General features: G+C 71.3%; 235 protein-coding genes, 3 tRNA genes and 1 pseudogene (1 of these 239 only partly in view). 72 read left to right on the forward strand and 167 right to left on the reverse strand.

All coding sequences use genetic code 11. The features are described 5' to 3' along the window. Positions 1-70: 70 nt before the first annotated feature. Entirely contained in the window at positions 71-1243 is a 1173-nt protein-coding gene (locus tag IFT73_RS09540; RefSeq protein ID WP_192167458.1) for an amidohydrolase, read from the reverse strand. A gap of 4 nt (positions 1244-1247) precedes the next feature. Continuing rightward, entirely contained in the window at positions 1248-1556 is a 309-nt protein-coding gene (locus IFT73_RS09545; RefSeq protein ID WP_192167459.1) for a helix-turn-helix transcriptional regulator, read from the reverse strand. Positions 1557-1621: 65 nt separating this feature from the next. On the opposite strand from IFT73_RS09545, the gene map (IFT73_RS09550) reads away from it, so the two are divergent. Further along, the gene (map, locus tag IFT73_RS09550) at positions 1622-2404 is read left to right on the forward strand and encodes a type I methionyl aminopeptidase (protein ID WP_192167460.1); all 783 of its coding nucleotides are present in this window, start codon (positions 1622-1624) and stop codon (positions 2402-2404) included. Between the two features lies 1 nt (position 2405). On the opposite strand, the gene IFT73_RS09555 is transcribed toward map (IFT73_RS09550), so the two are convergent. The 7 genes from IFT73_RS09555 to IFT73_RS09585 all read right to left on the reverse strand — a co-directional run bounded on the left by IFT73_RS09555 (position 2406) and on the right by IFT73_RS09585 (position 8970). Beyond that, positions 2406-2849 (reverse strand): SRPBCC family protein, encoded by a 444-nt coding sequence (locus IFT73_RS09555; RefSeq protein ID WP_192167461.1) that lies wholly within the window; start codon positions 2847-2849, stop codon positions 2406-2408. Further along, positions 2809-4107, reverse strand: coding sequence for an MFS transporter (locus IFT73_RS09560; protein ID WP_192167462.1), 1299 nt, complete (start codon positions 4105-4107; stop codon positions 2809-2811). Before IFT73_RS09560 ends, IFT73_RS09555 begins: the two co-directional genes overlap by 41 nt. Then, positions 4104-4514 carry a MarR family transcriptional regulator gene (locus tag IFT73_RS09565; protein WP_250183063.1) on the reverse strand — a complete coding sequence of 137 codons (411 nt, stop codon included), beginning with the start codon at positions 4512-4514 and terminating at the stop codon, positions 4104-4106. Before IFT73_RS09565 ends, IFT73_RS09560 begins: the two co-directional genes overlap by 4 nt. A gap of 147 nt (positions 4515-4661) precedes the next feature. Then, positions 4662-5465: a dienelactone hydrolase family protein gene (locus tag IFT73_RS09570; RefSeq protein ID WP_192167463.1), complete on the reverse strand. Its 804-nt coding sequence runs from the start codon at positions 5463-5465 to the stop codon at positions 4662-4664. 78 nt (positions 5466-5543) lie between these two features. After that, on the reverse strand, positions 5544-6290 hold the full coding sequence (locus IFT73_RS09575; protein ID WP_056606575.1) for a succinate dehydrogenase/fumarate reductase iron-sulfur subunit: 747 nt from the start codon (positions 6288-6290) through the stop codon (positions 5544-5546). Continuing rightward, the gene (locus tag IFT73_RS09580) at positions 6287-8251 is read right to left on the reverse strand and encodes a fumarate reductase/succinate dehydrogenase flavoprotein subunit (RefSeq protein WP_192167464.1); all 1965 of its coding nucleotides are present in this window, start codon (positions 8249-8251) and stop codon (positions 6287-6289) included. The genes IFT73_RS09575 and IFT73_RS09580 overlap by 4 nt, the downstream gene beginning before the upstream one ends. After that, on the reverse strand, positions 8248-8970 hold the full coding sequence (locus IFT73_RS09585; protein ID WP_235501776.1) for a succinate dehydrogenase cytochrome b subunit: 723 nt from the start codon (positions 8968-8970) through the stop codon (positions 8248-8250). The genes IFT73_RS09580 and IFT73_RS09585 overlap by 4 nt, the downstream gene beginning before the upstream one ends. A gap of 86 nt (positions 8971-9056) precedes the next feature. Between IFT73_RS09585 and IFT73_RS09590 the strand changes: the two genes are divergently transcribed. Further along, positions 9057-9968, forward strand: a complete 912-nt coding sequence (locus IFT73_RS09590; protein WP_192167465.1) for a LysR substrate-binding domain-containing protein — start codon at positions 9057-9059, stop codon at positions 9966-9968. On the opposite strand, the gene IFT73_RS09595 is transcribed toward IFT73_RS09590, so the two are convergent. Beyond that, a complete protein-coding gene (locus IFT73_RS09595) occupies positions 9965-10480 on the reverse strand; it encodes a 2'-5' RNA ligase family protein (protein WP_192167466.1) in 516 nt (171 codons plus the stop codon). The two genes, IFT73_RS09590 and IFT73_RS09595, sit on opposite strands and share 4 nt — an antisense overlap. Then, positions 10477-11496 carry a tryptophan--tRNA ligase gene (gene trpS, locus IFT73_RS09600; protein ID WP_192167467.1) on the reverse strand — a complete coding sequence of 340 codons (1020 nt, stop codon included), beginning with the start codon at positions 11494-11496 and terminating at the stop codon, positions 10477-10479. Before trpS ends, IFT73_RS09595 begins: the two co-directional genes overlap by 4 nt. A gap of 42 nt (positions 11497-11538) precedes the next feature. Here trpS and IFT73_RS09605 point away from each other — a divergent pair, with 42 nt between their 5' ends. From IFT73_RS09605 to purU, 8 genes are all read left to right on the forward strand, one after another. After that, positions 11539-12381: a DUF3592 domain-containing protein gene (locus tag IFT73_RS09605; protein ID WP_192167468.1), complete on the forward strand. Its 843-nt coding sequence runs from the start codon at positions 11539-11541 to the stop codon at positions 12379-12381. A 10-nt stretch (positions 12382-12391) separates the two neighbouring features. Beyond that, positions 12392-13513 (forward strand): galactokinase, encoded by a 1122-nt coding sequence (gene galK / locus IFT73_RS09610; protein ID WP_192167469.1) that lies wholly within the window; start codon positions 12392-12394, stop codon positions 13511-13513. Then, on the forward strand, positions 13510-14358 hold the full coding sequence (locus IFT73_RS09615) for a prephenate dehydratase (RefSeq protein WP_192167470.1): 849 nt from the start codon (positions 13510-13512) through the stop codon (positions 14356-14358). Before galK ends, IFT73_RS09615 begins: the two co-directional genes overlap by 4 nt. Continuing rightward, complete coding sequence (locus IFT73_RS09620; RefSeq protein WP_192167471.1) at positions 14355-15464, forward strand: GNAT family N-acetyltransferase; 1110 nt, start codon at positions 14355-14357, stop codon at positions 15462-15464. Before IFT73_RS09615 ends, IFT73_RS09620 begins: the two co-directional genes overlap by 4 nt. 66 nt (positions 15465-15530) lie before the next feature. Beyond that, complete coding sequence (locus IFT73_RS09625; protein ID WP_192167472.1) at positions 15531-16316, forward strand: endonuclease I family protein; 786 nt, start codon at positions 15531-15533, stop codon at positions 16314-16316. Positions 16317-16371: 55 nt separating this feature from the next. Then, on the forward strand, positions 16372-16956 hold the full coding sequence (locus IFT73_RS09630) for a PadR family transcriptional regulator (protein ID WP_056606540.1): 585 nt from the start codon (positions 16372-16374) through the stop codon (positions 16954-16956). Further along, entirely contained in the window at positions 16935-18488 is a 1554-nt protein-coding gene (locus tag IFT73_RS09635; RefSeq protein WP_192167473.1) for a DHA2 family efflux MFS transporter permease subunit, read from the forward strand. The genes IFT73_RS09630 and IFT73_RS09635 overlap by 22 nt, the downstream gene beginning before the upstream one ends. 37 nt (positions 18489-18525) lie before the next feature. Then, positions 18526-19386 (forward strand): formyltetrahydrofolate deformylase, encoded by an 861-nt coding sequence (purU, locus tag IFT73_RS09640; protein ID WP_192167474.1) that lies wholly within the window; start codon positions 18526-18528, stop codon positions 19384-19386. A gap of 35 nt (positions 19387-19421) precedes the next feature. Here the strand turns inward: purU and ppk2 are convergent, their stop codons facing one another. After that, the gene (gene ppk2, locus IFT73_RS09645) at positions 19422-20327 is read right to left on the reverse strand and encodes a polyphosphate kinase 2 (protein ID WP_371811223.1); all 906 of its coding nucleotides are present in this window, start codon (positions 20325-20327) and stop codon (positions 19422-19424) included. 121 nt (positions 20328-20448) lie between these two features. Between ppk2 and IFT73_RS09650 the strand changes: the two genes are divergently transcribed. The 5 genes from IFT73_RS09650 (at position 20449) to IFT73_RS09670 (ending at position 24819) form a co-directional block, all read left to right on the forward strand. After that, complete coding sequence (locus IFT73_RS09650) at positions 20449-21075, forward strand: DedA family protein (protein ID WP_192167476.1); 627 nt, start codon at positions 20449-20451, stop codon at positions 21073-21075. Positions 21076-21158: 83 nt separating this feature from the next. After that, positions 21159-22190: a sulfate ABC transporter substrate-binding protein gene (locus IFT73_RS09655; protein WP_192167477.1), complete on the forward strand. Its 1032-nt coding sequence runs from the start codon at positions 21159-21161 to the stop codon at positions 22188-22190. Beyond that, the gene (gene cysT / locus IFT73_RS09660) at positions 22187-23038 is read left to right on the forward strand and encodes a sulfate ABC transporter permease subunit CysT (protein ID WP_192167478.1); all 852 of its coding nucleotides are present in this window, start codon (positions 22187-22189) and stop codon (positions 23036-23038) included. The genes IFT73_RS09655 and cysT overlap by 4 nt, the downstream gene beginning before the upstream one ends. Next, positions 23031-23861: a sulfate ABC transporter permease gene (locus IFT73_RS09665; RefSeq protein WP_056606522.1), complete on the forward strand. Its 831-nt coding sequence runs from the start codon at positions 23031-23033 to the stop codon at positions 23859-23861. Before cysT ends, IFT73_RS09665 begins: the two co-directional genes overlap by 8 nt. Then, the gene (locus IFT73_RS09670; protein WP_192167479.1) at positions 23851-24819 is read left to right on the forward strand and encodes a sulfate/molybdate ABC transporter ATP-binding protein; all 969 of its coding nucleotides are present in this window, start codon (positions 23851-23853) and stop codon (positions 24817-24819) included. The genes IFT73_RS09665 and IFT73_RS09670 overlap by 11 nt, the downstream gene beginning before the upstream one ends. 179 nt (positions 24820-24998) lie before the next feature. Here IFT73_RS09670 and IFT73_RS09675 read toward each other — a convergent pair whose 3' ends face one another. The 3 genes from IFT73_RS09675 to IFT73_RS09685 all read right to left on the reverse strand — a co-directional run bounded on the left by IFT73_RS09675 (position 24999) and on the right by IFT73_RS09685 (position 29335). After that, complete coding sequence (locus IFT73_RS09675; RefSeq protein WP_371811225.1) at positions 24999-26198, reverse strand: MFS transporter; 1200 nt, start codon at positions 26196-26198, stop codon at positions 24999-25001. Positions 26199-26275: 77 nt separating this feature from the next. Beyond that, the gene (locus IFT73_RS09680; protein ID WP_192167480.1) at positions 26276-26950 is read right to left on the reverse strand and encodes a hypothetical protein; all 675 of its coding nucleotides are present in this window, start codon (positions 26948-26950) and stop codon (positions 26276-26278) included. A 159-nt stretch (positions 26951-27109) separates the two neighbouring features. Further along, positions 27110-29335 carry an NADP-dependent isocitrate dehydrogenase gene (locus IFT73_RS09685; protein WP_192167481.1) on the reverse strand — a complete coding sequence of 742 codons (2226 nt, stop codon included), beginning with the start codon at positions 29333-29335 and terminating at the stop codon, positions 27110-27112. A gap of 216 nt (positions 29336-29551) precedes the next feature. Between IFT73_RS09685 and IFT73_RS09690 the strand changes: the two genes are divergently transcribed. The 4 genes from IFT73_RS09690 to IFT73_RS09705 all read left to right on the forward strand — a co-directional run bounded on the left by IFT73_RS09690 (position 29552) and on the right by IFT73_RS09705 (position 32210). Then, on the forward strand, positions 29552-29821 hold the full coding sequence (locus IFT73_RS09690; protein WP_192167482.1) for a hypothetical protein: 270 nt from the start codon (positions 29552-29554) through the stop codon (positions 29819-29821). Beyond that, positions 29821-30693: a DUF692 domain-containing protein gene (locus IFT73_RS09695; RefSeq protein WP_192167483.1), complete on the forward strand. Its 873-nt coding sequence runs from the start codon at positions 29821-29823 to the stop codon at positions 30691-30693. Before IFT73_RS09690 ends, IFT73_RS09695 begins: the two co-directional genes overlap by 1 nt. Beyond that, positions 30690-31133 carry a hypothetical protein gene (locus IFT73_RS09700; RefSeq protein ID WP_192167484.1) on the forward strand — a complete coding sequence of 148 codons (444 nt, stop codon included), beginning with the start codon at positions 30690-30692 and terminating at the stop codon, positions 31131-31133. The genes IFT73_RS09695 and IFT73_RS09700 overlap by 4 nt, the downstream gene beginning before the upstream one ends. An 87-nt stretch (positions 31134-31220) precedes the next feature. Beyond that, positions 31221-32210 carry a malate dehydrogenase gene (locus IFT73_RS09705; protein ID WP_192167485.1) on the forward strand — a complete coding sequence of 330 codons (990 nt, stop codon included), beginning with the start codon at positions 31221-31223 and terminating at the stop codon, positions 32208-32210. A gap of 161 nt (positions 32211-32371) precedes the next feature. Here IFT73_RS09705 and IFT73_RS09710 read toward each other — a convergent pair whose 3' ends face one another. Then, entirely contained in the window at positions 32372-32647 is a 276-nt protein-coding gene (locus IFT73_RS09710) for a DUF3017 domain-containing protein (RefSeq protein WP_192167486.1), read from the reverse strand. Continuing rightward, entirely contained in the window at positions 32644-33495 is an 852-nt protein-coding gene (locus IFT73_RS09715; protein WP_192167487.1) for a bifunctional methylenetetrahydrofolate dehydrogenase/methenyltetrahydrofolate cyclohydrolase, read from the reverse strand. Before IFT73_RS09715 ends, IFT73_RS09710 begins: the two co-directional genes overlap by 4 nt. A gap of 151 nt (positions 33496-33646) precedes the next feature. On the opposite strand from IFT73_RS09715, the gene IFT73_RS09720 reads away from it, so the two are divergent. Together IFT73_RS09720 and IFT73_RS09725 are read left to right on the forward strand one after the other, a co-directional pair. Then, the gene (locus IFT73_RS09720) at positions 33647-34300 is read left to right on the forward strand and encodes a TetR/AcrR family transcriptional regulator (RefSeq protein WP_192167488.1); all 654 of its coding nucleotides are present in this window, start codon (positions 33647-33649) and stop codon (positions 34298-34300) included. After that, on the forward strand, positions 34297-34833 hold the full coding sequence (locus tag IFT73_RS09725; protein WP_192167489.1) for a YbaK/EbsC family protein: 537 nt from the start codon (positions 34297-34299) through the stop codon (positions 34831-34833). Before IFT73_RS09720 ends, IFT73_RS09725 begins: the two co-directional genes overlap by 4 nt. A 7-nt stretch (positions 34834-34840) precedes the next feature. Here the strand turns inward: IFT73_RS09725 and IFT73_RS09730 are convergent, their stop codons facing one another. Genes IFT73_RS09730 through IFT73_RS09745 form a run of 4 tightly spaced genes read right to left on the reverse strand, consistent with a single transcriptional unit; the run spans position 34841 to position 39112 of the window. Then, positions 34841-35767: a DMT family transporter gene (locus IFT73_RS09730; RefSeq protein WP_192167490.1), complete on the reverse strand. Its 927-nt coding sequence runs from the start codon at positions 35765-35767 to the stop codon at positions 34841-34843. 7 nt (positions 35768-35774) lie between these two features. Further along, positions 35775-37334 (reverse strand): bifunctional phosphoribosylaminoimidazolecarboxamide formyltransferase/IMP cyclohydrolase, encoded by a 1560-nt coding sequence (purH, locus tag IFT73_RS09735; protein WP_192167491.1) that lies wholly within the window; start codon positions 37332-37334, stop codon positions 35775-35777. A 10-nt stretch (positions 37335-37344) separates the two neighbouring features. After that, the gene (gene purN, locus IFT73_RS09740) at positions 37345-37965 is read right to left on the reverse strand and encodes a phosphoribosylglycinamide formyltransferase (protein WP_235501775.1); all 621 of its coding nucleotides are present in this window, start codon (positions 37963-37965) and stop codon (positions 37345-37347) included. Further along, positions 37898-39112 carry a DUF6350 family protein gene (locus IFT73_RS09745; RefSeq protein WP_192167492.1) on the reverse strand — a complete coding sequence of 405 codons (1215 nt, stop codon included), beginning with the start codon at positions 39110-39112 and terminating at the stop codon, positions 37898-37900. Before IFT73_RS09745 ends, purN begins: the two co-directional genes overlap by 68 nt. 67 nt (positions 39113-39179) lie before the next feature. Between IFT73_RS09745 and IFT73_RS09750 the strand changes: the two genes are divergently transcribed. Continuing rightward, complete coding sequence (locus IFT73_RS09750) at positions 39180-40994, forward strand: hypothetical protein (protein ID WP_192167493.1); 1815 nt, start codon at positions 39180-39182, stop codon at positions 40992-40994. 182 nt (positions 40995-41176) lie between these two features. On the opposite strand, the gene sucD is transcribed toward IFT73_RS09750, so the two are convergent. The 3 genes from sucD to IFT73_RS09765 form a co-directional block, all read right to left on the reverse strand. Continuing rightward, on the reverse strand, positions 41177-42070 hold the full coding sequence (gene sucD, locus IFT73_RS09755; RefSeq protein WP_056606476.1) for a succinate--CoA ligase subunit alpha: 894 nt from the start codon (positions 42068-42070) through the stop codon (positions 41177-41179). A 10-nt stretch (positions 42071-42080) separates the two neighbouring features. Continuing rightward, entirely contained in the window at positions 42081-43247 is a 1167-nt protein-coding gene (sucC, locus tag IFT73_RS09760) for an ADP-forming succinate--CoA ligase subunit beta (RefSeq protein WP_056606473.1), read from the reverse strand. A 113-nt stretch (positions 43248-43360) separates the two neighbouring features. Beyond that, positions 43361-43618, reverse strand: coding sequence for a hypothetical protein (locus IFT73_RS09765; protein ID WP_192167494.1), 258 nt, complete (start codon positions 43616-43618; stop codon positions 43361-43363). Between the two features lie 215 nt (positions 43619-43833). Here IFT73_RS09765 and IFT73_RS09770 point away from each other — a divergent pair, with 215 nt between their 5' ends. Together IFT73_RS09770 and IFT73_RS09775 are read left to right on the forward strand one after the other, a co-directional pair. Continuing rightward, on the forward strand, positions 43834-44568 hold the full coding sequence (locus tag IFT73_RS09770; protein ID WP_157432480.1) for a M23 family metallopeptidase: 735 nt from the start codon (positions 43834-43836) through the stop codon (positions 44566-44568). Positions 44569-44713: 145 nt separating this feature from the next. Then, entirely contained in the window at positions 44714-45643 is a 930-nt protein-coding gene (locus IFT73_RS09775) for a hypothetical protein (RefSeq protein WP_192167495.1), read from the forward strand. Positions 45644-45708: 65 nt separating this feature from the next. On the opposite strand, the gene pcrA is transcribed toward IFT73_RS09775, so the two are convergent. Next, entirely contained in the window at positions 45709-48057 is a 2349-nt protein-coding gene (gene pcrA, locus IFT73_RS09780; RefSeq protein WP_244633328.1) for a DNA helicase PcrA, read from the reverse strand. Positions 48058-48155: 98 nt separating this feature from the next. Here pcrA and IFT73_RS09785 point away from each other — a divergent pair, with 98 nt between their 5' ends. From IFT73_RS09785 to IFT73_RS09795, 3 genes are all read left to right on the forward strand, one after another. Next, positions 48156-48593 (forward strand): GNAT family N-acetyltransferase, encoded by a 438-nt coding sequence (locus IFT73_RS09785; protein ID WP_192167497.1) that lies wholly within the window; start codon positions 48156-48158, stop codon positions 48591-48593. After that, positions 48590-48940 carry a GntR family transcriptional regulator gene (locus tag IFT73_RS09790; RefSeq protein WP_192167498.1) on the forward strand — a complete coding sequence of 117 codons (351 nt, stop codon included), beginning with the start codon at positions 48590-48592 and terminating at the stop codon, positions 48938-48940. Before IFT73_RS09785 ends, IFT73_RS09790 begins: the two co-directional genes overlap by 4 nt. 61 nt (positions 48941-49001) lie before the next feature. Next, positions 49002-49172, forward strand: coding sequence for a hypothetical protein (locus tag IFT73_RS09795; RefSeq protein ID WP_157432479.1), 171 nt, complete (start codon positions 49002-49004; stop codon positions 49170-49172). A 3-nt stretch (positions 49173-49175) separates the two neighbouring features. Here the strand turns inward: IFT73_RS09795 and zwf (IFT73_RS09800) are convergent, their stop codons facing one another. From zwf (IFT73_RS09800) to IFT73_RS19605, 5 genes are all read right to left on the reverse strand, one after another. Beyond that, the gene (zwf, locus tag IFT73_RS09800; RefSeq protein ID WP_192167499.1) at positions 49176-50612 is read right to left on the reverse strand and encodes a glucose-6-phosphate dehydrogenase; all 1437 of its coding nucleotides are present in this window, start codon (positions 50610-50612) and stop codon (positions 49176-49178) included. 61 nt (positions 50613-50673) lie between these two features. Further along, complete coding sequence (locus IFT73_RS09805; protein ID WP_192167500.1) at positions 50674-52377, reverse strand: sodium:proton antiporter; 1704 nt, start codon at positions 52375-52377, stop codon at positions 50674-50676. 87 nt (positions 52378-52464) lie between these two features. Continuing rightward, positions 52465-53220: a DUF2817 domain-containing protein gene (locus IFT73_RS09810; RefSeq protein WP_192167501.1), complete on the reverse strand. Its 756-nt coding sequence runs from the start codon at positions 53218-53220 to the stop codon at positions 52465-52467. Positions 53221-53386: 166 nt separating this feature from the next. Next, on the reverse strand, positions 53387-54028 hold the full coding sequence (locus IFT73_RS09815) for a response regulator transcription factor (RefSeq protein WP_192167502.1): 642 nt from the start codon (positions 54026-54028) through the stop codon (positions 53387-53389). Next, a complete protein-coding gene (locus tag IFT73_RS19605) occupies positions 54025-55272 on the reverse strand; it encodes a PspC domain-containing protein (RefSeq protein WP_192167503.1) in 1248 nt (415 codons plus the stop codon). The genes IFT73_RS09815 and IFT73_RS19605 overlap by 4 nt, the downstream gene beginning before the upstream one ends. A 141-nt stretch (positions 55273-55413) precedes the next feature. Between IFT73_RS19605 and IFT73_RS09825 the strand changes: the two genes are divergently transcribed. The 3 genes from IFT73_RS09825 to IFT73_RS09835 are packed head-to-tail and all read left to right on the forward strand — an operon-like array spanning position 55414 to position 57084. Next, positions 55414-56607 (forward strand): PspC domain-containing protein, encoded by a 1194-nt coding sequence (locus tag IFT73_RS09825; RefSeq protein ID WP_192167504.1) that lies wholly within the window; start codon positions 55414-55416, stop codon positions 56605-56607. Continuing rightward, positions 56604-56858 (forward strand): hypothetical protein, encoded by a 255-nt coding sequence (locus IFT73_RS09830; RefSeq protein WP_192167505.1) that lies wholly within the window; start codon positions 56604-56606, stop codon positions 56856-56858. Before IFT73_RS09825 ends, IFT73_RS09830 begins: the two co-directional genes overlap by 4 nt. Continuing rightward, the gene (locus tag IFT73_RS09835; RefSeq protein WP_192167506.1) at positions 56830-57084 is read left to right on the forward strand and encodes a PspC domain-containing protein; all 255 of its coding nucleotides are present in this window, start codon (positions 56830-56832) and stop codon (positions 57082-57084) included. The genes IFT73_RS09830 and IFT73_RS09835 overlap by 29 nt, the downstream gene beginning before the upstream one ends. On the opposite strand, the gene IFT73_RS09840 is transcribed toward IFT73_RS09835, so the two are convergent. From IFT73_RS09840 to zwf (IFT73_RS09855), 4 genes are all read right to left on the reverse strand, one after another. Next, positions 57041-58063 carry a glycerophosphodiester phosphodiesterase family protein gene (locus IFT73_RS09840; protein WP_371811229.1) on the reverse strand — a complete coding sequence of 341 codons (1023 nt, stop codon included), beginning with the start codon at positions 58061-58063 and terminating at the stop codon, positions 57041-57043. The two genes, IFT73_RS09835 and IFT73_RS09840, sit on opposite strands and share 44 nt — an antisense overlap. Positions 58064-58070: 7 nt before the next feature. Next, a complete protein-coding gene (locus IFT73_RS09845) occupies positions 58071-59588 on the reverse strand; it encodes a gamma-glutamyltransferase (RefSeq protein WP_371811230.1) in 1518 nt (505 codons plus the stop codon). A gap of 160 nt (positions 59589-59748) precedes the next feature. Continuing rightward, positions 59749-61569 (reverse strand): glycoside hydrolase family 15 protein, encoded by a 1821-nt coding sequence (locus tag IFT73_RS09850; RefSeq protein WP_192167508.1) that lies wholly within the window; start codon positions 61567-61569, stop codon positions 59749-59751. Next, positions 61562-63022: a glucose-6-phosphate dehydrogenase gene (gene zwf / locus IFT73_RS09855; RefSeq protein ID WP_192167509.1), complete on the reverse strand. Its 1461-nt coding sequence runs from the start codon at positions 63020-63022 to the stop codon at positions 61562-61564. Before zwf (IFT73_RS09855) ends, IFT73_RS09850 begins: the two co-directional genes overlap by 8 nt. A 74-nt stretch (positions 63023-63096) precedes the next feature. Here zwf (IFT73_RS09855) and IFT73_RS09860 point away from each other — a divergent pair, with 74 nt between their 5' ends. Further along, entirely contained in the window at positions 63097-64281 is a 1185-nt protein-coding gene (locus tag IFT73_RS09860) for an NAD(P)/FAD-dependent oxidoreductase (RefSeq protein WP_192167510.1), read from the forward strand. A 26-nt stretch (positions 64282-64307) separates the two neighbouring features. On the opposite strand, the gene IFT73_RS09865 is transcribed toward IFT73_RS09860, so the two are convergent. The 3 genes from IFT73_RS09865 to IFT73_RS09875 all read right to left on the reverse strand — a co-directional run bounded on the left by IFT73_RS09865 (position 64308) and on the right by IFT73_RS09875 (position 66647). Continuing rightward, on the reverse strand, positions 64308-65102 hold the full coding sequence (locus IFT73_RS09865) for an alpha/beta fold hydrolase (RefSeq protein WP_192167511.1): 795 nt from the start codon (positions 65100-65102) through the stop codon (positions 64308-64310). A gap of 7 nt (positions 65103-65109) precedes the next feature. Then, positions 65110-65910 (reverse strand): SDR family oxidoreductase, encoded by an 801-nt coding sequence (locus IFT73_RS09870; RefSeq protein ID WP_192167512.1) that lies wholly within the window; start codon positions 65908-65910, stop codon positions 65110-65112. Positions 65911-65984: 74 nt separating this feature from the next. Continuing rightward, positions 65985-66647: a hypothetical protein gene (locus tag IFT73_RS09875; RefSeq protein ID WP_192167513.1), complete on the reverse strand. Its 663-nt coding sequence runs from the start codon at positions 66645-66647 to the stop codon at positions 65985-65987. Between the two features lie 90 nt (positions 66648-66737). Here IFT73_RS09875 and IFT73_RS09880 point away from each other — a divergent pair, with 90 nt between their 5' ends. Further along, positions 66738-67121 carry a VOC family protein gene (locus IFT73_RS09880; RefSeq protein WP_192167514.1) on the forward strand — a complete coding sequence of 128 codons (384 nt, stop codon included), beginning with the start codon at positions 66738-66740 and terminating at the stop codon, positions 67119-67121. Positions 67122-67149: 28 nt separating this feature from the next. Here the strand turns inward: IFT73_RS09880 and guaA are convergent, their stop codons facing one another. The 4 genes from guaA to efeO all read right to left on the reverse strand — a co-directional run bounded on the left by guaA (position 67150) and on the right by efeO (position 73294). Further along, positions 67150-68709, reverse strand: coding sequence for a glutamine-hydrolyzing GMP synthase (gene guaA, locus IFT73_RS09885; protein ID WP_192167515.1), 1560 nt, complete (start codon positions 68707-68709; stop codon positions 67150-67152). 339 nt (positions 68710-69048) lie between these two features. Next, positions 69049-70755, reverse strand: coding sequence for a GMC oxidoreductase (locus IFT73_RS09890; protein ID WP_192167516.1), 1707 nt, complete (start codon positions 70753-70755; stop codon positions 69049-69051). Positions 70756-70827: 72 nt separating this feature from the next. Next, positions 70828-72132, reverse strand: coding sequence for an iron uptake transporter deferrochelatase/peroxidase subunit (gene efeB / locus IFT73_RS09895; protein WP_192167517.1), 1305 nt, complete (start codon positions 72130-72132; stop codon positions 70828-70830). Positions 72133-72151: 19 nt separating this feature from the next. After that, a complete protein-coding gene (gene efeO / locus IFT73_RS09900; RefSeq protein ID WP_192167518.1) occupies positions 72152-73294 on the reverse strand; it encodes an iron uptake system protein EfeO in 1143 nt (380 codons plus the stop codon). A gap of 155 nt (positions 73295-73449) precedes the next feature. Here efeO and IFT73_RS09905 point away from each other — a divergent pair, with 155 nt between their 5' ends. After that, positions 73450-73785, forward strand: a complete 336-nt coding sequence (locus tag IFT73_RS09905) for a PadR family transcriptional regulator (protein ID WP_192167519.1) — start codon at positions 73450-73452, stop codon at positions 73783-73785. Next, positions 73782-74381 carry a hypothetical protein gene (locus tag IFT73_RS09910; protein ID WP_192167520.1) on the forward strand — a complete coding sequence of 200 codons (600 nt, stop codon included), beginning with the start codon at positions 73782-73784 and terminating at the stop codon, positions 74379-74381. The genes IFT73_RS09905 and IFT73_RS09910 overlap by 4 nt, the downstream gene beginning before the upstream one ends. A 2-nt stretch (positions 74382-74383) precedes the next feature. Here the strand turns inward: IFT73_RS09910 and IFT73_RS18965 are convergent, their stop codons facing one another. The 4 genes from IFT73_RS18965 to guaB all read right to left on the reverse strand — a co-directional run bounded on the left by IFT73_RS18965 (position 74384) and on the right by guaB (position 78710). Further along, on the reverse strand, positions 74384-74872 hold the full coding sequence (locus IFT73_RS18965; protein WP_192167521.1) for a GNAT family N-acetyltransferase: 489 nt from the start codon (positions 74870-74872) through the stop codon (positions 74384-74386). Next, positions 74869-75975: a GuaB3 family IMP dehydrogenase-related protein gene (locus IFT73_RS09920; protein WP_056606372.1), complete on the reverse strand. Its 1107-nt coding sequence runs from the start codon at positions 75973-75975 to the stop codon at positions 74869-74871. The genes IFT73_RS18965 and IFT73_RS09920 overlap by 4 nt, the downstream gene beginning before the upstream one ends. A gap of 38 nt (positions 75976-76013) precedes the next feature. Continuing rightward, complete coding sequence (locus tag IFT73_RS09925; protein WP_082556059.1) at positions 76014-77087, reverse strand: NYN domain-containing protein; 1074 nt, start codon at positions 77085-77087, stop codon at positions 76014-76016. 111 nt (positions 77088-77198) lie between these two features. Continuing rightward, on the reverse strand, positions 77199-78710 hold the full coding sequence (gene guaB, locus IFT73_RS09930; RefSeq protein ID WP_192167522.1) for an IMP dehydrogenase: 1512 nt from the start codon (positions 78708-78710) through the stop codon (positions 77199-77201). A 108-nt stretch (positions 78711-78818) separates the two neighbouring features. Here guaB and IFT73_RS09935 point away from each other — a divergent pair, with 108 nt between their 5' ends. Next, positions 78819-79427 carry a TetR/AcrR family transcriptional regulator gene (locus IFT73_RS09935; protein WP_192167523.1) on the forward strand — a complete coding sequence of 203 codons (609 nt, stop codon included), beginning with the start codon at positions 78819-78821 and terminating at the stop codon, positions 79425-79427. A 60-nt stretch (positions 79428-79487) separates the two neighbouring features. Here the strand turns inward: IFT73_RS09935 and IFT73_RS09940 are convergent, their stop codons facing one another. The 4 genes from IFT73_RS09940 to groES all read right to left on the reverse strand — a co-directional run bounded on the left by IFT73_RS09940 (position 79488) and on the right by groES (position 84037). Beyond that, complete coding sequence (locus IFT73_RS09940; RefSeq protein WP_192167524.1) at positions 79488-80477, reverse strand: ABC transporter substrate-binding protein; 990 nt, start codon at positions 80475-80477, stop codon at positions 79488-79490. Positions 80478-80532: 55 nt separating this feature from the next. Continuing rightward, positions 80533-81948, reverse strand: a complete 1416-nt coding sequence (locus IFT73_RS09945) for an RNB domain-containing ribonuclease (protein WP_192167525.1) — start codon at positions 81946-81948, stop codon at positions 80533-80535. 104 nt (positions 81949-82052) lie between these two features. Next, positions 82053-83657: a chaperonin GroEL gene (gene groL, locus IFT73_RS09950; protein WP_192167526.1), complete on the reverse strand. Its 1605-nt coding sequence runs from the start codon at positions 83655-83657 to the stop codon at positions 82053-82055. 86 nt (positions 83658-83743) lie between these two features. Further along, a complete protein-coding gene (gene groES, locus IFT73_RS09955) occupies positions 83744-84037 on the reverse strand; it encodes a co-chaperone GroES (protein ID WP_056606353.1) in 294 nt (97 codons plus the stop codon). 203 nt (positions 84038-84240) lie between these two features. Between groES and IFT73_RS09960 the strand changes: the two genes are divergently transcribed. The 4 genes from IFT73_RS09960 (at position 84241) to IFT73_RS09975 (ending at position 87675) form a co-directional block, all read left to right on the forward strand. Then, positions 84241-85395 carry a class I SAM-dependent methyltransferase gene (locus tag IFT73_RS09960; RefSeq protein ID WP_192167527.1) on the forward strand — a complete coding sequence of 385 codons (1155 nt, stop codon included), beginning with the start codon at positions 84241-84243 and terminating at the stop codon, positions 85393-85395. 149 nt (positions 85396-85544) lie between these two features. Beyond that, the gene (locus IFT73_RS09965) at positions 85545-86255 is read left to right on the forward strand and encodes a LamB/YcsF family protein (protein WP_192167528.1); all 711 of its coding nucleotides are present in this window, start codon (positions 85545-85547) and stop codon (positions 86253-86255) included. Beyond that, entirely contained in the window at positions 86252-86830 is a 579-nt protein-coding gene (locus tag IFT73_RS09970) for an allophanate hydrolase subunit 1 (RefSeq protein ID WP_371811231.1), read from the forward strand. Before IFT73_RS09965 ends, IFT73_RS09970 begins: the two co-directional genes overlap by 4 nt. Continuing rightward, entirely contained in the window at positions 86827-87675 is an 849-nt protein-coding gene (locus IFT73_RS09975; protein ID WP_192167529.1) for a biotin-dependent carboxyltransferase family protein, read from the forward strand. Before IFT73_RS09970 ends, IFT73_RS09975 begins: the two co-directional genes overlap by 4 nt. A 109-nt stretch (positions 87676-87784) precedes the next feature. On the opposite strand, the gene IFT73_RS09980 is transcribed toward IFT73_RS09975, so the two are convergent. Next, positions 87785-89446, reverse strand: a complete 1662-nt coding sequence (locus IFT73_RS09980) for a glycoside hydrolase family 3 N-terminal domain-containing protein (protein ID WP_192167530.1) — start codon at positions 89444-89446, stop codon at positions 87785-87787. 1 nt (position 89447) lies between these two features. Next, positions 89448-90494, reverse strand: coding sequence for a tRNA (adenosine(37)-N6)-threonylcarbamoyltransferase complex transferase subunit TsaD (gene tsaD / locus IFT73_RS09985; RefSeq protein ID WP_371811232.1), 1047 nt, complete (start codon positions 90492-90494; stop codon positions 89448-89450). Between the two features lie 151 nt (positions 90495-90645). On the opposite strand from tsaD, the gene IFT73_RS09990 reads away from it, so the two are divergent. Beyond that, entirely contained in the window at positions 90646-91989 is a 1344-nt protein-coding gene (locus IFT73_RS09990; protein WP_192167531.1) for an LLM class flavin-dependent oxidoreductase, read from the forward strand. A gap of 22 nt (positions 91990-92011) precedes the next feature. Further along, positions 92012-92515: a DinB family protein gene (locus tag IFT73_RS09995; RefSeq protein ID WP_192167532.1), complete on the forward strand. Its 504-nt coding sequence runs from the start codon at positions 92012-92014 to the stop codon at positions 92513-92515. A 12-nt stretch (positions 92516-92527) separates the two neighbouring features. Here IFT73_RS09995 and IFT73_RS10000 read toward each other — a convergent pair whose 3' ends face one another. The 12 genes from IFT73_RS10000 to glmS all read right to left on the reverse strand — a co-directional run bounded on the left by IFT73_RS10000 (position 92528) and on the right by glmS (position 102346). Then, positions 92528-92833, reverse strand: a complete 306-nt coding sequence (locus tag IFT73_RS10000; RefSeq protein WP_056606330.1) for a DUF427 domain-containing protein — start codon at positions 92831-92833, stop codon at positions 92528-92530. A 9-nt stretch (positions 92834-92842) separates the two neighbouring features. Then, entirely contained in the window at positions 92843-93607 is a 765-nt protein-coding gene (locus IFT73_RS10005; RefSeq protein WP_192167533.1) for a 1-acyl-sn-glycerol-3-phosphate acyltransferase, read from the reverse strand. An 87-nt stretch (positions 93608-93694) separates the two neighbouring features. Further along, positions 93695-94087 carry a DUF5709 domain-containing protein gene (locus tag IFT73_RS10010; protein ID WP_192167534.1) on the reverse strand — a complete coding sequence of 131 codons (393 nt, stop codon included), beginning with the start codon at positions 94085-94087 and terminating at the stop codon, positions 93695-93697. Next, the gene (locus tag IFT73_RS10015; RefSeq protein ID WP_192167535.1) at positions 94084-94494 is read right to left on the reverse strand and encodes a RidA family protein; all 411 of its coding nucleotides are present in this window, start codon (positions 94492-94494) and stop codon (positions 94084-94086) included. The genes IFT73_RS10010 and IFT73_RS10015 overlap by 4 nt, the downstream gene beginning before the upstream one ends. A gap of 10 nt (positions 94495-94504) precedes the next feature. After that, positions 94505-94945: a GNAT family N-acetyltransferase gene (locus tag IFT73_RS10020; protein WP_192167536.1), complete on the reverse strand. Its 441-nt coding sequence runs from the start codon at positions 94943-94945 to the stop codon at positions 94505-94507. Continuing rightward, a complete protein-coding gene (gene tsaB, locus IFT73_RS10025) occupies positions 94942-95577 on the reverse strand; it encodes a tRNA (adenosine(37)-N6)-threonylcarbamoyltransferase complex dimerization subunit type 1 TsaB (RefSeq protein ID WP_192167537.1) in 636 nt (211 codons plus the stop codon). Before tsaB ends, IFT73_RS10020 begins: the two co-directional genes overlap by 4 nt. A 9-nt stretch (positions 95578-95586) precedes the next feature. After that, positions 95587-96591: a tRNA (adenosine(37)-N6)-threonylcarbamoyltransferase complex ATPase subunit type 1 TsaE gene (gene tsaE, locus IFT73_RS10030; protein ID WP_192167538.1), complete on the reverse strand. Its 1005-nt coding sequence runs from the start codon at positions 96589-96591 to the stop codon at positions 95587-95589. Further along, positions 96588-97577 (reverse strand): alpha/beta fold hydrolase, encoded by a 990-nt coding sequence (locus tag IFT73_RS10035; protein ID WP_192167539.1) that lies wholly within the window; start codon positions 97575-97577, stop codon positions 96588-96590. The genes tsaE and IFT73_RS10035 overlap by 4 nt, the downstream gene beginning before the upstream one ends. Continuing rightward, positions 97574-98698 carry an alanine racemase gene (gene alr, locus IFT73_RS10040; RefSeq protein WP_192167540.1) on the reverse strand — a complete coding sequence of 375 codons (1125 nt, stop codon included), beginning with the start codon at positions 98696-98698 and terminating at the stop codon, positions 97574-97576. Before alr ends, IFT73_RS10035 begins: the two co-directional genes overlap by 4 nt. A 1-nt stretch (position 98699) precedes the next feature. Continuing rightward, on the reverse strand, positions 98700-100148 hold the full coding sequence (locus tag IFT73_RS10045) for a bifunctional ADP-dependent NAD(P)H-hydrate dehydratase/NAD(P)H-hydrate epimerase (protein WP_192167541.1): 1449 nt from the start codon (positions 100146-100148) through the stop codon (positions 98700-98702). After that, positions 100142-100495 (reverse strand): holo-ACP synthase, encoded by a 354-nt coding sequence (locus tag IFT73_RS10050; RefSeq protein ID WP_056606299.1) that lies wholly within the window; start codon positions 100493-100495, stop codon positions 100142-100144. The genes IFT73_RS10045 and IFT73_RS10050 overlap by 7 nt, the downstream gene beginning before the upstream one ends. 6 nt (positions 100496-100501) lie before the next feature. Beyond that, entirely contained in the window at positions 100502-102346 is a 1845-nt protein-coding gene (gene glmS, locus IFT73_RS10055) for a glutamine--fructose-6-phosphate transaminase (isomerizing) (RefSeq protein WP_192167542.1), read from the reverse strand. Positions 102347-102473: 127 nt separating this feature from the next. Between glmS and coaA the strand changes: the two genes are divergently transcribed. Next, entirely contained in the window at positions 102474-103415 is a 942-nt protein-coding gene (gene coaA, locus IFT73_RS10060; protein WP_192167543.1) for a type I pantothenate kinase, read from the forward strand. 19 nt (positions 103416-103434) lie between these two features. Here the strand turns inward: coaA and IFT73_RS10065 are convergent, their stop codons facing one another. The 4 genes from IFT73_RS10065 to rplM all read right to left on the reverse strand — a co-directional run bounded on the left by IFT73_RS10065 (position 103435) and on the right by rplM (position 106845). After that, positions 103435-104400 (reverse strand): GNAT family N-acetyltransferase, encoded by a 966-nt coding sequence (locus IFT73_RS10065; protein WP_192167544.1) that lies wholly within the window; start codon positions 104398-104400, stop codon positions 103435-103437. Between the two features lie 125 nt (positions 104401-104525). Continuing rightward, entirely contained in the window at positions 104526-105872 is a 1347-nt protein-coding gene (gene glmM, locus IFT73_RS10070; protein WP_192167545.1) for a phosphoglucosamine mutase, read from the reverse strand. A 6-nt stretch (positions 105873-105878) separates the two neighbouring features. Then, positions 105879-106382 (reverse strand): 30S ribosomal protein S9, encoded by a 504-nt coding sequence (gene rpsI / locus IFT73_RS10075; protein ID WP_056606284.1) that lies wholly within the window; start codon positions 106380-106382, stop codon positions 105879-105881. Positions 106383-106401: 19 nt separating this feature from the next. Continuing rightward, entirely contained in the window at positions 106402-106845 is a 444-nt protein-coding gene (rplM, locus tag IFT73_RS10080; protein WP_056606281.1) for a 50S ribosomal protein L13, read from the reverse strand. Between the two features lie 267 nt (positions 106846-107112). Between rplM and IFT73_RS10085 the strand changes: the two genes are divergently transcribed. Further along, the gene (locus IFT73_RS10085) at positions 107113-108411 is read left to right on the forward strand and encodes a citrate synthase (protein ID WP_056606278.1); all 1299 of its coding nucleotides are present in this window, start codon (positions 107113-107115) and stop codon (positions 108409-108411) included. A 55-nt stretch (positions 108412-108466) separates the two neighbouring features. Here the strand turns inward: IFT73_RS10085 and IFT73_RS10090 are convergent, their stop codons facing one another. Beyond that, a complete protein-coding gene (locus IFT73_RS10090) occupies positions 108467-110077 on the reverse strand; it encodes a S8 family serine peptidase (protein WP_192167546.1) in 1611 nt (536 codons plus the stop codon). 96 nt (positions 110078-110173) lie between these two features. Between IFT73_RS10090 and truA the strand changes: the two genes are divergently transcribed. Both truA and IFT73_RS10100 read left to right on the forward strand, forming a co-directional pair. Next, a complete protein-coding gene (truA, locus tag IFT73_RS10095; RefSeq protein WP_192167547.1) occupies positions 110174-110992 on the forward strand; it encodes a tRNA pseudouridine(38-40) synthase TruA in 819 nt (272 codons plus the stop codon). A 79-nt stretch (positions 110993-111071) separates the two neighbouring features. Beyond that, entirely contained in the window at positions 111072-111863 is a 792-nt protein-coding gene (locus tag IFT73_RS10100) for an endo alpha-1,4 polygalactosaminidase (RefSeq protein WP_192167548.1), read from the forward strand. A gap of 12 nt (positions 111864-111875) precedes the next feature. Here the strand turns inward: IFT73_RS10100 and IFT73_RS10105 are convergent, their stop codons facing one another. From IFT73_RS10105 to IFT73_RS10115, 3 genes are read right to left on the reverse strand one after another with little or no spacing between them, the layout of a single operon-like run. Further along, positions 111876-112562, reverse strand: coding sequence for a zf-HC2 domain-containing protein (locus tag IFT73_RS10105; RefSeq protein ID WP_192167549.1), 687 nt, complete (start codon positions 112560-112562; stop codon positions 111876-111878). Beyond that, positions 112559-113113: an RNA polymerase sigma factor gene (locus tag IFT73_RS10110; protein WP_371811233.1), complete on the reverse strand. Its 555-nt coding sequence runs from the start codon at positions 113111-113113 to the stop codon at positions 112559-112561. The genes IFT73_RS10105 and IFT73_RS10110 overlap by 4 nt, the downstream gene beginning before the upstream one ends. Positions 113114-113172: 59 nt before the next feature. After that, positions 113173-114027 (reverse strand): DUF4394 domain-containing protein, encoded by an 855-nt coding sequence (locus IFT73_RS10115; RefSeq protein ID WP_056606260.1) that lies wholly within the window; start codon positions 114025-114027, stop codon positions 113173-113175. A 120-nt stretch (positions 114028-114147) separates the two neighbouring features. On the opposite strand from IFT73_RS10115, the gene IFT73_RS10120 reads away from it, so the two are divergent. Beyond that, on the forward strand, positions 114148-114750 hold the full coding sequence (locus IFT73_RS10120; protein WP_192167550.1) for a methyltransferase: 603 nt from the start codon (positions 114148-114150) through the stop codon (positions 114748-114750). A 243-nt stretch (positions 114751-114993) separates the two neighbouring features. Here the strand turns inward: IFT73_RS10120 and IFT73_RS10125 are convergent, their stop codons facing one another. Beyond that, positions 114994-115776 carry an SDR family NAD(P)-dependent oxidoreductase gene (locus tag IFT73_RS10125; RefSeq protein WP_192167551.1) on the reverse strand — a complete coding sequence of 261 codons (783 nt, stop codon included), beginning with the start codon at positions 115774-115776 and terminating at the stop codon, positions 114994-114996. An 86-nt stretch (positions 115777-115862) separates the two neighbouring features. Between IFT73_RS10125 and IFT73_RS10130 the strand changes: the two genes are divergently transcribed. Beyond that, positions 115863-116720 carry a helix-turn-helix transcriptional regulator gene (locus IFT73_RS10130; RefSeq protein ID WP_192167552.1) on the forward strand — a complete coding sequence of 286 codons (858 nt, stop codon included), beginning with the start codon at positions 115863-115865 and terminating at the stop codon, positions 116718-116720. Positions 116721-116951: 231 nt separating this feature from the next. Here IFT73_RS10130 and IFT73_RS10135 read toward each other — a convergent pair whose 3' ends face one another. The 10 genes from IFT73_RS10135 to IFT73_RS10180 all read right to left on the reverse strand — a co-directional run bounded on the left by IFT73_RS10135 (position 116952) and on the right by IFT73_RS10180 (position 124518). Further along, complete coding sequence (locus IFT73_RS10135; protein WP_192167553.1) at positions 116952-118010, reverse strand: cohesin domain-containing protein; 1059 nt, start codon at positions 118008-118010, stop codon at positions 116952-116954. Positions 118011-118063: 53 nt separating this feature from the next. Next, on the reverse strand, positions 118064-119884 hold the full coding sequence (locus IFT73_RS10140; RefSeq protein ID WP_192167554.1) for an amidase family protein: 1821 nt from the start codon (positions 119882-119884) through the stop codon (positions 118064-118066). A gap of 215 nt (positions 119885-120099) precedes the next feature. Continuing rightward, positions 120100-120672 (reverse strand): 50S ribosomal protein L17, encoded by a 573-nt coding sequence (gene rplQ, locus IFT73_RS10145; protein ID WP_192167555.1) that lies wholly within the window; start codon positions 120670-120672, stop codon positions 120100-120102. Positions 120673-120722: 50 nt separating this feature from the next. Beyond that, positions 120723-121733 (reverse strand): DNA-directed RNA polymerase subunit alpha, encoded by a 1011-nt coding sequence (locus IFT73_RS10150; protein WP_192167556.1) that lies wholly within the window; start codon positions 121731-121733, stop codon positions 120723-120725. 87 nt (positions 121734-121820) lie between these two features. Beyond that, a complete protein-coding gene (rpsD, locus tag IFT73_RS10155) occupies positions 121821-122429 on the reverse strand; it encodes a 30S ribosomal protein S4 (protein WP_056606243.1) in 609 nt (202 codons plus the stop codon). 42 nt (positions 122430-122471) lie between these two features. After that, on the reverse strand, positions 122472-122867 hold the full coding sequence (gene rpsK / locus IFT73_RS10160; RefSeq protein WP_056606241.1) for a 30S ribosomal protein S11: 396 nt from the start codon (positions 122865-122867) through the stop codon (positions 122472-122474). Between the two features lie 6 nt (positions 122868-122873). Continuing rightward, positions 122874-123242 carry a 30S ribosomal protein S13 gene (rpsM, locus tag IFT73_RS10165; protein WP_056606237.1) on the reverse strand — a complete coding sequence of 123 codons (369 nt, stop codon included), beginning with the start codon at positions 123240-123242 and terminating at the stop codon, positions 122874-122876. A gap of 196 nt (positions 123243-123438) precedes the next feature. Continuing rightward, positions 123439-123552 (reverse strand): 50S ribosomal protein L36, encoded by a 114-nt coding sequence (rpmJ, locus tag IFT73_RS10170; protein ID WP_056606235.1) that lies wholly within the window; start codon positions 123550-123552, stop codon positions 123439-123441. A 51-nt stretch (positions 123553-123603) separates the two neighbouring features. Further along, complete coding sequence (infA, locus tag IFT73_RS10175; RefSeq protein WP_007078610.1) at positions 123604-123825, reverse strand: translation initiation factor IF-1; 222 nt, start codon at positions 123823-123825, stop codon at positions 123604-123606. A gap of 210 nt (positions 123826-124035) precedes the next feature. Continuing rightward, the gene (locus IFT73_RS10180) at positions 124036-124518 is read right to left on the reverse strand and encodes an Lrp/AsnC family transcriptional regulator (RefSeq protein ID WP_192167557.1); all 483 of its coding nucleotides are present in this window, start codon (positions 124516-124518) and stop codon (positions 124036-124038) included. A 156-nt stretch (positions 124519-124674) separates the two neighbouring features. Between IFT73_RS10180 and ddaH the strand changes: the two genes are divergently transcribed. Together ddaH and IFT73_RS10190 are read left to right on the forward strand one after the other, a co-directional pair. Next, complete coding sequence (ddaH, locus tag IFT73_RS10185; protein ID WP_244633302.1) at positions 124675-125547, forward strand: dimethylargininase; 873 nt, start codon at positions 124675-124677, stop codon at positions 125545-125547. A 79-nt stretch (positions 125548-125626) separates the two neighbouring features. Continuing rightward, complete coding sequence (locus IFT73_RS10190) at positions 125627-127474, forward strand: CHAP domain-containing protein (RefSeq protein WP_192167558.1); 1848 nt, start codon at positions 125627-125629, stop codon at positions 127472-127474. A 10-nt stretch (positions 127475-127484) separates the two neighbouring features. Here the strand turns inward: IFT73_RS10190 and IFT73_RS10195 are convergent, their stop codons facing one another. From IFT73_RS10195 to rpsJ, 25 genes are all read right to left on the reverse strand, one after another. Further along, positions 127485-127862: a hypothetical protein gene (locus IFT73_RS10195; RefSeq protein ID WP_056606222.1), complete on the reverse strand. Its 378-nt coding sequence runs from the start codon at positions 127860-127862 to the stop codon at positions 127485-127487. Between the two features lie 4 nt (positions 127863-127866). Next, positions 127867-128703, reverse strand: a complete 837-nt coding sequence (gene map / locus IFT73_RS10200; protein ID WP_192167559.1) for a type I methionyl aminopeptidase — start codon at positions 128701-128703, stop codon at positions 127867-127869. Positions 128704-128716: 13 nt separating this feature from the next. Continuing rightward, positions 128717-129280, reverse strand: coding sequence for an adenylate kinase (locus tag IFT73_RS10205; RefSeq protein WP_056606216.1), 564 nt, complete (start codon positions 129278-129280; stop codon positions 128717-128719). 1 nt (position 129281) lies between these two features. Then, positions 129282-130589, reverse strand: coding sequence for a preprotein translocase subunit SecY (gene secY / locus IFT73_RS10210; RefSeq protein WP_192167560.1), 1308 nt, complete (start codon positions 130587-130589; stop codon positions 129282-129284). A 127-nt stretch (positions 130590-130716) separates the two neighbouring features. Next, a complete protein-coding gene (gene rplO, locus IFT73_RS10215; protein WP_056606211.1) occupies positions 130717-131157 on the reverse strand; it encodes a 50S ribosomal protein L15 in 441 nt (146 codons plus the stop codon). A gap of 2 nt (positions 131158-131159) precedes the next feature. After that, complete coding sequence (gene rpmD, locus IFT73_RS10220) at positions 131160-131342, reverse strand: 50S ribosomal protein L30 (RefSeq protein WP_056606208.1); 183 nt, start codon at positions 131340-131342, stop codon at positions 131160-131162. Further along, entirely contained in the window at positions 131342-131959 is a 618-nt protein-coding gene (gene rpsE, locus IFT73_RS10225; RefSeq protein WP_056606204.1) for a 30S ribosomal protein S5, read from the reverse strand. Before rpsE ends, rpmD begins: the two co-directional genes overlap by 1 nt. Before the next feature lie 49 nt (positions 131960-132008). After that, complete coding sequence (gene rplR, locus IFT73_RS10230) at positions 132009-132392, reverse strand: 50S ribosomal protein L18 (protein ID WP_056606200.1); 384 nt, start codon at positions 132390-132392, stop codon at positions 132009-132011. A 3-nt stretch (positions 132393-132395) separates the two neighbouring features. Further along, positions 132396-132938 (reverse strand): 50S ribosomal protein L6, encoded by a 543-nt coding sequence (gene rplF, locus IFT73_RS10235; RefSeq protein WP_056606197.1) that lies wholly within the window; start codon positions 132936-132938, stop codon positions 132396-132398. 14 nt (positions 132939-132952) lie between these two features. Continuing rightward, positions 132953-133360 (reverse strand): 30S ribosomal protein S8, encoded by a 408-nt coding sequence (gene rpsH / locus IFT73_RS10240; RefSeq protein WP_056606194.1) that lies wholly within the window; start codon positions 133358-133360, stop codon positions 132953-132955. Between the two features lie 120 nt (positions 133361-133480). Continuing rightward, positions 133481-133666 carry a type Z 30S ribosomal protein S14 gene (locus IFT73_RS10245; RefSeq protein ID WP_056209415.1) on the reverse strand — a complete coding sequence of 62 codons (186 nt, stop codon included), beginning with the start codon at positions 133664-133666 and terminating at the stop codon, positions 133481-133483. Between the two features lies 1 nt (position 133667). Next, positions 133668-134246: a 50S ribosomal protein L5 gene (gene rplE / locus IFT73_RS10250; protein ID WP_056606190.1), complete on the reverse strand. Its 579-nt coding sequence runs from the start codon at positions 134244-134246 to the stop codon at positions 133668-133670. Position 134247: 1 nt separating this feature from the next. Continuing rightward, positions 134248-134610 (reverse strand): 50S ribosomal protein L24, encoded by a 363-nt coding sequence (gene rplX, locus IFT73_RS10255; RefSeq protein ID WP_056606188.1) that lies wholly within the window; start codon positions 134608-134610, stop codon positions 134248-134250. 1 nt (position 134611) lies between these two features. Then, a complete protein-coding gene (gene rplN / locus IFT73_RS10260) occupies positions 134612-134980 on the reverse strand; it encodes a 50S ribosomal protein L14 (RefSeq protein WP_056209423.1) in 369 nt (122 codons plus the stop codon). A 10-nt stretch (positions 134981-134990) separates the two neighbouring features. Next, complete coding sequence (gene rpsQ / locus IFT73_RS10265; protein WP_056606185.1) at positions 134991-135278, reverse strand: 30S ribosomal protein S17; 288 nt, start codon at positions 135276-135278, stop codon at positions 134991-134993. Beyond that, positions 135275-135499, reverse strand: coding sequence for a 50S ribosomal protein L29 (gene rpmC, locus IFT73_RS10270; protein ID WP_056606182.1), 225 nt, complete (start codon positions 135497-135499; stop codon positions 135275-135277). The genes rpsQ and rpmC overlap by 4 nt, the downstream gene beginning before the upstream one ends. Beyond that, positions 135499-135918 carry a 50S ribosomal protein L16 gene (rplP, locus tag IFT73_RS10275; protein WP_056606181.1) on the reverse strand — a complete coding sequence of 140 codons (420 nt, stop codon included), beginning with the start codon at positions 135916-135918 and terminating at the stop codon, positions 135499-135501. The genes rpmC and rplP overlap by 1 nt, the downstream gene beginning before the upstream one ends. Next, positions 135918-136757 (reverse strand): 30S ribosomal protein S3, encoded by an 840-nt coding sequence (gene rpsC, locus IFT73_RS10280; protein WP_056606178.1) that lies wholly within the window; start codon positions 136755-136757, stop codon positions 135918-135920. Before rpsC ends, rplP begins: the two co-directional genes overlap by 1 nt. Beyond that, complete coding sequence (rplV, locus tag IFT73_RS10285; RefSeq protein WP_082556053.1) at positions 136757-137215, reverse strand: 50S ribosomal protein L22; 459 nt, start codon at positions 137213-137215, stop codon at positions 136757-136759. Before rplV ends, rpsC begins: the two co-directional genes overlap by 1 nt. Then, complete coding sequence (gene rpsS, locus IFT73_RS10290) at positions 137212-137493, reverse strand: 30S ribosomal protein S19 (protein ID WP_056606173.1); 282 nt, start codon at positions 137491-137493, stop codon at positions 137212-137214. Before rpsS ends, rplV begins: the two co-directional genes overlap by 4 nt. Before the next feature lie 23 nt (positions 137494-137516). Beyond that, positions 137517-138344 (reverse strand): 50S ribosomal protein L2, encoded by an 828-nt coding sequence (gene rplB / locus IFT73_RS10295; protein ID WP_056606170.1) that lies wholly within the window; start codon positions 138342-138344, stop codon positions 137517-137519. A gap of 13 nt (positions 138345-138357) precedes the next feature. Further along, complete coding sequence (rplW, locus tag IFT73_RS10300; RefSeq protein ID WP_056606167.1) at positions 138358-138663, reverse strand: 50S ribosomal protein L23; 306 nt, start codon at positions 138661-138663, stop codon at positions 138358-138360. Further along, positions 138663-139664: a 50S ribosomal protein L4 gene (gene rplD / locus IFT73_RS10305; RefSeq protein ID WP_056606164.1), complete on the reverse strand. Its 1002-nt coding sequence runs from the start codon at positions 139662-139664 to the stop codon at positions 138663-138665. Before rplD ends, rplW begins: the two co-directional genes overlap by 1 nt. 5 nt (positions 139665-139669) lie before the next feature. Then, positions 139670-140326 carry a 50S ribosomal protein L3 gene (gene rplC, locus IFT73_RS10310; protein ID WP_056606159.1) on the reverse strand — a complete coding sequence of 219 codons (657 nt, stop codon included), beginning with the start codon at positions 140324-140326 and terminating at the stop codon, positions 139670-139672. Between the two features lie 16 nt (positions 140327-140342). After that, entirely contained in the window at positions 140343-140651 is a 309-nt protein-coding gene (gene rpsJ / locus IFT73_RS10315) for a 30S ribosomal protein S10 (RefSeq protein WP_012923688.1), read from the reverse strand. 352 nt (positions 140652-141003) lie between these two features. Here rpsJ and IFT73_RS18970 point away from each other — a divergent pair. From IFT73_RS18970 to IFT73_RS10325, 3 genes and pseudogenes are all read left to right on the forward strand, one after another. Beyond that, positions 141004-141652, forward strand: a 649-nt coding sequence (locus IFT73_RS18970; RefSeq protein WP_244633304.1) for a YeeE/YedE thiosulfate transporter family protein, incomplete at its 3' end; no start/stop codon positions are given. 1 nt (position 141653) lies between these two features. Then, positions 141654-142188: pseudogene (locus tag IFT73_RS18975) on the forward strand (YeeE/YedE thiosulfate transporter family protein); the annotation flags it as partial. 98 nt (positions 142189-142286) lie between these two features. After that, positions 142287-142898 carry a hypothetical protein gene (locus IFT73_RS10325; protein ID WP_056606151.1) on the forward strand — a complete coding sequence of 204 codons (612 nt, stop codon included), beginning with the start codon at positions 142287-142289 and terminating at the stop codon, positions 142896-142898. A 67-nt stretch (positions 142899-142965) separates the two neighbouring features. Here the strand turns inward: IFT73_RS10325 and IFT73_RS10330 are convergent, their stop codons facing one another. The 9 genes from IFT73_RS10330 to IFT73_RS10370 form a co-directional block, all read right to left on the reverse strand. Then, on the reverse strand, positions 142966-143880 hold the full coding sequence (locus tag IFT73_RS10330; RefSeq protein ID WP_192167562.1) for a cation diffusion facilitator family transporter: 915 nt from the start codon (positions 143878-143880) through the stop codon (positions 142966-142968). A gap of 175 nt (positions 143881-144055) precedes the next feature. Continuing rightward, positions 144056-145249, reverse strand: a complete 1194-nt coding sequence (gene tuf, locus IFT73_RS10335) for an elongation factor Tu (RefSeq protein ID WP_056606147.1) — start codon at positions 145247-145249, stop codon at positions 144056-144058. A 91-nt stretch (positions 145250-145340) separates the two neighbouring features. Continuing rightward, positions 145341-147452 (reverse strand): elongation factor G, encoded by a 2112-nt coding sequence (gene fusA, locus IFT73_RS10340; RefSeq protein ID WP_056606144.1) that lies wholly within the window; start codon positions 147450-147452, stop codon positions 145341-145343. A gap of 80 nt (positions 147453-147532) precedes the next feature. Next, positions 147533-148003 carry a 30S ribosomal protein S7 gene (gene rpsG, locus IFT73_RS10345; protein WP_056606140.1) on the reverse strand — a complete coding sequence of 157 codons (471 nt, stop codon included), beginning with the start codon at positions 148001-148003 and terminating at the stop codon, positions 147533-147535. Further along, positions 148003-148377, reverse strand: coding sequence for a 30S ribosomal protein S12 (gene rpsL / locus IFT73_RS10350; protein WP_056606137.1), 375 nt, complete (start codon positions 148375-148377; stop codon positions 148003-148005). The genes rpsG and rpsL overlap by 1 nt, the downstream gene beginning before the upstream one ends. Positions 148378-148554: 177 nt before the next feature. After that, the gene (locus IFT73_RS10355; protein WP_192167563.1) at positions 148555-149292 is read right to left on the reverse strand and encodes a maleylpyruvate isomerase N-terminal domain-containing protein; all 738 of its coding nucleotides are present in this window, start codon (positions 149290-149292) and stop codon (positions 148555-148557) included. 4 nt (positions 149293-149296) lie between these two features. Continuing rightward, positions 149297-152125 carry an FAD-binding and (Fe-S)-binding domain-containing protein gene (locus IFT73_RS10360; protein WP_192167564.1) on the reverse strand — a complete coding sequence of 943 codons (2829 nt, stop codon included), beginning with the start codon at positions 152123-152125 and terminating at the stop codon, positions 149297-149299. A 100-nt stretch (positions 152126-152225) separates the two neighbouring features. Further along, entirely contained in the window at positions 152226-153512 is a 1287-nt protein-coding gene (locus IFT73_RS10365) for a hydroxyacid-oxoacid transhydrogenase (RefSeq protein ID WP_192167565.1), read from the reverse strand. 39 nt (positions 153513-153551) lie between these two features. Further along, complete coding sequence (locus IFT73_RS10370; RefSeq protein WP_192167566.1) at positions 153552-154283, reverse strand: GntR family transcriptional regulator; 732 nt, start codon at positions 154281-154283, stop codon at positions 153552-153554. Positions 154284-154474: 191 nt separating this feature from the next. On the opposite strand from IFT73_RS10370, the gene IFT73_RS10375 reads away from it, so the two are divergent. Next, positions 154475-155614 carry a hypothetical protein gene (locus tag IFT73_RS10375; protein ID WP_192167567.1) on the forward strand — a complete coding sequence of 380 codons (1140 nt, stop codon included), beginning with the start codon at positions 154475-154477 and terminating at the stop codon, positions 155612-155614. Here IFT73_RS10375 and IFT73_RS10380 read toward each other — a convergent pair. Then, entirely contained in the window at positions 155593-156054 is a 462-nt protein-coding gene (locus tag IFT73_RS10380) for an NUDIX domain-containing protein (protein WP_192167568.1), read from the reverse strand. The two genes, IFT73_RS10375 and IFT73_RS10380, sit on opposite strands and share 22 nt — an antisense overlap. 77 nt (positions 156055-156131) lie before the next feature. Here IFT73_RS10380 and IFT73_RS10385 point away from each other — a divergent pair, with 77 nt between their 5' ends. Continuing rightward, entirely contained in the window at positions 156132-157256 is a 1125-nt protein-coding gene (locus tag IFT73_RS10385) for an acyltransferase family protein (protein WP_192167569.1), read from the forward strand. Then, positions 157253-158053, forward strand: a complete 801-nt coding sequence (locus IFT73_RS10390) for a cutinase family protein (protein ID WP_192167570.1) — start codon at positions 157253-157255, stop codon at positions 158051-158053. Before IFT73_RS10385 ends, IFT73_RS10390 begins: the two co-directional genes overlap by 4 nt. Before the next feature lie 100 nt (positions 158054-158153). On the opposite strand, the gene IFT73_RS10395 is transcribed toward IFT73_RS10390, so the two are convergent. The 20 genes from IFT73_RS10395 to IFT73_RS10490 form a co-directional block, all read right to left on the reverse strand. Beyond that, a complete protein-coding gene (locus tag IFT73_RS10395; protein ID WP_056606107.1) occupies positions 158154-161975 on the reverse strand; it encodes a DNA-directed RNA polymerase subunit beta' in 3822 nt (1273 codons plus the stop codon). Positions 161976-162064: 89 nt separating this feature from the next. Next, positions 162065-165526, reverse strand: a complete 3462-nt coding sequence (gene rpoB / locus IFT73_RS10400; protein WP_192167571.1) for a DNA-directed RNA polymerase subunit beta — start codon at positions 165524-165526, stop codon at positions 162065-162067. A 279-nt stretch (positions 165527-165805) separates the two neighbouring features. Then, positions 165806-166672 (reverse strand): hypothetical protein, encoded by an 867-nt coding sequence (locus IFT73_RS10405; RefSeq protein ID WP_192167572.1) that lies wholly within the window; start codon positions 166670-166672, stop codon positions 165806-165808. Continuing rightward, positions 166672-167325 carry a hypothetical protein gene (locus tag IFT73_RS10410; protein ID WP_192167573.1) on the reverse strand — a complete coding sequence of 218 codons (654 nt, stop codon included), beginning with the start codon at positions 167323-167325 and terminating at the stop codon, positions 166672-166674. Before IFT73_RS10410 ends, IFT73_RS10405 begins: the two co-directional genes overlap by 1 nt. After that, positions 167295-168527: an MlaD family protein gene (locus IFT73_RS10415; RefSeq protein WP_192167574.1), complete on the reverse strand. Its 1233-nt coding sequence runs from the start codon at positions 168525-168527 to the stop codon at positions 167295-167297. The genes IFT73_RS10410 and IFT73_RS10415 overlap by 31 nt, the downstream gene beginning before the upstream one ends. Further along, entirely contained in the window at positions 168524-169963 is a 1440-nt protein-coding gene (locus IFT73_RS10420; RefSeq protein ID WP_192167575.1) for an MCE family protein, read from the reverse strand. Before IFT73_RS10420 ends, IFT73_RS10415 begins: the two co-directional genes overlap by 4 nt. Beyond that, on the reverse strand, positions 169963-171180 hold the full coding sequence (locus tag IFT73_RS10425; protein ID WP_192167576.1) for an MCE family protein: 1218 nt from the start codon (positions 171178-171180) through the stop codon (positions 169963-169965). The genes IFT73_RS10420 and IFT73_RS10425 overlap by 1 nt, the downstream gene beginning before the upstream one ends. After that, positions 171177-172154 (reverse strand): MCE family protein, encoded by a 978-nt coding sequence (locus IFT73_RS10430; protein ID WP_371811235.1) that lies wholly within the window; start codon positions 172152-172154, stop codon positions 171177-171179. Before IFT73_RS10430 ends, IFT73_RS10425 begins: the two co-directional genes overlap by 4 nt. Before the next feature lie 23 nt (positions 172155-172177). Continuing rightward, complete coding sequence (locus IFT73_RS10435) at positions 172178-173272, reverse strand: MCE family protein (RefSeq protein WP_056606079.1); 1095 nt, start codon at positions 173270-173272, stop codon at positions 172178-172180. Next, on the reverse strand, positions 173269-174720 hold the full coding sequence (locus IFT73_RS10440; RefSeq protein ID WP_192167578.1) for an MCE family protein: 1452 nt from the start codon (positions 174718-174720) through the stop codon (positions 173269-173271). The genes IFT73_RS10435 and IFT73_RS10440 overlap by 4 nt, the downstream gene beginning before the upstream one ends. 3 nt (positions 174721-174723) lie before the next feature. Then, positions 174724-175488 (reverse strand): ABC transporter permease, encoded by a 765-nt coding sequence (locus IFT73_RS10445; protein ID WP_197984051.1) that lies wholly within the window; start codon positions 175486-175488, stop codon positions 174724-174726. Between the two features lie 65 nt (positions 175489-175553). Further along, positions 175554-176261, reverse strand: a complete 708-nt coding sequence (locus tag IFT73_RS10450; protein ID WP_197984055.1) for an ABC transporter permease — start codon at positions 176259-176261, stop codon at positions 175554-175556. Positions 176262-176326: 65 nt separating this feature from the next. Then, entirely contained in the window at positions 176327-177277 is a 951-nt protein-coding gene (locus IFT73_RS10455; protein WP_056606069.1) for an ABC transporter ATP-binding protein, read from the reverse strand. Between the two features lie 342 nt (positions 177278-177619). After that, the gene (rplL, locus tag IFT73_RS10460; RefSeq protein WP_056606066.1) at positions 177620-178009 is read right to left on the reverse strand and encodes a 50S ribosomal protein L7/L12; all 390 of its coding nucleotides are present in this window, start codon (positions 178007-178009) and stop codon (positions 177620-177622) included. Positions 178010-178063: 54 nt separating this feature from the next. Then, positions 178064-178729, reverse strand: coding sequence for a 50S ribosomal protein L10 (gene rplJ / locus IFT73_RS10465; RefSeq protein WP_056606063.1), 666 nt, complete (start codon positions 178727-178729; stop codon positions 178064-178066). Between the two features lie 312 nt (positions 178730-179041). Continuing rightward, on the reverse strand, positions 179042-179755 hold the full coding sequence (rplA, locus tag IFT73_RS10470; protein ID WP_056606060.1) for a 50S ribosomal protein L1: 714 nt from the start codon (positions 179753-179755) through the stop codon (positions 179042-179044). A 94-nt stretch (positions 179756-179849) separates the two neighbouring features. Then, positions 179850-180278 (reverse strand): 50S ribosomal protein L11, encoded by a 429-nt coding sequence (rplK, locus tag IFT73_RS10475; RefSeq protein WP_056606059.1) that lies wholly within the window; start codon positions 180276-180278, stop codon positions 179850-179852. A 73-nt stretch (positions 180279-180351) separates the two neighbouring features. After that, entirely contained in the window at positions 180352-181116 is a 765-nt protein-coding gene (nusG, locus tag IFT73_RS10480; protein ID WP_371811237.1) for a transcription termination/antitermination protein NusG, read from the reverse strand. 85 nt (positions 181117-181201) lie between these two features. Further along, positions 181202-181423 carry a preprotein translocase subunit SecE gene (secE, locus tag IFT73_RS10485; protein WP_056606053.1) on the reverse strand — a complete coding sequence of 74 codons (222 nt, stop codon included), beginning with the start codon at positions 181421-181423 and terminating at the stop codon, positions 181202-181204. 61 nt (positions 181424-181484) lie between these two features. Next, positions 181485-181557: transfer RNA gene (locus tag IFT73_RS10490), tRNA-Trp, on the reverse strand. 177 nt (positions 181558-181734) lie between these two features. Between IFT73_RS10490 and IFT73_RS10495 the strand changes: the two genes are divergently transcribed. Both IFT73_RS10495 and IFT73_RS10500 read left to right on the forward strand, forming a co-directional pair. After that, complete coding sequence (locus IFT73_RS10495) at positions 181735-182805, forward strand: adenosine deaminase (protein WP_192167579.1); 1071 nt, start codon at positions 181735-181737, stop codon at positions 182803-182805. A 52-nt stretch (positions 182806-182857) separates the two neighbouring features. Next, complete coding sequence (locus tag IFT73_RS10500; protein ID WP_192167580.1) at positions 182858-183346, forward strand: DUF4190 domain-containing protein; 489 nt, start codon at positions 182858-182860, stop codon at positions 183344-183346. Here IFT73_RS10500 and IFT73_RS10505 read toward each other — a convergent pair. The 5 genes from IFT73_RS10505 to IFT73_RS10525 all read right to left on the reverse strand — a co-directional run bounded on the left by IFT73_RS10505 (position 183343) and on the right by IFT73_RS10525 (position 186053). Continuing rightward, positions 183343-184362, reverse strand: coding sequence for a UDP-N-acetylmuramate dehydrogenase (locus tag IFT73_RS10505; RefSeq protein ID WP_192167581.1), 1020 nt, complete (start codon positions 184360-184362; stop codon positions 183343-183345). The two genes, IFT73_RS10500 and IFT73_RS10505, sit on opposite strands and share 4 nt — an antisense overlap. Positions 184363-184439: 77 nt before the next feature. After that, positions 184440-184610, reverse strand: coding sequence for a 50S ribosomal protein L33 (rpmG, locus tag IFT73_RS10510; protein ID WP_056606042.1), 171 nt, complete (start codon positions 184608-184610; stop codon positions 184440-184442). A 100-nt stretch (positions 184611-184710) separates the two neighbouring features. Further along, positions 184711-184784: transfer RNA gene (locus tag IFT73_RS10515), tRNA-Met, on the reverse strand. Positions 184785-184849: 65 nt separating this feature from the next. Beyond that, a tRNA-Thr gene (locus IFT73_RS10520) sits at positions 184850-184922 on the reverse strand. Between the two features lie 105 nt (positions 184923-185027). Continuing rightward, entirely contained in the window at positions 185028-186053 is a 1026-nt protein-coding gene (locus tag IFT73_RS10525; RefSeq protein WP_192167582.1) for a quinone-dependent dihydroorotate dehydrogenase, read from the reverse strand. 121 nt (positions 186054-186174) lie between these two features. Between IFT73_RS10525 and IFT73_RS10530 the strand changes: the two genes are divergently transcribed. Then, positions 186175-188550, forward strand: a complete 2376-nt coding sequence (locus IFT73_RS10530; protein ID WP_371811238.1) for an ATP-binding cassette domain-containing protein — start codon at positions 186175-186177, stop codon at positions 188548-188550. Positions 188551-188592: 42 nt separating this feature from the next. Beyond that, on the forward strand, positions 188593-188781 hold the full coding sequence (locus IFT73_RS10535) for a hypothetical protein (RefSeq protein ID WP_192167584.1): 189 nt from the start codon (positions 188593-188595) through the stop codon (positions 188779-188781). Between the two features lie 70 nt (positions 188782-188851). Here IFT73_RS10535 and IFT73_RS10540 read toward each other — a convergent pair whose 3' ends face one another. Then, positions 188852-189097: a hypothetical protein gene (locus IFT73_RS10540; RefSeq protein WP_192167585.1), complete on the reverse strand. Its 246-nt coding sequence runs from the start codon at positions 189095-189097 to the stop codon at positions 188852-188854. Positions 189098-189153: 56 nt separating this feature from the next. Further along, positions 189154-189834, reverse strand: coding sequence for a GAF and ANTAR domain-containing protein (locus IFT73_RS10545; protein WP_192167586.1), 681 nt, complete (start codon positions 189832-189834; stop codon positions 189154-189156). Positions 189835-190173: 339 nt separating this feature from the next. Between IFT73_RS10545 and IFT73_RS10550 the strand changes: the two genes are divergently transcribed. Further along, positions 190174-191118 carry an iron-containing redox enzyme family protein gene (locus IFT73_RS10550; RefSeq protein WP_371811239.1) on the forward strand — a complete coding sequence of 315 codons (945 nt, stop codon included), beginning with the start codon at positions 190174-190176 and terminating at the stop codon, positions 191116-191118. Beyond that, positions 191115-191330 (forward strand): CDGSH iron-sulfur domain-containing protein, encoded by a 216-nt coding sequence (locus IFT73_RS10555; protein ID WP_371811240.1) that lies wholly within the window; start codon positions 191115-191117, stop codon positions 191328-191330. The genes IFT73_RS10550 and IFT73_RS10555 overlap by 4 nt, the downstream gene beginning before the upstream one ends. Before the next feature lie 128 nt (positions 191331-191458). On the opposite strand, the gene IFT73_RS10560 is transcribed toward IFT73_RS10555, so the two are convergent. Together IFT73_RS10560 and IFT73_RS10565 are read right to left on the reverse strand one after the other, a co-directional pair. Continuing rightward, positions 191459-192031 (reverse strand): RsmD family RNA methyltransferase, encoded by a 573-nt coding sequence (locus IFT73_RS10560; protein WP_197984000.1) that lies wholly within the window; start codon positions 192029-192031, stop codon positions 191459-191461. A 65-nt stretch (positions 192032-192096) separates the two neighbouring features. Beyond that, positions 192097-192369 (reverse strand): Rho termination factor N-terminal domain-containing protein, encoded by a 273-nt coding sequence (locus IFT73_RS10565; protein ID WP_192167807.1) that lies wholly within the window; start codon positions 192367-192369, stop codon positions 192097-192099. A 108-nt stretch (positions 192370-192477) separates the two neighbouring features. On the opposite strand from IFT73_RS10565, the gene IFT73_RS10570 reads away from it, so the two are divergent. Then, positions 192478-192618: a hypothetical protein gene (locus IFT73_RS10570; protein WP_192167587.1), complete on the forward strand. Its 141-nt coding sequence runs from the start codon at positions 192478-192480 to the stop codon at positions 192616-192618. Between the two features lie 13 nt (positions 192619-192631). On the opposite strand, the gene IFT73_RS10575 is transcribed toward IFT73_RS10570, so the two are convergent. Together IFT73_RS10575 and IFT73_RS10580 are read right to left on the reverse strand one after the other, a co-directional pair. Further along, complete coding sequence (locus IFT73_RS10575; RefSeq protein WP_192167588.1) at positions 192632-193822, reverse strand: GGDEF domain-containing protein; 1191 nt, start codon at positions 193820-193822, stop codon at positions 192632-192634. A gap of 89 nt (positions 193823-193911) precedes the next feature. Further along, positions 193912-195435 carry a catalase gene (locus IFT73_RS10580; RefSeq protein ID WP_192167589.1) on the reverse strand — a complete coding sequence of 508 codons (1524 nt, stop codon included), beginning with the start codon at positions 195433-195435 and terminating at the stop codon, positions 193912-193914. 101 nt (positions 195436-195536) lie between these two features. On the opposite strand from IFT73_RS10580, the gene IFT73_RS10585 reads away from it, so the two are divergent. Then, positions 195537-195797, forward strand: coding sequence for a hypothetical protein (locus tag IFT73_RS10585; protein WP_192167590.1), 261 nt, complete (start codon positions 195537-195539; stop codon positions 195795-195797). 62 nt (positions 195798-195859) lie between these two features. Beyond that, positions 195860-196741 (forward strand): hypothetical protein, encoded by an 882-nt coding sequence (locus IFT73_RS10590; protein ID WP_192167591.1) that lies wholly within the window; start codon positions 195860-195862, stop codon positions 196739-196741. A 178-nt stretch (positions 196742-196919) separates the two neighbouring features. On the opposite strand, the gene IFT73_RS10595 is transcribed toward IFT73_RS10590, so the two are convergent. From IFT73_RS10595 to IFT73_RS10635, 9 genes are read right to left on the reverse strand one after another with little or no spacing between them, the layout of a single operon-like run. Then, a complete protein-coding gene (locus IFT73_RS10595; RefSeq protein WP_192167592.1) occupies positions 196920-197084 on the reverse strand; it encodes a hypothetical protein in 165 nt (54 codons plus the stop codon). A gap of 50 nt (positions 197085-197134) precedes the next feature. After that, positions 197135-198313, reverse strand: coding sequence for an alcohol dehydrogenase catalytic domain-containing protein (locus IFT73_RS10600; RefSeq protein ID WP_192167593.1), 1179 nt, complete (start codon positions 198311-198313; stop codon positions 197135-197137). Between the two features lie 51 nt (positions 198314-198364). Further along, the gene (locus IFT73_RS10605) at positions 198365-199111 is read right to left on the reverse strand and encodes a glycosyltransferase family 2 protein (protein WP_192167594.1); all 747 of its coding nucleotides are present in this window, start codon (positions 199109-199111) and stop codon (positions 198365-198367) included. Then, positions 199104-199664: a class I SAM-dependent methyltransferase gene (locus tag IFT73_RS10610; RefSeq protein ID WP_056605994.1), complete on the reverse strand. Its 561-nt coding sequence runs from the start codon at positions 199662-199664 to the stop codon at positions 199104-199106. The genes IFT73_RS10605 and IFT73_RS10610 overlap by 8 nt, the downstream gene beginning before the upstream one ends. Further along, positions 199661-200356 (reverse strand): PIG-L deacetylase family protein, encoded by a 696-nt coding sequence (locus tag IFT73_RS10615; RefSeq protein ID WP_082556045.1) that lies wholly within the window; start codon positions 200354-200356, stop codon positions 199661-199663. The genes IFT73_RS10610 and IFT73_RS10615 overlap by 4 nt, the downstream gene beginning before the upstream one ends. Continuing rightward, positions 200349-201329: an acyl-CoA dehydrogenase gene (locus IFT73_RS10620; protein ID WP_192167595.1), complete on the reverse strand. Its 981-nt coding sequence runs from the start codon at positions 201327-201329 to the stop codon at positions 200349-200351. Before IFT73_RS10620 ends, IFT73_RS10615 begins: the two co-directional genes overlap by 8 nt. After that, on the reverse strand, positions 201326-202189 hold the full coding sequence (locus IFT73_RS10625; RefSeq protein ID WP_192167596.1) for a galactosyltransferase-related protein: 864 nt from the start codon (positions 202187-202189) through the stop codon (positions 201326-201328). Before IFT73_RS10625 ends, IFT73_RS10620 begins: the two co-directional genes overlap by 4 nt. Further along, a complete protein-coding gene (locus tag IFT73_RS10630; protein WP_192167597.1) occupies positions 202186-203205 on the reverse strand; it encodes a glycosyltransferase in 1020 nt (339 codons plus the stop codon). Before IFT73_RS10630 ends, IFT73_RS10625 begins: the two co-directional genes overlap by 4 nt. Beyond that, on the reverse strand, positions 203202-204266 hold the full coding sequence (locus IFT73_RS10635; protein ID WP_192167598.1) for a glycosyltransferase: 1065 nt from the start codon (positions 204264-204266) through the stop codon (positions 203202-203204). Before IFT73_RS10635 ends, IFT73_RS10630 begins: the two co-directional genes overlap by 4 nt. Positions 204267-204545: 279 nt before the next feature. On the opposite strand from IFT73_RS10635, the gene IFT73_RS10640 reads away from it, so the two are divergent. The 4 genes from IFT73_RS10640 (at position 204546) to IFT73_RS10655 (ending at position 209693) form a co-directional block, all read left to right on the forward strand. Continuing rightward, entirely contained in the window at positions 204546-205310 is a 765-nt protein-coding gene (locus IFT73_RS10640) for a sigma-70 family RNA polymerase sigma factor (protein ID WP_056605981.1), read from the forward strand. 67 nt (positions 205311-205377) lie between these two features. Next, on the forward strand, positions 205378-206259 hold the full coding sequence (locus tag IFT73_RS10645; RefSeq protein WP_192167599.1) for an SDR family oxidoreductase: 882 nt from the start codon (positions 205378-205380) through the stop codon (positions 206257-206259). 88 nt (positions 206260-206347) lie between these two features. After that, entirely contained in the window at positions 206348-207307 is a 960-nt protein-coding gene (locus IFT73_RS10650) for an ATP-dependent DNA ligase (RefSeq protein WP_192167600.1), read from the forward strand. A gap of 94 nt (positions 207308-207401) precedes the next feature. Then, positions 207402-209693: a catalase gene (locus IFT73_RS10655; protein ID WP_192167601.1), complete on the forward strand. Its 2292-nt coding sequence runs from the start codon at positions 207402-207404 to the stop codon at positions 209691-209693. Between the two features lie 81 nt (positions 209694-209774). Here the strand turns inward: IFT73_RS10655 and IFT73_RS10660 are convergent, their stop codons facing one another. The 3 genes from IFT73_RS10660 to IFT73_RS10670 form a co-directional block, all read right to left on the reverse strand. Further along, on the reverse strand, positions 209775-210611 hold the full coding sequence (locus IFT73_RS10660) for an SDR family oxidoreductase (protein ID WP_192167602.1): 837 nt from the start codon (positions 210609-210611) through the stop codon (positions 209775-209777). Between the two features lie 81 nt (positions 210612-210692). Beyond that, complete coding sequence (locus tag IFT73_RS10665) at positions 210693-211007, reverse strand: STAS domain-containing protein (protein WP_056605969.1); 315 nt, start codon at positions 211005-211007, stop codon at positions 210693-210695. Further along, positions 211004-214768 carry a SpoIIE family protein phosphatase gene (locus IFT73_RS10670; RefSeq protein WP_192167603.1) on the reverse strand — a complete coding sequence of 1255 codons (3765 nt, stop codon included), beginning with the start codon at positions 214766-214768 and terminating at the stop codon, positions 211004-211006. Before IFT73_RS10670 ends, IFT73_RS10665 begins: the two co-directional genes overlap by 4 nt. 340 nt (positions 214769-215108) lie before the next feature. On the opposite strand from IFT73_RS10670, the gene IFT73_RS10675 reads away from it, so the two are divergent. Both IFT73_RS10675 and IFT73_RS10680 read left to right on the forward strand, forming a co-directional pair. Further along, entirely contained in the window at positions 215109-216179 is a 1071-nt protein-coding gene (locus IFT73_RS10675; RefSeq protein ID WP_056605963.1) for a YihY/virulence factor BrkB family protein, read from the forward strand. An 85-nt stretch (positions 216180-216264) separates the two neighbouring features. Continuing rightward, entirely contained in the window at positions 216265-216402 is a 138-nt protein-coding gene (locus tag IFT73_RS10680) for a hypothetical protein (RefSeq protein WP_157432471.1), read from the forward strand. A gap of 65 nt (positions 216403-216467) precedes the next feature. Here IFT73_RS10680 and IFT73_RS10685 read toward each other — a convergent pair whose 3' ends face one another. Genes IFT73_RS10685 through IFT73_RS10695 form a run of 3 tightly spaced genes read right to left on the reverse strand, consistent with a single transcriptional unit; the run spans position 216468 to position 219450 of the window. After that, positions 216468-218069, reverse strand: coding sequence for an NAD(P)/FAD-dependent oxidoreductase (locus IFT73_RS10685; RefSeq protein WP_192167604.1), 1602 nt, complete (start codon positions 218067-218069; stop codon positions 216468-216470). Next, entirely contained in the window at positions 218066-219019 is a 954-nt protein-coding gene (locus tag IFT73_RS10690; protein WP_192167605.1) for an SDR family oxidoreductase, read from the reverse strand. The genes IFT73_RS10685 and IFT73_RS10690 overlap by 4 nt, the downstream gene beginning before the upstream one ends. Next, positions 219016-219450, reverse strand: a complete 435-nt coding sequence (locus IFT73_RS10695; protein WP_056605957.1) for an SRPBCC family protein — start codon at positions 219448-219450, stop codon at positions 219016-219018. The genes IFT73_RS10690 and IFT73_RS10695 overlap by 4 nt, the downstream gene beginning before the upstream one ends. A 162-nt stretch (positions 219451-219612) precedes the next feature. Here IFT73_RS10695 and IFT73_RS10700 point away from each other — a divergent pair, with 162 nt between their 5' ends. Together IFT73_RS10700 and IFT73_RS10705 are read left to right on the forward strand one after the other, a co-directional pair. Beyond that, on the forward strand, positions 219613-220038 hold the full coding sequence (locus IFT73_RS10700; RefSeq protein ID WP_197984001.1) for an Hsp20/alpha crystallin family protein: 426 nt from the start codon (positions 219613-219615) through the stop codon (positions 220036-220038). An 84-nt stretch (positions 220039-220122) separates the two neighbouring features. Continuing rightward, the gene (locus IFT73_RS10705; protein WP_157432470.1) at positions 220123-220287 is read left to right on the forward strand and encodes a hypothetical protein; all 165 of its coding nucleotides are present in this window, start codon (positions 220123-220125) and stop codon (positions 220285-220287) included. A gap of 19 nt (positions 220288-220306) precedes the next feature. On the opposite strand, the gene IFT73_RS10710 is transcribed toward IFT73_RS10705, so the two are convergent. From IFT73_RS10710 to araB, 4 genes are all read right to left on the reverse strand, one after another. Then, positions 220307-221419: a glycosyltransferase family 1 protein gene (locus IFT73_RS10710; protein ID WP_192167606.1), complete on the reverse strand. Its 1113-nt coding sequence runs from the start codon at positions 221417-221419 to the stop codon at positions 220307-220309. A 306-nt stretch (positions 221420-221725) separates the two neighbouring features. Beyond that, on the reverse strand, positions 221726-223246 hold the full coding sequence (araA, locus tag IFT73_RS10715; protein ID WP_192167607.1) for an L-arabinose isomerase: 1521 nt from the start codon (positions 223244-223246) through the stop codon (positions 221726-221728). Between the two features lie 22 nt (positions 223247-223268). After that, the gene (locus IFT73_RS10720) at positions 223269-223943 is read right to left on the reverse strand and encodes an L-ribulose-5-phosphate 4-epimerase (protein ID WP_056605946.1); all 675 of its coding nucleotides are present in this window, start codon (positions 223941-223943) and stop codon (positions 223269-223271) included. Continuing rightward, positions 223940-224148, reverse strand: partial view of a ribulokinase gene (gene araB / locus IFT73_RS10725; RefSeq protein WP_192167608.1) — the final stretch only. It continues 1537 nt past the right edge of the window; only the last 209 of its 1746 coding nucleotides appear in the window; its start codon lies off the right edge, out of view; its stop codon occupies positions 223940-223942. The genes IFT73_RS10720 and araB overlap by 4 nt, the downstream gene beginning before the upstream one ends.

Below are 224148 nucleotides of genomic sequence, written 5' to 3' on the forward strand. Positions count from 1 at the left end.
CGGTCGCTGGCGCTCCCTCACGGTCGGCCGCAAGCGCCCTCCCTGGCGAACGGGTGGTGTGCGAGGTGCGTCAGCTGACGGCGGCGATCGCGAGCACCTTGGCGCCGACCGCGATGGCGCGCTCGTCGACCCGCAGGTTGCCCTGGTGCAGGTCGTACGTCGGGCCGTCGGGGGTGCGGGTGCCGAGGCGTCCCATCGAGCCGGGGACGGCCTCGACGTACCACGCGAAGTCCTCGCCGCCGAGGCTCTGCGCGGTCGACGCGACGCCACCGGGGCCGACGGCCTGCGAGACCGCGCGGCGCAGGATCTCGGTGGCCCCGAAGTCGTTGACGACGGGCGGGACGCCGCGGACGTACGTGACGTCGGCGCTGACGCCGAACGGCTCGATGATGTCGCTGATGAGGCCGCGCACGAGGTGCTCGGCCTGGTGCCACGCGGCGGCGTCGAGCATCCGCAGGGTGCCGCTGGGCTCACCGGTCGACGGGATGACGTTGGCGGCGTTGCCGGAACGGATCTGCCCCCACACCATGCTCGCGCCCGCGCGCGGGTCGAACCGCCGCGACAGCACGGCCGGCAGCTGCGTCAGCAGGCTGCCGAGCGCGTACGTGAGGTCCTCGGTCAGGTGCGGGCGGGACGTGTGGCCGCCGCGGCCGCTGAGGTGCACCGTGATGTGGTCGGACGCCCCCGTGATGGGCCCCTCGCGCAGGCCGACCTGGCCGACGTCGAGCGACGGGTCGCAGTGCAGCGCGAAGATGCGCGAGACGCCCTTGAGCGCCCCGGCCGCCAGCAGGCGCAGCGCGCCGCCGGGCATGACCTCCTCGGCGGGCTGGAACAGCAGCCGCACGCGCACGGGCAGCCCGTGCTCGGCGTGGGCGTGGGCCAGGGCCACCGCGGCGCCCAACAGGGCCGACACGTGGACGTCGTGCCCGCACGAGTGCGAGACACCGGGGACCGTCGACTTCCACGGGTCCTGCGACGTCTCGACGACCGGCAGGGCGTCCAGATCGGCGCGCAGCGCGACGATCGGGCCCTCGTCGGGGCCGATCTCGGCCATCAGGCCCGTGCCCTCGAAGCGCTCGTACGAGATGCCGAGCTTGTCCATCCACATCGCGACGACGTCGGTCGTCCGCTCCTCGTGCCACGACAGCTCGGGCGAGGAGTGCAGGTCGCGCCGGACCTCGATCAGGTCGGGCGTGACCACGTCGATGGAACGGGCGAGCGACTCGACGAGGGACGTGGACATTCCCTCAGGTTAGCCCTGATCGCGCGGGGGCGTCCCGAACCGTCGGCCCGTGGGACGCGCTCCCCCGCTCGGGACGGGTGATCTCGGCCCACACGTCGTCGAGCGACAGGCCCAGGACGTCGGCGATCGCCGCGATCGTGGGGAACGCCGGTGTCGCGATGCGGCCGGTCTCGATCTTGCGCAGCGTCTCGGGCGACACGCGGGCGTCGAGGGCCACGTCGAGCATCGACCGGTCGCCGCGCGCCAGCCTCAGCATCGCGCCGAGGCGTCGGCCGCGGTCGATCTCGGCGGGGGTGAGCGGGAGCCTGACCATGGTGCCGATGATAGTGCCGGGATGACATGGCCGGTATAGTTATTGGTCAACGAGAGGTGGCACCGATGATCGAGATCATGAGCCCGGCCCAGATGCCGCGCGCCCGGGCCGCCGGTGCCCTGGTGGGGCGCATCCTGCAGACCCTGCGCGAGCGCATCGGCGTGGGCACCAACCTGCTCGAGATCGACGACTGGACGCGGGCCATGATCGACGGGGCCGGCGCGGTCTCGTGCTACGTCGACTACGCCCCGTCGTTCGGTCGCGGCCCCTTCGGCCACCACGTCTGCACCGCCGTCAACGACGCCGTGCTGCACGGGCTCCCCCACGACCGCACGCTCGCGGACGGCGACCTGCTGACGCTCGACCTCGCCGTGACGCTCGACGGCATCGCCGCCGACTCGGCCATCAGCTTCGTCGTCGGGACGGCGCGACCGCCGGGCAGCGTCCACCTGATCGCGGCCACCGAGCGGGCGCTCGCCGCGGGCATCGCCGCCGCCCGTCCAGGAGTCCGTGTCGGCGACCTGTCGCACGCGATCGGCACGGTGCTGCAGGACGAGGGTTACCCCGTCAACCTCGAGTTCGGCGGCCACGGCATCGGGACGACGATGCACCAGGACCCGCACGTCGCCAACGCCGGACGCCCGGGGCGCGGCTACCGCCTGCGGCCGGGACTCCTGCTGGCCCTCGAGCCATGGGCCATGGTCGACACCGACGAGCTCGTGACGGACGCCGACGGGTGGACCCTGCGCAGCGCGACGGGATGCCGCACGGCCCACAGCGAGCACACGATCGCCATCACGAGCGACGGGGCCGAGGTGCTGACGCTGCCGCCGGGTGCGCGCGCCTGAGTCAGGCGGCGGTGTCGCCGCGCTCGAGCGACGTGCGGATGTGCTCGATCGTCTCGTCGGCCAGCGCGTCGAGCTTGCGCCGCAGCACGAGCGGGGCGAGGTACTTGACGATGCCGCGGAACTGGAAGTCGGCGCGGTAGTGGATCTGCGTGCGGTCGCCGTCGCGCGTGAACGTCATCGAGTCGGTCGCGGTCGACTGCGGGTTGGTGCCGCGCGCGGAGAAGAACGTCGGACGGTCGTACCCGATCGTCGTGTACGTCAGCTCGACCTCGCGACCCGCGAACGACGACCGGTTGGAGTACGTCGTCCCGATGCCGCCGTCGCCGCTGGTGCGACGCGTCTCGACCGTCCCGGGATCCCACTCGTTCGTGTTCTCGAAGTCGCTGAGGTAGTCGAAGACGTCCTCAGTGGATCTCGACACCGTGAAGGTCCGCTCGACGTGCATGCCTCCACCGTAGGTCGCGCAGGTTCTGGCGCAACTCCTCGCGCTGCGCGTCCTGCGTGTGGAAGTACCACGCCGTCGCCAGCCCGATCCCCACCAGCGTCACGCCGCCACCACCGAGCAGCATCCACCGGGCTCCGAACGTCTCGCCGACCCAGCCGATCAACGGCGCGCCGACGGGTGTCCCGCCCATGAAGACCATCAGGTACAGCGCAGCGACCCGCCCGCGCATCATGGGGCTCGACGTCAGCTGGATCGTGGCGTTGGCCGACGTCACCATCGTGAGGGCGCAGAGGCCGAGGACGGGCAGCACCGCGGCGAACGTCGCGTAGGTCGGCATCAGGCCAGCGACGATCTCGGTGACGCTGAAGGCCGCTCCCGCGAGCACGACGAAGCGCAGGCGCGGACGTCCGCGGCGCGCGGCCAGCAGGGCCCCCGCGAGCGATCCGACGGCCATGATCGACGCGAGCAGGCCGTACTCCCCCGCCCCCTTGCCGAAGACCTGGGTCGCCATCAGCGCGCTGGTCATCTGGAAGTTCATGCCGAACGTGCCGACGAAGAACACGCACGTCAGGATCAGGACGAGGTCGGGCCGCGACCGCACGTAGGCGATGCCGTCGCGGACGGCGTGCTTGCGGGTGCCGGTGACGGTCGAGGGCGTCAGGCGCGTCGGGTCGAGCAGCTGCAGCGACGTCAGCACCGCGAGGTAGCTGACCGCGTTGACCAGGATGACCCAGCCGGCCGCCCGCACCCCCGACCCGAGTGCCGCGATCAGCAGGCCCGCGACGGCGGGGCCGATCATGCGGGCGAGGTTGAAGGACGCCGAGTTGAGGCCGACGGCGTTCGACAGGTCCTTCGGGCCGACGATCTCGACGACGAACGACTGGCGGGCCGGGGCGTCGAAGGCCGTGCCGATCCCGAAGACGAAGGCCAGGACGTACACGTGCCACACCTCGACGACGCCGGTCACCGCGAGGATGCCCAGCAGCAGCGCCGGCAGCGCCATCGCGACCTGCGTGCAGCGCAGCACCGTCCGCTTGGGCACGCGGTCGGCCACGACGCCCGCGATCGGCGAGAACAGCAGGGCCGGCAGCAGCTGCAGGCCCGTCGTGATGCCGAGCGCCGTGCCGCTGTCGGTCAGCTGCAGGACGAGCCAGTCCTGGCCGATCCGCTGCATCCAGGTGCCGGTGTTCGAGACGATCGCGCCGAGGATGTAGATGCGGTAGTTGCGCACCGCGAGGGCGCTGAACGTGGGGCTCACCGGGCGGACAGGCGCTCGAGCAGGATCGCCGCCTCCTCCAGGGTTCGACGCTCCGCGGGCGTGAGCTCGTCCAGGGCGTGCGACAGCCACAGGTCGCGCCGGTCGCGCTCCTCGGCGAGCACCGCGTCGCCCCGCTCGGACACCGACATCAGCACCTGCCGGCCGTCGTCGGGGTGCGGGGTGCGGATCGCCATGCCGGCCTCGACGAGCGAGGCCAACGTGCGGGTGATCGACGGGGGCTGCACCCGCTCGAGCGCCGCGATCGCGCCGGGCGTCGCCTCGCCGAGCTGGCAGATCGCCCCGAGCACGGAGAGCTGGGTGGGCGTGAGGTCGGTGTCGCGCTCCTGGCGGAGGCGGCGGTTCAGGCGCGCGACCGCCCGCGCGAGCTGATGGGCGTCGGTGGGCACATCGTTAGCATAACAAATTACCCACGCTAACCAATAACCACGCCGAGGAGGGGGTTACCGCCCTTCGAGGAGAGGGTCACCGCCCTCGCGAAGGGCCACAACCCGCTCGTCGAGGGGCAGCAACCCCCTCGTCACCGAGGGGCGGGGTCAGCGGGTGGGGGTGAGGCGTTCGTGGAGGAAGGCGACGACGCGGTCGCGGGCGGCCATGGCGGGGTTGCCGTCGCGCACCTCGTGGGTGAGGACGGAGTGGGCGCCCTTGGCGAAGCCGCCGGCGTTGCCGTCGGACGAGTCGAGCTCGATGACCTCGAAGGCGTCGCCGAGGTGCTGCGACAGCGCCGCGAAGCGCTTCGGCGAGACCGCCTTGTCCTCGCTGAACCGCAGCCCCATGACGCACAGGCCGTCGTCCGCGACCCGACGCTTGACCGTCGCGAGCTCATCGTCCGACAGGCCGACGTCGGCCTGTCGCGAGCCGCCGATCGGGAACGGCACCGAGGGCTGGCTCATGACGGGCGCCGTCACCGCGTCGTCGACCGCGGCCGCGAGCGCGAAGCCACCCGTGAAGCACATGCCGATCACGCCGACACCTCGGCCGGGCGTGCGCCCGTCGAGGTCGCGGGCGACGGCGCGCAGGAAGCCGCTGACGGGGCGGGCCGACCGGGTCGCGAACGCGCGGAACTCCGACGACACGCACAGGCGCGCCACGACGCTCGCGACGTAGCCCGCCGACATCTCGCGACCGGGGGTCCCGAACGGCGACGGCACGACGACCGTGAACCCCTCGTCGACGAGGTGGTCGGCGAGCCCGAGCACCTCGGGCGTCATGCCGGGGATCTCGGGGATCAGCACGACCCCGGGCCCGCTGCCCTTCTCGTAGCAGTCGTGGGTCAGGCCGCCGCCAGTGAACGACGACACCACCCAACCGTCGAGCGTGGACGTCGGCGCAGAAGTCATGCAGCGAGCCTAGGCCTCAGGACGTCATGACGCCCGCGCCGAGAACGGCGCGGGCGTGATGACGGACGAGCTCAGAGATCAGGCTTTACCCTTGGCGAGCGCTCCGAGGAGGTCGCGGTTGAGGCGGCTGATCGTGTCGAGCGGGATGCCCTTGGGGCACGACGAGGTGCACTCGCCGATGTTGGTGCAGCCGCCGAACCCCTCGTGGTCGTGCTGCTCGATCATGCCGATGACGCGCGAGTCACGCTCGGGCTGGCCCTGCGGGAGCAGGCCCAGGTGCGTGATCTTGGCGGCCGTGAACAGCATGCCCGAGCCGTTGGGGCACGCCGCGACGCACGCGCCGCAGCCGATGCAGGTGGCCGACTCGAACGCGTGGTCGGCGTCCTCCTTCGGCACCGGCAGGTTGTTGGCCTCGGGCGCCGAACCGGTGGGCGCCGAGATGAAGCCGCCCGCCTGGATGATGCGGTCGAACGCACCGCGGTCGACGACGAGGTCCTTGACGACCGGGAACGCGCCCGCGCGCCACGGCTCGATGTCGATGACGGCACCGTCCTCGAAGCTGCGCATGTGCAGCTGGCACGTGGTCGTCGTCTGGGGGCCGTGGGCCTGTCCGTTGATGACGACGCCGCACGCACCGCAGATGCCCTCGCGGCAGTCGTGGTCGAAGGCGATCGGGTCGTCACCGCTCAGCGTCAGCTGCTCGTTGAGGACGTCGAGCATCTCGAGGAACGACATGTGCTCGCTGACGTTCTCGACGCCGTACGTGACCATCTTGCCCTTGTCGTCGGCGTTCTTCTGACGCCAGACCCGTACGGTGATGTTCACTTGTAGCTCCTCGACTTCATCTCGACGTACTCGTATTCGAGCGGTTCCTTGTGCAGCGTGGGCTGCTTGTCGCCGTACTCCCAGGCCGAGACGTAGGCGAACTCGTCGTCGTGACGCAGCGCCTCGCCGTCCTCGGTCTGGCTCTCCGCGCGGAAGTGGCCTCCGCACGACTCGCGCCGGTTGAGCGCGTCGATGCACATGAGCTCGCCGAGCTCGAAGAAGTCGGCGACGCGGCCGGCGCGCTCGAGGGTCTGGTTGAGCTCCTCGTTGACGCCCGTGACCTTGACGTTGGCCCAGAAGTCGACCTTGAGGTCACGGATCATGCCGATGGCCTTGGTCAGGCCCTCCTCGGTGCGCTCCATGCCGCAGTAGTCCCACATGATCTGGCCGAGCTCCTTGTGGTAGGAGTCGACCGTGCGGGTGCCGTTGATCGCCAGCAGCGTCGTGATGCGCTCCTCGACGGCCTGCCGGGCCTCGACGACCGCGGCGTGGCTGTCGTCGACCTTCTCGAACGGGCCGTCGGCCAGGTAGTTGGCCAGCGTGTAGGGCAGGACGAAGTAGCCGTCGGCCAGACCCTGCATCAGCGCCGAGGCACCCAGGCGGTTGGCGCCGTGCTCGGAGAAGTTCGCCTCGCCGGCCACGAACAGGCCCGTCAGGTTGCTCTGCAGGTCGTAGTCGACCCACAGGCCGCCCATCGTGTAGTGCACCGCGGGGTAGATGCGCATCGGCTCGGTGTACGGGTCCTCGCCGGTGATCTGCGCGTACATGTCGAACAGGTTGCCGTACTTGGCCTCGACGGCCGGGCGTCCGAGACGCTCGATCGCGTCGGCGAAGTCGAGGTAGACGCCCAGGCCACCGGGGCCCACGCCCTTGCCCGCGTCGCATTGGTACTTGGCGGCGCGCGACGCGATGTCGCGCGGCACCAGGTTGCCGAACGCCGGGTAGATGCGCTCGAGGTAGTAGTCGCGCTCGTCCTCGGGGATCTCGCTGGCGAGGCGCTCGTCGTTCATCTTCTCCGGCACCCAGATGCGGCCGTCGTTGCGCAGCGACTCGCTCATCAGCGTGAGCTTGCTCTGGTAGTCGCCCGACACGGGGATGCAGGTGGGGTGGATCTGCGTGTAGCAGGGGTTCGCGAAGTAGGCGCCCTTGCGGTGCGCGCGCCACGTCGCGGTGGTGTTGCAGCCCATCGCGTTGGTCGACAGGAAGAACACGTTGCCGTAGCCGCCCGAGGCCAGCACGACCGCGTCGGCGGTGTGGGTCTCGATTTCGCCGGTGACCATGTCGCGCACGACGATGCCGCGCGCCCGGTCGTCGACCATGATGAGCTCGAGCATCTCGTGACGCGTGTTCATCTCGACCGTGCCGGCCGCGATCTGGCGCTCGAGCGCCTGGTACGCGCCGATCAGCAGCTGCTGACCGGTCTGCCCGCGGGCGTAGAACGTGCGGGAGACCTGCACGCCGCCGAACGAACGGTTGTCGAGCAGTCCGCCGTACTCGCGGGCGAACGGGACGCCCTGCGCGACGCACTGGTCGATGATGTTCACCGACACCTGCGCGAGGCGGTAGACGTTGGACTCGCGGGCGCGGAAGTCGCCGCCCTTGACCGTGTCGTAGAACAGGCGGTAGATGCTGTCGCCGTCGTTGCGGTAGTTCTTGGCGGCGTTGATGCCGCCCTGCGCGGCGATCGAGTGCGCACGTCGCGGGCTGTCCTGGTAGCAGAAGCTCTTGACGTGGTAGCCCGCCTCGCCGAGCGTCGCGGCGGCCGAGGCGCCCGCGAGACCCGTGCCGACGACCAGCACGCTGATCTTGCGGCGGTTGGCCGGGTTGACGAGCTTGGCGTTGAACTTGTGGTCGTCCCAGCGCTTCTCGATCGGACCCTTGGGCGCCTTGGCGTCGTGGATGTCCTCGCCGATGGCGTGGAACTGCTCGGACGGGTTCTTGTACGGCTCAGTGATGGTCATGATCCAGCTCCGAAGAAGAAGATGGCGAACGGGACGGTCAGGAAGCCGCCCGCGATGATCACGGCCAGCCCGATCGAGACCGCGGTGAGGCGCGACGACCTGCGCGTCGAGCTGTGGTTCTGGCCCAACGTGGTCAGCGCGCTCCAGAAGCCGTGGGCGAGGTGGAAGCCCACCGCGACGAGGCCGATCGTGTAGAGCAGGACGACCCACCACAGCTCGAAGCCGTTGACGACGCGGTCGTACTTGCTGTCGGAGGCACCGCCGGGCGACAGCCAGTTGGGCAGCATCTGCGCGACGTGGCCGATGATGAACAGGAGCAGGATGATGCCGCCCCAGCGCATCGTGAACGAGGCGTAGCTGCGCTGGACGCCCGTCTTGTTCTGCTTGGTGTGGTACCGCGTGTTGCCCACGAAGCCCGCCGCCGCCTTGTTGCGACGCCACAGCGTGACCGCCGCGTAGACGTGCACGACCAGCGCCGCGGTGAGGACGATCCGGATGATCCAGAGCGCTCCCTCGTGCGGGAGGTACGGGTAGAGGATGTCGTCGAGCCCCTCGAGGTAGCTGTCGAACTTCTCACGGCCCTGGAAGAACTTCAGGTTGCCGTACATGTGGACGAGCAGGTAGCCCAGCATGATGAGCCCCGACACCGCCATCGAGTACTTCAGGGCGACGGTCGAGCGCTTGGCCGACGGTCGCTTCGCAGTTTGAATAGTTGCCACGCTCACACAGTAAGCCGGTTCGACGATTCGCGCTAAGTCTTGTTGAGGGCAACCTTCATAGCCAACGGCTATGCGAGACTGGCCGGGTGCAGATCCACCAGCTCGCCTACTTCGTCGCCGTGGCCCGCACGCGGCACTTCACGCGCGCCGCCGACATGACCGGCGTGTCGCAGCCGACGCTCTCCAAGCAGATCCGGGTGCTCGAGAACTCCCTCGGCACTCCCCTGTTCGTGCGACACCGCGGCGGCATCGAGCTGACGAGCGCCGGCGAGGCACTGCTGCCCCATGCGCAGCGCATCCTGATCGACGTCGAGAGCGCCGAGCGGACGGTCCACGAGGTCGCGAGCCTGCGACGCGGACGCGTCCGGCTCGGCGCCACGCCCTCGCTGTGCGACGGCCTGCTGCCCCAGGCGCTCACCCGGTTCCACGAGCGCCACCCCGGCATCGACCTGGAGGTGCAGGAGGCCGGCTCCCGCGTGCTGACCCGGGAGCTCGCCCAGGGACGGCTCGACGTCGCGCTGCTGATCGTGCCGCTGCACAGCGACGAGCCCGACATCGAGACGACGCCCGTGCTGCGGGAACGGCTGGTGCTCGCGAGCCCCTCGACGTCCGACGTGCCGGAGCGGATGGACGTCGCCGACCTGCGCGACCTGCCGCTCGTGATGTTCCGCGAGGGCTACGACCTGCGCGACGTGACGCTGCGCGCCTGCGCCCAGGCCGGCTTCGAGCCGCGGCTCGCGGTCGAGGGCGGCGAGATGAGCGCGGTCCTGCGGTTCGTCGAGGCGGGGCTCGGGCACGCCGTCGTCCCGGGCATGGTGCTGTCGTCGCGGCCGCAGCTGCGGGCGTCGCAGCTCGGCCACCCGCCGCTCGACCGCGTCATCGCCCTGGCCCACCGCAGCTCGGAGGCCCTGCCGCTCGCGGCGCAGGCCTTCAAGACCGAGCTGCTCGACCACCTCACGACCGTCGGCGACGGCGACGGGGACCTCGAGCTGGTCTAGTCGGCGCCGAGGGCGAACGACTGCTGCGGGACCCACCCCGCGGCGTCCTGGTGGTGGTACAGCGCGAACTCGGTGACCGTGAACTGGCACTCGAAGTCGGCCAGCTCCTCGTACGCGCGGTCGAGGCTGCGGTCGTCGAGGTTGTGCGCGACCGTCACGTGGGGGTGGAACGGGAACTGCGGCTCGGGGCTGTCGAGCGCGTCGCGCACGCACTGCGCGAGCATCTCGGTGTACGAGATCCCCTGGCTGACCGCCACGAACACGACCGGCGAGACGGGGCGGAACGTTCCCGTGCCCCGCAGGCGCATCGGGAAGGCCGGCAGCGTCGACGAGGCCCGCTCGAGCGAGCCCCGGACGGCGTCGAGCTCGCCGTCGGCCACCTCGGTGGGCGGCATCAGCGTGACGTGGCTCGGGATCGTCTCGGCCATGGGATCGCCGAACTCGGCGCGCTTCTCCCGCAGCAGCGACCCGTACGGGTCGGGGACGGGGATCGCGACGCCGATGATCGTCACGGCCGGATGCCCCGCACGAAGCCCGACCGCTCGTACACGAGGTCGAGCGTCGTCGCCGCGACCTCGCGGGCCTGCGTCGCACCCTGCGCGAGGATGCGGTCGAGCTCGCCGCGGTCGTCGAGCAGCTCGCGCGTCCGGTCGCCGAACGCGCCGACGAACTCGGCCAGCAGATCGCCCAGGGCGACCTTGAGGTGCCCGTACTGGCGTCCCTCGAACTCGGCGACGACCGTCTCGACGGGGTCGCCCGTCAGCGCGGAGTAGATCGACAGCAGGTTCGAGATGCCGGGCTTCTCGACGGGGTCGAAGGCGATCTCGGTGCCGGAGTCGGTGACGGCGGAGCGCAGCTTCTTGGCGACCTGCTTGGGGGTGTCGGTCAGGTCGACGACGCCCGCGTGCGACTGGTTCGAGCCGCTCATCTTGGACGTCGGGTCCTGCAGGTCGTAGATCTTGGCGGTCGCCTTGACGATGTGGGGCTCGGGCACCGTGAACGTCTCGCCGAAGCGGTGGTTGAAGCGCTGCGCGAGGTTGCGGGTCAGCTCGACGTGCTGGCGCTGGTCCTCGCCGACCGGGACCTTGTCGGCCTGGTACAGCAGGATGTCGGCGGCCATCAGGATCGGGTAGGTGAACAGGCCGACGCTCGACAGGTCCTGGCCACCCTTGACGCTCTTGTCCTTGAACTGCGTCATGCGGCTGGCCTCGCCGAAGCCCGTGATGCCGCCCAGCACCCACGCGAGCTGGGCGTGCTCGGGCACGTGGCTCTGCACGAACAGCGCACTGCGGTCGGGGTCGACGCCGGCGGCGAGGAACTGGGCGGCGGCGACGTACGTGCGCTCGCGCAGCAGGGCCGGGTCGTACTCGACCGTGACGGCGTGCATGTCGGGCACGAAGTAGAACGCCTCGAACTCGTCCTGCAGCGCGACCCACTGCTTGAACGCGCCGAAGTAGTTGCCCAGGTGGTACGAGTCGGCCGTGGGCTGGGCCCCGGACAGCACGCGTGGTCGACGGTCGGCAGGCATGGGGACGATTCTGCCAGCCGGTCCGAGCCGTACCGTGTGCGCATGCCCGACGGCCCCGAGGACGTCCCCGGCCACGGGGTCGCGTGGAACGAACCGGCCGTGCGGACGGCCCACGCGGCCCACGTGACGCTCGCCCGCCAGCAGGTGGTGGGCGGCCTCGTCGCCGTGGCGGTCGCGGCGGGGATCTGGACGCTCGTCGTCCGCCAGGACGCGGACTCGCTGCGCGGCGGCGTCGAGACATCGGCAACGGTCACGGGCGGCGAGACCGGTGGACGACGCAGCCACGACCGGCTCTTCGTCAGCTACCGGGTCGACGGGCGGTCGTACGACGGCACGCTGATGAACGAGACGACCCACGACCACCCCGCGGGCTCGACGATCGCCGTGGTGGTCGATCCCGACGCCCCGGCACAGTTCCGCACCCGGTCGAACCCCAACCACGACGGCGTGCTCGACACGGTGCTGTTCATCGGCACCCTGGTGCCGTTGCTCGTCGTGCTGATCGGCACGCTGCACGCGGACGCCGCGCGGCGCTGGCGCCGGTGGCTGCGGACGAACGGCACGCGCGACGTCCACCTCACCCCTGGCACGGTGCCCCGCCTGCTCGACGACGACAGGTACGCCCTGCGCTTCACGACCCGCGGACCGGAGCCGCTCGACCTCGTCGCACGGCTGACGGGAACCCGTCGGTGGCTCGACGACTGGCCGCTCCTGGGCGGACCACCGGGCGACCTGGAGGGCCCCGCCCGGATCTGCCACGGCACGCGGCGTCGCCTCGTGGTGTTCGACCCCGACGTGCAGGTGCCCGTCGAGGTGTCCCTGCCCCGCACCTCCCGAACCGCCCGGCGGTGGATGCAGCGCTTCACGCCCGACGAGGGTGGGTAGTGTCACGCAGGTGACTGACGTGCGCCGGTGGGACGTTCCCGGCCGGGTGAACCTGATCGGCGAGCACCTCGACTACAACGGTGGTCCGGTCCTGCCGATGGCGATCGACCGCACCGTGACGGTCAAGGCCCGCGCCCGCGACGACGGGACGGTCAACGTCTGGAGCGACCTCCCCGGGGCCGCCAAGGTCTCGTTCGCGGTGACGGTGCAGCCGGGCGAGGTCGACGGCTGGGCCGCCTACGTCGCCGGGACGGTCTGGAGCCTCGCCGACCGCGGCCACGCGATCCCGGGCGCCGACCTCGTCATCGAGTCGCGGCTCCCGTCGGGGGCCGGCCTCTCGTCGTCGGCCGCCACGACGTGCGGCGTCGCGTCCGCGCTCGACGACCTGTTCTCGCTGGGCCTCGGCACCGACGACGTCGCGCTCGTCGCGCAGCACGCCGAGGCGGGGTACGTCGGCGCACCGGTCGGGCTCATGGACCAGCTGGCGGTGCTGCACGGCGTCGCCGAGCAGGCCGTCCTGATCGACACCGCGGTCACGCCGCACACCACGACGCCCGTCGCGCTGGGCTGGGAGGCCGACGGCCTGGTGCTCGCGGTCATCGCGACGGGCGCGCACCACGCCCTGGCCGACGGCGAGTACGCGGCGCGCCGCGACGAGTGCGAGCGGGCCGCTGCCGAGCTGGGCCTGGAGCGGCTCGCGCAGGCCGGTCTCGACGCGACGGTCATGCTGGCCGACGAGACGCTCAAGGCGCGCACCCGTCACGTCCTGACCGAGACCGCCCGCGTCCGGGGGGCCGTCACCGCGATCGGCCGCCGCGCGTGGCCCCAGCTCGGCACGATCCTGACGGCGTCGCACGCCTCGCTGCGCGACGACTTCGAGGTCAGCTGCCCCGAGCTCGACGTCGCGGTCGAGGCCGCGCTCGAGGCCGGCGCCCTCGGCGCCCGCATGACGGGCGGCGGCTTCGGCGGCAGCGCGATCGCCCTGGTGCCGCCCGAGAAGGTCCAGGCCCTGCGCGAGCGCGTCGAGGTGCGGTACGAGCAGCACCAGTGGAAGCGCCCCGAGGTCTTCGTCGTGCACGCGTCGGACGGTGCCCACCGGGTCCCCGACACGGGTGCCAGACTGGGCGGGTGACCTCTCGACGTATCGCCTACCAGGGCGAGCCCGGCGCCAACTCCGACATGGTGTGCCAGCGGCACTACCCCGACTGGGAGACCCTGCCGTGCGCGTCGTTCGAGGACGTCTTCGCGGCGGTCAGCGGCGGTGACGCCGACCTGGCGATGATCCCGATCGACAACTCGATCGCCGGCCGCGTCGCCGACATCCACCACTTCCTGCCCACGTCGGGCCTGCACATCGTGGCCGAGCACTTCCTGCGCATCCAGTTCAGCCTGCTGGGGGTGCCGGGCGCCTCGCTCGACACGATCCGGACGGTGCACAGCCACGTCCACGCGCTGGGCCAGTGCCGCAAGATCATCAAGCAGCACGGCCTGCGGACCGTCATCTCGGGCGACACCGCGGGCGCGGCCCGCGAGATCGCCGAGGCCGGCGACGTCACGCAGGCCGCGATCTCGCCGCCGCTCGCGGCGACGATCTACGGGCTCGACGTGCTGGCCTCCGACATCGAGGACGAGGACCACAACACGACCCGCTTCGTCGTGCTGTCGCGCGATCCGGTGCGCGCGGCCTCGGGCAACGGTCCGGTCGTGACGAGCTTCGTCTTCAACGTCCGCAACCTGCCTGCGGCGCTCTACAAGGCCCTCGGCGGCTTCGCGACCAACGGCGTCAACATGACCAAGCTCGAGAGCTACATGGTCGACGGCACGTTCACGGGGGCGACCCAGTTCCTCGCCGAGGTCGACGGCCACCCCGACGACGTGCCGCTGGTCCGCGCGCTCGAGGAGCTGGCGTTCTTCACGACCGACGTCACGATGCTCGGGGTGTACCCGGCCGATCCGTTCCGGGCCTCGACGTCATGAGGTGGCCGCTCGTCGTCCCGGTGCTGAGCGACGGCGAGGTCACGATCCGGGCGCACGTGCCGTCGGACGTCGACGGGCTGCACGAGATGGCCGTCGACCCCGACATGGTCCGCTGGACCGCGATCCCCGATCCGCACACCCGCGCCATGAGCGAGCAGCTCGCGTTCACCGTCATCCCCCGCGGCTGGGAGGACGGCACGCACCGCGGCTGGGCGATCGAGGCCACCGACGACGACGGACGCTCGCGGTTCGCCGGCAACGTCGACATCCGGCAGCGGCCCATCGCCGACATCGGCTTCGCCCTCCACCCGTGGGCGCGCGGGCGAGGCGTCATGGCGCGCGCGGTGCGCCTGGCCGTCGACTGGGCCCTGACCGAGGGCGGCGTCGAGATCGTGCACTGGCGCTCGCACGTCGGCAACGAGGCGTCGCTGCGGGTCGCGCACGCCACGGGCTTCACGCTGCACGGCACGACGCCGGGCATGCTGCTCGAGCGCGGGCGCGTCATCGACGCGTGGACGGGGTCGCTGCGCTTCGGCGACGCCCCGTACGCGCGGACGCCGTGGGCCGGGGCGGCGGTGCTCGAGTCCGGGCGGCTCAGGCTGCGGCCGTTCACGGACGCCGACCTGCCCCGCATCGCCGAGGCGTGCTCCGACCCGCTCACCCGGCACTTCCTGTCGAACCTCCCCCGGCCCTACTCGACGGCGACGGCCCGCGCGTACGTCGACGACTGCGTGTGGCAGGCCGCCACGGGCGCCAAGGCGACGTGGGCCGTCGCCGACCGCGACACCGACGAGCTGCTGGGCAACGTCGCCGTCATGGACCTGCAGGGCCTGGCCGCCGACCACGGCGAGATCGGCTACTGGCTGCACCCCGACGCCCGCGGACGCGGGGTCATGACCGAGGCCACGACGCTGGTCGTCGACCACGCGCTCGACCCCGACGGCCTCGACCGCCGGCGCCTGACCCTGCACGCCGCGGTCGACAACCCCGCCAGCAACGCGGTCGCGCGATCGGCGGGCTTCACGCTGTTCGGCACGCAGCGTGCCGCCGAACGACTCGGCGACGGTTCGTTCGACGACCTGAACGGCTACGAGCTGCTCCGCTGACCCGACACCGGGTCGTCATCTCGCGTTCGTCCGCGGCACCGTCGCGCTGTGGAACCATCCCGGAGCATGACCTTCACTCTCGGGAGGGGCCGCGCCCTCGCGCTCGCCCTCGTCAGCCTGTTCCTCGTCGTCCTCGGCACCGCCGGGTCCGGGCCCGCCACGGCGGCGTCCGACGACTACTACGCGCCGGCCGCCGGCAAGACAGGATCCGCGCTCAAGTCGGCCCTGCACGACATCATCGACGACCAGACGAGGCTGTCGTACAGCCAGGTCTGGACGGCCCTGCAGGACACCGACGAGGACCCGTCGAACCCGTCCAACGTCATCGAGACGTACTCGGGCACGTCGATCGCCAAGAATCGCAACGGCGGATCGGTCGGCGACTGGAACCGTGAGCACGTGTGGGCGCAGTCGCACGGCGACTTCGGGACGGGCGCCGGCCCGGGCACCGACCTGCACCATCTGCGACCCGCCGACGTGCAGGTCAACAGCACCCGCGGCAACAAGGACTTCGACGGTGGTGGGTCGGCGGTGTCGGGGTGCAGCGGCTGCCTGACGGACGGCGACTCGTTCGAGCCGCGCGCCGCCTACCGGGGCGACGTCGCGCGGATGATGTTCTACATGGCGGTGCGCTACTCCGGCGACGACGGCTTCGCCGATCTCGAGCTCAACGACACGGTCAACGGCTCGACGCGCTTCCACGGACGCGTCTCGACGCTGCTGCAGTGGAGCGCGGCCGATCCGGTCAGCGCGGCCGAGGTCCGTCGCAACGACCGCATCGACGCCGCCTGGCAGCACAACCGCAACCCGTTCATCGACCACCCGGAGTACGCGGCGCAGATCTGGGGCTGACCACTCGGTTGCATCCTGCGACCATCTGCCATATGTTCCACATGGAATATTTCGGATGGAGCACGGAGGCACGATGGGCATCACCCCGTTGGCGCTGTCGGCGCTCGCGCTGCTGGCCGAGCGCCCCATGCACCCGTACGAGATGTACCAGCTGCTGCTGGAGCGTCACGAGGACGAGCTGGTCAAGGTGCGGCCCGGATCGCTGTACCACGCGGTCGAGCGGCTCGAGGACCACGAGCTCGTCGAGGTCGTCGGCACCGAGCGCGAGGGCAACCGTCCCGAGCGCACGACCTACGCCATCACGACCGCCGGACGCTCGGCGCTGGTCGAGCGCATCCGCGACATGCTCAGCACGCCCGTCAACGAGTTCCCGCAGTTCCCCGTCGCGCTCGGCGAGGCCCACAACGGGCCCGCCGACCTGGTCGCCGACGACCTGAGGTCGTACGTCGCGGCGCTCGACGAGCAGATCCACCACGCCTCCACGTACCTCGACGCCGCCCATCAGCGGGGCGTGCCGGAGGTCTACCTGCTTGCCGGCGAGTACGTCCGGCACCTCCGACGGGCCGAGCGCGACTGGATCACGACCCTCATCACCCGCATCGAGACCAAGGACCTCCCATGGCATCCCGACCACCCCTGAGCACCGACCTGCCCCCCGACCCCGGCTCTCCCGTCGAACGGTCCCCCTGGCCCGCCCTCTGGGCCATGGTCATCGGCTTCTTCATGATCCTCGTCGACAACACGATCGTCTCGGTCGCGACGCCCGCGATCCGCGACGACCTCGGCACCGACTACAACTCGGTCATCTGGGTCACGAGCGCCTACCTGCTCGCGTACGCCGTGCCGCTGCTCGTCACCGGACGGCTCGGCGACCGCTTCGGCCCCAAGAACATGTACCTGCTGGGGCTCACGATCTTCACGCTCGCCTCGCTGTGGTGCGGCCTGACCGGCTCGATCGAGATGCTGATCGTGGCGCGCGTCGTGCAGGGTCTCGGTGCCGCCCTCATCACGCCGCAGACCATGGCCGTCATCACCCGCACGTTCCCGGCCGCCAAGCGCGGTGGGGCCATGGCGCTGTGGGGCGCGACAGCGGGCGTCGCGACGCTCGTCGGCCCGATCCTCGGCGGCGTGCTGGTCGACAGCCTCGGCTGGGAATGGATCTTCATCGTCAACGTCCCCGTCGGCATCATCGGCTTCGTGCTGGCCGTGCGCCTCGTGCCGGTGCTGCCGACCCACAGCCACTCCTTCGACTGGCTCGGCGTCGCGCTCAGCGGCATCGGCGTCTTCCTCGTCGTGTTCGGCATCCAGGAGGGCGAGAAGTACGACTGGGGCACCATCACGGGCGTCATCAGCGTGCCGCTGCTGATCGCCGTCGGGCTCGTCGTGTTCGCGACGTTCGTGTGGTGGCAGGGCCGCATCCGCAAGGAGCCGCTCGTCCCGCTCGGGCTGTTCCGCGACCGCAACTTCTCGCTCGGCAACTCCGGCATCGCGCTGGTCTCGCTCGCGATCACGTCGATGTCGCTGCCGTTCTTCTTCTACGCGCAGGGCGTCCGCGGCTGGAGCCCGACCGAGTCGGCACTGCTGATGGCGCCGATGGCGGTCGTCCTGATGGTGCTGTCGCCGTTCGTGGGCAGGCTCGTCGACCGCACGCACCCGCGCAACATCACGGTCGTCGGCTTCGGCACCGCCGCGATCGCGATGTTCTGGCTGTCACAGCTGATCGCACCCGACACGCCGGTGTGGCTGCTGTGCCTGCCGATGGCGCTGTTCGGCGTCTCGAACGCCTGCCTGTGGGCGCCGCTCAGCGCGACCGCGACCCGCAACCTGCCGATGGCCTCGGCCGGCTCGGGCGCCGGCGTCTACAACACGACGCGGCAGATCGGCGCCGTCCTCGGCAGTGCCGCGATCGCCGCGCTGATCCAGGCCCGGCTGACCGCCAACGGGCTCGAGGGGGCCACCGAGGCCGGCCAGGGCACCTCCGGCCCCATGCCCGCGCCCGTCCAGACCGCGTTCTCCGACGCGATGTCGCAGACGCTGTACCTGCCCGTCGTCGCCTTCGTGATCGGCGTCGTGCTGGTGATGTTCCTGGCCAGGCCGTCACACGTCGGGCACGGCGGCGCGGCGGCACAGACGCCGGACGAGAAGGCGGCGCCGGCGGACGCGTCCGCCTAGCCGCGAGCCGGGCACCCGCCCTCTCTAGAGTGGGCGGGTGCCCTCGTCGTTCGTCCTGACCCTGTCGTGCCCCGACCGCCCCGGTCTCGTCTACGCGGTGACCCGCTGGATCGTCGAGTCGGGCGGCAACCTGCTCGACAGCCAGCAGTTCACCGACACCACGACGCAGCCCGCCGACGAGCGCGAGTTCTTCCTGCGCGTGCACGTCGACTTCGCGGCGCCGCGCGACCTCGACGATCTGCACGCGGACTTCGCGTCGATCGCCGCCGAGCACGCCATGACGTACCGGCTCGTCGTGGCCGAGCAGCCCCTGCGCGCCCTGGTGATGGTCTCGAAGGAGGGCCACTGCCTCAACGACCTGCTGTACCGCCAGAGCGCCGGCGGCCTCAACATCGAGATCCCCGCGATCGTGTCGAACCACCGCGACCTCGAACGGCTCGCGGCCTCGTACGACGTCCCGTTCCACCACGTGCCCGCGACCGACAAGCCCGCCGCCGAGGCGCGTCTTCTCGAGCTGGTCGAGCAGCTCGACGTCGACCTCGTGGTGCTGGCCCGCTACATGCAGATCCTGTCGGACGACCTGTGCCGCAGCCTCGACGGGCGCGCGATCAACATCCACCACAGCTTCCTGCCGAGCTTCAAGGGGGCGCGCCCGTACCAGCAGGCGCACGACCGCGGCGTCAAGCTGATCGGCGCGACCGCCCACTACGTCACGGCCGACCTCGACGAGGGTCCGATCATCGAGCAGGGCGTCCTGCGCGTCGACCACCGCCGCTCCCCCGCCGACCTCGCCCGCGCCGGCCGCGACGTCGAGGCGCAGACGCTGTCACGGGCCGTGCAGCTGCACGCGGAGTCGCGGGTGCTGCTGCACGGCCAGCGCACCGTCGTCTTCGACTAGCGCGCCTCGCCCCGCCCCGCCCCGCTTGACCCGCGTCAGTCGGCGGCGTCGCGGAAGATCTCCGCGGCCGGGCCGACGACCTGCGGGTCCGCGGCCGTGACGAGCTCGCGGTCCTTGTTGTCGTAGTCGAACTGCGCCAGCACGTGGCGCATCGCCTCGACGCGGGCGCGCTTCTTGTCGTTGCTCTTGACGACGGTCCACGGCGCGTCCGGGGTGTCGGTCATCGTGAACATCGCCTCCTTGGCCGCGGTGTACGACTCCCACTTGTCGAGCGACTCCAGGTCCATCGGCGACAGCTTCCACTGCCGCACCGGGTCGACCTGGCGGATCGCGAACCGGGTGCGCTGCTCGGCCGACGACACCGAGAACCAGAACTTCACGAGGTGGATGCCGTCGCCCACCAGCATCCGCTCGAACTGCGGCACCTGACGCATGAACTCGCCGTACTGCGCCTCGGAGCAGAAGCCCATGACCCGCTCGACCCCCGCCCGGTTGTACCAGGACCGGTCGAACATCACGATCTCGCCGGCCGCCGGCAGGTGCTGCACGTAGCGCTGGAAGTACCACTGCGACGACTCGCGCTCGCTGGGCTTCTCGAGCGCGACGACCCGTGCGCCACGGGGGTTGAGGTGCTCGGTGAACCGCTTGATCGTCCCACCCTTGCCGGCGGCGTCGCGCCCCTCGAACACCACCACGAGCCGCTCGCCGCGGGTCTTGATCCAGTTCTGCAGCTTCAGCAGCTCGATCTGCAGGAGCCGCTTCTGCAGCTCGTACTCGCGCACGTCGAGACGGTGGTCGTACGGGTAGCCCTCGCGCCACGTGTCGACCTGCCGGCCGCGGTCGTCGAGCAGGACGGGGTCGTCGTCCTCGACGTCGATCACGGTGTAGCCGTGCAGCTTGGCCAGGTCGATGCCGGTCGGGGCGAGGAAGTCGGTGCTCACGCACCGGAGCCTAGGCAGGCCGCGTGAACCCGGGGTGAACGGCGACGAGTGGCGCAGTTGGCCGGTTCTCGTAGGCTCGACGTCTACGTCGGACCATCCGGCACCTGCCGGAGGAGAACCCATGCTCGACGGGGTCAACGACGTCATCCTGGACCTCGCGGGGTCCCCGTGGGTCTACCTGGTCGTGTTCGCCTTCGTGGCCGTCGACGCCTTCGTGCCGCCCGTCCCGAGCGAGTCGGCGCTGGTCGCGCTCGCCGCGGTGTCGGTGTCGTCCGGCGACCCCGACCTCCTGCTGCTGGGGCTCGTGGCGGTGGCCGGCGCGCTCGTCGGCGACAACACCGCGTACGGCATCGGACGCAAGATGGGCACCGACCGGTTCGCGATCCTGCGCAGGCCCAAGGCCGTCGAGGTCATCGAGCGCGCCGAGCACGAGCTCGACAAGCGGGCCGCGACGCTGATCCTGACGGCCCGCTACATCCCGGTCGGACGCGTCGCGGTCAACGTGACCGCCGGCGCGACCCGGTTCCCGTACCGGCGCTTCCTGCCGCTCGCGGTGCTCGCGGCCGTCTCGTGGGCCGCGTACAACATCGGCATCGGCGTCGTGGCGGGCTCGTGGGTCAGGGACAACCCCCTGCTGGGAGCCGCCGCGGCCATCGTCTTCGCCCTGATCGTCGGCGTGGCGATCGACAAGATCCTGGCCCACCGCCGGTCGACGTCTCAGGATGTGTCGAAGCGTCCCGCATCGTGAGATCGGATCGGGCGGCGCTCGCACTCGCCTAGTTTGAAGGTCGGAGCACGCACGGTGGCGCGCCCTGGACCCGAGGAACGCCCATGAGGATCTTCTCCCGCACGAGCATCGCCACGGCCGTCGCCGTGTCCCTGAGCGCAGCGGTGCTGTCCGCCTGCGGCGGGGGCAGCGGCGGCGCCGGCGACACCCAGCTCTCGTTGGTCGGCTTCGCCGTCCCCAAGGCCGGCAACAACGCCGCCGAGGCGGCCTTCGCCAAGACCTCCGAGGGCAAGGGCGTGACCTGGAAGGAGTCGTACGGCGCATCGGGCGACCAGAGCCGCGCCGTGGCCAACGGGCTGAAGGCCGACTACGTCCACTTCTCGATCACCCCGGACGTCACCCGGCTCGTCGAGGCCGGCAAGGTCGCCGACGACTGGGACTCCGGCGCCAACAAGGGCATCGTGACCGACTCCGTCGTCGTGCTGGTGACCCGCAAGGGCAACCCCAAGAAGATCACGGGCTGGGACGACCTCGCCAAGCCCGGCGTCGGCATCGTGACCCCCAACCCGGGCTCGTCGGGCGCCGCGCGCTGGAACATCCTCGCGGCGTACCAGCACATCATCGGCCAGGGCGGCAGCGAGCAGGACGCCTCCGACTACCTCGCCAAGGTGTTCGCCAACGTCGACGCCCTGCCGGGCAGCGGACGCGACGCCACGACGGCCTTCCAGGGCGGCACGGGCGACGTGCTGATCTCGTACGAGAACGAGGCCATCCTGGCCCGCCAGAACGGCGAGGACATCGACTACGTCGTGCCGTCCGACACGCTCAAGATCGAGAACCCCGCCGCCGTCACGACCGACGCCGCTCCCCAGGCCAAGGCCTTCCTCGACTTCGTGCTGACCAAGGAGGGCCAGGAGCAGTACGTCGCCAAGGGCTTCCGCCCGCTCGAGTCGGTCGACGGCGTCGACGTCGGCACCGTCAAGGGCGCCAACGACGAGTCCGACCCGTTCCCGGCACCCGAGAAGCTCTTCACGATCGACAACGACCTCGGTGGTTGGGAGGCCGTCAACAAGAAGTTCTTCGACGAGAACGACGGCATCATCACGAAGCTCCTGGCCGACTCCGGCAACTCGTGACGGTCGACACCTCCTCGCTCGCCCCGGGCACCGCGCGCAGGCGCCGTGCCCGGGGCACGGGCGCTCCGCTGACGCGGTCCTCGGGCATCGGCCTCGGGATCGCGCTGACGTGGTTCAGCCTGCTGGTGCTGATCCCGCTGTGCCTCGTCGTGATCCAGTCGGTCGACGGCGGGTGGGCGACGTTCCGCGAGACCCTCACGAACCCCCAGACCGCCGCCGCCCTGCGGCTGACCGTCACGCAGGCGCTCATCGTCACGATGATCAACGTCGTGATGGGCACGCTGATCGCGTGGGTCCTGGTGCGCGACGAGTTCTGGGGCAAGCGGCTGCTCGAGGTCGTCATCGACATCCCGTTCGCCCTGCCGACGATCGTCGCCGGCCTGGTGTTGCTGAGCCTGTACGGGCCCGACAGCCCGCTGGGTGTCAACGTCGCGAACACCGAGCGGTCGGTGTTCCTCGCCCTGCTCTTCGTCACGCTGCCGTTCGTGGTGCGCACCGTGCAGCCCGTGCTGATGGAGCTCGACCGCGACGTCGAGGAGGCCGCGGCGTCCCTCGGCGCGAGCCGCTTCACGACGCTGCGCCGCATCATCCTGCCGAGCCTCGCGCCCGCCATCACCGCCGGAGCCGCCCTCTCGTTCGCGCGCGGCATCAGCGAGTACGGCTCGCTCGTGCTGCTGTCGGGCAACCTGCCGCTCAAGACCGAGGTCGCGTCGGTGCGCATCCTGACGTACATCGAGAACGGCAACGAGGCCGCGGCCGCCTCGGTGGCGACGATCCTGCTGCTCGTCGCGCTGGCCGCGATCGTCCTGCTGCAGATCGTCTCGAAGTGGGTGGCACGCCGTGGCTAGCCGTCTGCGTCAGCCGAGAACGGCCGGCACCTACGGGCGCCGCCTGCTCGTCGTCGCCTACCTGTTCCTGCTGGTCATCTGGCCCGTCGCGCTCGTCGTGCAGAAGACGTTCGAGGGCGGTCTCGACAACCTGCAGACCGCGCTGTCCGACCCCGTCGTCACCGACGCGCTGCAGCTGACGGTCGTCGTGGCGCTGTGGGCCGTCGCGATCAACACGGTCTTCGGCGTCGGCATCTCGCTGCTGCTGGTGCGCTACGACTTCCCGGGCCGCGGGGTGCTGTCGGCGCTGATCGACCTGCCGCTGTCGGTCTCCCCCGTCGTCGTCGGCCTCGCGCTGCTGCTGGCCTACGGCGGCACCAACGGCACGTTCGGCCCGGCCCTGCAGGACGTCGGCCTGCAGGTCGCGTTCGCGACCCCCGGCATCGTCATGGCGACGGCCTTCGTCAGCCTGCCCCTCGTGATCCGCGAGATCGTCCCGGTGCTGCACGAGATCGGCACCGAGCAGGAGCAGGCCGCCACGAGCCTCGGCGCGGGCCCCTGGCAGACGTTCTGGCGCATCACGCTGCCCTCGATCAAGTGGGCGCTCGTGTACGGCGTCGTGCTGAGCCTGGCCCGCGCCCTCGGCGAGTTCGGCGCCGTCAAGATCGTGTCGGGCAACGTCGCCCAGCAGACCCAGACCGCGACGCTCGTCGTCGAGCAGAAGTACCAGGACTTCGAGCAGGGGTCGGCCTACGCGACCTCGTTCCTGCTCGCACTGATCGCGGTCGCGGCGCTCGTCGTCGTGACCATCCTTCGACCCAAGGACGACACTGATGGGGATTGAGATCCGCGGCGTCAGCAAGAACTTCGGCGACTTCGTCGCCCTGCAGGGCATCGACCTGAGCATCCCCAGCGGCCAGCTCACGGCCCTGCTGGGCCCGAGCGGTGGCGGCAAGTCGACGCTGCTGCGCATCATCGCGGGCCTCGAGTCGTCCGACAGCGGGACGATCGAGATCGAGGGCCTCGACGCGACCGGCCTGCCGGCGCAGAAGCGCAACGTGGGCTTCGTGTTCCAGCACTACGCGGCGTTCAAGCACATGACGGTCGAGAAGAACGTCGCCTTCGGGCTCGAGATCCGCAAGAAGCCCAAGGACGAGGTCAGGCGGCGCGTCGCCGAGCTGCTCGAGCTCGTGCACCTCGAGCAGTTCTCGCACCGGCTGCCGTCGCAGCTGTCGGGCGGCCAGCGCCAGCGCATGGCCCTGGCCCGCGCGCTCGCGATCGAGCCGAGCGTCCTGCTGCTCGACGAGCCGTTCGGCGCCCTCGACGCCAAGGTGCGCAAGGAGCTGCGCGAGTGGCTGCGTCGCCTGCACGACGAGGTGCACGTCACGACGGTGTTCGTGACGCACGACCAGGAGGAGGCGCTCGAGGTGTCCGACAACCTCGTCGTCATCAACGAGGGACGCATCGAGCAGATCGGCACGCCCGACGACCTGTACGACCGGCCCGCCAGCGAGTTCGTGCTGTCGTTCCTCGGGCCCGTCACCCGCCTCGGCAACGCCCTGATCCGCCCCCACGACATCGACATCACCCGCTACGAGCACGCCGCGACCGCGACGGGGCGCATCACGCGGTGGACGCGGGTCGGCTTCGAGATCCGGCTCGAGGTCACGCCCGACGACGTCCTGCACCCCGATCCGGTGCAGGTCATCGTGACGCGCACCGAGGCGACGGCCCTGCAGCTCCACGAGGGCGCCCAGGTGTGGCTGCGTCCCCGCGCGGGCGCCGAGACCGTCGTCAGCTGATCCCGGCCGCTGATTCCCAGGTTCACCTCGGAATCAGCGCGCCTCACCCCGGAATCAGCGCGCCTCACCCCGGAACCCGGCACCTCACCCACGGTGCGACCGGGGTGCAGTGCTCGATTGCCGGGTTCACCCGGGAATCGGCGGCCGAGCGCCGGACGGTTCCGGGGTTCTCCTGGGAATCAGCGAGTCGTGGCGTGGCGGCGCTGGTACGCGAGGCCGAGCAGGAAGATCGCGAGCCCGAACGTCGCGAGCACGACGCCGACCCAGCTCGTCGCGCGGTAGCCGTACCCGGCCGAGATGATGACCGAGCCGAAGAACGCGCCGAGGCCGTTGGCGATGTTGAGCGCCGAGTGGTTGAGCGCCGCGCCCAGCATCTGCGCGTCGCCCGCGGCGTCCATGAGCCGGATCTGCAGGTTGATCGCGACGATCGAGCCCAGCGCGCCCACCGCGAGCACCAGCACGAGCGCCGGCACGACGTACGACGCGGCGAAGTAGAACGCGACCAGCACGAGCGACGTCGCGACGAAGCCGCCGATGACCGTCCGCTCGACGTCCCAGTCGGCCAGCAGCCCGGCCCCCCACGACCCCAGCACCGAGCCGATGCCGAAGGCCAGCGTGAACGCCGCGATCCACGCGTCGGACAGGTCGATGACCTGCGTGACGATCGGCGCGATGTAGCTGTACATCGCGAACAGGCCGCCGAAGCCGACCATGCCGGCCGAGACCGCGAACAGCACCTGCGGACGCTTGAGCGCCGACAGCTCGCCGCGCAGCGACGCATCGGTGTTGGCCGGCGAGTGCGGCACGAACAGCGCGATCATGGCGGCCGCGGCGATCGCGATGACCAGCACCGCCCAGTAGGCGCTGCGCCACCCCAGCGTCTGCCCCAGCAGGGTGCTGGCCGGCACGCCCGCGACCGTCGCGACCGACAGGCCCAGCATGACCGAGCTGATCGCGCGGCCGCGCATCTCGGGACGCACGAGCGACGCCGCGAGCAGCGACGCGACGCCGAAGTAGGCGCCGTGCGGCAGTCCGGCGACGAAGCGCGCCACCATGACCGGCACGTACCCGCTGGCGACCGCCGTGATGGCGTTGCCGATGCCGAGCGCCAGGATCAGCCCGATCGCCAGCTCCTTCTTGGGCAGGCGCGCCCCGAGCGAGACGATGACGGGTGCGCCGACCACGACGCCGAAGGCGTAGGCCGTGATGATGTGGCCGGTCTCGGCGTTGGTGCGGTCGATGCCGTCCGCGATCTCCTCGAGCAGGCCCATCGTCATGAACTCGGTCGTGCCGATCGCGAACCCGCCCAGGGCGAGGGCGATCAGCGCGAGCGACACGTGGCGCGTGCGGGGACGGGAGGGCGTGGCGAGAGCAGTCACGCGTCCATTCAAGTGCCTCGGCCCGCGAATGCTTCCATCGAGAGCCTGCGGGCTCTGTCACACCGGCGTCGGCGCGGCTACCTGACCTTCTTGGACGCCGCGCTCCTCGCGGCGACGGTCGGGTAGCCCGCCCGCTGCGCCGAGACCCGCACCGTGATCTTCGTGCGGCGGTCCTTCTTCGTCAGCCGGTACGACGTCTTCGAGGCCTTCGTGATCGGCTTGCCGTTGCGCAGCCACTGGTAGGTGAACCGGTGGCCGGGCGCGACCCACCGGCCCCTCGACCGCACCGAGAGCTTCTTGCCGACCTTGGCGGTGCCCTTGATCGTGGGCCGCCGCTGGTTGACGGCCGGGACGATCGCGGGGGCCGGGGCCGGGGCGGGCGCGGGGGCCGCAGTGGGGGCGGCAGCGCCCGCGATCGCGACCGGCGCCGACGACGACTCGTCCTGCGTCGCGCCGAAGCGCACGCGCTCGACGACGACCAGGGTGTGGCCCAGGTCGGCCTCGGACGGAACGTAGTCCTGGGCACGGCTCAGCACGTCGCCCTCGCCATCGCGCAGCCACTCGTAGGTGCGCGCGTCGGGCGTCGTGCCCCACGTGGCCGGCACGGCCTCGAGGTCGGAGCCGACGGCCGGTGTGCCCGACACGGCGACCTTCGGCACGCCGGCGCTGACGGCCTGCTGGGTCGCCGACGGGCCGACGAGAAGGGTCAGGACGACTCCGGCCGTCCCGAGCGCACCCACGAGCTTCTTCACCGGCCACCTTCGTCCACGAGTCGTGAGCCGGCGGTCACGTCGATCCGTCCGGCCCTGATGAAGAGAGCCCGGGCGGCCCATCATGACGCCGGACGAGTCCTGACTTCAGGACGGACGAAGGCCCCGCCCCCGGACGGGAGCGGGGCCTTCGCGACGGTCTCAGACGACGCGCGACTGCAGGTCGGCCAGCACCGACGTGAACGTGCCCGAAGGGCGCATCACGGCGTTGACCTTCTCGCTGTCGGGGTGGAAGTAGCCCCCGATGTCGGCCGGGTTGCCCTGGACGGCGAGCAGCTCGTCGACGATCGTCTGCTCGTTCGAGGCCAGCTCGCCCGCGACGTCGGCGAAGGCGGCCGCCAGGTCGGCGTCCTCGGTCTGACGCGCGAGCTCCTGCGCCCAGTACAGCGACAGGTAGAAGTGGCTGCCGCGGTTGTCGATCGTGCCGAGCTTGCGGCCCGGCGACTTGTTCTCGTCGAGGAACGTGCCGGTGGCCCGGTCGAGCGTGTCGGCGAGGATCTGTGCGCGGGCGTTGCCCGTCGTCGTCGCCATGTGCTCGAAGCTCGACGCGAGGGCCAGGAACTCGCCCAGGCTGTCCCAGCGCAGGTAGTCCTCCTTGACGAGCTGCTGCACGTGCTTGGGCGCCGAGCCGCCGGCACCCGTCTCGAACAGCCCGCCGCCGTTGATCAGCGGGACGATCGACAGCATCTTCGCGCTCGTGCCGAGCTCGAGGATCGGGAACAGGTCGGTGTTGTAGTCGCGCAGCACGTTGCCGGTGACCGAGATCGTGTCCTCGCCCTTGCGGATGCGGTCGATCGAGTACTGCGTCGCGTCGGCCGGCGACATGATCTCGATCGTGAGGCCGTCCGTGTCGTGCTCGGGCAGGTAGGCGTTGACCTTGGCGATCAGGTTGGCGTCGTGGGCGCGGGTCTCGTCGAGCCAGAAGATCGCCGGGGTGTCGGAGGCGCGGGCGCGGGTGACCGCGAGCTTGACCCAGTCGCGCACCGGGACGTCCTTGGTCTGGCACGCGCGCCAGATGTCGCCGGCCTCGACCGCGTGCTCGATCAGCACCGTGCCGGCCGCGTCGACGACCTGCACCGTGCCGGCCGAGGCGATCTCGAACGTCTTGTCGTGGCTGCCGTACTCCTCGGCCGCCTGGGCCATGAGGCCCACGTTGGGCACCGAGCCCATCGTGGTGGGGTCGTAGGCGCCGTGGGCGCGGCAGTCGTCGATGACGGTCTGGTAGACGCCGGCGTACGAGCTGTCGGGGATGACGGCCAGCGTGTCGGCCTCGGCGCCGTCGGGTCCCCACATGTGCCCCGACGTGCGGATCATGGCGGGCATCGAGGCGTCGACGATGACGTCGCTGGGCACGTGCAGGTTCGTGATGCCCTTGTCGGAGTCGACCATCGCGAGCGCCGGGCCGTCGGCCAGGCCCCGGTCGAAGGCGGCCTTGATCTCGGCGCCGTTCGGGAGCTTGTCGAGCCCCGCGAGGATGCCGCCGAGCCCGTTGCTGGCGCTGAGGCCCGCGGCGTCGAGGTCGGCGCCGAACCGGGCGAAGACGTCCGGGAAGAACGCCTTGACGACGTGGCCGAAGATGATCGGGTCGGAGACCTTCATCATGGTGGCCTTCAGGTGCACCGAGAACAGGACGCCGTCGGCCTTGGCGCGGGCGACCTGCTCGGCCAGGAAGGCGTCGAGCGCGGCGGCGCTCATGACGGTGCCGTCGACGATCTCGCCGGCGAGCACGGGGAAGGCCGCCTTGAGCTCGGTCGTGGCGCCGTCGGCGTCGACGTGCTGGATCGAGATCGTGGTGTCGGCGTCGATCACGACCGACTTCTCGTTCGACCGGAAGTCGTCGGCGCCCATCGTGGCGACGTCGGTCTTCGAGTCGCTGCTCCACGCGCCCATCGAGTGGGGGTGCTTGCGGGCGTAGTTCTTGACCGACAGCGGCGCGCGACGGTCGGAGTTGCCCTCGCGCAGGACGGGGTTGACCGCGCTGCCCTTGACCTTGTCGTAGCGGGCCCGGACGTCCTTGTTGTCGTCGGAGCGCACCTCGTCGGGGTAGTCGGGCAGCGCGTAGCCCTGGGCCTGCAGCTCGGCGATCGCGGCCTTGAGCTGCGGCACCGACGCGCTGATGTTGGGGAGCTTGATGATGTTGGCCTCGGGCTGCTTGGCCAGCTCGCCGAGCTCGGCGAGGGCGTCGCCGATCTGCTGCTCGGGGGTCAGCCGGTCGCCGAACAGGGCGATGATGCGGCCCGCCAGCGAGATGTCGCGGGTCTCGACCTCGACGCCGGCCGTCGAGGCATAGGCCTCGATGACGGGGAGGAAGGAGTAGGTCGCCAGTGCCGGCGCCTCGTCGGTGTGGGTGTAGATGATCTTGGCCATGGGTGCGGCAGCTCCTACGTGTGGATGCCCGACTGATCCCATCGGGACGGGCGAAGAATCTTTTGACATCAAGATAACTCACCCGGGGACGTGTGCTCCCGTCCCCTCGTCGACCCGTTCCCCTTCCACGGACGCCCGCGAGGTGGCACGATCCCCCTCACACGTCACGTCGAGGGCGACGGACCCGGGCCACATCGTTCTGGAGGTTCCATGGGCATGACCGTGATCATCGTCGTCGCCCTGCTCGCCCTCGGCGGCCTGGTGTGGTTCGCGTTCTTCACGCGCGACACGTCGGCCCGCTCGTCGAGGCGCCGCAGCTCGGCGGGCGGGTACGGCGCCACCGGCGGAGGCGCTGCCTACTTCGGCGGCGAGTCCTCCTCCTCCGGCGGCGGCCACCACGACGGGGGGCCCACCTGCGGCGGCGGGTCGTCGTCGTGCGGGGGCGGGTCGTCGTGCGGGGGCGGCGGGTGCGGCGGCGGAAGCTGATGCCCCGCTCCCCCGTCGCGGGCCTCGGGGTGGGCGCCGGCTGGCGGCCGGCGATCGCGCACGAGCTGCTCGCCCGCACCCGGTCGGGCATGCGGTTCTCCGAGGTGGTCGCCGAGAACGTGACCCCCGGCGCCCTGCCGGGGCCGCTGGCCGAGGCCGTGCGGGCCGGGCTCACGGTCGTCCCGCACGGCGTGACCCTCGGGCTCGCGGGGGCCGACGCGCCCGACCCCGGGCGCCTCGACCACCTGGCCTCGCTGGCGCGGGCCCTCGGGGCACCGCTCGTCAGCGAGCACATCGCCTTCGTCAGGGCCGGGGCGCCCGCGCCGGACGACGTCCACGCCGACGTGCTCGAGGCGGGCCACCTCGTGCCGGCGGCCCGCACGTCCGACGCCCTGGCGGTGCTGGTCGACAACGTCCGCGCCGCGCAGGCCCGGCTGCCCGTGCCGCTCGCGCTCGAGAACATCGCCGCGACCCTCGCCTGGCCCGAGAGCACGATGGACGAGGCCGAGCTCCTCACGGCCCTGACCGACGCGACGGGCTGCCTGTTCCTGCTCGACGTCGCCAACCTCCATGCGACCTGCTCGGCGCTGGGCGGAGATCCCCGCGACCTGCTCGACAGGATGCCCCTCGACCACGTCGCGTACGTGCACGTCGCGGGCGGCTTCACCGACCCGGAGGGGGTCTACTGGGACACCCACGCCCACGACATGACCGACGACGTCCTCGACCTCGTGACGCACGTCGTCGACACCCTCGGCCCGGACGGTCCCCCGGTGCTGCTCGAGCGCGACACCGACGTCTCGGCCGAGGTGGTGCGCCACGAGCTCGACCGGCTGCAGCGCGCCGTCGACCGGGCCGGGCTGCCGGCATGACCCGCGACGACCTGAGGGTGCGGCAGCAGCAGGTGCTGGCCGCGCTGCTGCGGGGCGACGTGCCCGAGGGCTTCGACGCCCGCTCGGCCGATCTGACGGTCCGGGTGCTGCGCACCAAGCGCCGCAGCGAGACCGTCGCCGCCGTGCCGTCGCTGCGCGACGTCGACGACCTCGCCGGCCGCTTCGACGCGTGGGCGGCCACGACACCGCGTCGCGGGTGCGTGCACGACGACGTCGTCGACTTCCTCGCGTCCGACGACGGGCCGCTGCCCGAGCCCCTCGCCTCGATCCGCTCGGTCGAGCTGGTCTACCGCCGACGTCGGCACGTCGGCCGCGACCGTCGCCCGGGAGGTCGCCGGTGGGTGCTGGGGTGGGGCCGCCGCGCGTGGCACGTGGGGCCCCGTTCGGCCCCCGTGGCCGATCCGACGCGGGACGGCTGATCGCCCGGATGGGTCGAACCGTCCCGTCTGCGCTACTTTCGACGTGAAGCCCGTCACTACGCCCCGTCTTGCAAGGAGCACCTCACGATGAGCACAACCCCCGTCAAGGTCGCCGTCACCGGCGCAGCCGGTCAGATCGGCTACAGCCTCCTCTTCCGCCTCGCGAGCGGTGCCCTGCTGGGCCCCGACACCCCCATCCAGCTGCGGCTGCTCGAGATCACCCCGGCGCTCAAGTCGCTCGAGGGCGTCGTCATGGAGCTCGACGACTGCGCGTTCCCGACGCTCGACTCCGTCGAGATCGGCGACGACGCCAACCACATCTTCGACGGCGTCAACCTCGCGCTGCTCGTGGGCGCGCGTCCCCGCACCAAGGGCATGGAGCGCGGCGACCTGCTGTCGGCCAACGGAGCGATCTTCACGGGTCAGGGCAAGGCGCTCAACGACCACGCGGCCGATGACGTCCGCATCGGCGTGACCGGCAACCCGGCCAACACCAACGCGCTGATCGCGATGCACAACGCCCCCGACATCCCGCAGGAGCGGTTCTCGGCGCTGACGCGCCTCGACCACAACCGCGCGATCTCGCAGCTCGCGACCAAGACGGGCTCGAAGGTCGCCGACATCAAGAAGCTGACGATCTGGGGCAACCACTCGGCCACGCAGTACCCCGACATCTTCCACGCCGAGGTCGGTGGCCGGAACGCCGCCGAGGTCGTGGGCGACCAGGCGTGGATCGCCGACACGTTCATCCCGACCGTCGCCCAGCGCGGCGCGGCGATCATCGAGGCGCGCGGTGCGTCGTCCGCGGCCTCCGCGGCGTCCGCGACGATCGACGCGGCCCGCACGTGGCTGACCGGCACGCCCGAGGGCGACTGGGCGTCGATGGCCGTGCGGTCCGACGGCTCGTACGGAATCCCCGAGGGGCTCATCTACTCGTTCCCCGTCACGACCTCGAACGGCGACTGGGAGATCGTCCAGGGCCTCGAGATCGACGACTTCTCGCGGGCCAAGATGGACGCCACGGCGCAGGAGCTCATCGAGGAGCGCGACGCCGTCACCCAGCTCGGCCTCATCTGACCCGAATCGCCGACGAGTCGCTCACGCCCGCCGACGAGTCACCCACGCCGACCGACGAGTCACTGTCGGATCGCCGCCGGTGACTCGTCGGCGGGCGTCGGTGACTCGCGAGCAGGCGTGCGTGACTCGCGAGCGGGCGTGCGTGACTCGCGAGCGGTGGGTCAGCCGGGCTGGTTGGGGATCAGGAAGGGCAGCACCAGCAGGGCCACGCCCAACGTCGTCATCCACACGATGTCGAAGGCCTTGCCCCGCACCCGCAGCATGCCGGTGTGGTCGATCGGGACGACCGAACGGGCCAGGGCTCCCGCGACGAAGGCCAGCCCGATGCCGCCGACGCCGAGGCGCCACTGCCCCAGCGCGATGAGCGTGAGACCCGCGACGACCGCGACGAGCTGCAGCAGGTAGAACTGCGACCCACGGCTGCGCGGCGCCCTCACGGGTTCAGGCGCTCCGCGGTGTCGACGACGTTGGCCAGCAGCAGGGCGCGGGTCATGGGGCCCACGCCGCCGGGGTTGGGCGAGATCCAGTCCGCGACCTCGTGGGCGGCGGGGTCGACGTCGCCGACGATGCCGTTCTCGTCGCGGCTGACTCCGACGTCGAGGAGCGCGGCACCCGGCTTGACCATGTCGGCCGAGATGATGCCGGGCACGCCGGCGGCGGCGACGACGATGTCGGCGCGGCGCACCTCGGCGGCGAGATCGGTCGTGCCGGTGTGGCACAGGGTGACGGTGGCGTTCTCGCTGCGCCGCGTCAGCAGGAGGCCCATCGGACGTCCGACCGTGATGCCGCGACCCACGACGACGACGTGCTGTCCCGCGATCGGCACGTCGTGGCGCCGCAGCAGCTCGATGATGCCGCGCGGCGTGCAGGGCAGCGGTGCCTCGCGACCCAGCACGAGCCACCCCAGGTTGGTCGGGTGCAGGCCGTCGGCGTCCTTGAGCGGGTCGATCCGGCCGATCGCGGCGTTCTCGTCGAGGCCCTTGGGCAGGGGCAGCTGCAGGATGTATCCCGTGCACGCCGGATCGGCGTTGAGCCGGTCGATCGCGTCCTCGACCTCGGCCTGCGTCGCCGTCTCGGGCAGGTCGACGCGGATGGACTCGATGCCGACCTCGGCGCAGTCGCGGTGCTTGCCCGCGACGTACCACTGGCTGCCGGGATCGTTGCCGACCAGGATCGTGCCGAGCCCGGGGACGATGCCCCGCTCGCGCAACGCGGTCACCCGCTCGCGGAGCTCGCCCTTGATCGCGGCAGCGGCCGCCTTGCCGTCGAGGATCTGCGCAGTCACGGGACGAGTGTTTCACGCCCCGGGGCCCGCACGTCGTCGGGCGACGCCCGGCGGCACGTGACGTCCGGGGGCGGCCTCATAGACTTCGTCCCGGCGGGAGCGTTCGGGAGCACGACCCGGCACGCCGATCCCTGCCCCGGAAGGATCCCCGATGACCTCACGCGCCCAGCTGACGCAGGAGCGCAGCCGCCAGCGCCGCGGCGAGCTGCTCGCCGCCGCGATCGAGCTGTTCGCCGAGGGGGGCGCCCGGGCCATCACGCACCGGGCCGTCGCCGCGCGCGCCGGCCTGCCGTCGGCCACCACGACGTACTACTTCGAGTCGATCGACGAGCTGATCCGCGAGGCGCTCGGCGCCCACGTCACGCAGTGGTCCAAGGACCTCGACGCCCTCGCCGCGATCGACATCGGCGCGGGGATCAGCCTCGACGACGCGACGGCCTACATCGCGGGCATCTTCACGCAGCGCGATCCCGAGGTCGCGGCCCTGCACCTGTCGATCTTCCTGGCCGCCTCGCGCGAGCCGGTGCTGCAGGACGTCGCGGGCGAGGCCCTGCGGTCGCTCGAGCGGCTCGCCACCGTCGTGCTGTCCCGGATGGGCGTGGCCGAGTCCGACGAGGTCGCGGCGGGCATCACGTCGCTGATCGCCGGCACGGCGCTGCGCCGCCAGTCGCGGGTCTACTCCGAGGAGTCCGAGGCACGCTTCCTCGGCGCGTCGATCCGCAACCTCGTCGCCGGTCACGCGATCGGTCCCGACGCCGTCACCTCGGCGCTCGCCGGTCTGCAGCCGTCGGTCCCCGCGTCATGACACCGACGGTCTGCACCCTGCCGCTCGAGCCCTACCGGGCCGACCTGGTGGCACCTCCCGTGGCTGCCCTGCTGGCGACGCTGCCCGACCTGGCCGCATCGGCGTTCGTCGTCGCGATCGACCCCGCCCTCGCCGACACCCAGGCCCTCAACGCGGCGTACGACCTCGACGCCGACCTGGGCGCCAACTGCGTCGTGGTCGTGGGCCGTCGCGGCGCCGACGAGCGCCCCGCGGCCTGCGTCGTGCTGTCGAGCACGCGCGCGGACGTCAACGGGCTCGTGCGGCGCACCCTCGACGTCCGCAAGTGCTCGTTCGCCGCGCAGGAGTGGGCCGTCGGCGAGAGCGGCATGGAGCACGGCGGCATCACGCCGGTGGGCCTGCCCGCGGCGTGGCCGATCCTGGTCGACCGAGCCGTCACCGAGCAGCCGTGGGTCGTGATCGGCAGCGGGCTGCGCCGGTCCAAGCTCGTCGTGCCGGGCGCGGCGCTGGCCGACCTGCCCGGCGCCTACGTGCTCGACGGCCTCGGCGTCTAGCGTCCGGTCACACCGGCGGCGCGGACTCGACCGGCGCACGGTGCGTCACCGCGAGCCACACCACGGCCACCAGGACCAGCGCTCCCCCGACGGCCTGCAGGCCCGTCAGCGACTCCGACAGCAGCCACGTGGCCAGCCCGACCGTGACGACCGGCTCGAGCGTCGACAGGACGGACGTCGACGTCGGCCCGAGCAGCGCCAGGCCGCCGAAGAACGCCAGGATCGCGACGACCGTGCACACCAGCGCGATCGCCACCAGCGTGCCCCACCCCCGCCCCGACGACGGGAAGGCCGCGGGACGTCCGGCGGCCGCCAGGACCGCGACGACGCCACCGCACACGACGGAGGCAGCGACGCACACGATCGTCGAGACCGCGATGACGTCCATGCCGTCCGTCACGACCGAGCCGACCGTGATGTAGACCGAGTAGATCACCGCGGCGCCGATGCCGAGCGCGATGCCGAGCGGGCGACCCGATCCCCCGCCGACGACGAGCGCCGAGCCGGCGAGTGCGAGCACCAGCGCGGCCGCCGTCACCGGACCGATGTGCTCGCGCAGGAACACCGCCGCCAGCACTGCCACGAACGCCGGGAACAGGTAGAGCAGCAGCGCCACGAGACTGGCCTGCGCGTGCTCGAGGGCCAAGAAGTAGCAGTACGACTGCCCGACGTAGCCAATGCCGCCCATCGCCGCGACCGGCAGGCACCGGCGCAACGGCGGCAGCGCGACCCCGCGGACCCGCATGACGCCGACCAGCACGACGGACGCCAGCGCGAAGCGGACGAAGATCAGCGCCGGGGTGTCGACGCCGTCCTCCTGCGCCCACACGCCGAAGATCGCCATCGACCCGAAGGCCGCGGCCGACAGCGCGACGAGCAGCGCCCCCGCCAGCACGCCGGGTCTCGCCCCGGCGGGCCGTGCGGGAGCGCTCATCGGTGCGTCAGTGGAAGAAGTGCCGGGTGCCGGTGAAGTACATCGTGACGCCGGCGGCGCGCGCGGCCTCGATCGACTCGTCGTCGCGCACCGACCCGCCGGGCTGGACGACGGCCGTGACACCGGCGTCGAGCAGCACCTGCAGGCCGTCGGCGAACGGGAAGAACGCGTCGGACGCCGCGACCGAGCCCGTGGCCCGCTCCGCACCGGCGCGCTCGACCGCGAGGCGGCACGAGTCGACGCGGTTGACCTGGCCCATGCCGACGCCGACCGAGGCGCCGTCCTTGGCCAGGAGGATCGCATTGGACTTGACGGCGCGCGTGGCCGTCCACGCGAACGCGAGGTCGGCCAGCGTCGCGTCGTCGGCGGGCTCGCCCGCGGCGAGCGTCCACGACGACGGGTCGTCGCCGGGGGCGTCGACCAGGTCGCGCTGCTGCACCAGTCGTCCGCCGCTGACGGCGCGCGTCTCGGTGGCCGCGCCCGCCTGGGCGGTGCTGCGCAGGATGCGGATGTTCTTCTTGCCCTGCAGCACCTCGACGGCGCCGGGCTCGTAGTCGGGCGCGACGATGACCTCGGTGAAGACCTCGGCGACCTGCTGGGCCATCGCGACGCTGACGGGCCGGTTAGCGGCGATGACGCCGCCGAAGGCCGAGACGGGGTCGCAGGCGTGCGCCCGGGCATGGGCCTGCGCGACGTCGGTGCCGATCGCGATGCCGCACGGGTTCGCGTGCTTGATGATCGCGACCGCCGGGTCGGCGTGGTCGAAGGCCGCACGCCACGCGGCATCGGTGTCGACGTAGTTGTTGTAGCTCATCTCCTTGCCGTGCAGCTGCTCGGCGGCGGCCAGACCGCCCGTTCCGTCGGTGTAGAGCGCCGCCTGCTGGTGCGGGTTCTCGCCGTAGCGCAGCGTCGAGGCGAGCGTCCACGTCTCGCTGACGGTGGCGGGCCACGGCGACTCGGGATCGGGCGCGTACGACGTGGCGAACCAGGCCGACACGGCGGCGTCGTAGTCGGCGGTGTGCGCGAACGCCTCGGCGGCCAGGCGCTTGCGCTGCTCGAGCGTGAAGCCGCCGGCGGCCAGGGCCTCGCCCACGGCGGCGTATCGGTCGGGCGACACGACGACCGCGACGCTCGGGTGGTTCTTGGCGGCCGCCCGCACCATCGACGGGCCGCCGATGTCGATCTGCTCGACGCACTCGTCGGGCGTCGCCCCCGAGGCGACCGTGGCGCTGAAGGGGTACAGGTTCACGACGACCAGGTCGAAGGGCTCGATCTCGAGGTCGGCGAGCTGGGCGACGTGGTCGTCGAGCCGCCGGTCGGCCAGGATGCCCGCGTGCACGCGGGGGTGCAGCGTCTTGACGCGTCCGTCGAGGCACTCGGGGAACCCCGTCAGCTCCTCGACCGGCGTCACGGGGACGCCCGCGGCCTCGATCGTCTTCGCCGTCGAGCCCGTGGAGACGATCGACACGCCCGCGGCGTGCAGGTCGGCGGCGAGCTGCTCGAGACCGGTCTTGTCGTAGACCGAGACGAGGGCACGGCGGAGAGGACGGGGCGAGGAGGTGGTCATGCAGGTTCCTTCACGGGGAGGTCGTGCGGTGGGCGTCGGGGCCGAGCCGGACGGCGCGGTCGTCGAGGTGGAAGTCGTGGCGGGCCAGGGTGCCGACCCACTCGACCAGCATGGCGCGCTCGCTGGTCTTGATGCGCTCGTGGAGCGACGACTCGTCGTCGTCGTCGAGCACCGGGACGGCGACCTGGGCGACAATCGGGCCGGTGTCGACGCCCTCGTCGACGACGAACAGGGTCGCGCCGGTGACCTTGACGCCGTACGCGAGGGCGTCGCGGGGACCGTGCATGCCGGGGAAGGCCGGCGACAGTGCCGGGTGGGTGTTGAGCGTGCGTCCGCCGAACAGCGCGAGGAACGCCGGTCCGGTGAGCTTCATGAACCCGGCCAGCACCACGAGATCGGGCGAGCACGCCGCGACCCGGTCGGCGAGCGCGACGTCCCAGGCGGCCCGGTCGTCGAAGTCGGCGGTGCGCAGCACGAACGTCTCGATGTCGTGCCGACGGGCGCGCGCCAGCCCCTCGATGCCGTCGCGATCGGCGCCGACCGCGACGATCTCGACGCCGTAGTCAGCTGCCGCCGACGCGTCGATCAGCGCCTGCAGGTTCGTGCCGCTTCCAGAGACGAGGACGACCACGCGAGCTGGTGTCCGGGGGGCGGTTGGCACGGGCACCACGATAGTGGGAGAGCACCGTGCCCAGTGCGCCGCCCAGCGCCATGACGGGCACGGCCACCAGCAGCGGGGTCAGCGGCGGCGGCCCGGCGTCGGTCAGACGTCCCGGACCGATCGCGCCGCCCGACAGGCCGACCAGCACGCCGAGCACCAGGCCCGCGAGCGCACCGGCCGCCGCGCCGAGCGCGAGGCGCGGCACGAGGCCCTCGCGCTCGCCGGGCTCGATTCGCCACCCGCTGACGATCCCCGCGAGCAGCGGCACGAGGCCCAGCACGAAGACCCACCCGGGGAACTCGCCCGGCGTCGGCAGCGCGGCCAGCAGCGGGAAGCCCGGCACCTGGCCCAGCTGGGAGCCCGTCAGGTCGACCGACGTCCCCGAGCCGATCGCGAAGCCGGGGCCGACCAGCGCTGACGCCGTCCAGAGCACCAGCGTCGGGACCGCCAGCAGCGAGCCGATGGCCAGCGCGATGCCGCCCCCGAAGCCCGGGTCGAGCAGGGCCCACAGGTCGCCCGCCTGCCGGACGTTGGTCACGAGCAGGACCACCACGAGCACCGCCGCGGCGGCCAGCACCGTCAGCAGACCCGGGACGGCCGCGCGCACGACGGTGCGGGCCTCGGCCGGGGCCGTGAACCACCACCGCTCGCCGTCGTGGTGCCGCTGGACCGAGCCCCACGCGGCGCCCAGGCCGCCGACGACGAAGCCCGTCGCGGCCGACCGGACGACCGAGGTGTGCACGTCGCCGACGTTGGTCGCGGCCGAGGCGATCGCGGCGATGGCCCCGAACGCGCCGGCCGACGCGGCGGCGAAGGCCGCGAGCTCGTCGAGCGGATCGGCCACGACCCACGCGGCGGCGCGCGCGACCAGCGCGGTGCACAGGACCGTCCCGCCGAGCGGCAGCAGCCCGATCGAGACCGGCCCGGCGTCGATGCCCGAGCCGAGCGCCACGAGCCACGTCCGGATCGCGGTGCGGGCCAGCGGACCGACCGACAGGCCCGACGTCCCGCTCGCCACCACCACGACGACGGCCGCGGCGGCCCACGACACGATCGCGGCCACGATCGCCGTCAGGAAGGCCGGCCGCAGGTAGGAGGTCTCGACGGGCGCAGGCACCGCTTCATCCTCCCAGTAGAGTTGCTGCGTTGCACCCAGGCACGCCGGACGTCGAAGGAGGCTGGACATGACTCGCGTCGATGAGTTCAACAGCTTCTACGCCTCGACCTTCTCCGATGCGGTGCAGGTCACGTACGCGCTGTGCGGAGATCGCCAGGTCGCCTTCGAGGCGACCGTCGACGCCTACCGCCGCGCCTGGCGCGACTGGTCCAAGATCCGCGACCGCCGGCCGCTGTCGTACGTCCGCGACGAGGCCTGGAAGCTCACGTCGCTGAGCCGGGGCACCCACCCGCTGCGCCGACGGCACGAGGAGGACGGTGACACCGCCCTGCTGACCGCGCTGCACGACCTGCCGGTCGACGACCGTCGCCTGATCGTGCTCATGACGCTCGGCAACACCGACCTCGAGGAGGCGTCCCGCGAGGTGGGTCTGCCCGCCGAGGAGGGCATCGAGAACGTCACGACGGCGCTGGCGTCGCTCGAGACCACGCTGGGCGAGGGCATCGACGCGATCGAGCGCCGCATGCACGCGCTCGCCTCAGCCACCGACGCGCTCGACATGCCCCCCGCGGCCGACGTCCGGACCGCCGCGCGACGCGGGCGCCAGCGCAACACCGTGCTGCTCGTCGCGGCCGCCATCGCCCTGATCTTCGGCGGCGGGCTCGTCGCGACCGACGGCGACGCCCTGGCCACCGGCGCCGACCTGCCGCGACGCGAGAAGATCGGTGCCGAGCGGCCCGACGTCGTGCTCGACGCGCAGAAGATCGACGCCGGCAACCTGCTGGCCCCCCGGCAGCTGTCGACGCTCGACGCCTCGCGCACGTGGACGACCGAGAGCACCGACGACAGCGTCACCAACACGACCCCCTACGCGACGTGCCCCACCAAGCGGTTCGCCGACACCGACCCGCTCAAGGTCTTCGTGCGCACGTTCACGGGCGACGGCTTCGGCAACGCCCGCGTCGCGCAGGCGATCGAGGTCTCGCGCAGCGACGCGGTCGCCACCCAGGCGTACCAGCGTCTCGTCCAGTGGTACTCCGACTGCGAGCACCCGCGCACCCAGCTCGTCGCGTCGTACACCGTCAAGCGTCCGTTCGGTGACTTCCAGATCCTGTCGCTGCGCTCGAACCGCTCCCCCGAGCGGACGTTCACGGTCGGCTTCAGCCACTCCGGCACCATCACGAGCACCCTGGTGCACGAGGTCGACGGTGCCGCGGGCCCCAGCATCGAGTCGTTCGCCAAGACCCTCGACGCCTCGGTCGCCAAGGTCTGCAAGGACAGTGGCGGCGAGTGCTCCGACGCGATCGAGGTGCTGCCGTCCGATCCCCCGCCGACCACCGAGGCGCCGTCGTTCCTCGGCATCGTCGACCTCCCGCCGATCGCGGCGATCGACAAGGTGTGGGCCGGCACCGACTTCCCGGCGCAGACCAATCCCGCCGCGACGCAGTGCGACAAGGCCACCTACACCAGCAAGTCCGTCACGAAGGCCGGCTCGCGCGTGTACGTCCTCTACCAGGCCACCGAGCTGCCGCCGGAGTTCGGCGTCGCCGAGACCGCCGCGCGGTTCTCGTCGGTCGACAAGGCCAAGGCCTTCGTCAAGAAGGTCTCAGGTCGCATCGACGGCTGCAGCGACGACATCCTGTCGGCGACGGTCGACCAGAAGCGCAAGGTCTCGGTGCAGGACGCGAGCGGCACGGTGTGGCGGGTCGGCTTCGAGGTCGAGGGCGGCAAGAAGGTCTACTACCGCACCGCGATCGTCCGGCGCGGCGCCGACGTGGCGCAGGTGACGTTCACGCCGGCCGGTGACTTCGACATCTCGCAGGGTGCGTTCAGGGACATCGCCGAGCGCGCCGCGACCCGCCTCAAGTACGCCACCGACTGACCAGCTGAGGAGTCGCCGCTGCGGCCCTCCGAGGAGCCACGCGCTGACGCGAGCAGGTCCCGGCGGACGTGCTCGTCGGAGGGCCACAGCTGACTCGTCAGCGTTCGTCAGCACGAGCTGGATCCCGCACATGACGAGGCCCCCACCGCGGTGCGGTGGGGGCCTCGTCGATCAGGCGGGTGTCAGCCGTTGAGGATGGCCCGCATGAGCTCGGCGGTCTCGGACGGCGTCTTGCCGACCTTGACGCCGGCGGCCTCGAGGGCCTCCTTCTTGCCCTGCGCCGTGCCGGCGCCGTCGGACACGATGGCGCCGGCGTGGCCCATCGTCTTGCCCTCGGGAGCCGTGAAGCCCGCGACGTAGCCGACGACCGGCTTCGTGACGTGCTCCTTGATATAGGCGGCGGCCTTCTCCTCGGCGTCTCCACCGATCTCGCCGATCATGACGATGGCCTTCGTCTCGGGGTCGGCCTCGAACGCCTCGAGGGCGTCGATGTGCGTCGTGCCGATGATCGGGTCGCCGCCGATGCCGATGGCGGTCGAGAAGCCGAAGTCGCGCAGCTCGAACATCATCTGGTAGGTCAGCGTGCCCGACTTCGACACCAGGCCGATGGGGCCCTTGCCGGCGATGTTGGCCGGCGTGATGCCCGCCAGCGCCTCGCCCGGCGTGATGATGCCGGGGCAGTTCGGGCCGATGATGCGCGTCTTCTTGCCCTGGGCGTAGGCCCAGAACTCGGCGCTGTCCTGCACCGGCACGCCCTCGGTGATGATGACGAGCAGCGGGATCTCGGCGTCGATGGCCTCGACGACGGCGTCCTGCGTGAACGCCGGCGGGACGAAAGCGACCGACACGTCGGCGCCCGTCTGCGCGATGGCCTCGGCGACCGTGCCGAAGACCGGCAGCTCCACCTCGGCGCCGGAGGCGTCGGTGTGGGTGACGGTCGTGCCGGCCTTGCGGGCGTTGACGCCGCCCACGACCTGCGTGCCGGCGGCCAGCATGCGGGCCGTGTGCTTGGAGCCCTCACCGCCGGTGATGCCCTGGACGATGACCTTGGAGTCCTTGTTCAGAAAGATCGACATTGCGCGCCCCTCAGCCGTTCGCCAGCTCGGCGGCCTTGTCGGCCGCGCCGTCCATGGTGTCCACCTGCGTGACCAGCGGGTGGTTCATCTCGTCGAGGATCGCGCGACCCTCGTCGACGTTGTTGCCGTCGAGACGGACGACCAGCGGCTTCGTGGCCTCGTCACCGAGCAGCTCGAGGGCGCCCTTGATGCCGTTGGCGACCGCGTCGCACGACGTGATGCCGCCGAAGACGTTGACGAACACGCTCTTGACCTGCGGGTCGTTCAGGATGACGTCGAGACCGTTGGCCATGACCTCGGCCGAGGCTCCTCCGCCGATGTCGAGGAAGTTGGCCGGCTTGACGTTGCCGTGCTTCTCACCGGCGTACGCGACGACGTCGAGCGTGCTCATGACGAGCCCCGCGCCGTTGCCGATGATGCCGACCTCGCCGTCGAGCTTGACGTAGTTGAGGCCCTTGGCCTTGGCCTTGGCCTCGAGCGGGTCGGCCTCCTCGTGGATGACGAAGTCCTCGTGCTCGGGGTGGCGGAACTCCGACGCGTTGTCGTCGAGCGACACCTTGCCGTCGAGGGCCTCGAGCCGGTCGCCGTCGAGCCGCGCGAGCGGGTTGACCTCGACGAGCGTGGCGTCCTCCTCGACGAAGACCTTCCAGAGCGCCTGCACGAGGGTGACCGCCTGGTCGGCGAGCTCGGCCGGGAACTTGGCCTCCTCGACGATCGCGCGGGCCTTGGCCTCGTCGACACCGGTGCCGGCGTCGACGGGGATCTGACGGACGGCCTCGGGGTTGGTCTTGGCGACCTCCTCGATCTCCACACCACCCTCGACGCTCGCGATGCACAGGTAGCTGCGGTTGGACCGGTCGAGCAGGAAGGAGAAGTAGTACTCCTCCACCGGCGGCGTCGCCGGCGTGACCAGGACACGGTTGACCGTCAGTCCCTTGATCTCCATGCCGAGGATGTTCGACGCGTGCTCGAACGCCTCGTCGGGGGTCTTGGCGAGCTTGACGCCTCCGGCCTTGCCGCGGCCTCCGGCCTTGACCTGGGCCTTGACGACGGTCACGCCGCCGATCTGCTCGGCAGCGGCCTTGGCCTCGTCGGCGGTCTGAACGACGACGCCGAGCGTCGTCGCGACGCCATGCTTGGCGAAGAGCTCCTTCGCCTGGTATTCCATCAAATCCACGGTGGTGTCCGTCCTTGGTTGGAGTGCAGCTCTGCCGCGATCGGCGTGATGTCGCCACGAACAGGCCGTTGCGACTGTATCCGCTAACACAGGGAGACGTCGCGTCGGTTACGTCACACGGCCGGCTCGATGACGATGTCGGTGGCGTCGAGACGTGAGCACGCCTCGCGGACGAGCTCCAGGCCGTCGGCGTCGGCGTCGACGACGAGCCGCCGGGCGTCCTCCGCCACGGCGGTGCGGGCGAGCTGCTCGGGCGACTGCCCTCCCCCGACGAACACGATCTCGTGGCCCTCGTCGCGCAGCCTGCGGGCCGCGACCGTCGCCCCGGAGTCGTCGCCGATCGCGCCGACGACGATGCGGTGCTGGGTCATGCGCCGATCGTGCCACAGGTGAAAGGCGTCACACGGGGCCCCGATCTCCCGCGGGACCGACGTCCCGACCTCGGACGGAATTGGAATTCGGTTTCGTTCGGACCCGATCCTCGGCTAGTCTCGTGAGGTCCTGTCGTCGCCTCCTGGAGGTCATCTGCGTGTCTTCGTCTGCGCCCAAACGCCGACTCGACCATCGCCAGCAGACCCCTCAGCGGGTGGCCGGCAAGCGAGCCGCACAGCGCCGCACGAGCCGCGCACGATCGTTCGCCCCGACACCTGCGATGGCCGGAGCCTTCGCCCTGGTGCTCGCCGCCTTCGGCACCGCCGTCGTCAGCAGTGGCGACGACGCCAACTCGCTCAAGGCCGATCAGTACCAGACCGTCAATCAGACGTACACGAGCCAGGGCCAGACGGCCCCCGAGGTCGACGTCAGCCGCAGCTTCGACCGCGCGACGCTCGACCGCCAGGCCAAGGAGCAGGCCGAGCAGACGCAGGCCGCCCAGGCCGAGCTCGCCCAGCGCGTCGGCAAGACCGCTGACGAGTTCAAGGCCAACCGGTGGGTCGTCCCGGTCACGGGGTACCGCCTGACCGCCCGCTTCGGGCAGCGCAGCGGACTGTGGTCGACCGTCCACACGGGCCTGGACTTCGCCGGTCCGTCCGGCTCGACGATCGTCTCGGTCGCGGCGGGCACCGTCGTGTCGGCCGACTACGAGGGCGCCTACGGCAACCGCACCGTCATCCGTCTCGAGGACGGCACCGACATCTGGTACTGCCACCAGAGCCGCTTCGGCGTCAAGGCCGGCGACAAGGTCGGCCCCGGCGACGTCATCGGCTTCACCGGCTCGACCGGCAACGTGACCGGCCCCCACCTGCACCTCGAGGTGCACCCGGGCGGCGGCGGACCCGTCGACCCGTACACCGCGCTCGTCGAGCACGACGTCACCCCGTAGCGCTCCTCGCTCCTCCCCGCGGTCCGTGACGCCCACGGCGTCACGCTTCGCGGATGACGCTCTGGTCGCCACACATCGTGGCGACGTCCACACGCTGTCGTGACCGGGCTGGATGCTGGCGATTCGATTCGCGACGATGCTCGACATGGCCAGACCCGCCCGCGTCCCCGACGTCCTGCGCGGACACGTCTTCACGACGGCCGAAGCGGCCGCCGCGGGAGTCACCTCCTCCATGCTGCGTGCCCAACACTTCGTCCAGGTCCATCGCGGCGTCTGGCGCCTGGCCGACACCGAGCTGACGTTCGCGCTCGCGGTGGAGGCCGGACGACTGGCGCTGCCGGACGACGCCGCCCTCAGCCACGTGTCAGCACTTCATTGGATGGGCGTCCCGGCCGGCCGGGCATTCCCCGTGCACTTCTCGGTGCACGGCTCGGCGCAGACGCGGTCGGGCATCGTGCTGCACCGCCGCGAGGGACGCATCTCGCCGCGTGACGTCCGCGGCGTCCCGACGCTCGGACCCGATCGTTCGTTCGTCGACAGCGCGACGCTGCTGGGCCTGCGCCACCTCGTGCGCGCGGGCGACGCGCTGGTCCGAGCTGGTCTGACGTCGATCGAGACCCTGATCGCGTTCACGTCGGCGTCGCACCTCGACGGCGTGGTCCGCGCGCGAGAGGCGGCCCTGCTCGTCCGTGATCGCGTCGACTCGCCTCGCGAGACCGACGTCCGCCTGCTGCTGGTGTGCGCGGGCCTGCCCGAGCCCGAGGTCAACGTCGACGTCCACGCCGACGACGGCGCCTGGCTGGCCAGGGGCGATCTGGTGCTGCGCCGCTGGCGCATCGTCGTCGAGCACGACGGCTGGCACCACGAGCGCGATGCCGACCAGCGGCAGAAGGACCACTTCCGAAGAGAACGTCTCGAGGCCGCCGACTGGACGCTGATCGTCGTGACCCAGGCCGATTTCGCGCACCCCACATCCATCGTGTCGCGCACCTTCGAGGCCATGGTCAGACGCGGGTACCGCGGCCCGCCCCCCGATCTGGGCCGGACGTGGCACCGCATCGCGCGCAATCTGTGACGCCTACGGCGTCACGACCACGGGATGACGCCGTGGCCGTCACGAATCGCGGAAGGGAGCGCGGGTCAGAGCTTCTCGACCGGCGCGTAGCGCAGCAGCAGGCGTTTGACGCCCTGCGATCCGAAGTCGACCGACGCGACCGACTTCTCGGCCTGGCCCTCGACCGCGACGACCGTGCCCATGCCGAAGCTGTCGTGCACGACCCGGTCACCCGGTGCCAGCGAGACGACGGCGCGGTCGGCCTTCTTGGAGCGGGCGGCGACGTTGGACGTCCGGAACGACGCCTGCGCCGTGGCCGACGGCTGGCTCGGGGTCCACTGCGTCGGCGGCGAGGCCAGCCGGCGCCAGTCGACCAGCGGCTCGGGCAGCTCGTCGAGGAAGCGGGACGCCGGGTTGTACGCGGGGGCTCCCCACGCGGCGCGGGTCGTGGCGCGGGTGACGTAGAGCCGCTTCTCGGCGCGGGTGATGCCGACGTACGCGAGCCGGCGCTCCTCCTCGAGCTCCTTGACGTCGGCCAGCGACCGCATGTGCGGGAAGATGCCGTCCTCGAGGCCCGTCAGGAAGACGACCGGGAACTCCAGCCCCTTGGCGGTGTGCAGCGTCATGAGGGTGACGACGCCGTCGCCGTCGTCGGGGATCTGGTCGGCATCGGCCACCAGCGCGACCTGCTCGAGGAACGCGCCGAGCGATCCGGCGCCCAGGGCGGGCTCGTCGGGGATCGCCGCGACGGCCTCGGTGGGCTCGTCGGTCTCGGCGTCGTCGCCCTCGGCGGACTCGTCGTCGACCGTGCTGGCGCCCACGACGAACTCGCGGGCCACCGCGACGAGCTCGGCGAGGTTCTCGACCCGCGTCTCGTCCTGCGGGTCGGTGCTCTGCTCGAGCGCGGCGAGGTAGCCGCTACGGGTCAGCGCCGCCTCGAGCACGGCGTCGGCGGGCGCGCCCGAGTCGGCCATCGCCATCAGGTCGGACATCACGGTCGTGAACGCCTGGATCGCGTTGAGCGACCGGGTCGCGAGGTCGTTGGCCTCGTTGGCGCGCATCAGCGCGTCCCAGTAGCTGAGGTCGTGCAGCGTCGCGAGCCGCTGGATCGAGGCCTCGGCGCGGTCGCCGATGCCGCGCTTGGGCTCGTTGATGATGCGGCGCAGCGAGACGGTGTCGCGCGGGTTGACCAGCACGCGGACGTACGCCAGCGCGTCCTTGATCTCCTTGCGCTCGTAGAACCGCACCCCGCCGACGACCTTGTAGGGCAGGCCGACGCGGATGAAGACCTCCTCGAACACGCGGCTCTGGGCGTTGGTGCGGTAGAAGATCGCCGCATCCTTCGGCGCGATGTCGCCGCGGTCGACGAGCGTGTCGATCTCGTCGGCGATGAACTGCGCCTCGTCGCGCTCGTCGTCGCCGACGTAGCCGACGATCTTCTCGCCGTCGCCCTCGGCCGACCACAGCTGCTTGTCCTTGCGGCCCTCGTTGCGGCTGATGACGGCGTTGGCCGCCGACAGGATCGTCTGGGTCGAGCGGTAGTTCTGCTCGAGCAGGATCGTCGCGGCGTTCGGGAAGTCGTCCTCGAACTCGAGGATGTTGCGGATGTTGGCGCCGCGGAACGCGTAGATCGACTGGTCGGAGTCGCCGACGACCAGCAGGTCGGAGTCGGCGTCGGTGAGCTCCTTGATGAGCTGGTACTGCGCGTGGTTGGTGTCCTGGTACTCGTCGACCAGGATGTGCCGGAAGCGGCGGCGGTACGTCTCGCGCACGTCGGGCCACGCCTGGAACAGGTGGACCGTGTTCATGATCAGGTCGTCGAAGTCCATCGCGTTGGCGGCCTGCAGGCGCGCCTGGTAGGCCGTGTAGACCTCGGCGTAGATCTCTTCCGTCGGGTTCTGCGCCTTGCCGCCGGCCGCCTCGTGGTCGACGAGCTCGTTCTTGAGGTTGGAGATCCAGTTGAGGACGGCCCGCGGGTTGATCTTCTTGGGGTCGAGGTCCATGTCGCGGCAGATCAGCGTCATGAGGCGGCGCTGGTCGGCGGAGTCGTAGATCGTGAACGACGACGTGAAGCCGAAGCGGGTGGCCTCGCGGCGCAGGATGCGCACGCAGGCGGAGTGGAACGTCGAGACCCACATCATGCGGGCTCGCGGGCCCACGAGGTCGGCGACGCGCTCGCGCATCTCGGCGGCGGCCTTGTTGGTGAACGTGATGGCCAGGATCGAGCCCGGGTGGGCGCCGCGGGCCGCGATGAGCCACGCGATGCGGCGGGTCAGCACGCGGGTCTTGCCCGAGCCCGCGCCCGCCACGACCAGCAGGGGCCCGCCGGGGTGGGACACGGCCGCCTGCTGCGCCTCGTTGAGACCGTCGAGCAGGGAGTCGGACCGGGGGCGTCGCCGGTCGGCGGCGCCCGGGGCGGCGGAGGATCCGCCCATCGGGGGCGTGGGGAACGGCAGCGTCATCGTGCCCTCCAGCCTAGTTGCCGTGGCCGACAGCGGCGGCACGGGCCGGTCCGGACGTAGACTCGCCTGCCATGGATCCCGTCGCCGGCATCAGGACGGCCCACGAGGCCGATCTGGACGCGCTGACGGACGTCTGGGAGCGGGCGGCCCGGTCGTCGCATGACTTCATGGACCCGGGCGACTTCGACGCGCTGCGGCCCTTCATCCGCGACTCCTACCTGCCGTCGATGCACGTCCGGCTCGTCGAGGTCGACGGGGCGGCGGTGGCCTTCGTCGGCTCGGCCGACGGCCACGTCGAGCTGCTGTACGTCGACCCTCCGTTCCACGGGCGGGGCCTCGGCACCCGCCTGCTGGCCGAGGTCGGACCGGGCGGCGCGCGCAGCGTCGAGGTGTACGCCGACAACACGACCGGCGTCGGGTTCTATCGCTCGCGGGGCTTCACCGAGACCCGACGCCGCGAGACCGACGCCGCCGGGCGTCCCTATCCGATGGTGGTGCTGACCCGATGACGATCGAGATCGACGTGCTGAGCGGTGAGGCGCCGTTCGAGCAGGTGCGGCGGCAGGTCGCCGAGCGCGCGACGTCCGGGGCCTTCCCGGCCGGGCACAAGCTGCCCACCGTCCGGGCCCTGGCCGAGGCGCTCGACCTGGCCCCCAACACGGTCGCCAAGGCCTACCGGGCGCTCGAGGTCGACGGCGTGATCGAGACGCGCGGGCGGGCCGGCACCTTCGTCGCGAGCCGCACCGCCCCCGACGGGGCGACCGAAGCGGCCGCGCGGGCGTTCGCCCTCGAGGCCCGCCGCCAGGGCCTGTCGCGCGACGAGGCCGCGCGGCTGCTCGACTCCCACTGGGGCTGACCCGCCCCTCCCCCACGCCCGCGGCACACACGCGGTTGCGCGCGACCGCTAGCGTGGGCACGTGCCGTTCGAAATCGTCCTCCTGCTGCTGCTGATCGCCGGCGTCGCCCTCATCGGCCTCGCCCTGAGCGGCTACGGCAGCCCCGACCGCTCCCACGAGAAGCCCCCGCGCATGCCGGGGCACGAGGTCGACGAGCGGCTGCGCAAGCGCAACGACCCCGGCGCGCGCTAGCGCCTACTCGGCGTTCGGGTTGGGCTTGCGCCAGCTGCGCTCGAACGGCAGTCGCCACGCCCTCGGCGCGATGAGCTGGTGGATCGCGTTGGGCCCCCACGTGCCGGGCTGGTACGGCCGGACCGGGGGGTTGTCGGCGAGCAGCGGCTCGGAGATCTCCCACAGCCGCTCGATGCCCTCGGACGTCGTGAACAACGTCCGCTCGCCACGCATCGCGTCGTAGATCAGCCGCTCGTACGCCTCGAGCACCTCGCCGGCCCGCTCGTTCTCCTGCATCGCGAACTGCATGCTGAGCTTGTCGAGGCGCATGCCGGGGCCCGGCCGCTTGCCGTAGAACGACAGCGACATCCGCGAGGCGTCCGCGAGGTCGAACGTCAGGTGGTCGGGGCCCTGCAGGCCGACCCCGGACCCGGCCGGGAACATGCTCTTGGGCGGCTCGCGGAACGCGATCGAGATGATGCGCGCACCCTCGGCCATCTTCTTGCCGGTGCGCAGGTAGAACGGCACGCCGGCCCACCGCCAGTTGTCGATCTCGGCCCTCAGCGCCACGAACGTGTCGGTCTCGGAGTCGGCCGCGACGCCCTTCTCGTCGCGGTAGCCCTGGTACTGGCCGCGCACGACGTAGTGCGGGTCGAGCGGGAGCATCGAGCGGAAGACCTTGTTCTTCTCCTCCGAGATCGAGTCGGAGTCGAGCGACGTCGGTGGTTCCATCGCCATGAACGCCAGCACCTGGAACAGGTGGGTCACGACCATGTCCTTGAACGCGCCCGTGCCCTCGTAGAAGCCCGAGCGACCGTCGAGCGACAGCGTCTCGGGCACGTCGATCTGCACGTGGTCGATGAAGTTGCGGTTCCAGATCGGCTCGAACAGGCCGTTGGCGAACCGGAAGGCCAGGATGTTGAGGGCCGCCTCCTTGCCGAGGAAGTGGTCGATCCGGAAGATCTGCTGCTCGTCGAAGACCTCGTGGATCTCGGCGTTGAGGGCCTTCGCACTCGCCAGGTCGGTGCCGAACGGCTTCTCCATGATGATGCGCGACCGCTCGACCAGCTGCGCCGCGTCGAGCGTGTGGATCACGTCGAGGGCGGCCTTCGGCGGCACGCTGAGGTAGTGCAGGCGCCGCGGCGTGCCGCCCAGCTCGGCCTCGAGGACCGCGGCGGCCGCCGCCAGCGCCTCGGGCCCCGCCGTGACGTTGACGTACGACAGCTTGGGGGCGAACGCGGCCCACTTCTCGTCGTCGACGTCGCGGGTGCTGAACTCGCGGTACGCCTTCTCGGCGAACTCGCGGAACGAGTCGTCGTCGAAGTCGTCGAGCGAGACGCCGATGATGCGCGAGTCGGGGACGAGGCCCGACTGCAGCAGGTGCATGATGCCCGGCAGCAGCTTGCGGCGGGCCAGGTCGCCGGTGGCGCCGAAGAGCACGATCAGGTGGGGCTCGTCCATGGCCTCAGGCTAGACCCGTGAGGTTGCGCGGGGGTGAACTCGCGACACGCGGGCCCGGGCGTCAGTCCAGCCGGTCCATCGCCATGTCGCCGGCGTCGACGCGCCGCAGCATGCGGTTGAGGTTCTCGGAGTCGAAGCGGCCCGACGACCGGGCGTCGATCAGGGCGTCGCGCTGGTCGGCCAGCACGGCGCGACGCAGCTCGACGTAGTCGCGCAGTCGCTGGGCGACTCCGTCGTCCCCCTCGCCGGCCCACCGGGTCGTCCGCTCGGGGTGGCTGTCGTCCTGCACCTGGTCGAGGACGACGGGCTCGAGCACTCGCCCGTCGAGGCCGTCGTCGGCGACCTCGGCGCAGCGGGACGCCGCGACGTCGGCCAGCATCTGCGACAGCGCCGCGAGCTGCTGGCGGTCGATCTCGCGGCGGTCGGACTCGACCTCGAGACGTCGCACGACCCACGCCAGCGTGCCGCCCTGCACGAGCAGCGACGTCACCGCCACCGTGAACGCCACGAGGATCAGCAGCTCGCGCTGCTCGAAGCCCGTCGGCAGCGTCTGCGCCGCGGCGAGCGTCACGCTGCCCCGCATGCCGGCCCACACGAGGATCACGCCGGCGCGACGGTCGAGCCGCTCCTCCTCGTAGAACCGCATGTCGGCCTCGCGCCGCGCGACCATCAGGTGGATGCGCTGCAGTCGCCGGTCGGACAGGTCGTTGGACTCGTCGGACGCCAGGTAGTCGCGCACGCGGTTCATGCGAGGCTCCCAGCGGTGCATGTCCTTGCGGTCCTGCAGCAGGCTCCACAGCAGCGCCACGACGTACAGGCCGCGCACCGCCAGCAGGATCCCGAGGCACAGGGCGCTCAGCACCGCGAGCCGTCCGAAGTCGCCGTCCTCGGACCGGAAGTCGTCGAGCAGCGGGCCCAGCTCGAGCCCCATGAGCAGGAAGACGCCGCCCTCGAGCAGGAAGGCGACCGTCCGCCAGTTGACGGCCTCGGCGAGCCGGTCCTGCGCCCGCAGCACCGACGGCCCCCAGTAGCCCGTGACGAGGCCCGTCGTGACGACCGCGACGAGGCCCGACGCGCCCAGGTGCTCGGCGGGGGCGTAGGCGATGAACGGGACGGCGAACGAGATCGCGGTGTTGACCGTGGCGTCGTGCAGGCGGGCGCGCACCGCGACGCTGGCGGCGCCGACCACCAGCCCGACCACCGCCGCGACCGCGATCGCCACGACGAAGTCGACCGACACGTCGAGCACCGACACCGAGACGCCCGTGGCGGCCACGGCGGACCGCAGCAGCACGAGCGCCGAGGCGTCGTTGATCATGCTCTCGCCCTCGAGCACCGTGACGAGTCGCGGCGCGACCCCCGTGCGCTTCACGATCGAGGTCGCCACGGCGTCCGTCGGGCTGACGATCGCACCGAGGGCGACCCCCTCGGCGAACCCCAGCCCGGGCACGAACGTCTCGACGACCCAGCCGATCGCGAGGGCCGACGAGACCACGACGACGATCGACAACCAGCCGATCGACTTGAGGTCGCGGCGGAAGTCCATCGCCGGCATGTTGACCGACGCCGCGTACAGCAGCGGCGGCAGCACCCCGGCCAGGATCAGCTCGGGCTCGGGCTCGATGCGCGGGACACCGGGCACCAGCGCGAGCAGGACCCCCGCGCCGACGAGGACGAGCGGGGCCGCGACGCCGACCTTCGGGGCCAGCACCGATGCGGCGACGATGACGGTCAGGGCGAGCACGCCGAGGATCGTGAGGTCCATGACGTCGATCGTGCCACCGGACGCTGAGAGGTCGCTGTCACGGCGGCCACCGCAGGTGGCTCCGGGCGGCGGCGGTCCCGGGCGTCGTCAGCGCTTGGCGCCGAGGCTGCCCAGGATCGCGCGGGGCGCGACCTCGCGGAGGTACTTCCTCGACGGGCTCCTCGGCAGCTCGACCGTGATGACGGCGCCCGAGCGGTGCTTCGCGCGGAACCACATCGAGTACGTGCCGAAGCAGCGCGAGAAGCAGTCGAAGGCCTTCTGCGGGAGCCGGACGCGCGACGCGAGGCGCTTGGCCCACGCCCGGTTGCCGGTGTCGCGGATGTCGATCCCGTTCAGGGGCTGGTGGTAGCTCACGGTGTACGTCGGGTCGATCTCGTTCGCGAGGTCGCGGATCGCCCGTGTCTCGGGCTCGGAGAAGGCGCGACGGCCCGAGTTGGTGGCACCGCCGATCTTGCGCCACTTGGCCCCGAAGTTGCGGTTGAGGTCGACGCCGTGCGCGTTCTGACGCCTGTTGCTGGCGTAGCCGTCGGGGTTCACGACGGGGACGACCCAGATGTCGGCGCCGGTGATCGGTCGGCCGTCGCGCAGGTTGCGCAGCGTCTGGATCGATCCCTGCTCGTCACCGTGCATCGCGGCGAGCAGCAGCACCTTCTTCTTCGACGACGGGTCGCCGAGCCGCCAGGCGACGATGTCGCGGCCCTTGACGCTGTGCCCGATGACGCGGGTCTCGACGACGGCCGGACGTCTCGCGTCGGCGGCCGAGGCGGGCGACTCGACGACGGCTGTCGCCGCCAGCGGTGCGACGAGCGCGACGGACAGCGACCAGACCCCGAGTGACTTCATCGCCACATCATCGCAAAGTCGACCGGAGACCGCCGCCCCCGAACCGCGAGCGGTGCGGAGTGGACCTTCTGGGACGGCGTGTCCGACCACACCGCACCACTCGAGGACGTCTGTGCACGGCTCGGTCGGGCGCGCGAGCGGCAACGACCGCGTTGACCGGGCCGGATCAGATCAGCCGTCGGTCGTTGGCCCAGCGGGTCAGCTCGTGACGGCTCGACAGCTGCAGCTTGCGCAGGACGCTGGAGACGTGCGTCTCGACGGTCTTGACCGAGATGAACAGCTCGGTGGCGACCTCCTTGTAGGCGTACCCGCGGGCGATCAGCCGCATGACCTCGCGCTCGCGGGCCGTCAGCCGGTCGAGGTCCTCGTCGACCTGGGCGACCTCGATCGTCCCGGCGAAGGCGTCGAGCACGAAGCCGGCGAGCCGGGGCGAGAACACCGCGTCACCGGCGGCCACCCGCGCGATCGCGTCGAGCAGCTCGGACCCCGAGATGTTCTTGGTGACGTAGCCGCGCGCGCCGGCGCGGATGACGCCGATGACGTCCTCCGCGGCGTCGCTGACCGACAGCGCCAGGAAGCGGACGTCGGGGTGGCGCACGTGCAGGCGCCTGATGACCTCGATCCCGCCGCCGCCCGGCATGTGGACGTCGAGCAGCACGACGTCGGGCGTCGTCGCGGCGATCAGCGCGACCGCCGACTCGACGTCCTCCGCCTCGCCGACGACGTCGAGGACGCCGTCGACCTCGGACCGCACCCCGGTGCGGAACATCGCGTGGTCGTCGACGATCGCGACGCGCAGAGTGGTCATGAGGGGGGTCCTTCGGTCGGGACGGGCTCGGGTGCGCGGACCGGCACCCGCAGGGCGACCTCGGTGCCCTCTCCGGGACGGCTGCGGATCGACGCGGTGCCGCCGTGGCGCTCGACCCGCCCGACGATCGAGGCCCGGACGCCCATGCGGTCGTCGGCGATCGTGCCGGGGTCGAAGCCCCGTCCGCGGTCGCGCACGAACACCTCGGCGGCCCGGCCGTCGGCCTCGGCGTAGACGTCGATCCGGTCGACGCCCGCGTGCTTGGCGGCGTTGACCATCGCCTCGCGGGCGGCCCGTGCGAGGGCCGCCATGTCGTCGTCGAGGGGCACGTCGCCGACCGAGATGAGCTCGACCGGCACGTGGTGCGCGTCCTCGACGTCGGCGGCCGCCGAGCGGAGCGCCGCGAGCAGCGAGTCGCCTGGGCGTTCGTCATTGCCGTAGAGCCAGTCGCGCAGCTCGCGCTCCTGGCGCCGGGCCAGCGTCGCGACCGCCGCGGAGTCGTGGGCGTTCTTCTGCAGCAGCGCCAGCGTCTGCAGCACCGAGTCGTGCAGGTGCGCGGCGACGTCGGCGCGCTCCTGCGAGCGCACCCGCTCGCGGCGCTCGTCGGACAGGTCGCCCATGAGGCGGACGATCCACGGCCCGAGGATCAGGCCGAGCCCCAGCACCGCGATGACCAGGGCGGAGGCGAGGCTGACGGCAGCGCTCCAGCCGCCCTCCTTCGTCACGAGGTAGATCGCGGCGAGCGCCACGAGACCCGTGCCGGCCGCGACCCGCGAGGCGAACGCCCACCCGTGGGTCTCGCGCATCCAGCGTCCCCACGCGACGTCGTCGAGCTGCCGCCACACCACCGCGACACCGACGACCGCGACCAGCAACGGGCCGAACAGGCCGTCGTCGAGGCCGCGCCCGGTGGCCTGGATCAGCAGCAGCACCCCGACGCCGATCGCGCCGAGCGCCACGGTCTGGGCGATCTCGGTCGGCCCCGTGCGGGTGCCGTCGCCCCGCAGCCCCCGCCGCGTCGCCGACTCGAGACCGGGCGAGAGGTCGGGGCGCTGCAGGGGCAGCAGGCGCCACAGCAGCAGGTAGGCGACGACGCCGACGCCCTGGAACCACGTGGCGACGACGAACGCGAGGCGGACGGAGAGGACCGGTACCCCGAGGTGGTCGGCCAGCCCCGTCGCGACGCCGCCCACGAGCCGGCGATCGGCCGGTCGGCGCGCGCGGCGGTACGGGTAGGACGTCACCGGACGATCGTCACACGCTCGCGCACCCCCGCGCCACCAGGATCGTCCCGGGCACGCCCCCCGGTCACCCCGAGGGGCTCGGGGACGGATTCAGGGTCGTACCCGATGCGCGACACGGGCCCGCCCGAGCACGATGGGCCCATGAACGACACCCAGCACCTGCCTCCGCCGCAGCAGCCCCCGGGCACCCCGCCCCCTCCGCCGGACGACGAGTTCGACCCGCGACGCCTGCGCACCGTCACCGACGTGCAGCGCTCGTCCGACGACCGCGTCGTCGCCGGGGTGTGCGCCGGAGCGGCGCGGTATCTGAACGTCGACCCCGTCGTGGTGCGGGTCGTCGTCGCGGTGCTGACGATCGCCGGGTTCGCGGGTGCGATCCTCTACGTCGCGGCCTGGATCCTGCTGCCCTCCGACGACGCCGAGAAGAGCCTCGCGGCCGAGTGGTTCAGGCTCGACCGCAACGAGCCCCAGGTGAGGGTCGCCGGTCTCGTCGGTGCGGCGGTCCTCGCTGTCCTGTCGATCGTCGGCGACAGCAGCTGGGCCTGGTGGGGCGACACCGCGTGGTGGCTCGTCCCGTTCGCCCTGGTGCTCTACGTCGTGTGGCTGCGCCCGCGGCGGCGACGGCACGCCCGCGCGGCGACGGTCGCGGCCTCCCCGGCCGGTCCGTCCACCGCAGGCGCAGGCGCAGACGCCGACGCCACGGTGCCGCAGCCGACCCCCGCGCCGACCGGGCCGGCCCGCGCACCCCGCTCCCCCGCCCTGGTCGTCCTGACGACGTCCGTCGCGGCGATCGCGCTCGCCGCGACCTGGATCTACGACGAGACGCAGCGGGACGTCCACTGGACGACGTACGTCGCGGTGGCCCTGGCCGTCGTCGCCGTGGGGCTGCTGGTCGGGACGGTCGTCGGCGACGGCGGACCGCTCATCGCGATCGGCCTCGTGCTGGCGGTCACGCTCGCGATCGGGTCGCTGTTCCCGAGCGGTCGCATCGGCTCGCAGACCCCGACCCCGACCGTGGCGGCCGACGTCAGACCCACGTACCGGCACGGCGTCGGCGAGCTCGAGCTCGACCTGACCCGGGTGTCCGACGTCGAGCGGCTCGCCGGCCGCACCATCTCGATCGACGCCGGCATCGGCCAGACGACGGTCGTCGTGCCCGACGGGCTGCTGGTCGACGTCGGCGCGCACGTCCGTGCCGGCCAGATCGACCTGTTCGGACGCCTGGAGGACGGCACGGACGTCTCGCTCGCCGACGTCGCGGACCGGCCGGACGGCTCGGCCCTGAGGATCGACATCGACCAGGACCTCGGTCAGATCGAGGTGATCAGCCGATGAACCGCCACCCGTTCCGGTGGGGAAGCCTCGCCTTCTCGATGATGTTCCTCGCCGCGGTCGGCCAGTGGGCCGTGTGGCGCGGCGACCTGCTGACGTCGCGCCAGCTCAGCCTCACGGCCGCGGGGGTGCTGATCGTCCTCGGCCTGGTCGGCGTCGCCGCCACGCTGAGGCAGACCCGCCCCGCACCTGCCGCCACCCCCTCGACCCTCCAAGGAGACGATCATGACGAAGCAGCTCACCAGGTCCCGTGACGACCGGTGGATCGCCGGGGTGTGCGGCGGCATCGCCGACTACACCGGCATCGACACCTCGATCGTCCGCGTCGTCCTGGTCGTGTGCACGGTCCTCGGCGCCGGGTCGCTCGTGCTCGGCTACCTCGCGGCCTGGGTGCTGGTGCCGCGGCAGCCCCGCCACGACACCGTGTGGGCGCAGGCTACTGACGCTCCATCCACAGGGCCCGGGCCCGCACCGCAGTAGCGGTGTAGTCGGAGAACACCCCGTCGACCCCCGCGTCGAGGAAGGCGAGGTACTCGCCCACGGCGTCGCCGTGGGCGGCCTTGTCCCTGCTGGTGCGCAGGTCGGAGGACAGGAAGTTGTTCTCGTTGCGCATCGTCCAGATGTGCACGACGAGGCCCAGGTCGTGGGCGCGGCGCACGAGCTTGGTGGTCTTGGCCAGCCGCGCCCGCAGGTCGCGCTTGATGACCTGGCTCTTGTTGGGGCCGATCCCGTCGGCGTAGGCCGCGATTTTCTCGAGCTCGGGCGGCTTGCGCATCGCCCAGTACGTGCGTGGGTCGCCGGCGGCCCGCAGGTCGAACGGCGCCCCCACGCGGTCCATCAGCTGGATCAGCGTCACGGGTGTGCGGTCGCGCAGGGCCCGCAGGTTGCCGGTCTCCATCGACTGGATCACGATCCTGGCGCCGGCGTGGTTGAGGCCGCGGCGCTCGAGGGTCTCGACGAGCAGGTCGTCCAGGTCGAGCCCGAGGCCCGCGAAGTACGTCGGGTGCTTGGTCTCGACGTAGACGCCCACGGGCTCGTCGCGCCCCTCCGTGCTCGCCTGCTCGGCGATGTCGAGCACCTCGTCGAACGTCAGGATCTGCTCGGTGCGGGCGAGGGGGATGTTCTGCGGCCGCAGCTGGGGCAGGCGCTCGCGGACGCGCAACGTCTTGAGCTCGGCCAGCGTGAAGTCCTCCGTGAACCAGCCGACGTACGGCACGCCGTCGACGACCTTGGCGACCTTGCGGTCCGCGAACTCCGGACGGCTCGCGACGTCGGTCGTGCCGCTGATCTCGTTCTCGTGCCGCACGACCAGCACGCCGTCACGGGTCGCGACGACGTCGGGCTCGATGTAGTCGCAGCCCTGCTCGATCGCCAGCAGGTACGACGGCCGCGTGTGCTCGAGCCGCTCGCCGGGCACGCCGCGGTGGCCGATCACGATGGGTGGCGCCGGGGAGGACACCCGTCCATCAAAGCGCAGTCGGGGGCTCCTGTGGGGTCTCGCGGACGAGACGTACGGCACCGTCGCGCCGCGGATCGGCGGCCGCGACCATCGCGTCGTCGCCCGCGACGCCCTTCGACGGACGGCGGAGCGTCGCCGAGACCCCGCCGTAGTACATCGTGAGGTCGGACTCGACCTTGACGACCTCGTCGGGACGGCCGGCCCGGTGCACGTGGACCCGCGGGTGGTCGATGGCCTCCTGCAGGCCCAGCCCCCCGTTGACGAAGCCGGCGATCGCCTGGACGACGGCGGTCGTGATGCGGTCGGCGCCGGGCGAGCCGATCGCGAGCGCCGAGCCGTCGACGTGGTGCCCGACCGTCGGAGCCATGTTGGAGAGCAGCCGCGAGCCGGGCGCGAGGCCGTGCAGACCTCGCGCGTTGAGCTCCTGCTCGCCGAGGCAGTTGTTGAGCCAGATGCCGGTTCCCCGGGCGATCATCCCCGAGCTGTAGCCCGACGACACCGTGACCGAGCACGCGCCGCCGTCGCTGTCGGTGGCCGAGACGTGCGCCGTCGAGCCCGACTCGAGCACCGCGAGGTGGTCGCGGTCGACGAGCGCGAGGAAGGCTCCCGCGTCGCGCGCCAGGTCGTCGCTGACGTCGAGGACGTCGAGCCGGTGGCCGAGGACGGCCCGCTGCACGCGCACGAGGTGCTCGACGTCGCTGTCGTCCCACGGACCGTGCGGCCGTCCGTCGAGCAGGCGGAGCATCGCGGTGACGCAGACGCCCCCGACCGACGGGGGCGGGTTGGTGCCGAACGTCCAGTCGCCCACGCGGCTCAGCAGCGACGGGCGGACGACGGGGCGGTACTCGGCGAGGTCGGCGGCGCCGAGGATGCCGCCGCGACGGATCACGTCGTCGCTGACCAGCCGCGCCAGCTCGCCGGTGTGCAGGGCGGCCGAGCCGTCGGCCGCGATCAGCTCGAGGGAGGCGGCCAGGTCGGGCACGACCACCAGACCGGTGCGGATCGCGCCGTCCTCGTCGTGCACCGCCGCCCGGCTCTCGTCGTCCCAGCCGAAGATGTCGTCGTGGACGTACTCGAGGTAGTACCGCGACGCCGAGCTCAGCCGGAAGCCGCGCCTCGCGACCTCGATGGCGGGTGTCACGAGGTCGCGCCACGGCAGGCTGCCCCAGCGGCGGTGGGCCTCCTCGAGCGCCGCGACCGAGCCGTGCGCCGCGACCGAGCCCGCACCGATCGTGATCGTGACGCCCCCGCCGTACTCGGTGTCGACGTCCCACGTGCCGCCGCCGAGGGCGCGTCCGCGACCCGGCATGTCCATCCACCCGTCGACGGTCTGCGGCGCGCTGCCGTCGGGCGGCTGCACCGTGACGAAGCCGCCCGAGCTCAGCGAGACCAGCCCCACCTCGTTGACCATCGTCACGAGGACCGCGGCCACCGCGGCGTCGACCGCGTTGCCGCCGGCGCGCGCGACCTGCTCGCCGGCGTCGGCGGAGGCTTCGTTGGGGGCGGCGATGGACACGTCTGGCACCAGCGAAGGCTATCTGTCGCGCGCGTCGGCGCACGCCGGACGTTGCGCACCCCTGAGGCCGACGAGGGGGTTACCGCCCCGCGAGGAGAGGGTCACCGCCCCTCCGCGGGGCGACGACCCTCTCGCGGAGGGGCCGCAACCCCCTCGTCGGCGAAAGGGGTCAGCCGCCGTCGAGGGCCTTGTCGAGGTTGGTCGCCGCGCTGATCAGGGCCAGGTGGGTGAACGCCTGCGGGAAGTTGCCGAGCTGGTCGCCCGTCGTGCCGACCTCCTCGGCGTACAGGCCCAGGTGGTTGGCGTAGGTGAACATCTTCTCGAGCGCGAGCCGCGCGTCCTCCAGCCGTCCCGCCCGCGTGAGCGCCTCGACGTACCAGAACGAGCACAGCGAGAACGTGCCCTCCTCGCCCTCCAGCCCGTCGGGGCTGATCGACGGGTCGTAGCGGAACACCAGGCTGTCGACGACGAGCCGGTCCTCGATCGCGTCGAGCGTCGACAGGAACTTGGGATCGGCCGACGACAGGAACTTGACCATCGGCATGAGCAGCACGCCGGCGTCGAGGGCGTCGCCGTCCTCGGTCTGCGTGAACGCCCGCAGCTCGCTGTTCCACGACCTGTCCATGATCCGCTCGTAGATCTCGTCGCGCACCTTCGCCCACGCCGAGATGTCGCCCGGCAGACCGCGCTGGCGCGCCATGCGGATCGTCCGCTCGATCGCGACCCAGCACATCAGGCGCGACGTCGTGTGGGCCTGCGAGCCCGCACGGGTCTCCCACATGCCGGCGTCCTCGCGGTCCCAGTTCTCGCACACCCAGTCGACGACGCGGGTGACGTCGGACCACGCGTCGCTGCTGATGCCGTCGCCGTACTTGTTGAACAGGTAGACCGAGTCGATCAGCTCGCCGTAGATGTCGAGCTGCAGCTGGTCGACCGCGGCGTTGCCCACGCGCACGGGCCCGGAGTCGCGGTAGCCCGTCAGGTGGTCGAGCATGAACTCGTCCTGCGGCTGGTTGCCGTCGATGTCGTACAGCACCCGCAGCGGCCCGAGACCGTGGTCCTTGTCCTCGCCCAGGCGCTCCGACAGCCACACCATGAAGGACTTGGCCTCCTGCGTGAAGCCGAGACGCAGGAGCGCGTAGAGGCTGAAGGCAGCGTCGCGCATCCAGACGTAGCGGTAGTCCCAGTTGCGGTCGCCACCGATGAGCTCGGGCAGGCTCGTGGTCGGTGCCGCGACGATCGCGCCGGACGGCTCGTGCGTCAGCAGCTTGAGCGTGATCGCCGACCGGTTGACGGTCTCGCGCCACCGACCGCGGTAGGTCGACTGCGACAGCCACGTGCGCCAGAACGACAGGGTCGCGTCGAACAGCGAGGCGGTGTCGTCGAGGTCGGCGTCGTCCAGCTCGTCGTCGTCGTCCAGCACCTCGAGCACGAACAGCGCGACCTCGCCCTCGGCCAGGTCGACGTCGGCCGTCACGCACCCGCTGTCGACCGTCAGGTCGGACGTCGCGCTGAGACCCAGGCGGACCCCGTCGCCCGTCAGGACGACGCCGTGCTCGAGCGTCTCGGCCTCGCACGTCGCGCGGGCGTAGTCGGGACGGGCGTCGAGCCGCATGTGCACCGTCGTCGAGCCGCGGACGGCCATGACGCGCCGCACCAGACGCTGACGGTGGTCGGGGTCGCCGGGCTGCAGCACCGGCATGAAGTCGTGCACCTCGACGACGCCGCTCTCGGTCAGGAACCGTGTCGCCAGCACCGCCGACTCCGGGAAGTAGAACTGCTGCGTGCGCACCGCCCCGTCGGCCGGGGCGATCTTCCACGAGCCGCCGTTCTCGCGGTCGAGGATCGAGGCGAAGATGCTCGGCGAGTCGAAGCGCGGCGCGCAGAACCAGTCGATCGTGCCGTCGGTGCCGACGAGTGCTGCGGTGCGCAGGTCACCGATCAGCCCGTGGTCGGCGATCCCCGGCCAGTCGGAGCCGGTCTCAGGCATCCGGCAGCCGCCAGCCGCGCTCGCCCGGCAGCTCGAGGGCGTCGTCGGGCCCCCACGAGCCCTTGGCGTACTGCTGCGTCTTCGGCGGGTTGTCGAGCACGGGCTGGCAGATCTGCCACAGACGGTCGACCTCGTCGGAGCGGGTGAACAGCGTCTGGTCGCCCCGCATGACGTCGAGCAGCAGGCGCTCGTACGCCTCGAGGGGCGTATCGCCCGGGTCGTCCTGCGACAGGTCGAGGTGCAGCGACGAGTCCATCAGGTCCATCGTCGGGCCGGGACGCTTGGCGTGCAGGTCGACCGTGATCTTGGGCGAGTCGGTCAGCTCCAGCACCAGCTCGTTGGGTCCGTAGGCATTGTCGCCGAAGCGGCCCATCGGCGGCGTGCGGAACGTCAGGGTGATGGTGCGCCGGGTCGCGCCGAGCGACTTGCCGGTGCGCAGGTAGAACGGGACGCCCTGCCAGCGCTCGGTGTCGACGTAGGCCTCGAGCGCGACGAACGTCTCGACCTCGGAGTCGGCGTCGACGTCCTCCTCGTCGCGGTAGCCCTCGTACTGGCCGAACACGACGCGCTCGGGGTCGAGGGGACGCATCGCGGCGAAGACCTTCGACTTCTCGTTGCGCAGCGCCAGCGCGTCGAGGTGGACGGGCGGCTCCATCGCGACGAAGCCCAGCACCTGGCTGAGGTGGGTCGAGATCATGTCGCGGAAGCAGCCGGTCGACTCGTAGAAGCTGCCGCGGCCCTCGACCGTCAGCTCCTCGGGCACGTCGATCTGCACCGAGCAGATGTGGTCGCGGTTCCAGGCCGGCTCGATCAGGCCGTTCGCGAAGCGCAGCGCCAGGATGTTCTGGACCGCCTCCTTGCCGAGGAAGTGGTCGATGCGGAAGACCTGGTCCTCCGTCACGACGTCCTTGAGCGTCGCGTCGAGCTCGCGGGCCGTCTCGAGGTCGGTGCCGAACGGCTTCTCGATCACCAGGCGCGCGTCGTCGGCCAGGCCCTCGCGACCCAGCATGCCGATCATGGGCTCCATCGCCGACGGCGGCACCGACAGGTAGATCAGCTTCTTGGCGTCGTCGCCGAGACCCGACAGGGCCTCGTCGACCGCCGCCGCGAGGTCCTTGCCGTCGTCGGCGTCGGACGTCTGGAACGTCAGCCGGCCCAGGACGTCGTCGGCGACGCCGGCGTCGAGGTCGTCGACGAACTCCTCGAGCGACGACCTGATCTTCTCGCGGAACTCGTCGTCCGACCCGGGCGAGTGGCGGCCCGATCCGATGATCGCGTAGTCGTCGGGCAGGCGGGAGGCGGCGGCGAGGCGGTAGATGCCGGGGAAGAGCTTGCGCTTGGCGAGGTCGCCGGTCGCGCCGAAGAGGACGAAGACGTGTGGGGCGGGGGTCTCTCGCGCCGGCGTCTCGGGGTCGGAGGTCGTGTCGTCGGGGGTCTGGGTGTCAGTGGCCACGATGCCAGCGTAGGCACCTGCGCCTGAGCCGCAACGGGAGATTGTCGGCGGCCGGCAGGGGTACTGCCCACCGCATGAGCCACGACTACGACTACCTGATCATCGGCGGCGGCATGACGGCCGACACCGCCGCCAAGGGCATCCGCGAGATCGACGCCGACGGCACGATCGGCATCGTCGGCGAGGAGTCGACCGCACCGTTCCCGCGGCCCGCGCTGTCGAAGAAGCTCTGGACCGACGACGACTTCTCCGAGGACGACGCCGCACTCGACACCGCCGACGAGACCGGCGCGACGCTGCACCTCGGCGCCCGGGCCGACACGATCGACCGGGACGCCAAGACCGTCACGACCAGCACGGGCGACACCTTCGGCTACCGCCGCCTCCTGCTCGCGACGGGCGGACACCCGCGCCAGATCCCGGGTCTCACGCCGAGCGACCGGGTCATCTACTACCGCACGCTCGAGCACTACCACCGCCTGCGCGCGGCGGTCACCGACCACCCGCACGTCGCGGTCGTCGGCGGCGGCTACATCGGCACCGAGATCGCCGCCGCGCTCGTGCAGGACGGCAGCACCGTCACCCTGATCCACCCCGACGACGTGCTGGGCTCGCCGACGTTCCCGTCGGTCGTCGCCGACGAGGTCCAGGGCATGTTCACCGACGCCGGCGTGACGGTGCACGGCGGCGCGAAGGTCGACGGCGGGTCGACGTCACCCGACGGCGTGCGCCTCGACCTCAGCGACGGCACGACGGTCACGGCCGACCTGGCCGTGATCGGCCTCGGCATCGAGCCGGCCGGCGTGCTGGCCCGCCGCTCGGGCCTCGAGACGTCGTCGGACGGCGGCATCGTCGTCGACGAGCGCCTCACGACCGCCGACCCCGACGTCCTGGCGGCCGGCGACGTGGCCGAGTACCCCGACCACATCCTCGGCCGCCGCCGCGTCGAGCACGTCGACAACGCCAACGAGATGGGCGCGGCCGCGGGACGCATCCTCGCGGGCTCGGACGAGGTCTACGACCACACCCCGATGTTCTACTCCGACCTGTTCGACGCCTGGTACGAGGCGGTCGGGACGCTCGACGCGAGCCTGCGCACCGAGGTCGTCGACAAGGAGGACGGCGGCAAGGTCGTCTACTACGTCGACGGCGACGAGGTCGTGGGCGTCCTGCTGTGGAAGGTCGGCGACGGCGTCGAGCCGGCCAAGAAGGTGCTCGCGGCGCACACCGTGCCGGACTCCTTCACCGACCTGATCTGAGGGCCGGCCTGATCTGAGGCCCGGCCTCAGCCGAGGTCGCGCAGCAGGTCGCCCACCACGTCGGCGACCTGCTGCGGCGACTCGAGGGCCGTGAGGTGGCCGGTCGACCCGAGCACGACCAGGCGGGTCGGGCGGTCGCCGCGCGCTGCGAGCATCTCCTCGCCGCGCTCAGGAGGCGTCGCCTCGTCCTCGGCGCCGAACAGCAGCACGACCGGACGGTCGAGGTCGCGCAGCGTCGTCGTCGTGTCGGCCCTGGCCGCGATGGCGCGGGCCATCCAGGCGACGCCGTCGGGATCGGCCGCGGAGATCGTCCTGCGCAGCCCCTCGACGAGCTCGGGCTGGTCGCGGTGCGCCGTGTCGCCGACCCCCTCGTCGGCGCTGTCGGCGACGGCCTCGGTCGAGCGCGACGACTCGACCTCGTCCGCGACCTCGCGCCGCTCGTTCGGCACGTCGGGCTCGATGCGGCGGGTCGTCGTGCTGCCGAGCACCAGCGCGGAGACCCGGCCGGGCGCCTGCGCGGCGAGCTGCAGCGCGGCGTAGCCCCCGGTCGAGATGCCCAGCACGACCGCCCTCTCGACGTCCAGCTCGTCGAGCACACCCGTCACGGCGTGCGCGACGGCGTCCATCGTCGGCGCCTGCGACGGCACCGGACTGCGTCCGAGCCCCGGCAGGTCGATCGTCACGACCCGTGCCGCCCCGGTCAGCAGGGGGACGATCCGGTCGAACATGCCGGAGTCGAGCGGGAACGCGTGCAGCAGGACGACGACGTGACCGTCCCCGCCGTGGTCGACGTGGTGGACGGCGGGGGCGGGGACGGTCACGGACGCGTCAGATCGTGGCGACGGAGCCGGAGTCGACGCGGTAGTTCGACCCGTTGACGAAGCTGGCCAGGTCGGAGCACAGGAACGCGACCACGGCGGCGACCTCCTCGGGCTCGCCGCGGCGGCCGAGCTCCATGTACGGGCGCTCCTCGTCGAGGAAGCTCTCGATGGCCTGGTCGGTGTCCGTCCCGAGCTCCTTGGCCCGCTTCTCCATCATGGCGTCGGTCATCGGGGTGCTGATGAACGCCGGCGACACGCAGTTCACGAGCAGGCCCTCCTTGGCGTACGTCCTCGACAGGCCCTTGGCGAACGCCAGGATGCCGGCCTTCGCGGCGCAGTACGGCAGCTCGTCGTCGTACGGCTGCACGGCGTCCTCCGACGCGAGGTAGACCGCGCGGCCCCAGCCACCCGAGCGGAGCGCGGGCAGGAAGGCGCGGGTCAGGCGGATCGGGGCGAGCAGGTCGGTCGTCAGGGTGTCGACCCATCCGGCGTCGTCGATCTCGTGGAACAGGCCCTGGGCACCCGTCACACCGGCCGACTGCACGAGGATGTCGATGTCGCCGACGGCCTCGGTGACGGCGTCGCGCAGCGCGAAGATCGACTCGACCGAGTCGAGGTCGGCGGCGATCGCGTGCAGGCGCTTCTTGGGGGCGTCGAGCTTCGCGGCGGCCTCGTCGAGGGAGTCCTGGTCGCGGTCGGACAGGACGACCGTCGCGCCCTCCTCGAGCAGGAGGCGGGCGGTGTGCCAGCCGATGCCGGAGTCGCCGCCGGTGACGAGTGCGATGCGTCCTGAGATGCCGAGATCCACGGTGTGCCTTTCGATGGGGTTCGCCGGCGGTGTACCCCTCAACCCGCCGGCGACACCCGGCGAGCGGCAGACGATCAGTCGGTGTCGGGCTCGTTGTCGAGCGAGATCCAGTCGGACGACTTCTGCCGGGTCTTCTGGCCGTCCTGGTTCACCACGAGGGTGCCGTCGTACGCCAGGACCGTGTAGCGCGTCGATCCGTCCTTGGCCGCGAACGCGTCGAGCTGCGACTCGTAGGTGCCGGGCAGGTCGACGACGTCGCCGCCCTTCGGCTGCGTCACGAACCGGAAGTCGGCCCCGGAGCTGTCGCGACCGCAGATCGACGTCTTCGCGCCGGACGTCGTCGTCTTGTAGAGGATCACGGGGTAGGAGCCGCCGCAGGCCAGGCTCAGGCCGGACTTCTCCTGCTCGGGCTGGGTCACCGGGGCGACGCCGCAGTCGGGCAGCAGGGAGTCCTTCTCGGTGCCCTCCTCGTTGAAGACCGTGTCGGGCCCCTCGCACGTCGGACCGCTGCCCGGCGTGGGGGTCGGGGTGGGCGTCGGGGTCGGGGACGTCGTGGTCTGCTCGGGCGTCGGGGTCGACGTCGTCGCGGTGGCCGTCGGCTCGGTGGCGGTCGCCAGCGGCTCGGCCTCGTCGTCGCCGTCGAGGCGCAGCACGGCCACGACGACCACGGCCGCCACGACCAGCAGGACCATGACGATGGCGACGTATTTGTTCCGCGGGAATGCGGACTGACTCACGGTGGTGCCTTCCGATCGACTGCGTTCGAGCCTAACAACCGCCGGCCTCCCGCCCTACGATGGAGGTCCGTCGACCAGAGGAGAACGATCGTGCCGGTGCTCGGAGTGGGCGGAGTCTTCCTGCGGTCGCAGCACCCGGATGCGTTGAGCACCTGGTACCGCACCCACCTCGGCGTGGGCCCCGGCCTCGCCGCGCCGTCGGCGGGCGAGGCCGACGAGTGGTCGTGGCGGACGGAGGGCGGTCCGCTGGTGTTCGCGCCGTTCCCCGCCGACACCGACTACTGGCCGGGCGCCCAGCAGGTCATGCTCAACCTGCGCGTCAGCGACCTCGACAGCCTCATCGTGTCGCTGCGCGCCGCGGGGGTCGAGGTCGAGACCAGGGACGAGTGGGACTCCCCCGAGACGGGCCGGTTCGCGCGCGTCCACGACCCCGACGGCAACGCCGTCGAGCTGTGGGAGCCCCCGGCGGCCTGAGCGCGGTCGGCTCGTCAGGCCGGCCGGGTCACTCCCACTCGATGGTTCCCGGCGGCTTGCTCGTGATGTCGAGGACGACGCGGTTGACCTCGTCGACCTCGTTGGTGATGCGGGTCGAGATCCGCTCGAGCACCTCGTACGGCAGGCGGCTCCAGTCGGCCGTCATGGCGTCCTCGCTCGAGACCGGCCGCAGCACGATCGGGTGGCCGTAGGTGCGGCCGTCGCCCTGCACGCCGACCGAGCGGACGTCGGCCAGCAGCACGACCGGGAACTGCCAGATCTCGCCGTCGAGGCCCGCCGCGGTGGTCTCCTCGCGGACGATCGCATCGGCCTCGCGCAGGATCGTCAGACGCTCCTCGTCGACCGCGCCGACGATGCGGATCGCCAGGCCGGGGCCGGGGAACGGGTGCCGTCCGACGATCGCCTCGGGGATGCCGAGCTGACGTCCGACGTCGCGCACCTCGTCCTTGAACAGCGTGCGCAGCGGCTCGATCAGGCTGAACTCGAGGTCCTCCGGCAGGCCGCCGACGTTGTGGTGGCTCTTGATGTTCGAGGCGCCCGCTCCCCCGCCCGACTCGACGACGTCGGGGTAGAGCGTGCCCTGCACGAGGAACTTGACCGGGGCACCCGGCGTCGCGAGCACCTCGCGCTCGGCGGCCTCGAACACGCGGATGAACTCGCGGCCGATGATCTTGCGCTTCTGCTCGGGGTCGGAGACGCCGGCGAGGAAGCCGAGGAACTGCTCCTTGGCGTCGACGACCTTGAGGTCGACACCCGTGGCCTCGACGTAGTCCTTCTCGACCTGCTCGGCCTCGCCCTGGCGCAGCAGCCCGTGGTCGACGAAGACCGCGGTGAGCTGGTCGCCGATCGCGCGCTGCACGAGGGCCGTGGAGACCGCGGAGTCGACACCGCCCGACAGCGCGGAGATGACGCGGGCGTCACCGACCTGCTGGCGGATCAGCTCGACCTGCTCCTCGACGATGTTGCTGCTGGTCCACGTCTGACGGCAGCCCGCGATGTCGACCAGGAACGTCTCGAGGACGCGCTGGCCGTGCTCGCTGTGCAGCACCTCGGGGTGCCACTGCACGCCCGCGAGGCGACGGTCGGTGTCCTCGAACGCGGCGACGGTCGCGCGCGGCGAGCGGGCGTTGACGCGGAAGCCCTCGGGCGCCGCGACGACCTCGTCGCCGTGCGACATCCACGACGTCAGCGACTCGGGCAGGTCGGCCAGCAGGGTGCCGGGCTCGAGCACGCTGACGCTGGTGCGTCCGTACTCGCGCTGGCCCGTGTGGGCGACGGTGCCGCCGAGGGCCTGGGCCATCGCCATGAAGCCGTAGCAGATGCCGAAGACGGGGGTCTCGGCCTCGAACATCGCCGCGTCGAGCTGCGGTGCGCCGGCCTCGTAGACCGAGGACGGACCACCCGACAGGATGATCGCGGCGGGCTTCTTGGCGAGCATCTCCTCGACCGGCATCGTGTGCGGGACGATCTCGGAGTACACCCGCGCCTCCCTCACCCGACGGGCGATGAGCTGGGCGTACTGCGCCCCGAAGTCGACGACGAGGACAAGGTCATGATCGGGGGTCACGGGTGCCACCCTATCGGGCGCCGACTCCGCGAAAAAATTACCGTGACCACCTCGTAACCCCGGTGTCGGAGCGTCGTTTTACACGGTGGATCTAACAACACTCCCTCCCGTTAGATCATGTGCTGCTCCTCGTGGCACAACAGGACCCGGCCCGTGGACTCCCTCCAGGCCGGGTCCTGTGCGTGGCGCAGGGCTTCGCCCTGCCAGCGACTTCGTCCCCCACTCGCTGGCGCTCGCGGGAGGTGCCCCCAGCTGCCGCGCTCCGCGCGGGGCCACTGTCTCGCTCGCTGCGCTCGCTCGACCTGTGGTGGCGTTCTGTGGTCGAGCGAGCCGTGCGTCCTACGAGACGCCGACGATGGGCAGGCGCAGGGCCGCCGGGGCGTCGTCGGGGACGACGGGGCTCTTGGGCGCGACCGGCTCCATGCGGCGGTACGGCTCGTCGATCGACGGACGCAGGTCGGTCTCGCCCTTGTTGGGCCAGTACGACATCGCGCGCTCGGTCTGTGCCGTGATCGTCAGCGACGGGTTGACGCCGAGGTTCGCCGTGATGGTCGAGCCGTCGGCGACGTGCAGGCCCGGGTGGCCGTAGAGACGCTGGTACGGGTCGACGACCCCCGTCTCGGGCGAGTCGCCGATCGCGCAGCCGCCCATGAAGTGCGCCGTCAGCGGCACGTTGAAGGGCTCGCCGATCGTGCCGCCGGGCGTGCCCTTCATCTCGTCGGCCATGTGCTGGACGGCGCGGTGGCCGGGCTCGATGAACGACGGGTTCGGCGCACCGTGACCCTGCCGGGACGTGAGCCGGCGGCGGCCGGTCAGCCCCCGCTTGGTGTACGTCGTGATCGAGTTGTCGTGCGTCTGCATGACCAGCGCGATGACGGTGCGCTCCGACCAGTGCCGCAGGTCGTACAGCTTGAAGAGCTTGGTCTTCTGCTTCCACATCTCGCGCAGCCACACGCGCCAGCGGGGCGTCGAGCCACCGCCGTCGGTCAGGACGGTCTGCATCAGCGACATCGCGTTCGAGCCCCTGCCGTAGCGGCACGGCTCGATGTGGGTGTGCTCGTCGGGGTGGAACGAGGACGTGATCGCGACCCCCTCGCTGTAGTCGACGTCGTTGCCGTCGGCGATCGAGCCGAGCAGCGCCTCGGAGTTGGTGCGGGTCAGCAGGCCGAGGCGCTGCGACACCCGCGGCAGCGAGCCCGAGTCGCGCATGCGGTGCAGCAGCTTCTGCGTGCCCATCGTGCTGGCCGAGAAGATGACCTGCTCGGCCGTGATGGTGCGGTGCGGCCGGAACCGCCTGTTCGTGCGACGCGTCTCGACCTCGTACCCGCCGCCCTCCCGCGGCCGGACGGCCGTCACGGTCGTCATCGGGTGCACCTCGGCGCCGGCGGACTCGGCCAGGTAGAGGTAGTTCTTGACCAGCGTGTTCTTGGCGTTGTGGCGGCAGCCCGTCATGCACTCGCCGCAGTTGGTGCAGCCCGAGCGGGCCGGCCCGGCACCGCCGAAGTAGGGATCGTCCTTCGTCTCGCCCGGGTCGGCGCCGAAGAACACGCCGACGGGCGTGTGGTGGAAGGTGCCACCGACGCCCATCTTCTCGGCGACCTCGCGCATCACGGTGTCGGCGGGGGTCACGTGCGGGTAGACCGTGACGCCGAGCATGCGCTTGGCCTGGTCGTAGTAGGGCTCGAGCTCGGCGCGCCAGTCGGTGATGTGACCCCACGCAGGGTCCTGGTAGAACGGGTCGAGCGGCTCGTAGAGCGTGTTGGCGTAGACCAGCGAACCGCCGCCGACGCCGGCGCCCGACAGGATCAGCACGTCCTTGAGCTTGTCGATGCGCTGGATGCCGTAGCAGCCCAGCTGGGGCATCCACAGGAACTTGCGCAGGCGCCAGGAGCTCTTGGCGAAGTCGGCGTCCTCGAAGCGCTTGCCGGCCTCGAGCACCGCGACGCGGTAGCCCTTCTCGGTCAGCCGCAGCGCCGAGACGCTGCCGCCGAAGCCCGAGCCGATGATCAGGACGTCGTAGTCGAATGCCGTGTCACGGGAGCTCATACCCCGAGTATGACACCGGGGATGTCACATCGCTACTGGTCGGTAACGACCGTGTCGACCCCCACACCGGGCTCAGGCGAACAGGCCCTCGCCCCAGTAGCCCTGCGGACCGACGCCGGGCGGGCACGCGAACAGGCCCGAGCCGACGTGCACGATGTACTCGCTCAGCAGATCGTTCTGCAGGCCCGCCAGCGAGCGCTGGATGCGGACGAACTGAGCCTCCGGATCGCGCTGGTAGGCGATGAAGAACAGCCCGGCCGACAGCTGGCCGAGGCCGTTGGACCCGTCGACGAAGTTGTACCCGCGACGCAGCAGCTTGGCGCCGCCGTTGGTGTCGGGGTGGGCCAGGCGCAGGTGGGACTTCATGTCGATCAGCGGCTGGCCGGCGTCGTCCTTGGCGTCGAAGTCGATCGCGGCGAACTCGTCGCCGCCCGACAGCGGCCCGCCCGAGCCCTTGGCCCGGCCGACGATCGTCTCCTGGCCGTTGAGGGGCTCGCGGTCCCAGGTCTCGATGCGCATGTCGATCTTGCGCGACACGAGGTACGAGCCGCCGGTCATCCAGGCCGGACCGTCGCCGTCCTGCACCCACACGAAGTCCTCGACGTCCTTCTTCTCCTCGACCTTGATGTTGGCCGTGCCGTCCTTGAACCCGAACAGGTTGCGCGCCGTGACCTGCGCCGTCGACGTCGACGACGTGCGGCCGAAGCCCATCTGCGAGTAGCGCACCGAGGCGCGCCCGAAGGCGATGCGGGCGAGGTTGCGGATCGCGTGCACCGCGATCTGCGGGTCGTTGGCGCAGGCCTGGATCGCGATGTCGCCGTCGCTGATCGCGGGGTCGAGCCGGTCGCCGGAGAAGCCCGGCATGACGACGAGGCGGTCGGGCAGCTGCCCGTCGAGGTCGAAGCGCGGCGCCCCGGAGGCGTCGACGAACAGGCTGCGGCCGAACCCGATCGTGATGGTCAGCCCCGACGGCGGCAGGCCGAGGGCCTCGCCGGTGTCCTCGGGCGGCGAGTAGGGCGCACCGGCGACGGCGCCGAAGTCGCCGATGTCGTTGCCCTGGGCCATCTGCCGGGCGGCCTTCGTCCAGTCCTTCAGCAGCGAGACGAGGTCGTCGCGCTCCTCGGTCGTCATGTCGAAGACCGCGAAGTGCAGACGGTCCTGCGCCGGCGTGACGATGCCGGCCTGGTGACGTCCGTCGAAGTCGATCGGCAGGGCGTCCCGGTCGGGGACGACCGCGACGGGCTTGTCGCCCACCGCGTACCCGGCGCCCGCGCCGAGGGCCCCGACCGTCAGGGCACCGACGCCGGCCGCTCCCAGCAGCTTCCTGCGGGAGAGTCCGGCGGCGGGCGTCGTGTCGCGGTCGTTCACGTCGGCCATCGTCCCAGGAGACCGGGTGTCAGGCCGACTTGGCGACGACGGCGGCGACCTTGCTGATCGGCTCGCTGAGCGCCGCGACGGAGTCGGACAGCTGCTTGATCTGCTGCTCGGTCAGCTGGTCATAGAACGTCCACTCGCCCGTGCTCTTGTCCTGGTACTGGTTGAGCTCGGTGTCGAGCGCCGCGAACTTGGCGTCGATGTCCTTGACGAGGTCGGGGTCCTGGTCGATCAGGACCGGGCGCAGCGACGAGATGGCGGCCTGCGAGCCCTCGATGTTGGCCTTGAAGTCCCACAGGTCGGTGTGGCTGAACTCGTCCTCCTCGCCCGTGATCTTGCCCGTCGCGACCTCGTCGAGCAGGCCCTTCGATCCCTGGGCGAGCTCGAGCGCCGTCAGCGGGGCGTCCTGTCCCTTCGCGACGATCTGCTTGACGTTCGACAGCAGCTGGTCGGCGTACGGGTCCATGCCCTCGGTGTTGCCCTCGACCCACAGCTGCTTCTCGATGCGGTGCCAGCCCGTGAAGTCGACGCCCTCGGCCTTCGCATCGGGCTCGCGCCCGTCGGTGATGGGGTCGAGGTCGCCGAACTGCTCGGCGACGGGCTCGATGCGCTCCCAGTAGGTGCGGGCGATCGGGAACAGCTTCTTGGCCCCCTCGACGTCGCCGGCCTTGACCGCGTCGACGAACTCGGTCGTCTTGACGATCAGGGTGTCGGACTGCGACTTGACGTAGCGGGCGTAGCTGTCGGCGGCGGCCGTGAGCTCCTCGGAGTCCGACAGCGGCGCGGTGGCCTCACCCGTCACGGTGAGCGTCTGGCGGATGCCGTCGCCGATCATGCCGGGCTTGCAGGCCCCCTCGTACGTGCCCTTGGGCAGGTCGACGATCAGGTTGCGGGTCAGGCCGGGCCCGACGTTCTCGACCTCGCCCATGATGCGGTCGCCGTCGGCGTACACGTAGAACTCGGTGACCTTGGAGCCCGCGTTGGTGACCTTGAACGTCGACGGGCCGGCGTCGAGCTTGCTGGCCGAGACGGTGCAGTCGGAGTCGGTGGCCTTGACCGTGAGGGCGCCGGAGGCCGACGAGGTCTCGGACGGGTCGGACGCGCAGGCGGCGAGGCTGACGGTGGCCAGCGCGGCGATGCCGACCGAGGCGAGGAGCTTGTTCATGGGTCGTCCTTCGTGTCGAGGCTGGCCGACGTGAGGCTAGCCTCACCATGCTAAGGCACACCTGACCGCGGCGAACAGCACGCGGACGTGTGACGTGCGCCGTGCGCGTGCCGACCTGGTTCCATGTGTCGCAAGGTACTGCTACCTTGTGACGCATGGAACCGGGAGCGCTGTCGCAGCTGCGCCGTGGCGCGCTCGAGTACTGCGTGCTGGCGCTGCTGCAGGACGAGCCCCGCTACGCCGTCGACCTCGTGACCGAGCTCGGGCGGCACCCGTCCCTCGTCACGAGCGAGGGCACGATCTACCCGCTGCTGTCGAGACTGCGCAAGGAGGGCCTGGTGCTCACCGAGCAGCGGGAGTCCGAGCAGGGACCGCCCCGCCGCTACTACCAGCTGACCCGCGACGGGCGCCGGGCGCTCGACCGGTTCGAGACCGACTGGCGAGCATTCCGCGACGCCGTCGACCAGACCCTCCGGAAGGACACGCCATGACGACCCCACCCATCGCCCGCGGATATCTCGACGACCTGCGCTCGGTCGCGGCCGAACGGCTCGGCCCCCGGCGGGCCGACGAGCTCGTCGCCGACATCGGCGAGCACCTGGAGGCAGCCGTCGCGGACGGCCGGTCCGTCGAGGACGTGATCCAGCGCCTCGGCAGCCCCGCCGACATCGTCGCCGCCGAGCAGCCCGCGCCTCCCGCTCCCCCGGCCACCGCACCCGCCGCGCGGCTCCGCGCCCAGGAGGTCATCGCCCTGGTGCTGCTGCTGGGCGGCATCATCGTGTTCGTGATCGGCTGGGTCGTCGGCGTCGTCCTGCTGTGGACGTCGGACCGGTGGTCGACCCGCGACAAGCTGATCGGGACGTTCCTGTGGCCCGGCGGCCTCGGACCCCTGCTGGTCGTCGGCGGGTTAGCCACGTCCGGCTCGTCGGAGATCCAGTCCTGTGCGGGATCGACGTGCACGACGGTCACCGAGACCACCGGACCGCCCGGCTGGGTCGGCCTCGTGGTCGTCGCCGTGCTCGTGATCGTGCCGATCCTGACGACGATCCACCTGGCCCGGTCGGCGCGGGTGCCCCGCGCCGCCTGAGGTCAGCCCGCCGCGAAGACCTTCTCGAAGCACAGGGAGTACGTGACGGCCTCGTACGGCGCGAACACCGGGATCGGCGTGTACCCGCGCCGCCCGTAGAACGTCAGCGCCGCGTGCTGGCGGTCGCCGGTGTGGATGACGATGCGGGGCGCCCCCTCGTCGTCGCGCACGACGCCCTCGACCGCGGCGAGCAGGTCGTCCGCGACCCCGCTGCCGCGCGCGTCCTCACGGACGTACAGCCGCTTCATCTCGAGCTCGCCGGCCATGTCGCCGTCGAGGCGGCGCAGGCACGCGTGGCCGACCGGGCGCTCGCCGTCGTAGGCGACGAACGTCGCGACGATCGACGACGGATCGATGCCCTCGGACCCTCCGCGGTGGGCCGCGGCGGGGTCGTCGGCGTACAGCTGGTTGCCCAGCGTGACGTGCTCGTCGCGCAGCTCGACGGCGTCAGGGTGCTCGAACCCCACCCGGACGAGTCGGTACGGGCTCACCCGACGACGACCTCGACCCGCTGGAACTCCTTGAGGTCGGTGTAGCCCGTCGTCGCCATCGCGCGGCGCAGGGCGCCGATCAGGTTCATCGTGCCGTCGGGCACCGACGACGGGCCGAACAGCACCGACTCGAGGTCGCCGACCGTGCCGATGTCGACCCGGCCGCCGCGCGGCAGGTCGGGGTGCCACGCCTCGGCGCCCCAGTGGAAGCCGCGTCCCGGGGCCTCGACGGCCCGCGCGAAGGGTGAGCCGATCATGACGGCGTCGGCGCCGCACGCGATGGCCTTGGCGATGTCGCCGCTGCGCCCGATCGAGCCGTCGGCGATGACGTGCACGTACCGTCCGCCCGACTCGTCGAGGTAGTCGCGCCGCGCCGCGGCCACGTCGGCCACCGCGGACGCCATCGGCACCGCGATGCCGAGCACCGAGCGGGTCGTGTGGGCGGCCCCGCCGCCGAAGCCGACCAGCACGCCGGCCGCGCCGGTGCGCATGAGGTGCAGCGCGGCCTGGTAGGTCGCGCACCCGCCGACGATGACCGGGACGTCGAGCTCGTAGATGAACTCCTTGAGGTTCAGCGGCTCGGTCTGCCCCGAGACGTGCTCGGCCGAGACCGTCGTGCCGCGGATCACGAACAGGTCGACGCCCGCGTCGACCACGGCGTCGGCGAACTGCTTGGTGCGCTGCGGCGACAGCGCACCCGCGACCGTGACCCCGGCCTCGCGCACCTGCTGCAGACGGGCCGTGATGAGCTCGGCCTTGATCGGCTCGGCGTAGATCTCCTGCAGCCGCTTGGTCGCCAGCGGCCCCTCGATGCCGGCGACCTCGTCGAGCAGGCTCTCGGGGTTCTCGTAACGCGTCCACAGACCCTCGAGGTCGAGCACGCCGAGACCGCCGTGCCGTCCGAGCGCGATCGCGGTGTCGGGGCTCATGACGGAGTCCATCGGCGCGGCCAGCACCGGGAGGTCGAACCGGTAGGCGTCGATCTGCCAGGCGGTCGACACCTCCTCGGGGTCGCGCGTCCGGCGGCTCGGGACGATCGCGATGTCGTCGAAGGAGTACGCCCGACGGCCGCGCTTGGCCGTCCCGATCTCGATGTCTGCCATGCCGTACAGCCTAGTGCGAGGCTCCGTCGGCCCGTGACCTACTGGACCCCGCGCTGGATGTCGTCGAGCGACAGGTCGGTCAGCATGCCCGCCGGATCGGTCGAACGGCGCACCAGGACGGGCTGCACGTCGTCGCTCTCGCGGGCCAGCGCGTACGGCGTGTCGGCCAGGGCGAAGCGCAGCGCGCGCGACAGCGAGCTGACCCGCGCGTCGGACGGGCTCAGGCGCGGCGCGGCGGCCTTCAGGGCCATCGCGAGCATCGGCAGCGGACCACCCTGGTTGGCGAGCTGGTCGCTGAAGCTGCGCACCGTGTCGTCGGCGAGCACCTTCTCGACGATCTGCTTGTACTCGGCCGGAGAGGCGGCCGGACCGTCGTGGACGACCTCGATCTCCTTGGCCAGGTCGTGCCACGAGATCTTGGCCTTCTTGGCCGGCTCCTGCCGCTTCTGGGCCTTCTTGGGCTCGGCCTTCTTCTCGGACCGGCGCGGCTCCGGCTGCTTCTCGACCTTCTTGTCGGCGCGCGGCTCGACCGGCGCGACCCGGGCCGGCTGGCGGGGCAGCACGGCGGCCGCGGACGAGGGATCGCCCGAGAAGATCGGCTGCAGCGCCGCGGCCGGCGGGACGGGCTTGACCTTGAGGGGCACGTACTGGTCGACCTCGCGCTCGAGCACGTTGTTGACGGGGTGGTCGGCCAGCGTCGCGCCGATGACGTACTTGTCGAGCTCGTGCAGGCGCCGCACCAGGGGGACGAAGTCGCCGTCGGCCGACACCAGGATGAAGACCTCGAGCTGGTCGAGGTCGCCGGCGGCCCGCAGGCAGTCGACGACCAGGACGATGTCGGCGGCGTTCTTCTCGGCCTTGCTGACCGAGAACACCTGGACGGTCTCGACACCGGCGCGCTCGACGTCGCGGCGGTAGTCCTCCAGGCCCAGCGCGCCCCAGTCGGCGTACGCGCGGGCGAGGGCGATGCTGCCGGCGCCGGCCTCGCGCGCCGCGGCCGTCTCGAGCTGCTCGAGGATCTGCTCCATCGAGATGTCGGGGATCTCGAGCTTGCCGTACCCCTTGAAGAGGTTCTCGGCGTCGATGAACACGGCCACGTTGCGATTGGTCACCTGAGTGAGGTTATCGCTCGCGGGCCACGGCGGCCCAATCCCTCGCCGTCACGCGGCGCGGCGTGGGCCGCAGTACTCCTGATCGCTCGCCACGCCTCGCCGGACGGCGGCTCAGCGGCTCGAGTAGTTCGGGGCCTCGGCGGTCATCTGGATGTCGTGGGGGTGGCTCTCCTTGAGCGAGGCCGACGTGATGCGCACGAACCGGCCCTTGTCCTGCAGCTCGGGGATCGTGCGGGCGCCGACGTAGAACATCGACTGGTTGAGCCCGCCGATCAGCTGGTGCGCGACGGCCGACAGCGGCCCCCGGTAGGCGACCTGCCCCTCGACGCCCTCGGGCACGATCTTGTCGTCGCTCGTGACCTCGGCCTGGAAGTAGCGGTCCTTGGAGTACGACTTCTTGCCCCGGCTGCTCATCGCGCTGAGCGATCCCATGCCGCGGTAGGCCTTGAACTGCTTGCCGTTGACGAAGATGACCTCGCCCGGCGACTCCTCGACGCCGGCCAGCATCGAGCCGATCATGACGGTCTCGGCACCGGCGACCAGCGCCTTGGCGATGTCGCCCGACTGCTGCAGGCCGCCGTCGGCGATGACCGGCACACCCGCCGGCGCGCACGCCAGCGAGGCCTCGTAGACCGCCGTCACCTGCGGGACGCCGCAGCCCGTGACGACGCGGGTCGTGCAGATCGAGCCCGGCCCGAAGCCGACCTTGACGGCGTCGGCCCCGGCGTCGACGAAGGCCTGCGCCCCGTCGCGCGTCGCCACGTTGCCGCCGATGACCTGCACGTGACGGGTCGCCGGATCGGTCTTGAGCTTCTGGACGATCTCGAGCAGCATCCGCACGTGCCCGTGGGCCGTGTCGGCGACCAGCACGTCGACCCCCGCCTCGATCAGCGTCGTGGCCCGCTCCCACGCGTCGCCGAAGTAGCCGATCGCGGCACCGACCATGAGGCGGCCGTCGCGGTCGTACGACGCGTCGGGGAACTGCTCGCCCTTGACGAAGTCCTTGACCGTGATGAGCCCGGCGAGGCGACCGTCGCGGTCGACCAGCGGGAGCCGCTCGCGCTTGTGCTTGCGCAGCAGCAGCGTGGCGTCCTCGCGGCTGATGCCGACGTCGCCGGTGATCAGCGGCATCGGCGTCATCATCTCGTCGACCTTCGTCGTGGCCCACTCGGCCAGCGGCGTGAACCGCAGGTCGCGGTTCGTGATGATGCCGAGCAGGTGGTTGTCGGTGTCGACGACCGGAAGGCCCGAGACGCGGTACTCGCCGCAGATGCGGTCGAGGTCCTCGAGGGTCGCCTCGGGACCGATCGTGACGGGGTTGGAGATGATGCCGGTCTGGGTGCGCTTGACGAGGTCGACCTGGTAGGCCTGGTCCTCCAGCGACAGGTTGCGGTGCAGCACCCCGAGGCCGCCCTGGCGCGCCATGGCGATCGCCATGCGCGACTCGGTGACGGTGTCCATCGCGGCGCTGACCAGCGGGACCTTGAGCGAGATCTCGCGCGTCAGGCGCGAGGTCGTGTCGATCTCGCTGGGGTTGAGATCGGAGAATCCCGGCAGCAGCAGCACGTCGTCGTACGTCAGTCCGAGCGGTGCGAACTTGTCTGGAATACCCGTCTGATCCATGCGACCATCGTATCGTTCGTCCCCACCGTGACCGACGCCCTACCGCTCCGGACCCGTCCGGAGCGCTTTCGCGCTGACGGGTTCCCGCCGCAGTTGTACGCTGCGTCCATGGAACGCAAGCCAGGGCGCCCCCGAGCCCTCACCGTCGACGTCATCGCCGCTGCGGCGCTCGAGGACGGAATCGCCACCTTCAGCATGCCCTCGGTCGCTCGCCGCCTCGGCGTCGCCCACTCGGGCCTCTACCGCTACGTCACCGACCGCGACGACCTGCTCGTCCAGGCCCTCGACCGCGCCTTCCTCGCCACCACGTGGCCCGCTGACGACCTGCCCTGGGACGAGCTGCTGCGCGAGGTCGGCCACTCCGTGTGGCGCGCGTGCGACGCGCACCCCGGTCTGGACCGCGCGTCCCAGATGGCCCCCAAGCCATCGCCGGCCGTCCTGACGATGATGGACGCCTGGGTCACGGCGCTGCGCGACCAGCACTTCGTGCCCGAGGACGCCGCCGTCGCGGTCGAGTTCGTCATCGCGCTCGCCCTCGACAGCTCGGCCCAGATGGCCCGCCTGGCGCGCATGGAGCGCGCCCACCTGCGGCGCGACGACATCCCCGTGCTCAAGGCCTACGACAACGACGAGGTCTGGAGCGGGCGCGGCATGTACGACCGCAAGCTCGAGATCTTCATCGCGGGGCTCGCCGCCCGGCGCCTCGACGCCGAATAGGCGCACTCCCGCGCACGCGTGGCCGGTGACGTCCCTAGGGGGACGTCACCGGCCGCGCGTTCAGGCGAAGGCGCCGAGGTCGTCGGCCAGACGGTCCATCAGGTCGGCGTAGGCCTGGTAGCTGGGCGGGGCGACCGACGTCCACGGCACGTAGGCGTCGTCCTGGGCGGCCTTGAGCGTGCCGAAGACCTTCTCGGCCTTGAGCGACGTCAGACCCGCCGCACCGATGCGGTCGTCGTACAGGAAGACGTCAGCCGGGTACGTGTCGGCCTTCTCCCAGCTGAGGCTCTCGAAGTAGCCGCCCTCGTCGGGGTTGTTCGGCACCGTGATGGGCAGGCCGAGCTCGTCGACCCAGTACGACAGGTCGGGGCTGACCTTCGGGTTCGAGACGTAGAACAGGTCGGTCGAGTACGAGCCGGCGAGGATCGTGCGGTCGCCGAGCTGCTCGCCGACGGCCCTGACCCGGTCGGCCGCCGCCTCGAACTGCTCGTGCGAGGCCGTGACCTTCGCCGAGTCGAGGTCGGCGCCGAGCGCCTCGGCCGCACGCTCCGTGCCGTCCAGCAGCTCGGGCAGCGTCTTGCCGTCGAAGTCGACGACGAGGATCGGGGCGAGCTTCTTCAGCTCGGTGGCGGACGCCTCGTTGACGTACCAGAGGTCGGGGGCGAGGTACTGGCTCGTGATGACGAGGTCCGGCTTCAGCGCGACGACCTTCTCGACGTCGACGTCGCCGTACTCGCCGCCGCCCGTGACGTCCTCGACCGCGTCGACGTCGAGGCCGGCGACCTGCGCCGCGTCGCCGTCGGCGCGCAGCGGTCCGAACACGCCGACGATCTTGTCGCCGAGGCCGAGGTCGGTCAGGGCGGCCGCCATCGACGACTGGACGACGAGGCGGTCGGGCATCTCGTCGAGCTCGATCGTCGTGCCGATGTCGTCGGTGAACGAGAACGCGGCGGTGTCGGCCGATCCCCCGTCCGAGTCGGACGAGCCGCAGGCGGCCAGGGTCACCAGGGCGGCTGCGGCCGCGAGGGCGGCGGTGATACGTCGGTTCACAGGTTCTTCTCCAGGGTCGGGCACCAGTACGAAGGGCAGCCTAACCTAGGTTTGCCTAAGCTGACGTGTGGGCCTCGTCATAGGCGAACGACACGCGCCCTCCGGCCACGTCGACCTCCGTCAGCTCGACCGCGACGAGCCGGCCCTCGGGCAGACCGCGACCCGCACACCGCGCGACGACGGGCGGCTCGACCAGCATGACCTCGCCGCCACCGCCGTCGTCGTCGGCGCGCACGACGACCGCGTCGAACGACTCCCCCACCCGTCCCGCGAGCTCCCAGGCCTCGGCCAGGTCGATCGCCCCGCGATCGGCCCGCGACGCCCGCTGGTCGGACGTCCGCATGGTCTCGCCGAGCGACGGGAGGGCCTCGCGCACCCACGCGGGCACCTCGACACCGGCGCAGATCGCCAGGCAGACCTCGGTGCCGAAGCGGTCGGCCAGGCGCCTCAGCGGGGCCGTGACGTGCGCGTACGGCGCTCCGATGCCGGCGTGCAGCGGCTGCTCGGGCGGAGCCCCGTCGAACGCCTCGTAGCCGGCTCCCCGCAGCAGCCCCGTCGCCTCGCGCATCAGCACGATCGACGCGGGGAGGGCGGGGTCGAGCGCGGCCAGCACCTCCGAGGCGGTGGCCCCCTCGGGCACCGGGACGCCGAGCGTCCGGGCCGTGCGCAGGAAGCCGCGGAGCGCGTCGTCGCCGGCCGCGGGCAGCGTCCGCAGCAGGCCCGTGCCGGCCTCCAGCATGAGCTGGGCCGCGGCCATCCCCGTCAGCAGCGAGACCTCGGCGTTCCACGCGTCGACCTCGGTGCGCCGCGCCATGCGCACGGCCCACGAGTCGCCCCGGGCGACGACCTCCTGCTCGGGCAGCGCGAGCTCGATCGCCCCGAGCGACACCCGCAGGGCACGACGGGCACGGCCGAGATCGGCCAGCGCCTCGACCGACGGGTGCGGCGAGCCGGCGTCGAACGAGGCCTGCACGCCCTCGTAGTCGAGCCGCGCGACCGACCGGACGCGGGCGCGGCGCACCGTCGCCCGTCCGGCGACACCCTTCTCGTCGACGTCGATCGACCAGAGCGCCGCGCGACGCACCTGGTCGGGCAGGAGGCTCAGCGCGTCCTCCGACAGCACCGGCGGGTGCAGCGGCACGCGACCGTCGGGCAGGTAGATCGTCTGCCCGCGTCGCCGGGCCTCGGCGTCGATCGCCCCGCCCGCGGGGATCACCGAGCCGAGGTCGGCGATCGCGTAGTGCACCCGGAATCCCGTGCCGACCCGCTCGAGGAAGACCGCCTGGTCGAGGTCGCGCGAGCCGGGCGGGTCGATCGTCACGAACGGGACGTCGGTCTCGTCCGGGACGTCGGGCAGCCCCAGCTCGGCGACGACCGTGGCCTCGGCCAGCACGTCGGCGGGGAAACGGTCCGTGGCCGAGGCCGGCGGCAGGTCGAGCTCGGCCCTCAGGGCGGCGAAGTCGTGGGTCACGACGCGACGGTACCCGCCGGTGCACCCGACCGCCCCACGACGCGGACGGGCCGCCCCCGAGGGGACGGCCCGCCTGTGGTGCGGTCGATGCAGCGCGCGCTACCTCAGTGGTTGTGACCCGCGTGCGCGTCGTCGGCCTCCTCGGCCGGCTTCTCGACGATCAGCGTCTCGGTCGTCAGCAGCATCGCGGTGATCGACGCGGCGTTGGCGAGCGCCGAGCGCGTCACCTTGACCGGGTCGAGGACGCCCTGGGCGACCAGGTCGCCGTAGGTGTCGGAGGCCGCGTTGTAGCCCTCGCCGCTCTCGCGGACCTTGTTGACGACGACCTCGCCGGAGACGCCGCCGTTGCGGGCGATCCACTCGAGCGGGGCGTCGGCACCGATGCGGACGATGCGGACACCGACGGCCTCGTCGCCCGTGAGGCCGAGGTTGTCGTCGAGGACCGAGACGGCGTGGACGAGTGCCGAGCCGCCACCGGCGACGATGCCCTCCTCGATCGCCGCGCGGGTCGCCGAGACGGCGTCCTCGATGCGGTGCTTCTTCTCCTTGAGCTCGACCTCGGTGGCCGCGCCGACCTGGATGACGCAGACGCCGCCGGCCAGCTTGGCCAGGCGCTCCTGGAGCTTCTCGCGGTCCCAGTCGGAGTCGGTGTTCTCGATCTCGGCCTTGATCTGGGCCACGCGACCGTCGACGCCGGCCTTGTCGCCGCCGCCCTCGATGATCGTCGTGTCGTCCTTGGTGATGACGACGCGGCGCGCGGTGCCGAGGGCCTCGAGGCCGATCGTGTCGAGCTTGAGACCGACGTCGGGCGTCACGACCTCGGCGCCCGTGAGGGTCGCGATGTCCTGCAGCATGGCCTTGCGGCGGTCGCCGAACGCGGGCGCCTTGACGGCGGCCGACGTGAACGTGCCCTTGATCTTGTTGACGACCAGCGTCGACAGGGCCTCGCCCTCGATGTCCTCGGCGATGATGAACAGCGGCTTGCCGGCCTGAACGACCTTCTCGAGGATCGGCAGCAGGTCGCTGACCGACGAGATCTTGCCCTGGTTGACCAGGATGTAGGGATCGTCGAGGACGACCTCCATGCGCTCGGTGTCGGTGACCATGTAGGGCGACAGGTAGCCCTTGTCGAACTGCATGCCCTCGGTGAACTCGAGCTCGGTGCCCATCGTGTTGGACTCCTCGACCGTGATCACGCCGTCCTTGCCGACCTTGTCGAAGGCCTCGGCGATGAGCTCGCCGATGTGCGCGTCACGCGACGACACCGTGGCGACGTCGGTCATGTCCTTGATGTCGTCGACCTCGCGGGCGACCGAGTGGAGCTGCTCGACGACGGCCTTGACGGCGGCCTCGATGCCCTTCTTCAGGCCGACCGGGTTGGCGCCGGCCGCGACGGCGCGCAGGCCCTCGTGGACCATGGCCTGGGCCAGGACGGTCGCGGTCGTCGTGCCGTCACCGGCGACGTCGTTGGTCTTGGTCGCGACCTCCTTGGCGAGCTGGGCGCCGAGGTTCTCGAACGGGTCGTCGAGCTCGACCTCGCGAGCCACCGTGACGCCGTCGTTCGTGATCGTGGGGGCGCCCCACTTCTTGTCGAGGACGACGTAGCGACCCTTGGGGCCGAGCGTGACCTTGACGGTGTTGGCGAGCTTGTCGACGCCGCGCTCGAGTGAACGGCGGGCGTTCTCGTCGAATTCGAGGATCTTGGGCATGTCAGCCTCTTTCAGGAAATCAATGGGTGCTGCTGGTGGGGGCGTGAGAGCCCCGGCGCCCCACGAGGGGGCGCCGGGGCGTCAGATCACGAAACGACGGCGAGGACGTCGCGCGCGGAGAGGATGAGGTACTCCTCGCCCGCGTACTTGACCTCGGTTCCGCCGTACTTGCTGAAGATGACCTTGTCGCCCTCGGCGACGTCCAGCGGGACACGGTTGCCGTTGTCGTCGACCCGACCGGGGCCCACGGAAACGACGATGCCCTCCTGGGGCTTCTCCTTGGCGGTGTCCGGGATGACGAGTCCGGACGCAGTGGTCTGCTCTGCTTCGACGACCTGGATGACCAGGCGGTCTTCGAGCGGCTTGATGGTGACCGACACGTGTCGACCTCCCCTTTCAACGGGTGAACGTTGGACGGTGGTGAGGACGCCGTCGCGGGGGTCGTTCTCACCGGATCTTTAGCACTCTCGAAGGGAGAGTGCCAATACGAAACCTAGCACGACGCTGGCACTCGCCCCAAGGGACTGCCAGCTCGTTTCGCGCTGGGCGAACGTCCTTCGGCCGACACGGCACACTTCTCCCCATGGACCTGGAGACGTTCGAGCAGCTGCTGGCCCCGGACGGTCAGCGGCTGCTCGCCGAGGTGGCCGCACGCGCCGGCGTCGAGAGCGACCTCGGACTCGGCACGCGCCTGCGCCGGACCCACGAGCCCGGCCTGGTCGCGGCCGCCGTGACGCAGAACCACCTGCGGGGCAGGGCCGCGGCCAAGTTCGGCGCCGATGCACCCCACCTGTTCTTCACGCACGACGCCCTCGAGCAGTCGACCCGCACGACGGTCGCGACGCACCGGGCGTCCCGGCTCGCCGCGACGGGTGCCACGTCCGTCGTCGACCTCGGCTGCGGCATCGGCGGCGACCTGATCGCGCTGGCGCGGGCGGGCCTCGCGGTCCGCGGCGTCGAGCAGGACCCCGTCCGCGCCGCGATCGCGACCGCCAACCTGCGGGCGCTCGGCCTCGACGGCGAGGTCGTGTGCGCCGACGCGCGGGAGGTGTCGATCGGGTCCGACGAGGTCGCGTTCGTCGACCCGGCCCGTCGCGACGGCCGTGGCCGCACGTTCTCGACCGCCGACCTGCAGCCCCCGTGGGACTGGGTGCGCGAGCTGCTCGCCGGGCGTGCCGTCGCCAAGGTCATGCCCGGCCTCGCCCACGACGCCGTCCCGTCCGGCGTCGAGGCCGAGTGGGTCAGCGACGGTGGCGACCTCGTCGAGGCGTGCCTGTGGGGCGTCCCGTTCGCGACGACGCAGCGACGTGCGACGGTGCTGCCGTCGGGCGCGACGCTCGTGGCCGAGGGAGGGGCCCCGGAGGTCGCCGACGTCGGCGCCTACCTGCACGAGCCCGACGACGCCGTCATCCGGGCCGGCGCGGTCGGCGAGCTCGCGGCGTCGCTCAGCGGGTGGCTGCCCGATCCCCACATCGCGTACGTCAGCTCCGACGCCGCGGCCGACACCCCGCTGGCCCGCAGCTTCCGGGTCGTCGACGAGCTGCCGTTCCGCGAGAAGCCTCTGAGGGCCGCCCTCCAGGCGCGCCGGGTCGGCACGCTGACGATCAAGAAGCGCGGCGTCGACGTCGTCCCCGAGGAGCTCGTCCGCCGGATGAAGCTCAAGGGTCCGACGAAGGCGCTCGTCGTCATGACCCGTGTCCAGGGACAGGGTCGCGCGTTCCTCGTCGAGCGCACCTGACCCCACCCCAGCCCAGATCCGCGAGTGGTGTGGTCTGGACGTTCTGGGACGGCGTGTCCGACCACACCGCACCACTCGCGCCACGGAATGCACCACTCGCGCGCGACCACGCGGTGTCCCCGGCGTCCTGACGTCCCTAGGGTGGGGGCATGCGGGTCGACCTCAACGCCGATCTCGGCGAGTCGTGGCAGCGCTGGCGCACCGGCGAGGACGTCCTGCTGCTCGACGTCGTGACGTCGGCCAACGTCTGCTGCGGCGCGTACGCCGGCGACGCCGAGCTCATGGCGCAGACGTGCGCGACCGCCGTCGAGCGCGGCGTCACGATCGGCGCGCAGGTCGGCTACCCCGATCGCGCGGGATTCGGCCGCGTCTTCGTCGACATGGCACCCGCCGACCTGACGGACGAGGTCGTCCGCCAGGTGCACGCGCTGGACGAGGCGGCGCGCGCGGTCGGCGGCGAGGTCACGTACGTCAAGCCGCACGGCGCCCTCTACAACGCGATCGTCCACCACGAGGCGCAGGCCGAGGCGGTCGTCGAGGCCCTGCGCGTGCTCGACCGCCCGCTGCCGCTGCTGGGGCTCCCGACCTCGCGGGCGCTCGCGCTCGCGGCCGCCGCGGGGCTGCCGGTCGTCCGCGAGGGATTCGCCGACCGGGCCTACACGACCGACGGACGACTCGTGCCGCGCAGCGAGCCCGGAGCCGTGCTGCACGACCCCGCGGAGGCCGGCGCCCAGGCGCTGCGGCTGCTCGGCACGGTCGACTCCCTCTGCGTCCACAGCGACTCCCCCGGCGCGCTGCACCTCGCCCGCGCCGTCCGCAGGGCCCTCGACGAGGCCGGCGCCGTCGTCGCCGCCCCGTGAGGGTGCTGCCGTGCGGCGACCGGGCCGTGCTGCTCGACTGCGGGTCGCTCGACGAGGCCCGCGGGTGGTTCGCGGCGCTCGACGGACGGGCCGAGGTCGTGCTGGGCGCCCGCACGGTGCTGGTGCGGGGCGAGCCCGCGTGGTGCCGCGACCTCGTCGGTGCCACGACGCCCCGGACGGTCGACGACGTCGCACCGGCGACCGTCGAGATCCCCGTGACGTACGACGGGGCCGACCTCGCCGACGTCGCGGAGCTCACGGGCCTGACCGTCGACGAGGTCGTCGCGGCGCACACGGGCTCGCCGTGGACCGTCGCGTTCGGCGGCTTCGCCCCCGGGTTCTCGTACCTCGTCGGCGGCGACGACCGCCTGCACGTGCCGCGCCGTCCGTCGCCGCGCACGTCGGTGCCGGCCGGTTCGGTGGGTCTGGCCGGCGAGTTCAGCGGCGTCTATCCCCGCGAGTCGCCCGGTGGCTGGCAGCTGATCGGCCGCACCGACGTCGTCCTGTGGGACGTCGACCGACGTCCGCCGGCGCTGCTGCAGCCCGGCGCGCGCGTCCGGTTCGTGGTCGCATGACGCTCGTGGTGGAGGCCGCCGGCACCCTGAGCCTCGTCGAGGACCTCGGCCGACCCGGGATGGGCCACGTCGGCGTCGGCCCGTCGGGCGCCTTCGACCGTGCCGCGGCGCGCCGGGCCAACCGCCTGCTGGGCAACGACCCCGGGGACGCGGTCGTCGAGACGTTCGGCGGTCTCGTGCTGCTCGCGGAGTCGGCCCACACCGTCGTCGTGACCGGGGCGAGCGGTCCGATCACGGTGGACGGCCGACCGGTCGCCTACGGGCGCGCCATGCGGGTGCCGGCCGGTCGGCGCCTCGCGGTCGGCGCTCCCACCGTCGGGCTGCGCTCGTACGTCGGGCTGGCCGGCGGGCTCGCGACGCCCCGCGTGCTCGGCTCCCGCTCGACCGACACGCTGGCCGGGCTCGGCCCCCGTCCGCTCGCCGTCGGCCACCGGCTCGAGGCCGGCGCGCACCGCACCGTCCCGGCCCTCGACGACCTGCTCCCGCTGGACCGCGGCGGGGACGTGACCCTCGACGTCGTCCTCGGCCCCCGCGACGACTGGTTCACCCCGGAGGCCGTCTCGACGTTCCTGACGGCGGCGTGGCGGGTCTCCGCCGCGTCGAGCCGGATCGGCGTGCGGCTCGACGGCGACCCGCTCCCGCGTGCCGTGACGCGTGAGCTGCCGAGCGAGCCGTGCGTGCGGGGCAGCGTGCAGGTCGCGGCGGACGGACGTCCGATCGTCCTCGGCCCCGACCACCCCGTGACAGGCGGCTACCCCGTCGTCGCGGTCGTCGTCGACGCCCACACCGACCGCCTGGCGCAGGTGCGCGCCGGCCAGGTCGTCCGGTTCGCCCGCGTCACCTGACCCTGGTGCGGCGAGTGCTGCCTTCGCGTCTTCGAGTGGTGCGGTGTGGTCGGACACGCCGTCCCAGAATGCCCGGACCGCACCACTCGCGAGCTCGTGGGGGGAGGGGTCAGCAGCGCTCCGGGGCGGGCAGGCCCACGTCGACGGGGAGCCGTCCCTGCGCGCGGGCGTCGCCCGTGAGGACGGCGACGAGGGCCCGCATGGCCGGGACGTCGCGGCCGTAGAGCGCGACCTTGGTGGGTGCCGAGCTGCGCGCCAGGCCGTACGGGGTGTCGGTCGACACCACGACGTCCGCGCTGGCGGCCGACACGCCCGGCCCCAGCAGCGCCACCGACGTGCCGGGGCCGATCGGCAGGCCCGCCTCCTGCGCCGCGACCCGGAAGGCCGCGACCGCCTCGGACGAGCCCGACGGGCTGACCGACGTGATCGACGGGACGGGGCACGGGTGCGCCACGACCGTCGCAGCCATCGCGCTCAGGGCCTGCGACTCGTCGCCGTGGCTGCCCGGCTCGCCCGGCAGCTCGGGCGACGCCTCGGCGTGCAGCAGGTACGCGATCGTGCGCGCGGCCGAGGCGCGGGCCTGCTGCTCGGGGATCTCGCCCGACCTCAGCGCCGCCAGCACGGCGTCGTACGCCTGCTCGTTGTCGGCGGGCATCAGGGCCAGGTCGCTGCCGGCCTTGATGGCCTCGACGGTCGAGTCGCCGCCCGGGTAGCGCTGCATCACGGCGCCCATGCCCAGCGAGTCGCTGATCACGAGCCCGTCGAAGTTGAGGTTCTCGCGCAGCCCCGTCGTGATGACCTTGCGCGACATCGAGGCGGGCACGCCCTTGTCGATCGCCGCGACGTCGAGGTGCCCCGTCATGATGCCCGGCGCGGCGTCGGCGATCGCGGCCTCGAACGGCTTGAGGTCGTGCGACCTGAGCCGCGCCCGGTCGCTGTCGAGCACCGGCAGCCCCTTGTGGCTGTCGGTCGACACGTTGTGCCCCGGGAAGTGCTTGACCGCAGAGATCACGCCGGCCTCGGAGTACCCGTCGACCGCGGCGACGACGGCCTGCGCGACGACGTCGGGGTCCGAGCCCGCCGACCGGCTGCCGATGATGGGGTCGGCCGGACCGATCGTGATGTCTCCGTCGGGGGCGAACACCGTGTTGTAGCCCGCGGCCCGCAGCTCGGCACCCGATGCACGGGTCGCCGCCGTCACGGCCGCCGCACCGTCGGCGCCGTGGCCCGCGATCGCGGCGCCCGCCGACATGAAGGTCGGGAACGTCGTCAGCGGATCGGTCAGGCGGGCGACCAGGCCGCCCTCCTGGTCGATCGGCACCATGACCGGGAAGCCGCGGCCGGCCCCGGCCTCCTGCAGCTGCTGGTTGAACGCCTTGACGTCCTCGAGCGGGTCGTCGGTCGTGACGTCGAGGATCTGCTGGCCCGTGACCATGACGCCGGCGAAGTGCCGGTCGCGCACCAGCGCCAGCGACTGCTCGTTCGAGAAGCTGCGGGCGATGATGAGCTGGCCCGCGAGGTCCTCCAGGGGCAGCGCGTCGGCCTTCTCGACGGCCTCCGCCCGCTCGGCGTCCGTCGGCACCCAGCCGGTCTCGGCGTCGGTCTTCTCGTCACGCTGGGCGGCGGCGGACGAGGCGGACGTCGACGGGCGCGGGTCGTCGTCGCGGCCGGTCCACCACACCGCGCCCGCGGCGACGACGGCCGCAGCGGTCAGCGCCGCGACGGCCGGCAGGGCGCGGCGACGACGGGGGGACGTGCGGGGGCTCGTCACGTCAGGCCGCCACGACCTGCGTGACGGGCATGCCGGAGTCGGCCGGCAGGTCGAGCGACGACGGCGCGATGCCGCGGCGGACGACCTCGGCGCCGAGCGCCGCGACCATCGCGCCGTTGTCGGTGCACAGCCCGAGTCGCGGGATGCGGACCTCGATGCCGGCCTTCGCGGCACGCTCCTGCGCGTAGTGGCGCAGGCGGGCGTTGGCCGCGACGCCGCCGCCGATGATCAGGGTGTCGACGTCGTGCTCGCGGCACGCGGCGATCGCCTTCTTCGTCAGCACGTCGCACACCGCGTCCTGGAACGACGCGGCGACGTCGGCGACGTCGAACGTCCGACCCATGCGCTGCTCGTGCTGCACGTGGCGGCTGACGGCGCTCTTGAGGCCCGAGAACGAGAAGTCGTAGCGGTGCTTCTCGACGTCGCGGCCCGTCGTCAGGCCGCGCGGGAACGCGATCGCCGACGGGTCGCCGTCGCGCGCGACCCGGTCGATGTGCGGGCCGCCCGGGTAGGGCAGGTCGAGCAGGCGGGCGACCTTGTCGAAGGCCTCGCCCGCGGCGTCGTCGATCGTCTGGCCCAGCAGCGTGATGTCGGTGACGATGTCGTCGACGAGCAGCAGCTCGGTGTGGCCGCCGCTGACCAGCAGCGCCGCGACCCGCTCGCCGAACCGGCCGTGCTCGAGCTGGTCGACCGCGACGTGCGCGGCCAGGTGGTTGACGCCGTACAGCGGCTTGTCGTGCGCCAGCGCCAGGGCCTTGGCCGCGGCGACGCCGACCAGCAGCGCGCCGGTCAGACCCGGCCCGCTCGTGACGGCGATCGCGTCGACGTCCTGCACCCGGACGCCCGACTCGGCGTAGGCCTGCTCGAGCGTCGGGACCATCGCCTCGAGGTGCGCGCGGCTGGCGACCTCGGGCACGACGCCGCCGAAGCGCACGTGCTGCTCCATGCTCGAGCTGAGCGCGTGCGCCAGCAGCTCGGTGCCGCGGACGATGCCGACACCCGTCTCGTCGCACGACGACTCGATCCCCATCACCAGCGGTTCGCTCACCGGGTCATTGTGCCAGCCGGGCCCGACGGGTCCGGCGCATACACGACCCGCGGCCGCGCGTGCGGCCGTCCCACCGGCCGAGAACCCGTCGATCGAAGGGTTGGGCCTGCCTACCGTCAGGACACCCCCTCCCGACACGAAGGACCGACCCATGACGCGCCAGCTCCACCTCGGCGGCTTCCAGATCGCCTCGAACGTCACGCACTCCCACGCCGCCTGGCGCCACCCCGGCTCCGACCCCGACTTCCTCAACGCCGAGTACTACCACCGCATCGGGCGCACGCTCGAGCGCGGCACGTTCGACTTCGTGTTCTTCGCCGACCTGCTGGCCGTGCCGACCAACTACGGCGGTGGGCCCGACGAGGCCCTGCGGCGCGGCACCCAGGCCGCCGCGACGCTCGACCCGACGCTGGTCGCGACCAGCATCGCCGCGGTGACCCGTCACCTCGGCATCGCCGTCACCAAGAGCACGACCTACTTCCACCCGTTCGAGGTGGCGCGCATCTTCGCGTCGCTCGACCACCTCAGCCGGGGTCGCGTGGCCTGGAACATCGTGACGTCCCTGAGCAGCGCGGAGGCCCGCAACTTCGGGCTCGCCGAGGCGCTCGACCACGACCTCCGCTACGACCGCGCCGAGGAGTTCGTCGAGGCCGCCGTCGCCCTGTGGGGCAGCTGGGAACCCGACGCCCTCGTGCTCGACAAGGAGTCGGGCGTGTTCGCCGACCCCGACAAGGTGCACGCCGTGAACCACGACGGCATCTTCTACAAGACGCAGGGCCCGCTGCCGACGCCCGCGTCGCCGCAGGGACGTCCCGTGCTGATCCAGGCCGGCTCGTCGGGCAAGGGCAAGGACTTCGCGGCGCGCTGGGCCGATGCGATCTTCGAGATCGACCCGACGCCCGAGGGTCGCCGCGCGTACTACGACGACGTCAAGAGCCGGGCGTCCGACGCGGGGCGCAACCCCGACCACGTCAAGATCTTCCCGTCGTTCATCCCGTTCGTCGGCGAGACCGAGTCGATCGCCCGCGAGAAGCAGGCCTTCCACAACGAGCTGGCCGACCCCATCTCGGGCCTGCACACCCTGTCGGTGCACACCGACCACGACTTCTCGCAGTACGACCTCGACGCGCCCGTCGAGGACGTCCAGGTGGCCGGCACGCAGGGACTGTTCGACGTCGCGCGGCGGCTGTCGGAGCGCGACAGCCTCACGCTGCGCGACATCGGAGGCCTCTACGCGCAGGGGGTGCTGCTCCCCCAGTTCGTCGGGACGGCCTCCGACGTCGCCGACCGCATCGAGGAGTCGTTCACCGGCGGAGAGGCCGACGGCTTCATCCTCTCGGTCGGTCAGTCGCCCGGCGGGTTCGACGACTTCGTCGACCACGTCGTGCCCGAGCTGCGGCGCCGCGGGCTGTTCCGCTCGGAGTACACCGGGACGACGCTGCGCGACCACCTCGGCCTGGCCGACGCCCCGCAGCCGCAAGGGGCGCCCGCCTGACGCGCCCCGCTACCGTCGAGCCATGACCCGCGCCTCCGACATCCCCGCGACGTTCGACGAGCGCAGCGTGCTGCTGCAGATGCTGCACTACGCGCAGGACACCGCGGTCGTGAAGGTGAGGGGCCTGGACCAGGACCTCGCCCGTGCCGCTCCCCTGCCGTCGTCGCCGCTGATGAGCGCCGCGAACGTCCTGAACCACCTGCGGTGGGTCGAGCGCTCGTGGGTCCAGACCGACCTGCTCGGCGACGTGGACGACAGGCCGTGGACGGCAGAGCGCCCGAACGCCGAGATGGAGGAGGGCTCGCTCCTGCCGATCGACGACGTCATCGAGCTGTACGAGCAGGAGGCGGCCCGCACCCGTGCAGTGTTCGCGGAGGTCGACCTCGACCTGGTGCGTCGGGGCGACCTGCCCCCGAGGCCCGTGACGGCGCGGTGGGTCCTGCTGCACCTGATCGAGGAGACCGCGCGGCACAACGGCCACCTCGACGTCCTGCGCGAGCTGGCCGACGGCACGACCGGCGACTGAGCCCGCCGACGGCTACTCCGAGATCGTGACCTGCTTCTTGTCGAAGGCGACGTAGTTGCTGTAGTCCTGGCCCACGCGGTCGAAGGACGACGGGATGGGCTCGGGGTACGACCAGCCGCCGTCGGGAGCGACGTCGTCACCCAGACCGACGTTGAAGTACTGCGTGTCGCCCTTCCAGGGGCAGTGGTACGCCGTGGGGCTCTTCTCGTACGCGCCCTCGGTGAGGCTCGCGGGCGGGAAGTACCAGTTGCCCTCGATCTTGACGAGGTCGTCGGTGGGTGCCTCCGCGACGACGGTGGATCCGATGACTGCCTTCATGCGCTGCTCCTACTGCTCGGTGTTCCTGGCGGCGCGTCGGGCGGCGCGGGCCGCGTACTCTTCCTCGTCCATCCTCGCAGCCTCGGCCAAGGTCGGCGCGGTGCCGCCGTGACGCGCCGGGGCCCACCACTGGCCCTCGGGGCGCAGGGGGTACTCGGCGATCGCGTGGTCGAGCAGCGACGACATCGCGTCGCGCAGCACGGCGGTCTCGGCGACGGGGTCGTCGCCCGTCACGGCGATCGGGGCGCCGACGTGCAGGCCGATCGTCTTGCCGCGTCCCCGCAGGTCGGACTCGTGGTCCTTGGTCTTGAGCAGCTGCGTGCCCCACGTGACCATCGGGATGAGCGGGACGCCGGCCTCCGCGGCCATGCGCACCGCGCCGGTCTTGAGCTCCTTGATCTCGAACGACCGGCTGATCGTGGCCTCGGGGAAGATGCCGACGATCTCGCCGTCGCGGGCGTAGCGGACCGCGTCGTCGTACGACTGCTGGCCGTTGTCGCGATCGACCGAGATGTGGTGGAACGAGCGCATGATCGGCCCGGACACCCGGTGGTCGAAGGCGTCCTTCTTGGCCATGAACCGCACGAGCCGCCCGCTGGGCTGGGCCGCGAGCCCGTCGAAGACGAAGTCGACGTAGCCGATGTGGTTGGCCGCCAGGATCGCGCCGCCCTCGCGCGGGACGTGCTCGGTGCCGGACATCTGGAACTTCATGCCGAGCACCTTGAACAGCGTCTTGGCGGTGACGATCGTGGCCGGGTAGGTGAAGTCGCGCATCCGGTCAGGGTAGTGCACACGCGTGCACCCGGCCGGGCTCGGCGCCCGCGCGGGGACGGCCACGACGGGCCGCCCCCCGCGTCGCCGTCAGTCCTCGGGGACGACGTGGACCGCGGCCTCCTCGGCGCTCGCCGCGGCGCCGTCGATGCCGACGTCCTCGCCGACGAGCTCCTTGTCGACGTCCTCGCCGATGCCGCCGTCGGGGTCGACCAGACGCCCGGCGCGCTCGCCGCCGACCTCGCCGTCGTCGAGGTTCTCGGCGGGTGCGGCGTACGGATCGGGCTCGGGCTCCTCCTGGCGCAGCCGCTCGTCGAGCGACTCGCCCTGCAGGGCCTCCTCGGCCGTCGTGCCGAAGCCCTCACCGCGGTAGCTCTCGGGCGGCGAGTAGCCCGAGTCGAGCGTCGCGTCCGGGTCGTCGAAGATCGCGTCCTGATCGGGGCCTTGATCGTCTTCGGGGAAGGTGTCAGGTGTCTCGGTCATGCTCCCAGCCTTCCACGCCAGCCCTGAGGCGCACGGTGAGCGTCGACCTCGACCTCGACGAGGTGGTCGGGGTGCGCGAACGCCGTGACCTGCACCATCGTGGACACCGGGCGGACGACGTCGAAGAGCTCGCGGTGCGCCCGCCCGACCTCCTCGAAGTGCGCGATGTCGGTCACGAACATGCGCGTGCGCACGACGTCGGGGGTGTCGAGCCCCGCGGTGCGGACGGCGTTCAGCGCGATGCCGAACGCGACCCTCGCCTGCTCGTAGGGGTCACCGACCCCGACCACCTCGCCGTCGACCGTGGCGGTCGTGCCCGCGACCCAGACCGAACCGCCGACCCGCACCGCCCGCGAGTAGCCCACGACGTCCTCGTAGGGGCTGCGAGAGCTGATGTTCTTCCTCACGGGTGCCTCCTCATCGCCACTCCTGGATGTCGAGCTCCATCACGAGCGCGTCGACGCCGCCGGCGTAGTAGCCGCGGCGGGTGCTGATGGTGTCGAAGCCGTGGGCCTCGTAGAGGCCGATCGCGGCACGGTTGTCGGCGGCCACCTCGAGCAGCATGCGTCCGGCCCCGAGGTCGCGGGCGCGGTCGACCAGGTCGGACAGCAGGTCGCGGGCCAGCCCTCGCCCGCGCGACGCCGGCAGCACCGCGATGCGGTCGAGGTCGGCGACGTCGCCCGCGACCGAGATCGCACCGTACGCGTCGACGTCGTCGCCCGGACCGACCAGCACGACGTGCCGCTCGCTGCCCACCTCGTCGGAGACGAGCGTCGCGCTCCAGGCCGAGGCGCCGAAGCAGGCCTGCTCGAGAGCGGCGATCGCGGCGACGTCGTCGCCGGTCGCCGGGCGACTCATGCGCGCTTCGAGACGGTCTGCGGGACGGCGTCGGGACGACGCAGGTAGAGCGGCTCGAGCGGCAGCTCGGCGGCGCGCCCCGCGACCACCAGCCCCGCGAGCGCCGCCGCCCGCGGGGCGCCGGCCCCACCCGCGGACCTGAGCACGTCGGCGTAGAGGTGCGCGCCCTGGCCGAACACGGGCAGGTCGGGGTGCTGCGCCGCGAGGTCGGCCGGCTTGAGGACGTGGGGGCCGTCGAGGCGCACCTGGTCGCCTCCGTAGCGCGCCCAGTAGACCTCCTTGCGACGCGCGTCGGTCGCGACGAGGAACTCGCCGCCGACCTGCACGTCGGCCGCCACGACGTCGAGCGAGCACACGCCGTGCGTCACGAGTCCCAGCGTCGAGCCGAGCGTCAGGGCCGTCACGACGCCGACCCGCAGGCCCGTGAACGGCCCCGGCCCGACGCCGACGGCGACATCGGTCAGGTCGCCCATCGCCGCGCCCGCCTGCGCCATCGCGTCGCGGATCGCCGGCGCCAGCAGCTCGCCGTGCGCCATGGCTCCCTCCCCCGACGCCTCGCCGACCACGCGCGAGCCGTCGTGGACGGCGACGGTGATGACGGGGGTGGCGGTGTCGAACGCGAGGAGGAGCACAGGGAGAGCCTACGAGTCGGCCGGCGTCGACCCCAACAGCGTCGAGCGCAACGGCACGCCGACCCACCGCGGCCCGTGCGGCTTGATCGTCACGACCCGCGGATCGACCTCGTCGGGCACGTCGCCGACCTCTCCGTCGTGCGGAGTGCCGAGCGGGTCGATCGGCCGGGGGCCCCGCACCTCGATCCGCAGGTGCAGCCAGCTGTCGTTGAGCTGCTCGGCCATGCCGTCACCCCACTCGACGACCGTCACGGCGGTGTCGGTGGACGAGTCGAGGTCGAGGTCGTCGATCTCGCTGAGGTCGCCGAGCCGGTACGCGTCGACGTGGACCAGCGGGGGCCCCCCGACGAGCGACGGGTGGGTCCGCGCCAGGACGAACGTCGGCGACGTGACGGGGCCGCGGACGCCGAGGGCCTCGCCGAGGCCCTGCGTGAACGTGGTCTTGCCGGCCCCCAGGTCGCCCGACAGCACCAGCAGGTCGCCGGCCCGCAGCAGCGGGGCGAGACGTGCCGCGAGCCCCTGCATCTCCTCGGGCGTCGGCACCTCGCGCGCGAGCCACAGGGTCTTGCCGAACTCGATGAACGGCTCGTCGCGCCCGACGGGCTCGTAGCGTCGGCGCGACCAGAACTGGACCGTGTCGGGCAGCTCCTCGCGCACGTCGAGCCAGATGCCGTCCTTGCCGCGCTCCTCGGCGGTGTCCTCCGCGACGCCGAGCATCGCCGACGCGACGCCGCGGGCCTGGATGTCGGGGTCGACGCACACGCGGCGCAGGCCCAGCTGGCCCGGGCGCGACTCGTCGAACAGCATCGCGCCCATCGGCAGGCCGCGCCGCTCGACCAGCAGCCCGCCGGCGGTGCGCAGGGTCTCGGCCACCGACTCGACGGTCTCGTCGAGGGCCGTGGTGGGCGGGTCGAGCGCCGGTCGGGCCCCGAACGAGCGGTGGATGATGTCGACGATCACGGCCGCGTGCTCGGGGCCGGCCTCGACGACGTTGAGTGCGGTGCCGCCGGTCATGCCATGCCCTCCCGCACCTCGGCCAGGACGCCCTCGATCGCCCGGGTGACGGCCTCGTGCTGCTCGAACATCAGCATGTGCCCGACGCCGTCGAGCTCGATCAGCTCGGCCCCCGGGATCGCCTCGGCGAGCCGGCGGCTGTGCTTGACGGGGGTCAGCAGATCGGCCGTGCCGCCCATCACGACGGTGTGGGCGCGCCCGATCGCGGCGAGGCCGGCCGTCAGGTCGAGGCCCACGAAGTTCGGGTAGAAGTCGGTCAGGACGTGGGTCGGCGCCTCGAGGATCATCTCGTTGGCCATGTCGACGTGGCGCTCGTGGGCGTCCGGCCCGAGCCCCCAGCGGCGGATGACCGAGTAGCTGTTGAACCGGCGCCCCCAGTCGAGTGCCGGTGCGCCCGCCCGCAGCAGCGGGATCAGGTAGCGCAGTCCCGGGCTGCTGCGCATCAGCCGTCCGGCGCTGGTGCCGAGCAGCACGACCCCCCTGACCCGTCCGCCGAACAGCTCGGGGCGGGTGCCGGCGAGCTGCATGATCGTCATGCCGCCCATCGAGTGACCCACCAGGACGATCGGCCCGCGCGGGACGAGCTGGTCGATCACGGCCGTGACGTCGTCGGCGAGCTCGGCGAACGTCGACTTCTTGCTCGTCGCCCGGCCGGAGCGTCCGTGCGAGCGCAGGTCGACGAACACCATGCGCACCGCACCGCGCATCGCGAGCCGCTGGTAGTGCCACACGTCGATGTTCTCGACCCAGCCGTGCAGGAACACGACCGTCGGGGTCTTGCGCTCGGCCTCGTCGACCTCGACGTGCAGCGGCACCCCGTCGGCGCTGACGATCGTGGTGCCGTCGCTGCGCACCGAGCCGAACTCGACGTCCTCGCCGCGCCGGCGCCGGCGACGTCCGCGGACCCGGCCGTTGAGCAGCGTCGCGACGGTCCCGGCGGCCACGAACGCGCTGGCCGTCCCCGCCAGCCTCAGCGTCCTGCTCATGCCATGTCTCCCCTGTAGGTGCGGACCGTGCGGCCACCCAGCCGGGTGACCACCTCGTAGGCGATCGTGCCCGATGCCGCGGCCCAGTCTTCCGCAGTCGGCTCGCCGTCGTGACCCGGGCCGAACAGCGTCGCGACGTCGCCGCGTCGGGCGGTCCGGTCACCGAGGTCGACGACGACCTGGTCCATGCAGACCCGCCCGACCAGCGGCACCCGTTCACCGGCGACCTGCAGCTCGGCCCGGTTCGACGCCGCGACCGCGATGCCGTCGCCGTAGCCCATCGGCACGAGGCCGAGGGTCGTGTCACGCTCGGCGACCCACTGGTGGCCGTACGAGACGCCCGCGCCGGCCGGCACCCGCTTGACCTGGGCGAGCCGTGCGCGCAGCGTCATGACGGGGGTCAGACGGGTCGGGTACGCCAGGTCGGGAGCGGGCCGGATGCCGTACGCCGCGATGCCGACCCGCACGAGGTCGAAGTGCGCCGACGGCCGCGTCAGCGTCGCGGCCGAGTTGGCGAGGTGGCGCAGGGCCGGCTCGACGCCGGCCGCCGCGAGCTCGTCGACGGCCTCGCGGAACACGCGCTCCTGCTCGTCGTTGGCCGGGTGCCCCGGCTCGTCGGCGCACGCGAAGTGCGACCAGACCCCCGTGACCTCGACCCGACCCGCGGCCTGCGCCGTTGCAGCGGACTCGGCCAGCCGGCTCCACTGCTCGCCCCTCGCCCCGTTGCGCGACAGCCCCGTGTCGACCTTGAGCTGCACCCGCGGACGCGTCGGGGCGGCCGCGAGGATCTCGTCGAGCTGGTCGACCGACGACGCCGTGACCTCGACCCCCGCCTCGGCCGCGGCGGCGAAGTCGGCGCCCGGGGCCGCGAGCCAGCACAGCAGCGGCCCGGCGTCGCCCGACGCGCGCAGGGCCAGGGCCTCGTCGACCGTCGCGACACCCAGCCAGGTCGAGCCGGCACGGCGTGCGGCACGGGCCATCGGGACGGCGCCGTGACCGTACGCATCGGCCTTCACGACCGTCATGAGGGTAGAGCCGGGGGCGCACCGTGCCAGGGCGGCGATGTTGCCGGCGAAGGCGTCGAGGTCGACGGCGGCCTCGATCTGGGGTGGGGAGGACACGTCACGACCTCCAGTCGCGCACGTCGTCGAGCCGGCCGTCGTGGAACGCCGCCAGCGTGCCGGGCAGCGCCGCGGCGACCGACGTCGCGGTCACGGGACCGCCGTGGTTGGCGCGGACGCTCGCGGCGCCGTGCAGGAACGCCGCGAGGGAGCCCGCGTCGTGCGGATCGGCGCCCGAGGCCAGCAGCGAGCCGGCCAGACCGGCCAGGACGTCGCCCGAGCCCGCGGTGCCGAGCCACGGCGAGCCCGTCAGGTTGACGCGCGTCGTGCGCCCGGGCGACGCGACGAGCGTCCTCGACCCCTTCAGGAGCACCGTCGTGCGCCACCGCTCGGCGGCCTCGGTGACGTGCGCCAGCGGCTCGGCCTCGACGGCGTCGCGCCGGGTGCCGAGCATGTCGGCGAGCTCGCCGGCGTGCGGCGTCAGCAATGCGGGGACGTCGAACGTGTCGGGCAGGTGCTGCAGGGCGCTGGCGTCGACGACCACCGCGACCCCGTCGTCGAGGGCGTCGGCGAGCTGCTGCTCGGCCTCGTCGCCACCGCCGGGCCCGACGACCCAGGCCTGCACGCGACCGGCGCCCGCCACGACCTCGGGGGCGCGGTCGACGACGCGCCGGCTCAGCTCGGCGTCGCCGACGAAGCGCACCATGCCGGCCATGCCCGTCAGGGCGCCCGCGACGCACAGGTGCGCCGCGCCGGCGTACTGCGACGAGCCGGCGCGGATGCCGACGACGCCGCGCGAGTACTTGTGGCTGGTCGGGGCGCGCAGCCAGTCGAACGTCTCGACCAGCAGGTGGCCGTCGGTGGCCTCGATCGCCTCGATGCTGGGCGCCGGCAGGTGCGGGCCGACGCCGATGTCGACGAGCCGGGCGATCGCGGTGTCGTCCCACCCCGACGCGCCCGCAGCCGGGCTGACGAGCAGGGCGTTCTTGTAGGTGCCGAACGTGACGGTCGCATCGGCCATGACGTGGTGGGAGGACGCGGGCAGCGTCGCGCCGTCGACGTCGACGCCCGACGGCACGTCGACCGCGACGGTGTGCGGACGTGCGCCGGCGACCCACTCGGCCCACTCGGCCGCGCGGCCCGTCAGCCCGGGGCGCGCCCCGATGCCGAACAGCGCGTCGAGGCAGTACCGCTGGTCGCCCGGACCGTCGACGACCTGGGCCCCCGCGGCCGTCGCCGCGGCGAGACCGTCACGGTGCACGCGCCCGGGGTCGAGCAGGCACAGGTCGACCCGCACACCCCGGTCGAGCAGGTGCACCGCGGCGTACAGGGCGTCGCCGCCGTTGTCGCCCGGCCCGACCAGCACCAGCAGCACCTCGCCGGCCGGCACGGCGTCGAGCGCGTCGGCCAGGCCCCGCGCGGCGCGGCGCATCAGCTCGCCGTCGGGCAGGCCGGCGGCCAACGACGCCTCGGCGGCCCGGACGTCGGCGACCGTGTGCGCCGTCAGCACTCGGCCACCACGAAGGCCGTCGCGACCGAGACGTCGTGCGAGATCGACACGTGGATCGTCTCGATGCCCAGGGCCCTCACGCGATCGGGGGCCGCGCCGTGCAGCGCGAACGAGGGCGCTCCCCGGTCGTCGTGGACGATCTCGAAGTCCTGCCACGACAGGCCCGCGGGCGCGCCCATGGCCTTGGCGAGCGCCTCCTTGGCCGCGAAGCGTCCCGCGAGCGACTCGAGCGGCAGGGCCGCCTCGTCGGGCGTGAACAGACGGCTGCGGAGCGTCGGCGTGCGCTCGAGCGACGCGGCGAACCGGGGAAGGTCCACCACGTCCACGCCGACTCCGACGATCGTCATGACGTCCTACTCGACCGTGACCGACTTGGCCAGGTTGCGGGGCTGGTCGACGTCGTGGCCGAGCTGGTGCGCGAACTCGGTCGCGAAGATCTGCAGCGGCACGGTGGCCACGAGCGGCTGCAGCAGCGTCGGGACCTTCGGCAGGCGGATCAGGTGGTCGGCGTACGGGATGACGTCGTCGTCGCCGTCCTCGGCCAGCACGATCGTGCGGGCGCCGCGGGCACGGATCTCCTGGATGCTGCTGACGGTCTTCTCCTGCAGCTGGTCGCGACCCTTGGGCGGCACCACGACGAACACCGGGAGACCCTCCTCGACCAGCGCGATCGGACCGTGCTTGAGCTCGCCCGCCGCGAAGCCCTCGGCGTGGATGTAGGCCAGCTCCTTGAGCTTCAGCGCGCCCTCGAGCGCCACGGGGTAGCCCACGTGCCGGCCGAGGAACAGGATCGAGCGGGCCCCCGACAGGTCGCTCGCGAGCTTGCGCACCTGGTCGCCCTCGTCGAGCAGCCGCTGGATGCCGGCGGGGACCGCGGCGATCTCGGCCAGGATGTCGTCGATCTCGTCGCCGTACTTGGTGCCCTTGACCTGCGCGAGGTACAGCGCCAGCAGGTAGCAGGCCACGACCTGCGACAAGAAGCCCTTGGTCGAGGCGACCGCGACCTCCGGACCGGCGTGCGTGTAGATCACGGCGTCGGACTCGCGCGGGATCGTCGAGCCGTTGGTGTTGCAGATCGACAGGACGCGGGCGCGCTGCTGCCGCGCGTACCGGATGGCCATCAGGGTGTCCATCGTCTCGCCCGACTGGCTGATCGCGACGACCAGCGTGCTCTTGTCGAGGATCGGGTCGCGGTAGCGGAACTCCGAGGCGAGCTCGACCTCGCACGGGATGCGCGTCCAGTGCTCGATCGCGTACTTGGCCACGAGACCCGCGTACGAGGCGGTGCCGCACGCGATGATGACGATGCGGTCGACCTCGCGGAGCTCGTCGTCGCTCAGGCGCATCTCGTCGAGCTGCAGCTGACCCCCCGGCGAGTGCCGCCCCAGCAGGGTGTCGGCGACGGCCTGCGGCTGCTCGTCCATCTCCTTGAGCATGAACCACTCGTAGCCGCCCTTCTCGGCCGCCGACACGTCCCAGTCGACGTGGTACTCGGTGGTCTCGGCGGGGGCGCCGAAGAAGTCCGTCACGACGATCGCGTCGGGCGTGATCGTGACGACCTGGTCCTGGCCCAGCTCGACGGCGTCGCGGGTGTGCTCGATGAACGCCGCGACGTCGGAGCCGAGGAAGTTCTCGCCGTCGCCGCGACCGACCACCAGGGGCGAGTTGCGGCGGGCACCGACGACGACGTCGGGCTGCTCGGCGTCGCAGATCACGAGGGTGAAGGCGCCCTCGAGGCGTCGGCACACCGCGCGCACGGCGTCGGACAGGTCGGGGGTGCGGGCCAGCTCGTCGTGCAGCAGGTGGGCGACGACCTCGGTGTCGGTCTCGGACAGCAGGTCGTGCCCGGCACGCTCGAGCTCGGTGCGCAGCACCGCGAAGTTCTCGATGATGCCGTTGTGGACGACCGCGACGCGGCCCGTCTCGTCGAGGTGGGGGTGCGCGTTGACGTCGTTGGGGGCGCCGTGGGTCGCCCAGCGGGTGTGCCCGATGCCGGTGTGCGCGACGGGCAGCGGGTTCTGGGCCAGCTCGGCGTCGAGGTTCAGCAGCTTGCCGGCCTTCTTGGCCGAGTGGATCGTGCCGTCGACGACGAGCGCGACACCGCCCGAGTCGTAGCCGCGGTACTCCAGGCGGCGCAGACCGCCCATGACGACGTCGAGGGCTGAGCGCTGACCGACGTATCCGACAATTCCGCACATGGGGCCCAGCCTACCGGCGTCCGGCGCGCGCCCCGGGGATGCGCCGCACCCCGCCGACGTGACGACGCGTCCGGGCCCGAGGGGCCTCGTGCGCCACCTGCACCCGCGTGTGGCGAGAATAGCGGTCATGACACGCGAGCACTCCCCGTACGTCGAGCTCGAGAGGGCAGCGTGGGCCGAGCTCGCGGGCGACACGCCGCAGCCGCTCAAGCCCGACGAGCTCGAGCGCGTCCGGGGCATCGGCGACGAGCTCGACCTCGAGGAGGTCCGGCAGGTGTACCTGCCGATGACGCAGCTCATCAGCATGCGGGTGCGCCTGGCCGGGGCGCTCTACGAGGCCACCGAGGAGTTCCTGCACGCACCGCAGTCGCGCCGCACGCCGTTCGTGATCGGCATCGCCGGGTCCGTCGCGGTCGGCAAGTCGACGACGGCCCGTCTGCTGCGCGAGCTGCTGGCGCAGTCGCCCGAGCACCCCGTCGTCGAGCTCGTCACGACCGACGGCTTCCTGTTCCCGAACGACGAGCTGGAGCGGCGCGGGCTGCTCGACCGCAAGGGCTTTCCCGAGTCGTACGACCGCAAGGCGCTGCTGCGCTTCGTGATGGAGGTCAAGTCGGGCGTCGAGGTCGTCACGGCGCCCGTCTACTCGCACCTGACGTACGACCGGACCGACGAGGTCGTCACGGTCAAGGCGCCCGACATCGTGATCGTCGAGGGCCTCAACGTGCTCGCCCCCGCCCGTCCCCGCGGCGACGGCTCCCCCGGTCTCGCGGTCAGCGACTTCTTCGACTTCTCGATCTACGTCGACGCGTCCGGCAAGGACCTGCGCCGCTGGTACGTCGACCGGTTCCTGGCGCTGCGCAAGACCGCGTTCGCCGATCCCGAGTCGTACTTCCACCGCTACAGCTCGTTCACCGACGAGCAGGCCGTCGAGCGGGCGGGGCAGCTGTGGGACTCGATCAACTGGCCCAACCTGCGCGAGAACATCGCGACGACCCGGGGTCGTGCCTCGCTGGTGCTGCGCAAGGGCCCCGACCACGCCGTCGACTGGGTCCGCCTCCGCAAGATCTGACCGCACCGCCCGGGCGACGTCAGATCGCGCGGACGTACTCCCCCGTCCACGCGGTCTGGCGGAAGCCCAGCCGCTCGTTGACCGCGATCATGGGCGCGTTGCTCGCGGCGTTCTCGGTCGTGACGCGGCGGCGTCCCGCGAGCAGGTCGGCCGAGGCCTGCATCGCGCGCACCTTGAGGGCGAGCCCCAGCCCGTGGCCCCGGTGCTCGGGGCACACGAGCGTGTCCCACTGGTAGACCTCGTCCTCCTGCGGGAACGCCAGCTGGGTGTGCCCGGCCAGGTGCCCGTCGGGCGCCCGGGCGACGACGTCCTGCATCACCCGCCCCACCCGCTCGAGGTCGGCCTCGTCCGTGCGGACGCGCTCGGCGTCCCAGTGCTCGTCCTCGAGGCCCGCGTCGCCGCTCGGTGCCTCGGACGTCAGGATGCGCCGCAGCTCGGCGTACTCGTCGACCCACCGGTCGGGGCACCGCCCGCGCCACGTCTCGAGCGTGTAGCCGTGGGCGACGAGCAGCGGGGGCAGCGTGGCGGGCAGGGCGAGCTCGCGCACGGCGTCGAGGACGTCGAGCCGGAAGCCGCGGGCCTCGGCGAACCACCGTCCGGCGTCGCCCTCGACGTCGACGCCCCACGCGGGCATCGAGAACGCGGTCGTGCGGTCGTGCGCGCGGGCGGTGCCGAGCAGGTGCTCGAGCACCGACGTGCCGTGACCACGGCGGCGGTGCTCCGGCGGCACGAAGACCTCGACGAAGGCGAACTGCGTGTTGTCCTTGAGCGGCATGACCGCCCACCCAGCGGCCACCGCGACGCCCGCCCCGTCGCGTCCGACCACGACGATCTTCGTGCCGTACGCGTCGTCGGTCAGGTTGACGCGCTTCTCGACCGCGAGCCACGGCGCGTCGAACGGTCGCGCGGACGAGCGCAGGTAGACGTCGTGGAACGTGCCGAAGGCGTCGGGATCGCCGACGTCGACGACGTGGATCTCGGTCATGGGCTCACCCTAGGTCGCGCCGAGTGGTGCGAACACGTCGCCGAGTGGTGCGCCGTGGTCGGACACGCCGTCCCAGGACGTCCGGTCCGCACCACTCGCGGTACCGGGCCGGGCGGTGGTCGGGGTCAGCGGGCGAGGGTCGTGCGGACGACCTCGGCGAGGTGCTGGGCGACCGACGTCGCCTCCTCGTGCGTCGCGGCCTCGACCATGACGCGCACGAGCGGCTCGGTACCCGACTGCCGCAGCAGCACCCGCCCGCTGTCGCCGAGGCGCGACGTCGCGATCGCGACCTCGCCCTGCAGGACCGGGTCGGTGTCGGCCCGCGACTTGTCGACGTCGGGGACGTTGACGAGCACCTGGGGCAGGCGGCGCATGACGGACGCGAGCGCCGACAGCGTCGAGCCGGTCTGCTGCATGCGGGCGGCCAGGTGGGCTGCCGTCAGCACGCCGTCGCCCGTCGTGGCGAAGTCGGCCATGATGACGTGGCCCGACTGCTCGCCACCCATCGTGAAGCCGCCCGCGCGCATCGCCTCGAGCACGTAGCGGTCGCCGACGGCCGTCTGGATGACCGTGATCCCCTCGGCCGTCAGCGCCTGCACGAAGCCGAGGTTGCTCATGACGGTCGCCACGACCGTGTCGTCGACGAGACGGCCGGCGTCGCGTGCCGCCAGCGCCAGGATCGCCAGGATGTGGTCGCCGTCGACGACCGCACCCGTCTGGTCGACCGCGAGGCACCGGTCGGCGTCGCCATCGAAGGCGAAGCCAGCGTCGGCGCCGTGCTCGACGACGGCCTTCTGCAGGTCGTCGAGGTGCGTCGACCCGCAGTTGGCGTTGATGTTGAGCCCGTCGGGCTCGGCGTGGATCGTCACGACCGTGGCACCGAGCTGCTCGAAGACCTCGGGTCCGACCCGGTGGGCGGCCCCGTTGGCGCAGTCGAGGACGATCGTGAGCCCGTCGAGGCGGCCGGGGGTCGACTCGACCAGGTGCTTGACGTAGGCCGCGACACCCGCGTGGCTGTCGCCGATGCGACCGACGTCGGCGCCGACGGGCCGGTCCCACGGCTCCTCGAGGCGGTCCTCGATGAGCCGCTCGATGTCGTCGTCGAGCTTGAGCCCGCCGCGGGCCAGGAACTTGATGCCGTTGTCGGGCATCGCGTTGTGGCTCGCCGAGATCATGACGCCCATGTCGGCGGCCAGGTGCGACGTCAGGTACGCCGCACCGGGGGTCGGCACGACCCCCAGCCGGTGCACGTCCACGCCGGCAGACGCAAGACCCGCGACCACCGCGGCCTCCAGGAACTCTCCGGAGGCGCGGGGATCGCGGGCCACGACTGCTGTGGGGCGCTGGTCGGCGAAGGCACCGACCTCACCCAGGACGTGGGCCGCGGCGACCGCGAGGTCGACCGCGAGCTCGGCGGTCAGATCACGGTTCGCGAGACCGCGAACGCCATCGGTGCCAAAGATCCGGCCCACGCGGGATCAGCGCTTGCTGTACTGAGGTGCCTTACGCGCCTTCTTGAGACCGGCCTTCTTGCGCTCCTTGATGCGCGAGTCGCGCGTCAGGAGTCCGGCCTTCTTGAGGACCGGACGGTTGGCCTCTTCGTCGATCTGGTTGAGCGAGCGGGCCACGCCCAGGCGCAGCGCGCCGGCCTGACCCGTCATGCCGCCACCGGTCACGCGGGCGATGACGTCGAAACGGTCCTGCAGACCGGTCTCGGCGAACGCCTCCTTGGCGATCTGCTGGTGCAGCTTGTTCGGGAGGTACTCCTCGAGCGGCTTGCCGTTGACGGTCCAGACGCCGGTGCCGGGGACGATGCGCACGCGGGCGATGGCCTCCTTGCGGCGACCCGTGGCAGCACCGGGGGCGATCGTCGCCGGCTTGCTGGAGGTCTCGGACGAACCAGCCGTCTCGGAGGTGTACGCGACACCCTCGGAGTTGGTCTGGAACTCGGTGGTCTCTTCGGTGGTGGCGGTCTCAGCCATGATGACGCTTACCTACTCTTTACTGGGAGATCTGCGTGATCTCGAACGGCTGGGGCTTCTGGGCGGTGTGCGGGTGCTCGGGGCCGGAGTAGACCTTGAGCTTGGTGATCAGCTGGTCGCCCAGACGGTTCTTGGGGAGCATGCCGCGCACGGACTTCTCGATCGCCTTGCGGGCGTCCTTGTCGAGCAGGTCGCCGTAGGCGATCGACTTGAGGCCGCCCGGGTAGCCGCTGTGACGGTAGGCGAGCTTGTCGGTGCGCTTGTTGCCCGACAGCGCGACCTTCTCGGCGTTGACGATGATGACGAAGTCGCCACCGTCCACGTGAGGCGCGTAGGTGGGCTTGTGCTTGCCGCGCAGGAGCGTCGCAGCCTGGACGGCGAGACGGCCCAGGACGATGTCCTCGGCGTCGATGACGTGCCACTGACGGGTGATGTCAGACGGCTTGGGGCTGAACGTGCGCACGGCGTGACCTTCTCGTTCTTGGGGTGTGGTGGCTGGAAAGCTGCATCCAGCGCTGCGGTGGTCGGCGCCCTGGCACGAGTGGCTGGGCACAACGACACACTAGGTTAACCGGCCGCGACCGAGAAGGTCAAAACGAGCCCCCCTCGACGGCGTCCCGACGGGTCCGGGACCCACCCGCGTGGCGATGAGGGTTCCCTCACGTCTAGGTTGAGGGGAGTTCGGCGACATCACAGCCGCGCTGTTCCTTCACGTCACAGGAGACCCATCGTGACCGAGAACCACACCCTCACAGTCCGCGACAACCGCACCGGCGAGGAGTACGAGCTCCCCATCACCGACGGCACGGTGCGCGCCAGCGACTTCGGCAAGATCGGCAAGACCGAGGACGAGCCGGGCCTGGCCCTGTACGACCCGGGGTTCACCAACACCGCCTCCACCCGCAGCGCCGTGACCTACATCGACGGCGACAAGGGCATCCTGGAGTACCGCGGCTACCCGATCGAGCAGCTGGCCGAGAAGTCCACCTACCTCGAGGTCGCCTACCTGCTGATCCACGGCGAGCTGCCGACCCGCGAGCAGCACGACCAGTGGGTGCACGAGATCACGTTCCACACGTTCGTGCACGAGAACCTGAAGTCGCAGCTGCAGGGCTTCCGCTACGACGCGCACCCCATGGGCATGCTGCTGTCGAGCGTCGGCGCGCTGTCGACGTTCTACCCCGAGGCCCGCAACATCAGCGACCCGCAGGTCCGTCACGACCAGGTCGTGCGCCTGATCGCCAAGATGCCGACGCTGGGCGCCTGGTCGTTCCGCCACGCGCAGGGCAAGCCGTACGTCTACCCCGACAACGACCTGACCTACACCGAGAACTTCCTCTCGATGCTGTTCAAGATGTCGGAGCAGAAGTACAACCCCGACCCGCGCCTGGCCAAGGCCCTCGAGGTCCTGTTCATCCTGCACGCCGACCACGAGCAGAACTGCTCGACCAACGCGGTCCGCTCGGTCGGCTCGAGCCAGGTCGACCCGTACTCGGCCGTCAGCGCCGGCATCGCCGCGCTCTACGGCCCGCTGCACGGTGGCGCCAACGAGGCCGTCCTGAAGATGCTCAAGCGCATCAAGGTGCCCGAGAACATCCCGGCGTTCATCGAGGGCGTCAAGAAGGGTGACGAGAAGCTCATGGGCTTCGGTCACCGCGTGTACAAGAACTTCGATCCGCGCGCCACGATCATCAAGAAGGCCGTCGACGACGTCTTCGAGGTCACGGGCGTCAACCCGCTGCTCGAGATCGCGCAGGAGCTGGAGCGCATCGCGCTGGAGGACGAGTACTTCGTCAGCCGCAAGCTCTACCCGAACGTCGACTTCTACTCGGGCCTGATCTACGAGGCGCTGCAGTTCCCGCCCGAGATGTTCACGGTCCTGTTCGCGATCCCGCGCACCTCCGGCTGGCTGGCCCAGTGGATCGAGCTCGTGGACGACAAGGAGCAGAAGATCGCCCGCCCCAAGCAGATCTACACGGGCGACCGTCGTCTCGACTTCACGGCCGCCGAGGACCGCTGGTCGAGGTAGATCCTCCGTCCCACCCCGAGGGCCCCCACCGCGTGCGGTGGGGGCCCTCGCGCGTCTAGCGCACGCGCACGCGTCGCACGACCGACCTGCTGCCCTCGAACGACCCGGTGCCGAGGTACACGACCCTGAGGCGGTGGACGCCCGCGCGACGCAGGCGGGGTGTCTTGACCGTGATGGCGCCGTTGCGCCGCGGCGAGACGTACGCCGTGCGCACGATCCTCGATCCGTCGAAGACGCGGATGCGGCCGACCGGACGGGCGCCGGACGTCGTCGAGCGCAGCCGCACCCGCACGACCGACCTCCCGCCCGGGCGCACGGTGCGGGCGGAGACCTTCGCCGACACCGTGGTGCCGGCGCGGGCCGGAGCCGCAGCGGCCGCGACGTACCCGAGGTCGAGGACGCCGGCGGTCCCGGCGCTCGTCGAGGGACGCACCATGGTGGGCAGCGTCGCCTCGATCTGGGCGCCCGACAGGCCGACCGACGAGAGCAGCGCCGCCGCGCCCGCCACGGCGGGTGCCGCCATGCTGGTGCCCGACACGGCGGCGTACGCCGGCGCGCCGGTCGCCGTCGCGTACGTCGAGATGACGGCCACGCCGGGGGCCGAGACGTCGACGGACGGTCCGGTGTTGGAGAACGACGCGCGGGCGCCGGCGTCGTCGGTGGCGCCCACGGAGATCACGCCGGGGCAGCTGCCCGGCGCGTAGCCCGCCGCGTCGCGTGCGTCGTTGCCGGCCGCGGCGACCACGACGACCCCGCGGCTGCGCGCCGTCGAGATGGCGTTGGAGAGCGTCGAGGTGCACCGTCCCGGCCCGGCCAGCGACATCGTGACGACCTGCACGGGCGACGGGTTGGCCGGGGCACCGGCCGGCGGCGACCCGGCCGCCCACAGGATGCCGCGGGCGATCGCCGAGTCGGTGCCCGACCCGTCGGCGTCCAGCACTCGCACCGGGACGATCGTCGCGCCCGGGGCGACCCCCGCGACCCCGCGGCCGTTGTCGGCCCGGGCCGCCACGATCCCCGCGACGTGCGTGCCGTGGTGGTCGCCGGGATCGGTCGGGTCGGCGTCGTTGGAGACGGCGTCGTACCCCGCCGCCCACGTGAGGTCGGGGTGCGTCGTGCGGCCCGTGTCGAGCACCGCCACGCGGACGTCGGGGCTGCCCTTCGTGCGCTGCCAGAACGCGGGCGCGCGGGTGCTGAAGCCCCCGCCGGCCCGACCCGTGTCCCACAGGTTCTTCTGCTGCGGGAACAGCGGGTCGTCGACCGACACGGGTGGGGCGTCGGCGGCAGACCGGACGTAGTTGGGCTCGACCGAGCCCATGCCGGGACGTGACTCCAGCTCGGTCGCGAGCCGCTCGGCGACGTCGCCGGCCACGGGTTCGCCGAACTCGACCACGCGCGTGCCCCCGGGGCCGCGTCCGACGCCGTCGACGACGGCCGCCCGGTCCGCGACCTCGGTGGCGAGCTGCTCGACCGCGGCGCTGCCGCGGGTCGTCGTGACGACCAGGCCGGCCGCCCGGGGCGTCGTGGGGGTGTCGGGGGCACCGACACCGGCGACGGTGGCCGTGGCCGGCGGCGCCGGCTCGCTCGCCTGCGTGGGCGGCGCGGCGAGCAGCCCGACGAGCAGCGTCACCGCCGTCGCGGTGGACCAGGACGTGGCGGTGCGCATGGGACTCCCGGAGGTCGGTGGTGCGCCCACGGTAGTCGGCGATCGGCGCGAGGGCAGGACGAACGGGGGCACCGACCCAGCCGGTAGCGTGACGTCGTGCGCCTGCGACTCGACCTGTCCTACGACGGCACCGACTTCCGCGGCTGGGCCACCCAGCCGGGACTGCGCACCGTCCAGGGCGAGGTCGAGACCGCGCTGGCCACGATCCTGCGGCTCACGACGACGCCCCAGCTGACGTGCGCGGGCCGCACCGACGCCGGGGTCCACGCGCGCGGGCAGGTCGCGCACGTCGACCTGCCCGACGACGTCGAGCCCGACGCCCTCGCGCGGCGACTGCGTCGCCTGCTGCCCGGCGACATCGCGCTGCGGGCCCTGGCGCCGGCGCCCGAGGGGTTCGACGCGCGGTTCGCGGCGCTCGAGCGGCGCTACGTCTACCGTCTGTGCGACGCACCCGAGGGCCCCGACCCCCTGGCGCGCGGCAGCGTCGTGGCGTGGCGCCGGACGCTCGACGTCGACGCGATGAACGCCGCGGCCGAGCACCTGCTGGGCGAGCACGACTTCGCCGCGTTCTGCAAGAGGCGCGAGGGGGCCACCACGATCCGCACGCTGCTCGAGCTGCGGTCCGTCCGCGTGGGCGACCTCGTCGAGACGACGGTGCGCGCCGACGCGTTCTGCCACTCGATGGTGAGGGCGCTGATGGGTGCCCTCGTCGCGGTCGGCGAGGGACGCTTCGCCCCGGCGTGGTCGGGCGAGGTGCTGGGACGCGCCGCCCGCGACACCCGGGTGACGGTCATGCCGGCCCACGGTCTGGTGCTCGAGGAGGTCACGTACCCCGACGACGCGGGGCTGGCCGCACGGGCCGTGGAGTCCCGGCGGCGGCGCGACGAGCCGTCGCCGTGCCCCACGCCGCCGTGACGGCGCAGCGGCCCTGCCACACTGGGGCCATGACGACGACCGACGACCTCGTGGCACTCGCGTCGACGTCGTGCCGACCATGAGCGGGCTGATCACCGCGATCGCGGCCGTGCTGGCCCTGACCGCGTCACCCGCCCCCTCGCCGTCCCCCTCCCCGCCGCCCACCGCGGCGGTCGCCGACTACCAGCTCGGCGGGGCGTACCGGCCCGCCGCCGACGTCGGCGTCGTCACCCGCGACCGCTCCGAGCGGCCGGCCGCCGGACGCTACTCGATCTGCTACGTCAACTCGTTCCAGACCCAGCCCGGCACGCTGCGCTGGTGGAGGAAGAACCACCCGTCCCTCCTGCTGCGCGACGGCGCGGGGCGACTCGTCCGCGATCCCGGGTGGCCCGACGAGGTGCTGCTCGACATCCGCACGTCGGCCCGGCGCAAGGCCCTCGGAGACCTCAACCGCGCCTGGTTCGACCAGTGCGGCCGCAAGGGCTTCGCCGCCGTCGAGCCCGACAACCTCGACTCGTGGACCCGGTCGGGCCACCGGCTGACCAAGCGGCACGCCGTCGCCTTCGCGCGCCGGCTCGTGCGGGAGGCCCATCGGTCGGGCGTCGCGATCGCGCAGAAGAACGCCCCCGAGCTCAGCCGTCTCCGCCTGGGGTTCGACTTCGCGGTCGCCGAGGAGTGCGAGGTCTACCGCGAGTGCGGCGCCTACACGCGCACCTACGGCACCCGGCTGATCGAGATCGAGTACACCGACAACGGCCGCCGCGCCTTCACCCGCGCGTGCGCGGCACGGGCCGGACGCGCCTCGATCCTGCTGCGCGACCGCGACGTGGTGCCTCGCGGCTCGCGTCGGTACGTCTCGCGCAGCTGCTGACGCCCGCGAACCTCAGGACGGGATGTCGGCCGAGATGACCTCGTCGCCCGAGGCGTCGACGACGCGGAAGGCCGCGGCGTCGTCGAGCAGCACCGACGAGCTCATGTCGCACGTGATCTCCGTGCCGGCGACGCCGACGAACTCGCCGGCCTCGCGGCTGCTGCCGTCGTCGGCGACGACCCACATCCGGAACCGCTCCCCCGCGCGCAGCCCCGTGGCCTGCAGCTTGATCTCGAGACCCCACGTGTGGTCGACCAGGCCGGCGGTCGCCCTGACGCCCTGCACGACCTGCACCTCGGGCACGGCGATCACGGTCGGGCCGGAGGGCGCGTCGTCGCCGACCACGACGGCGGTGAGGACGACCGCGGCGGCAGCTGACGCCACGGCGACCGCGGCGGTCACGAGCGGCCCGCGGCGACCGCGCGACCGCGTCGGGAGCGGGGCGGGCGGCAGCGCCCGGCGGATGCGGTCGTCGAGCCCCGCCGGGACGCCGACGTCGACCGGTCGGACGGCATCGGGGTCGACCGACCGCAGGGCACGCGCGATCGGCCCGATCTCGGCGAGCTCGGCGGGGCACGTGTCGCACGCGGTGAGGTGCGCCCGCACCGCGCCCCTCAGCGGGTCGTCGAGCTGGCCCAGCGAGTAGGCGCCCAGGGCCTCGCGCAGCTGCTCGTGGTCGAGGTCGTCGAGCCCCGTCACGGCTCGATCACCATCAGGGCCATGGCGCGGCGCAGGTGACGCAGCCCGTGGAAGACACGGCTGCGCAGCGTGCTGACCGAGACGCCGAGATCGGCCGCGACGTCGTCGTACGACCGGTCGCGCAGATAGGTCTCGACGATCGCGGTGCGGTGGTCGTGGCTGATCAGGCCGAGCGCGCGGGTGACCAGGTCGACGTCGGCGAGGGCCGCACTGTGGTCGCTCATGTGGTCCTTCCCGTGCTGGTCGACGAGGTCCGGCAGGGCGGCGGCCCGCCGCCGGGCGGTGAGGTGGTCGGCGACGACGTTGCGCGCGATGGCGAACAGCCACGTGCGCAACGACGACGTCTGCGGGTCGTACCGGTCGCCGGCCCGCCAGGCCCGGACGATCGTCTCCTGCACGACGTCCTGCGCGGCGGCGTCGTCGAGCAGGCGTCCGAGAGCGTAGCGGTAGAGCTCGGCGCCGTGGAGGGCGTACCCCTCCCGGGCCAGTGCGTCGGGGGTGGGTCGTCCACCACCCGCGTCACCGGCCCGGGAGGGCCTCCACGGTGCCACCAGCGCTGCTCCTGTGCGTCGACGTACGAGGCCGTCGCCCGCTCAGGCAGCGTCCCCGGTCAGCGGGGCTGCGGGATGGCGAGGTCGGCGATGTCCTTATCGAACTTTGCCACCTTGGTGAACTTCCCGCTCAGCAGGTTGACGCGGTACAGCGTCGCGAGGCCGCCGCCCGTCGGGCGGATCGACGCGAAGCCGGTGTTGTCGGCGGTGCGCGTGCCCGAGTTCGTGCCCACGACGTCGAAGCCCGCGACGGGGCCCTGACGGGGTCCGAACGGACCCGACACGAGCAGGTTGCCGGAGTTGGCCGGGACCTGCTGCACGACCTGGTCGCGGGTCATGTCGAGGTTGAACAGCGTCGTGCCCGACGAGGGGTCGTTGTCGCTGTTGGTGTAGCCGGCGGCCGTGACGCCCGTCGCGACCGTGCCGTCGTAGTTCAGCGGACCGTCGACCGCGGTCGTGGGCGCGGGCTGCGAGACGTCGTGGCGCAGGTTCTGGCCCGTGTCGCTGATGATGCGCAGGCGGTCCGCGGCGGGGTTGAAGTCGACGCCGAAGTACGTGCCCTCGAGCGCGACGCTGAGCTGCGAGACCTTGCGGACGACTCCGTTGCCGCGGTTGACGACGTAGATGCCGCCCTTGTCGCCGACGGCGTAGACCTTGTGGTCGGCCGGACGCTCGTCGATGCCGATCAGGCGGACGTCGCCGACCAGGCCCTTGGCCTGGCCGAGGGCCTTGGTGCGCTTGCCCGTCGTCAGGCTGAACGTCGTCAGGTTCTTGCCGTTGGACGACAGTCCGAGCGCGGACTTGGGGATCGTGGACGTCGCAGCCTGGGCCGATCCGACGGCGGCCAGGCCGCTGCCGGCGGTGAGGGCCGTGACGGCTCCGAGGGCGATGAGATGACGTGTGCGCTGGCGCATGTGTTCCTCCGATGTCCGGGACGGCAACGGTGCCGGCCTCACACGGGTATACCCATCGGGAGGCGTCCGCGTTGACGATCCGCCGGACTTTCTTCGTCGACGCACTGGGAGACTGGCGTCGTGGCAGACCACTACTTCGACCGGACCCCCTCCAGCGACGACCGCCGCCAGGACGTCACGGCGGTCGTCTGGGGACGCGAGCTGACCTTCACGACCGCCAGCGGCGTGTTCTCGCACGACGGTCTCGACAAGGCCACCGCGGTGCTGCTGGGCGCCAGCACTCCCCCGACGTCCGGGGTCGTGCTCGACCTCGGCTGCGGGTGGGGGCCGATCGCGTGCTCGGTCGCGGCCGCCCCCGCCGACGCCCCGGCCGACCGCACGGTCTGGGCCGTCGACGTCAACGAGCGGGCGCTCGAGCTGACCCGGCTCAACGCCGAGCGCCTCGGCGTCGACGTCCGGGCCGTCCTGCCCGACGAGGTGCCCGACGACCTGGTCGTCGACCACCTCTGGTCGAACCCCCCGATCCGCATCGGCAAGCAGGCCCTGCACGAGCTGCTGCTGCGGTGGCTGCCACACCTCTCGCCCGACGGCACGGCCCGGCTCGTCGTGGGCCGCAACCTCGGTGCGGACTCGCTGCAGCGCTGGCTGGGCGAGCAGGGGTGGCCCACCACGCGCATCGGCAGCGAGAAGGGCTTCCGCGTCCTCGAGGTGCGCCGCCCCTGAGCGCACCGCGGCGCCCGCCACCTCGCGGCCTGTTCGGCACATGGTGTTGCGGCACGGGGTGGATGGCCCACATCCAAGAGCGCGTCCTTCCAGGCCACCGCACGTTTGTGGCGCGAAGTCGGTCGGCCTCCTCAGCACACTGGGCAACGACCTTCCATCGGTACCCGCCGCGGCCTTCGGCGCGGGCGCGTTGGGTCATCAGCGGCGCCGGCTGGGCGAGTGTCGGGGACGCGCCAGCTTCGCTCAGGCTCCCGCTCCGCCGTCGACTGGGATGATCGCTCCGGTCACCATTGACGCGCGGTCACTGAGAAGCCAGGCAGCTGCCTCGCCGACCTCGTGCGGCTGGGCCATCCGTCCCAGCGGGATCGAGGCGATGATGTGGCCGGTGACGCCGGGCGTCGCTACCTCCCACTCGTCGATCATCTCTGTGGCGGTGCCGCCCGGCGTGATGCCGTTGACCCGGATGCCGTGGGGTGCCCAGTTCACGGCGGCGGTCTCGGTCAGGCTGTTCAGCGCCCGCTTCATGGCGCCGTAGGCCGGCAGGGCGGGGTTGGCGCGACGGCTCCCGATGCTCGACGTGTTGACGATCGATCCGCCGCCCGTCCTGCGCATCAGCTCCCACTCGGCTGTCATGGCGGTCCAGTGTGCCCGGAAGTTGATCGCGAACTGCTCGTCGATGTCGTCGCCGGTCGTCGAGTCGACCGGACCTGGTACGCGCTGCACGGCGCCGGCGTTGTTGAAGGCCGCGTCGAGCCGGCCGTGCAGCTCGTCGACGCGGGCGACGGCGGCGCGGATGGAGTCGTCGTCGGCCAGGTCCATCGTGACGGCGCTGGCGGTACCTCCGTCGCGTTGGATCTCGTCGACGACGGCGTCGAGGGACGCGGTGCTTCGGGCGGCCAGGACGACGGAGGCGCCTTCGCGGGCGAAGAGTCGGGCTGCGGCGGCTCCGATGCCGCGGCTCGCGCCGGTGACGAGGACGATCTTGTCCGTGAGCAGGCCGATGGGCTGGGAGGGTGAAGGTGTCATGCGGCCAGTCTCGGCAGGCGTGACGTCCTGAGGCAGGCACAGCCGGTACTACCCTCCGCATGCAACCCGGCGGCACACTGGACGGCATGGACAAGCATGAGCTGGCCGCCTTCTTGCGTAGTCGGCGCGAGCGTCTGCGCCCCGAGGACGTGGGCATGCCGTCCGGTCCGCGTCGCAGGACCCCGGGTCTGCGACGCGAGGAGGTCGCGGTGCTTGCGCACATCTCCACCGAGTACTACGTGCGCCTGGAGCAGGCGCGCGCCCCGCGTCCGTCCGGTGAGGTCCTCGCATCGATCGCCGCGGCACTGCACCTGACCGACGCGCAGGCCGATCACCTGCACGTCCTGGCCGGCGTTGCCCCCGCGCGCACCAGTGTGCATCGACGCGACGTGCGCCCCAGCATCATGGCGCTCCTGGAACGGCTTCCGGCCACGGCCGGATTCGTGATGTCCGCAGCCTTCGAGGTGCTGGCGTGGAACGAGCTCGCCGGGGCGCTGATGGAGGACTTCGCCACGCTCGAGCCGGACGAGCGCAACCTGGCCCGACGGGCGTTCCTCGACGGGCGGTCCGACCGCGCGCCGCTCTTCGGTCTCGAGGACGTTGCGTCGTTCCGGCACCACGTCGTGATGGAGCTGCACGCGACGCTGGCCCGCTACCCGCGCGATCCGGTCGTCCGCGACCTGGTCGACGACCTGCGTGAGGGGAGTGCCGAGTTCGCTCGGCTGTGGGACCAGCACGACGTCCAGGCCCGGCCCGCACTCACCAAGACCTTCCGACACCCGGTGGTCGGGCCCGTCACCGTCGACTGCGACACCCTGACCCTGCCGGACCGCGACCAGCACCTGGTGCTCTACACGGCCGCCCCCGGATCTCGGGACGCCGAGATCATGCAGCTGCTCGCCGTCCTGGGGCCGGACCACATGCATAGCACTCGCGGGTCGTAGCGGCCGCAATCGCAGGCAAGAGCAGGTCGAGGTCACCTTCGCGACCTGGTCCGCAGATAGTGCTGCGCGCGGGATGTCCGGGCGCACGACCTCTGTGTCGAGAAAGACCTGACACCTCAAAGACCGCCGCTCACCCACTTCAGGTGAGCGGCGGGCTTGTTCATGCGGGAGCACCCCAGATCAACACCGTTGGCCGAACAGGCCTCGCGGTGACGGGCGCCGACATCACGGCTAGCGCCTGACGCGGATCCTCACCGAGTCGGTGCTGGCGCCGAATCCCTTCGACGGGACGAACCTGACGGCCAGGGTGTGCCGTCCCCTGACCTCCGGACGGAAGGTGATCGTGGCCCGGCCGCCGACCAGCGCGACGCGCTGACGGACGGTCCTGCCGCGGTACGTGTACGTCAGCGTGCCGGTCGGCACGACGCCCGGTGCCGAGACCCTGACCTTCGTCGTCAGCTTCCGCCCGGGCTTCAGCGTCCGGGGACTCGCCGACAGCGACGTCCGCGTCGACGCCTTCGCCACGACCGCGCTGCTCGCCGTCGCGGTGCCGGTCTCGTACCCGGTCCTCGACGCCGTCACCCCGAGCGTCACCGAGGCACCGGCGGCGGACGCCGGCACCCTGAACGTCGGGCCCGTCGCACCCGCGACGGGCACACCCGCCACGGACCACTGGTAGGCGAACTGCAGGCCCTCGACGTCCCAGCGACCGGGGTCGCCCTGCAGGACCGATCCGACCTTCGCCGTCCCCGAGATGCCAGGGGCCGACGTCGCGACGGGCGCGGCCTTCCTGGCGATCGCGAGCCGGGCCGAGCCGACGACCGGCGTCGTCGTGCTCGACGCCGAGCTCGTCACCGACGTCAGGTCGCTCGCCGTGACGGTCGCGGTGCCGTCGGCGATCGCGGTGAACGTCGCGGTGACCAGCGTGACGTCGTCTCCCGTCGCCGCGGGCGAGGTGCCGAGCTTGGTGTGCGTCACGACGACCTCGCCGGGTGTCTGCTGCTCGTACGTCGCGCCGCTGATCTCGGTGCCGGCACTGTCGCCCACGTAGGCGAGCAGCGCCGGGTCGTAGCCGAGCTCCATCGAGTACGCGTAGACGTCCTCGATGCGGTCGGCGGTCACCGTGACGTCGACGCGGTCTCCGATCGTGACGGTCGCGTCGGAGACCGTGACGGCGTACGGCTGCTCGTCGTCGGCCGCGGCGCCCGTGGCCGCCAGCGCACCGAGCGCCAGGGCCAGGGCGGTGCCGGCGGCCGCCACCGCGGCACCTCGCTGGGTGATCGCGCTCATGGATCGGTCCTGCCTTCCTCGGGTGGTCGTCGCTGCGGTCGTGCCGGGGCGCCTCATCGGGTCAGCCCCGGGTAGTTGGCCGGCGTCGTGCGGTGGTGCGTCGCCTGCTCGTAGGCGTACGTCAGCCCGATCAACGGGCCCTCGGAGTAGTTGCGACCGAGGAACTCGAGGTTGACGTTGGCGCCGACGATGGGGTTGGTGCCGTCGGTCGCGACCGCCTGGCCCATCGGGACCGTCACGGCGGGCATGCCGCTGTTGGGGCTCAGCCGCAGGTTCGTGCCGATCGTCCCGTAGGTCGAGCCCGTCGGGTAGATCAGGGCGTCGATCGCGTTGTCGTCGAGGATCTTGGTCATGATCGCCTCGCCGTTGGCGATCTCGGCGCGGTGCGTCGCGATGTACGTCTGGTACTGCTCCTCGGTGACCTTGGCGCGGGCCGTGTACGTCCCGTTGCCCGATCCGTCGGCCGATCCACGGCCCGTCACGACCTTGCCGGACCGCGCGATCTGGTCGAGCGAGCGGTAGGGCACGTCCTTGCCCAGGTGGTCGTCGATGTAGGTCTGCAGGTCGTGCCGGAACTCGTTGGTGCTGCCGCTGGCGTACCCGCCGACGGTCGAGAGGCTGTCGGTCAGCACGACGACCTCGGCGCCCTGGGCCCGCAGGTCGGCGACGGCCTGGTTGAACAGCCGCACGACGGTCGCGTTCGTCCCGATCGTGCTCTGCACGTAGCCCAGGCGCTTGCCCTTGAGCGCTGTCGGGTCGAGGTACGACGTGTAGGACGCGGGGATCCTGCCGTTCGACTCGGACGTGATCGGGTCGGCCGGATCGGCGCCCGCGACGGCGTCGAGGGCGACGGCCGCATCGGTGACGGACCGTGCCATGGGCCCGCCCGTGTCCTGCGACAGGGCGAGCGGCACGATGCCGGACCGGCTCGTGAGCCCGACCGTGGGGCGGATGCCGACGAGCTGGTTGTACGACGACGGGACCCGGATGGAGCCCCCCGTGTCGGTGCCGAATCCGATCGCGCCGAGGTTGCTCGAGATCGACGCCCCCGTGCCGCCGCTCGACCCACCCGACGTCTGGTTCAGGTTGTACGGGCTGTAGACCGTGGTCGTGGTGCCACCGACCGAGATCTGCGAGGTCAGGTTGATCGCGAACTCGTCCATGCTGGCCTTGGCCAGGATCACGGCTCCCTCGTCGCGCAGCTTGGCGACCATCGTGGCGTCGTCCGAGGTCTGGTTGGCCTCGAACGCGCCCGAACCGGCGGTCGTGGGCATGTCCTTGGTGTCGTAGTTGTCCTTCAGCACGATCGGGATGCCGTCGAGCATGCTGCGCGGGCCGCCGTGGGCGGCGCGGGCCGCGTCGCTGGCCGCCGCAGCCGTCAGCGCGTCCTGGTTGGTCGTGATGATCGAGTTCAGGTAGCGGTTCGCGAACTGCGCGAAGGGCAGCTTGTCGTACGTCGCGATGCGTTCGAGGTAGTCCCGGGTCAGCTCGACCGAGCTCGTGACACCGGCGTTCATGGCCTTCTGCATGTCGAGGGCCGACGCCTCGACGAGCTCGAACGGGCCGTCGTCGTAGAGGATGCGCTGCGAGAGCCGCGCGACGTCCGCGAGCGTGATGGTCGCGTCGCCGTCGTGGTCGGCCGCCGACACCGCGTCCCAGCCCGCGTCGCCCGAGCCCGTGCCGACCGCGGCCGTCAGCCGGTCGAGGTCGGCCCGGTCGACCTGCGAGTCGCCGGTCAGGTCTCCCTGCGTGTAGTACGGGGCCAGGAATCCGGCCGACGGGGCCTTCTCCTCGGCCGATGCCGCGCCGGTGGCGAGCCCCGTGCCGATCATGGCGAGCGCTGCCGTGCTCACGAGGGCGGCGCGGCGCCGCATCGCTGTGGTGTGTGGTCTCACGTGGGTCCTCTGGTCGTCTCGTACGTCCCCGAAGGGGGAACCGTACGAGCGCGAGGTTGCCCGCACGTTTCGTCCGACGACCTGGCGCCCGCGCACGACGAGCGTGGGTGTAACCATCTAGTTTCGCGGCGCCCGGCCGGACGCACGAACGCCCGCCACCTCTCGGTGACGGGCGTTCGTGGTGGGGCGGGTGACTACTTGGCGTCGTCCTCGGCCGGGGCGTCGGTCGAGCTCTCGACCGTCTCGGCCGCCGCGGGGGCGTCCTCGGAGGCCTCGACCACGTCGTGATCGGTGCCGAGATCGTCGGACGGAGCGTCCTCGTCGGCGACGACGGGGGTCTGCTCGGCCTCGACCGGAGCGGCCTCGCGCGAGGTCGAACGCTTCGGCGTCTGGTTCTGGGCGCCGAACTCCTTGGCCTCCACGATCTCGATGACGGCCATGGGGGCGTTGTCGCCCTTGCGCGGCGCGACCTTCGTGATGCGCGTGTAGCCGCCGGGACGGGTCGCCATGGCGGGACCGATCTCGGTGAACAGCGTGTGCAGGATGCTCTTGTCACGGATGACCTTGACGACCTGGCGGCGGTTGGCCACCGTGTCGGTCTTGGCCTTGGTGATGAGCGACTCCGCGTAGGGGCGCAGACGGCGGGCCTTGGCCTCGGTCGTCGTGATCTTGCCGTGCTCGAACAGGTTCTGCGCGAGGTTGGCCAGGATCAGGCGCTGGTGAGCCGGGCTACCGCCGAGGCGGGGTCCCTTGGTGGGGGTGGGCATGGTGTGTCTCCAGAATCAATCGGGCTGAGGTGCCGTGGGCGGGCAGTACGTCAGTACTGCTCGTCCTCGGCGAAGCTGGCGTCGTCGTCGTAGGCGTCGATGGCCGCGGTCGGGTCGAACCCGGCCGGGCTGTCCTTGAGCGCGAGACCCATCTCGTTGAGCTTGGCCTTGACCTCGTCGATCGACTTGGAACCGAAGTTGCGGATGTCGAGCAGGTCCTGCTCCGAGCGCGTGATGAGCTCGCCCACGGTGTGGACGCCCTCGCGCTTGAGGCAGTTGTACGACCGCACCGTGAAGTTGAGGTCCTCGATCGGCAGGGCCAGGTCGGCGGCGAGCTGCTCGTCGACGGGGCTCGGGCCGATGTCGATGCCCTCGGCCTCGACGTTGAGCTCGCGGGCCAGGCCGAACAGCTCGACCAGGGTCGAACCGGCCGACGCGATGGCGTCGCGGGGAAGGATCGACTTCTTGGTCTCGACGTCGATGACGAGCTTGTCGAAGTCGGTGCGCTGCTCGACGCGGGTGGCCTCGACCTTGTACGTCACCTTGAGGACCGGCGAGTAGATCGAGTCGACCGGCATGCGGCCGATCTCTTCGTCACCGGACTTGTTCTGCACGGCCGAGACGTAGCCGCGGCCACGCTCGACGACGAGCTCGATCTCGATCTTGCCCTTGGCGTTCAGGGTCGCGATGTGCAGATCGGGGTTGTGGACCTCGACACCGGCCGGGGGCTGGATGTCGGAGGCCGTCACGGCGCCCTCACCCTCCTTGCGGAGGTACATCACGACGGGCTCGTCGTTCTCGGACGAGACGACGAGCTCCTTGAGGTTCAGGATGATCTCGGTGACGTCCTCGGTCACGCCGGGGATCGTCGAGAACTCGTGCAGGACACCGTCGATCTTGATCGAGGTGACGGCCGCACCGGGGATCGACGACAGCAGCGTGCGACGCAGCGAGTTGCCGAGGGTGTAGCCGAAGCCGGGCTCGAGGGGCTCGATGACGAACCGCGAACGGAACTCGTCGACGACCTCTTCGGACAGGGCGGGGCGCTGGGCGATCAGCATGTGGTGTTTCCTTTCCGGGCCGACCTCTATTTGAAGGCCCGGGTCGTGCGCTGGTCACCCCACAGGGGTGACCAGCGACTGGGGGGATCAGATCTTGGAGTAGAACTCCACGATCAGCTGCTCCTGGATCGGAACCGTGATCTGCTCGCGAACGGGCTGGGCGTGGACGAGGATGCGTCCGCGCTCGGGGGCGACGTCGATCCAGCCGGGGACCGTGTCCTTGTCGTGGGTCTCACGCGCGACGATGAACGGCGTGGTCTCCAGCGACTTGGGCTTGACGTCGATGATGTCGTGCTTGCTCACCTGGAACGACGGGATGTCGGTCTTGACGCCGTTGACGATGAAGTGCCCGTGGTTGACGAGCTGACGGGCGTGACGACGCGTGCGGGCGAAACCGGCACGGTAGACGACGTTGTCGAGACGCGACTCCAGGATCTGGAGCAGGTTGTCACCGGTCTTGCCGGGACGACGCGACGCGAGCTCGTAGTACTTGCGGAACTGCTTCTCGAGCACTCCGTAGGTGTAGCGCGCCTTCTGCTTCTCGAGCAGCTGGTTGCGGTACTCCGACTCCTTGACGCGCGCGCGGCCGTGCTGGCCGGGAGGGTAAGGACGCTTCTCGAAAGCAGCGTCACCACCGACGAGGTCGATGCCGAGACGGCGCGACTTCTTGGTGAGAGGTCCGGTGTAACGGGCCATGGGTGATAACTCCTAGGACTGTGTGTTCAGGGCAAGCGGTCGTCAGAGACGACGGTGCTTGGGGGGACGGCAGCCGTTGTGGGGGCTGGGGGTCACGTCGGAGATGGTGCCGACCTCGAGGCCGACGCCGCTCAGCGACCGGATCGCCGTCTCGCGGCCCGAACCGGGGCCCTTCACGAAGACGTCGACCTTCTTCATCCCGTGCTCCATCGCCTGGCGACCGGCCGACTCGGCGGCCATGCCGGCCGCGAACGGAGTCGACTTGCGCGAGCCCTTGAATCCGACGGTTCCGCCGGAGGCCCAGGAGATCACGGCACCGGTGGGATCGGTGATCGTGACGTGGGTGTTGTTGAACGTGCTCTTGATGTGGGCTTCGCCCGCAGCGACGTTCTTCTTTTCCTTGCGGCGGACCTTCTTGCCAGCTGACTTAGGAGGCATGCGCTATCACTTCTTCTTTCCGGCGACGGTGCGCTTGGGGCCCTTGCGGGTGCGCGCGTTGGTCTTGGTGCGCTGGCCACGAACGGGCAGGTGCGCACGGTGGCGACGGCCCTGGTAGCTGCCGATCTCCATCTTGCGGCGAATGTCTGCCGTGACCGTGCGACGCAGGTCGCCCTCGGTCTGGTAGTTCGCTTCGATGTGATCGCGGAGCGCTACGAGGTCGTTGTCGTCGAGCTCGTGGACTCGCTTGTCCGGGCTGATGCCGGTTGCTGCGAGGGTCTCGGTGGCGCGGGTGCGGCCGATGCCGAAGACGTACGTGAGTGCGATCTCGATGCGCTTTTCGCGCGGGAGGTCGACTCCTACGAGGCGTGCCATGTAGGCAATTCCTTCCGTTCTGCGAGGTGTGGTCACCTGATGCGTCCCGGCTGCCTCCCAGGTCTTCGGTGACCTGGAGCCGGGCCCCGGCCTACGCTTCCGGGGGTGACCCGCCGCGGGCCGGTCGGGTGGACCGGGTGCGACGGGAGCGTTCAGATGTTGCGTGCTGCTCTTGCTGTGAAGCGGATGTGCCTGCTCAGCCCTGGCGCTGCTTGTGGCGCGGGTTCTCGCAGATCACCATGACGCGGCCGTGGCGACGGATCACCTTGCACTTGTCACACATCTTCTTCACGCTCGGGTTGACCTTCATCGAGATTCTCTCTCTTGGGGATCGATGCGTGGATGTTGAGGTGGAGCGGTCTTACTTGTAGCGGTAGACGATGCGTCCGCGGGAGAGGTCGTACGGCGAGAGCTCCACCACGACCCGGTCCTCGGGAAGGATGCGGATGTAGTGCTGACGCATCTTGCCGCTGATGTGCGCGAGGACCTTGTGACCGTTGGCCAGCTCCACACGGAACATCGCGTTGGGAAGAGCCTCGACCACGGCACCTTCCATCTCGATGACGCCTTCTTTTTTCGCCATGACCTCTTCTTTGGTTGCACTGCCTGTGATGTCACTGTGATGCTGTGTGGCTCCGGCCGGGACGCACCCCGCACGCCGCCGGAGCGGGTGTCGTGACATGGGTGTGCGCGCCTGAAAAGGCCGACTCCCGATTCTACGCCCACGGGGGCGGCAGACTCAAATCGCCCCGGCCCCCGCGTCCGCGACCGGCAGGCTCCCCGGGTCCTGCTGTCAGCCGGCTGGGACCTCGTCGGGAGGGCTGAACCCCGCCTGGCCGGGGCCGTGGCGGTCGATCAGGCGCGACAGGACGATCGCGGTCTCGGTGCGGTCGACGTTGTCGGTCTCGACCCGGACGCGTTCGAGCGCCCGCTCGAGATCCCGCACGTCCTTGGCCACGATGTGCAGGATCGCGTCGGCGGCGCCCGAGACCGTCGCCGCGGCGTGCACCTCCGGCACGCGGCCGAACGCCGCGCGCAGCTCGTCGGGCGAGATCGTGCCCTTGCAGTGCACCTCGACGTAGGCCTCGGTCGTCCAGCCGACCAGGTGCGGGTCGAGGATCGCGGTGAACCCGGCGATCACGCCGTCGGCGACCAGCCGGTCCATGCGCCGCTTCACCGCGGGCGACGACAGGCCGATGCGGTCGCCGATCGCGGCGTAGGTGGCCCGGCCGTCCTCGAGCAGGCATCCGACGAGCTGGCGGTCGAGATCGTCCATGAGGCCAGTCTTGCAAGAATCCTTCATCAGTTCCATCACTACGCAAGATATCGCTGCGCCGAAGGGCATTTCGGATTCGTCGGCGTCCGCCCGCCGCCCCTACGCTGGGTCCATTGCGCAGAGTCACTGCCTGAGCTGACCCCCGGAGGCCTCACCTTGACCGTTCTCGACACCCGATCAGCAGCAGCCCCCCTCCCCGTCGAGGCGATCCGCGCACCGCGCCCCCGCCACTACCTGATGTGCACGCCGTCGCACTTCGAGGTCGCGTACGCGATCAACCCGTGGATGGACGTCACCGTGCCGGTCGACGTCGACCGGGCACGCCTGCAGTGGGAGGTCCTGCGCAACACGTACCTGAGCCTCGGGCACCGCGTCGACCTGATCGACCCGCTGCCCGGCCAGCCCGACATGGTCTTCGCCGCCAACGGCGGCCTGGTCATCGGCGGACGGGCGTACGGCGCCAAGTTCCGCCACCCCGAGCGCGCCGCCGAGGGCGGCGCCTACGCCGCGTGGCTGACGGCCAACGGCTACCACGTGACCGAGCCCGGCCGCACCAACGAGGGCGAGGGCGACTTCCTGGCGCTCGGCTCGATGGTCCTGGCCGGGACGGGCTTCCGCACGTCGCTCGAGGCGCACATCGAGGCCGCCGACGCCCTCGACCGTCCGGTCGTCTCGCTCGAGCTCGTCGATCCGCGGTTCTACCACCTCGACGTCGCGATCGCGATCCTCGACGACGGCAACGGCCAGGCCCCCGCGGACATCGCGTACTTCCCCGGCGCGTTCAGCCGGCACAGCCAGCGGACGCTGCGCGACCTGTTCCCCGACGCGATCATCTGCTCCGAGGCCGACGCCCTCGTGCTGGGGCTCAACGCCGTCAGCGACGGCCACCACGTCCTGCTGCCGACGGCCGCCACGGAGCTGGCCGCGAGCCTGCGCGAACGGGGCTACACCCCCGTGCCGGTCGACCTCGGCGAGTTCATCAAGTCCGGCGGGAGCGTCAAGTGCTGCACGATGGAGATGCACCGCTGACGACGGTCCGGGGCGGGTCCGCACGATGATCTCGCCTCATCGAGTCACACGCGCCCCATCCGTCACGTAGAGTGTCGGCGTGTCGCACACCCGGATCGCACTCGTCGTGCTATTTTTCGCCGCCCTGCTCGTGCCGATCGCTCCGGCGCAGGCGGCGTACACCGTGCTGTGCACGACGTACACGGGGTGCAGCGGCAAGGGCTACTCGCACGCGGGCTACGCCTCGGCCAGGAACACGAGCTACTGGAACATGTACACCGGCACCAACTGCACCAACTACGTCGCGTACCGGCTCATCACGACCAACGGCATGTCGACCAAGCGCCCGGCGCCCGGCGTCGGCAACGCCCGCGACTGGGGCACCGCGATGGCGTCGGTGACCGACTCCAAGCCCGCGGTCGGCGCCGTGGCGTGGTGGGGCAAGACCGGCAACCACGTCGCCTACATCGAGAAGGTCGTCTCCTCGACCGAGATCTGGGTGTCGGAGTCCAACTGGAGCGGCGCCTTCGACTGGCGCAAGATCACCAAGGACGGCAAGGGCTGGCCCGACGGGATCATCCACTTCACGCCCCCGGCCCCCGCCAGCACGTCCCAGCCGGCGATCAACGGCGCGCCCACGGTCGGCAGGTCGGTGAGCGCGTCCGTCGGCTCGTGGAACCCCACCCCCGACAGCTACGGGTACCAGTGGCTGCTCGACGGCTCGCCCGTCGCGGGGGCCACCGCCAAGACGTTCGCCCCGACGTCGTCGATGCTCGGACGCTCCCTGAGCGTCCAGGTCTCGGGCTACCGCTCGGGCTCCCCCGCCGTCCGCACGGTGTCGGCGCCCGCGGTGGTGTCCCCCGGCACCCTGACGTCGACGGTGGGGCCGTCGGTCACCGGCAGCGCGGAGGTCGGCCAGACGCTGACCGCGTCGCCCGGCACCTGGTCCCGCAAGGACGCCGTGCTCACCTACCAGTGGTTCTCCGGCGCGACCGCCGTCAACGGGGCGACCGGCTCGACGTACGCCGCTCGGTCGGCCGACGCCGGCCGGGCCCTGGTCGTCCAGGTGACGGCCACGCGCGCCGGCTACACCTCGGCGACGGCCGTCTCGCGGCCCACCGCCGCCGTCGCCGCGGGCACCCTCACCCGATCGTCCTCGCCGGGCATCAGCGGGACCCCGCGGGTCGGCTCGACGCTCACCGCGTCGCCCGGCTCGTGGTCGCCCACCGTCACCGCGTCGTACCAGTGGCTCGCCGGCGGCACCGCCGTCTCGGGAGCCACGGCGCAGACCTTCACACCCACGAGCCGCCAGCGCGGCCAGACGATCCGCGTGCGGGTCACGGCCAAGCGCCCGGGCTTCGCCTCGCGGACGGCCACCTCGTCGTCGACGTCGGCGGTCGCCACCGGACGCATCACGCTGTCGTCCGGCCCCCGCATCACCGGCTCCCCCGGCGTCGGGACGGTCCTCAGCGTCTCGCCGGGCACCGTGTCGCCCTCCGGCGCCTCGGTCCGCTACCAGTGGCTGCGCGACGGCAGGGCCATCTCGGGCGCCACGGGGCGCACCCGCAAGGTCTCGAAGACCGACGTCGGACGGCGCCTGTCGGCCACCGTCACCTACAAGGCCTCGGGGTACACGGCCCTGACCGCGACGACGCCGGCCGTCCGCAGGACCCGCACGGCGTCGTCGATGTCCGTCAGGGCCGTCGCCGGCGGCAGCGGCCGGATCGCGTTCACCGTCACGGTCAGGGCGACCGGCTCGGCGCCGCTGTCGGGATCGCTCACGGTCGTCGACCCGGCCGGCCGCACCCGTGCCGTCAAGGTCACCAAGGGGCGCGCGACGTTCACGCTGACCCGACAGGCGACCGGCCGTCAGACGTACCGGCTCGGCTACGGCGGCACCTCGCGCGTCGCCTCGACCGAGAAGACCAAGACCCTCACGGTGCGCTGACGCCGCGGCGTCACTCCTCGGAGTCGAACAGCACCTTCCAGGAGCCGTCCACGCGCTCGACCTGCCACGTCTCGGCGTCCTGGCCCGCCCCGAGGTCGGCCGTGACCGACGAGCTGTCGTCGACGACCTCGCCGGCCGACAGCGACACGTCGTCGAGGTCGACGCCGTCGTCGGCATAGCTGCCGCGCAGCGTCCCGACCTGCTCGCAGTCGACCAGGTCGGGCGTCACCACGACGTCCTGCACGTCGGGGCAGCTGCCGTCCTCGAGGGCCGCCATCAAGCGCGAGACGGCGTCCTCGGGGCTCGTGGCCCCCGACCCCGCGTCGGATCCGCAGGCGCTCGCCAGCAGCAGCGCGACGGTGGCGGCTGGTGCGGCGAGGATCCTCATCCGGTCAGTGTCCCCCATAGGGCACGCCCAGCGCAGCCAGTCGCTCACGGCCGCCGTCGAGCGCGGTCAGCACCCACGTCCCGGTGTCGGTCAGCGTGAAGGTGTGCTCGAAGTGCGCCGCCCGCGAGCCGTCGGTCGTCACGACGGTCCAGTCGTCGGCCAGCGTGCGGGTGGCACCACCGCCGAGGGTCACCATCGGCTCGACGGCCAGGGCCATGCCCTTCACGAGCTTGGGACCGCGCCGCGGACGTCCGTAGTTGGGCACGTCGGGCGCCTGGTGCATCGCCGAGCCGATGCCGTGGCCCGTGTAGCCCTCGACGATCCCGTAGTCTCCGGCGGCGTCGACGGCGGTCTCGATCGCGTGGCTGATGTCGCCCACGCGGCCACCCAGCGCGGCCGCCGCGATGCCGCGCCACATCGCGTCCTCGGTGACGCGCATCAGGGCGGCGACGTCATCGGGCACCTCGCCGATCGCGATGGTCGTCGCGGCATCGCCGTGCCAGCCGTCGACGATCGCCCCGCAGTCGATCGAGATGATGTCGCCGTCGCGCAGCACCCGGGAGCCGGGGACGCCGTGCACGACCTCGTCGTTGACCGACGTGCAGATGACGCCGTCGAAGCCGCCCTCGCCCGAGGGGCCGTGCGCGCCGTAGTGCAGGAAGTTCGACGTGGCGCCCGCGTCGAGGATGTGCTGGTGCGCCATCGCGTCGAGGTCACGGGTCGTCATGCCGGCCCGCGCCTCGGCGCGGAGCAGCTCGAGGGTGCGTCCCACGACCAGGCCGGCCTCGCGCATCGTGGCGATCTGGTCGGGGGTCTTGATCTCGATGCCGCGGTCGAACATCAGCGGCCCGAGCCTACGACGGCAGGGCGGCGTCGATGCGGCGCGAGACCTCGTCGACCTCGCCGACGCCGTCGACCTTGATCAGCAGACCGCGCGATCCGTAGACCTCGAGCAGCGGGGCCGTCTCGGCGGTGTAGACCTCCTGGCGGTGCCGCACGACGTCCTCGGTGTCGTCGACCCGACCGGACGTCTCGGCGCGCTTGAGCAGCCGCTGGATGAGCTCCTCGGGATCGACGACGAGCTCGATGACGCCGTCGAGCGGTGCGCCCAGCTCGGCGAGGATGCCGTCGAGCGTCGAGACCTGGTCGACCGTGCGCGGGTACCCGTCGAGGATGAACGCCTCGGTCGCGTCGGACTGGGCCAGACGGTCCTTGACCATCGCGTTGGTGACCTCGTCGGGCACGTACTCGCCCGCGTCCATGAAGCGCTGGGCGGTCTGCCCGAGCTCGGTCTGGTCGCGGACGTTCGCACGGAAGATGTCGCCCGTCGAGATGTGCGCCCCACCGATGCGCTCGGCCAGTCCGACGGCCTGTGTTCCCTTGCCCGCCCCCGGCGGGCCCATGATGAGGAGTCGCATTTTACTTCAGGAACCCTTCGTAGTTGCGCTGCTGCAGCTGGCTCTCGATCTGCTTGACCGTGTCGAGGCCGACGCCGACGATGATCAACAGCGTCGTGCCGCCGAACGGGAAGTTCTGACTGGCCCCGATCGCCGCGATGGCGATCATCGGGATCAGCGCGATCAGGCCGAGGTACAGCGCACCGGGAGCCGTGATGCGGCTCAGCACGTAGCCCAGGTAGTCCTGGGTCGGGCGACCAGCACGGATGCCGGGGATGAAGCCGCCGTACTTCTTCATGTTGTCGGCGACCTCCTCGGGGTTGAAGGTGATCGACACGTAGAAGTACGTGAAGAACACGATCAGCAGGAAGAACGTCGCCATGTACAGCGGGTGGTCGCCCTTGACGAAGTTGTCGTTGATCCAGGTGGCCCATGGCGCACCCGAGTTGAACTGCGCCATCAGCGCCGGCAGGTACATCAGGCTCGAGGCGAAGATGACCGGGATGATGCCGGCCTGGTTGACCTTGAGCGGGATGTACGTCGAGGAGCCGCCGAACATGCGACGCCCGACCATGCGCTTGGCGTACTGCACCGGGATGCGGCGCTGCGCCTGCTCGATGAAGATCACCGCGGCGACGATGACCAGACCGATCGCGATGACCGCGACGAAGGTCGTCCAGCCCTTGGTCTGCTTGATCTGCCACATGGCGCCCGGGAACGTCGCGACGACCTGCGTGAAGATCAGGATCGACATGCCGTTGCCGACACCGCGGTCGGTGATGAGCTCGCCCAGCCACATGATCACGGCGGTTCCGGCGACCATCGTCAGCACGATCAGCAGGAACGACAGGATGCTGTCGGGGTTGTAGAGCAGGGGGCGGCCCTGCTCGGCGCCGCCGAACAGGTTGCCGCTGCGGGCCAGCGCGACGATGCCGGTCGCCTGGAGGATCGCCAGGCCCAGCGTCAGGTAGCGCGTGTACTGCGTGATCTTGGTCTGCCCGGCCTGGCCCTCCTTCTTGAGGGCCTCGAGCCGAGGGATCACCACGACGAGCAGCTGCAGGATGATGCTCGCGGTGATGTAGGGCATGATGCCCAGCGCGAACACCGTCAGCTGCAGCAGGGCACCGCCGGAGAAGACGTTGATCAGCGCGAACAGGCTGCTGTTCTCACCCGTCGAGGCGGCCTGGACGGCGTCCTGGACGTTGCCGACGTTGATGCCCGGCGCGGGCATCGTCGAGCCGAGTCGGAACAGGACGATGACGAACAGGACGAAGAGGATCTTCTTCCGCAGGTCGGGCGTCCGGAAGGCGTGGACGAAGGCGCTGAGCACCGTGATCCTCCTCGTGCACTTGCGTGCGTGGGTAGAACGGACAAAAGCGGGCTCTCGCCCGCGGTGTGACTCTAACAGTCACCCAGAACGGCGGAACCCTCCGAGGGAGGATTCCGCCGTTTCAGGATCACAGCACGGTGGTGGAACCGCCGGCTGCTTCGATCTTGCTCTTGGCCGAGGCGGAGAACTTGTTCGCCGTGACCTGGACCTTGACGGTGATGTCGCCCTGTCCGAGGACCTTGACCGGACGACCCTTGCGGACCGCTCCGTTGGCGACCAGCGACGCGACGTCGATGTCACCACCATCGGGGTAGAGCTCGTTGATGCGGTCGAGGTTGACGACCTGGTACTCCTCGCGGAACGGGTTCTTGAACCCCTTCAGCTTCGGCAGTCGCATGTGGATGGGAACCTGTCCACCCTCGAAGCCGGCAGGAACCTGGTAGCGGGCCTTGGTGCCCTTGGTTCCGCGTCCGGCCGTCTTGCCCTTCGAGGCCTCACCGCGACCCACGCGGGTCTTGGCGGTCTTGGCTCCGGGGGCGGGGCGCAGGTGGTGCAGCTTGAGCGCCATGATCAATCAACCTCCTTGAGGTCCACGAGGTGCGGGATGGACTCAGCCATGCCGCGGATCTCCGGACGGTCTTCCTTGACGACGACGTCACCGATCCGCTTGAGACCCAACGAACGCAGCGTCTCGCGCTGGTTGGGCTTGCGGCCGATGCCCGACTTGATCTGGGTGACCTGGATCTTCGCCATCAGACACCCGCTCCGGCGTCAGCCTTGGCCTTGGCCTCGGCGATGCCTTCCTTGCCGGCCCGCAGCAGGGCCGCCGGGGCGACCTGCTCGACCGTCAGGCCGCGACGCGATGCGACGTCCTCGGGCGACTCGAGCAGGCGCAGGGCCGCCACGGTCGCGTGGACGATGTTGATCGCGTTGGACGAGCCCAGCGACTTGCTGAGGACGTCGTGGACGCCAGCAGCCTCGAGCACGGCGCGCACCGGGCCACCGGCGATGACGCCGGTACCGGGCGATGCGGGACGCAGGAAGACGACACCGGCCGCCTTCTCGCCCTGCACCGGGTGCGGGATCGTGCCCTGGATCCGGGGGACGCGGAAGAAGGACTTCTTGGCCTCTTCGACACCCTTGGAGATCGCGGTGGGAACTTCCTTGGCCTTGCCGTAGCCGATGCCGACCTGACCGTCGCCGTCGCCGACGATCACGAGGGCGGTGAAGCTGAAGCGACGACCACCCTTGACGACCTTGGCGACACGGTTGATCGTGACGACCTTCTCGATGTACTGCGACTTCTCGGCGCCGCGACCGTTGTCACGGCCCCGTCCGCCTCCGCCTCCGCGGCGCTGCTGCCCGCTCATGCGGCACTCCTCACGATTGAGAGAATTTCAGTGGTGTTGACCTTCGTCATCAGAACTCCAGTCCGCCCTCGCGGGCGCCGTCGGCCAGAGCCGCGACGCGTCCCGCGTACTTGTTGCCGGCGCGGTCGAAGACCACGGTGGCGACACCGGCGGCCTTGGCGCGGTCGGCCACGAGCTCGCCGACACGCTTGGCCTTGGCGGTCTTGTCACCGTCGAGCCCGCGCAGGTCGGCCTCCATCGTGGACGCCGATGCCAGCGTGTGTCCCTGGAGGTCGTCGACGACCTGGGCCACGAGGTGCTTGTTGGAGCGGGTGACGACGAGACGCGGACGCTCGGCCGAGCCGTGGATCTTCTTGCGACCACGGATCTGGCGGCGCAGACGCGATGCCGTACGACCCTTGACGCTCTTGTTGTGCCTGATCGAGATAGCCATGGACTACTTACCAGCCTTTCCGACCTTGCGACGCACGTGCTCGCCGGCGTAACGGACGCCCTTGCCCTTGTAGGGCTCGGGCTTGCGGATCTTGCGGATGTTCGCGGCGACCTCACCGACGGCCTGCTTGTCGATGCCGATGACCGAGAACGCGGTGGGCTTCTCGACGGCGAACGTGATGCCCTCGGGCGCCTTGACGACGACCGGGTGGCTGAACCCGAGCGCGAACTCGAGCTCGGTCGGGCCCTTGAGCGCGACGCGGTAACCGACGCCGACGATCTCGAGCTTCTTCTCGTATCCCTCGGTGACGCCGACGACCATGTTGCTGATCAGCGTGCGCGAGAGGCCGTGGAGGGCCTTGCTCTTGCGCTCGTCGTTGGGACGCTCGACGGACAGTGCGCCGTCCTCGTCCTTGGCGACCGTGATCGGCTCGGCGATGGTGTGCGACAGCTCGCCCTTGGGGCCCTTGACGCGGATGTCCTGGCCCTCGATGGTGACCTCGACGCCGGACGGGATCGTGACGGGAATCTTGCCGATGCGTGACATGTGTCAGACCCCTCTCACCAGACGTAGGCGAGGACTTCTCCGCCTACGCCCTTCTGGTTGGCCTGGCGGTCCGTGAGCAGACCCTGGCTGGTCGAGATGATGGCGACACCGAGTCCGCCGAGCACCTTGGGAAGTCCGGTCGACTTCGCGTAGACGCGAAGGCCCGGCTTGCTGATGCGGCGGATGCCGGCGATCGAGCGCTCGCGGTGCGGGCCGTACTTGAGGGTGATGGTCAGCGTCTTGCCGACCTCGCCCTCGGCGGGCTCGGCGACGTCGATCGACGTGATGTAGCCCTCCTGCTTCAGGATCTCGGCGACGCCGGCCTTCAGCTTGGAGTAGGGCATGGCCACGCTGTCGTGGTACGCCTGGTTGCCGTTGCGGACACGCGTGAGCATGTCTGCGATCGGATCGGTCATTGTCATTGCATGTGTTCCATTTCTCGCCGCGGTTTCCGTCTCGTCCTCGGGCTGTCGAGCGAGCTCGACGGGAGTGGGAGGGGACCTACGACGTGTGAGGGGTATGTGGTGCCGAGAGGCCTGGTGCTACCAGGAGCTCTTGGTGATGCCCGGCAGCTCGCCGCGGTGCGCCATCTCGCGCAGGCAGATGCGGCACAGGCCGAACTTCTTGTACACCGAGCGGGGACGGCCGCACCGCTGGCAGCGGGTGTAGCCGCGCACGGCGAACTTGGGCTTGCGCGCGGCCTTGACCTTGAGACCAGTCTTCGCCATGTCAGTTCTCCTTGTAGGGGAAGCCGAGCAGCTTGAGCAGCGCGCGCCCCTCGTCGTCGTTGGCCGCCGTCGTGACGACCGTGATGTCCATGCCGCGCGAGCGGTCGATCTTGTCCTGGTCGATCTCGTGGAACATGACCTGCTCGGTCAGACCGAACGTGTAGTTGCCGCGGCCGTCGAACTGCTTGGGGCTCAGGCCGCGGAAGTCGCGGATGCGGGGCAGCGCGAGCGTCAGCAGACGGTCGAGGAACTCCCACATGCGGTCGCCGCGCAGCGTGACGTGCGTGCCGATCGGCATGCCCTCGCGCAGCTTGAACTGGGCGATGGACTTGCGGGCCTTGGTGACCTGCGGCTTCTGTCCCGTGATGGCGGTGAGGTCGCGGATCGCGCCCTCGATCAGCTTGCCGTCGCGGGCGGCCTCGCCGACGCCCATGTTGACGACGATCTTGGTGAGGCCGGGAACCTGCATCACGTTGTCGTAGCCGAACTGGTCACGCAGGGCCGGGAGGATCTCCTCGCGGTACCGCGTCTTCAGACGCGGTGCGGCCGTGGCGGTCGTGGTGGTGGTGTCGTCTGCCATGTCAGATCTCCTTTCCGGTCTTCTTGGCGATGCGGACGCTGCGCTGGGCCGAGTAGGTCGAGCCGTCGGGACGCGTCTTGGTGACGTCGTCGCGGCGGTAGCCGACGCGGGTCGGCTCCTTGTCGGCGAGCAGCATGACGTTCGAGATGTGGATCGGCGCCTCGCTCGTGATGATGCCGCCCGAGCCGACGCCACCAGCCTGCGAGGGCTTGGTGTGGCGCTTGACGCGGTTGACGCCCTCGACGATGACGCGATCGTGCTCGGCGAGGACCTCGATGACCGAACCGGTCACGCCCTTGTCCTTGCCGGCGATGACCTTGACCTGGTCACCCTTGCGAATGCTGACGGTGCCTTTGCGGGCCATGTCAGAGCACCTCCGGTGCGAGAGAGATGATGCGCATGAACTTCTTGTCGCGAAGCTCACGGCCGACGGGGCCGAAGATGCGCGTGCCGCGCGGGTCTCCGTCCGCCTTGAGGATGACGGCTGCGTTCTCGTCGAACTTGATGTACGAACCATCGGGACGACGGCGCTCCTTGACGGTGCGCACGACGACAGCCTTGACGACATCGCCCTTCTTGACGTTTCCGCCGGGGATGGCGTCCTTCACGGTGGCGACGATCGTGTCGCCGATGCCCGCGTAACGACGGCCCGAGCCACCGAGGACACGGATGCAGAGGATTTCCTTCGCACCGGTGTTGTCGGCGACCTTGAGTCGAGACTCCTGCTGAATCATCTGTCGTCTCCTACTTGGCCTTCTCGAGGATCTCGACGATGCGCCAACGCTTGGTCGCCGAGAGCGGACGGGTCTCCATGATCAGGACCCGGTCGCCGATGCCGGCAGCGTTGGACTCGTCGTGAGCCTTGAGCTTGATGTTGCGTCGCAGGACCTTGCCGTAGAGCGCGTGCTTGACGCGGTCCTCGACGTTGACCACGACGGTCTTGTCCATCTTGTCGCTGACGACGAGACCCTCACGGGTCTTGCGCGCGGTGCGATCGTTGGTCACTGTCTCTGCCTTCTTGTCGTCGCTCATGCCTCTGCCCCCTCGACGATGCCGAGCTCGCGCTCACGCATCACGGTGTAGATGCGGGCGATGTCCTTGCGGACCGCGCGCAGGCGGGCGGTGTTGTCGAGCTGACCCGTGGCGTTCTGGAAGCGCAGGTTGAACAGCTCTTCCTTGGACTCGGCCAGCTTCTCGGCCAGGTCCTCGGCGCTCACGGCGCGCAGCTCGGCGGCGGTGGTCACTGCAGCCATCACAGGTCACCTGTCTCTCGGGAGATGAAGCGTGCCTTCATGGGCAGCTTGTGGATCGCGAGGCGCGTGGCCTCGCGGGCGGTCTTCTCGTCGACGCCGGACAGCTCGAACATGACGCGGCCGGGCTTGACGTTCGCGACCCACCACTCGGGCGAGCCCTTGCCCGAACCCATGCGGGTCTCGGCGGGCTTCTTGGTCAGCGGGCGGTCGGGGTAGATGTTGATCCACACCTTGCCGCCACGCTTCATGTGACGCGTCATGGCGATACGAGCGGACTCGATCTGGCGGTTCGTCACGTACGCAGCGCTGATGCACTGGATGCCGAAGTCGCCGAACGCCAGCTCGGTGCCACCCTTGGCGGCGCCGCGACGAGCGGGGTGGTGCTGCTTGCGGTACTTGACCCTACGGGGCATCAACATCAGGAACCCTCCCCTGCAGGAGTAGCGGCGACGGCCTCGGCGGGTGCCTCGGCCGGAGCGGCAGCAGCGGCGTCGGTCGCGGCGGGAGCGGCCTCGTCGCGAGCGGGACGCTCGGGACGACGCGCGCCACCGGCGGCTCCGCCACGGGCGGGACGACGGTTGCTGCCGGGCGCGGCTGCGCGCTTGGCCGCCTCGGCCTCACGCTCGGCGCGGGTGCCCGCGACCTCGCCCTTGTAGATCCAGACCTTCACGCCGATGCGGCCGAAGGTCGTCTTGGCCTCGTAGAAGCCGTAGTCGACGTCGGCGCGGAGCGTGTGCAGGGGCACGCGGCCCTCGCGGTAGAACTCCGAGCGCGACATCTCGGCGCCACCGAGGCGGCCCGAGCACTGGATCCGGATGCCCTTGGCGCCCGAACGCATCGTCGACTGCATGGCCTTGCGCATCGCGCGACGGAACTGCACGCGACCCGAGAGCTGCTCGGCGACGCCCTGGGCCACCAGCTGCGCGTCCATCTCGGGGTTCTTGACCTCGAGGATGTTCAGCTGCACCTGCTTGCCCGTGAGCTTCTCGAGGTCGCCGCGGATGCGGTCGGCCTCGGCGCCACGGCGGCCGATGACGATGCCGGGACGAGCGGTGTGGATGTCGACGCGGACACGCTCACGCGTGCGCTCGATCTCGACACGGCTGATGCCCGCGCGGTCCATGCCCTTGGTGAGCATCTTGCGGATCTGGACGTCCTCACCGACGTAGCTCTTGTAGAGCTTGTCGGCGTACCAACGGCTCTTGTGATCGGTGGAGATGCCGAGTCGGAACCCGTGAGGGTTGATCTTCTGTCCCACTATCGGTTCCCGCCCTTCTTCTTGGAGTTCTTGGAGGCAGCGGCGAGGCGCTTGCCCTCGACGAAGTCGGCCGGCTGGACGACGACGGTCAGGTGGCTGCTGCGCTTGAGGATGCGGTTGGCCGCACCCTTGGCGCGCGGACGCCAGCGCTTCATCGTCGGACCCTCGTCGACGTGGACCGTCGTGATGATCAGCGAGGAGCGGTCGAGGCCCTCGGTCGACTCGGCGTTGGCAGCAGCGCTGTCGACGAGCTTGTAGAAGACCTCGGCGACGGCCTGCGGCGCGAACTGCAGGGTGGCCAGGGCGTTGTCCACGGACTCGCCGCGGATCAGGTCGCCGATGCGGCGCGACTTCTGCGCGGTGACGCGCACGAACCGCGCCACGGCGAACGCGCCGGGCTCGTCGCCCAGCAGGCGCTCGCGACGCGCGCTGATGTTCTCACGGGTAGCTGCACTCATCGCCTCTTCGCCTTCCGGTCGTCCTTCTCGTGACCGCGGAACGTGCGGGTCGGGGCGAACTCGCCCAGCTTGTGACCCACCATCGAGTCCGTGATGAACACGGGCACGTGCTTGCGGCCGTCGTGCACGGCGATCGTGTGTCCGATGAAGGACGGCAGGATCATCGAGCGGCGCGACCAGGTCTTGATCACGGTGTGCGTGTCGGCCGCGTTCTGGACGTCGACCTTCTTCTCGAGGTGCCCGTCAACGAACGGACCCTTCTTCAAACTGCGTGGCATATCGATTCTCTCCTGGTTCCGGCTCAGCGGCCGGACTTGCGGCGGCGGACGATCTGGGAGTCGCTGGCCTTGCGCTTGCGCGTGCGGCCCTCCGGCTTGCCCCACGGGGAGACGGGGTGACGTCCACCGGACGTCTTGCCCTCACCACCACCGTGCGGGTGGTCGACCGGGTTCATGGCGACACCACGGACGGTCGGGCGCTTGCCCTTCCAGCGGTTGCGGCCTGCCTTGCCCCAGTTGATGTTGGACTGCTCGGCGTTGCCGACCTCGCCGATCGTGGCGCGGCAGCGGACGTCGACGTAGCGCATCTCGCCGGAGGGCAGACGCAGCTGAGCCTTGGCGCCCTCCTTCGCGACGAGCTGGACGCGGACGCCGGCCGAACGGCCCATCTTCGCGCCGCCACCGGGGCGGAGCTCGATGTTGTGCAGCAGCGTTCCGACGGGGATGTTGCGCAGCGGCAGGTTGTTGCCGACCTTGATGTCGGAGCCGACGCCGGCCTCGACGGTCATGCCCTGCTTGAGACCCTCGGGCGCGATGATGTAGCGCTTCTCGCCGTCCGCGTAGTGCAGGAGCGCGATGCGCGCCGTGCGGTTGGGGTCGTACTCGATGTGGGCGACCTTCGCGGGGACGCCGTCCTTGTCGTAGCGACGGAAGTCGATGATGCGGTAGGCGCGCTTGTGTCCGCCACCCTGGTGCCGCGTCGTGATCCGGCCCTGGTTGTTGCGGCCACCCTTCTTGGGCAGCGGCTCCACCAGGGACTTCTCCGGCGTGGTGCGGGTGATCTCGGCGAAGTCGGCGACGCTGGAGCCTCGGCGGCCCGGCGTGGTCGGCTTGTACTTGCGAATAGCCATGTGTCCTCAGTCCTCAGGCGCTCGGCGTCGAGAAGATGTCGATGCTCTGACCGGCAGCGACACTGACGATTGCTCGCTTCGTGTCCTTGCGCTTGCCAAGACCCGACTTGGTGCGACGGGTCTTGCCCTTGCGGTTGAGCGTGTTGACCGCGGTGACCTTGACACCGAAGATCTTCTCGACGGCGATCTTGATCTCCGTCTTGTTGGCGTCGGGGTGCACCACGAACGTGTACTTGTTGTCGTCGAGCAGGCCGTAGCTCTTCTCGCTGACGACCGGCGCGATCAGAACGTCGCGGTGGTCCTTGTAGATCGTGCTCATCAGGCGTCTCCTGCCTTCGTGAAGCCGGCGGCCTCGGCCGTCTCGGCGGAGTCGAACCAGACCTCGGCGACCGTCGAGTCGTACCACTGGGTGTCGGGCTCGTGGTACTTCATCGAGTCCTCGTTGCCCTTGATCTCGTGGCCCTTGGGAGCGTTGCCGCTCTTGAGGGGCGCCTTCGAGCCCGGACCGTAGGGCTGCGTCGCGGTGCCCGTCGCCTTGGCCGGCTTGGCCTCGGCGGCCGGGGCCTCGTCGGCCTCGGCGGCGGGGGTCTCGACGACCGTGGCCGCAGCGGCCTTCTTGGCGGGCGTCTTCTTGGCGGCAGCCTTCTTGGGAGCGCCGGGAGCCTTGTCGTTCTTGGACACCTCGGTCGCGTGGGCGCTCAGCGAGACCGTCTCGACGCCCTCGGTCGAGCGCGCCGCCACGAAGGCGTCGAACGCGGCCTGCGTGAAGATCAGGTCGTCGGCCTTCAGCACGTCGTACGTGTTGAGCTGGTCGAACGTCAGGATGTTCGCGTGGTCGTGGTTGCGCAGGCTCAGCGCCGTCACGGTGTCGTCACGGTCGACGACGATCAGGACGCGGGGGCGCGGCGTGAGCTCGAGCAGCGTCGCCAGCGCGAGCTTCGTCGACGGCTTGTCGCCGCCCACGATGCTCTCGACGACGTGCAGGCGACCCGTGCGAGCGCGGTCCGAGAGGGCTCCGCGCAGGGCGGCGGCCTTCATCTTCTTGTTGGTGCGCTGCGAGTAGTCGCGCGGCGTCGGGCCGTGCACGATGCCACCACCGTTGTACTGGGGTGCGCGGATCGAGCCCTGACGGGCGCGGCCGGTGCCCTTCTGGCGGTAGGGCTTCTTGCCGCCGCCGGACACCTCGCCCCGTGACTTGGTGCTGTGCGTGCCCTGGCGAGCCGCCGCGAGCTGCGCGACGACGACCTGGTGGATCAGCGGGATGTTCGTCTGGACGTCGAAGATGTCGACGGGCAGCTGAGCGTCGATGGTGTTGACCATGATCGTCAGGCTCCCTTCACTGCAGAGCGGATGACGACGAGGGCACCCTTGGGGCCGGGAACCGCGCCCTTGATCAGGATGACGCCCTTGTCGGTGTCGACCGCGTGGACCTTGAGGTTCTGGGTGGTGACCTGCTCGGCACCCATGTGACCGGCCATGCGCAGACCCTTGAAGACGCGACCCGGGGTGGCGCAGCCACCGATCGAGCCGGGCTTGCGGTGGTTGCGGTGCGCGCCGTGCGAGGCGCCCACGCCGTGGAAGCCGTGACGCTTCATGACGCCGGCGAAGCCCTTGCCCTTGCTGGTCGCGGTGACGTCGACGACGTCGCCCGCGGCGAAGATCTCCGGGGAGATCTCCTGGCCCAGCGTGTAGTCGGAGATGGCCTCGGTGCGGATCTCGACGACGTGACGACGCGGCGTGACGCCGGCCTTCGCGAAGTGGCCGCTGACCGGCTTGTTGACCTTGCGGCCGTCGATCTCGCCAAAGCCGACCTGGACGGCGGAGTAGCCGTCGGTCTCACGCGTGCGGATCTGCGTGACGACGTTGGTGTCGGCGGCGATGACCGTGACGGGAATGATCTTGTTGTCGGCATCCCAGACCTGGGTCATGCCGAGCTTGCGGCCGAGGAGGCCGCGCGTGGTGGCTGTGCTGGTGTCGCTCATTGGTCGCTGGCTCCCCTCAGAGCTTGATCTCGATGTCGACGCCGGCCGGCAGGTCGAGGCGCATGAGCGAGTCGACTGTCTTGGGCGTCGGGTCAATGATGTCGATGAGACGCTTGTGCGTGCGCATCTCGAAGTGCTCGCGGCTGTCCTTGTACTTGTGCGGCGAACGGATCACACAGAACACGTTCTTCTCGGTGGGCAGCGGCACCGGTCCTGCGACCTTGGCGCCCGTGCGCGTCACCGTGTCGACGATCTTGCGCGCCGACGAGTCAATGACCTCGTGGTCGTAGGCCTTGAGCCGGATACGGATTTTTTGTCCCGCCATGCTCTCGCTTGTCCTTTACGTTCGTTCGCTTCGCAGTCTCGCCCCGGATCGAGGGAGAAGGGCTCCTCCCCACCGCCGACCCCCGAGGTCGGGCGTGTCGCGGCCGTTTGAAGAGCATGCGTCACACACGTGTCGAGTTAGGTGGTTGGACCCGCCTCAGCGGGACAAGCTCGATCTCAGTTTCGGTGCCGCGTCATGGATCGGCGTGAGAGGCCGGACGAACGACACCCCAGCGATCGAGCCGGAGCAACCGAACTATTCTGACAGACCCGTGGCGTGAAAGACAAATCGGTGTCGTCTCAGGGGACGGGACGCGTCACGCGGGCGTCCGCGACCTGCCTACCGTGGAGGGATGACAGCCCTTCTCGGACCCGCTCCCACGTGCGCCCTGCCTCCCCCGCAGGAGGAGGCGCCCCCCGTCCAGCGCGGACCGCTGATCGGCGTCGCCGTCGTCGCCGTCGCGCTCGTGGCGGTCGTCGGCAGCCAGCACGGCGCCAAGTTCGCCGTGCTGCTCGCCCTGGGTCTTGGCCTCGGTGTCGCGCTCTTCCACGCCCGGTTCGGCTTCACGTCGGGCTGGCGCCAGCTCGTCGCGGTCGGCAACGGTGCCGGCGTGCGGGCGCACGCGCTGCTGCTCGGCACCGCGGCGACGCTGTGCATGCTGCTGCTGGCGTCGGGCACGGGCCTGTTCGGATCGACCCCGCAGCCGGCGGGCGGTCAGATCGGGGTCGCGCTGCTGCTGGGCTCGTTCCTGTTCGGCCTCGGCATGCAGCTGGGTGGCGCGTGCGCGTCCGGCACCCTGTTCGCCGTCGGGTCGGGGCAGTCCAGCGTGCTCGTGACGCTGCTCGGCTTCATCGTGGGCTCGGTCCTCTACACGTGGCAGTTCGGCCTGGTCGACGACCTGCCGACGTTCGAGCCCGTGCTGCTGCAGGACCACGTCGGCTACGGCGGCGCATGGGCCGTCACGATCGCCGCGCTGCTGGCGATCGTGGCCGGCAGCCGCGNGCGGGTCTGGCGCGGCTCGTGGCCGATGCTGACCGGCGCCGTCGTGCTCGCGGTGCTGGCCGCTGGTGTCCTGCTGGTGTCGGGCGGCATCTGGGGCGTCACGAGCGCCTTCGGGCTGTGGGGCGCCAAGGTGCTGCAGCTCGTCGGTCTGCACCCCGAGCTCTGGTCGTTCTGGCAGCAGCCGGGGCAGGCCGAGCAGCTCGCCGGCCCCGTCCTGGCCGACAAGAACTCCCTGACCAACATCGGCATCATCCTGGGCGCCGCGATCGCCGCGACCCTGGCCGGCGTCTGGTCGTTCCGTCACCGGTTCACGGGCAAGGAGGTCGCGGCCGCGTTCATCGGCGGCATCCTGCTGGGCATCGGCGCCCGGCTCGCCTCGGGCTGCAACATCGGCGCCTACCTGGGCGGCATCTCGACCGGCAGCCTGTCGGGCTGGATCTGGGGAGCGGTCGCCCTGGCCGGGACGTGGGTCGGGCTCAAGCTCCGCCCCCTGTTCGGGCTCGGGGTGCCGCGGTCGGACGACAGCATCTGCTGACGCCCGCCCGACATCGGCGCACGGCTGTCTGAAAGGCTGTCCGTGTCCTGCGCGGGGGTAAAGGGCCCTCGTGCGACCAACGAACGAGGTTGTCCACCATGAGCAAGACCATCCGACGCTCCCTCGTCGCCGCGACGGCGGCCGCGCTCCTCGCGGTCTCCGCGTGCGGAGGCTCCGACAGCAGCGGCGACGAGGCCGCCACGACCCCCGAGACGTCCGCGACCACCCCCGCCGCCCCCGAGACGACGGACGCCCCGGACGCCCAGCAGGCCGAGCTGCCGGTCGACCAGACGATCCAGGACGACGTGCTGGGCGACACCGTCAAGATCACGGGCATGGTCCGCGACTTCCAGGCACCGTCGCGCACCAACATCCCCGACGGCGGCGGCGAGTGGGTGCTCCTCGAGCTCGACACCGCGGCCGGCGACAAGTTCAGCGGCGGCATCCAGGGCGGCTTCACGCTCTACCAGACCGACGACGAGCTGGCCGGCTCGACGACGGGCATCATCGACGACGACATGACCGCGGCCGGCTTCACCCCGTGGGAGACCGCGAGCGCCGGCGAGCGGACGACCGGCTGGGTCGCCTTCCAGGTCAACACCCGCGCGGACGCCTACCAGCTGCAGTACAAGCGGCTGGCCGCCAGCGTCATCGGCGGCGGCGACCCGATCCCCGAGAAGATCTGGACGATCGAGCTGCCGGCGTCCTGACGGTCCACCGCCCGGCACCCCGGCGAGGGTCCGGCCCCCCACTGGGGGCTGGGCCCTCGCGTGCGTCTCAGTGGTGCACGTGGTGCTCGGAGTCGCGGTGCCCGGCGGGCTCGATCTGGAACGTCGAGTGCTCGACGTCGAAGTGCTCGGCCAGGCAGCCGCGCAGGCGGTCGAGGACGGCGTGGGCCTCGACCATCCCGGTCACCTCGTCGTCGACGACGACGTGCGCGCTCATGACCGGCATGCCCGAGGTGATGGTCCACACGTGCAGGTCGTGGACGTCCTTGACCCCGTCGGTGCCGACGATGTGGTCGCGCAGCTCGACCAGGTCGACGTGCTCGGGCGTCGACTCGAGCAGCACCTCGACGACGTCGCGCAGCAGCGAGACCGCACGCGGCACGATCATCGCCGCGATCGTCAGCGACGCGATCGCGTCGGCCGCGTACCAGCCCGTGAGCAGGATGACGACGGCCGACACCAGCACGGCGACCGAGCCCAGCGCGTCGCCCACGACCTCGAGGTAGGCGCCCCGCACGTTGAGGCTCTCCTGCGAGCCGCCCCGCAGCAGCACCAGGCCGACGACGTTGACGACCAGGCCCGTCGCGCCGGCCACGAGGATCAGCCCACCGTCGAGCTCGGGGGCGTCGCCGAAGCGGCTCACCGCGCTGGACGTGACCCACACCGCCAGGCCCAGCAGGATGAGTCCGTTGAGGCCTGCCGCGAGGATCTCGGTGCGCTGGTACCCGAACGTGCGCCGCGAGCCCGGGCCTCCCCCGCGCTGCGCCACCGTGATCGCCGCCAGCGCCATGACGATGCCGAACGAGTCGCCCAGCACGTGGCCCGCGTCGGCCAGCAGCGCGAGGCTCCCGGTGATCGCCGCGACGACCGCCTCGACCACGAAGACACCCAGCGACAGGGCGAGGACCATCGCGAGGCGCCCTCGATGCTGCACCCCGGTGCCGTGCGCGTGGTCGTGTCCCATGGCTATGAGGCTAGGCCCCCGTCCCGTCATCCGCGACGACGGTGTCCACCCACAGGACGCCCATGACAACCACTCCCGACACCACGGTCCGGACACGACGAAGGGCCCCGCCCCAGCCGAAGCTGGGACGGGGCCCTCGTCGTGATCGGGTTCAGCCGTCAGGTGACGGCCGGGATCACTTGTTGATCTTGGTGACGCGACCAGCGCCGACCGTGCGTCCACCCTCACGGATGGCGAACCGGAGTCCGTCCTCCATGGCGATGGGCTGGATGAGCTCGACGCTCATCTCGGTGTTGTCGCCGGGCATGACCATCTCGGTGCCCTCGGGCAGCGTGACGACGCCGGTGACGTCCGTCGTGCGGAAGTAGAACTGCGGACGGTAGTTGTTGAAGAACGGCGTGTGACGGCCACCCTCCTCCTTCGACAGGATGTAGACCTGACCCTCGAACTCCGTGTGGGGAGTCGTGGAACCGGGCGCGATGATGACCATGCCGCGCTCGACGTCCTCGCGCTTGGTACCGCGCAGGAGCAGTCCGACGTTCTCGCCGGCCTGACCCTCGTCGAGCAGCTTGCGGAACATCTCGATGCCCGTGACCGTCGTGGTCTGCTTCGTGTCGCGGATGCCGATGATGTCGACCGTGTCGGTCACCTTGACGATGCCGCGCTCGATACGACCCGTGATGACGGTTCCACGACCGGTGATCGTGAAGACGTCCTCGACCGGCATGAGGAACGGCTTGTCCGTCTCACGCGGGGGCATCGGGATGTAATCGTCGACGGCCTGCATGAGCTCGAGGACCGACTCGCCCCACTTGGCGTCGCCGGCGAGGGCCGGGACGGCCGCCACCTTGACGACGGGGACGTTGTCGCCGTCGAAGTCCTGATCGCTCAGGAGCTCGCGGACCTCGAGCTCGACGAGCTCCAGGATCTCCTCGTCGTCGACCATGTCGCACTTGTTGAGCGCGACGACCATCGCGGGCACGCCGACCTGCTTCGCGAGCAGCACGTGCTCACGCGTCTGGGGCATGGGGCCGTCGGTGGCGGCGACCACGAGGATCGCGCCGTCCATCTGAGCCGCACCGGTGATCATGTTCTTGACATAGTCCGCGTGACCCGGGCAGTCGACGTGCGCGTAGTGGCGGTTCTCGGTCTGGTACTCGACGTGCGAGATGGAGATCGTGATGCCGCGCTGCTTCTCTTCCGGCGCCTTGTCGATCTGGTCGAAGGCCGAGGCCTCGTTCAGGTCGGGGTACTTGTCGTGCAGCACCTTGGTGATCGCCGCGGTAAGAGTCGTCTTACCGTGGTCGATGTGACCGATGGTGCCGATGTTCATGTGCGGCTTGGTCCGCTCGAACTTCGCCTTAGCCACGTGGGGCTCCTTCTTCGAATTGGTTGCTGTTGAACGCCGTCGGATACTCGCGGCACGAGTACCTCAGGCCATCTTATGAGATGGACCGCTGTTACTCGCCGCGGGCCTTTTTGATGATCTCTTCCGCGACGTTCTTGGGAACCTCCGCGTAGGAGTCGAACTGCATCGAGTATGACGCACGGCCCGAGGTCTTGGACCTCAGGTCGCCCACATACCCGAACATCTCGGAGAGGGGGACGATCGCCTTGACGATCTTGACGCCGCCCATCCCTTCCTCCATGGCCTGAACCTGGCCACGGCGAGAGTTGAGGTCGCCGATCACGTCGCCCATGTAGTCCTCGGGCGTGGTGACCTCGACCGCGAACACGGGCTCGAGGATCACCGGATCGGCCTTGCGAGCCGCTTCCTTGAACGCCATGGAACCGGCGAGCTTGAAGGCGAGCTCCGAGGAGTCGACGTCGTGGTACGCGCCGTCCTCCAGGGTCACCTTGACGTCGACCATCTGGTAGCCGGCGAGGACACCGAACTGCATGGCGTCCTGCGCACCCTGGTCGACCGACGGGATGTACTCGCGGGGCACGCGGCCACCGGAGACGGCGTTGTCGAACTCGTAGCCGCCCTCGCCGCCGGCGAGGGGGCCCGTGGGCTCGATCGAGATGATGACCTTGGCGAACTGGCCCGAGCCACCCGTCTGCTTCTTGTGGGTGTAGCTGACGTTCTCGACCTTGCGCTTGATGGTCTCGCGGTACGCGACCTGCGGCTTGCCGACGTTGGCCTCGACGTTGAACTCGCGCTTCATGCGGTCGACGAGGATGTCGAGGTGGAGCTCGCCCATGCCGGCGATGATCGTCTGGCCGGTCTCCTCGTCGGTGTGGACCTGGAACGTCGGGTCCTCCTCGGCGAGGCGCTGGATCGCGGTGCCCAGCTTCTCCTGGTCGCTCTTGGTCTTGGGCTCGATCGCGACCTGGATGACCGGCGCGGGGAACGTCATCGACTCGAGCACGATCTGGTTCTGCGGATCGGCGAGCGTCTCGCCCGTGGTGGTGTCCTTCAGACCCATCACGGCGACGATCTGGCCGGCGCCGACCGAGGCGATCTCGGCGCGCTTGTTGGCGTGCATCTGGTAGATCTTGCCGATGCGCTCCTTGCGGCCCTTCGTCACGTTGATGACGGTCGAGCCGGCCTCGAGGCGACCGGAGTAGACGCGCAGGTAGGTCAGCTTGCCCAGGTGCGGGTCGGACGCGATCTTGAAGGCGAGGGCCGCGAACGGCTCGCTCTCCTCGGGCTTGCGCGTGTCGGTCTTGCTCTCGTCGCGGGGGTCGAGGCCCGTGATGGCGCCGACGTCGATCGGCGACGGGAGGAAGTCGATGACGGCGTCGAGCAGGGGCTGGACGCCCTTGTTCTTGAACGCCGTGCCGCACAGGACGGGGTTGAGCTTGGCGGCCAGCGTCGCGCGACGGATGGCCGGCTTCAGCAGCTCGGGGGTGATCTCGGCGCCGTCGAGGTAGGCCTCGGCGAACTCGTCGTCCTGGTCGGCCAGCGTCTCGATCATCTCGGTGCGGGCCTCGGCGGCCTCGTCGACGAGGTCGGCGGGGATCTCCTCGACGGTGTAGTCCTCACCGATCGCGGTCTCGCCGCGCCAGACCAGCGCGCGGTTGCCGATCAGGTCGACGACGCCGATGAAGTCGCCCTCGGCGCCGATCGGCACCTGCAGGACGAGGGCCGTGGCGCCGAGGCGCTCACGGATGGTCTTGACGCAGTAGTCGAAGCTGGCGCCGGTGCGGTCGAGCTTGTTGACGAAGCACATGCGCGGGACGCCGTACTTGTCGGCCTGGCGCCAGACCGTCTCGGACTGCGGCTCGACGCCGGCGACACCGTCGAACACGGCGACCGCACCGTCGAGGACGCGCAGGTTGCGCTCGACCTCGACGGTGAAGTCGACGTGCCCGGGGGTGTCGATGATGTTGATCTGGTTGTCCTTCCACCAGCAGGTCGTCGCGGCCGACGTGATCGTGATGCCGCGCTCCTGCTCCTGCTCCATCCAGTCCATCGTGGCGCCGCCGTCGTGGACCTCACCGATCTTGTAGTTGATGCCGGTGTAGAACAGGATGCGCTCGGTCGTCGTGGTCTTGCCGGCATCGATGTGCGCCATGATGCCGATGTTGCGGACCCTGTTGAGGTCGGTGGTGATGTCGGTTGCCACGAGTGTGATCGCTTCCTTTGGTGCGGATGCCCCGCCTGCCCGGTGTCATGGGCGAGACGAGAGGTGGAGGTGGTGCTGACTTACCAGCGGTAGTGGGCGAACGCCTTGTTGGCCTCGGCCATCTTGTGCGTGTCCTCGCGCTTCTTGACGGCGCCGCCGAGGCCGTTGCTGGCGTCGAGGAGCTCGTTCATGAGGCGCTCGGCCATCGTCTTCTCGCGGCGCGAGCCGGCGTAGCTGACGAGCCAGCGCAGGGCCAGGGTGTTCTGGCGGGTCGCGCGGACCTCGATCGGCACCTGGTAGGTGGCGCCGCCGACGCGTCGGCTCTTGACCTCGATGGCGGGCTTGACGTTGTCGAGCGCGCGCTTGAGCGTGATGACCGGGTCGGTGCCCGACTTCTCACGGGTGCCCTCGAGGGCGGTGTACACGATGCGCTGGGCGACCTGCTTCTTGCCGTCGACCAGGACCTTGTTGATGAGTGAGGTGACGAGCTGGCTCCCGTAGACGGGGTCGGTCTCGACGACGCGCTTGGGCGCGGGTCCCTTACGAGGCATTACTTCTTCTCCTTCTTGGCGCCGTACAGGCTGCGGGCCTGCTTGCGACCCTTGACGGCCTGCGTGTCGAGGGCGCCACGGATGATCTTGTAGCGAACGCCGGGAAGGTCCTTCACACGGCCACCGCGCACGAGCACGATCGAGTGCTCCTGCAGGTTGTGGCCCTCGCCGGGAATGTAGGCAGTGACCTCGGTACCGCTCGACAGCTTGACACGCGCGACCTTGCGAAGCGCGGAGTTCGGCTTCTTGGGGGTCGTGGTGTAGACGCGGGTGCAGACACCGCGTCGCTGGGGCGAACCCTTGAGCGCGGGAGTCGTCGTCTTGACGACCTTGCGCTGGCGGCCCTTGCGGACCAGCTGGTTGATCGTGGGCACTACAAACTTCCTTCTTCTGGCTGGCGCGAGCCATGAGTCGTGATGCACTCGCCACCGTGCGATCCGGCAGGATGCGTGCACCGGCCTGATGAGTTCAGGCACAGAGGAAAATACTACCGGGCTCCCCCGCCTCGAAACAAATTCAGGTCCCGATCGCGCTCGTCGTTCACGACACGTTCACGGCGTGGTCGGCCCGGCGAGCAGCGCCACGGCGTCGTCGCCCCGGCATCGCAGGCGGTCGGCCGGGACCCGGTGCCACAGCGCGAGGTAGAGGTCGGACGCCCGCCCCGTCACCGTCTGGTCGACGTCGGCGGTCGAGGAGGGAAGCAGCACCGGGGTCGCCGCCGGGTCGTCCGCGGGCGCGACGACCCACGACGCGTCGACGTCGTCCGCGACGAGGCGCACGCGCGACCTCACGTCGGGACGGGCGCCCCGTGCGGTCATGCGGGGGAAGAAGACCCGCAGCACCTCGTCGACGCCGTCGCCGGCCAGGGCGGCCGGCACGTCGGTGCGCGACGCGTCGTGGCCCAGCGCCTGCAGGACGTCGACGGTGTGCACCGTCACCTCGTGCAGCTGGCGCCGCGGCCAGAACGCCGCCGTCTCGTCGACCCGCGAGAAGTTGGGGACGGGCTCGGACGGGTCGACGGCCCGCAGGGCGGCCACCAGCGCGGCGGCGGTAAGGGCGTACCAGTCGGCGAGGTCGTCCGGCACCACCGGCGCCGACGGCTCGGCCAGGCGCTGGCCGCTCAGGACGATCGAGGCGGCCCACCGGTGCACCGTGCCGGTGTGCAGCACCAGGTCGCGCACGGTCCACGGCGCGCAGGCCGGGACGGGCTCGTCGCCCGCCGCGTCACGGACGAGGAGCGCGAGGCGCTCGACGGCCTGCTCGAGCGCCGCGAGGTGGTCGGTCGTCACGTGCTCAGCGCGCCGCACGCCGGTCGAGCAGCTGGGCGAGGTGGACCGCGTCGACCGAGACCAGGTCGTCGAGCTGCGTGCGGCACGAGAAGCCGTCGGCGACGACGACGGTCCCGGCGGGGGCGTTGCGCACCGCCGGCAGGAGCTGCTGCTCGGCGACCGCGACGGACACCTCGTAGTGCCCCTTCTCGACGCCGAAGTTGCCCGCGAGCCCGCAGCAGCCGGACACCCGGTCGATCGTGGCACCGGTCGCGGTCATGATCGCCATGTCGGCCTCGAAGCCCAGCACCGACGCCTGGTGGCAGTGCGGCTGGACGACGAGCGTCGTGCCCGTCAGGTCGGGCGGCGTCCAGCCGTCGGTGCGCTGCAGCAGCTCGGACAGCGTGAACACGCCGGCCGCGACGTCGACGGCCCGCGGGTCGTCGACGAGCTCGACGGCGTCGGACCGCAGCACCGAGAGGCACGAGGGCTCGAGGCCCACGACGGGGACGCCCGCCGCGACGTACGGGTGCAGCTGCTCGATCGCGCGGCCGATCATCTCGCGGGCCGTGTCGAGCTGGCCGGTCGTGATCCACGTCAGCCCGCAGCACTGGGGCCGCGCGAGCACCTCGACGTCGTAGCCGGCGCCGTCGAGCACGCGCAGCGCCGCCTCTCCCCCGGCGGTCGAGAAGAACTCGGTGAACGAGTCGGCCCACACCACGACGCGGGGGCGACCCTGCTCGAGCACGGGGCGCGCCACGCGGGTGAACCGCTTCGTCGCGAACATCGGGAGGCTGCGCCGCTGGTCGACGCCAGCGACCCACCGGGCGAGCGAGCGGACGCCGGGCGTGCGCAGGCCGAGGTTGGCCAGGCGCGCGATCGGCGACGTCACGCGGGCCCAGAACGGCAGCTTGCCGAGGACGTAGTGGCTGCGCGGCCGCAGGCGCCCCTTGTACGACTGGTGCAGCACCTCGGACTTGTAGCTCGCCATGTCGATGCCGGTCGGGCAGTCGTTCAGGCAGCCCTTGCACGACAGGCACAGGTCGAGCGCCTCGTGCACCTCGGGGGCGCGGAAGCCCCCCGTCACGAGCCGGCCGTCGATCATCTCCTGCAGCACGCGGGCGCGGCCGCGCGTGCTGTCCTTCTCGTCGCGCGTGGCCTGGAACGAGGGGCACATGACGCCGTTGGAGCCCTTGTTGTCGGCGATGCACTTGCCGACGCCCGTGCAGCGGTGGACGGCCTTGCCGAGGTCGCCGTCGTCGTGCAGCAGGCGCAGGCCGAGTCGTCGCGACAGCTGCTCGCGCCCGGGCGAGCGGATCGACTCGGGGCCGCGCAGGTCGGCGTCGACCGCGGCCGGACGCACCAGGACCCCGGGGTTGAGCAGGTCGTCGGGGTCGAGCACGGCCTTGACCCGCTCGAACAGCCCGATCGCCTCGCCGGAGTACATCAGCGGCAGCAGCTCGGAGCGCGCGCGACCGTCGCCGTGCTCGCCCGACAGCGACCCGCCCAGCGCGGCGACCTGCGTCGCGGCGTCGACCAGGAAGCGGCGGAACAGCTGGTGGCCGCCGTCGGCGTCGAGCGGGAAGTCGATGCGGATGTGCACGCAGCCGTCGCCGAAGTGCCCGTACGGGACGCCGTCGAGGCCGTTCTGCCGGAGCAGGGCGTCGAGCTCGCGCAGGTAGGTGCCGAGCTTCTCGGGCGGCACCGCGGCGTCCTCCCAGCCCGAGAGGGCCTTGCCGGGCAGCGTGCGGGTCGCGAGACCCGCGCCCTCCTCGCGGATGCGCCACAGCACGGCCTGCTCACCGCCGTCCGTCACGACGCGGTGGTCGACCGCCGAGGCGGCCCGCGCGGCACGGGCGACGGTGTCGGCGACCTCGGCGGGGTGCTCGCCGGAGATCTCGACGAACAGCCAGCCCTGGCCGCGGGGCAGGTCGGGGACGGTGCCGCGGTGGGTGCGGTAGACGTCGACGATGCGCGAGTCGAGGCCCTCGCAGGCCGTCGGGCCGAACGGCAGCAGCGACGGGACGTCGTCGGCCGCCTCGGCCATCGAGGCGTAGCCGAGCACGAGGATCTGCCGCACGGGCGGGTCCTCGACGAGCCGCACCGTCGCCGACGTCATGGTCGCGAGCGTCCCCTCGGTGCCGGCCATGAACGTCGCGACGTCGAAGCCGTTCTCGGGCAGCAGGTGCTCGAGGCTGTAGCCGGAGACCTGGCGGCCGAAGCGACCGAACTCGGTGCGGACCGTCGCGAGGTCCGCACCGACGACGTCGCGCAGGGCGTCGAGCGTCGGCGAGGACGTCGTCGTGCCACGGCCGAGCGTCAGCTGCTCGCCCGCCATCGTGACGACGTCGAGCCCGACGACGTTGTCGGCCGTGCGTCCGTACGCGAGCGCGCGCGAGCCGCACGCGTTGTTGCCGATCATGCCGCCGACGGTGCAGCGGGTGTGCGTCGACGGATCGGGGCCGAACCGCAGCCCCAGCGGGGTCGCGGCCTTCTGCAGGACGGCGTGGACCGCACCGGGGTCGACCCGGGCCGTGCGGGCCTCGACGTCGATCTCGTGCACGCGGTTGAGGTGCCGCGTCAGGTCCATCACGACGCCGGTGCCCACCGCGTTGCCCGCGATCGACGTGCCGGCCCCGCGGGACGTCAGCGGGGTGCCGGTGACCCGGCAGGCCTCGACGGTCGCGAGCACCTCCTCGACGCTGCGGGGACGCACCACGACCTGCGGTACGACGCGGTACAGCGAGGCGTCGGTGCTGTAGAGCGCCCGCGTGAGGCTGGAGTCGTCGACGTCGACGACCCCCACCCGACGCAGCTCCCCCACCACGTCAGTACTGACAGCGGTCACGGTCATGATCGGGCACCCCCTGACGTAGGCGTACGTCGGCCGAAGGCCGACAGCCATGCAGCGGCGAAGCCGCGCCCGAGCGCGACGAAGGAGCGCGTCATGGCTACTACCACAGCTCGATCGACTGGTCGAGGATCGACGCGACGTCGTCCTCGCGGACCTCGAGGGGCGCCGTGGCCAGCAGGCGCTGCTGCTTCATGGTGCCCTCGACCAGCGCGTCGACGTCGCCCTCGCCGAAGCCGACGGCGCCGATGCCCGACGGGATGCCGACGTCGCGCATGATCTGCGCCAGCACCTGCGGCAGGAACTCGGCCGGGTCGTCGGGGCGGACGGCGTCGGGCGCGAGCAGCTCGGCGGCCCGGACGTGACGCTCGGGCGACGCCTCGAACGTGAAGCGGAACGCGGCCGGTGCCGTCAGCGAGACCGCCATGCCGTGCGGCACCATCGCGTGGTCGGCGTCGTAGCCCTCGGGACGGAACTCGCGCACCTGACCGGCGATCGGGTAGGCGTTGGCGTGCGGGATGTGGACGCCGGCGTTGCCGAAGCCGAGGCCCGCGAACGTCGCGGCCATCGCGACCTCGGTGCGTGCCGCCAGGTCTCCGCCGTCGCGGACGGCCGTGCGGAACGAGCCGGCCATCAGGCTCAGGGCCTTCTCGGACCACATGTCCGCGATGGGGTTGGAGCCGCAGTAGGGGACGCGCTGGTCGGCCTGCTTGCGCTCGTACGACGTGAACGGCCTGGCGGTGTAGCTCTCGAGCGCGTGGCACAGGATGTCGAGTCCCGAGGCCGCGGTGACCCCGGCGGGCTGCGTCAGCGTCAGCTCGGGGTCGACGACCGCGAGGGTCGGACGCAGCCGGGCGTGCGAGATGCCGGTCTTGACGTGCTGGCTGACGACGTCGAGCACGCAGATCGTGGTGCTCTCGCTGCCGGTGCCCGTCGTGGTGGGGACGGCCACGAGCGGCAGGAGGGCGTTCCTCGGCGCGCGGGCCCGCCCGACCGGCGCGTTGACGTAGTCCATCAGCTCGCCCTCGTTGGTCGTCAGCAGGTTGACGGCCTTGGCGGTGTCGATGCTGCTGCCGCCGCCGACCGCGACGATCGCGTCGAACGGACCTTCGGACCGGGCGAAGGCGATGGCCTCCTCGAGGCTCGCGTCGGTCGGCTCGACCCGTGACCGGTCGAACACGACGGCCTCGATCGAGGACGAGCGCAGGGCGTCGGCGATCTCGTCGGGGGCACCGGTCGCGGCGACGCCCGGGTCCGTCACGACGAGCACGCGGCGCGCGCCCAGCTGCGCCAGGTCGTGACCGAGCTCGAGGCGTGCGCCCACGCCGAACTTGAGGCCGGGCGCACCGTACGTGAAGACCGATTCGGGGTGCTGGGGCTGGAAGGTCATGTCTGCTCCTGGGGTCCGACGCACGTCGAGACTAGCATGCTACTGCGCCGACGGCAGGGGCGTCGCAGATCGCCCCGGTACGTACAGGTGGTCGCGCAACGACGCCGACCACCGCCGGCCGTCGACCGCCACCCCGCCCACCTGCTCCATCAGCAGCGTCGCGGTGCGCACCAGGTGCGCCTCCATGTGGGCCGCCGCCGCCTCGGGGTCGCGGAGCGCGATCGCCTCGACGATCGGGGCGTGCTCCGCCGCGAGCTCGACCATGCCGCGCGAGCGGCGGATCGTCGACGCGCCCCGCGACTGGATCGAGTCGCGGAGCGTCGCGATCTCGGCCTGCAGGCGGGCGTTGCCCAGCACGCCGGCGATGGACTGGTGCAGGGCCCGGTCGTGCTCGGTGAAGCGCGGCTCGTCGTCGGCGGCGGCGTGCGCGCGCATGTGCTCGAGCTCGGCCGAGATGGTCGCGACCGTCGGGGCGTCGGCGCGCGCGGCCGCGAGCGCGGCGGCCGGCACCTCGAGCATCAGCCGCAGCTCGAAGACCGCGCGCACGTCGTCGACCGTCACGCCGCGGATGCGCACCCCCCGGTTGCGCTCGATCGTCACGAGCCCGATGTCGGCGAGCCGCAGCACCGCCTCGCGCACCGGCGTGCGCGAGACCTCGAGCAGGTCGGCGAGCCGGTAGATCGAGTGCAGCGAGCCCGCCGGGAACTCGCCCGTCACGATCGACTCGCGCAGCGACGCGAAGACGCGGTCGGCCGTCGTGGTGCGAGTCATCGTGCCCGCCGCCCTTCCCGTCGCCGACGTCGTCGGACGTCCCGGCGCCCGTCCGTCCGTGGGCCTTGGCCCGAAACGATATCGTGTGGTGTTGGTGCGCAGGACGACGTCGCCGGTCGACGTCCCCGCCCACCGACGACTCGTCCTCCGGCGGAGCACCCGCGGGCGGACATCGACGAGAGGATCTCGACATGGCCCGGACCTTCCGGCTGGCGGTGTCCGCCGTGGCGCTGATCGCTCTCGCCGCCTGCGACAGCACGGCCTCGAGCGGCGGCGACGGTGACGGCACGACGCCGACGGCGACCGCGAGCACGACCGCCGCGCCCAACCTCTCCGACCACGAGTCGGGCCCCGAGAGCCCCATCGGCTACGGCCTCTACGTGCCCCAGGGCGCGACGCAGCTCGGCCCCCTGTTCCGCTACCGCAGCTCGCGGCTCATCGCCGCCTACCGCCCCGAGCTGCAGGCCCTCGAGGCCCAGCGCGCGGCCGAGGCCGCCGAGAAGGTCGCCGAGGACGAGGCCAACGGCACGCCGTCGCCGACCCCCACGCCCACGACCCGTCCGAGCCCCGACTCGTTCAAGCTGATCGGCGACGACGCGCCCCGCCCCGACACCTCGATCTCGCTGATGCGCATCGACGGCGACCCGACCGACGTCGTGCGCCGCATGCTCGCGCAGATCGACGCCGCGATCCCCGACGCGAACCTCGTGCTCGACGACCTCTCGCAGTACTGCACGTCGCAGGACCGCCGCGTCACGGGCTGCCAGGTCGTCGCACGCGGCATGACCGAGGGCGAGCGCGAGATCCGCGTCACGATGTCGGTCGACGCCGGCGACCTCGCGACCCGCACGGCCTCCCCCGGGTCGATGACGCGCCCCGTCATGCAGCTCACCGCCGAGTACGTCGGCGACCCGCGGGCCGGACAGCTGGGACGCGACACGGGCAAGCTCGAGGACGTCACCGACATCGACGACCTCCCCGACCGCTCGGGCCTGATCTGGCCCCAGATGGACCTCGACGCCGACACCTCCACGCCGCTCGTCAACGGCTGGACGGCGCCCGAGTCGGCCACGCTGCTGCTGAGCGGCTACCGCCCGGCGTTCGTGGCCATGACGACCGAGCGGGCGGTCGACGCCGACCAGATCGCCGAGCAGTACGCCGTGGCCAACAGCCGCAAGGGCACCGTGACCAAGGACGTCGTCGAGGACCTCAACTCGGTCAGCACGATGTACGCCGTGCGCACCAAGGACGGCTCGATCGCCCGGTCGGTCTACATCCTGTCGGCGCGCGGCAACTACACGGCGCTGTTCTACACCCCCGCCACGAACTGATCCGCGTGGGCGAGCGCGTGCTCGACCATCGGCAGGACGGGCGACACGGCCGCACCCACGTCGGCCACCGCGACCCAGCGCGCGACGTCGGTCGTGCCGCCGACGTCGACGACGTGCGGCTCGACCGTCGGGTCGACCTCGACGGCGTAGAGCAGGTGGACGCCGTGGTAGTCCTCCCACCGGTCGTCGCGTCCCTCCGCGACGACGTGGACGTCGTGCACGTCCACGAGCCGTGACGTGAGGGCCTGCAGGCCCGTCTCCTCGTGCAGCTCGCGCACGACCGCGTCGTGGGGCGACTCGCCATGGTCGACGCCACCGCCCGGCAGCGTCCACGACCCGGCGGGGTAGCCGACCGGCGAGATGCGGGTCAGCAGGATGCGCTGGTCCACGATGACCACGGCGTAGGCACCCAGACGCTGCGTGCGGGTCGCGTCGGTCACGGGGCCTCCTGGGGCGTCGTCGCCGATGTCGTCTCTCGCTTCGGCGAATTCGGTTCAGGCTATTAGAGTCGTGCACGATGAGTGCCCTCGACCCGCTGCCCGTCGCCACCGCTCCGCCGAAGGAGCGCGTGGCCTACCTCGACAACGCCCGGTACTGGGTCATGCTGCTGGTCGTCATCGGACACTCGCTCACCGAGCTGGTCGTGATGGACTCCGCGCGCGGCGTCTACACGTGGATCTACTCGTTCCACATGCCGTTCTTCATCCTCATCTCGGGCTACACGGCGCGGCACTACATCGGCGACTTCCGGCAGATCCGCCGCATCGTGAGCACCCTGATCGTGCCGTACCTGCTGGTCGAGCTGAGCCTGCAGCTCATCACGCGCCACTACGACGGCACGCCGGAGAACCTGATGATCCTGTCGCCGCAGTGGCTCGGCTGGTTCCTGGCGGCGCTGTTCATCTGGCGCATCACGACCCCGATCTGGCGCGCGCTCAAGTACCCCATCACGACCTCGATCGTGATCTCGCTGCTCGCGGGGCTGATCGAGATCCCCAACGTCCTGGCGCTGCCCAAGGTGCTCGCGCTGCTGCCGTTCTGGGTCATCGGCCTGCACATGAACCGCGAGGTCTTCATGCGCCTCGGCGACATCCGCATCCGCATCGTCTCGGTCGTCGTGCTGGTCTCGTCGTTCGTCGTGTGCCAGCTCTACGCCGGCACGTGGACGACCCAGTGGCTGCTGTGGAAGGACCGCTACTCCGAGGACCCGCTGTTCGCCGGTCCGTGGGACGGCATGATGACGCGCGGCTCGCTCCTGCTCGTCGGCGCCGTGCTGACGTTCGCGACGCTGTCGCTGATCCCCCGTGGCCGCTCGATCACGACGGTGCTCGGCGGCCGCACGTTCTACTGCTACCTGCTCCACGGGTTCATCATCATCCTGCTCGACCGCCAGTTCGACCTGTGGGCGCGGCTCGAGCAGTACGGGGCGGCCTCGGTCGTCGGGTGCATGGTCGTGGCGGTCGTCGTGGCGAACCTGCTGATGACCAAGCCCGTCGCGACGCTCTTCCGTCCGCTGTTCGAGCCCCGGCTGACGTGGCTGTTCCGCGAGGCCGAGCCACCGTCGGTGCGCGTGCCGGCGTCGTCGGTCGAGCCCACGACCGCCACGCCGCCGACGGACACCAAGCCGGCGCCGACCTCGTGACGCGGCGCCCGGGCCGCGCAGCCGCCGCCCTGGCCGCAGCCCTCGTCCTCGTGGGGTGCCAGGCACCGGCCGACGCTCCCGACCGGCACGTGGGTCGTCCGTCGCACGACGCCCCCGGCACCGCGGTGGACCTCCTGGTCCCCGACCCGTGCGCCGACCTCGTCGTGATCGGCGCCCGCGGCTCGACGCAGGACGTCGAGCGCAACCTCGGCGTCGGCACGGAGGTGCGCGTGACCGTCGAGCAGCTGGCGCGACGGCTCCGCGCGCGGTCCGGCACCACGGTCCACGTCGACCCGGTGCGGTACGACTCCTCGGCGACCCCGACCGCGGCGGGCTTCCTGCGCAACACGGCCGCCGGCGGCGCGCTGGCCGTGCAGCGCCTGTCCGCGCTGGCCGACCGGTGCCCCGACAGCCGCTTCGCCCTGGTGGGCTTCAGCCAGGGTGCCCACGTCGTGCACACCGCGGCGATGTCCGTGCCGCCCGCCCTCGTGCCGCGCGTCGTGCTCGTCGCGATGATCGCCGACCCGTCGCACGACCCGGACGACCCCATCGCCCGGTACTCGTACGCCGCCGAGCCCACCCCCGGCCACGGGCGGCTGGGGCCCGGGCCGCGCATCCCGGACGATCTCAGGCGTGCGGCCATCAGCTTCTGCGTCGCCGGCGACGCGATCTGCAACGACCGGGGCGCGCCCGGCTCGGGCCAGTCGCCGACCCATCAGCACTTCTACGAGAAGACGTCGACCGCTCGTATCACCGCCGACCGCCTCGACCGCGTGCTGCGCGCCCAGGGCGTCTGACCCGTCGGCCGCACGCACGGTCGCTCGGCGCCGACGACCGCGCACGACGAAGCCCCCGGCCGAGATGGCCGGGGGCTTCGCCGTGACGTGGTGCTGTCGGTCAGCTGTTCTCGTACGACGTGAAGTCGAAGTCGTCGAGCTGGACGGGCGCAGCGCCCGTCTCGCCGAAGCCGTAGTCGTAGTCGCCGTAGCCGGTGACGGCGTAGGCGGCCTGACGTGCGGCCTCGGTCGGCTCGACCCGGATGTTGCGGTAGCGGTCGAGACCGGTACCCGCCGGGATGAGCTTTCCGATGATGATGTTCTCCTTCAGACCGCGCAGCGAGTCCGACTTGCCGTGGATGGCGGCGTCGGTCAGGACGCGGGTCGTCTCCTGGAAGGACGCGGCCGACAGCCACGACTCGACGGCCAGCGAGGCCTTCGTGATGCCCATCAGGACCGGACGGCCGGAGGCGGGGGTGCCGCCCTCGGCGACGACGCGCCGGTTCTCCTCCTCGAACTTCGCACGGTCGACCAGGTCACCGGGGATGAGCTGGGCGTCGCCCTGCTCGATGACCGTGACCCGACGGAGCATCTGGCGCACGATGATCTCGATGTGCTTGTCGTGGATGGCCACACCCTGCGAGCGGTAGACCTCCTGCACCTGGTCGACCAGGTGCTCCTGCGCACGACGGACACCCAGGATGCGCAGGACCTCCTGCGGATCGGGCGTGCCGTGCGTCAGCATCTGTCCGACCTCGACGTGGTCGCCGTCCTGGATCAGGAGACGAGCACGCTTGGTGACGGGGTACTCCAGGACGTCCGAGCCGTCGTCGGGGGTGACGACGAGCTTGCGCGTCTTGTCGGAGTCGTCGATGACGACCCGTCCGGCCGACTCGGTGATCGGCGCCTTGCCCTTGGGCTGACGCGCCTCGAACAGCTCGACGACGCGCGGCAGACCGTGCGTGATGTCGTCACCGGCCACACCACCGGTGTGGAAGGTACGCATCGTCAGCTGAGTGCCGGGCTCACCGATCGACTGGGCCGCGATGGTGCCGACGGCCTCGCCGATGTCGACGAGCTTGCCAGTGGCCAGCGAGCGGCCGTAGCACTTGGCGCACGTGCCGGCCTTGGCCTCGCACGTCAGGACCGTGCGGACCTTGATCTCCTCGACGCCCTCGGCGATCAGGCGGGCGATCTCGACGTCGCCGAGCTCACCGCCGGCCGGGATCAGGACGTCGCCGTCGGCGTTCGTGACATCGGTCGCCGCGGTGCGCGAGTAGGCCGCCGTCTCGACGTTCTCGGCGGCGGTCAGACGACCGTCGTCGAGCTTGGTCGCGATGACCTGCTTGAGACCACGCTCGGTGCCGCAGTCCTCCTCGCGGATGATGACGTCCTGGCTGACGTCGACGAGTCGACGCGTCAGGTAGCCCGAGTCGGCGGTGCGCAGGGCCGTGTCGGCCAGTCCCTTGCGGGCACCGTGGGTCGCGATGAAGTACTCGACGACCGACAGGCCCTCACGGAAGTTGGCCTTGATGGGGCGAGGGATGATCTCGCCCTTCGGGTTGGCCACGAGTCCACGCATACCGGCGATCTGACGGACCTGCATCATGTTTCCGCGGGCGCCCGAGTGGACCATCATCCAGATCGGGTTGTCCTCGTCGAAGCCCTTCTCCATCTCGGCGGACACCTCGGCCGTGGCCTGGGTCCAGATCTCGATGAGCTCCTGACGACGCTCGTCCTCGGTGATCAGACCGCGGTCGAACTGCGTCTGCACCTTGGCCGCCTGGGTCTCGTAGCCACCCAGGATCTCCTGCTTGCGCGGGGGCGTCACGACGTCCTCGATCGAGACCGTCACGCCGGAGCGGGTGCCCCAGTGGAAGCCGGTGTCCTTGAGGTTGTCGAGGGCGTTGGCGACGTCGACCTTGCTGTAGCGCTCGGCCAGGTCGTTGACGATGACGCCGAGCTGCGACTTGCCGATCTGCTCGTTGACGAACGGGTAGTCGTCCGGCAGCGCCTCGTTGAAGATCGCACGACCCAGGGTCGTCTCGAGGATCTGGCCCTCGATGCGGATCTTGACGTGGCTCTGCAGCGAGATCTCGTGACGCTCGAAGGCCATCATCGCCTCGGGCACCGTGCTGAACGCACGACCCTCGCCGATGTGCCCTGAGCGCTCGAGCGTCAGGAAGTACAGGCCGATGATCATGTCCTGGGTGGGCATCGTGACGGGGCGACCGTCCGACGGCTTCAGGATGTTGTTCGTCGACAGCATCAGCACGCGTGCCTCGGCCTGGGCCTCGGCGCTCAGCGGCAGGTGCACGGCCATCTGGTCACCGTCGAAGTCGGCGTTGAACGCCGAGCAGACGAGCGGGTGGATCTGGATGGCCTTGCCCTCGATGAGCTGCGGCTCGAACGCCTGGATGCCCAGACGGTGCAGCGTGGGCGCGCGGTTGAGCAGCACGGGGTGCTCGGTGATGACCTCTTCGAGGACGTCCCACACGACCGGACGGGCCCGCTCGACCATGCGCTTGGCGCTCTTGATGTTCTGCGCGTGGTTCAGGTCGACCAGACGCTTCATGACGAACGGCTTGAACAGCTCGAGTGCCATCTGCTTGGGCAGACCGCACTGGTGCAGCTTGAGCTGCGGGCCGACGACGATGACCGAACGGCCCGAGTAGTCGACGCGCTTGCCGAGCAGGTTCTGACGGAAGCGACCCTGCTTGCCCTTGAGCATGTCGGAGATCGACTTGAGCGGGCGGTTGCCCGGTCCCGTGACGGGACGACCGCGGCGACCGTTGTCGAACAGCGAGTCGACGGCCTCCTGCAGCATCCGCTTCTCGTTGTTGACGATGATCTCCGGCGCGCCGAGGTCGAGCAGGCGCTTGAGCCGGTTGTTGCGGTTGATGACGCGGCGGTACAGGTCGTTGAGGTCGGACGTCGCGAAACGGCCACCGTCGAGCTGGACCATCGGGCGCAGCTCCGGCGGGATCACCGGGACGGCGTCCAGCACCATGCCGGCCGGGGCGTTGTTGCTGCCGCGGAAGGCCTCGACGACCTTGAGACGCTTCAGGGCGCGGGTCTTCTTCTGGCCCTTGCCCGTCGCGATGATCTCCTTGAGCGACTCCTGCTCGGCGTCGAGGTCGAAGTCCTGCAGACGCTTCTGGATCGCCTTGGCGCCCATGAAGCCCTCGAAGTACTTGCCGAAGCGGTACGTCATCTCACGGTAGAGCAGCTCGTCGCCCTCGAGGTCCTGGACCTTGAGGTTCTTGAAGCGGCTCCAGACCTCGTCGAGGCGGTCGATCTCGCGCTGGGCGCGGTCACGACGCTGCTTGGCCTCGCGCTCGGCGGAGTCCTTGACCTTGCGCTTGGCGTCGGCCTTGGCACCCTCGTCCTCGAGGGCCTTGAGGTCCTCCTCGAGCTTCTGCATGCGCTCGTTGACCTCGTTGTCACGACGGCTCTCGAGCTGCTTGCGCTCGAGGTCGATCTTGGCCTCGAGGCTCGACAGGTCGGCGTGGCGCGCGTCCTCGTCGACCGTGGTGATCATGTAGGCCGCGAAGTAGATGACCTTCTCGAGGTCCTTCGGAGCCAGGTCGAGCAGGTAGCCCAGACGGCTCGGGACGCCCTTGAAGTACCAGATGTGCGTGACGGGAGCGGCGAGCTCGATGTGGCCCATGCGCTCACGGCGCACCTTGGACCGCGTGACCTCGACGCCGCAGCGCTCGCAGATGATGCCCTTGAAGCGCACGCGCTTGTACTTGCCGCAGTAGCACTCCCAGTCCCGCGTGGGACCGAAGATCTTCTCGCAGAAGAGTCCGTCGCGCTCGGGCTTGAGCGTGCGGTAGTTGATCGTCTCGGGCTTCTTGACCTCGCCGAACGACCATCCGCGGATGTCGTCGGCGGTCGCGAGACCGATCCGGATTTGATCGAAGAAGTTCACGTCGAGCACGTTGGTCTTCTTTCCCTTTCAGAGGTTCTTGCTGATGGTGGATGAGGGCTGAGGGTGCGAGGACCCCTCACGGGGTCCTCGCGAACGACTCAGACTTCTTCCACGCTGGAGGGCTCGCGCCGGGACAGGTCGATGCCGAGCTCTTCGGCGGCACGGAAGAGATCCTCTTCCGCGTCGCGCATCTCGACAGCGGTTCCGTCGCTCGAGAGCACCTCGACGTTGAGACACAGCGACTGCATCTCCTTGACGAGAACCTTGAAGGACTCCGGGATACCCGGCTCCGGGACGTTCTCGCCCTTGACGATGGCCTCGTACACCTTGACGCGTCCGAGGATGTCGTCGGACTTGATGGTCAGGAGCTCCTGCAGCGCGTACGCCGCTCCGTAGGCCTCGAGGGCCCACACCTCCATCTCACCGAAGCGCTGTCCGCCGAACTGCGCCTTGCCGCCCAGGGGCTGCTGCGTGATCATCGAGTACGGACCCGTGGAGCGTGCGTGGATCTTGTCGTCGACCAGGTGGTGCAGCTTGAGCAGGTACATGTAGCCGACCGAGACGGGGTCGGGGAAGGGCTCGCCGGTACGACCGTCGAACAGCTTCGCCTTGCCGTCGCGCTTGACCATGCGCTCACCGTCGCGGTTCGGCAGGGTCGAGGCCAGGAGTCCCTGGATCTCGTCCTCGCGCGCACCGTCGAAGACCGGCGTGGCGACGTTGCTGTCGCGCGGGGCGCGGTCGGCGCCGATCGCGCGCAGGCGGTCGGCCCACTCGTCCTTCATGTCGGTGATGTCCCAGCCGGTCTTGGCGACCCAGCCGAGGTGCGTCTCCAGGACCTGTCCCACGTTCATGCGTCCGGGGATGCCGAGCGGGTTCAGGACGATGTCGACCGGCGTGCCGTCCTCGAGGAACGGCATGTCCTCGACCGGGTTGATCTTGGAGATGACGCCCTTGTTGCCGTGACGGCCGGCGAGCTTGTCACCGTTGGAGATCTTGCGCTTCTGGGCCACGTAGACGCGGACCAGCTGGTTGACGCCCGGCGAGAGCTCGTCGCCCTCGGCGGAGTCGAACACCCGGACGCCGATGACGGTGCCGGACTCGCCGTGCGGGACCTTCAGCGAGGTGTCGCGCACCTCGCGCGCCTTCTCGCCGAAGATGGCCCGGAGCAGACGCTCCTCGGGGGTCAGCTCGGTCTCGCCCTTGGGCGTGACCTTGCCGACGAGGACGTCACCGTTGCCGACCTCGGCACCGATGCGGATGATGCCGCGCTCGTCGAGATCGGCCAGCATCTCCTCGGAGACGTTGGGGATGTCGCGCGTGATCTCCTCGGGGCCCAGCTTGGTGTCGCGGGCGTCGACCTCGTGCTCCTCGATGTGGATCGAGGTCAGCAGGTCGTCCTGGACGACGCGCTGGGACAGGATGATCGCGTCCTCGTAGTTGTGACCCTGCCAGGGCATGAAGGCGACGAGCAGGTTGGTGCCCAGCGCCATCTCGCCCTCGTCGGTGCAGGGGCCGTCGGCCAGCGGCGTGCCGACCTCGACACGCTGACCGTGTGCCACCAGCGGACGCTGGTTGGTGCAGGTGCCCTGGTTGGAGCGCTTGAACTTGGCCAGACGGTACGTGAAGTACGAGCCGTCGTCCTGCATGATCTCGATGGCGTCCGCGGACACCTCGTTGACCACGCCGGCGACCTTGGCGACCGTGACGTCACCGGCGTCGACGGCGGCACGGAACTCCATGCCGGTGCCGACCAGCGGCGCGTCGTTGCGGATCAGCGGGACGGCCTGACGCTGCATGTTCGAGCCCATCAGGGCGCGGTTCGCGTCGTCGTGCTCGAGGAACGGGATCAGGGCCGTGGCCACCGACACCATCTGGCGCGGCGAGACGTCCATGTAGTCGACGTCGGCGGCGGGACGCAGCTCGGCCTCGCCACCCTTCTGACGCACCAGGACCATGTCCTCGGCGAAGGTCGACTGCTCGGTCAGGACCGAGTTGGCCTGCGCGACGATGTAGCGGTCCTCGTCGGTCGCGGTCAGGTAGTCGATCTGCTCGGTGACGGTGCCGTCGACGACCTTGCGGTACGGGGTCTCGACGAAGCCGAACGAGTTGATGCGGCCGTACGAGGCCAGCGAGCCGATCAGACCGATGTTCGGTCCCTCGGGGGTCTCGATGGGGCACATGCGGCCGTAGTGCGACGGGTGGACGTCGCGGACCTCGTAGCCGGCGCGCTCACGCGACAGACCACCCGGTCCGAGGGCCGACAGACGACGCTTGTGCGTCAGGCCCGCGAGCGGGTTGTTCTGGTCCATGAACTGCGACAGCTGGGACGTCCCGAAGAACTCCTTGAGCGCCGCGACGACCGGACGGATGTTGATCAGGGTCTGCGGCGTGATGGCCTCGACGTCCTGGGTCGTCATGCGCTCGCGGACGACACGCTCCATGCGGGCCAGGCCCGTGCGGAGCTGGTTCTGGATCAGCTCGCCGACCGACCGCATGCGGCGGTTGCCGAAGTGGTCGATGTCGTCGGCCTCGACGATCGTCGAGCCCGCGGCGGTCTCGAGCTCGGTCTCGCCCGCGTGCAGCGCGACGATGTACTTGATCGTCGACACGATGTCGTCGATCGTCAGCGTCTGCTGGTCGAAGGCCTCGTCGACGCCGAGCTTCTTGTTGATCTTGTAGCGACCGACCTTGGCCGTGTCGTAGCGCTTGGCGTTGAAGTAGTAGTTGTCCAGGAGGGTCTGGGCAGCTTCGCGGCTCGGCGGTTCGCCCGGACGCAGCTTGCGGTAGATGTCGAGCAGCGCGTCGTCCTGGCCGACCGTGTTGTCCTTCTCGAGCGTCAGGCGGATCGACTCGTACTGGCCGAACTCCTCGAGGATCTGCGCCTCGGACCAGCCGAGGGCCTTGAGCAGCACCGTGACGCTCTGCTTGCGCTTGCGGTCGAGGCGGACGCCGACCATGTCGCGCTTGTCGATCTCGAACTCGAGCCACGCACCACGCGAGGGGATGACCTTGGCGGTGTAGATGTCCTTGTCGGACGTCTTGTCGGGCGTGCGCTCGAAGTAGACGCCGGGCGAGCGGACCAGCTGGGACACCACGACACGCTCGGTGCCGTTGATGATGAAGGTGCCCTTGTCGGTCATGAGCGGGAAGTCGCCCATGAAGACGGTCTGGCTCTTGATCTCGCCGGTCTCGTTGTTCATGAACTCGGCCGTGACGAACAGCGGCGCGGCGTACGTGACGTCGCGGTCCTTGCAGTCGTCGACCGAGTACTTGGGCGGCTCGAACCGGTGGTCGCGGAACGACAGGCTCATCGTCTCGGAGAAGTCCTCGATCGGCGAGATCTCCTCGAAGATCTCCTCCAGACCGGACTTGGTGGACACGTCGGTGCGGCCGGCTGCAAGAGCGGCTTCGACACCTTCCTGCCACTTCTCGTCGCCGATCAGCCAAGCGAAGCTGTCGGTCTGCAGAGCGAGAAGCTCCGGGACCTCGAGGGGTTCTGCAATTTTGGCGAACGAGATACGGCGGGGCTGAACAGATGCGGAGGTGCGCGAGGCGGCCAAGAGGGGTCCTTCCAAGGGCTCGCAGGCGGGTGGCTCGTGAGGTCGTGCTCCGCGCACGCCAATCGACCCCGGTCAAGGGGCGCCTGTCCGACTCGATCAGGAGAAGGGCAGGACAAGGCGAGCGCGAAAGTTCAGTGTAACCCGGGAGCCACGCCGAAGCAAGGGCGGGCCTTGACAACGGGCCGCAAATAGGTGACGCTATTTGGCTTTTCGCTCCGGCTCGGCGCTTTCGGCCTGCAACGGCAACGAATACGCGAGGCCGACGTCAGGCAACCGGTGTCACAGCGCGCGGATGTTCGCGACGCGCCAGCCGTCGTCGCCCTTGACCATCGACACCTTGATGCGGTTCGCGAAGACGGTGGGCTGCGTCGCGTCGCCCACGAGCCGCGCCTGGTCGACGAACACCAGCACCTCGGCCTTGCTCGACGAGCAGTCGTCGCCGCACGGCAGGGCGGCCGCCTCGCGAGCGGCGGCCTCGACGACGATCTTGCGCTGCGGCGCGAGCTCGGTCAGGGCCGGCGCGATCTTGTCGAACTCCTTGGCGAACGTCGGCGTCATGAGTGCCTTGGAGGCCGTCAGGTGCTGGTCGAGCTCGTCGTAGCGGTACGAGAAGATCGTCTCGGCGGCGCTCGCGGCCGCCGACGACGCCTGGCGGTCCGTCGTGTCGAGGTCGTCCGACGACCCCGGCGGGTCGACGAGCAGGAAGACGCCGACGACCAGCGAGGCCAGCGCCAGCAGCGTCGCCGGGACGAGCCACAGCAGGTCGCGCCGGGCGGGCCGCGACGCGGGGCGCTCGACGTCGGTCGACCGCTCGGCCGACGCCGCCGATCGCGTCGGCACCTTCGGGGCGAGGGGACGCGCGACCGCCGGGCGGCGGGCGGCCGGGGCCGCCCCGGTGGCCGGCGTCTCCTCCGTGGTCGATGCCGTCTTCGCACTCGGCGCCGTCTTCGCGCTCGGGGTCTTCTTCGCGCTCGGGGCCTTCTTCGCGCTCGGGGCCTTGGTGACACCGGCGCCCGCTGCCGGCACGGGCTTGGGGGCGACCGGCTTGCGGGCGACCTTCTTGGCCGGGGCCTTGGCGGCCGGGGTCGCGGGAGGCGCCTCGCCGGCGATGCGCCGGCGGCGGACGGGTCCGTTCGACTCGCTCATCACTGACCTCCGTCCGTCGTCGGTGCCGGTGTCGTGGGCGACGGCGTGGTGGGCGCGGAGTCGCTCGGGACCGGCGTCGTCGCGGACGGATCGGTCGGGGCGGGTGTCGCCTGGGCGTCGACGGAGGCGACGCTCTCGAAGTTGGACACGAGCCACTCCCCCTTGGTCTGCGTGAACGTGACCTTCCAGCGGAAGAAGCGCTTGACCGCCGCGGCGTTGTCGGTGTTGGTGATCGAGGCGTCGACCGCGACGATCGCCGTCGCCGAGTCCTGGTCGATGCTGTCGATCGCGACGCCCTGGACCTTCGCGTCGCCGCTCTTCTGCTGCTTGGTCTCGAGCGCCCCGAAGACCGCGTTGGTGATCTCGACGAACTGCTTGTCGTACGCCGGGGTCAGCAGGCCCTTGAGGCGGGCCTGGTAGTCGGCGAGGTCGGCGACGTCGTACGTGTTGTACGCGACCGCGAAGTCGTTGGCCCGCGAGGCCACCTGGTTGCGCGCCGCCCGGTCGTCGTCGCCGCCGCCGATCCGCGGCAGCACCAGCGCACCCACGAGCGCCAGCACGAGCCCGAGGGCGAACGTCCCGGCGAGGATGCGGATGACGAGGGGGCGGGCGGACCAGCCGGTCAGCGGGTCACCGGATCGCTCAACAGCCACTTCCAGGAGTCCTTTCCGGTTGCCGTGGGTCCGTCGTACGTGACGTTCCCGGCGGCGGAGCGGCGCAGCTCGGTCTTCGACGGCTGGCGCGCGATCGTGTTGTCGTCGACCTTACAGTCCGTGTTCACGTCGAACGGGATGTCGCCGATCTGTCCCTCGGGCTGACGCTTGCGGTAGCCCGAGGCGTCGCCGCCGTCCTTGACGTAGGAGCAGGTGGGGGTCGTGTCGGTCAGCACCAGGCCGAACTTGGCGTTGTACTCACCCGTCTCCTTCGAGCCGGCCGTGTCGGGCACGAGCGCCGTGAACGATCCCTCGAGCAGGTAGGGGTACAGGATGAACACGGCCTGCAGGCCGAGCACGTTGTCGGCCAGCGGCTTGTTGGCGATGACGAGGTCGCGCACGGCGTTGCCGAGGTCGGTCGAGTTCTCGTCGACGACGGCATCGACGGTCGCCGCCGCGTCGCCACCCTTGTCGAGCAGACGTCGCAGATCGGGGTCGGCATCGACCAGCGTGCCCGACAGCAGCGCCAGGTTCTTGGAGAACGTCGCGATCGAGTCGCTCTTGTCGATCTGCGTCTGGAGCACGCTGTCGGAGTTGCGGATCAGCGATCGCGTCACGTCGATGTTGTCGTCGGCGGCCTTGATGAACTCCGACGAGGTGTCGAGGATCCGCGCGAGGTCGGGACCGGCCCCGTCGAAGGCCTGGCCGAGCTCGTCGACGACGGTGCGCAGGTTGTCGGTGTTGACCGACGTGACGACGTTGTTGACGTCGACCAGCAGGGTCGTGGTGTCGATCGGGATGCGGGTGCGGTCCTGCGGGATCGCCGAGCCCGCCGCGAGGTACGGCGCCGTCGCCGACCGGGGCTGCAGGTCGATGTACTGCTCGCCGATCGCGGACTTGTTGGCGACGATGGCCTCGACGTCGGCCGGGATCTGGGGGGCGCTCTTCTCGATGTCCATCGTGGCGCGGACGCCGCCGGCCTCGAACTGCAGGCGGCTGACCTTGCCGACCGCGATGCCGCGGTACGTGACCTGCGCGCCGGCGAAGATGCCGCCGGAGTCGCTGAACTGCGCCGAGATCGGGTAGCTGCGATCGACGACCAGCCGGTCGAGCTGCGCGTAGCGGCCTCCCACGAACGTGCCGCCGATGACGGTCACGATCGCGAAGATGATGAGCTGGATCTTGGTCAGCCTGGTGATCACGGGGCCACCGCCGGTTCGATGAAGAGGGCTTCGAGATCGGCCGATGCCGCGGAGGCCGCCGGCGCCCGGCAGGTGCCGAACAGCGAGCACAGGAAGCCGCCCGACGAGGATCCCGACGACGGGGGCGTCGTGGGGGCCGGGGTCGTGGCCGCGCTCGACGGCTGGCCGCCGCCACCTCCGCCGGACCCGGAGCCGCCGCCCGAGGAGGGCTGCCCCAACCCCGGGAGACCGGAGCCGCCCGGCATCAGGTCGTTGACGAGGTCGCGCAGACCGTCGGTGGGATCGGCGCCCGGGTCGAGCTGCGGGACGTCGGGCGTGGCCGGGACGTCGGACGCGCTCGGCGAGGTGCCGCTCGGCAGGACGTTCGTCAGGTCGAAGTCGCCCAGGATGTTGGTCAGCTGCTCGACCCCCAGGTTGAGCTTGACCGACAGGTTCGCGAAGTCGCCGAAGCAGGCGCCTTCCTTGATCTCGGCCTGTCCCGGTGCCTTATCCTGGCAGCGTCCGGTGGCGGCGGCGACGCTGCCGCCGACGAAGCCGTCGGTGAACGGGAACGACAGCAGCGCCTGCGTCGACGTCGCGAGGTCGTCGCCGGCCCGCGTCAGGTTAGTCAGCGTCGGCACGAGGGCCTTGAGGTCGGCGACCGTGTCGGCCTTGGAGTCGCGGATGACACCCGTCGCGACGTCGCCCAGTCGGTCGAGCGACTGCAGCAGGCCGACGAGCTCGTCGCGCTGGTCGTTGACGACCCGCAGCGCCTCGGGCAGCTCGTCGAGCGCACCCGTGATGGCGTCGGTCTGGTCGTTGGCCGCGATCGAGAGCCGGTTGACCTTCTCCAGCGACGTCAGCAGCGCTTCCTTGTTCTGGTCGAGCTGGCCGATGAACTCCGACGTCGTCGACACGAGCTCGCGGATCTCGGGCTCGTTGCCGCCCAGCGCGTTGTTCAGCTCGCGCACGATCGTGTTGGTCTTCTCGAGGCCGCCGCCGTTGAACAGCAGGGACGCGGCACCGAGCACCTCCTCGACCTCGGGGTTGCGGCCCGAGCGGTCGAGCGGGATCTCGTCGCCGTTGCCGAGCGAGCCGACCGGACCGTTGGTCGGCGGCGCCAGCGAGACGAACTTCTCGCCCAGCAGGCTGGTCTGGCGGATCGTGGCGATCGCGTTGTCGGGCAGCTTCGCGTCGCGGTTGATCTCGACCGTCACGAGCGCCGTCCAGCCCTCGAGCTCGATGTCGGTCACCTTGCCGACCGCGATGTCGTTGACCCGCACGGCGCTCTGCGGCACGAGGTCGAGGACGTCGCGGAACTTGATCTTGACCGAGTAGGGGTCGTTGCCGAGGTCGGCACCGCCCGGCAGCGGCAGCTGGTACGGCGAGAAGCCGCACCCGCTCAGGACCAGCGTGCCGGCCAGGGCCATCACGCCGCCGACGATCCGTCGTCTCATCACTGCACCGCCAACATGTCGGCGACCGAGGAGTTGACCTTCTCGATCCGGGGAGCGGGGGTCGTGCTGGCCGCCGCGGCGCGGGGCAGGTCGGTCGCGGCCGCGCCCGGGGTGGCCGAGCCGCCGGTCAGGCCGCCGGTGAGGCCGCCCAGGAGGTCGGTCAGCGCCGAGCAGCCGGTCTCGGTGGGGGCCTGGCCGAGGATGTTGCACAGCAGGCCCGCCGGGTCGCCGAGCGTGCCGGAGATCAGCTCGGGGATGTCGGCGCGGGTGTCGAGCGTGCCGGTCGTGCCGTTGTACGCCAGCGCGACGTTCGACAGGGCCGTGGGCGCCGCGATCGTCGCCTGCTCGAGCTCGTCCTTGCGCTGGGCCAGGACGTTGGCCAGCGAGGCGATGTTGTCGACGTTGCCGCGCAGGGCGCTGCGGTTCTCCTTGACGAGCCCGTTGACGTCGACCAGCGCCTTGCTGAGCGCCTCGAGCGTGCCGGCGAGGTCGTCGCGCTCGCCCGCCAGCACCGTCGAGACCTCGGCGGTGCTGTCGTTGAACGCACGGACCGACTGGTCGTTGGTCTTGAGCAGCGTCACGAAGTCGTTGACCTCGCGCAGGCCGCCGAACAGCTCGTCCTTGTTGTTCGACAGCGTCGTGCTGAGCTTGCCGAAGTTCTTCAGCGTCTCGTTGAGCTGCGCGCCCTGGCCGTCGAGCTGGGCCGCGGTGCCGTCGACGAGCTGGCTGAGCGGGCCCTCGGCGGCGCCGTCCTTGGGCCCAAGGGCGACCGAGAGGTCGTCGAGCGACTGGTAGACCGCGTCGAGCTCGACCGGCACGGCGGTGCGCTCGACCGGCAGGAAGGCGTTGTCCTTGAGCGCAGCTCCCCCGTCGTAGGCCGGTGCGAGCTGGATGAAGCGGTCGCCGACGATCGAGGGCGACACCACGACGGCCTTGACGTCGGCGGGCAGCTTCTGCTGGCCGTCGTAGGCGATCTTGACGCGGACGACCTGGCCCCGCGGGGTCAGGCTCTCGACCGTGCCGACCTTGACGCCGAGGATCTTGACCTCGGAGCCCTTGTAGACCGAGTTGGTCTGGTCGAAGTCGACCGTCAGGTAGCGCTTGCCGTCGCCGTTGTTGAGGAACAGCAGGGTCGCTGCGATCAGCAGCAGGACGATGACGGCCACCAGGACCTTGGAGAAGCCCGCGAAGCGCTGGGCGATGGACGAGTTCGTCATGGCGTGGCCACCTTCGGCGTCAGTGCATCGGTGAGCTGTTCGCCCAGCCCCGACAGCGACGTCAGGCCGCCGAGGTAGGTGTCGAACCACGGGCCCGTGCCGAGCGCGTTGGCGAACACCGTCGTGAAGCCCGGGTAGACGCGCAGCGCCTCGTCGATGCTGGCCTCGTTCTTGCGGAGCATGTCGGTCACGGTGTCGAGCTGCTTGAGCGCGGGCAGGAGGTCCGACTTCGTGTCCTTGACCAGCCCGCGCAGCTGGGCCGAGATGGTCTGCGTCGCCACCAGCAGGCGGTGGATCGAGTCACGCCGGGCGCTGATCGCCTGGAACAGCGTGTCGGCGTCCTTGAACAGCGTGACGAGCTGGTCGTTGCGGCTGTTCAGCACGCTCGAGACCTTCTTGAGGTTGACCAGCAGCGTGTTGATCTGCTCGTCGCGCGCCGCGAGGTTGCGGGACAGGTCGGACACGCCCTTGATGGCCCCGCGGAACTCCTCGGGCGTCTGGGCCGAGATCTCGCCGAGCGTCGTGAGCGCCTCGGACAGCTGCGGGATGTCGAGCTGGTCGGTCGTGCGGCTCAGGTCGGAGAAGGCCTGCACGACGTCGTACGGCGCGACGGTGCGCGCGAGCGGGATCGTGCTGCCCTGGGGCAGCTGCCCCTTGCCCTCGGGGGTCAGCGCGAGGAACTCGGCGCCCAGCAGGGTGCGGATGCGGATGTCGGCACCGGTCTGGGGACCGAACCGGGTGCCCTTGTCGATCTTGAAGGTCACCCGCACCTTGTTGCCGTCGAGCGCGATGTCCTGCACCTTGCCGACCGAGACGCCGGCGACGCGCACCTCGTTGCCGGTCTTGAGCGAGCCGATCTCGGCGAACTCGGCGTGGTAGACGTCGCCGCTGCCGATGATCGGCAGGCGGTCGGCGCGGAAGGCGCCGAGCATCATGGCGGCGATGATCGTCAGGCCGATCAGGCCGATGATCACCGGATTGCGTTCGCGGAAGGGTTTCATCGGTCGTACCCCGGCTGGTCGCATCGTTGGCCGCCGACCTTGACGCCGGGGCCGGTGAGGTCGAGCTTGGTCTCGGGGACGATCGTCGTCGGGCCGAGCGTGATCGGCGGGATGGTCAGGCTCCCCTTGAGCTCGCAGAGGTAGAAGTTGAACTCGCTGCCCGACGACGCCAGCACCCCGAGCTTGGAGGTCTTGATCGGCAGGATCTGGATCGCGTTCGAGATCGTCGACAGGTTGCGGTCGGACGACAGGTTCTTGGTCAGTCCGTTCAGCTGCTTGATGTCCTCGGTCAGCGCGGGACGTCCCTGCACGAGCAGGTCGGACGTCTCGTCGGTGAGGTCGGAGATCGAGTCGACCGAGTCGAGGATCGCGTTGCGGTCGTCCTTGAGCCCCGTCACGAACTGCTGCAGCGTGTCGATCGTGTCGGTCAGCTCCTGGTCGCGCGAGCCGACCGTGTCGAGCACGGTGCTGAGGTTGGTGATGACGTCGCCGATCAGCTGGTCGCGCCCGGCCAGGGTGCTGGTCAGCGACGACGTGCGGGCCAGCAGGTTCTCGACGTTGCCGCCCTCGCCCTGCAGGGTCTGGACGATCTCGAAGGCCAGCTTGTTGGTGTCGTCGGGCGACAGCGCCTGGAACACCGGCTTGAAGCCGTTGAGCAGCACGTTGAGGTCGAGCGCCTCCTTGGTGCGCGACTCCGGGATCGTGCTGTCGGGCTTGAGCACCGTCTTGGCGCCGTCGGCGCCCTGCGTCAGCGCGATGTACCGCTGGCCCACGAGGTTGCGGAACTTGATCGTGGCATTCGTGTTGGCGGTCAGCGGGACGTCGGAGTCGACGCCGAACGTCACGCGCGCCCGGTCGCGATCGACGATCTCGATCTTGGAGACCGAGCCGACGGCGACACCGGCGATGCGGACGTCGTCGCCCTTGGCCATGCCCGTGACGTCGGAGAAGATCGCCCGGTACTGGTTGCGGTCGCCGAACGAGCCGTTGCTGAGGGTCAGCGCGAGCACGAGCGTCGACAGACCGGTGAAGGCGAAGAAGAAGCCGAGCTTGACGGCCGCTCCCATGGACTCGCGATCGATCTGCTTCATCGGGCGGTCACCGCCGCTCCTCGCAGGACGGGGCTGATCATCAGCGAGCCGATGTCGGGGACGTCGGTCGGCGACATGCCCAGCGAGGCGCCCAGGAAGACGTTGAGCTCGTCGCGCTCGCTGGCCGAGTCGACGCCCTCGGCGCTCGGCTTGACCAGGTTCTCGAGCTCGAGGCTCGAGGCCGCCGTGCGGTTCTGCGCGAAGTCGCCGTCGGCTCCGACCGAGCCGAACTTGGAGTGCGCCCGCTTGACGCCGACGAGCTTGTAGACGTCGGCCGGCACCGTGAACGGATTGGCCTGCGACGACACCTTCTCCTGCTGCGCCCGACCCTTGTTGATCTCGTTGAGGTCCAGGCACGACGGGGACGCGGCGTTGTCGGCGTTGATGTCCTTGCCGTTGCGGGCGCCCGGGCCCGACGACGCGCGGTCGAAGTCGGCCTTCGACACGTCGACGTTCTCGTTGGCGCTGTAGGCGTTGGGCTGCTCGATCAGCTCGACGTCGATGTGCAGCGTGCCGCCGCGGAACGCGCTGTCGAGACGCGGGATGAGCGTCGACATCGACTTCAGGAAGCACGGGAACGTGACGGAGTAGTCGCCCACCATCTCGAGCACGGGTCGGCTCTCCTTCGCCAGGCGCTTGAGGTTGTCGCCGTTGTCCTGCGTGAACGTCGTCAGGGTGTCGGCCAGCTGCGTGCCCTCGTCGAAGAAGGCGGCCAGCTGGGCCTTCTTGGCCACGATCGTGTTGCCGGTGACGACGGTGTTGCGCAGCACGCGGCCGAGATCGGGCAGCGCCGCGGTGTAGACGTCCGAGACCGTGCCGAGCTTGGTCAGGTCGGTCACGAGCTGGGGCACGTCGGGGTTGACCTTCTTGAGGTAGGAGTTGGCCGTCACGAGCGTCTCGCCCAGCTGCGTGCCACGACCGTCGAGGGCCGACGAGACCGCGCTGAGCGTGTACGACAGGCTCGCGGGGTCGACGGCCTCGAGCAGCGGGTAGAGGTCGTTGAGCAGCGTCTCGACCTCGATCGGCACGTCGGCCTTCGTGATGGTGTCGCCGGCCTGCAGCGTCTGGCCGCCGTCGGTGCCGCCGGTCGGGGGGATCAGCGCGACGTACTTCTCGCCGAACAGCGTCTTCGGCACGAGCTGGGCCGTGACGCCCTTCGGGACGCTGTCCATGAGCTTCGGGTTCATGCCGAGGACCAGCTTGACGCCGTCGCCGTCGGGCTCGACCTCGCGGACCTCGCCGACGATCATGCCGCGCAGCTTGACGTCGGCGTTGCGGGGCAGGTTGACGCCGGTCGTGTCGGTCGTGAGGGTCACGTTGTCGTAGTCGACGAAGGCCTTGGTGAAGAAGGCGTACGTGACCCACAGGAAGAAGATCACCATCGCCACGAAGGCGGCGCCGAGGATCTTGAGCGACGAGGGGCGCTCGAGGACGGGAGTGCGTGCCATGGGTCAGCCTGCCAATCTGACGGTCACGTTGGTTCCCCAGATCGCCATCGAGGCGAGCAGGTCGACCACGTTGATGGCCACGATCGAGGTGCGCACGGCCAGGCCCACGGCCACGCCGACGCCGGCGGGGCCGCCACTGGCGTAGTAGCCGTAGTAGCAGTGGATCAGGATCACGACGACCGCGAAGATCAGCACCTTGGCGAACGACCACAGGACGTCGCTGGGCGGCAGGAACGTCGTGAAGTAGTGGTCGTACGTGCCGGCGCTCTGGCCGTTGATGCGGGTCACGGTCAGCCTCGTCGCGAAGTACGACGACAGCAGGCCGACGATGTAGAGCGGGACGACGGCGATCAGGCCCGCGATCACGCGGGTCGTGACCAGGAAGGGCATCGACGGGATCGCCATCGTCTCGAGGGCGTCGACCTCCTCGCTGATGCGCATCGCGCCGAGCTGGGCGGTGAAGCCGCAGCCCACCGTGGCCGCCAGGGCGATGCCCGCGACGATCGGGGCGATCTCACGGGTGTTGAAGTACGCCGACACGAATCCGGTCAGGGCCGAGGTGCCGAGCTGGTCGAGCGCCGCGTAGCCCTGGATGCCGACCTCGGTGCCGGTGAAGAAGCACATCGCGGTGATGACGCCGACGGTTCCGCCGATGACCGCGAGCGAGCCCGAGCCGAGGGTCACCTCGGCCAGGAGCCGCAGGATCTCCTTCTTGTAGTTGGTCAGCGTGCGCGGGACCGACTTGACGACCCGGATGTAGAACAGCATCTGCCGCCCGAGGCCGTCGAGGGCCCCGGCGGGCTTCTGGTAGATCGCTGCGAGATTGGCCACGATCACATCCCCTTCGGTGGGACGAGCTGGATGTAGATCGCCGAGATGAAGAAGTTGACGATGAACAGCAGCGTGAACGTGATGACGACGGCCTCGTTGACGGCGTCGCCGACGCCCTTGGGGCCACCCTTGGCGTTCATGCCCTTGTAGGACGCGACGATCGCCGCGAGGAAGCCGAAGATCAGCGCCTTGACCATGCCCTGGTACATGTCGGGCAGCTGGGCCAGCGCCGTGAACGAGGCGAGGTACGCCCCCGGGGTGCCGTCCTGCAGGACGACGTTGAACACGTAGCCGCCAGCGACGCCGACGACCGTGACGACGCCGTTGAGGAACACCGCGACGAGCATGCAGGCCAGCACGCGGGGCACGACGAGTCGCTGGATCGGGTCGATGCCCAGCACCATCATGGCGTCGAGCTCCTCGCGGATGCGCCGTGCGCCGAAGTCGGCGGCGATCGCCGATCCGGCGGCTCCGGCGATCAGCAGGGCGCAGGCGATGGGCCCGGCCTCACGGACGACCGCGAGCACGGCGGCCGAGCCGGTGAACGACTGCGCGCCGAACTGCTTGATCAGGCCGCCGACCTGCAGCGCGATGACGGCGCCGAACGGGATCGCGACGAAGGCCGTCGGCACGATCGTGACCTTGACGATGAACCAGGCCTGGAGCAGGAACTCCTTAAGCTGGAAGGGTCGGCGGAACAGCGCGACCATGACGTCCAGGGCGAACGCGAAGAGATTGCCGGCGACCCGTGCGGGCCCGGTGACGACGCTGACGCTCACGCGGTGACAGCCTCGGCGTCACGGGCGAACGACCCGGGGGGCGGGGTGACGCCGTTGTCGCGGCACCAGGCTCCCGGCTCGCGCTGACCGCGGCGCGGACGACCGTCGGACGTCTCGAGCTGCATCGGGACGGGCGGCAGGGCCGGCATCGCGATGCCGGCCTCGGAGGCCAGCTCGGAGGCGTCCTTCTCCTCGCTCATGCCGATCGGGCCGACGGTCTGCGCGTTGAGGAACTGGGCCACGACGGGCTCCTCGGACGTCAGGAGCATCTCGCGGGGGCCGAACATCGCCAGGTGCTTGTGGTAGAGCAGGCCGATGTTGTCGGGCACGCGGCGGGCCGTGTTGATGTCGTGGGTCACGATCAGGAACGTCGCGTCGATCTGCGCGTTCAGGTCGATGAAGAGCTGGTTGATGTACGAGGTGCGCACGGGGTCCAGACCCGAGTCGGGCTCGTCGATCAGGAGGATCTCGGGGTCCAGCACCAGCGCACGGGCCAGACCCGCGCGCTTGCGCATGCCGCCGGAGATCTCGCCGGGCAGCTTGCGCTCGGCGCCGACCAGACCGGTCAGCTCCATCTTGTCCATGACGATGGAGCGGATCTCGGACTCGGACTTGCGGGTGTGCTCGCGCAGCGGGAAGGCGACGTTGTCGTAGAGGTCCATCGAGCCGAACATCGCGCCGTCCTGGAACAGCACGCCGAACAGCTTGCGGATCTCGTAGAGGTCCTTCTCCTTGCAGTTCGCGATGTCGACGCCCTCGATGAACACGTGGCCCGAGTTGGGCTTGAGCAGACCGATCAGGGTCTTGAGGAACACCGACTTGCCGGTGCCCGAGGGGCCCAGCATCACGGAGATCTCGCCGGCCGGAAGCGTCAACGTGACGTCGTTCCAGATGACCTGGCTACCGAACTTCTTCGTCAGACCCTCGACGACTACTTCAACGCCCACGGACGGCCCCTCCTTGCTTACCGCGGATGCCGGACGATGCCGGCAGGACTTCCCCCTGCCCGCGCTGCATGTGATCGCGGACACAGAACTAACGAGAGAACGCAACCTGGGTTACGCCCTCCGGTCCAGATGGTGACTCGCCGGTAACCATCGCGGACCTCAGGAACATACCCCAGGTAACTCCGAGTCACAATCGTGACCGGAGTCACGCCCAGACTACGAGACGATCCGCGCCACCACCGGATGAACTCGCACATCGGGACCTCGTGCCCTGGTCCGGACATGACGAACGGGGCGCCCCTTCCGAAGAAGGGACGCCCCGCTCAGTGTGTCAGCTGCAGGTCACTTGACCGTGACGCTGGCGCCGGCGGCCTCGAGGGCCTCCTTGGCCTTGTCGGCAGCTTCCTTGTTGGCCTTCTCGAGGACGGGCTTCGGCGCACCCTCGACGAGGTCCTTGGCCTCCTTGAGTCCGAGACCGGTGATCGTGCGAACTTCCTTGATGACCTGGATCTTCTTCTCGCCGGCACCCTCGAGGATGACGTCGAACTCGTCCTGCTCGGCGGCGGCGTCGCCACCGGCAGCGCCGGCCGCGGCGGGGGCCGCAGCGGCAGCGACAGGAGCGGCCGCGGTGACGTCGAACGTCTCCTCGAACTCCTTGACGAACTCGGAGAGCTCGATGAGGGTCATTTCCTTGAATGCATCCAGCAGATCGCCGGTGCTGAGCTTCGCCATGGTGGCGTCCTTCCGTTATGAGACCCCGAGGGGGTCCCGATGTGAATCGGGCGTTCAGCCCTCGGTCGTCTCGGCGTCGGCAGACGCTTCGACAGGTGCGGCGTCGGCGGGTGCCTCGGCCGGGGAATCGGTCGCCTCGTCGGCCGCGGGGGCCTCGTCGGCGGCTTCGGCTGCGGGCTCGGCGCCTGCAGCCAGGATCGACGGATCGCCCTCGGCCTTCGCCTGCAGGGCACCCAGCACACGGGCGGCCTGCGACAGCGGGGCCTGGAACAGCGACGCGGCGTTCGAGAGGCTGGCCTTCATGCCACCTGCGAGCTTGGCGAGGAGGACCTCGCGCGACTCGAGGTCGGCCAGCTTCGTGATCTCCTCGGCGGAGAGGATGTTCCCGTCGAGGAACCCTCCCTTGATGACGAGGGGGGTGTTGGCCTTCGCGAAGTCGCGCAGACTCTTCGCTGCCAGCACCGGATCGCCCTTGATGAAGGCGATCGCGGTCGGACCGACGAGCAGCTCGTTGTCGAGCTCCACTCCGGCGTCCTTGGCGGCGATCTTGGTCAGCGTGTTCTTGGCGACGGCATAGTTCACGTCCTCACCGAGCGAGCGGCGCAGTTCCTGCAGCTGCTTCACGGTGAGACCGCGGTACTCGGTGAGAACTGCGCCGTTCGACTCACGGAAGTTGTCCGCGAGCTCGGCAACGGCAGCAATCTTTTCCGCGTTGACCATGGGTCTCCTTCCAGCACATGGGTCCGTACCTCGACTGCGATCCCATGTGCGTACACGGGCCCGACACGAAAAAACGTCCCGGGCACAGGGCCACGGGACGCAACGTGCTGCATCTGGTTCGTGATCCTGCGCGGGCCGCCCTTCCGGGCGCTTCGAGCGACTCGTGGAGTCACCAGCCAGCGGTCTTCGGCACCTTCAGGATAGGGCACCGCCCACGCCCCGACCAAATCGCCCCGTCGGCGGGACGGCTGCGGACGCAGGACGCCCCCGCGGCCACGGGGGCTGCGGGGGCGTCCGGGTGACTCGCGGGCGTCAGGACTCGTCGGCCGCGTAGTTCTTGGTGCGGTTGGGATCGACGGGGACGCCGGGACCGTTGGTCGTCGACACCGTGATCTTCTTGACGTAGCGACCCTTCGAGCTGGCCGGCTTGATGCGCAGGACCTCGTCGAGGGCCGCGCCGTAGTTCTCGGCGAGCTGCTCGGCCGAGAACGAGGCCTTGCCGATCACGAAGTGCAGGTTGGCGTGACGATCGACGCGGAACTCGATCTTGCCGCCCTTGATGTCGCCGACGGCCTTGGCCACGTCGGGCGTGACGGTGCCCGTCTTGGGGTTCGGCATCAGGTTGCGGGGGCCGAGCACGCGACCCAGGCGACCGACCTTGCCCATCATGTCGGGCGTCGCGACGACGGCGTCGAAGTCGAGCCACCCGCCGCTGACCTTCTCGACCATGTCGTCCGAACCGACGAAGTCGGCTCCGGCCTCACGAGCGGCGTCGGCGTTGGCGCCGGTGGCGAAGACCAGGACCCGTGCGGTCTTGCCCGTGCCGTGCGGGAGGTTGACGGTGCCGCGCACCATCTGGTCGGCCTTGCGGGGGTCGACGCCCAGACGCATGGAGACGTCCACCGTCGAGTCGTACTTCTTGCTGCCCGACTCCTTGGCCAGCGTCGTGGCCTGGAGGGGGGTGTAGAGGTTGTCCTTGTCGATCTTCTCGGCGACCTCGCGGTACGCCTTGCTGTGCTGTGCCATCTCTGGTGATCCTTCTGCGTCGTGACCAGTCGTGGTCGGTACGGGCCCAGCCGGCCCTGCCACTAGTGGTGCGGTGTGTGGTGCGAGGCGGACGTCAGTCCGTCGTGACGCCCATCGAACGGGCGGTGCCCTCGACGATCTTCATCGCGGCATCGATGTCGGTCGCGTTGAGGTCGGGGAGCTTGGTCGTGGCGATCTCGCGGATCTGGTCCTTGGAGATCTTGCCGACCTTGTCGGTGTGCGGCACGGCCGAGCCCTTGCTCAGACCGGCGGCCTTCTTGATCAGCTCGGCCGCGGGCGGCGTCTTGGTGACGAAGCTGAAGGTGCGGTCCTCGTAGATCGTGATCTCGACCGGGACGACGTTTCCGCGCATGGCTTCCGTGGCCGCGTTGTAGGCCTTGCAGAACTCCATGATGTTGACGCCGTGCGGGCCGAGCGCGGTACCGACGGGCGGTGCCGGGTTGGCCATACCGGCCTGCAGCTGCACCTTGACGATGGCTGCGACTTTCTTCTTGGGAGGCATTTCTCGGGTCCTTTTGATGAGTGGTGCTGGTGGTGCGTGGCCGAGCGGGGCTCAGCCGGCGCGTGCGGGCGGCTCAGACCTTCTGGATCTGGGTGAAGCTGAGCTCGACCGGGGTCTCGCGACCGAAGATCTCCACGAGGGCCTTGACCCTCTGTGCATCGATGTTGATCTCGGTGATGGTCGCGTGCAGCGTGGCGAACGGTCCATCGACGACCATGACGGAGTCCGCGACGGCGAAGTCGGAGAACTCGACCTTGGCGGCCTTCGTCTGCTGCTGGTCGGGGGCGTCGGCCGCGGTTGCGACCTCGGCCTCCACTGCCGGGGCGAGCATGCTCTCGACCTCGGCAAGACTGAGGGGCACGGGCTGGTGGGAGTTGCCCACGAAGCCCGTGACGGACGGGGTGTGGCGCACGACGCCCCACGACTCGTCGGTGAGGTCCATGCGGACCAGGACGTACCCGGGCAGGACCGTGCGCTTGACCAGCTTGCGCTGGCCGTTCTTGATCTCGGCGACCTCTTCGGTCGGGACGACGACCTCGAAGATGAAGTCCTCGGCGTTGAGCGAGGTGACCCGGTTCTCGAGGTTCGACTTCACGCGCTTCTCCATGCCGGAGTACGTGTGGACGACGTACCAGTCGCCGATCTGGCTGTACAGACGGTCCTTGAACTCCTGCAGGGCGTCGACCGGCGCGTCCTCGGCGGACTCGTCGTCGCCGGGCTCGTCGTCGGCCTGCTCGGTGGAGGACTCGATCGCGTCGTCGTCCTGGACGACGGGCTCGGCGGCCTCGGTCGCGTCGACGCCGGACGTCTCCTCGACGGGAGCGTCGATGGAGTCCACGTCGACGTTGTCTTCGTAACCTTGAGTCACTGTGATCCTTTGATGCGGGTGGGTGCCGTGAGGCGGGGCGGGGCGTCGGCCCCGGCTAGGCGAAGATCTTGAACGACAGCTGGCCGAAGCCGTAGTCGAGCCCGGCGACGATCGCCATCATGACGAGCACGAACACCAGGACGACCCAGAAGTAGTTGACGACCTGCGGACGCGTCGGCCAGACCACCTTGCGGAGCTCGGCGATCACCTGTCGGTAGAACGTGATCGGCGACGTGCGTTTGCCGGACGTGCCGGCCAGCTCGTGACGGTCGCTCACGGGACTCCTTCGTACTTCTCAAGATGCTCGGTGTGTGATGTCGCGGTGTCGTGATGTCTCGCAGGGCACGAGGGACTTGAACCCCCAACCTTCGGTTTTGGAGACCGATGCTCTACCAGTTGAGCTAGTGCCCTCAGTCAATTTCGCTCGTCGCCGCACCCGCTTGCGGGCATGACGATTCAGAGTGAATATTCACCGGTCCGTCAAGTGTACGCGGTGGCACGTCGCCTCGTCGAACCGAGGCGCGGCGACCGCGCGCGCGGCGACTGGCAGGATGGCCGGATGCAGGATCGAGCGGACAGGATCACCCGATGACCGACGGCGCGACGCCGGGTCGCGACGCCGTCCGCCCCCTGGCGGACCTGCCCAAGGCGCACCTGCACCTGCACTTCACGGGCTCGATGCGCCACGGGACGCTGCTCGAGCTCGCCGAGCGCGACGGCATCCGCCTGCCGCCCTCGCTGACCGACGAGTGGCCGCCCGAGCTCAGCACGATGGACGAGAAGGGCTGGTTCCGCTTCCAGCGCCTGTACGACGTCGCCCGCTCCGTCCTGCGGACCGAGGAGGACGTCCGCCGTCTCGTGCTCGAGGCGGCCCTCGACGACGCCGCCGACGGATCGGTCTGGACCGAGATCCAGGTCGACCCCTCGGGGTACGGCGCCCGGTTCGGCGGCATCACGGCCTTCACCGACCTGGTCATCGACGCGGTCCGCGAGGCCGGCGAGAAGGCCGGCATCGGCATGGGCCTGGTCGTCGCGGCCAACCGCACGCGTCACCCCCTCGACGCCCGCACGCTGGCGCGGCTGGCCGCGCAGTACGCGGGGCGCGGGGTCATCGGCTTCGGCCTCTCGAACGACGAGCGGCGCGGCGACACGACGGCGTTCGGACCGGCCTTCGCGATCGCCGAGCGCGCCGGGCTGGCCCTCGTCCCCCACGGCGGCGAGCTGCGCGGACCCGCCCACGTCACGCAGTGCCTCGACCACCTGCACCCCCACCGGCTCGGTCACGGCGTGCGCGCCGCCGAGAGCGAGGCGGTGCTCGGGCGTCTGGCCGAGTCGGGCGTCGCGCTCGAGGTCTGCCCGACGTCCAACGTCTCGCTCGGCGTCTACGCGACGCTCGAGGAGGTGCCCGTCCGCACGCTCACGGCGGCCGGCATCGACGTCGCCCTCGGCGCCGACGACCCGCTGCTGTTCGGCTCACGGCTCGGGGGGCAGTACGCCGTCCTGCGCGCCGCCCAGGACTTCTCCGACGTCGAGCTGGCCGAGCTGGCCCGCATGTCGATCCGCCGGTCGTACGCCCCGTCCGACCTCGTCGCGGCGTCGCTCGCGAACGTCGACGCATGGGTCGCCCGCGGCGACGCCTCGCGTCCCGCTCCCGGCTGACCGCGGCGCCCGAGACCGTCCCGGCGCACCTGCCCTGTGGCAGGCTGACGCCATGAGCGAGACACCCCGACCCGGTGACGCCGCAGGCGACCCGTCGCCGCACCCGCAGCAGCCTCCCGCGGGATCGGCGTACCCGCCCCCGACGCCCGGCGCCGGCTTCCCTCCCCCGCCGGGCGCGTACCCCTACGCCCGCCGCAAGCACAACGACGCGACGACCGCGATGGTGCTGGGCATCGTCTCGGTGTCGGGAGCGTTCATCTGCGCCGTGCCGGTGCTCATGGCGCCGTTCGCGTGGTACATGGGCGCCAAGGCCGAGCGCGAGATCGACGCCAGCAACGGCGCCCTCGACGGTCGCGGAGAGGCCTCGGCGGGCAAGATCCTGGGCATCATCGGCACGGTGCTGCTGGTGCTCGCGATCGCCGCGATCGTCGTCGTGGTCGTCCTGTCGCTGACGGTCGACGGCTTCTGGGACGACGACTACGACACGTACGAGTCGGTCGTCGGCGCGCTCGGGTCGCTCGGGTCGCTGTCGACCCGCTAGAGCGAGCAGCCCACGAGCACGGGCTCGTTGACGAGGGTGACGCCGTAGGCGCGCTGGACGCCGTCACGGACCTCGCGGGCCAGGTCGAGCAGCGCCGCGGTGGTGCCGTCGCCCCGGTTGGTCAGCGCCAGCGCGTGCTTGGTCGACAGGGCCACGCCGGCCGAGCCGTGACCCTTGACGAAGCCCGCGTGGTCGATCAGCCAGGCCGCGCTGGTCTTGACCGATCCGTCGGGCTGCTCGAAGCGCGGCGCGTCGGCGGGCAGCGCCGCGGCCTGGTCGGGCGACAGCAGCGGGTTGGTGAAGAACGAGCCGGCGCTCCACGTGTCGTGGTCGACGGGGTCGATGACCATGCCCTTGCCGCGGCGCAGCGCCAGCACCGCGTCGCGCACCGCCGCGGCGGGCGCCCGGTCGCCGACCTCGATGCCGAGGGCGCGGGCCAGCTCGCCGTAGACGACCGGCGTGCCGAGGTCGCCGAACGCGAGCTGGAACGTGACCGACAGGACGACGTACCGCTGCGGCTCGGCCTTGAAGCGGCTGTGACGGTACGAGAAGTCGCAGTCGGCGGCCGCGAACGTCCGGATGCGGCGGTCGTAGCGGTCGTACGTGCGGACCGAGGCGATCGTCTGCGAGACGTCCTGGCCGTAGGCCCCGACGTTCTGCACGGGGGTGGCGCCCGTCGAGCCGGGGATGCCCGCGAGCGCCTCGACGCCGACCCACCCCTGCTCGACGGCGTGGGCGACGAACAGGTCCCACGGCTCGCCGGCGGCGACCGTGACCGTCGCGCCGCTGCACGCGTCGCCGTCGACCGCGATGCCCCGCGTCAGGACCCGCACGACCGTGCCGTCGACGCCGTCGTCGGAGACCACGAGGTTGCTGCCGCCGCCGACCACCAGCAGGGCGTCGCCGGCCTCGTCGGCGACCCGGACGGTGTCGACGAGGTGCTGCTCGGAGGTGGCATCGATGACGGCCCGCGCGGGCCCTCCCAGGTGCAGGGTCGTCAGGTCGGCGAGGCGCATGGCGGCGACGCTAGCAGGCAATGACGAAGGCCCCCGGCTGCCGTCAGCAGCGGGGGCCTTCGTACCGGACACCAGGGTCAGCGGGTCTCGCGGTGCAGCGTGTGGCGCTTGTCACGCGGGCAGAACTTCATCAGATCCATGCGGTCGGGATCGTTGCGACGGTTCTTCTTGGTGATGTAGTTGCGTTCCTTGCACTCGGTGCAGGCCAAGGTGATCTTGGGACGAACGTCTGAGCTCTTGCTGGCCACGGGGTGCCTCTTCTTGGTCGATGTCGCTGACGTGGTGCCGGTGTGTTGCCGTGCCGGTGTGTTGCCGTGCCGGTGTCGAAGTGCCGGTGTGATCGTGCGGTAGCTGGGGCGGGACTCGAACCCGCGACCCCACGATTATGAGTCGTGTGCTCTAACCGACTGAGCTACCCAGCCACGGACGCGAGTTTCCTCTTGCCCGACGGACTCGCGACCCTGCGGACGCAGTGCTGCGATTCCAGAGCCCCTTTACGGAATCGAACCGTAGACCTTTTCCTTACCATGGAAACGCTCTGCCGACTGAGCTAAAGGGGCGTGCCGACGCTCAAACATACAGGGTCGCGGGCCCGGACACGAAATCGGGGGTCGAGGTTCGTCGACGTCCTGCCCCAGGGCCCGGGAACCCGGCGAATTCCGACCTCACGCCGTCGCCGCCGCGAGCCGCGACGGCCAGGCCGGACCCTCGTACACGAAGCCCGTGTAGCCCTGCACGAGGTCGGCCCCGGCCGCGAGGCGGGCCCGGACGTCGTCGGGCGTCGTCACCCCGCCGACCGCGATGATCGCGAGGCCGTCGCCGACCCGCTGCCGCAGCCGCACGAGCACCTCGGTGGCCCGCTCGGCCAGCACCGGGCCCGAGAGCCCGCCCGCCCCCGCCGCGTCGACGACCGACCGGTCGGTCAGCAGGGACGCGGGACGCGCGATCGTCGTGTTGGTCGCGCTGATGCCGTCGAGGCCCAGCTCGAGCGCCAGGTCCGCCACCGCGTCGACGTCCGCGTCGGCGAGGTCGGGCGCGATCTTGACCAGGAGCGGGACCCGGCCGCCCGGGGTGCGGTCGGCGACGTCCTTGACGGCCGCGAGCAGGGGACGCAGCTCGTCGACGGCCTGCAGGTCGCGCAGACCGGGCGTGTTGGGCGACGACACGTTGACGACGAGGTAGCTCGCGAAGGGTGCCAGCAGGCGTGCGCTCTCGACGTAGTCGGCGACGGCGTCGGCCGGCTCGACGAGCTTGGTCTTGCCGATGTTGACCCCGATGACGGCGTCGCGCCCCGCCGCCGTCCGGCGCAGGCGGTGCAGCCGGGCGGCCACCGCGGCGGCGCCGTCGTTGTTGAAGCCCATGCGGTTGACGATCGCGCGGTCGTCGACCAGGCGGAACAGCCGGGGCCGCGGGTTGCCGGGCTGGGCGCGGGCCGTGACGGTGCCGATCTCGACGTGCCCGAAACCCAGCGCGAGCAGGCCGGGGACGGACCGAGCGTTCTTGTCGAAGCCCGCCGCCAGCCCGAAGCCGTTCGGGAACTCGATGCCCATGACGGTGCGGGGCGCACGGGTCTGCGCGAACACGTGACGCGTGATGGGGCGGCCCGCGCGGATCGCGAGGAAGCCGCGCTCGTGCGCCTTCTCGGGGTCCATCGAGCGGAAGACGACGTCGAACAGGGTGCGATAGACCACGACCGCAGCGTATCCGCCCCCCGGCCCGGCGCGGACCACAGCACTCGGGCCCGGTCGTCGCCCCACGTCTTTCACGTCAGGACGGGTGCGGCGGACGGTCTCGGCGTGGGATCATCGCGGTGTGAGCCAGCCCACCCGAGCGTCGTCCCACGTCGCCGACGGCCACGACCTGATCCGCGTCGTGGGGGCCCGGCAGAACAACCTCAAGGACGTCAGCGTCGAGCTGCCCAAGCGGCGGCTCACGGTCTTCACCGGGGTCTCCGGCTCGGGCAAGAGCTCGCTGGTCTTCGCGACGATCGCCGCGGAGTCCCAGCGCATGATCAACGAGACGTACAGCGCGTTCGTGCAGGGCTTCATGCCCTCGGCGGCGCGACCCGACGTCGACGTGCTGTCAGGCCTCACCACCGCGATCGTCGTCGACCAGGAGCGCATGGGCTCGGACCCCCGCTCGACGGTCGGCACCGCGACCGACGTCAACGCGATGCTGCGCATCCTGTTCAGCCGGTTCGGCGAGCCGCACGTCGGCGGCCCCCAGGCGTTCTCGTTCAACGTTGCGTCGATGACCGGCGCCGGGGCCGTCACGGTCGAGAAGGGCGGTCGCGAGACCAAGGAGCGCCGCAGCTTCGCGGTCGTCGGGGGCATGTGCCCGCGCTGCGAGGGCCGGGGCACCGTCAACGACGTCGACCGGACGGCGCTGTACGACGAGACGAAGTCGATCAACGAGGGCGCCCTGACGATCCCCGGCTGGAGCATGGACGGCTGGCAGGGGCGCATCCTGCGCGGCGTCGGGCTGTTCGACTGCGACAAGCCCATCGCGTCGTTCACGGCCGAGGAGCTCGACGCGCTGCTGCACCGCGAGGCCACCAAGATCACGGTCGACGGCATCAACCTGACGTACCTCGGCATCGTCCCGCAGATCACGAAGTCGTTCCTGAGCAAGGACGTCGAGGCGATGCAGCCGCACGTCCGTGCCTTCGTCGAGCGCGCCGTCACGTTCACGACGTGCCCCGACTGCGACGGCACCCGGCTGAACGCGCTCGCCCGCTCGTCGACGGTCCGCGGCAGCAGCATCGCCGACCTGTGCGCGCTGCAGATCAGCGACCTCGCGACCTGGCTCCGCGACACCGAGGCGCCCGGTGCGGAGCCCCTGCTCGAGGCCCTCGCGGCGACGCTCGGCTCGTTCGTCGACATCGGGCTGGGCTACCTGTCGCTCGACCGTCCGTCGGGGACGCTGTCGGGGGGCGAGGCGCAGCGCACCAAGATGATCCGCCACCTCGGCTCGGCGCTGACCGACGTCACGTACGTCTTCGACGAGCCGACGATCGGGCTGCACCCCCACGACGTCGAGCGGATGAACCGGCTCCTGCTGCGCCTGCGCGACAAGGGCAACACCGTGCTCGTCGTCGAGCACAAGCCCGAGGCCATCGCGATCGCCGACCACGTCGTCGACCTGGGACCGGGCGCCGGTGCCGCGGGCGGGCACATCGTCTTCGAGGGGACGCTCGAGGGCCTGCGCGCCGCCGACACCCTGACGGGTCGCCACCTCGACGACCGCGCCACCCTGAAGGACGAGGTGCGCTCCCCCACCGGCGCGCTCGAGGTGCGGGGCGCGTCGACCCACAACCTGCGCGACGTCGACGTCGACGTGCCGCTCGGCGTGCTGACGGTCGTCACCGGCGTCGCGGGCTCGGGCAAGAGCTCCCTGGTGCACGGCTCACTGCAGGGCCGCGAGGGAGTCGTCGTGATCGACCAGGCCCCGATCAAGGGCTCGCGCCGCAGCAACCCCGCGACGTACACGGGCCTGCTCGACCCCGTCCGCAAGGCGTTCGCGAAGGCCAACGGCGTCAGGCCCGCGCTGTTCAGCGCGAACTCCGAGGGCGCGTGCCCCGTGTGCAACGGGGCGGGCGTCGTCCACCCGGATCTCGGCATCGTCGCGGCCGCACCCGCGCCGTGCGAGGCGTGCGAGGGACGACGCTTCCAGGCCGAGGTGCTGGCGTACCGGTTCGGCGGCAGGACCATCGACGACGTGCTGACGATGTCGGTCGACGAGGCCGAGCGTTTCTTCGCCGACGGCGACGGACGCCTGCCCGCCGCCCACCGGGTGCTGGAGCGGCTCGCCCGCGTCGGGCTCGGCTACCTGACGATCGGCCAGCCGCTGACGACCCTGTCGGGCGGCGAGCGGCAACGGCTCAAGCTCGCGGTGCGGATGGCCGACGACGGCGGCGTCTACGTGCTCGACGAGCCGACGACCGGGCTGCACCTCGCCGACGTCGAGCAGCTGCTGGGCCTGCTGGACGACCTCGTCGACTCCGGCACGTCGGTCGTCGTCATCGAGCACCACCAGGCCGTCATGGCGCACGCCGACTGGATCATCGACGTGGGGCCCGGAGCGGGCCACGACGGCGGGCGCATCGTGTTCGAGGGCACGCCGCGCGATCTGGTCGCCGACGGGTCGACGCTGACGGCGCGTCACCTGGCGGCGTACGTCGGAGCCTGACCGGGCGGTTTCGCGCCCGCGGCACGGGGGTACGTTCGGCGCATGACCGAACCTGCGAACGACCCCCAGACCACCCCCGTCGACGCCGACGGGCAGCCCGTTGTCGCGCCCGACACCCAGAGCGACCCGGCCCTCGACAACGGCGACTCGACCGACTGGTCGTCCGAGGGCGGCGCGGCGACCGAGGGCCCGGCGACCGACACCGACAACGACGACGTCAGCGGCTCCTGAGCCGTCCCGACCGCCCGCCCCGGCGCCTCCTCGACGACATGAGGGCGCCGGGGCGGAGTCGTCGGTCGGGCTAGAGCTTGGCCTCGTCGATGTCGTCGCCCGCCTTGCCGCGGATGATCGTCTGCAGCATCGCGCTGGCCGCGCCGATCGCGCCGAGGCCGAAGAATGCGTACACCCACGCGTCGCGCAGCACCTCGGCCTGGACGAGGACGATGCCGATGATCGCGACGCCCACGGCGGCGACCGAGACGATCAGCCCGATCGACCACCGACGGTTGAGGTCGTGACGCTTCTGCCTGCGGGTTCGAGATGCCATGACGCCCACCTACCCCACGCGACGCCGTCCCAATCGTCCTGACGGGGTCGAGGACCCTACTCGGGCCGGGCGTTGGCGTTGCGCTGCACCACGATCGCCTCGGCGACGGCGTGCAGGCGGCGGTTCTCGTGCTGCGAGATGCGGCGCAGGAAGTCGAAGGCGGCATCGGCGTCGATGTCGAACTTCTGCATCAGGATGCCCTGGGCCTGGGCGATCGTGGTGCGCGACTCGAGGGCCGTCTCGAGGCCCGCGGCCCGCTCGGCGGCCGCGAACGCCGTCGTGGCGTGCGCCGCGAGCACCTCGGCCAGCTCGACGTCGGCCGGGGTGAACGCGTGGACGCGGTCGGCGTAGATGTTCAGTGATCCGTAGCCCCGCTCGCGGGTGGCCAGGCGCACGCCGATCGCGCTCAGGATGCCGATGTCGACGACGGCCGGACCCCATCGGGGCCAGCGCGGGTCGTTCGCGACGTCGTTGGCGACGTACGTCGCGCGGCCCGTGATGGCGTCGAGGCACGGGCCCTCGTCGAACTGCGACTGCAGCTGGTGGGCCTGGTCGACCCGCTCGGTCGTCGCGGCCGGGGTCTCGACCTTCTGGCGCGTCACGACGCGCATGACGCCGGCGTCGTCGGCGTCGAGCACCAGGCGCGCGTAGTGGCTGACCCGCTCGAGGATGCTCCGTGGATCACGGTCCTGCTCGAGCTCGAGCGCCATGTCCGCCAGGACGCGGGGACCGTCCATGTCGATCGCCCTCCTTCTGCACCGCCGGCACGTGCCGGAACGTCGCGACGATCCTATGCCGGTCCGGGCGCTCCCGCTGACGTGGGCAGAGGCCGTGCCCTAGTCCGCACGCCCTCTGCCCACTTTCCGCCAGGTCGCCGCTGTGTGCTCAACGGCCACCACACCCTCTTGGTTACCCACTGGCACCGGCCTGAGACACGTCGCCGGTTGACGGTCCCCCATCCGGGTACCTCACGGACGCCCAGTCGAGCACACGGCCGGAGCAGCCCGAACCCCGAGGAGCATCCTCATGCCCCACCTCCTGCCCGTCCCCGCGCCAACCCGTCCGCGAGCGTCGTCGTGCTGACCCCCAAGGGCCGCGGCTCGCTCAGCGAGACCGCCTTCCAGGCGATGCGGTCGACGTCGCCCGACTACTCGCCGCTGCTGTCGACCCCCGCCGACGACGCCGAGGACCTCCACGTCACGCTGTGGGCCCTGCACGAGCTGCACTACCGCGGCTTCGAGGACGTCGACGACGACCGCGAGTGGCAGCCGGAGCTCATCGCCCTGCGCCGCTCGCTCGAGGCGACGTTCGAGCGCACCCTGCGTGACCGTGCACCCGACGCCTGGCCCGAGGGCGACTTCGCCGACGCCTTCTTCGCGTACGTCGCGTCGCACGACGGAGCCTCGCTGGCCGCGCAGGTGCAACGTCACACGACCCACGAGCAGACGCTCGAGCTGCTGCGCATGCGCTCGATCTACCACCTGAAGGAGTCCGACCCGTCCGCGTGGCTCGTGCCGCGGCTGCCGGACCGCACCAAGGCGGCGCTGATGGAGCTGCAGTTCGACGAGTACGGCGGCGGCGACCCGACGCGGCTCCACGCGACGCTGTTCGCGCGCGGGATGGACGACTGCGGGCTGCGCGACGAGTACGGCGCCTACATCGACGACGTGCCGCTCGAGGTGCTCGAGGAGAACAACGCGATGTCGCTGTTCGGCCTGAACCGTCGTCTCCGCGGGGCGTCGCTGGGTCACCTGGCGGCGTTCGAGGCGACCAGCAGCATCCCGTCGCGCCGCATGGCGCAGGGGCTGCGGCGCCTCGGCCTGCCCGACTCGATGGCCGAGTACTACGACGAGCACGTCGCGGCCGACGCGGTGCACGAGCAGCTGGCGGTCCGGACGATCTGCGGGTCACTGCTCGACGAGGAGCCGGCGCTGCGCGACGACATGTTCCTCGGCGCCTTCACGTGCCTGGACCTCGAGGACCGCTTCGCGCGGCGCATGCTCGAGGGGTGGGCCGCGTGAGCGACGACGAGCAGGGCGGCGAGCACCCCACCGTGATCCTCTGCGCGGGCGGCCCGATGCTGCTGCGCGGCGACCACGTGATCGAGGACGCCGACGGCGTGCGGCACCGCACGACCCGACCCGTCAGCGCGGTGTGCCGCTGCGGCAAGTCATCGATGCAGCCGTGGTGCGACGGCACCCACAAGCTGATCCCCGAGAAGTCCCGCCCCTAGCCCCCGATCGCCGACGAGTCACCCACGCCCAGCGACGAGTCACTCATGCCCGGCCGCGAGTCACCGGGCGTGACTCGCGAGCGGGACTACGTGACTCGTCGACGGGACTACGTGACTCGTCGGCGGGACTACGTGACTCGTGGGCGGAGCTCGACCAGGACGCCGCGCTCGAAGACGCGGGTCTCGGCGGTGCGCAGGCCGGAGCCGCCCTGCCGCAGGTGCTCGTCGAGGGCTCGCACCTGGTCGGACGTGCCGACCTGCAGGATCGCGGTCCCGCCCGGCAGGAGGTGACGGGCGATGACGTCGCAGCACGTGCGGGCCAGGTCGAGACCGTCGTCGCCGCCGTCGATCGCGATCGACGGGTCGTCGGGGAACTCGCCGATGCCGGCCGACGGCACCCACGGCGGATCGGCGACGACGACCGCGAACCGCTCGCCGTCGTCCAGCACCTCGTCGATCCGCCCGTGCCGGACGCTCACGCGGTCCGCCAACCCGGCCCGGTCGACGTTGGTGCGGGCGAGCTCGACGGCGGCCGGGTTCAGGTCGACCATGACGAGCTCGCGCCGCGAGGCGGCCACGGCCGCGAGCCCGATGTGTCCCGCTCCCGCGAACAGCTCGAGCACCCGACCCTCGGGGGCCGTGGCCGCGACGTCCGCGGCCCACTGCGACTGCGCGAGCGTCCAGGCGCGGGGGCGCAGCACGCGGTCGTCGAAGGCGATGGTCAGTCCCCCGAAGTCGATCTCGGAGGCCGCGCCGGTGCCGGTGATCAGTGCTCCCGCAGCATCGTCACGAGCTCGGACTTCTTCTTGTCCGAGTAGCCGCTGAGGCCGAGCTCCTTCGCCCGCGCCCGCAGGTCGTCGACGGTCCAGTCGTCGTACGACCCGGACGCCCCGCCCTTCGCGCCGACGGACTCGGCCGAACGGCCCTTCTGCGCGGCCGCGTTCGAGATGCGGGCTGCCTTCTCCTTGGACGCGCCCTGGTCGCGCAGCGCCTCGTACATCTCGGGCTTCTTGAGGCTGGGGTCCTTCTTCGGGGGCATCGTGGCTCCTTCGGCGGTCGGTGGGTGCCGGACGGTCCGTACCCACCGCAACCTGCCGTACGCACCCCGGGACGGTTTACCGGTCGGCCCAGTGGGCACGACGGCGTCATGACGTCACCCACCGACACCACGACCGCGCCCGAGCCGTCGAGCCCCGCCGACAACCCGGGCCAGCTGCCCACCGACCCCGACACCGAGGGCAACCCGGTGACCCCGCCCAACCCGGCGGAGAACCCGACGCGCGCCTGAGCGCGTCGGCCGGTCAGCCCCGGCCGGGACGGTCGTCGCTGCTCAGGATCACGCGGTCGCGCCCCGTCGCCTTGGCCTCGTAGAGCGCCCGGTCGGCCCGGTCGATCGCATCGGCCAGGTCGGTGCCGTCGTCAGCGGCGGCGATGCCGTAGCTGACCGTCGGGAAGGGCATGCCGTTGGGCGTGGCGGTCTCGCGCAGCCGTCCGCTGATCTGACCCGCGATCTGCTCGGCGCGCGCCGTCGGCACGTCGGGCAGGAAGATGATGAACTCCTCGCCCCCGTAGCGGCCCACGAGGTCGGACGACCGCACGATGCCGCGGCACGTCGCGGCGAAGGCCTGCAGCGCGTAGTCGCCGGCCGGGTGACCGTAGGTGTCGTTGACGGCCTTGAAGAAGTCGAGGTCGGCGAGGATCAGCGAGCCCTGCGCCCCGCTGCGGTTCTTGGCGCGCCACTCGGCCGACGCCTGCCGCATGAACTCGGTGCGGTTGAGCAGCCCCGTGAGCCCGTCACGCGTGGCCTGGGAGCGCAGCTCCTCGGTCTCGCGCTCGTAGCTGAGCGACGTCATGCTGAACGAGATCGCCGCGAGCAGCACCGTCGTCACGAGCGTCGTGACCTCCGAGCCGAAGTAGCGCTCGAACACCTCGCCGTCGGGCCCGACCCACACGAACGACACGAACCGCATCGCGTAGTACGCCGAGAACCCGCCCGACATGATCGCCAGCGTGCGCACGGCCGGTGAGAACGTCGCCTCGCGCCGCAGCAGCTCGGCCGGGCTGGGGCGAACCAGCCACAGCTCGCGCGACGCCAGCGCGACCGTCAGCGACATCGAGGCCAGCATCACCGCGCCACCGGCCCACGTGTTGGTGGCCGGATCGTCCAGCACCGCCGCGACGGCCGTCAGGACGGGACCCGTCGCGAACGGGGCCCACTGGAACCCGCGGCCGCCCAGGGCACGGGTCCCGCCCCACACGCTGCTCGTCCCGGCGACGAGCAGCGTGCTGCCGAGGGGGTTCGCCCACACCTGCTGCGACGTGCCGTCGAGCAGGTAGGCGCCCGAGCCGGCGACGAACAGCGCCAGCGCGGCGCACCACCACGCGCAGTACGTGGACCGGCTGGTGCGGTACGAGACGAAGTAGAACAGGACCAGCATCGTCAGGGCGACGACACCGAACGCCACGCGGAGCGATGTCGTGTCGAGCCCCATCGCCGTCCACCCCCGTCGCGCGCCGTCCCCGTCGACCACGATTCTGTCACGGGCGGTGGCGTGTCAGCGCCGATGTGACACCGATCGCGTCACGCTTTGTCCTGCATGCTCGACCGCGCGTCGTTGCCCTGCTCACCGGCCTTGGGATCGAGCTCGTCCTGCTTGTCGTGGACGCCCTGCTCGATGCGGCCGCCGAGGTCGTCGTCGATCTGGCGCCAGTACGCGAACGCACGCGCCAGGACGGCGTCGCTGACGCCGTTGAGCAGGTGCCCCACGACGTTGTCGACGAGTCGGTCGCGTGCGGCGTCGTCCATGACGTCGCGGACCAGCGTGCCGGCCTGCGTCCAGTCGTCGTCCTCGGGACGCAGCGTGTAGGCCGCGCGGACCATCTCGCCGTCGGAGCGCCAGCGTCCGCCGTCGTCCGTCAGGCTCGGATCGGCCGCGGGGCCGCCGTACGAGTTGGGTGCGTAGACCGGATCGGTGACGTTGTCCATCCGCATCGCGCCGTCCTTGGAGTAGCTGTTGACGGGCGACTTGGGACGGTTGACGGGGATCTGCCGGTAGTTGACGCCCAGCCGTGCGCGGTGGGCGTCGGAGTAGCTGAAGCCACGGGCCAGCAGCATCTTGTCGGGCGACAGGCCCGTCCCGGCGACCGAGTTGTTGGGCTCGAACGAGGCCTGCTCGATCTCGGTGTGGTAGTCCGTGACGTTGCGGTCGAGCGTCAGACGGCCCACCTCGTGCAGCGGGTAGTCCTCGTGCGGCCAGACCTTGGTCAGGTCGAAGGGGTTGATGCGGTAGGTCTTGGCGTCCTCGAACGGCATGATCTGCATCTTGAGCGTCCAGCTGGGGTGCTCGCCGTCGCGGATGTGCTCGAAGAGGTCGCGCTGGTGGTAGTCGGTGTCGGCCGACGCCATCTGGTCGGCCTCGTCCTGCGTGAAGAACTCGATGCCCTGGTCGGTCTTGAAGTAGTACTTGACCCAGAACTGCTCGCCCTCGGCGTTGATCCACGAGTACGTGTGGCTCGAGTAGCCGTTCATGTGCCGCCACGTGCGCGGGATGCCGCGATCGCCCATGAGCCACGCGACCTGGTGCGCCGACTCGGGCACGGCGGTCCAGAAGTCCCACTGCATGTCGTGGTCGCGCAGGTTGTTGTCGGAGCGGCGCTTCTGCGAGCGGATGAAGTGCTGGAACTTCATGGGGTCGCGGATGAAGAAGACCGGCGTGTTGTTGCCGACCATGTCGAAGTTGCCCTCGGTGGTGTAGAACTTCAGCGAGAAGCCGCGGGGGTCGCGCCACGTGTCCGGGCTGCCGCGCTCGCCGGCGACGGTCGAGAAGCGCGACAGCACCTCGGTCTTCGTGCCGGGCTGGAAGACCGCGGCGCGCGTGAACGCGCTGACGTCGTGCGTGACCTCGAACGTGCCGAAGGCGCCACCGCCCTTGGCGTGCGGCTGACGCTCGGGGATGCGCTCGCGGTTGAAGTTGGCCATCTGCTCGATCAGGTAGTGGTCCTGCAGCAGCAGCGGACCGTCCGGGCCGACCGAGAGGGAGTACTCGTCGCTCGCGACGGGGACTCCCGCGTCGGTCGTGGTGGGACGGGGTGCGGGGTCGGTCATGGGGTGCGGTCCTTCCGAGGGGTGGAGCGGTGTCGACGGTGGTACCCCGTCGTCGGCGGCCGAACCGGTTTGGTCCGGCGGCCCCCGGGTACCGTGCCGCCATGAGCGAGACGACGGACGACGTCCGGACCGCGGGTACCGATGCCGACCACGCCGAGGTCACGGTGGGGCCGAGCCTCAGCGAGGTCGACGCCGAGGTGCGCGCCAAGCTGACGGGTCAGCCGGTCGCCGCGATCGCCGAGCAGTCCGAGCAGGCGTTCGCCACGATCGGGGTGCGGCTGACGGGTGAGCAGCTCGCCGACTATGCCGACGCCGTCAGCACGGGCTCGGCGTTCGCGCTCGAGCCCGTCCCCGAGGGCTGAGCCGCACGCCCCGGTCCGCGCCGCACCCTGCTGACGGCGTCTTCGCGCAGGTCGCCGCCCGGTTGTACGCGCTGCCGCCGCGGGAGTTCGTCGCGTCGCGCGCGGCCGAGGTCGCCGCGCTGAAGCAGGCGGGCGACGCCGACAGGGCACGTGCCGTGGCCGCGCTGCGGAAGCCCGGCGTCGCGGTGGGGCTCGTCAACGCCGTCGTCCGGGAGCATCCCGGGCTGGTGGACGAGCTGCGGGACGTCGGCAGGCGTCTGCGCGCCGCGAGCGTCGGCGGCGACCCCGACGACGTCCGTGCGGTCGACCGCGAGAGACGGACGACGATCCGGCGCTGCGTCACCGCCGCCGAGGAGGTCGCCGACGGCTGGGGCGCCCCCGCGAGCGCCGCGACCCTCCGGGACGTGGAGCAGACGTTCTGGGCCGCCCTCGTCGACGTCGCCGCGTTCGCGACGGTTCGCGGAGGTGCGCTGCTGACGCCGCTCGCACCGAACGGCTTCGGCGACGTGGACGTGTCGGGGGCGTCGGCCGTCCCGGTGGACGTCGAGGAGGACCCACCGGTCGCGCGGCGGGCGCCGAGACCGCGTCAGGAGAAGCAGACGGAGGCGGTCCGGGACGTGCCCGACGAGGGTGCCGTCGACGACGAGGCGCTGGTCGCGGCGCGGGAGCAGGTCGCCACGAGCGAGCACGACCTCGACGAGGCCCAGCGCGCCGCGGTCGAGGCGTCGGAGCGGGCGGCGGCGGCCGGAGGGCGGGTGGTCGATCTCAAGGACGAGCTCGCCGCGGTGCGTCGCCGACTCGTCGAGGTCGAGAGCGAGCTGCGGGACGCCGGCTCGGAGGAGCGTCGGGCGTCCGCCGGTCTCAAGGACGCCGAGCGGGTGCGCCGCACCGCGGGCGAGGCGCTGGAGCGCGCCCGTCGCGCGGTGCGGGCCCTCGATCCCTGACCCCGCGGTTCACCACGCCGGCGTGGTCAACCCGGTCCGGGCGCAGCACCCCGCGTCCCGGCGCGGCAACCCGTGTCCAGGCGTGGCATGCCTGCCCTGCCCGGAACCGACATCCCCTGCCGGCGTGGTGGACCGAGGACCGGTTTCCCCTGCCGGCGCGGTGAACCGACGACGGGGGTCAGTGGACGGCGCGGTAGCCGATGCTGCCGGCGGCCAGGCCCAGCGCGACGATCACGACGCCCGGGACCCACGCGCTGACCAGCAGGAACGCGAGGCCGGTGAGCGCCACGACGAAGCCGATCAGTGTCAGCAGGACGGCGGTCTGGGAGTCGATCTTCGGCACCCCACCACGGTAGGCCGATCGCCCAAGGCGACCGGCCCGCCGGGCGTCCGTCACGGCTTGAACAGGACCTTGATGGCCCCGTCCTGCTTCTTCTGGAACATCTCGTAGGCCGCGGGGGCCTCCTCGAGCGTCAGGTGGTGCGTCGCGAACGACTCGAGACCCAGCGGGTCGGACGAGTCCTCCGCGAGCGGCAGGAGGTCGTCGATCCAGTTCTTGACGTTGGCCTGGCCCATGCGCAGCGACAGCTGCTTGTCGAAGATCAGCTGCATCGAGAACGGGTCGGCCGCACCGGCGTACACGCCGCTGATCGAGACCGTGCCCCCGCGCCGCACGGCCTGGAACGCCAGGTCGAGCGCCGCCAGGCGGTCCGTGCTGGCGTTCGTCATGAGCGGGCGCGACAGGGCCTTCGGCAGCAGGCCCACGACCTTCTGCGCGGCCTCGGCCACGCCGGACCCGTGCGCCTCCATGCCGACGGCCTCGAGCGCCGCGTCGGCACCGCGGCCGCCGGTCAGCTCCTGCACCGCCGCCACGGCGTCGCCCGCCAGCAGGTCGATCGTCTCGACGCCGAGCGAGGCCGAGCGCGCCAGGCGCTCGGGCACGAGGTCGACCCCGATGACCCGGACGCCGCGCAGCATCGCGATGCGGGCCGCCATCTCGCCGATCGGGCCGAGGCCCACGACGAGCAGCGTGTCACCCGCCGAGACGCCCGAGTACTCGACGCCCTGGTAGGCCGTCGGGGCGACGTCCGACAGGTACACGAACCGCTCGTCGCTGTAGTCGCTCTCGATCTTGATCGGCCCGTAGTTGCCGTGCGGGACGCGCAGCAGCTCGGCCTGTCCGCCCGGCACCGCGCCGTAGAGGTCGGTGTAGCCGAAGAGCGCCGCGCCCATGCCGTACTCGCGCACCTGCGTCACCTCGCACTGCGTCTGCAGGCCGCGCGAGCACATGAAGCACGAGCCACAGGCGATCTGGAACGGGATGACGACGCGGTCGCCGATCGCGAGGTCCGTCACGGCCGAACCGCGCTCGACGACACGTCCCATCGGCTCGTGGCCCAGGATGTCGCCGGGGTGCAGGAACGGACCGAGCGGGTCGTACAGGTGCAGGTCCGACCCGCACAGGCCCGAGGTCGTGACCTGGATGATGATGTCGTCCGGCTCGACGATCTTCGGGTCCGGGACGGTCTCGACGCTGACGTTCCTCTTGCCCTGCCAGGTCAGTGCGCGCACGGATGATCTCCTTCGTCGTGGTGTCGCGGCACGCTGCGCGCCGCGGGACCGTCACATGCCCGGCAGCGCCGGTTTCATGCACACCGACCCGCGATCGGCCGATGTGACGAGGGACGCGGCCAGATCGGCCCCGACGCCCTCGGGCACGCGGGACACGTGCCGGGCGGACGTCGTGACGGGCACGCGGTCGTCCCACACGGGTGCGGCCCCCTGCGCCACGAGCCGGCCGACCAGGTCGGCGTCCTCGTGGGCCGGCAGGTCGCGGAAGCCGCCCGCCTCGAGGTACGCGCTCCCGCGCACGCCGAGACTCGCGCCGTGCACGTGCCCGTGCGAGCCGCCGTCGGCGCGCACCGCGTAATCGGCTCCCCAGCGGGGGTGGAGACCTCGATCGACCTCCGTCAGGCCGATCGTGCCGAGGAAGACGTCGGCGCACCGGGACGCCTCGAGCTGCGCCGGCAGCCAGCCCGCCGGGACGGCGCTGTCGGCGTCGGTCGTCGCGATCCACAGGCGGTCCGGGGCCGACGTCCGCCCGAACGCCCACTCGCAGCCCACGCGGCGGGCCGCGCCGACGTTCGCGGCGTCGATCTCGACCACCTCGGCCCCCGCGGAGCGGGCGAGGGACGCCGTCGCGTCACGGCACCCGTCGGCCACGACGACGACCTCGACGCGCACGACCGGGCGCAGGACGGCGACCGCGACGGCCGACGTCAGCACGGCGCCCACCGCCGCGGCGACGCCGTCCTGCTCGTCGCGCGCCGGGATCACGACCACGACGACGTCGACGTCGACGTCACGCATGGGCCAGCACCTCGAGCCGGAAGTCGGTCTCGACGTGCTCGACCACGGCCACGAGGTCGTCGCCGACGCGCATCTCGGCGTGCGCGACGTCGCCGGTGCAGGTCGCGACCTCGAACGGGTGGCGCCAGTGCACGAGCACCAGGTGGCCGTCCGGCGCGAGGCTCTCGACCGCGGCGGCCCGCACCTCGAGCCGCTCGGCCGCCGACAGGTAGTACAGCAGCTCCGACAGCACGATCAGGTCGAACGGGCCGTCGGGCCAGTCGTCCGGCACCCGTCCTCGCGCGAACGTGACGTGATCGGCGCCGACCGTGGCGCGGGCGCGCGCGAGGGGGCTCTCGACGGGGTCGGTCGCGACGAGCTCGTCGCACCGCGTCGCGAGCTGGCGGGTCAGCACCCCGATCGAGCACCCCGGCTCGAACGCCCGCGCGTAGCGCAGGCGCGGCAGGGCCGCGAGCGTCAGGTCGTACTTGCGCTGCTCGTAGTGCCGCTCGGCGAGCTGCCACGGGTCGGCGGAGTCGGCGTAGAGCTGCTCGAAGTAGTCGGGGGCGGTCATGCCACGACCGCCTCGGGCGCGAGGGACGCATGCCGCTGCAGCGCCTCGTCGACGACGGCGGTGTCGGCGGGGTGCGGGCTCAGGGCCCGCACCTGGGTGCCGAACGCCGCCATCGCCTGCCGCTTGCGGTGGCGCCCCCGCGACGTGCACTCGAGGCGACGCACCGACGCCATCCACTCCTGGTCGGCGGGCACGGTCCAGGCCCAGGTCCAGATCGGCATCTGCCACAGCACCGCGGTCGGCGGGCAGACCTCCGCCACCACCTGTCCGAGGGCGTCGTGGTCGGGGTGCCCGTCGTGGGCGAACGGGGCCAGCACGAGGGAGGCGTCCCGCAGCACCGGCTCGACCAGGCGCCGCAGCTCGTCGCGCGCGGCGTCGAGCCCGCCGTCTGGCAGCCGGAGCCGCCGGACGTCCGGCTGCTCGAAGCCGAGGCACCGCAGCGCCGCGAGCAGCTCGCCGGGCCGGCGGGCCCGCAGCTCGTCGGGCGTGATGGTCGGGCTGCCGGGGTGCGACGCCTCGCCGTCCGTCGCCGTGACGAACACGACCTCGCGGTGGGTCTGCTCCGACAGCCAGCCGCCGACGGCCAGCACCTCGTCGTCGGGGTGCGCCGAGAGCACCACGACGCGTCCGCCGGGGTCGGCCGGTGGGTCGATCGGCATGCCCTCGAGGCGCCCTCGCCACAGATCAGTCATCGTCGTCTCCCCCGTCCTCCTCGGTCGTGCCCGCGACGGGCAGGGAGCCCAGCCGCGCCAGGTCGCGCTCGGCGTGGTGCTGCCGGACGAACACCTGCAGGTCGGCGACGTGCTCGGCGTGCCGCGCGTCGAAGGCCAGCGGGGCGGGGCCCAGGGCCCGGCCGACGTGCGCGATCGTCGACTCGACGACGTCCGCGACGTGCGCGCGCACCGACAGCGCCAGCCGCTCGAGCTCGTCCTCGTCGTCCGTCCCGCGGTCGAGCCGTGACGCGGCCGCCTCGAGCGCCAGGCCGGCCACGTCGAGGGACGCCCGCACGGCGCCCAGGTGCGCGAGGCCGTGCGGGTCGAGCCGCGGTGCGCGGTCCTCCAGCGTCCGGGCGACGCCGTGCGCCCCGCCCAGCCAGCAGGCGGCGATGCCGATCGCGCCCGCCCAGAAGCCGGGACGACCGACGTAGTCCCCCGGCCCTCCGACGGCCCGGGCGGCCACGTCGTGCAGGTCGAGCGTCCGCGTGTCGGCCCGGCGCATGCCGGCGCCCTGCCAGGCGGGCCCCTCGCCGTCCGTGACACCGGGGTCGTCGAGCGCGATCGCCAGCATCCGGGGGCCGTCCGCCGACTCCGCGGTCACGAGCGCGTGGGTCACGAGGCCCGCGCCGGAGCAGAACGCCTTCGAGCCCGACAGCCGCCAGCCGTCCTCGTCGTGGGCGTCGCGCGTCGCGGTCAGCACCGCGAACGGCGGCTCGGCCGCCCAGACGGCCCACACCTCGCCTGCCTCGGGGGCGCGACCGCCCAGCTCGTGCAGGATCGCGACGGCGTCGTGGTGCGGCTCGACGAGCTTGGCCAGCGGCAGGTCGTCGGCGGCCAGCGCCGCGAGCATCCGCCACCGCCGATCCGTGTCGCCGCCGCCCGGCAGCGGCCACGACGGCGTCGTGCGGGAGCGGACGTCCGCCGTCGTGAGCGGCGACCGGCCCGTCACCGGACGGCCTCGGGCTGCCGCGGACCGCGCTCCGTCACGACGTACGTGCCGTCGTCGAGACGTCCCACGAGCCCGCTCCGCTCGAAGGCGTCGAGCCATCCGCCCATCGGCCAGCGTCCCCACGTGTCGTGGAAGATGCCCGCGTTGCGGACGATGTCGGAGACGTGCTCGACCGGCGGCGAGCTCACGGGGTGGTGCTGGTGGAACGCCCGCGCCGCCCCGACCCACGCCACGCCTCGTCCGGCGGCGGCCGCGCGACGCGCGAAGTCGGTGTCCTCTCCCCCGTAGCCGACGTAGCGCTCGTCGAACCCGCCGATCGCGTCCCAGGCCCGGGCCCGGAGCGCGAACGACAGCGACCAGAAGAGGTCGTGCCCCCGTGCGTCGCGCTCGATCGCCCCGGGAGCGGGGGCCGGCCGCGCCGCGTGGGGCTCGGCGAGCCGGTCGAGCGTGTCGAGGTCGTAGTCGTCCTGGCCGTCCGGGAGGGGCGGCAGGTAGGCGACGGGCCCGCACAGCAGGTCGTCGCACGTCGTCGGGTGCCCCGCGGCGGACGCGTAGGCGGCCACGAGCTCGGGCGCGGGGATGCAGTCGACATCGAGGAACACCAGGACGTCCGCCCCCGCGTCGACGGCCGCCCGGGCCCCGACGTTGCGGGCGTGCGCCAGCGGGAGCCCCTCGGCGCGTCCCTCGACGGGAACGACGACGCGCTCGAACGGCCCCTCGTCGACGGCCGCCACCGACGGGTCGTCCATCGCGACGACGACGTGCAGGTCGGGCGGGCGGGTCGAGCGCAGCAGGCCCTCGTGCTGGCGGGCGAGGTGCCGCGACCGTCCGTGGACGATCGTCACGGCGACGACGTTCACGACCACGTCCCCGACGACCGGGCGGGCGCGGGAACGCGCTCGAGCTCCTCGCAGATGACCGCGGCGAGACGCCCCGCTCCCCCGCCGTCGTTCCAGGCCGACCACCCGGATCCGTCGAGGGCGGCGGTGCGCGTCAGCAGCTCGTCCCAGCCGGTCTGCGGCAGCTCGGGGCACACCGTCACCGGGAACCGCCCGTCGGTCGCGAGCACGGCCGCCATCGCGTCCTGCTCGCGGAACGGCCGGGGGCGCGGCACGACGACGGCAGGTCGCCGGGCCGCCGCGACCTCGGCGATCGCGTTCTGGCCCCCGTGCGTCACCACGACGTCCGCGGCGCACAGCACGTCCCACGGGTCGTCGACCCAGGCGTCACCGGCCCCCAGCACGTGCCACGTCCAGGAGGGCGTCTGCTGTCGTGCCGCGTCGACGTCCCACGACGTCTCGTCGCCCAGGCCCGTCAGCACCACGACCGTCCGGCCGTCGGGAGCGGGCGGCGCCGGCGCCGGACGGCCGTCGAAGCGCGACAGGCCCCCGACGCACGTCAGGCGGTCGCGGTGGGCGTCGAGCCCCGTGACCATGCCCGTGACGTCGGCGGGCCACGCCCCGACGATGCGGCGCGCGACCGAGTGGACGAGGTCGTGCGCCGCGTCGCGGCGGTCGCCCGGCAGCACCATCGTCACGACGGGCGTGCCGTGCAGGCGGGCGAGCAGGCTGACCTCGGCCGAGACGTCGACGACCATCAGCGACGGCTCGACGGCGGCGATCCACGACGAGATCTCGGCCATCCGCGCCGTGAGCCCACGGTCCAGCTCCGGCACCCAGTGCAGGCGACCGCGGGCCGTCACGTCGACCGGGGTCGCGCCCTCGTCGTCGCGGGGCAGCTCGAGCCACGGTCCGCTCCACTCCCGCGGCCTGGGCAGCGAGCTCATGCCGACCACGACGGTGTCGGTGGCCGCGGCGACCGACAGCGCGCGGTGCAGGTGTCCGCGGCCGTGGTGGTGCACGTAGTAGCCGATCATGCGGCCACCACCTGACGGGCGCGGGCGTAGACGTCCTCGTAGGCCGAGATCATCCGTCCGACGCCGAGGTCGGCGACGGCGTGGCGCCGCACCACGCGGCGGTCGGCAGCACGCGCCAGGACGATCGCGGTGGCCAGCGAGTCGACGTCCCCCAGACGCGCCAGCGCCCCCGTGCCGGGCACGACGATCTCGCCGAGCGCGCCGCGGTCGAACGCCGCGACGGGGGTCCCGCAGGCCATCGCCTCGGCGGCGACCAGGCCGTAGGGCTCGTCCCACATCGGCGAGACGACCGCGACCGCCGCGCGTCCCACGAGGTCGATCAGCGCGTCGGAGCCCAGGTGGCCGAGGTGACGGACACCGGGGCCGAGCAGCGGACGGACCTCGCGGTCGAAGTACGCCTGGTCCATGCACGGTCCCGCGAGGTCGATCGGGATGCCGGCGCGCAGCGCGGCCAGCGCCGCCAGGTGGGGTGCCTTCTCGGGCACCATGCGCCCGCTCCACACGGCGCGGTCGCCACCGGGCCCGGCCCGCCAGCGGTCGGTGTCGATCCCGTTCAGGACGACCTCGGCCGTCACGGCGTGCTGCCACGCGTCGGCGGTGTGCCGGCTGACCGCGACGAAGCGCGTGTCGCCACGGCTCACCTGCAGGGCCGACTCCAGCCACGGGACGGGCGGGGTGTGCAGCGTCGAGACGACCGGCAGGTCGACCATGCCGGCCATCGCGATCGGCAGGTGGTGCAACGAGTTGTTGTGGATCACGTCGAAGCGCTGCGGACCGGTGCGCGACAGCTCCAGCATCAGCGAGAGATAGGCGTGGTGCTCGCGCATCCACTCGTCGGGCGTCGCACCGACGTCCTGGCGGGCTGCCGCGCTGGGCTCGAACGGACGCACCGCGAGGTCGCTGACGTCGAACCGCGGGTCGGACCCGGGCGCCGCGAACACGCTGACCTCGTGGCCGCGCCGGCCGAGGTGCTCGGCGAGCGTCGCGGTGTGCGCCTCCAGACCGCCGTGGAACGGCTCGCGGATCGGGAACCGGCTCGACGCGATGAGGCACACCCTCATGGGCGGGCCGCGGTGACGACGGTGCGCGGGGCGCGACGGGACGGCCGCGGGGGCGGCAGGAGCGAGGACGGACGGGCGAGGTGGGCCGCGTGCAGCATGGGGTCCTCCGAGCGAACAGCGAGGGGGTGAGCGACCTTCAGCACTCCGCGTACCCGTACCCTGACCGCCCGTCTTCAATCAGCGGTGCCGGCCTTGCGTGACCGGGGGGCGCGTGCAACGCTGGAGGCAATCAGCCGGTTGAAGACCCAGCCGCACGCACGTGCCGCCAGAGAGTTCTTCATGAGTCACTCCACCGACGTCTCCGACCAGATCGTCGCCGACCTCCTCCATGCCATCCATCGCGCCGACGGCGTCCACGAGCGCGAGCTGCTCGAGGACCAGCTGGTCCGGTCGTGCCTGCCGCTCGCCGAGCGCCTCGCCGCCCGCTACCGCAACCGCGGCGCCGACCACGACGACCTGACGGCCGTCGCGAACCTGGCGCTCGTCCACGCCGTCCGGCGCTTCGAGCCGTCGCGCGGGACGTTCCACGGGTTCGCCGTCGCCACGATCCTCGGCGAGATCAAGAAGCACTTCCGCGACCACTGCTGGATGATCCGGCCGACCCGCTCGGTGCAGGAGATGCAGCCGCGGGTGCGGGAGGCACAGCAGGAGCTCCTCGAGCAGGGACGCGAGTCGACCCGCGAGCTCGTCGCCGCCCGCCTGGGCGTCCCGGTGTCCGAGGTCGGCGAGGCGATGGCGGCGTCGAGCCACTACGCACCACAGTCGCTCGACGCGCCGTCGGGCGTCAGCGGTCGCCCGCTCGTCGAGACGGTCCAGGGGGACGGCGACGCCTTCGGGGCGGCCGACGACCTCATGACCGCGGCCCCGGGCTGCGCGTCGCTCACCGACGACGAGAAGCACCTCCTGCGCCTGCGCTTCTACGAGGACATGACGCAGCAGCGGATCGCCGAGGAGGTCGGGGTCAGCCAGATGCAGGTGTCGCGGCGCCTCGCCTCGATCCTGGCCAAGATCCGCACCGGTTCGCAGATCGCCGGCGCGGCCTGACCCGTCGCGACACGCGCGGCCCGACCCCGTCCGGTTTGACCCGGGCGGGGTTGGGCACGTCCGGGTCATGAGCATCGACACCGACCGCCCAGAGCTCCGCGACGGCTTCCCCGCCCAGCAGCAGGAGCCGCCCGGACTGACGTCCGCGATGGACCCCCTGCCCGACCACGGCGACGACAGCTACGTCGGGCACGGACGTCTGGCGGGACTGCGCGCGCTCGTGACGGGCGGCGACTCCGGGATCGGCCGCGCCGTCGTGCTGGCCTACGCCCGCGAGGGTGCCGACGTCGTCTTCACGTACCTGCCCGAGGAGAAGTCCGACGCCGACGCCGTCGTGGAGTCCGTCGCCGACACCGGCCGACGCTGCATCGCCCTCGAGGTCGACCTGCGCTCGAGCGCGGCGTGCGACCGGCTGGTCGCCGACACCGTCGAGGCCCTCGGCGGGCTCGACGTGCTGGTCAACAACGCCGCGTTCCAGATGGCCCGCGAGGAGGACGTCGAGAAGCTGACCGACGAGCGCATCTCGCGCACCCTCACCACGAACCTCGAGGCGCTGCTGTGGATGACCCGTGCCGCCGTGCCCCACCTGGGCGAGGGCGCGTCGATCATCAACGTCTCGTCGGTGCAGGCGTTCGACCCGTCGACGACGCTGCTCGACTACGCCGCGACCAAGGCCGGCATCAACAACCTGACCGTCAACCTCGCGGCCCAGCTCGGCCCCCGCGGCATCCGCGTCAACGCCGTCGCGCCGGGACCCATCTGGACCCCCCTGCAGCCCGCCACGCAGACCGTCGAGAAGCTCGAGGTCTTCGGGCAGGAGACCCCGCTCGGGCGGGCCGGCCAGCCCGCCGAGGTCGCCCCGGCCTTCGTCTTCCTGGCGTCGTCCGCCGAGGCCAGCTACGTCTCCGGCACGGTCCTCGGGGTGACAGGTGGCAAGCCGGTCTTCTGATCCGGGATCGGCCGAGCGTCCGGCACCGAGGTGTGTGACGATCGTTCGTGCCGGTGGAGCAGACCGCCGGTCAGGCGAGGGGGGCGACGTGTCGCTGCTGGAGTTCGGCATGGTGCCGATGCTCGCCCGACCCGTCCCGTCGCTGCCGGCCGAGGCCGATCTGCCGGGCGGTTGCGTGTACGAGCCCAAGTTCGACGGCTACCGCGCGATCCTGTTCATGGCGGGTGGCCGCTGCCGCATCCAGTCCCGGCACGGGCACGACATCACGTCCGCCTTCCCCGACATCGTCGCGGCGGCCGAGATCGAGCTGCCCGACGGCGTCGTGGTGGACGGCGAGATGGTCGTGTGGGGCGAGGACGCGTACGACTTCATCCAGGTGCAGCGCCGCCTCACCGGTCCGCCACGGGTGCTGGGCCTGAGCCCCGCGTCGTTCATCGCCTTCGACCTGCTGATGTGGGACGACGACGACCTGCGCGGCCAGACGCTGACCGAGCGGCGCCGCATGCTCGACGTCGTGCTGGTCGACCACCTGATGCCGTTCCAGGTCGTCCCGCAGACGTCGGACCGCGCCGTGGCCGCGTCGTGGATCCGCGAGTACAGCCGCAACGAGATCGGCATCGAGGGCCTCGTCGTGAAGGGGCGCGACACGACCTACACGTCGGGGCAGCGCGGCTGGCTCAAGCTGCGCTTCCAGGACACGTCGGAGGCGGTCGTGTGCGCCGTCGTCGGATCGCTCGAGCAGCCCGAGCGGCTCGTGCTCGGCACCCCGGGGGCGACCGGCTACGACATCATCGGGTGGACGCACCCCATCAGCGCCAAGCAGCAGCAGGACGTCGGCGAGCTGATCGAGCCGCGCGACCAGCAGCTCGACCCGCGCGTCGTGGCGGCCGCGACCGAGACGGGTCGCGAGGTGCACCCCGTGCAGCCGACCCTCGTCGTCGAGACGTCCGCGCAGCCCGAGCGCGACGCCCTGCGCTGGCCCGTGTTCGAGCTCGTCCGCGTGCGCCCCGACCTCGGCCCCGACGAGGTCGGCGACCCGGTCGGCTGACCTGCTCCTGCCCCTGCGCCTGCGCCCCGGTTTGCTGCCGGACGGCCCGGGTATGCACCGGCGTCCGCACGTCGCGGACGTCGAGAGGAGCACCATGACCCAGCAGGAGCCCACCGGGATCATCGGCAAGGCCAAGGACGCCGCCGCAGAGGTCGTCGACGAGATCTCGTCCGCCGTCGGCGGTGCCGCCCCGATCATCCCGGGCACGCCCGGCAGCGGCACGCCCACGATCGACGAGCCGACCGAGCCGCACGACCCGCTGCCGCCGAAGCCCGCGCAGCACGGACCCGTCCCCCACTCGCCGACCGGCGCCCCGTCGAAGGACGGAGAGCTCGCCGCGGCCCAGCAGGGCGCGTACCTGACGACCGCCACGGGCGTGCCCCTGCGCGACACCGACCACTCGCTCAAGGCCGGGCCCCGCGGGCCCGTCCTGCTGCAGGACCACCACCTGCGCGAGAAGATGATGCACTTCGACCACGAGCGCATCCCCGAGCGCGTCGTCCACGCCCGCGGCGCCGCCGCCCACGGCGTCTTCACGTCCAACGGCGCCGCGACCACGCTGACGCGTGCGGCCTTCCTCGCCGAGGGCGCCAGCACGCCGGTCTTCACGCGCTTCTCGACCGTGCTGGGCTCGCGCGGCTCGGCCGACACGGTCCGCGACACCCGCGGCTTCGCCGTGAAGTTCTACACCACCGAGGGCAACTTCGACCTCGTCGGCAACAACATCCCCGTGTTCTTCATCCAGGACGCGATCAAGTTCCCCGACGTCATCCACGCCGGCAAGCCCCACCCGGACATCGAGGTCCCGCAGGCGCAGAGCGCCCACGACACGTTCTGGGACTTCGTGTCGCTGCACACCGAGGGCCAGCACCACGCGCTGTGGAACATGTCCGACCGCGGCATCCCGCGCTCGTACCGCATGATGGAGGGCTTCGGCGTCCACACCTTCCGGCTCGTGAACGCCGACGACGAGACCACGCTGGTCAAGTTCCACTGGAAGCCGCGCCTCGGCGTGCACTCGCTGACGTGGGAGGAGGCGCAGCTCGCCGCCGGCGTCGACCCCGACTTCCACCGCCGCGACCTCGCGGACGCGATCGAGGCGGGCGCGCACCCCGAGTGGGACCTCGGCGTGCAGGTCTTCCCCGACACCCCCGACCAGATGTTCGAGGGCATCGACCTGCTCGACTCGACCAAGCTCGTGCCGGAGGAGCTCGCGCCGGTGCAGGTCATCGGCACCATGACGCTCGACGCCAACCCGGGCAACTACTTCGCCGAGACCGAGCAGGTCGCGTTCCACGCCGGGCACTTCGTGCCGGGCATCGACGCGACGGACGACCCGCTGTTCCAGGGCCGCCTGTTCTCGTACCTCGACACGCAGCTCACGCGCCTGGGTGGGCCGAACTTCGACCAGATCCCGATCAACCGTCCGCACGCGCCCGTCAACGACATGCTGCGCGACGGCTACCACCAGGACGCCGTCCACACCGGCATCGCGCCGTACAGGCCGAACTCGATCGACGGCGGTTGCCCGTTCCTGGCCGGCGAGGACGTCAGCGCGTTCATCGACGTCCCGCAGGCCGTCGAGGCGTCGACCAAGGTGCGGGCCGCCCCGGCGTCGTACGACGACCACTTCAGCCAGGCCCGGCTGTTCTACCTGAGCCTGACCGACGTCGAGCAGGCGCACGTCAAGCAGTCGTACGCCTTCGAGCTCGGCAAGTGCTACGAGCAGGCGATCAAGGAGCGGCAGCTGCTGGCGCTCGCCAACATCGACGCCGACCTGTGCCAGAAGGTCGCCGACGCCCTGGGCCTGCCGGCCCCGGAGCCGACGATCCCGCTGACCGACGAGGTGCCGAGCCCGGCCCTGTCGCAGATCGGCGACACGTGGCCCGTCGACGGACGCATGGTCGGCATCGTCGTCCCGGACGGCCTGGACGACCTGAGCGGCGTCCGCGAGGTGCGCGACGCGGTGTTCGCGGCATCGATGGTGCCGCTGGTCATCGCCTCGCACGGCGGCGTGCTCGAGGACGGTCACGGCGACCCGGTGACGGTGCAGCGCACGTGGCTGACGGTCCGGTCGATCGAGCTCGACGCGATCGTGCTGGCGGGAGCGCCCGCCGCGGCACCCGACGCCGACCCGTCCGCCGACGTGAAGGCGGCCGCCCCGAGCACCGGCACGCTCGAGCCGCGCGCCGCGCTGCTGCTGTCGGAGGCGTACCGACACGGCAAGGCGCTCGGAGGCTGGGGCGACAGCGTCGCGGCCCTCGAGGCCAGCGGCCTGCCCGCCGCGCCCGCCGGCGTGTACGTCGGCGACGACGCGTCCGACGTGATCGCGCACCTCGTGACGCTGCTCGGCAGCCACCGCGTGTGGGAGCGCTTCCCGGCCTGACCCGGCCTGACCCGGCCGCACGGCACGACAGGAGGGGCTCCCGCGATCGCGGGAGCCCCTCCTTCGTCGTCGTCGCCGGGGTCAGAGGATCGGCTTGCCGCCCGTCACGGCGATGCGCGCGCCGGAGACGTAGGACGACTCGTCGGACGCGAGCATGACGTACACGGGTGCGAGCTCGGCCGGCTGTCCCGGACGGCCCATCGGCACCTGCCCGCCGAAGTCCTCGACCGCGTCCTGCGGCATCGTCGCAGGGATCAGCGGCGTCCAGATCGGCCCCGGCGCGACGCTGTTGGCGCGGATGCCGCGGTCGGCCAGCAGCTGCGCGAGCCCCGCCGTCATGTTGGCGATGCCGGCCTTCGTGACGTCGTACGGGATGAGCTGCGGCACCGGCATGTCGGAGTTGATCGACGACGTGCCGATGATCGACGAGCCCGACGGCATGTGCGGCAGCGACGCCTTCACGAGGTGGAACATCGCGCTGAGGTTGGTCGCGATGACCCGGTCCCACTCCTCGTCGGGGATCTCCTCGAACCTCTCGCGGAACATCTGCACCGCGGCGTTGTTCACCAGCACGTCGACGCGCCCGAACGCCTCGACGGTCCGCGCCACGATGTCGCGGCAGTGCGCCGGGTCGGCGAGGTCTCCCTTGACGACGACCGCGGTGCGGCCGGCCCGCTCGATCCACTGCCGGGTGTCGTCGGCGTCGTCGTCCTCGTCGAGGTGCGCGATCACGACGTCGGCACCCTCGCGGGCGTAGGCGATCGCGACGGCCTTGCCGATGCCGCTGTCGCCGCCCGTCACGATCGCGACCTTGCCCAGCATGCGGCCGGTGCCGAGGTACGACGTCTCGCCGTGGTCGGCGAGGGGCCTCAGCTCGTCCTCGTGACCCGGCAGGTCCTGGGCGGGTGAATCGGGCATGCGTCCTCCTGGGGGTGCCGTCCCCGGGTGGGCGCGGTCAGGCGTCCGGTACCCGCTGGCCGCGCGCCCACACGGTCGGTCTCAGCCGCCCGTGACCTCGAAGACGCGGTCCATCCGGGTGATCTCGATGATGCGGGCGACGGGGTCGGACAGGCGCGTCAGCAGGAGGTGCCCACCGGCCCGATCCTGCTGCTTCTTGATGCCGAGCAGCGCCCCCAGCCCGCTGGAGTCGACGAACTCGACGCCGTGCAGGTCGAGCACGAGCGTGCGGTGGGACACGTCGAGGTCGTCGACGGCCCCCCTGAGCTCGTCGGTCGTCTGCGTGTCGATCTCGCCGCCGACCGCCAGCACCGTGCGGCCGTCGACCTCGTCGCTGCTGAACGTCAAGCCGGTCATGACACTCCTCCTGTCGCGGACGTCCACGTCCGGGCGCTCCACACGCACTTGCCGCGGCCGGTCGGCCGCATGCCCCACTCGTCGGACAGGATCTCGACGATGCGCAGGCCCCGCCCGTGCTCGTCGTCGTCGTCCGGGTCCTGCGGGCGCGGCAGGTGGCTCGCCGCGTCGTCCTGCACCTCGAGCACGACGCGGTCGCCGTCGAGCTGCAGCCGGACGTCGACGGGTGCGCCACCGTGCACCATCGCATTGGTCACGAGCTCGCTCGTCACGAGCGCCAGGTCGCGCTGCACGCCGTCGGGGACCCGCCAGCGCTCCAGGTGCTGCTGCACGAAGTGCCGCGCCTCGGCGACCGTCGCGCGGCCGGTGTCGCGATGCATCGACATCGACACCGCGTCGTCGGTCGAGACGGCCCGCGCGATCAGGATCGCGACGTCGTCGTCGGGCCCCTGCGGCAGGAGCGCCTCGACGATCCCCTCGGGCACCCCGAGCAGCGACGTCGTGCTGTGCCAGTCGATGTGCCGCTCGAGCGCCGCGATGCCGTCGTCGATGTCCTGGCCGCGGTGCTCGACCAGGCCGTCGGTGTAGAACACGATCGTGGCGCCGGTCGGCAGCGCGGCCTCCTCGGTCGCGACGTCGCCGTACCCCGCCCCGAGCGGCGGTCCGCCCGCCGTCAGGCGCTGCACCACGCCGTCGCGGTGCGCCACCAGGGGCGGCAGGTGACCGGCGTTGGCGTAGCGGATCGTCTCGGCGGCGGGGTCGTGGACGGCGTAGACGCACGTGACGATCTGGTCGCCCACGAGGTCCTGCACCAGGACGTCGAGGTGCTGCATGATCTCGTGCGGCGGCAGGTCGAGCGTCGCGAAGGCGCGCACGGCCGACCGCAGCTGACCCATGACGGACGCGGCACGGACCCCGCGCCCCATGACGTCACCCGTCACGAGCGCCGTGCGTCCGCCGCGCAGCTCGATGATGTCGTACCAGTCGCCGCCGACGTAGGTGCCCTCGACACCGGCCCGGTAGTACGTCGCGACGTCGAGGTGGTCGAGGTCGAACGTCTCGGCGGGCAGCAGGCTGCGCTGCAGCTCCTCGGCGATCGAGTGCTCGCGCTGTGCGGCCTCGTCGCGGGCGCGGGCCGCGGCCAGGGCCTGCTCGGCGGCCCGCTGCTCGGTGATGTCCTGCATCGAGCCCTGGAGCATGACGGGCGTGCCGGCGTCGTCGCCGAGCAGCGCGGCGCGGACCGCGACGAGCCGCACCTCGCCGTCGGGCCGGACGATGCGCTGGTCGTAGGCCGTCATCCCGCCGACCTCGAGGGCCGCCAGGTCGGCGGAGACCCGGGGGGCGTCGTCGGGGTGCACCAGGTCGGCGATTGCCCCGGGGAAGCCCATCGCCTCGAACTCGGCACGATCGCGCCCCAGCAGTCGCAGGAGCTCGTCGGATCCCGAGATCGTGGAGGCGGCGAAGTCGACCTCCCAGCTGCCGACCTTGGCCAGGCGTTGCGCCTGGTCGAGCAGGGCCTCGCTGCGCTCGAGCGTCGCGCGGATGCGCCGCACGCGGTCGAGCTCGAGGTTGACGCCGACGCGCGCCAGCAGCTCGCGCGCCGCGAACGGCTTGACGAGGTAGTCGGCGGCCCCCGCCTCGAGGCCCTCGACCGTGCCCTCCTCGCCCGCGCGGGCGCTGACCATGATGACCGGGATGCTGGTCGTGCGGGCATCGGCCTGCATCCGCTGCAGCAGCCCGAAGCCGTCGAGCCGCGGCATCATGACGTCCGTGACCACGAGGTCGGGCACGTCGTGCCGCATGTGGTCGAGCGCGTCGACGCCGTCGGAGGCGGTCGTGACCTCGTAGCGGTCGCGCAGCAGGTCGGCGACGTACGCGCGCATGTCGGCGTTGTCGTCGACGACCAGGATGCGGGCGACGTCCTCGGACGGCGGGCCGACCGGGGGCGTCGCGGCGTCCGTCGCCGGCTCGAGCCAGCGCGACGCCTCCGACACGAGCGCGGACGGTGCCGTCGCGCCAGCGGTGCGCGGCTGCCGGGTCTCGCTGATCTCGGCGGACGGCAGGTGCGCCCGGCCGAGCGGGATCGTGACGGTCATCTCGGTGCCGACGCCGAGCTCGCTGCGCGCCGACGCCGACCCGCCGTGCAGGCGTGCCAGCTCGGCGACCAGGGCCAGCCCGATGCCCGAGCCCTCGTGCGTGCGCGAGACCTCGTTGCGCCCGCGGTGGAAGCGCTCGAACAGGTGCGGCAGCTCGTCGTCGGCGATGCCCGACCCGGTGTCGCGGACCGCGAGCAGGGCCTGCCCCTCGTGCTCGCGCAGCGTCACCGCGATGCCGCCGTCGAACGTGAACTTGAAGGCGTTCGACATCAGGTTCAGCACGATCTTGGCCCAGTGCTCGACGTCGACGTAGCAGGGCCCCGACATCTCGTCGGCCTCGAACGTCAGCGACAGGCCCGCCTGCGCCGCCGCCGACTCGAACATCATGACCAGCGGCTCGGTGACGCGCCCCAGGTCGACGACCTCGAACTGCGACGTGATGCCGCCGGCCTCGAGGCGCGAGAAGTCGAGCAGGCTGTTGACGAGCTCGAGCAGTCGCTGGCCGCTGCGGTGGATGACGTCGAACCGCCGCCGCTGGACGTCGTCGGCGGCCAGCGCGGGATCGTTCAGCGCATCGGACGTCGGGCCCAGCAGCAGCGTCAGCGGCGTGCGGAACTCGTGGCTGACGTTGGTGAAGAAGTCGGTCTTGGCCTGGTCGAGGCGGGCCAGGGTCTCGGCGCGCTGCTTCTCGCCCTCGAACGTGCGCGCCGCGTTGATCGCCGCGGACAGCTGCCCCGCGAACAGGTCGACGAAGCCCGTGTAGGCCTCGTCGACGGGACGGAACGGGCTGAGCCCGGCAACGAGGAACCCGTAGGCGTCGGACGTCGCGGGATCGACGAACGGCACGAGCAGGGCGTGCGTCGGACGCCGGCCCCAGTCGCCGACGGGAGGCTCGTGCGGCAGGGCCGACAGGTCGACGAGGGTCTGGCGACCGGCCATCGGCTCGGCGACGGGCCAGACGGCCGATCCGCCGTCGAGCCCGATCGTCGAGGGCGCGAACGGGTGGTCGTCGTCGACCCCGGCGCCACAGGCCCGGACGAGCCGCTGCTGCTCGGGGTCGACGAGGTACACCAGGCCGAACGGGATCGAGAGCGGGTCGGCCGTGATCTGCTCGCACGCGGCCGCCACCGCCTCGGCCTCGGTGTGCCGACCCGTCGTGCGGGCGCCGAGGTCGCGCAGCGTCGTCATGCGCCGGGTCGAGATCGTCTGCTCCGTCACCTCGCTGACGACGCACAGCAGGCCCTCGACGTGCCCCTCGTCGTCGGCGAGCGGGCTGTACGAGAACGTGTGGTAGGTCTCCTCGACGAATCCGCGCCGCTGGAGGAACAGCATGAGCGACTCGTCCCAGGTCGCCTCGCCCGACTCCATGACGGTGCGCACGCGGGGCTCGATGTCGTCCCAGATCTCCGACCACACCTCGGACGCCGGTCGCCCGAGGGCCCAGGGGTACTTGTCGCCCAGCGTGTCGCGGCGGTAGGAGTCGTTGCAGAAGAACGTCAGCTCCGGTCCCCACGCCATCCACATCGCGAACTTGGACGACAGCAGGATGCGCACCGCGGCCTTGAGGCTGACCGGCCAGCTCTCCGGCTCGCCGAGCGGGGTCGACGACCAGTCGACGGCCGAGAGGTCGCGCCCCACCTCGCTGGAGGTCCAGGTGCTGCGCATGCTCGTCCCGCCGTCCGATCGCGTGGGGGCAGCACGGCCGGGCGGCCAGCGCGACTGCTTCACGGCTGCGACACGATTATGCCGATTGACGGACGTCGGCGCACGACGGACCTGCCGATCCGTCACATGAAGATGGCGGGCGCGCCCGCCTGCGTGAGCCGGGGCCCGCCGTCCTCGTGTGCCTGGGGTCGTCGTCGGACCGGATCGAGGACCCGGTCTTCGCGACCACCCCTCACGTACCCGCCCCCGGCCGATCGAAACATCGGCGATGTCACGTCGTGCCCCCGTGGCGTCGCCCGCGCGGTTGTTTCGCCGTGACCCCACCGGGTATCGGCGGACCATGACCGACACGACCACGCGGACGTCCGCGGACCCCGACGACGACCGCAAGCCCGACTCGCCGTCCGACCTGCACCGACGGTCGTGGATCTACGTCGGACGCAAGACACTCCGGGAGTTCTCGAAGGACCAGTGCACCGACCTCGCGGCCGCCCTCACCTACTACGCCGTGCTGGCGCTGTTCCCCGCCCTCGTGGCGCTGGTCTCGATGCTCGGCGTGTTCGGGCAGGGGCGCTCGACCGTCGACGCGCTCCTCGAGATCGTCGACCAGGTGGGGCCCGCGTCGGCCGTCGACAGCCTGCGCCCCACGATCGAGGGGCTCGCGACGTCGCAGGGGGCGGGCCTCGCGCTGGTGCTCGGCCTGCTCGGAGCGCTGTGGTCGGCGTCGGGCTACGTCGGCGCGTTCGGACGGGCCATGAACCGCGTGTACGAGGTCGGCGAGGGCCGGCCGGTCTGGAAGCTGCGCCCGCTGCAGCTGCTGGTGACGCTCGTGTCGCTCGTGCTGGTCGCCGTCGCCGCGGCCTCGCTCGTGCTGACCGGGCCGGTCGCCGAGGCCGTCGGCGACCAGATCGGCCTGGGGTCCACCGCGATCCTCGTGTGGGACGTCGCCAAGTGGCCCGTGCTGCTGGCCGTCGTGGTCGTGATCGTGGCGGTGCTCTACTACGCGACCCCCAACGTCAAGCAGCCGAAGTTCCGCTGGATCAGCGTCGGCGCGGTCTTCGCGATCGTCGTGTGGATCCTCGTGTCGGCGGCGTTCGGCCTGTACGTGGCGATGTTCTCGAGCTACGACAAGACGTACGGCTCGCTCGCGGGCGTCATCGTCTTCCTGCTGTGGCTGTGGCTGACCAACCTGGCGCTGCTGTTCGGCGCGGAGCTCGACGCCGAGCTCGAGCGCGGACGCGAGCTGCAGGCCGGCCAGCCCGCCGAGGAGACGATCCAGCTGCCGCCGCGCGACACCCGGACCATCGACAAGGCCGCGGCCAAGCACCGCGAGGACGTCGCCGACGCCCGCGAGATCCGGCAGGACGCCGAGGTCGAGGCCGACGACCGCAGGCGCGGGAGCGACGGGTGACGGGCCGGACCGGTCGACGGCCGGGATTCGTCGCCGTCGCACCGGGTACGGGGTGGCGACCGAACCCCGCACCCGAGGAGCACCCATGACCGAGACACCCGACACCACTCCGCAGGCCGACGAGGGCCAGAACGACCCCGTCGACCCCGTGCAGGAGGGCGCGCCCGCGACCGGCCCCGAGGCGCCCGTGCCGCCGGGCGGCTCGACCGACGACGACGCCTGACGCATCCGTCACGCCACCCCGCCCCGCCCCCGCCGAGCGCTCGTCTCGACGGGGGCGGTGCGCGGTCAGCGCAGGAGACCCCCGGTGGCCCGACGCACCCGGGCGTGGGCGATCGCGGCGCGTGCCGCGTTCATGCCCGGCGCACCGTGCACGCCGCCGCCGGGGTGGGCCGAGGCCGATCCCAGGTAGAGCCCCCGCACGGGGGTCTCCGAGCGGCCCAGGCCCGGCACCGGCCGGAAGATGAGCTCCTGGTGCAGCTGTGACGTCCCCCCGTTGATCGCCCCGCCGATCAGGTTGGCGTCGCGCTGCTCGAGCTCGCGCGGGCCCAGCACGCGGCGCGACACCACGGTCGAGCCGAAGCCCGGCGCCAACGCCTCGATGCGCGCCTGCATGCGGTCGGCGAACCGCTCGCAGTCGTCGCGGTCCCACACGCCGCGCACGCTCCCGTCACCGGCGTCGCCGACCGAGTGCTGCGGCACGTGGGTGTACGCCCAGAGCGACTCGGTGCCGGCGGGCGAGCGCGTCGGGTCGGACGTCGTCATCTGGCCCGCCAGCATGAACGGCGCCGCCGGCACCGTGCGCGCGGCGACCTGGCCGTGGGCCTCGGTCATCTGCTCGACCGAGTCGGCGACGTGGAACGTGCCGGGCGCGTGCGGGGGCGCGGACGCCCACGGGACCGGACGGTCGACGGCCCAGTCGACCTTGACGGTCGACGGGTCGAGGTCGAACGACCTCATGGCCTGACGCGTCCGCGCCGGCAGGTCCTCCGGCGCGAGCAGCCGGCCGTACAGGTGCGGCGCGACGATGTCGGCGACGACGGCCCGCCCGGCCGCGAACCTCTCGCCGTCGCGGGTCAGCACCGCCGTGGCACGACGGTCGGTGACCTCGACGCGGACGACCTCGGCGGCGTAGCGGATCTCGCCACCGAGCGACTCGAACCGTCGTCGCAGGGCGTGGGCCAGCTGGCCCGCACCGCCCTCGGGCACGGGGAAGCCGACGGTCTGCCCCAGCATCGACATCAGGATGCCCATCAGCCCCGACCCGGGAGCGTTGAGGGGGATGTCGGCGTGGCCCGCGTTGCCGGCGATGACGAGCCGCGGCCCCACGCCCCCGAAGCGCGACAGGCCGACGTCGGTGGCGGGCGTCAGCATGGTCTTGACGAAGTCGAGCCCGCCGACGCTGCGCAGCCTCGCGAGCGCGCCGATGCCGTTCCTGACGGGCGGGAACGGCGACAGCAGGGCCTTGATCATCTGGTCGCCGATGCGGTCCCACTGCCCGCACAGGTCGAGCCACGCCTCGCCGTCCCCGGCGTGCGCCGCGTCGAACAGCCCGGCCGTGACCTCGCGGTCGCGGTGCAGCATGCCCCAGCTGCCGTCGCGGAGGGGGTGCCCCAGCACGGCGGGGGCGTGCACCCACGTCAGGCCGTGCCGCTCGAGGTCGAACGACCGGATCGTGGGCGACGCCTCGGCCAGCGGGTAGAACGCGCTGAACGTGTCGTGGACGAAGTCGGGGTGCACGTCGCGGTCGCTCTTGACCGCGCCGCCGACCTCGTCCTGCGCCTCGAGCACCAGGACCGACCAGCCGGCGTCGGCCAAATGGTTGGCCGCGACGAGGCCGTTGGGTCCCGCGCCGATCACGACGGCGTCGTGCCCGTGCGATCCGCTCATGCGGCGGACCCCCTCGACCCCCGGCGGCGCGCGAGGGCGACGAGGTTGCGGACGATCCCGACGTACGGGTTGCCCTGCTGGCCGTGCAGGCTGTTGCCGGCCTCGACCGACGACAGGACGTTGCCGGTCGTCGGGGCGACGGGCGTCGTCACCTCCATCGCGCCGACGCGGAACAGCGGTCCGATCAGGCGGTCGAACACGCCGGGGAACGCGCTGAAGCCCATCCGCACGACGTCGTTCGACCGGTTGACCTGCGTGCGCGCACGGGGGCGGTCGATGCGCTTCAGCGCGATGCGCGCGACCTTCTCGGGACCGGCCAGGGGCGGCGGCGGACGTCCGACGAAGCCGTCGTACGTCGCGGCCTGCTCGTAGATCGGGGTGTCGACACCGCCGGGCGACACGTAGGAGACGTGCACGTGCCGCAGGTCGCGGTTCTCGACGTGCAGCTGGCGGGCCAGGGCCCGCACGCCCCACTTGCTCAGCACGTACGGGCTCATCGACGGCACCGCGATGTGCCCGATCAGCGAGCCGATCAGCACCAGCGACCCCGCGCGCTGCTGGCGCAGCACGGGCAAGGCGTGGCGGGAGACGTTGACCGATCCGATCAGGTTGGTGCGCAGCACGCCGTCGAAGACGTCGGCGGGGATCTGCTCGGTGCGTCCGTAGGCCACGACACCCGCGGAGTGCACGACGGCGTCGAGGACGCCGTGGCGCTCGACCACCTGCGCGAAGCAGGCCGCGACCGCCGCGTCGTCGCCGACGTCGGTCGGCACGACCATGACCGACCCGGCACCGCGGTCGCGGCACTCCTGCGCCACGACCTCGAGGGTCGAGGCGCCGCGGGCCACGAGCACGACGTGGTCGCCGGCGTCGGCGGCCTGCAGGGCCGTCGCGCGGCCGATGCCGCTCGACGCCCCCGTGACGACGATGACCCGCGCCGCCCGCGTCACGGCTTGTTCTCGGCCAGGTAGGCCAGCCGGCGCAGCGTCTCGGAGTTGCGCCACTTCAGGGTCAGGCCCTTGAGCGGCTCGGGGACCAGCGTGCCGGGCCCCGCGACGGCCTCCTCGCGGATCGTGACCTCGGTGTGGGCACCCGATGCCACGAGCTCGATCTCGACCTCGGCCTCGCCGATCGGCCACCCGCGGGCACGCAGGCGGATCAGGCGCTCGGGGTCGAGCTCGACGACGCTGGTCGTGTCGTCAATCAGCGCGGGCCACACGCCGACCGAGTGGTGGATGCGGGAGTCGACGGCCGGGAAGGCGTCGTCGACCTCGCGGACGCGCGTGGCGCCGACCACCCACAGCGGGTAGGTCCATCCGTCGGTCACGATCTCCCACACGCGGTGAGGGGTCGTGCGGATCGTGCGGGTGTTGGTGCTCATGCGCGTCGCGTACCCGAACCCCCCTCCCCCAACCCCCTCGGGCACGTGGTCTCGATCTCAGCGAATTCTCAGACGATCCGGCTTGAACACGTCGCGTGCCGGTGTCTATAAAGGTGCCGTAGTTGAGTCACATCGACTCAACCCCCAGGAAGGAGATCTGACATGACCGCGATGACCTTTGATCCTTTCGCCGAGCTCGACCGCCTCGCGGGCGGCCGCAGCCCGCTGCGCACCGGCCCCCGGGCGGTCCCCGTCGACCTGCTCAAGGACGGTGACCGCTACGTCCTGACGGCCGATCTGCCCGGGGTCGACCCGGGCTCGATCGACATCGACCTCGACGGTCACCTGCTGACGATCCGCGCCGAGCGCACCGCGGCCACCCACGAGGGCGCGCAGTGGATCGCGCAGGAGCGTCGCACCGGCAGCTACGTGCGCCAGTTCACGCTGGGCGACGGTGTCGACACCGACCGCATCTCGGCGACCTACGACCACGGCGTGCTGTCGCTCGTGGTCCCGCTGAGCGAGCGGGCGCGGCCACGCAAGATCCGGGTGAGCGACGCCGACGAGCCGGCCTCGATCGGCGCCTGACGCCGCACGGGCCCGACGGGGTCCGGCCGATACGCTCGGTCGGACCCCGTCGGACGTCCCGGCGCCGCCGCGCGAGGAGGACCCATGACCGATCCCACCGACCACCCGGACGAGTCCCAGCCCTGGAAGCCGGGCCCCAACGCCCCCGAGGGCGGCTGGCCCGACGACGACCTCGTCGACGAGATGTCGGAGGAGTCGTTCCCCACCAGCGACCCGCCCTCGACGTGGGCGGGCGACGACCGGGGCTGACGCCGCACCACCCGCGGCGTCAGGCGAGCAGCGACTCGTACAGGCGCCGGTGCGCCACGGCGACCTCGAGCCGCTGCCGCTCGCGGTCGGCGACCGTCGCGGCGGGCTCGGCGCGCACCAGCGCCCGAAGCACCGCGGCCTCGAGCGTCGACTCGTCGAACAGGTCCTCGTCGAGGAGGTACGTCTCGACGGGCCCCTGGTCGGCGTAGTAGCCGCACGACGGCGCCACCACCGCGGTGCCGACGTCGCGGCACGCCTCGAGCCACCCCGAGTGCGTGCCGAACCGGTAGGGCAGCACCGAGACGTCGAGCGACGACAGGTACGCCCACAGCTCGTCGTCGGTGAAGTACTCGTGGACCCGCAGGTCGATGCGGTCGCCGAGGTCGTGGACGAGCCCGGCCAGCTCCGCGTCGTACGCGCGCCCGCCCGGCTCGAGCAGCTCGGCGTGCCCGTTGACCTGCAGGACCGCACCCTCGATGCCCTCGACCGCCCGCACGAGCGCCGGCAGGACGATGCGTGGGTCCATGCCGGCGCGGACGCTCTTGAGGTGCAGCCCGACCCGGGCGGTCCGTCCGGGTCGGGAGGTGCGTCCCGCCTGCCGCTGCGCCATCTGCTCGACCTCGACGACGTGCGGGTGCGCGATCACGGTCGGCCACCGGCCCCACCGCCCCGCGATCTCCGCGGCGGCACCGCGGGTCAGCGTGACGAGTCCCTGCGCGGCCGGCACCAGCACGTCGAGCTGGGCGTCGTGCTCGCGGCGGTCGGCGTGGTGCGGGTTGCGCAGGTCGTGCACCGTCAGCACCAGGGGCTTGCCGTGCGTCCGCAGCGCGTCGACGAGGTCGGCCAGCTCGGCGGGCGTGCGGGCGTCGAAGCCGAAGTGCACGTGGAAGACGTCGAACGACTCGTGGTGCCGGTGCACCCACGCGGCGGCGAGCATCGTCGGCGGCCACCACTGCGACTGCTCGGACCGGCCCGACGTCGGCGGGTCCGGCAGGCGGACGACGCCGTCGTCGACCCCGTCGGGCGCGGAGAGGTGGCGGACGTAGACGTGCGAGGCGGGCACCGACGCGACGCGGATGACCGTCGCTGCGCGACGTGCCGGCAGGTCGGCGGTGAGGGTGGGGCTGGGCATGACGGACTTCCTGGTCGATCGACGACAGGCGACCTTCTGCACCCGGCGCAGGTGCGTACCCGGAACGCCGCACGGCAACCGGCCCGCGCGGCGGTGACGTCGCGGGCTGATCCGGTGACCCGGTCGGGACGAGATCCGTTCGATCCCGCCCCGAGCGGACGAGCGCCGGGTACGCCCTAGTCGCGCCCCTGTCGACCGCTTCGCGCAGGACCGCCGCTGTGTTCTCAACACCGGCCCTGCGGCCACGGTACGCCTCGCCACCTCGCGGTCGGGCATCCCGCGGGCGACCCGGCCTCGATCGCGCCGTCAGAGCCCGTCGGCCAGCCGGTGGTAGGCCTGGTTCCAGCGCAGCTCCTGCAGGAACCGCCGCGGCTCGGTGTCGGCGTCGATGTGGACGAGCTCGGTGCGCAGGATCTCGGCCAGGTCGTCGAAGGCCTCGATGCCGACGGCCGTCGTCAGCACCGTGTGGTGCGGGCCGCCGGCCATCAGCCAGGCCTCCGCGGAGGTCGGCAGCGACGGGTGGGGCTGCCACACGGCGCACGCCACGGGCAGCTTCGGCAGCGGCTCGTCGGGCTCGACGAGGGTCACGTCGTTGGCCGTCAGCCGGAACCGGTCGCCGAGGTCGGACAGGCCGACCACGATTCCCTCGGCCGGATCGGCGACGAACGTGAGCCGCACGGGGTCCTCGCGGCCGCCCATGCTGAGGGGGTGCACCTCGGCGCTGGGCCGCGACGCCGAGATCGTCGGGCACACCTCGAGCATGTGGGCGCCGAGGGCCTTCTGGTTGCCGGGCTCGAGGTGGTACGTGTAGTCCTCCATGAAGGACGTGCCGCCGGGCAGCCCCGCGGCCATGGTCTTGGTGACGCGCACCAGCACCGACGTCTTCCAGTCGCCCTCGCCGCCGAAGCCGTACCCGTCGGCCATGAGCCGCTGCACCGCGATGCCGGGCAGCTGGCGCAGGCCGCCGAGGTCCTCGAAGTTGGTCGTGAAGGCGCCGAAGCCGCCCGCCTCGAGGAAGCGTCGCAGGCCGACCTCGAGCTGCGCCGCGTAGCGCAGCGTCTCGTGCCGGTCGGCGCCCACCTGCAGGTCGGGGGCGATGTCGTAGAGGTCGGCGTACTCGGCCACGACCTTGTCGACCGCGCCGGGCTCGACGTCGCCGACGACGTCGACCAGGTCGTTGACGCCGAACGTGTTGACCGAGACGCCGAACCGCCGCTGCGCCTCGACCTTGTCACCCTCGGTGACCGCGACGTCGCGCATGTTGTCGCCGAACCGGGCGAGCCGGAGCGTGCGCATGTCGTGCGCCGCCGTCGCCGCCCGCGCCCACGTCGCGATCCGTCCACCGACCGCCGGGTCGCTGACGTGCCCCGCGACGGTCTTGCGCGGGACGCCCAGACGCGTCTGGACGAAGCCGAACTCGCGGTCGCCGTGCGCGGCCTGGTTCAGGTTCATGAAGTCCATGTCGATCGTCGACCAGGGGATGTCGCGGTGCCACTGCGTGTGCAGGTGCAGGAACGGCTTGCGCATCGAGTCGAGGCCCTGGATCCACATCTTGGCCGGGCTGAACGTGTGCATCCAGCCGATCAGGCCGACGCACGAGTCGTCGGCGTTCGCCTCGAGCATGACGCGCCGGATCGCGTCGGCCGTCGTCAGGACGGGCTTCCACACGACCGGCACGGGGATGCGCTCGTCGCCGTCGACCATCGCCGCGACCTCACGCGACTGCTCGGCCACCTGGGCGAGGGTCTCGTCGCCGTAGAGGCTCTGGCTGCCGGTGAGGAACCAGACCGTGCGCGGGGTGGTCGACGGATCCTGCTGCGTGCTCATGGGCGATCTCCCTCGGGGCACATCACTGCCCGTAGACGTTCTGGTAGCGGTCGAACAGGTGCGAGACCTGGCGGTCGGGGATGGCGACGGGCTCGCCGAGCTGGCGCGCGACGTGGACGGTGCGGGCGACGTCCTCGCACATGACGGCCGCCTTCACGGCCGAGCGGGCGTCCTTGCCGATCGTGAAGACGCCGTGGTTCTGCATCAGCACCGCCGGCGACCTGCTGCCCTGCAGCGTCTCGACGATGCCGCGGCCGATCGAGTCGTCGCCGATCAGCGCGAACGGGCCGACGGGCACGGGCCCGCCGAACTCGTCGGCCATCATCGTCAGGACGCACGGGATCGGCTCGCCGCGCGACGCCCACGCCGTGGCGTACGTCGAGTGCGTGTGGACGACGCCGCCGACGTGGGGCAGGTGGCGGTAGACGTAGGCCTGCGCGGCGGTGTCGGAGCTGGGTGCGAGATCGCCCTCGACGACCACGCCGTCGAGGTCGCACAGCACCATCGACGCGGGCGTCAGGTCGTCGTACGAGACGCCGCTGGGCTTGATGACCATCAGGTCGTGCCCCGGCACGCGGGCCGACACGTTGCCGGCCGTCCAGACCACGAGCTCGTAGCGGGTCAGCTCGGCGTGCAGCGCGCACACCTGCTCCCGCAGGGCACGGATCGTCGAGGTGACGTCGGCGGTGACGGTCACGAGGTCTCCCCCTGTGCCGCCCCGGCCCCGGCGCGGCGCTCCTGACGTCGGCGGACGGCCCGGCGACGTGCGTCGCGCAGGCGGTGCATGACGTCGTCGCCACCGCGACCGAAGTGATCGTGCAGCGCGGTGTAGTCGGCGAACAGCAGGTCGTACGCCTGGGCGTCGACCTCGTTCGGGGTGACCACACCGCGCCGCACCGACC

This window comes from Aeromicrobium sp. CFBP 8757 (assembly GCF_014841755.1).
GTDB lineage: Bacteria > Actinomycetota > Actinomycetes > Propionibacteriales > Nocardioidaceae > Aeromicrobium.

Excerpts from the sequence above, each read along its gene's own strand:
- IFT73_RS09540 (WP_192167458.1), bottom strand. The coding sequence starts at position 1,243 with ATGTCCACGTCCCTCGTCGAGTCGCTCGCCCGTTCCATCGACGTGGTC.
- IFT73_RS09545 (WP_192167459.1), bottom strand. The coding sequence starts at position 1,556 with ATGGTCAGGCTCCCGCTCACCCCCGCCGAGATCGACCGCGGCCGACGC.
- map (WP_192167460.1), top strand. The coding sequence starts at position 1,622 with ATGATCGAGATCATGAGCCCGGCCCAGATGCCGCGCGCCCGGGCCGCC.
- IFT73_RS09555 (WP_192167461.1), bottom strand. The coding sequence starts at position 2,849 with ATGCACGTCGAGCGGACCTTCACGGTGTCGAGATCCACTGAGGACGTC.
- IFT73_RS09570 (WP_192167463.1), bottom strand. The coding sequence starts at position 5,465 with ATGACTTCTGCGCCGACGTCCACGCTCGACGGTTGGGTGGTGTCGTCG.
- IFT73_RS09580 (WP_192167464.1), bottom strand. The coding sequence starts at position 8,251 with ATGACCATCACTGAGCCGTACAAGAACCCGTCCGAGCAGTTCCACGCC.
- trpS (WP_192167467.1), bottom strand. The coding sequence starts at position 11,496 with ATGCCTGCCGACCGTCGACCACGCGTGCTGTCCGGGGCCCAGCCCACG.
- IFT73_RS09605 (WP_192167468.1), top strand. The coding sequence starts at position 11,539 with ATGCCCGACGGCCCCGAGGACGTCCCCGGCCACGGGGTCGCGTGGAAC.
- IFT73_RS09620 (WP_192167471.1), top strand. The coding sequence starts at position 14,355 with ATGAGGTGGCCGCTCGTCGTCCCGGTGCTGAGCGACGGCGAGGTCACG.
- IFT73_RS09625 (WP_192167472.1), top strand. The coding sequence starts at position 15,531 with ATGACCTTCACTCTCGGGAGGGGCCGCGCCCTCGCGCTCGCCCTCGTC.
- IFT73_RS09630 (WP_056606540.1), top strand. The coding sequence starts at position 16,372 with ATGGAGCACGGAGGCACGATGGGCATCACCCCGTTGGCGCTGTCGGCG.
- IFT73_RS09635 (WP_192167473.1), top strand. The coding sequence starts at position 16,935 with ATGGCATCCCGACCACCCCTGAGCACCGACCTGCCCCCCGACCCCGGC.
- IFT73_RS09650 (WP_192167476.1), top strand. The coding sequence starts at position 20,449 with ATGCTCGACGGGGTCAACGACGTCATCCTGGACCTCGCGGGGTCCCCG.
- IFT73_RS09655 (WP_192167477.1), top strand. The coding sequence starts at position 21,159 with ATGAGGATCTTCTCCCGCACGAGCATCGCCACGGCCGTCGCCGTGTCC.
- IFT73_RS09670 (WP_192167479.1), top strand. The coding sequence starts at position 23,851 with ATGGGGATTGAGATCCGCGGCGTCAGCAAGAACTTCGGCGACTTCGTC.
- IFT73_RS09685 (WP_192167481.1), bottom strand. The coding sequence starts at position 29,335 with ATGGCCAAGATCATCTACACCCACACCGACGAGGCGCCGGCACTGGCG.
- IFT73_RS09690 (WP_192167482.1), top strand. The coding sequence starts at position 29,552 with ATGACCGTGATCATCGTCGTCGCCCTGCTCGCCCTCGGCGGCCTGGTG.
- IFT73_RS09695 (WP_192167483.1), top strand. The coding sequence starts at position 29,821 with ATGCCCCGCTCCCCCGTCGCGGGCCTCGGGGTGGGCGCCGGCTGGCGG.
- IFT73_RS09700 (WP_192167484.1), top strand. The coding sequence starts at position 30,690 with ATGACCCGCGACGACCTGAGGGTGCGGCAGCAGCAGGTGCTGGCCGCG.
- IFT73_RS09705 (WP_192167485.1), top strand. The coding sequence starts at position 31,221 with ATGAGCACAACCCCCGTCAAGGTCGCCGTCACCGGCGCAGCCGGTCAG.
- IFT73_RS09720 (WP_192167488.1), top strand. The coding sequence starts at position 33,647 with ATGACCTCACGCGCCCAGCTGACGCAGGAGCGCAGCCGCCAGCGCCGC.
- IFT73_RS09725 (WP_192167489.1), top strand. The coding sequence starts at position 34,297 with ATGACACCGACGGTCTGCACCCTGCCGCTCGAGCCCTACCGGGCCGAC.
- IFT73_RS09730 (WP_192167490.1), bottom strand. The coding sequence starts at position 35,767 with ATGAGCGCTCCCGCACGGCCCGCCGGGGCGAGACCCGGCGTGCTGGCG.
- purH (WP_192167491.1), bottom strand. The coding sequence starts at position 37,334 with ATGACCACCTCCTCGCCCCGTCCTCTCCGCCGTGCCCTCGTCTCGGTC.
- IFT73_RS09750 (WP_192167493.1), top strand. The coding sequence starts at position 39,180 with ATGACTCGCGTCGATGAGTTCAACAGCTTCTACGCCTCGACCTTCTCC.
- sucD (WP_056606476.1), bottom strand. The coding sequence starts at position 42,070 with ATGTCGATCTTTCTGAACAAGGACTCCAAGGTCATCGTCCAGGGCATC.
- IFT73_RS09765 (WP_192167494.1), bottom strand. The coding sequence starts at position 43,618 with ATGACCCAGCACCGCATCGTCGTCGGCGCGATCGGCGACGACTCCGGG.
- IFT73_RS09775 (WP_192167495.1), top strand. The coding sequence starts at position 44,714 with ATGGCCAGACCCGCCCGCGTCCCCGACGTCCTGCGCGGACACGTCTTC.
- pcrA (WP_244633328.1), bottom strand. The coding sequence starts at position 48,057 with ATGGGCGGATCCTCCGCCGCCCCGGGCGCCGCCGACCGGCGACGCCCC.
- IFT73_RS09785 (WP_192167497.1), top strand. The coding sequence starts at position 48,156 with ATGGATCCCGTCGCCGGCATCAGGACGGCCCACGAGGCCGATCTGGAC.
- IFT73_RS09790 (WP_192167498.1), top strand. The coding sequence starts at position 48,590 with ATGACGATCGAGATCGACGTGCTGAGCGGTGAGGCGCCGTTCGAGCAG.
- zwf (WP_192167499.1), bottom strand. The coding sequence starts at position 50,612 with ATGGACGAGCCCCACCTGATCGTGCTCTTCGGCGCCACCGGCGACCTG.
- IFT73_RS09805 (WP_192167500.1), bottom strand. The coding sequence starts at position 52,377 with ATGGACCTCACGATCCTCGGCGTGCTCGCCCTGACCGTCATCGTCGCC.
- IFT73_RS09810 (WP_192167501.1), bottom strand. The coding sequence starts at position 53,220 with ATGAAGTCACTCGGGGTCTGGTCGCTGTCCGTCGCGCTCGTCGCACCG.
- IFT73_RS09815 (WP_192167502.1), bottom strand. The coding sequence starts at position 54,028 with ATGACCACTCTGCGCGTCGCGATCGTCGACGACCACGCGATGTTCCGC.
- IFT73_RS09825 (WP_192167504.1), top strand. The coding sequence starts at position 55,414 with ATGAACGACACCCAGCACCTGCCTCCGCCGCAGCAGCCCCCGGGCACC.
- IFT73_RS09830 (WP_192167505.1), top strand. The coding sequence starts at position 56,604 with ATGAACCGCCACCCGTTCCGGTGGGGAAGCCTCGCCTTCTCGATGATG.
- IFT73_RS09835 (WP_192167506.1), top strand. The coding sequence starts at position 56,830 with ATGACGAAGCAGCTCACCAGGTCCCGTGACGACCGGTGGATCGCCGGG.
- IFT73_RS09850 (WP_192167508.1), bottom strand. The coding sequence starts at position 61,569 with ATGCCTGAGACCGGCTCCGACTGGCCGGGGATCGCCGACCACGGGCTG.
- IFT73_RS09860 (WP_192167510.1), top strand. The coding sequence starts at position 63,097 with ATGAGCCACGACTACGACTACCTGATCATCGGCGGCGGCATGACGGCC.
- IFT73_RS09890 (WP_192167516.1), bottom strand. The coding sequence starts at position 70,755 with ATGAGCTCCCGTGACACGGCATTCGACTACGACGTCCTGATCATCGGC.
- efeB (WP_192167517.1), bottom strand. The coding sequence starts at position 72,132 with ATGGCCGACGTGAACGACCGCGACACGACGCCCGCCGCCGGACTCTCC.
- efeO (WP_192167518.1), bottom strand. The coding sequence starts at position 73,294 with ATGAACAAGCTCCTCGCCTCGGTCGGCATCGCCGCGCTGGCCACCGTC.
- IFT73_RS09905 (WP_192167519.1), top strand. The coding sequence starts at position 73,450 with ATGGAACCGGGAGCGCTGTCGCAGCTGCGCCGTGGCGCGCTCGAGTAC.
- IFT73_RS09910 (WP_192167520.1), top strand. The coding sequence starts at position 73,782 with ATGACGACCCCACCCATCGCCCGCGGATATCTCGACGACCTGCGCTCG.
- IFT73_RS09920 (WP_056606372.1), bottom strand. The coding sequence starts at position 75,975 with ATGGCAGACATCGAGATCGGGACGGCCAAGCGCGGCCGTCGGGCGTAC.
- guaB (WP_192167522.1), bottom strand. The coding sequence starts at position 78,710 with ATGGATCAGACGGGTATTCCAGACAAGTTCGCACCGCTCGGACTGACG.
- IFT73_RS09935 (WP_192167523.1), top strand. The coding sequence starts at position 78,819 with ATGGAACGCAAGCCAGGGCGCCCCCGAGCCCTCACCGTCGACGTCATC.
- groL (WP_192167526.1), bottom strand. The coding sequence starts at position 83,657 with ATGCCCAAGATCCTCGAATTCGACGAGAACGCCCGCCGTTCACTCGAG.
- IFT73_RS09960 (WP_192167527.1), top strand. The coding sequence starts at position 84,241 with ATGGACCTGGAGACGTTCGAGCAGCTGCTGGCCCCGGACGGTCAGCGG.
- IFT73_RS09965 (WP_192167528.1), top strand. The coding sequence starts at position 85,545 with ATGCGGGTCGACCTCAACGCCGATCTCGGCGAGTCGTGGCAGCGCTGG.
- IFT73_RS09975 (WP_192167529.1), top strand. The coding sequence starts at position 86,827 with ATGACGCTCGTGGTGGAGGCCGCCGGCACCCTGAGCCTCGTCGAGGAC.
- IFT73_RS09990 (WP_192167531.1), top strand. The coding sequence starts at position 90,646 with ATGACGCGCCAGCTCCACCTCGGCGGCTTCCAGATCGCCTCGAACGTC.
- IFT73_RS09995 (WP_192167532.1), top strand. The coding sequence starts at position 92,012 with ATGACCCGCGCCTCCGACATCCCCGCGACGTTCGACGAGCGCAGCGTG.
- IFT73_RS10000 (WP_056606330.1), bottom strand. The coding sequence starts at position 92,833 with ATGAAGGCAGTCATCGGATCCACCGTCGTCGCGGAGGCACCCACCGAC.
- IFT73_RS10005 (WP_192167533.1), bottom strand. The coding sequence starts at position 93,607 with ATGCGCGACTTCACCTACCCGGCCACGATCGTCACCGCCAAGACGCTG.
- IFT73_RS10010 (WP_192167534.1), bottom strand. The coding sequence starts at position 94,087 with ATGACCGAGACACCTGACACCTTCCCCGAAGACGATCAAGGCCCCGAT.
- IFT73_RS10020 (WP_192167536.1), bottom strand. The coding sequence starts at position 94,945 with ATGAGTCGCCCGGCGACCGGCGACGACGTCGCCGCGATCGCCGCTCTC.
- tsaE (WP_192167538.1), bottom strand. The coding sequence starts at position 96,591 with ATGACCGGCGGCACCGCACTCAACGTCGTCGAGGCCGGCCCCGAGCAC.
- IFT73_RS10035 (WP_192167539.1), bottom strand. The coding sequence starts at position 97,577 with ATGAGCAGGACGCTGAGGCTGGCGGGGACGGCCAGCGCGTTCGTGGCC.
- IFT73_RS10050 (WP_056606299.1), bottom strand. The coding sequence starts at position 100,495 with ATGACGATCGTCGGAGTCGGCGTGGACGTGGTGGACCTTCCCCGGTTC.
- glmS (WP_192167542.1), bottom strand. The coding sequence starts at position 102,346 with ATGTGCGGAATTGTCGGATACGTCGGTCAGCGCTCAGCCCTCGACGTC.
- coaA (WP_192167543.1), top strand. The coding sequence starts at position 102,474 with ATGACACGCGAGCACTCCCCGTACGTCGAGCTCGAGAGGGCAGCGTGG.
- IFT73_RS10065 (WP_192167544.1), bottom strand. The coding sequence starts at position 104,400 with ATGACCGAGATCCACGTCGTCGACGTCGGCGATCCCGACGCCTTCGGC.
- rpsI (WP_056606284.1), bottom strand. The coding sequence starts at position 106,382 with ATGGCTGAGACCGCCACCACCGAAGAGACCACCGAGTTCCAGACCAAC.
- IFT73_RS10090 (WP_192167546.1), bottom strand. The coding sequence starts at position 110,077 with ATGCGCACCGCCACGTCCTGGTCCACCGCGACGGCGGTGACGCTGCTC.
- IFT73_RS10100 (WP_192167548.1), top strand. The coding sequence starts at position 111,072 with ATGAGCGGGCTGATCACCGCGATCGCGGCCGTGCTGGCCCTGACCGCG.
- IFT73_RS10115 (WP_056606260.1), bottom strand. The coding sequence starts at position 114,027 with ATGCGCCAGCGCACACGTCATCTCATCGCCCTCGGAGCCGTCACGGCC.
- IFT73_RS10125 (WP_192167551.1), bottom strand. The coding sequence starts at position 115,776 with ATGACACCTTCACCCTCCCAGCCCATCGGCCTGCTCACGGACAAGATC.
- IFT73_RS10130 (WP_192167552.1), top strand. The coding sequence starts at position 115,863 with ATGGACAAGCATGAGCTGGCCGCCTTCTTGCGTAGTCGGCGCGAGCGT.
- IFT73_RS10135 (WP_192167553.1), bottom strand. The coding sequence starts at position 118,010 with ATGAGCGCGATCACCCAGCGAGGTGCCGCGGTGGCGGCCGCCGGCACC.
- IFT73_RS10140 (WP_192167554.1), bottom strand. The coding sequence starts at position 119,884 with ATGCGGCGCCGCGCCGCCCTCGTGAGCACGGCAGCGCTCGCCATGATC.
- rplQ (WP_192167555.1), bottom strand. The coding sequence starts at position 120,672 with ATGCCCACCCCCACCAAGGGACCCCGCCTCGGCGGTAGCCCGGCTCAC.
- IFT73_RS10150 (WP_192167556.1), bottom strand. The coding sequence starts at position 121,733 with ATGCTGATCGCCCAGCGCCCCGCCCTGTCCGAAGAGGTCGTCGACGAG.
- rpsD (WP_056606243.1), bottom strand. The coding sequence starts at position 122,429 with ATGGCCCGTTACACCGGACCTCTCACCAAGAAGTCGCGCCGTCTCGGC.
- rpsK (WP_056606241.1), bottom strand. The coding sequence starts at position 122,867 with ATGCCTCCTAAGTCAGCTGGCAAGAAGGTCCGCCGCAAGGAAAAGAAG.
- rpsM (WP_056606237.1), bottom strand. The coding sequence starts at position 123,242 with ATGGCACGCCTCGTAGGAGTCGACCTCCCGCGCGAAAAGCGCATCGAG.
- rpmJ (WP_056606235.1), bottom strand. The coding sequence starts at position 123,552 with ATGAAGGTCAACCCGAGCGTGAAGAAGATGTGTGACAAGTGCAAGGTG.
- infA (WP_007078610.1), bottom strand. The coding sequence starts at position 123,825 with ATGGCGAAAAAAGAAGGCGTCATCGAGATGGAAGGTGCCGTGGTCGAG.
- IFT73_RS10180 (WP_192167557.1), bottom strand. The coding sequence starts at position 124,518 with ATGGACGATCTCGACCGCCAGCTCGTCGGATGCCTGCTCGAGGACGGC.
- IFT73_RS10195 (WP_056606222.1), bottom strand. The coding sequence starts at position 127,862 with ATGAGGATCCTCGCCGCACCAGCCGCCACCGTCGCGCTGCTGCTGGCG.
- map (WP_192167559.1), bottom strand. The coding sequence starts at position 128,703 with ATGTTCGACCGCGGCATCGAGATCAAGACCCCCGACCAGATCGCCACG.
- IFT73_RS10205 (WP_056606216.1), bottom strand. The coding sequence starts at position 129,280 with ATGCGACTCCTCATCATGGGCCCGCCGGGGGCGGGCAAGGGAACACAG.
- rplO (WP_056606211.1), bottom strand. The coding sequence starts at position 131,157 with ATGGCGCTCAAGCTGCACCACCTGCGCCCCGCCCCCGGAGCCAAGACC.
- rpmD (WP_056606208.1), bottom strand. The coding sequence starts at position 131,342 with ATGGCGAAGATCCAGGTCACCCAGATCAAGTCGGGCATCGGCCGCAAG.
- rpsE (WP_056606204.1), bottom strand. The coding sequence starts at position 131,959 with ATGAGCGGGCAGCAGCGCCGCGGAGGCGGAGGCGGACGGGGCCGTGAC.
- rplR (WP_056606200.1), bottom strand. The coding sequence starts at position 132,392 with ATGGCTATCTCGATCAGGCACAACAAGAGCGTCAAGGGTCGTACGGCA.
- rplF (WP_056606197.1), bottom strand. The coding sequence starts at position 132,938 with ATGTCACGCATCGGCAAGATTCCCGTCACGATCCCGTCCGGCGTCGAG.
- rpsH (WP_056606194.1), bottom strand. The coding sequence starts at position 133,360 with ATGACAATGACCGATCCGATCGCAGACATGCTCACGCGTGTCCGCAAC.
- IFT73_RS10245 (WP_056209415.1), bottom strand. The coding sequence starts at position 133,666 with ATGGCGAAGACTGGTCTCAAGGTCAAGGCCGCGCGCAAGCCCAAGTTC.
- rplE (WP_056606190.1), bottom strand. The coding sequence starts at position 134,246 with ATGGCAGACGACACCACCACCACGACCGCCACGGCCGCACCGCGTCTG.
- rplX (WP_056606188.1), bottom strand. The coding sequence starts at position 134,610 with ATGGCCCGCAAAGGCACCGTCAGCATTCGCAAGGGTGACCAGGTCAAG.
- rplN (WP_056209423.1), bottom strand. The coding sequence starts at position 134,980 with ATGATTCAGCAGGAGTCTCGACTCAAGGTCGCCGACAACACCGGTGCG.
- rpsQ (WP_056606185.1), bottom strand. The coding sequence starts at position 135,278 with ATGAGCGACGACAAGAAGGCAGAGACAGTGACCAACGATCGCACCGCG.
- rpmC (WP_056606182.1), bottom strand. The coding sequence starts at position 135,499 with ATGGCTGCAGTGACCACCGCCGCCGAGCTGCGCGCCGTGAGCGCCGAG.
- rplP (WP_056606181.1), bottom strand. The coding sequence starts at position 135,918 with ATGTTGATGCCCCGTAGGGTCAAGTACCGCAAGCAGCACCACCCCGCT.
- rplV (WP_082556053.1), bottom strand. The coding sequence starts at position 137,215 with ATGAGTGCAGCTACCCGTGAGAACATCAGCGCGCGTCGCGAGCGCCTG.
- rpsS (WP_056606173.1), bottom strand. The coding sequence starts at position 137,493 with ATGCCACGCAGTTTGAAGAAGGGTCCGTTCGTTGACGGGCACCTCGAG.
- rplB (WP_056606170.1), bottom strand. The coding sequence starts at position 138,344 with ATGGCTATTCGCAAGTACAAGCCGACCACGCCGGGCCGCCGAGGCTCC.
- rplW (WP_056606167.1), bottom strand. The coding sequence starts at position 138,663 with ATGAGCACGATCTACAAGGACCACCGCGACGTTCTGATCGCGCCGGTC.
- rplD (WP_056606164.1), bottom strand. The coding sequence starts at position 139,664 with ATGGTCAACACCATCGACGCTCAGCTGCCCGTCGACATCTTCGACGTC.
- rplC (WP_056606159.1), bottom strand. The coding sequence starts at position 140,326 with ATGAGCGACACCAGCACAGCCACCACGCGCGGCCTCCTCGGCCGCAAG.
- rpsJ (WP_012923688.1), bottom strand. The coding sequence starts at position 140,651 with ATGGCGGGACAAAAAATCCGTATCCGGCTCAAGGCCTACGACCACGAG.
- IFT73_RS10325 (WP_056606151.1), top strand. The coding sequence starts at position 142,287 with ATGAGCAAGACCATCCGACGCTCCCTCGTCGCCGCGACGGCGGCCGCG.
- IFT73_RS10330 (WP_192167562.1), bottom strand. The coding sequence starts at position 143,880 with ATGGGACACGACCACGCGCACGGCACCGGGGTGCAGCATCGAGGGCGC.
- rpsG (WP_056606140.1), bottom strand. The coding sequence starts at position 148,003 with ATGCCTCGTAAGGGACCCGCGCCCAAGCGCGTCGTCGAGACCGACCCC.
- IFT73_RS10360 (WP_192167564.1), bottom strand. The coding sequence starts at position 152,125 with ATGACCGTGACCGCTGTCAGTACTGACGTGGTGGGGGAGCTGCGTCGG.
- IFT73_RS10365 (WP_192167565.1), bottom strand. The coding sequence starts at position 153,512 with ATGACCTTCCAGCCCCAGCACCCCGAATCGGTCTTCACGTACGGTGCG.
- IFT73_RS10370 (WP_192167566.1), bottom strand. The coding sequence starts at position 154,283 with ATGACTCGCACCACGACGGCCGACCGCGTCTTCGCGTCGCTGCGCGAG.
- IFT73_RS10375 (WP_192167567.1), top strand. The coding sequence starts at position 154,475 with ATGGCCCGGACCTTCCGGCTGGCGGTGTCCGCCGTGGCGCTGATCGCT.
- IFT73_RS10385 (WP_192167569.1), top strand. The coding sequence starts at position 156,132 with ATGAGTGCCCTCGACCCGCTGCCCGTCGCCACCGCTCCGCCGAAGGAG.
- IFT73_RS10405 (WP_192167572.1), bottom strand. The coding sequence starts at position 166,672 with ATGAGCGAGTCGAACGGACCCGTCCGCCGCCGGCGCATCGCCGGCGAG.
- IFT73_RS10420 (WP_192167575.1), bottom strand. The coding sequence starts at position 169,963 with ATGAGACGACGGATCGTCGGCGGCGTGATGGCCCTGGCCGGCACGCTG.
- IFT73_RS10425 (WP_192167576.1), bottom strand. The coding sequence starts at position 171,180 with ATGACGAACTCGTCCATCGCCCAGCGCTTCGCGGGCTTCTCCAAGGTC.
- IFT73_RS10435 (WP_056606079.1), bottom strand. The coding sequence starts at position 173,272 with ATGAAGCAGATCGATCGCGAGTCCATGGGAGCGGCCGTCAAGCTCGGC.
- IFT73_RS10440 (WP_192167578.1), bottom strand. The coding sequence starts at position 174,720 with ATGGCACGCACTCCCGTCCTCGAGCGCCCCTCGTCGCTCAAGATCCTC.
- IFT73_RS10445 (WP_197984051.1), bottom strand. The coding sequence starts at position 175,488 with ATGCTGTTCTACATCCGGGTCGTCAAGTCGGTCCCGCGCACGCTGACC.
- IFT73_RS10450 (WP_197984055.1), bottom strand. The coding sequence starts at position 176,261 with ATGGTCGCGCTGTTCCGCCGACCCTTCCAGCTTAAGGAGTTCCTGCTC.
- rplL (WP_056606066.1), bottom strand. The coding sequence starts at position 178,009 with ATGGCGAAGCTCAGCACCGGCGATCTGCTGGATGCATTCAAGGAAATG.
- rplJ (WP_056606063.1), bottom strand. The coding sequence starts at position 178,729 with ATGGTCAACGCGGAAAAGATTGCTGCCGTTGCCGAGCTCGCGGACAAC.
- rplA (WP_056606060.1), bottom strand. The coding sequence starts at position 179,755 with ATGGCACAGCACAGCAAGGCGTACCGCGAGGTCGCCGAGAAGATCGAC.
- rplK (WP_056606059.1), bottom strand. The coding sequence starts at position 180,278 with ATGCCTCCCAAGAAGAAAGTCGCAGCCATCGTCAAGGTGCAGCTGCAG.
- IFT73_RS10495 (WP_192167579.1), top strand. The coding sequence starts at position 181,735 with ATGACCGACGGCGCGACGCCGGGTCGCGACGCCGTCCGCCCCCTGGCG.
- IFT73_RS10500 (WP_192167580.1), top strand. The coding sequence starts at position 182,858 with ATGAGCGAGACACCCCGACCCGGTGACGCCGCAGGCGACCCGTCGCCG.
- IFT73_RS10505 (WP_192167581.1), bottom strand. The coding sequence starts at position 184,362 with ATGCGCCTCGCCGACCTGACGACCCTGCACCTGGGAGGGCCCGCGCGG.
- IFT73_RS10535 (WP_192167584.1), top strand. The coding sequence starts at position 188,593 with ATGACCGAACCTGCGAACGACCCCCAGACCACCCCCGTCGACGCCGAC.
- IFT73_RS10540 (WP_192167585.1), bottom strand. The coding sequence starts at position 189,097 with ATGGCATCTCGAACCCGCAGGCAGAAGCGTCACGACCTCAACCGTCGG.
- IFT73_RS10545 (WP_192167586.1), bottom strand. The coding sequence starts at position 189,834 with ATGGACGGTCCCCGCGTCCTGGCGGACATGGCGCTCGAGCTCGAGCAG.
- IFT73_RS10565 (WP_192167807.1), bottom strand. The coding sequence starts at position 192,369 with ATGCCCCCGAAGAAGGACCCCAGCCTCAAGAAGCCCGAGATGTACGAG.
- IFT73_RS10570 (WP_192167587.1), top strand. The coding sequence starts at position 192,478 with ATGACGTCACCCACCGACACCACGACCGCGCCCGAGCCGTCGAGCCCC.
- IFT73_RS10575 (WP_192167588.1), bottom strand. The coding sequence starts at position 193,822 with ATGGGGCTCGACACGACATCGCTCCGCGTGGCGTTCGGTGTCGTCGCC.
- IFT73_RS10580 (WP_192167589.1), bottom strand. The coding sequence starts at position 195,435 with ATGACCGACCCCGCACCCCGTCCCACCACGACCGACGCGGGAGTCCCC.
- IFT73_RS10585 (WP_192167590.1), top strand. The coding sequence starts at position 195,537 with ATGAGCGAGACGACGGACGACGTCCGGACCGCGGGTACCGATGCCGAC.
- IFT73_RS10605 (WP_192167594.1), bottom strand. The coding sequence starts at position 199,111 with ATGCGTGACGTCGACGTCGACGTCGTCGTGGTCGTGATCCCGGCGCGC.
- IFT73_RS10610 (WP_056605994.1), bottom strand. The coding sequence starts at position 199,664 with ATGACCGCCCCCGACTACTTCGAGCAGCTCTACGCCGACTCCGCCGAC.
- IFT73_RS10615 (WP_082556045.1), bottom strand. The coding sequence starts at position 200,356 with ATGACTGATCTGTGGCGAGGGCGCCTCGAGGGCATGCCGATCGACCCA.
- IFT73_RS10630 (WP_192167597.1), bottom strand. The coding sequence starts at position 203,205 with ATGATCGGCTACTACGTGCACCACCACGGCCGCGGACACCTGCACCGC.
- IFT73_RS10635 (WP_192167598.1), bottom strand. The coding sequence starts at position 204,266 with ATGAGGGTGTGCCTCATCGCGTCGAGCCGGTTCCCGATCCGCGAGCCG.
- IFT73_RS10640 (WP_056605981.1), top strand. The coding sequence starts at position 204,546 with ATGAGTCACTCCACCGACGTCTCCGACCAGATCGTCGCCGACCTCCTC.
- IFT73_RS10645 (WP_192167599.1), top strand. The coding sequence starts at position 205,378 with ATGAGCATCGACACCGACCGCCCAGAGCTCCGCGACGGCTTCCCCGCC.
- IFT73_RS10655 (WP_192167601.1), top strand. The coding sequence starts at position 207,402 with ATGACCCAGCAGGAGCCCACCGGGATCATCGGCAAGGCCAAGGACGCC.
- IFT73_RS10660 (WP_192167602.1), bottom strand. The coding sequence starts at position 210,611 with ATGCCCGATTCACCCGCCCAGGACCTGCCGGGTCACGAGGACGAGCTG.
- IFT73_RS10665 (WP_056605969.1), bottom strand. The coding sequence starts at position 211,007 with ATGACCGGCTTGACGTTCAGCAGCGACGAGGTCGACGGCCGCACGGTG.
- IFT73_RS10670 (WP_192167603.1), bottom strand. The coding sequence starts at position 214,768 with ATGCGCAGCACCTGGACCTCCAGCGAGGTGGGGCGCGACCTCTCGGCC.
- IFT73_RS10675 (WP_056605963.1), top strand. The coding sequence starts at position 215,109 with ATGACCGACACGACCACGCGGACGTCCGCGGACCCCGACGACGACCGC.
- IFT73_RS10680 (WP_157432471.1), top strand. The coding sequence starts at position 216,265 with ATGACCGAGACACCCGACACCACTCCGCAGGCCGACGAGGGCCAGAAC.
- IFT73_RS10685 (WP_192167604.1), bottom strand. The coding sequence starts at position 218,069 with ATGAGCGGATCGCACGGGCACGACGCCGTCGTGATCGGCGCGGGACCC.
- IFT73_RS10695 (WP_056605957.1), bottom strand. The coding sequence starts at position 219,450 with ATGAGCACCAACACCCGCACGATCCGCACGACCCCTCACCGCGTGTGG.
- IFT73_RS10700 (WP_197984001.1), top strand. The coding sequence starts at position 219,613 with ATGACCGCGATGACCTTTGATCCTTTCGCCGAGCTCGACCGCCTCGCG.
- IFT73_RS10705 (WP_157432470.1), top strand. The coding sequence starts at position 220,123 with ATGACCGATCCCACCGACCACCCGGACGAGTCCCAGCCCTGGAAGCCG.
- IFT73_RS10710 (WP_192167606.1), bottom strand. The coding sequence starts at position 221,419 with ATGCCCAGCCCCACCCTCACCGCCGACCTGCCGGCACGTCGCGCAGCG.
- araA (WP_192167607.1), bottom strand. The coding sequence starts at position 223,246 with ATGAGCACGCAGCAGGATCCGTCGACCACCCCGCGCACGGTCTGGTTC.